The organism is Mesorhizobium sp. B1-1-6 (assembly GCF_006443035.1).
Classification (GTDB): domain Bacteria; phylum Pseudomonadota; class Alphaproteobacteria; order Rhizobiales; family Rhizobiaceae; genus Mesorhizobium.
Genome location: NZ_VFWR01000001.1, coordinates 283,895 through 501,363, shown reverse-complemented (window position 1 = coordinate 501,363; position 217,469 = coordinate 283,895). Strand labels below are relative to the sequence as shown.

Sequence of the window (217,469 nt, the reverse complement as noted above, 5' to 3'; positions counted from 1 at the left end):
CTCGTCGGTCAGCTTCTTCTACGACGGCAAGTTCCAGGGACAGTACGCCGCCTACAAGTCCCGCTACTGCATGGACGACACGTTCGAGAACGCAGTGCGCAAGGCTGCCAAGAACGATCCCGACGGCTATCCAAAGTATTACGAGAGCCGCATCGCCTACATCCTGACCACCGGCGGCAACTGGGCGGCCGGCAGCATCGGCAAGTTCAAGCTGACCGTCGACAAGGACAATCCCAAAGCCCTGGTCTCGTTCTGCGGCGACAATGTCAGGAAGGTCGGGCCGACGAGTTTCGAGATGACGGCTGAGGACTTCTATCCAGAGCGCGACATCGACATCCTTATCCTCGATCCATCCGACAATGGGGACGGCAACTGATGCACGTGGCAATCTATGTCGCCATCGCCGAGAACGGCGTTATCGGGCGGGACGGGGGGCTGCCCTGGCGGCTTTCCACCGATCTCAAGCGCTTCAAGGCAGACACGATGGGCAAACCTATCATCATGGGACGCAAGACCTATGAAGGCATCGGCCGGCCGCTGCCGGGCAGGCTGAACATCGTTGTCACCCGTGACAAGGCTTGGCGCGCCGACGGGGTGGAGGTGGCGCATACGCTCGAGAACGCGATCCAGCTGGCTGATGTGCGGGGGCGCTGCATGAGCGGGGTGGACGAGGTCTGCGTGATCGGCGGCGGCGAAATCTATGCGCAGGCGCTACCGCTCGCTGACCGGCTGCATGTCACCCATGTGCTGGCCGCTGTCGACGGCGACGCGCATTTCCCGCCGATCGATCCGAAACGCTGGCGCGAAGTCAGTTCGCAGGAGATCCCGGTCGGCGAAAAGGACAGCCACGCGACGCGCTATACGGTTTACGAGCGACGCCGCGAGAGCCATTGAAAGAAAAAAGGCGTTTAAAGACGACAAAGGGTCGCGACCGGCCCAAAACCGATGATGCCGGCAGAGCATCGCGTTGAAAGCATGCCGTGGCGTCCCTATAGAAGAACAAGACTGGATTTGCGCCGAAATTCCGGCGCTTGAGGGAATTCCAAGCGAAAGGACATTCATGCCCTGGAACGACAAAGGTGGCGGTGGCGGCGGCCCATGGGGCGGCGGCGGCAACAATCAGGGACCCTGGGGGCAGGGACCGAAGGGGCCAAGCGGCCCGCAAGGCTCGCCTCCCGACCTCGAGGACATCATCCGCCGTGGCCAGGACAGGCTGCGGCGTGCGCTGCCCGGCGGTGGCGGCGCCAGTCCGGCCATATTCGGGCTGATCGGCGCGGCGCTGGTCGTGCTATGGGCGTTCCAGGCAGTCTACACCGTGCAGCCCGATGAGGTCGCGGTCGAGCTGCGCTTCGGCAAGCCGAAGGCCGAGCTGTCGCAGCCCGGCCTGCATTTCCACTGGTGGCCGCTCGAAACCGTCGAAACGGCCAAGATTTCCGAGCAGCTCGTCGACATTGGCGGTGGCGCGTCCAGCGGCAACACGTCGGGGCTGATGCTTTCGGGCGACCAGAACATCGTCAACGTGCAGTTCTCGGTCGCCTATCAGGTCTCCGATCCCCGCGCCTATCTGTTCGACGTCTCCGACCCGGACGGCATGCTGCGGCAGGTCGCCGAGAGCGCGATGCGCGAGGCTGTCGGCCGCAGGCCGGCGCAGGACATCTTCCGTGACGACCGCCAGGGCATAGCGGCTTCGGTGCGCGAGATCATCCAGACCACGCTCGACGGCTACAAGGCCGGGCTTCAGGTCAACGCCATCTCGATCGAGGACGCCGCACCGCCACGTGAGGTCGCCGACGCCTTCGACGAGGTGCAGCGCGCCGAGCAGGACGAGGATAAGTTCGTCGAGCAGGCCAACCAGTACTCCAACCAGAAGCTCGGCCAGGCACGCGGCGAGGCCGCACAGGTCCGCGAAGACGCGGCCGCCTACAAGAACCGGGTGGTGCAGGAGGCCGAAGGTGAGGCCCAGCGCTTCATCTCCGTCTATGACGAATATGCCAAGGCGCCCGACGTGACGCGCAAGCGGCTTTACCTGGAAACGATGGAGAAGGTGCTGAAGGACTCCGGCAAGGTGATCGTCGAGCAAGGCAACGGGCAGGGGGTCGTCCCCTATCTGCCGCTGCCGGCATTGCAGCAGAAAGCGCCGGCTCCGGCCCCGCTTGGCGCGACGACGGGAGGTAACCAGTGATGGCCAACCGTCTCCCCGTCATCGTCGTCATCGCGGCGGTCATCCTGTTCCTGCTCTATTCGTCAGTCTTCGTGGTCAATGCGCGCCAGCAGGCGCTGGTGCTGAGGTTCGGCGAGATCGTCGACGTCAAGACCGAGCCCGGCATCTACTTCAAGGCGCCGTTCTCGTTCTTCGACGCCGACACCGTGCAGTTGATCGAGAATCGGGTGCTGCGCTTCGACCTCGACAACATCCGCGTCCAGGTCTCGGGCGGCAAGTTCTATGAGGTCGATGCCTTCATCGCCTACCGCATCTCGGATCCGCGTGTCTTCCGTGCCGCGGTATCCGGCCAGATCGAGCTCGCCGAAGCGCGGCTGAGGACGCGTCTCGACGCTGCCTTGCGCCGCGTCTACGGTCTGCGCGACTTCGAGGCCGCCCTTTCGGAGGAGCGCGCTGTGATGATGCGCGAAGTGCGCGATCAGCTACGGCCCGACGCCACCTCGCTCGGCCTGCAGATCGAGGATGTCCGCATCCGCCGCACCGACCTCACCGCCGAAGTCTCGCAGCAGACCTTCGATCGCATGAAGGCGGAACGTCTGGCTGAGGCCGAAAGGCTGAGGGCGCGCGGCAACGAGGCGGCGCAGCGCATCAAGGCCCGCGCCGACCGTGAGGTGGTCGAGATCATCGCGGAAGCGCAGAAGGAGTCCGAAATCCTGCGCGGCGAGGGCGAGGCGCAGCGCAGCGCCACCTTTGCCGAGGCTTATCAGCGCGATCCGGCGTTCTTCGATTTCTACCGGTCGATGAACGCCTATGGCACGGCGCTGGACAACACCGGCACGACAATGGTGCTGTCGCCGAATTCGGAGTTCTTCCGTTTCTTCCGCGACCCTGACGGAAAGGAGGCGCCGGCAAGGCCGGCGGCTCCGCAACCGGCACCTCCTGCCGCACCGGCGACCGCACCCGCAACTTCGCCCGGCACCGGCCAGTAGCGGCCGGTGCAGGATTTCTTCGGGGCAATAGGCCTGGTCCTCGTCATTGAGGGCTTGGTCTATGGCGGCTTTCCCGGTTTCGCCAGGAAACTGGCGGCTGAGGTGCTGTCGTTGCCGGAGAACGCATTGCGGATCGCCGGGCTGGTGGCGATTGCCGCCGGCGTCGGTATCGTCTGGCTGATCCGCGGCGGCTAGGGGGTGTGCAAAAACGCGGGATTTACACTCTGCCAATAGCCATAGCCGCAAACGTGCCCTATTTCTTGCCATCATGGCGCGACACGGCGTTTCCGTCGAAGCGCTTTTCTCTTTCAGAAGTGCCGGGAGGCTTCTCGATGACATCCAACACCCTTTTGCGCGCGGCTCGACGCACGTTCGTCGCTGGCGCGGCAGCGCTTCTTCTGGGCACCGTGGCCGTTCCGGCCTTCGTGACGCCGACAATGGCCGCCGACGGGCCTGCTTCGGTGGCCGACCTGGCGCAAGGCCTGCTCGGCGCGGTGGTCAACATCTCGACGTCGCAGACGGTGAAGGGCACGGAAGGTCCGGGCGCGGTGCCGATGCCGCAGCTTCCCGAAGGCTCGCCGTTCCAGGATTTCTTCGACGATTTCTTCAAGAACCGCGGCGGCGACAAGGACAATGGCTCGCAGAAAGTGCAGTCGCTCGGCTCCGGTTTCGTCATCGACGCCGAGCAGGGCATCGTCGTCACCAACAACCATGTCATCGCCGATGCCGACGATATCGAGGTCAATTTCTCCGATGGAGTCACGCTGAAGGCGACGCTGGTCGGCACCGACACCAAGACCGATGTCGCGGTGCTCAAGGTTGATCCGAAGGGCCACAAGCTGACGGCGGTGAAGTTCGGCGATTCCACCAAGATGCGCGTCGGCGACTGGGTGATGGCGATCGGCAATCCGTTCGGCCTCGGCGGCACGGTCACGGTCGGCATCGTCTCGGCGCGTAACCGCGACATCAATTCAGGCCCCTATGACGATTTCATCCAGACCGATGCCGCGATCAACCGCGGCAATTCGGGCGGGCCGCTGTTCAACAGCGCCGGCGAGGTCATCGGCATCAACACGGCGATCATTTCGCCGTCCGGCGGCTCGATCGGCATCGGCTTCTCCATCCCCTCGCAGCTCGCATCGGGCGTTGTCGAGCAACTGCGCCAATATGGCGAAACGCGGCGCGGCTGGCTTGGCGTGCGCATCCAGCCGGTGACCGACGACATTGCCGAGAGCCTCGGCATGGCGACCGCCAAGGGTGCGCTGGTCGCCGGCGTCATCAAGGGTGGACCGGTCGACAACGGCACCATCCAGGCCGGCGACGTGATCATCAAGTTCGACGGTAAGGACATCCACGAAATGCGCGACCTGCCGCGTGTGGTCGCGGAGAGCCCGGTCGGCAAGGCGGTCGACGTGCTGATCGTGCGCAAGGGTGTCGAGCAAACGGTGAAGGTAACACTTGGCCGGCTCGAGGACAGCGAGAAGCTCGCCAGCGGCGAAAACGGCAACACCGACCAGGACAAAGGCGACAAGGCGCCGGCGGTTTCGACGGCCTCGGTGCTCGGCATGACCGTCGGCGAATTGAACGACGATACGCGCAAGAAGTTCAGCATCGCCGCCGATGTTTCGGGCGTCGTCATCACCGATGTCGCCAAGGATTCGGCCGCGGCTGAACGCGGCATCCAGCCGGGCGAGGTGATCACCGAAATTGCACAGGAATCGGTTGCCACGCCCAAGGATGTGATGGACCGGATCGGCGCGCTGAAGGAGCAGGGACGCAAGAACGCACTGTTGATGCTGGCGTCCAAGACCGGTGAGCTGAGGTTTGTGACGATCCGGATGGACTGAGGATCGCTAACGATGGTCATATTGTAACATCCCATGGGATGTACTATTTTGACTTGTGAGGCGGATCGTACTGGACACAAACGTTTTGACGGCAGGCTTGCGAAGCAGGAATGGCGCGTCTTTCGCCATCCTGCAGCTGATTGCGGATCGGCAAATTCGCCCATTAGTGACGACAGCGCTGTTTCTTGAATATGAAACCGTGCTGGCCAGACCCGAGCAGGTGGCGGCTCACGGGTTGTCCGCGCCGGATCTGGGCCGTTTGCTGGCCGGCTTTGCATTGCTGGCTGAGCCGGTCGAGCTGCACTTTCTCTGGCGGCCGCAATTGAACGATCCGAAGGATGAGATGGTGCTTGAAGCAGCGATCAACGGCCGGGCCAATGCGTTGGTGACTCACAATCGCCGGGACTTCCTAGCTGCGGCAGGCCGTTTTGATGTACTGCTTGTGAGCCCGGCCGAGTTCTTGGAAGGACTTCGTACATGAGCAAAGCGACTTATCCGCTGAAACTGCCACAGTCGGTTAAGGAAGCAGCCGCGCGCCTCGCGAAGGCCGATGGCGTGTCGCTCAATCAATGGATTGCGTCGGCTGTGGCGCAAAAGGTCGGGGCAATGGAAGCGGCAGCTGACTTCCTGCGTCGTCGTGCCGGCGACGCGTCACCGGGCGATTTCGCGAAAATGCTGGGGCGGGTCGCAGACAGATCGCCACAGTCCGGCGACGAATTTCCACCTGACAGGCATTGATCAGCGACGATTCTTCCGCCAATCCGCGCTCGTCAGCCTGTAGAACACATGCCTTTTCAGCTCCGGGTGGCTGTCGGGAATGCCGGGGTGGTCGAAGTTGGCCGAGGGATCGGCGGTCATGCCGAGGCGCTTCATGACGGCAGTGGAGCGGCGGTTGTTCTCGACCGCGAAGGAGACGATCTCGCCAAGGCCGAGTTTTTCGAAGCCGTAGGCCAGCCATGCCTCGGCAGCTTCCGTGACATAACCCTTGCCCCAGAATTCGGGCGCCAGCCGCCAGCCGACCTCAACGGTGCCGGCGGGAAGGAACGGCAGATGGTCGGTCCCGGTGATACCGACAAAGCCGATGCATTGACCTGATGCAGCGACCTCGGCGGCGGCAAAGCCATAGCCGTCCCGATCGATGATGGCCCGCAGTTCGTCCATCTTGGCGTCTGCTGCGGCGCGGCCGCGACGGAAGGGGAAGAACTCCATCACGCGTTCATCGGAATTGATGCGGCGGAACAGCTCCCGGTCGCGATCCTCCCGGTTGCGCAGGATTAGGCGCTCGGTGCGCATTGGTTTCATTGGACGAACTCTTCCTGCCCGTAGCCTTGCAGATAGAGCAATGCGGTCAGGTCGCCATGGTCGATGCGAACCTTTGCCTGTGCAGCCACCATCGGTTTGGCATGCAGCGCAACACCGGTGCCGGCAAGGCGGATCATGTCGAGATCGTTGGCCCCGTCGCCGACAGCAATGGCATCGGCCGGGGTGAGGCCGAGACGCGCCGTGATCTCGATCAGCGCCTCGGCCTTGGCGGCGCGGCCGAGGATCGGCTCGCCGACCAACCCGGCAAAGAGGCCATCCTGTTCGAGCAGGCGGTTGGCGCGGTTTTCATGGAAGCCGAGCATGGCGGCGATGCGTGAGGTGAAGACCTCGAAGCCGCCCGAGACTAGCGCGGTCCAGGCGCCGTTGGCCCGCATCGTCTGCACCAGCGCGCGACCGCCGGAGGCCAATGTCAACCGGTTGGCAACGATCAGATCGACCACGGCCGCATCGAGCCCCTTGAGCAACGCCACGCGCTCGCGCAGGGCGGGCTCGAAGGCGATCTCGCCATTCATCGATCGTGCCGTGATCGCCGCGACGTGCTCCTTGACGCCGATCTCGTCGGCCAGCTCATCGATGCATTCCTGGTCGATCATGGTCGAATCCATGTCGGCGATGAGGATCTTCTTGCGGCGCGTTGCCGACTGCTGGACGATCACGTCGATCGGCTCGGCGGCCAGCGCCGCGCGCAGATTGGCGGCCGCCTCGTCGGCTTGTGCATTCGCTGGCAGTGCGAGATCGCAGGCAATGTCTTCGGCCATCCAGCGAACAGTGCTTGCGCCCACCGACCGTGAGGCCATATTCGCAAGCGATGGCGACAAGGCACGATCGGCGGGATGGGAAACAAGCGTGGCGATAAGCGGCATCGATAATTCCGGTGCGGATGCGGGCGAAGGCCGCGTGAAGAATGCGATCCTGATAGCCGGGCCGACCGCCAGCGGCAAGTCGGCGCTGGCGCTCGACCTGGCCGAACGTATAGGCGGCGTGATCGTCAACACCGATTCCATGCAAGCCTATTCGGTTCTCGACGTGTTGACTGCCCGGCCGGAGGCGGCGGACCTCGCTCGGGCACCGCATTATCTCTATGGGCATGTCCATCCCGGCACCGCCTACTCGACCGGGGCGTGGCTGCGCGACGTGACGAGGCTGATCGAAGACGGCGCGCTCTCGCGGCGACCGATCTTCGTCGGCGGCACCGGCCTTTACTTTCGCGCCTTGGCCGAGGGCATTTCGGAAATGCCCGACATTCCGCGGCAGGTACGCGACCGTTGGCGCTACGAGTTGAAGGAGCAAGGCGCCGTCAAACTGCATGGCATCCTGATGCGCGAGGATTCCAGAGCAGCCATGCAGTTGAAGCCCACGGACAGCCAGCGCATCGTGCGGGCGCTCGAAGTGCTCGACGCATCCGGCCGCTCGATCCTGGACTGGCAGGCCGCGCGGGGCCGGCCGCTCATCGACAGACAGACGGCCCGCTTCTTCGTCATCGAGCCGGACCGGGCCGCGCTGGTCGGACGCATCGAAAGGCGTTTCGACCAGATGCTGGCCAAGGGCGCACTGGACGAAGTCAGGCAACTCGCATCGCTTCGTCTCGATCCGCAATTGCCGGCGATGAAGGCGATCGGCGTTCGCGAACTGCAAGCGGCGATGGCCGGACAATCGGGTTTTCCCGAGGCGATTGAGCGCGCCAAGATCGCAACCAGGCAATATGCCAAGCGGCAGACGACCTGGTTTCGGCACCAGCTAGGACCGGAATGGCAAAGATTGCATCCTGGTGACGATATCGAAACCACGATCCAAACGCTTGTTGCTAATGCAACCTAGAAAGCCTTTCCTTCACGGAAAGGTTCTCGTTGTGGTTGTCCAAATTAACCCTCCGTAAGGCCCGCCATGCCATAAGGTCGATGGGCATTTTTCCATCGGGGAGCAGATGCGTTTCCACAAGGCGGAATCGGCGTTTTTCGTCTTTATCTTCGTGATCCTGGCCGCCGGCCTGGTGACGCTGCATGCCTATGGACTGCTGCAATCCTTTGCCACCGAACTTCACACGGCCTCCGGCCTGGACAAGGTCATCTACCTCAACAAGCTGCTTTTCGCGACGGGCGTGCTGCTCGCGACCGCGCTGTTCTTCGGCATCTTCTTCATCTACCCGCTGATCCGCAGGCAGGCGACGGAGGAAGGCAAGCTGCGGGCCATGACCGTGTCACTGAGCGCCCGCTCCGAGACGTTCGAACATGCGGCGCTGACAGATAGCCTGACCGGCATGCAGAACCGGCGCTATTTCGACGACGCGCTGAAGGAATATCTCGAGGAGTTCAAGCGCATCGAGAAACCCGTCGGGCTGATGATCCTCGACCTTGATCATTTCAAGCAGGTCAACGATACACATGGCCACGACGTTGGCGACGAGGTACTCAAGGCCGTCGCCAGCTGTCTCAAGGACATGACGCGCTACCATGACGTGGTGGCGCGATTGGGTGGCGAGGAATTCGCCGTGGTCACGCCCAACATGGAGGCGGAATTGTTGTCGAAATTCGCCGAGCGTATCCGCAAGGCGATCGCCAACATGTCGGTTCTTTCGGGCAATGTCCGGCTCAAGATCACCACCAGCGTCGGCCTTGCCGTCTGGGACCGCAAGGAGACGGCGGAAGAATTCTATCGCCGCGCCGACCGCCAGCTCTACGAGGCCAAGAGGCAAGGCCGCAACCGCGTCTGCGCCTGAAATCCCGAAGAAGAATTCACGAGGCCGGTTGCCTGACGCGGCTTTTTCGACTTCCGGTGCTCACGGACTGAATGTCCGCTCCGCTCCGGCTTCTCGAAACCACGCCATTCAATCCGGCCTGATGAATTCCCTTTCGGGATTTGACCAAGCTGGTTCGATGATGTGAAGCCCTTGGAAGCTTGTGTGCGGCTTCCCGGCCGGTCGTCAGAGAGCTTGCAGGCTCAATCGTTTTGGGGGCGCATGCCGAAGGTGGCGGGCTTGAGGCCATAGCGCATGTCGAAATCATCGTCCGATTGCACGCGTGCGGCCGGCGGCTTGCGGTAGTCGGGATCGCCGGCCTGGCGGCCAGAATCGACCACTTCGGCAAAGGCCATCGCCTGCTGCTGCGGCTTTGGAACGTTGCGAAGCCGTTCCACGATCGTCACCAGATCGACATCGTCGCCGGTTTTCGACGACATGGCTTGTTCGCGCTTGGCCGTGCCGGGGATCAGTTCAGCCGGCAGTCTCTCGAACTTCAGCCGCATCGTCGTGGCCACGCCTTCGCCGAAGGCGATGGCTTCGCGCTGGCCCATGGACGATAGGAAAGCAAGCGTGGAGGCGGACGAGTCGGCGATGGCCGAGCGGATGATCGCCTGGTCCTGTTCATTGGCGAGCCGCATGGCGAAGAAGGTCGAGCACTGCGACAGGATGGTCGGGTCGAGTTCGCCCGGGCGCTGGGTGACGACGCCGAGATAGCAGCCATATTTGCGGCCTTCCTTGGCAATGCGCGACAGCGCGTGCCTTGTCGGCGCGAAGCCGAGGCGCGCATCGGCCGGCATGTAGCGATGCGCTTCTTCGCAGAGCAATAGGAGCTGCAGCTTGCCCTCGCTCCACAGCGCAAGGTCGAATGCCAGGCGCGCCAGCACCGAACAGACGGAATTGACCACTTCGGACGGCATGCCGGCCATTTCGAAACAGGTCACCGGGCGGCCGTTATGCGGCACGCGGAAGATGTTGCCGATGGTCTCGTGGATGGTGTCCTCGATCAGGCGCGAGTTGAACATGAAACGGTAGCGCGGATCGGCTGCCGCCGATTCGATGCGAGTCTTCAGCGATTTGAGCGTCGGGCGCTCGTTCTTGCTTTCGAGCATGCCCATGCGCTCGTCAATCTGCTTGAGCAGATCGGCAATGCGGTAGGGCACTGGCGTATCGGCGGTCAGCGCATCGCTGCCGCGCCTGAGATAGGCACCGGAATTGGGGTTGCGATAGAGGTTTTTGGCGAGCGGAATGAGGTCGCGCAGCGCATCGATCTCGTCGGGCACGGTCTCGCGGCCGCGAAATAGAACCTCGGCGAATTCCTCGAGCCGGAACATCCAGAACGGAAGGTCGAGCGTCTTGGAATCGACCTTGACGCAATATTCGGGCAGCGACGCGGCGAATTCATTGTGCGGATCGAGGATCAGGATGCGCAGATCCGGCCGCGCCGCGATCGATTTGCGCAGCAGCAGCGAGACGGCGGTGGACTTGCCGACACCGGTGGTGCCGACAATGGCAAAGTGGCGCGCCAGCGTGTCGTCGATGGCGATGTTGGCGGCGATCGCCTCGTCCTGCGACAGCGAGCCGATGGTGATCGAATGACGCCCGGCCAGATCGTAGACGGCCTGCAGGTCACGGCTGCGGATGCGGTGCGCGATGGCGCCGATATGGGGATAGGTGGTGATGCCGCGGTCGAAGATCGGCTTGGAGCCGGGCTCGGCGCCGTCGCGCACTTCGCCGATCAGCTCGATGCTGACCTCGATGGCGTTCTGGCCCTCGCTGTTCCAGGCGCGATCCGACTTGCCGATCGCATAGACCAGGCCGACGGTGCGCGTGCTGCCGAGATTGACCGAGATCATCTTGCCGACCGTCCACAGGCCGGTCACCGCGCCGTCGACGTCGTCCGCAAAGGCGCTGATAGTGGCGCGCGCACCGTCGCATTGCACGACATTGCCCAGGATGCGCCTGTCGTTCTGTTCGGCGTTGCGGCGCTCCTGCGATGTCGGTTCTCCGACCGAGGCTTCGCGTTCGACATACATGGACAGGCCAATCCCCATTTTCCCTCACGTCGAGCCTACAGGAACTGGGTTAAGGTCGAGTGTGGCCGGATGGTGTAGGGAGGATTAAGAAGCTGGTGAAAATTGTCGCGACAAGGCTCTTTTCCAGCTGTCGGATTTTCGCTATAATAAACGAATGAATGATATAGCGAACGATATCTCCTCCACAATCGGCAGACGGATACACGCCGAGAGGACGATACGGGAATGGTCCCTGGCCGAACTCGCCGAGCGCTCCGGCGTCTCCAAAGCCATGCTGAGCACGATCGAGCGCGGCATGACCAGCCCGACGGCAGCGCTCCTGGTGCGGATCGCCGCCGCCTTCGGCATGACGCTGTCGACCCTTATCGCACGCGCGGAATTGCAGGGCGGCGGCTTGCTGCGGGCGAGCGACCAGCCCGTCTGGCGCGATCCCGATACCGGCTATGTCAGGCGGCATCTTTCGCCGGCCGGCGACATGCCGCTCGAACTGATCAGGGTTCATCTGCCGGCGGGCGCCAAGGTCAGTTTGCCCGCGGCGTCCTACGCCTTCATCAAACAGCAGATATGGCTGATCTCCGGACGGCTGGAATTCATCGAGGGCGATCTGGTGCACAGGCTCGAGCCCGGCGACTGTCTGGCGCTCGGCGCGCCGTCGGACTGCACCTTCCATGCGCTCGAGGCGGGCGCCGACTATCTCGTCGCGCTGGTCAGGGCCTGACATCATGCCGAGACGTCCAAAGCGCTCCCACAATGGGGGACCGCCGCTCGACGACTACAAGGGGCCGCCATGGGGCAAGGGCGATCCTTATATTTTCCTGGCCTGGCAGGCCGCGCATGCCAAGGCGTTGAAAGCACCGAGCCGCGACGTCATGCTGATGCGCGTGGACAAGGCGGAACGGCTGGGACTTACCTATGAGGAATACACGCTCGAACTCCTCGAACGCGGACGCCACCTTCAGGAAGAGGACACCGAACGCATCGCCGCGATCAAGGCGGCGCGCAAGGGAAAGCGATTCAGCGCTTTCGATTGACGCCAGTTCGACCGTATCGATCCTTCCATCTCAGCCAGGCAGAACGAGCATGCATTCCATCGAGATCAGAATGTTGACGCAGGACGCGCGGACACAGGCGTTGCTTGGCGATCTTCTGGTCGAAACGGTTGCCGCGGGCGGGTCGGTGAGCTTCATGCATCCGCTGGCGCCGGAAACCGCCCGCAGGTTCTGGGACACGTCGCTGACGGCGGCCGCAAGAGGTGAGCGGTGGTGCTTGGCGCGTGGGAGGCAGACACGCTGGTCGGCACGGTCACGCTGCTGCTCGACTGTCCGCCCAACCAGCCGCACCGGGCCGAGATCGCCAAGCTGATGACGCGCCTCGATCGTCGAGGCAAAGGCGTGGCGACCCGCCTGATGCAAGCGGCCGAGGCCCTTGCGGTGGAGAGGGGCCGCACGCTTCTGGTTCTGGATACGGCGACCGAAGAGGGGGCGTCCGGGCTCTATGAGAGGCTGGGCTTCACGCTGACCGGGGAAATACCGGACTATGCATTGAAGCCCCATGGCGGGCTGACCGGCACGCTCATCTACTGGAAGCGCATCGGCCGGTGAACGTCATGTCGGAGATGGCTCGCCGAGGCGCGACAGCAGCCATTGGCGGAAATCCTGCTCGGCACCGGTCAGTCGCGCGATCGGTGCCTTGGTCAGAAAATGCCCCGATGTGCTCGGGAGCTCGAAATCGGAAAGCCTGGCCAGGGCCTTGCTTTCGAGTGCCGCGTCAATCAGCGGCCGCGAGCCCAGAAGCACGCCCGCGCCGGCTCGCGCAGCCTCCATCGCAGCCACGAAGCTGTCGAAGCGATGCGAGCGCCTGGGGTGACCGGCCAATCCCGCCGCGGCGAACCATTCCGCCCACATCTCGCGCGCACCGGCCACCAGGAGCAGCGGCAGGGATGTCCAGTCGGCATCACTGGCCAAGGCCGGGGCGGCCACCGGCACAAGCCGCTCGGCGGTCAGCCTGTCGGCCAGGCGTCCGGGAAAGGATCCGTTGCCGAAACGGATGTCCAGCGCTGAGCCCGGCAGGTCATAGTCGGTCGGGCGATGGATCGTCACCAGGTCGACATGGATGCGCGGCAGCGCCTTGGCAAGGTCGGGCAGCTTCGGAACGAGCACCAGCAAAGCGAAAGAGATCGGCGCCCGCAAGGTGACGGTCTCGACGGCGCGGGGCTCGAACAGTTCCGCCGTGCTGCTGCCGATGGTGGCGAAGGCTGATTGGATGTGGGGCAAGTAGGCGGCGCCCTCCGGCAACAGTGCGACGCCCCGCGCCAGCCGTGAGAACAGACGCGTCTTCAGCCGATCCTCGAGGAGCCGGACATGCTGACTGACGGCCGCCTGGGTCAGGCCGAGTTCGGCGGCCGCCGCCGTAAAATTCGAAAGCCGCGCCGCTGCCTCGAAGCTGCGCAGCCAGTCGAGTGGGGGCAAGGTGGGGATGGTTCTCGCAGGCATTACGATTTTGCAGCCATTGACCGAAAAATGATAATTTCAATTATACCTTTCGCTCGATCAACATGCAATCGAGGCCCCGCTGAGCGGACTGCGGGGCGCAATGGACAGGAACATCTCCATGTTGACCGATGCGCTGATAGGCGACGCAGGAAGAATGATCGAACTGGGCTGGAAGGACGGGACGCGCTGCCGGTTCCATGCCATGTGGCTTCGCGACAACGCACTCGACGACAAGACACGCAGCGCCGGCAACGGCCAGCGACTGATCACCATCCTCGATATTCCAGCCGAGACGCGGATCGGTGCCGCTTCGATCAAGGGCAATGCCGTGGAGATCAGATTCGTGCCCGAGAAGAAGACGGTCAGCTTTCCCGAGGCGTGGCTTCGAGCCAATGCCTATGATCGCGCCGAGGCCCGTCAGTCCGGATGGACCGCCGACGCGGTGCAGCGCTGGACAAGGGCGACGATGCAGAATTCGGTGCCGCGCGCCGGCTATCCGGCGGCAGGCCGCAGCCGCGGTGTACTGCGGGAATGGCTCTCGGCAGTGAGGACATATGGTTTTGCAGTGATGGACGGACTGCCGGCCGAACCAGGCGCTCTGTGCAAGGTCTCCGACCTGTTCGGCTACATCAGGGAGACCAATTACGGGCGCTGGTTCGAAGTGCGCGCCGAGGTCAATCCGAACAATCTGGCCTACACCAATCTCGGCCTCCAGGCGCATACCGACAACCCCTATCGGGATCCGGTGCCGACGCTGCAGATCCTGTCCTGTATCGAGAACACGGTGGAGGGTGGCGAGTCGAGCGTCGTCGACGGGTTCGCCGTGGCGGCCGCCTTGCAGGCCGAGAACCCCGAAGGCTTCCGACTCCTGAGTTCGCATCCGGCGCGTTTCGGATATGCCGGCTCGTCCGGCGTGCGGCTGCAGGCGAAGCGGCCTATGATCGAACTCGGGCCGGACGGCGAACTGATCTGCATCCGCTTCAACAACCGCTCGCTGGCGCCGACCGTCGACGTGCCTTTCGCCGAGATGGAGGCCTACTACGCCGCCTATCGCCGCTTTGCGGAGTTGATCGAGGATCCGGCCTTCGAAGTGACGTTCAAGCTCGAGCCGGGACAGGCCTTCATCGTCGACAACACCCGCGTCATGCATGCGCGCAAGGCGTTTTCGGGAACCGGGAAACGCTGGCTGCAGGGCTGTTATGCCGACAAGGACGGCCTGCTGTCGACGTTGGCGGCGATCGAGCACGGTTTCAAGGAGGCGGCGGAATGAACGCACATGATCTGAACGCCGGCAACATCGTCGAATTCATCGCCGATATCTTCGAGCGCCGGGGAGCCGAATCCTATCTCGGCGAGCCGGTGACGATGTCCGAGCATATGCTGCAGGGCGCCTGGCTCGCAGACCAGGATGGTGCGCCGGAAGAACTGGTGGCAGCAGCCCTGCTGCACGATATCGGCCACTACACCAGCGAGTTCGGTACCTATTCGCCCGATGACGTCGAGGACAAGCACCATGACGAGGCCGGCGGCGAGGTGCTGGCGCCGTTCTTCCCGCCGGTCATCGTCGAATGCGTCAGGCTGCATGTCTCGGCCAAGCGCTATCTCTGCGCCACCGACCCGACCTATTTCGACAAGCTGTCGCCGGCTTCGGTTCATACGCTGTCGTTGCAGGGCGGGCCGATGAGCCCGGACGAGGTGGCCGGGTTCCGCAAGAACCCGTTTCACGAAGAGGCGGTGCGCGTCCGCATCTGGGACGAGGGCGGCAAGGTCGCCGACATGAGGACGCGCACGTTTCGCGACTATGTGCCGTTGCTAGAACGCGTGGTGGCGCGGTTCGCGGCCGACCAGGCGGCGTAGCCGATCGCACCGATCAGGAAAGGGAGGCGCGGTCCAAAACCGCGCCTCCCTCGGTTTTTCGCCACGATCTGGCTTATCCCTTGTGGTGAACCTGCTGCAGCCCATAGACGGGCGTCGCAATGCCTTCCTGCCTGGCCTTCAACTGCAGCGACAGGAACTGCGAATAATGGCGCGACTGGTGCAGGTTACCGCCATGGAACCAGAGCGCCTCCTGCTGCGTCGGCTTCCACATGTTGCGCTGCTCACCTTCCCATGGGCCGGGATCCTTGGTGGTGTTCGAGCCGAGTCCCCAGCATTTGCCGACCTTGTCTGCAACCTCCTTTGAGATCAGCTCCGCCGCCCAGCCATTCATCGAGCCGTATCCGGTGGCATAGACGATGACGTCCGCCGGCAGTTCGGTGCCATCGCTGAGCAGGACGGAATGTTCTTTGATCTCGGCCACATCGACGCCGCTCTTGAGTTTGATGGCGCCATCGATGATCAGCTGCGAAGCGCCGATATCGATGTAGTAGCCGGAGCCACGCCTGAGATATTTCATGAACAGGCCGGAGCCGTCGTCGCCCCAGTCGAGCATGAAGCCGGCCTTTTCCAGGCCCTTGTAGAACGCCGCGTCGCGCTCCTTCATCTTCTCATAAAGCGGAATCTGGAACTCGTGCAGGATCTTGTAGGGCAGGGAGGCGAAGATGAGGTCGGCCTTGGCGGTGGTCATACCGTTCTGCACCGCCTGCTCCGAGTAGAGCGCGCCAAGCCCGATATCCATCAGCGTGTCGGATCTGACGATGTGGGTGGTCGATCGCTGCACCATGGTGACGTCGACGCCGGCTTCCCACAGTGCCGCGCAAATGTCGTGCGCGGAATTGTTGGAGCCGATGACGACAACCTTCTTGCCGGCATATTGGTCAGGGCCGGGGTGCTTGGAGGAGTGGTGCTGATCGCCCTTGAAATTCTCCATGCCCTTGAACTTCGGCAGATTGGGACGGCCGGACATGCCGGTGGCCAGCACCAGCTGCTTCGGCTTCAGCGTGATGTCCTTGCCGTCGCGGTGGACGACAACCGTCCATTCCTTCTTCTCCTCGTCGTAGGAAGCGCTCTTGGCCTCGGTTGAGGACCAGTAATTCAGCTCCATCACCTTGGTGTACATTTCCAGCCAGTCGCCGATCTTGTCCTTGGGCGAGAAAACCGGCCAGTTCCGGGGAAAATCGATGTAGGGCAAATGGTCATACCAGACCGGATCGTGCAGGCAGAGCGACTTGTAGCGCTTGCGCCAGCTGTCGCCGGCACGTTCATTCTTCTCGATGATGATCGCCGGCACGCCGAGCTGGCGGAGCCGCGCGCCAAGCGCGATGCCGCCCTGGCCGCCGCCGATGATGACCGTATAGGGCTGCGTCTTGAAGCCAAGCTCGGCCGCTTCCTTCTCGCGCTCTTCCTTCCAGGTCGGGCGGTTCCTGCCGGAGCCGTGCTTGGCGCCCATGGGCCGGGCGAAGCCGGCCGGCTCTTCATAGCCTTTCAGCTCGACCATCGTGGTCAGCAGCGTCCAGATCTTGCCGTCCTTCAACCTGATATGGCCGAAGCCGCGCGCCACATCCGTCTCGAAGCTGATCCAGCCGTCGATCACCCCGTTCGCCTCGGTCGCGTCCTCGCCCCTGGCGATGGCGAAATGTGATGGCTTCGTCTTCGACAGCTGGCTTTCCAGCATGTCACGCACCTGATCGCGGCCTTCCATGGTCTTGATATTCCAGGTGAAGGTGACGAGGTCGCGCCAATAACAATCTTCCTGGAAGCATTCGACCGCCTTGTCGACGTCGCCGGCGGCAAGGGCCGCGCCAAATCGTTCGAGAAGGTCGGAAAGCTTCCTGTTCGGGGCCTTGTCGAGCATCAGTTTCCTCCGCGTTTTTGTTGATCGGCCTCGTTGCGAGCTGCCTTTGCCGAGCTTGGGGTCCGGCCTCGGGCAGTATCGCGGCAAACCATGGGCCGCGTCACGTCGCCAAATAGTTCGCTTTGTTTTCAAGGGTTTGACCAGCGACCCGACGTCGAGCCGGGTCTAAATGACGGCGTGCGCGTGCTTCGTGCCATGCACCGGGCAAGCCGGCATGAAAGCGGAATCGACCCCATTGACGAACGGCTGCTTTCACCCTTATGGTTCGCCACCATGAAAAAGGCACTCATTCTCGTAGGAAGGCGCGTGGGCAAGGCGGTGTAACCGCCGGGCGAAAACCTCCCATGCGCAACACACAGGCTCCCTCGGGGGCCTTTTTTATTGCCTGAAACACGACTAAACGACCAGCAAATCGCCAGATGGCGGACAGTACGGGACCAAACCGATGAGCAACGGACAGAGCGAGCGGCGCGAAATGACTGGCGCCGAAATGGTGGTGCAGGCGCTGAAGGACAATGGCGTCAAGCATGTCTTCGGTTATCCGGGCGGCGCGGTTCTCCCGATCTATGACGAGATCTTCCAGCAGGACGACGTCGAGCACATCCTGGTGAGGCACGAGCAGGGCGCCGGCCACGCGGCCGAGGGCTATGCGCGCTCGACCGGCAGGGCAGGCGTCATGCTGGTGACATCGGGTCCGGGCGCGACCAACGCGGTGACGCCTTTGCAGGACGCGCTGATGGATTCGATCCCGCTGGTGTGCCTGACCGGGCAGGTGCCGACCTCGCTGATCGGTTCGGACGCTTTCCAGGAGTGCGACACGGTCGGCATCACGCGCCCCTGCACCAAGCACAATTGGCTGGTGAAGGACGTCAACGAGCTTGCCGCAACCATTCATGAGGCCTTCCATGTCGCCACCACCGGCCGTCCCGGTCCTGTCGTGGTCGACATCCCGAAGGACGTGCAGTTCGCCAAGGGTTTTTATGTTTCTCCTCAAACCGCGCCGCGCACCAGCTATCAGCCGAAGGTGCAGGGCGACCTGGAGAAGGTCAAGGCGGCGGTCGAACTGCTGGCCGGTGCCAGGAAGCCGATCATCTACAGCGGCGGCGGCGTCATCAACTCCGGTCCGGAAGCGAGCCATCTGCTGCGCGAACTGGTCGACCTCACCGGTTTCCCGATCACCTCGACGCTGATGGGGCTCGGCGCCTATCCGGCATCGGGCAAGAACTGGCTCGGCATGCTCGGCATGCACGGCACCTACGAAGCCAACATGGCCATGCATGACTGCGACGTGATGATCTGCATCGGTGCGCGCTTCGACGACCGCATCACCGGCCGGCTCAACGCGTTCTCGCCGAACTCGAAGAAGATCCATATCGACATCGATCCGTCCTCGATCAACAAGAACGTCCACACCGACGTGCCCATTATCGGCGATGTCGGCCGGGTTCTGGAGGATCTCGTGCGGCTGTGGCGTGCAACCGCCAAGGCCGACAAGAAGGCGCTCTATCCCTGGTGGGAGCAGATCGCCAAATGGCGTGCGCGCGATTCGCTCGCCTACAAGATGAACAACGACGTGATCATGCCGCAATATGCCATCCAGCGGCTCTATGCCCTGACAAAGGACATGGACACCTACATCACGACGGAGGTCGGCCAGCACCAGATGTGGGCGGCGCAGCATTACCATTTCGAGAAGCCGAACCGCTGGATGACGTCCGGGGGGCTCGGCACGATGGGTTACGGCCTGCCGGCGGCACTCGGCGTGCAGATCGCGCATCCGAACGCGCTGGTCGTCGATATCGCCGGCGACGCTTCGGTGCAGATGACGATGCAAGAGATGAGTGCCGCGGTGCAGTTCGACGCGCCGATCAAAATCTTCATTCTCAACAACCAGTATATGGGCATGGTGCGGCAGTGGCAGCAGCTGCTGCACGGCAACCGGCTGTCGCATTCCTACACCGAAGCCATGCCTGATTTCGTCAAGCTGGCCGAAGCCTATGGCGGCCACGGTATCCGCTGCGACAAGCCGGACGAGCTGGACGATGCCATCAAGGAGATGATCTCGGTCAGGAAGCCGGTGCTGTTCGACTGCCGCGTGGCGACGCTCGCCAACTGCTTCCCGATGATCCCGTCGGGCAAGGCGCACAATGAGATGCTCTTGCCGGACGAGGCGACGGACGAGGCGGTGGCCAACGCCATCGACGCCAAGGGCAGGGAACTGGTTTAGCAGCGGACAGAGGCAGGGCTGTCGCGAGAAGCCGTGCGTAAACAGAGATTAGATCCAAGAGTTTGAAGTCGAGATTCACATCATGAACGCACAGCTACAACCGACCGGCTCCGCCTATTTCATCGCCAAGGAAACGGAAAAGCCCGAGAACCACACGCTTTCAGTGCTGGTCGACAACGAGCCGGGCGTGCTTGCCCGGGTCATCGGCCTATTTTCCGGGCGCGGCTACAACATCGAGAGCCTGACAGTCTCGGAAACCGAGCATGAGAAACATCTGTCGCGCATCACCATCGTGACGCGCGGCACGCCGCATGTGCTGGAGCAGATCAAGCACCAGCTCGAGCGCATCGTGCCGGTCCACCGCGTCGTCGACCTCACCGTGCGCTCGCAGGAGTTCGGCCAGGAGCGGCCGCTGGAGCGGGAACTGGCGCTGGTCAAGGTCGCCGGCACCGGCGAGGCCCGCGTCGAGGCGCTGCGCCTGGCGGATGCCTTCCGCGCCAGCGTCATCGACGCCAACACCGAGCATTTCATCTTCGAGATCACCGGCAAGGGCTCCAAGCTCGACCAGTTCATCGCCATCATGAAGCCGCTCGGCCTGGTAGAGATCTGCCGCACCGGCGTGGCGGCGATGAACCGTGGCCCGCAGGGGATGTAGCACCGGTAAGTTTCTCCACAGCGTGACGACGGGATCGGCCACCGGCCGAGGGTGGCATTTGTGCGGTCGTTGGAAGAGACAATAATACTGGCTTATCTGGGAGGATATCATGTCGCTCGACGCATTCCTCGCCTTGCTTGTCTACGCCTTCGTGACCTCGATCACGCCCGGGCCTAACAATCTGATGCTGCTCGCCTCAGGTGTGAATTTCGGCCTGGTGAGGAGCGTGCCGCATATGTTCGGCATCAGCATCGGGTTTCTTGTCTTGCTGCTGGCGGTCGGCCTTGGTCTTGGCGCCGTGCTGACGGCGTTCCCGGCGCTGCACACCGCGCTCAAGATCGCCGGCGCCGCCTATCTGCTCTACCTTGCCTGGAAAATCGCCATGTCACGCTCGCTCAGCGGCAAAGGCGAGACGAAGGCGCGGCCGATGCGTTTCATCGAGGCGGCGGCGTTCCAGTGGGTCAATGCCAAGGCCTGGGTGATGGCGATCACCGCCATGGCCGTCTACTCCAATCCGGAGCATCCGTTCCTGTCGGTGGCGCTGATCTCGGTGGCCTTCACCATCGTCAACCTGCCGAGCGTTTCAGTGTGGGCGGGATTCGGCACGGCGCTGCGCGGTTTCCTGTCCGATCCAGTGCGGCTGAAATGGTTCAACATCGCCATGGGCGTGTTGCTGGCCGCGACGCTTTGGCCGATGCTGCGGTGAGTTGTCCAGGGTCGCGATCCGCCTTTTGCACGCGATCATGGTGGCCAGCCCATCCATTGTGCAGTGCACATTAAATCTTCGTAATGCCGTGTTTTGGCCCTTTTCCGCCAAAGCCCTGTCCTATCTATTCAGCGAAATCGCGGCAGGGCGTCGTGATTTGAGCTAGAATACGACCACCTGGCTATGGCGTGTCGGACGGAGAGGGTCTTTTGTCGATGCGTGGAAAAGTCATTCTTTCATTGCTTGCGGTCGCCTGCGCAGGCGCGGCCTGGCTCTATCTGTCTCCCGACACGCTGAGCAGGGCCCGGCAGATCATCGGTGCAAAGCAGGTCGCGTCGGACAAGCCGACGCCGGATAGGCAGGATCCGCAGGCAGGGGCCAAGCAGGCGGCCGGCGGCACTGGCGCCCGTTCGGCCTCGATCATCTCGGCCACGGCAACGACGGCCGATTTCCCGGTCCGGCGCTACGCCATCGGCTTCGTCTCCTCTCCCGCCGTGGTCAGCATCAACGCGCGCGTGTCCAGCCAGATCGTGTCGATCGACGTCAAGGACGGGCAGATGGTGAAAACCGGCGATCTCCTGTTTTCGCTGGATGACCGTGCCTTGAAGGCGCAGCTCGCCAAGGATCAGGCGACGCTCGCCAAGGATCAGGCGCTGCTTGCCAGTTCGAATTCCGATCTTCAGCGCGCCAAGGATCTTGTCGCCAAGCAGGCCGGTACGCAGCAGACCTACGACCAGGCCGTTGCCGCGCAGAAGGCGGCGGCAGCGACTGTCGATGCCGACAAGGCGACAATCGATGCAGACAATGTCCAGCTTGGCTTTGCCAGGATCACCGCGCCGATTTCCGGCAGGCTTGGCGCGGTCAACGTTGCCGTGGGCGATCTCGTGACCACGAGCAATGGCAGCAGCAGCACCTCGACCCCGCTCGTCACCATCACCCAGATGGATCCGCTGCAGGTGAACTTCAACCTGCCCGAAAGCAATCTTGCGCTGCTGCACAAGGCACTGGCAAAGCCACAGCAAGGGGCAGTGACCCTGACCCAGGACGGCGACCCGACACCCATTGGCAAGGGCACGCTCGATTTCGTCGATTCCAGCGTCGATACCGCTTCCGGCACCATCGCAACGCGAGCCAGCATACCCAACACCGATCTGTCGCTGTGGCCGGGCCAATATGTGAATGTCGTGCTCGACGCCGGCATCATGCCGCAGATGACGTCCGTCCCCACGGTCGCGGTGCAGCCCAGCCAGAAGGGGCCGTTCGTCTATGTGGTCAAGCCTGACAACACAGTCGAAATGCGGCCGGTGCAAGTGGCGCTGACCGTGGGTCAGAGCGCCGCCATCAGCGATGGCCTGAAAAGCGGCGAGAAGGTTGTTATCGAAGGCCAGACGCGACTGAAGAACGGGGCTGCCGTGCACGAAGGCAAGGCATCCGCCGGATCCGGCGACCAGGCAGCACCCAAGATCGCGCAAGCGGACAAGGCCGGCGAGGCGGCCCAATGATCTCCGAGTTCTGCATTCGCAGGCCTGTCGCCACCCTCCTGATGTCGTTCGCCCTCGTTCTGGGCGGGCTGTTCGCCTACAAGTTCCTCCCGGTGGCGGCGCTGCCCAGTGCCGAATTCCCTGTCGTCAACGTCTCGGCTCAGCTACCCGGAGCCTCGCCGGAAACGATGGCAACGTCGGTGGCGACGCCGCTGATCAAGCAATTCGCCACCATTGCCGGAATCGATTCGATCTCGACCACCAACTCGCTCGGCCAGACCTCGATCGCCATCCAGTTCGTGCTCAACCGCGACATCGATGCCGCGGCCGCGGACGTGCAGGCAGCGATCGCGCGCACGCAAAGATCGCTGCCGCCGCAGATGACCTCGCCGCCGAGCTACCGCAAGGTCAATCCGGCCGACGCGCCGATCCTTTTGATGTCGCTGGTCAGCGATACGGTTCCGCTGACCGATCTCGATGCTTTCGCCGAAAACGTCATCTCGCCGTCGCTGTCGACCATCGACGGCGTGGCGCAGGTCTCCATCTTCGGCCAGCAGAAATATGCGGTGCGCATCCAGATCGACCCGACCGCGCTTGCCGCGCGCGGCATTTCGATCGACCAGCTGCAGGCGGCGATCGCATCCGCCAACTCCAACACCCCGCTGGGCGTTCTGAAGAACAACAAACAGCAGTTGACGATCACGGCCAATACGCAGCTGACCGACGCCGCCGGATTCTCCAACCTCATCATCGCCACCAAGAACGGTCATCCGGTGCGGCTGGGCGAGGTGACGCGCGTCGTTGATTCGGTGCAGACCACGACGACTGCGAGCTGGTATGACGGCACGCGCGCGATCATCATGGCGGTGCAGCGCCAGCCCGACGCCAACACTGTCGACGTCGTCGACAAGGTCAAGGCGATGCTGCCGTCCTTCCAGGACCAGATGCCGGCCGCCGCCCAGATCAAGCTGCTCAACGATCGTTCGACCTCGATCCGCCAGGCCGTGGACGACGTGCAGTTCACGCTGCTGTTGACCATCGCACTGGTGGTCATGGTGATCTTCGTGTTCCTGCGCCGCGTTACGGCGACCATCATTCCGGCCGTGGCGGTGCCGATCTCGTTGATCGCCACGCTCGGCGCGATGTTCCTGTTCGGCTTTTCCATCGACAACATTTCGCTGATGGGCCTGACGCTCGCGGTCGGCCTCGTCGTCGACGACGCTATCGTGATGCTGGAAAACATCTTCCGTCACATGGAGGAGGACGGATTGTCGGCTTTCGATGCGTCGCTGAAGGGCGCGCGCGAAATCGGCTTCACCATCATCTCGATTTCGATCTCGCTGGTGGCCGTGTTCATCCCGGTGCTTCTGATGGGCGGCGTCATCGGGCGCATCTTCAACGAGTTCGCCGTCGTGGTGACGGTCGCCATCCTGGCGTCGATGTTCGTGTCGCTGACGCTGACGCCGATGCTGTGCTCGCGGCTGCTGTCGGTGACCAAGGCCGACCGCGAGGCGCATGGCGATGGCCACAGGCGCGATTTCATCACCCGCGGCTACGACCGGATCCTGAGCTTCTGTCTGCGGCACACTTTCCTGGTGTTCCTGGTCTTCATAGGCACCGCGGCGGCGTCGGTGTGGCTGATCGAGGTCTCGCCGAAGGGCTTTTTCCCGCAGGAGGATATCGGCCAGATATCGGTGACGACCATCGCGCGCCAGGACATCTCGTTCGACGCCATGGCAAAGCTGCAGGGGCAGGTGGCCAGCGTCTTCTCGCATTCGCCCTATGTCGACCATGTTGCGTGGTCGGCGGGCAGCGGCAACAATGCGCTCAACCAGGGGCAGCTTTTCGTCCAGCTCAAGGGCAAGGACCAGCGGCCCAATATCGAGAAGGTGCTTGCCGATCTGCGCAAGCAATTGGCCGGCGTCGCAGGCATCGAGACCTACATGCAGCCTGTGCAGAATCTGAGGCTGGGTTCGCGCTCGTCTGCCAGCGCCTACCAGCTCGTGGTTCAGGGCCTCGACACCGGCCAGACAGACATCTGGGCGCAGAAACTGAATGACGCGATGACGGCCGATCATGCGACCTTCACCGACGTCACCAGCGATTTGCAGAACAATGCGCTGCAGGCGACGCTGGTGGTGGATCGCGACAAGGCGGCCCAGCTCGGCATCGACACCGACACGCTGCGCTCGGCGCTTTATGGCGGGTTCGGCACCGACCAGGTTTCGACGATCTTCGGCTCCGCCGACAGCTACGAAGTCATCACCGAGCTCGATCCCAAGATCGAGTGGTCGCCGGAGCGGATGCTGGCCATCCAGATGAGGACGGCGAGCGGCTCCCTGGTTCCGCTTGGCGCCTTCGCCCGGGTCGATCGCACGGCCGGCGCCTTGACGGTCAACCAGCTCGGCCAGCTTCCGGCCGTGACGATCTCCTATAATCTGCCGCAAGGCGTGGCGCTCGGCGACAGCGTGAGCCGCATCGACGCGCTCAAGGAGCAGATCGGCATGCCGGAGACGATCTCGACCAGCTTTGCCGGCACAGCCAAGACCTTCCAGGATTCGCTCGCCAACCAGGGCCTGCTGATCGGCGGCGCGATCCTGACCATCTATATCGTGCTTGGCATTCTCTATGAGAGCTTCATCCATCCGCTCACGATCCTCACAGGCTTGCCATCGGCTGTGCTGGGAGCGGTTGTCGCCTTGCGCTTCGCCGGCATGGACCTGTCCGTCATCGCGGTGATCGGCATCCTGATGCTGATCGGCATCGTCAAGAAGAACGGCATCATGATGGTCGACGTCGCGCTCGAATTGCGACGAGAAGGAATGTCGGCCACCGAGTCCATCCACAAGGCCTGCCTGATGCGGTTCCGGCCGATCATGATGACGACGCTGGCCGCCTTGATGGGCACGTTCCCGATCGCGCTCGGCACGGGCGCCAGCGCGGAGCTGCGCCAGCCGCTGGGCGTCGCCGTTGTCGGCGGTCTGCTCGCCTCGCAGGCGCTGACGCTGTTCGTCACACCGGTAATCTATGTCTACATGGAAAATTTCTCGGGCTGGCTGGTCGGGCTGATGCCGAAGCGCAAGCCCGAATTGCATCTGGTCGAAGCGGGGGATCAGCCTTCGCTGTTCGACGATGATGACGAAATCCGAGGCGAGCCGCAAAAGACGGCCGCGGAGTAGTGTATCCGCGTCGCGCCCACTGGCCCAAGTCGTCATGCTTGCGGCCGGCGGATCCCAGCCGTAGTTTATGACCATGTCCCACGATCATGACCACGACAACGAACTCGATCCGTTTGCCGCCCGCGTGCGCGCGCTGGAAACCATTCTCACCCGCAAGGGATTGATCGATCCGGCCGCGATCGATGTCATCGTCGATACCTACGAGACTAAGATCGGTCCCCGCAACGGCGCGAGGGTGGTGGCCAAGGCCTGGAGCGATCCCGCTTTTGCCGACTGGCTGAAGCGCGATGCTACGGCGGCGATCGGATCGCTGGGCTATACCGGCCGGCAAGGCGAGCACATGCAGGCGGTGTTCAACACCGAAGAGACTCACAATCTCGTCGTCTGCACGCTGTGCTCCTGCTATCCGTGGTCGGTGCTCGGCCTGCCGCCGGTCTGGTACAAGGCGCCGCCCTATCGCTCGCGCGCGGTCATCGATCCGCGCGGCGTGCTTGAGGAATTCGGGCTGACGCTGCCGGCCTCGACAAAGATACGCGTCTGGGATTCGACCGCGGAGTTACGCTATCTCGTCGTCCCGATGCGGCCTCAAGGAACCGAAGGCTGGAGTGAGGAGCGCTTGTCCGAATTGGTAAGCCGCGATGCGATGATCGGCACTGTGCTAGCCCAAAAACCGGAAAAAACGGGGGATCCGGCATGAACGGCCCGCAGGATGTCGGCGGACAGATGGGATTCGGGCCGGTGGCGCCGGAACGGGACGAGCCGTATTTCCATGCCGACTGGGAGCGGCGGGCGCTCGGCGTGACGCTCACCGCCGGCGCCATGGGCGCCTGGAATATCGATGAGAGCCGGCATGCGCGGGAATCGCTGCATCCGGCCGACTATTATGCCTCCAGCTACTACCAGATCTGGATCAAGGCGCTGGAAACCCTGCTCAAGCGCCATGGTTTCGTCAGCGAGCGTGATCTCAAGGCAGGCGAGGCGATCGATGCGGCGGCGACGCCCAAAAGAGTGCTGAAGGCCGATGACGTTCCGGCCGTGCTGGCCAAGGGCGCTCCGTGCAACCGGCCGGTCGAAACGGCGCCGCGGTTCAGGGCCGGCGACCGCGTGCGGACCAGGAATTTCAATCCGACCGGCCACACCAGGCTGCCGCGCTACGCGCGTGGCAAGCATGGGAGGATCGAAGCGGTGCGCGACGGCTTTGTATTCCCGGACACCAACGCGCATGGGCAGGGCGAGAACCCGCAATGGGTCTATACGGTGGTTTTCGACGGAGCCGAGATCTGGGGCGACGGGGCCGATCCGACGCTGACCGTGTCCATCGATGCCTGGGAGAACTATCTTGAACCGGCCTGAGGCGAACGGGCCTGCCGGTCTGCCCGCCGGCCTCGATGCGCCCGTCTTCGCCGAGCCCTGGCAGGCCGAAGCCTTCGCGATGACGGTGGCGCTGCACGACAAGGGCCTGTTTTCGTGGAGCGAGTGGGCGCAGGCACTGTCGGCCGAAGTGAAGAAACCCGGCGCGGGGGCTGACGGCCATGACTATTACGAACATTGGTTGGCGGCGCTGGAAGCGCTGCTGGCGTCGAAAGGATTGGCCGCCAAGCCCGATGTCGATGCAATGGCACGGGCCTGGGAGCGCGCCGCGCATGCCACGCCGCACGGCAAGCCGATCCTGCTGGAGAACGATCCGCACGCCGTCGGGTGATCGTGCGGACACGCCGCCCGTTCCCTTTACGTTCCCGTCCTCGCCTGATAACCTTGTTTGCCGCCGGCTGCCTCGATGGCGGTGGCCGCCATCTTGTCTTTCCCTTGCGAATCCGGTCACACGATCAGATGGAATTTTCACCCCAACAGGACGAGGCGCTGCAGGCGGTCGCGCGCTGGCTCAAGGCCGGCAAGCCGCAATTGTTCCGGCTGTTCGGCTATGCCGGCACCGGCAAGACGACGCTGGCGCGCTATTTCGCCGAACATGTCGACGGCCAGGTGCAGTTCGCCGCCTTCACCGGCAAGGCGGCGCAGGTGCTGCGCTCCAAGGGCGCGGTCAATGCCCGCACCATCCATTCGCTGATCTACAGGCCCAAGGGGGAGGAATCGGTCGAAGACGAGGTGACTGGCAAGACGTCGATGTCGCCGACTTTTTCGCTCAACCGGCAGAGCCCGATCTCGCGTGCGAAACTGGTCATCATCGACGAATGCTCGATGGTCGACGAGCAGCTTGGCCGTGACCTCTTGAGCTTTGGCACGCCGATCCTGGTGCTGGGCGATCCCGGCCAGTTGCCGCCGATCTCGGGCGGTGGCTTCTTCACCGACCACGAGCCGGATTTCCTGCTCACCGAAATCCACCGGCAGGCGCGCGACAATCCGATCCTGCGGCTGGCGCTCGACGTGCGCGAGGGGCGCGAATTCATGCGCGGCGACTACGGCACGGCGCAGGTGATCGGCAAGGAAGACGTCAACCAGGACCTAGTGCTGAGGGCGGACCAGGTGCTGGTCGGCACCAACCGCACGCGCCGCCGCTACAACCAGCGCCTGCGCGAGCTCAAGGGGTTCAATGCCGACTATCCGCAGGCCGGCGACAAGCTGGTGTGCCTGCGCAACGACCCGGCCAAGGGCCTGCTCAACGGTTCGCTGTGGAAGGTGATGACCTCGTCGCGCGAGACGGTGAAACCTGGCATCAACCTCCTGGTGTCGCCCGAAGAGGATGATCCGGACCGCGGTGTCGCCAAGATCAAGCTGCTCAAGGCGGCGTTCGAGGATCCCGACGCCGATATCCCGTGGCAGCAGAAGAAGCGGTTCGATGATTTCGACTATGGCTATGCGCTGACCGTGCACAAGGCGCAGGGGTCGCAGTGGAACGAGATCGTGCTGTTCGACGAAAGCTGGGCGTTCAAGGAAACGCGCCAGCGCTGGCTTTACACCGCGATCACCCGGGCGGCCGAACGGTTGACGATCGTCAGGTAGCGGAGCCCAGTTGCCTGGCGCCGAGCCATTGCCAGGCATCGGCCTCGTCTTTGAAATGCCTGAGTTCGACCGGCGGCGGGGTAGGGAGGAAGTCTCGCGCCTGCGCCGTCCAGTCCGGCTCGCCGATCGCGGCACAACGGCCGATATGCTCTGCGGCCTGGACCGCGCCCTGTCGCAGCGTCTCGTCCGATATGTCGCTCCAGTCGACGCCGTCATGATCGATCACGCGCACCAGCACATCGATTCGCGGGTGAAGCGCGTAAGCCGCTTCGAGCAGGCCGAACAGGTTTTCCGCGTCGGCCGCCGAGACATGGCCGACGATATCGATGGCGAAGAGATCCTCACGGTCCGTATCGATGCGCCGGATTGCCGGCACGGCTTCGAGGAAATTCAAGGGATCGTATCCTTTCACAAACGTCATGCGATCTTCTGGAACACCGGAAACCCCCTATCTGTTCCAGTCAAAGGCGGTATAGATGCGCCGAAATCGAGCAGGATCCGAAGCCATGCCCGCAAAGCTTTCCGTCAATCTCAACGCCATCGCCATGCTGCGCAACCGGCGCGACCTGCCGTGGCCCGATGTGATCAGGCTTGGCCGCATCGCGCTTGCGGCGGGAGCGCATGGGCTGACGGTGCATCCTCGCCCGGACGAGCGCCATACCCGCCGTTCAGACCTGCCTGAGATCAGGGCCTTGATCGACGATGAGTTCCCGCGGGCCGAATTCAACATCGAGGGCCATCCGACCGAGGATTTCCTGGCTCTCGTGGAAAAGCATCAACCGGAACAGGTGACCCTGGTGCCTGACGATCCCTCCCAGGCAACCTCGGACCATGGCTGGAACTTCATCGCCGATGCAGCGTTCCTGACACCGATCGTGAGACGCCTGAAGAAGGGCGGTTTCCGGGTCTCGTTGTTCTCCGATGCGGATCCTGCCGGCATAAACGCCGCGCGCGATACCGGCGCCGACCGTATCGAGCTTTACACGGGACCTTATGGCAGTTGCCATGCCGATTCCGCCAAGGCGGCCAAGGAGCTGGAAAGACTGGGAAAAACCGCCGATGCGGCCTTTGTCGCGGGCCTTGAGGTCAATGCCGGGCACGATCTGACGGTGAGCAACCTGCCGGCCCTGGCGCGACGCGTTCCGGCATTGGCCGAAGTGTCGATCGGACATGGGTTGACAGCCGACGCGTTGGAGTATGGCATGGCCGGCACGGTGGGCCGATTTCTCAGGGCTTGCGGGTGGTAATGGTGGCAGCCTCGCGTGCAAAGCATGGCAGCCATAACGCGACGGTACTTGATATTGCATCGCAGCAAGCGTAGAGCACCGCCCGCTTATCGGAGTGTCGTTCATGGCCCTTGCCAACACTGGTAGTGAGGCAGAAACCGTCGAACAATCGAGCCATCCTGAGATCGAGCAGCACAGCACCAAGGTGTTGATGCTCGGCGCGCTCGGCGTTGTTTACGGCGATATCGGCACCAGCCCGATCTACGCGTTCCGCGAGGCGCTGGTGGCGTCGTCGGGCGGCGAAGTGGCCGACCGTGGCGACATTCTTGGCGTTCTCTCGCTGATCATCTGGTCACTGACGATCATCGTCACCATCAAATACATCATGTTCGTGCTGCGCGCCAACAACCGCGGCGAAGGCGGCGTGCTGTCGTTGATGGCATTGGCGCGCGGCAGTTTCCCGAAGCGCTCGGCGATCATCCTGGGCATCGGTATCGTCGGCGCCTCGCTGTTCTTCGGCGACGCCGTCATAACCCCGGCAATTTCGGTGCTCTCGGCGGTCGAGGGCATGAATGTCGTCACGCCGACCTTCCAGCCTTATGTCGTGCCGCTGACACTGGTCATCCTGGCGGTTCTGTTTTCGGTGCAGCGCTTCGGCACCGGCGGCGTGGCGCTGATCTTCGGCCCGATCACCGCGGTCTGGTTCCTGGCTATCGGCCTGTCCGGCCTCAACCATATCATCGCCGATCCGGAAATCCTGTGGGCGATCAGCCCGCACTATATCGTCGCCTTCCTGATCAATTCGCCCGATGTCGCCTTCGTCACCATCGGCGCCATCTTCCTTGCGGTCACCGGCGCCGAAGCGCTTTATGCCGATCTCGGCCATTTCGGCCGCAAGCCGATCGTGCTCGCCTGGCTGGCGATCGTGTTCCCTTGCCTGCTGCTCAACTATGCCGGCCAGGGCGCCTTCGTGCTGGCCAAGAACGGCGTGGTCGGACATCCCTTCTTCGAAATGAACGAAGGCTGGACGCTGATCCCGATGGTGGTGCTGGCGACCGCCGCGACGGTCATCGCCAGCCAGGCGGTGATTTCAGGCGCATTCTCGCTGACCAGGCAGGCGGTGCAGCTCAACATGCTGCCACGGCTGGAAATCCTGCACACGTCGGAAAAACAGTCCGGCCAGATCTACATGCCGCGCGTCAACCTGTTGCTGGCGCTGGTGGTGATGATGCTGGTGGTGGGCTTCGGCGAATCCAGCAGGCTGGCTTCGGCATACGGCATCTCGGTGACCGGCAACATGCTGGTGACCACCGTGCTGCTGTTTGTCGTCATGACCCGCATCTGGAAATGGCGGCTGTGGGTGGCTGTCGCGATGACAGCCTTGTTCGGTTTCATCGATGTCGGGTTCTTTGCTTCCAACATCGTCAAGGTGTTCGAAGGCGGCTGGGCCTCGCTGGCGGTGGCCTTCACCATCGTTCTGGCGATGTGGACCTGGGTGCGCGGCAGCCGTTATCTCTTCGACAAGACCCGCCGCAACGAGATCCCGCTCGATTTCCTGGCCGGCAATCTGTTGAAGAAAAAGCCGCAACTGGTATCCGGCACCGCGGTGTTCCTGACCAGCGATCCGCTCAGCGCGCCGACCGCGCTGATGCACAGCCTGAAGCACTACAAGGTGCTGCACGAGCAGAATGTGATCCTCTCGGTGGTGACCGCGCCGCAGCCGGTGGTGCCCGACAGCGACCGGGTCAAGATGGAGACGGTCAACGAGCTGTTCATGCGGGTGACGCTGACCTTCGGCTATATGGAGCAGCCCAACATCCCGCGCGCGCTGGCGATCTGCCGCAAGCAAGGCTGGAAGTTCGACATCATGACGACCTCCTTCTTCCTGTCCCGGCGCTCGCTGAAAGCCTCGCCCAATTCCGGCATGCCGGTGTGGCAAGACCGGCTGTTCATCGGGCTGGCGCGCACGGCGGCCGACGCCACTGAATATTTCCAGATACCGACCGGCCGTGTGGTAGAGATCGGCACGCAGGTGGCGATCTGACGGTCTCGATCGCCTTGGGCTGACGCTTCGGGGGACGGGCATGAGCGGCGAATTGGTGCTTGTCACCGGCGGATCTGGCTTTCTCGGCGCTCACTGTATCCTTGAATTGCTGAAGGCTGGCTACCGCGTGCGCACGACTGTGCGCTCGGCCAGGCGGCAAGCCGATGTCCTGGCCATGCTCAAGGCAGGTGGCGTCGAGCCGGATGACAGGCTCTCCTTTACAATCGCCGATCTCATGAGCGATGCCGGCTGGCCGCTAGCCGCTGCGGGCTGCGACTATGTCCTGCATGTCGCCTCGCCGTTCCCGCCCGGCGTGCCCAAGCATGATGACGAGCTGATCATTCCGGCCCGTGAAGGCGCGTTGCGGGTGCTGCGGGCGGCACGAGATGCCGGTGTCAGACGCGTCGTGCTGACGTCCTCCTTCGCGGCTGTCGGCTACGGCAAGATGCCGCCCGACGGCCGTCCGTTCACCGAGGAGAGCTGGACCGATCCGATGGGAAGGGTCAGCGCCTATGTGAAGTCGAAGACGCTCGCCGAGCGCGCGGCCTGGGATTTTATCGCCGCCGAGGCGGGCGGGTTGGAGCTTGCTGCCGTCAACCCCGTCGGCATCTTCGGGCCTGTGCTTGGCCCGGACCATTCGACCTCCACCGAATTTGTCCAACGCATGATGAATGGCGCCATGCCGGGGCTGCCGCGCCTGTCCTTCGGCGTCGTCGATGCACGCGACGTGGCGGACCTGCATATCCGCGCCATGACCGATCCAGCTGCCAACGGCGAGCGCTTCTTGGCGGTGGCCGGCGATTTCATGACCGTGCGGGAAATCGCGCAAACCTTGAGAAAGCGGCTCGGTAACGCGGCGAAGCGCGTTTCGACCAGAGAGCTTCCCGATTGGCTGGTGCGCATGGTGGGACTGTTCAATCCGGAAGTCGCGCAGCTCGTGCCTGAGCTGGGCAAGGTCAAGAATGCCACCAATGCCAAGGCGGTTCGCATGCTCGGCTGGAAGTCGCGTTCGCGCGAAGACGCGCTGGCTGCGACCGGAGAGAGCCTTATTCGGCACGGCCTGATCAAAACATCGAAGTAGGGGCGGAAAGTCGAGAACAGACTTCCCGCCGCGTGGATTTCAACCTGCCAGGGCAGCCTTGTTCGCCTCGAGGAATTGTCTCAACGTCCTTGGCGTCCTGCCGGAAAGCATCTCGATCGCGTCCGTCACCATGGCGATGCGGCCGGCACGCGTGTTGACGTCGAAGGAAACGATGACGCCGGCAAAATCCTCGGGAACGCCTGATGCCTTTACCCCTTCGGTCAGGACATCATCCGAAACCTGCACGACATCGAGCGGCTTGCCGGTGACTTCGCTGACAAGGGCGGCGATCTCTGCCGTCGTGTACGCTTGCGGGCCAGTCAGCGTGTAGGTTTTGTTGTCGGTCGAGCCGGAAGCGAGACCGGCGGCGATCGCCGCTGCCATGTCGTCGCGCGCGCCATGGGCGATGCGGCCTTCGCCGGCGGACGTGTACCAGTGCCCCGAGGCGATCGCGTGCGGCAGCGCCATGAACAGGTTCTCCTGGTACCAGCCGTTGCGGAAGATCGTGTAGGGGATGCCGCTCGCCTTGATTGCCTGCTCGGTGCTGTAGTGGTCACCGGCAAACAGGACCGGCGACACCGGTTCCGGGTTGGGCATCGAGGTATAGAGCAGGTGCGAGACGCCGGCGTTTTTGGCCGCCGCGACGGCATTCTCGTGCTGCTTCAGGCGCTTGCCGCTTTTGAGATCGAGATCGCCGGTCGAAATGATCAGCGCCTTGTCGGCGCCCTTGAATGCGGTTTCCAGCGAAATGGCGTCGTTGAAGTCTGCGGCCCTGACAACGACGCCGCGCACCGCCAAATCTGCCAGGCTTTCGGGATTGCGCGTGATAGCGATGATCTTTGCAGGCGGAGTTTTATGCGCGTCCAGGAGATAGCGGATGACGCCGCGGCCAAGCTGGCCGGAGGCGCCGGTGACGAGAAGGGTTTCGGTCATCGGAGATCCTGATTTGTGCCGAAGCGGCGGGTGCTCTAGTGGTCTCAGAAAGAGACCAGCACTAAAATAGGAATTGACCTGTCGCCGTAAAGAAGGCAGTTTTTCGGGAGGTAGGCACACCCAGGGAACCAGCGATGGACGGCAAGGTCACCAATCTGAAATCGAAGCTGGAGACCTACAAAGCGATGAGCGGGGGCGGTAATTTTGCCGATTGTCCGGTTCGCAATGTCATCCAGGGCGTCAGCGGCAAATGGAGATCGCTGCTGGTGATGGCGCTGGCTGAAAGGCCGTATCGTTTCGGCGAGTTGCGGCGGCTGGTGCCTGACATTTCGCAGCGCATGCTGACCCAGACACTGCACGATTTGCAACGCGACGGTTATGTGCATCGTGAAGTGTTCCCGACCAAACCACCGAGCGTTGAATACAGCCTGACCGATCTCGGGCGCTCGATGTTCGGCGCCTTTCATCAACTGATCCTATGGGCCGAACTCAACCATGATGCGGTGCGCGAAGCGCGTGCGGATTTTGATGCCGCCCAGGCATAAGCCGCGTGGTGGCGCCGCGACGCCGCGCATTCGCCGCAGTTCCTGGCCTCGATGGTGGCCGGCACGGTGGTCGATCCGTTCAGCCGAACTGGGCTGGCGGAAGCGCGCTGGCCGGATCGTTCTTGCGAATGACCGTCGAAAGATACGATCCCTTCGCCCGCAGGAAGGCATGCAGGCGCAGTGGATAGTCCTGCGCCACGGCATGCTTGACGGACGGGCGTCCACTCAATGCCTGGCGCCAGGCCTGGACGAGCGGTTTGCCGTCCAGAATGCCGAAATCGCCGATCCGGTCGAAGGTATCGATGTAGCGGAAGACAGGGCCGTAGACTGCGTCGACGAGCGAAAAGCGCCCGCCTTCGAACCATGGTCCAGTCCGGCCGGCTTCGCCCGCCAATTCGGTCTCCACACGATCGAACATTTCCGACAGCGTCCGAGACTCGGCAAGGAATCCTGCCTCGGTCGACGCCGAATAGAACCGGCCGACGGCGTTGAGGATGGCTGAGCCATACTCGATCCAGGCACGATGCCGGGCACGGGCATAGGGGTCGGCCGGGTGGAGAGGATTGGCCTCAGTTTCTTCGAGGAATTCGAGGATGACAGCGGATTCGAAGATCACCGTCTCATCGTTCCCCCGCTGCACGCGCAGCAGCGGCACCTTGCCGAGCGGCGAGACCGCCTTGAACCAGTCAGGCTTGTTGGCGAGGTCGATGTCGACGCGCTCGAACGGCACGCCTTTCTCGGTCAGCGAGATCGCCGCACGCTGGACATAGGGGCAAAGGGGATGGCTGACGAGAATGAGGGTGTTGGCATGCTTCATCGGATTTGCCTCTCAATATCGATGCATTCGCATCTATCTAGATGCAAATGCATTGGTCGTCAAGCTTGATGCAATTGCATCTATCTCTTATGATGCCGTCATGATCGAGACAGCCATGCCATCGCCGGAGGCCATCAAGACCTGGGCACGCCTGATGCGGGTATCACGCCAGCTGGTGGAACGTGCCGAAGACGCGCTGAAGGAAGGCGGCCTGCCGCCGCTTGCCTGGTATGACGTGCTGCACGAACTCGCTGAGGCGGGCGAGGGCGGCTTGCGGCCGTTCCAGCTGATCGAACGAACCCTGTTCGCGCAGTATAATATTTCGCGGCTGCTGGCCCGACTTGAAGCCGATGGGTTTGTCGAGAAGCTGCCGGTGGCTGATGACGGCCGCGGCCAAACCGTCCGCATCACGGCCAAGGGACGAGAGACGCGCCGCCGTATGTGGGCCGTCTATGGCAGGTCGATCGCGGAGCTGGTTGGCGACAAGCTTTCGCCGCAAGAACTGAACACGGTATCGGCCTTGCTCGGGCGGTTGCGCGATCCGCCAGCCGGCGACTGAACATACGCGTTGCGCGGCTGCGGGGACACGGGAAAGACATTTCGTCATTTTGGCCTTGCGCCGATCTTCGGATTGCGCAATATGCCGAACCGTAACGTACGGTACTGAGCTCGGGCGATCTACGGCTCTACCATCAAACGGGAACAGAGCGTGTTGCAGGCAAATGCCGATATCGACAACGGCGAAGCGCTGACGGAGCGTCAGAAGGCGGTCCTGGATGCAGCGCTCCGCCTGCTGGTCGAAGAGGGCGACAATCTGACCATGACCGCAGTGGCGCGGCGGGCGAGCTGCTCCAAGGAAACGCTCTACAAATGGTTCGGCGACCGCGACGGACTGCTGACGGCGACGGTGCAATGGCAGGCCTCGAAGGTGCGGGTGACGGCGGTCGACGGCAGGGGGCTCGACCTTGCGTCGTTGGCCGCGAGCCTGGAGCGATTTGCTTCCGACTGGCTGAAGGTCATTTCCAGCGACACTTCGATCGCACTCAACCGGGTGGCGGTCGGCCATGCCGGTTCGGGCAAGGATGATCTTGGCGCGGTGGTGCTGGAGAACGGGCGCTTTGCCCTCGCCAAGCGCCTGAAGCCGGTGCTGGAGGCCGGCCGCCAGGCCGGGCTGCTCGATTTCTCGGACGCCGAGACGGCGTTCCGTACGTTTTTCGGGCTGGTCGCCCGCGACGTGCAGATCCGTCTCTTGCTTGGCGACCGGCTGGAATTGACTGAGGCGGCGATCGGCGGTGATGCCGTCCGCGCGACGCAGCAGTTTCTCGCTCTTTTCGGAGCAAAAACCGGGCCGCAAGGCCTCTGATCTTCAAACGGGAAGGAAGACAAAAATGCGCGTCTATTACGATCGTGATGCCGATCTCAACCTGATCAAGGGCAAGAAGGTCGCCATCATCGGCTATGGCAGCCAGGGCCGGGCGCATGCGCTCAACCTCAAGGATTCCGGCGCCAAGGAGATCGCCATCGGCCTCAAGGCCGGATCGGCGACCGCCAAGAAGGTCGAGGCCGACGGGCTCAAGGTGATGAGCGTGGCCGACGCCGCCAAATGGGCCGACCTGATGATGATGGCGACGCCCGACGAATTGCAGGCCGACATCTACAAAAACGAGATCGCGCCGAACATCCGCGACGGCGCGGCAATCGCCTTCGCGCATGGCCTCAACGTGCATTTCGGCCTGATCGAGCCGAAGTCGACGGTCGACGTCGTCATGATCGCGCCGAAGGGGCCCGGCCATACGGTGCGCGGCGAATACCAGAAGGGCGGCGGCGTGCCGTGCCTGGTCGCCGTCAACCAGGATGCTTCGGGCAACGCACTCGACCTCGCGCTCTCCTACGCCTGCGGCGTCGGCGGCGGCCGTTCGGGTATCATCGAGACCAATTTCCGCGAGGAATGCGAGACCGATCTGTTCGGCGAGCAGGTCGTGCTGTGCGGCGGCCTGGTGGAGTTGATCCGCGCCGGGTTCGAGACGCTGGTGGAAGCCGGCTATGCGCCCGAAATGGCCTATTTCGAGTGCCTGCACGAGGTCAAGCTGATCGTCGACCTGATCTATGAAGGCGGCATCGCCAACATGAATTACTCGATCTCGAACACCGCCGAATGGGGCGAATATGTCTCGGGGCCGCGCATCATCACCGCAGAGACAAAGGCCGAGATGAAGCGGGTGCTGAAGGATATCCAGACCGGCAAGTTCACCTCGGAGTGGATGCAGGAATACCGTGCCGGCCTGTCGCGTTTCAAGGGCATCCGCCGCAACAACGACAGCCATCAGATCGAGGAAGTCGGCGCCAAGCTGCGCGCGATGATGCCGTGGATCTCCAAGAACAAGCTGGTCGACAAGGCGAAGAACTGAGCGATCCACGCTCCAAAAGAAACGGCGCCGCGCGGCGCCGTTTTTTATTGCAGGATTGTGCGGCCTGGCTCAGCGATAGGGCGAGTAGCACTGCTGGCGTGGGCCGTTATAGGGCTGGAAGGTGTTGTCGTAAGCGCGATACGAGCGGTATCTGTTGTAGCACCACCGGACATGGGCGCTCGACAGCCGGCCGGCGCGATAGTAGCGGCGCGGCGGTGCATCGTAGTAATTGTAGTTGTTGTACATGCTGCCGAGGCCGAGCCCCAAGCCAAGCCCCAGGATCGCGGCGCCGGCGCTGTCATCATAGTAGCGGCCGCGATAATGGTGGCGGCGCCAACGCCAATCATCGCCGCCGTTCCAGTGACGACCGCTCCAGTGACGGCCGCCCCAATCGCCGCGATTCCAATTGCCGTGGTTCCACCCGCCCGACCGGCGCCATCTCCAGTCGTTGTTGAAGCTCCGGTTGTTGCCGCCGGCCCAGCTGTCACGCACAGGCGTGACCGTCGGCGCCGCGGTGCTGGCTGGGATCGACAGCTCCGGCTGAAGGATTGGTCCGGCAGCGGATGGTGCCGTGATGCCGGAGAAGATACCGAGCGCTATCAGCCCGGATTTGACTGTGGAAGAAAAGAGCGCGTTCATTGCACTTCTCCAAGAGAACAGGCCCCACGCCGACCCTGGGATGGGCCCACTGTGGGTCTTTGCGTCTGAACGGCGGATGAACGGAAAGGTTCCCTCAACCATGGCGCGAGGCGCGCCAGGATCAATCGATTCCAGCTGGTGGTTGCCCGGCCTTGTTTTCTGCCGCGCTTGCGGGCAAAGGTCATGATATGTCGCTGCGTCTTGCAACCTTCAATGTCGAGAACCTGATGAACAGGTTCGATTTCTCCGGATACCGCAACCAGCTCAACGAGGACCGGACGCTGGCTCTCTTCGATATCCAGAGCGAGGCCGAGTACAAGATGCTGGAGCAGGCCCGCGCCATCGCGCAGTCGGACGACATGCGGCAGCTGACGGCGCTGGCCATAGCGGCCACGCGCGCGGATATCATCTGCATGCAGGAGGTCGACAATATCGAAGCCCTCAAGGCGTTCGAATATGGCTATCTTTTCAAGATGGTGGGGCAGGGCTACCGCCAGAAGTACACCGCTGCCGGCAATGATTCGCGCGGCATCGACGTCGCCGTGATGATGCGCAGCGAGACCGCGCAGGGCCAGCCCATCGAATTCGTGCGCATGACCAGCCACGCCTATGTGACCTATGAACAGTTCGGGCTGCACACGCCGGAGCTGGCGGCGCTCGGCAACCAGCCCAATGAACGTATCTTCCGGCGCGACTGCCTGGAAGTGGACATTACCGTTGGCGGTTCGCCGCTGACACTCTATCTCGTGCACTTCAAGTCGATGGGCTCGCCCCGCAACGGGCTCGACGGGCGTGAAGCGACGATGCCGGTCCGCATCGCGGAGGCGCAGGCGGTGCGCCGGATCATCGAGGAGCGCTTCGGGGCGGATCATGCAGCCAACAAGCGCTGGGCGATCTGCGGCGACATGAACGATTACCGCCAGCGCGTGAAGATCGCCGGCGACGAATTCGACGGCTATCGTTTCGAGGTGGTCGACGAGAACCTGTCCTGCATCAACGTGCTGACGGCTGGCGGTTTTTGCGAAAACGTGGTCGAGAGGCGGCCGGAAATGAACCGCTGGACCTTCTACCACACGCGTGGGCCGCAAGAGCGGCATTTGTGCCAGCTCGATTATATCCTGCTGTCCAAGGGACTGGCGGCTAAGAACGCCACCGCCGTCCCGGACATCATCCGCAACGGCCAGCCCTGGCGCACGATCTTCCCCGCCGGCCAGGAAGTGGAGCGCTTTCCGCGCGCCGGCTGGGACCGGCCCAAGGCATCGGACCATTGTCCGGTGGCGATCACGCTGGACATGGCCTGAGCCGTGAGCTTCGACCTGCCGCGCAACGTTATTTTGCCGGTCGACGCCGTCGATGTCCGGCTCGACCCTGGCCCGCATCCTTTTTCGCTGGATAATGCCGAGGCGATCGCCGCGAACTGGCAGCATGAGATCGCGGCCAACCCCGCGCTCTTCGACGGCCCCGTGGTGCTGCTCTCGCGACTGGCCTGGCGCGACAATCGCCTCGTCGGCCGGTGCCACGCGGTCAACTACTCCACGTTCATGCTTTGGCGTAAACGGCGCGAGAATTCCGGCGCCGAGCACGCCTATGCCCATGCCATGCTTGTGGCCGGCGACAATGCGCTGGTGGCGATTCGCATGGCCGCCCACACCGTCACTGCCGGCCGCGTCTATTTCGCCGCCGGTTCATTTGAACCGGCGGATTTTCGCGATGGCCTCGTCGATGTCGATTTCAACATGATCCGCGAGGTGCGGGAAGAAACCGGCCTCGACATTTCAGGCGCCGCACGCGGCCTGCATTACCATGCCCTGTCGACGGAAAGCGGCACGGTGATCTTCCGCCGCTACCGGGTTCCCGAGCCCGCCGAGGAGATCGCGCGGCGCATCTCGGCCTTCGTCGCAACCGAGGCCGAACCGGAGATCGTGGGTCCGGTCATCATCCGCCACGCCGCCGACCTGCCGCACGGGCTGATGCCGCACATGAAGCCGCTGATCGAGTGGCATTTTGCGAACGCGGACTAAACCTTACCTTCCGTGCTGATCGCCAATGCCGGCATACGAAGGTCTGAGTGGCTGCCTGCAACCCCAAACATCGGGTGCGTGCGCGGACAATCGTCTCGATCAGGATGTGTTGCCACTGTTTGCAGGCCGCATTCTGCCTTTCGACCTCGACGCGTCGCGCGCCTATGCCGACCTCATGGTAAAGGCGAGAGCCTCAGGCAAGGCGATCGGCAATGCGGATGCCTACATCGCGGCCACGGCCGCAGCAAACGGTCTTACGGTCGCCACCCGCGACACCGGCCCATTCGCGGCCGCCGGATTGAATACGATCAATCCCTGGGAAACAGCGTCGTAGCCGCGCCTTTGCTTTCCAATCGCCTTATTCATGCCGCAGCGCGTCGATCGGGTCGAGCCTGGCGCCGCGCAGCGCCGGGAAGAAGCCGAAGACCATGCCGATCAGCGCGGAAAAGCCGACGGCGAGCAGGATGACTGCCGGGCTCGGCGCAAAGGGAATGGCCAGCGTCGCCGAGGCGAGACCGGCCAGCGAGAGCCCGATCAGGATGCCGATGATGCCGCCGAGCAGCGACAGCACCGTCGCCTCGACCAGGAACTGGATGAGGATGTGCTTTTCATGCGCGCCGATGGCGAGCCTGATGCCGATCTCGCGGGTGCGCTCGGTGACCGACACCAGCATGATGTTCATGATGCCGATGCCGCCGACCAGCAGGCTGACGCCGGCGACCGCGCCCAGCATGCCGGTCATGGTGGTGGTGGCGCTGGCCATGGCATCGGCGATCTGGGTCATGTCGCGGATCGCGAAATCGCTTTCGCGGTCGGGCGTGAGGCGTCTGGCGTCGCGCAGAATATCCTCGACGCGCGGCTGCAGCTCGCTGGTCGGGGTGCGGTCGTCGGCGGCGACGTAGATGTTGTCGATGTTGCGGTTGCCCGCAATGCGCCGCTGATAGGCATGCAGCGGCATCAACACGACATTGTCCTGGTCCTGGCCGAAGCCGGTATAGCCCTTCGGCTCGAGCAGGCCGATGATCTTGCAGGAGGTGCGGTTGACGCGGATGATTTCGCCCTCCGGGTCGCCGGCACCGAAGAACTGCTGGCGCACCGTCTCACCGATCAGGCATACGCCGGTGCCCGAGCGGGTCTCGGACTCGCTGAACGAACGGCCTGAGACCAGTTTCCAGTCGCGGGCATCGAGATAGGCGCTGTCGGTGCCGGTAACGCCGGAGGTCAGGCTCTCGGTACCGAAGATGACGCGGACCTGCTTCTGCGAGGCCGGCGAAATGGCGCGTGCGCCTGTCAGATGGGCAATGAGCGCGGCAAGATCCTTTTCGGTGAGCGGACGGACGACCTGGTCGAGCCCGCCCGGGCCGCCGGGGCCGGCCGGGCGGCCGGAGCGCACAACCAGAAGATTGCTGCCGAGCTTGGCGATGTCGTCCTTGACCTTGGCGGTGGTGCCGGCGCCGATGGTGAGCATGGCGATGACCGCGGCGACGCCGATGACGATGCCGAGCAAGGTCAGGAACGAGCGCAGCATGTTGCGGCGGATCGAGCGCAAGGAGAGGCGGACGGTTTCCCAGAGCATGTCAGGCCACCTCGACGGTCATGGTGTCGGAGGCGACATGGCCGTCGAGGAAGCGCACCGTGCGCTCGGCATATTCGGCGACGTCGGCCTCGTGGGTGACCATGGTGATGGTCAGGCCAAGCTCCTTGTTCAGTTGCGTCAGCAACTCCATGATCTCGTGCGTGCGGGCAGTGTCGAGATTGCCGGTCGGTTCGTCGGCGACGAGCAGCGTCGGCCTCGTGACGATGGCGCGCGCGATCGCCACGCGCTGTTGCTGGCCGCCGGAAAGCTCGGCCGGCGTGTGATGCTCGCGACCGACAAGGCCGACTTGCGCCAGCGCCTGCATGGCAAGATCGCGGCGCTCGCGGCCGGCCACGCCGCGATAGATCAGCGGCAGTTCGACATTTTCCGCCGCCGTGGTGCGCGCCAGCAGATTATAGCCCTGGAAGACGAAGCCGACATAGAGGTTGCGCAGCATGGCGCGGCGGTTGCGGTCGAGCCGGCCAGCATCGACGCCCATGAAGGAATAGGTGCCGGCGGTCGGCGTGTCGAGGCAGCCGATGATGTTCATCGCCGTCGATTTGCCGGAGCCGGACGGGCCCATGATGGCGACGAATTCGCCGCGCCGGATCGCCAGGTCGACGCCGGCCAGCGCGTGCACCTTGGCTTCGCCATGGCCGTAGCTCTTCCAGACCTTGTCGAAGGTGATGAGGGGGGCGCCCATCGCCACGGCGTCAGCTCCGCTGCTGCGAGGCCGTGATGACCTGCGCCCCCTCTGACAGGCCCGAGGTGATCTCGGTCAGCTCGCCGTCGGTCGAGCCGATCCTGACGTTGACCGGATGCGGACGGCCTTTCTCCAGCACGTAGAGCATGCGTGAGCCGTCGGTCGGCGGCGCTGCCGCCTGGCGCTGGCGATTGCCGCCGGGACGTCCCATGCGGCCGGTGAACAGGTCGCTCAGGCTCCAGCCGCGGGCGGCCTGCTGCGCAGGACGATAGCGGAAGGCGGAGGAGGGGACGGTCAGCACGTCCTTGGCCTGCCGGGTGACGACCGAAACAGTGGCGGTCATGCCGGGGCGCAGCAACAGCTCGTTGTTGTCGACCTCGAGCCGCGCATTGTAGGTGACGACGCCGTCGGTGGTGACCGAGGCGTAGGAGATGTCGCGGATCTCGGCGTCGAACGGCCGCTCCGGGAAGGCATCTACGGTGAAGCGGGCATGCTGGCCCGGCTTCACCGCGCCGATATCGGCTTCGTCGACCGCCGCCACCAGTTCCATGTTCCTGAGATCGGCGGCGATGATGAACAGCACCGGCGCCTGCAAGGAGGAGGCGACCGTCTGGCCGGGGTCGACGGAGCGCGTCAGCACGATGCCGTCGATCGGCGCATAGATGGTGCTGTTGGCAAGATCGGTCTGCTGTGATTTCAGGTCGGCGTTGGCGATGGCGAGATTGGCCTCGGCGCTGTCGAGCGCCGCCTTCGAACGGTCGCGGGTCGCGGTCGCGGCTTCGAGCGACTGGTCGGTGGCCATGCCGCGCTTGGTGAGGGCGGCGGCGCGCACGAGCGCGCTTTCATTCTCGGCCAGCGTCACGGTGGCGTCCGCGACATTGGCGGCGGCCGCCTTGGCGGATGCCTCGGCGCGTTCGATCTGCACCTGCAGCTTGGCGGTGTCGAGCGCGGCCAGCACATCGCCCTTCTTGACCTGCTGGTTCTCGTTGACCGAGACTGAACGAATGATGCCCGAGAGCTGGCTGGAAATGTCGACCTGGGTGAGGGGCTGCAAGGTGCCGGTCGCCGAAACCTCGACAGTGAGGTCGGCCTTGGCGGCGGGCGCCGTCGTATAGTCGATCTTGACCGGCGAGCCGGCATACCACTGGTAGCCGGCAAAAGCCGCGACAAGGACGATCAGCGCCAGCAGCGCATAGAGCCAGCCGCGGCGGCGATTCTTGCGCCGCCCCGTCTGGTCGAGCCCGAGCGCGGTCTCGATGGCGGAATCCGATTCCGTCTTTGGCAGATTGACAATCTGGTCCACGCCGGACCCCCTGAAGCGCAATAAGTCCCTATGAGTGCACAGATCAGTGCTAATGGTTCGAATATCAAATTAAATTTCGCTCATGTTGGGATTGAGGCAGAAATTCGGATCAAAGCGGAAGGTTTCCTCCATGAGACGCGATTACTTGCTTTACGATGTGTTTACGACCGATCGGCTGGCCGGCAACCCGCTGGCGGTGGTGTTGGACAGCGGCGGACTGGACACGGCTGCGATGCAGGCCATCGCGCGAGAGTTCAACCTGTCGGAATCGGTGTTCGTGCTGCCGCCGGACAATCCCAAGCACCGCGCCCGCATCCGCATCTTCACGCCCGACTATGAAATGCCTTTCGCCGGCCACCCGACCGTGGGTTCGTCGATCGCGCTGGCCGAACTGGCCGATATCGCGCTCGCTGAAATGGCCGACAATGACGGCGCTGCGAGCATTTTCGTGCTGGAGGAAAACATCGGCCCTGTGCGCTGCGCCGTCAGCAAGCATGATGGCGCGACATTCGCCGAATTCGACCTGGCGAAGTTGCCGGAGCCGCTGAAGCTCGAAGCCGACCCGGTGGCGATCGGCGCCGCCCTTGGCCTGGCGCCGCACGAGATCGGTTTCGAGAATCACCGCGTCGCGTTCTGGTCAGCCGGCGTGCCCTACGTGACCATTCCCGTGGCCAATCTTGAAGCGGCCGGCCGGATCCGGCTCGACAACCAGGCCTGGTCGGAGCTGGCGCCGCGCAAGAGCGAATGGGCGTTTGCCAGCCCCTATGTGTATTGCCGAGAGACGGTGAACCACGAGAGCGCCTTCCATGTGCGCATGATCGTGCCTGGCACTCCGTCCTACGAGGACCCGGCGACCGGTTCGGCGGCGGCGGCCTTCGCCGGCGCCGTCATGCATTTCGACGCTCCGACGGATGGCGTTTCGCATCTCTGGATCGAACAGGGACTGGAGATGGGGCGGCCCTCGCGCATCCGCCTGGAACTAAGTGTACAGGGCGGAAAACTGGTCTCGGCGCGCATCGGTGGCAACGCGGTCAAGGTGGCGGAAGGCAAGCTGTTCGTCTGACCATCTGCGTCACTTCGGCGATTTGTCGGGAAATGATTCCGGCAGGGCTGGACAGGACCGGCATCGGCGGCTATATGCCCGCCAACGCCGGTTTTTGCCGGCCGAGTGGGTGCGTAGCTCAGTTGGTAGAGCAGCTGACTCTTAATCAGCGGGTCACAGGTTCAATCCCTGTCGCACCCACCACTAAGTCCTTGAAAAACCGCTGTATTTCCAATCACCTAAAATAAATCAGCAGGCACTGTGTTTCAAAGTGTGTCGGCCTCCATCTGGTCGATCGCCCGCTTCAGAGACTTCAGGCTGTTGTGGGAATAGCGACGGGTCATTGAGTCCGTCTTATGCCCCATCAGGTCCTGGGTCGTCTTGTCTGCCACGCCGGACTGAAGCAGCCAGCTGGCAAACGTATGGCGTAGATCATGAATGTGAAGCTTCGGCATGCCCGCCCGCTTGCGGATGCCCAACCACCTCTTCGCAAAGCTGTACTGTGGTTTACCCTCCTCTTCTCCAATGAACACGTATCCCTTCCGCTGGTCCTTCGGTGTGTGTGCGAGTGTGTCGCGCACCTCCTGACGGAGCGGTATTCGCCTGGGGCTGCTGTTTTTCACCCGCTCGCCGTCCAGTTGTATGGCAGTCAGCTTGGGGTTTATCTCGCTCCACTCAAGCTTCATGATTTCCTGGTGCCTCATACCGGTCCAGACGGCCAGTGTGATGAACAGGCGCTGTTCGTGGTTGTTGCAGGCCGCCAGCAGCTTGTCGTAATGGTGACGCTGCAGATAGACCTCCCGCCTCGTGGCGTCGGGAATGTCGCCCTTGTCAACCTCCTTGACGGCGTTGTAGGTGACACCGCAGTCCAGTCTCCTTTTCGCAAACGTGAGCAGCAGGCTCAGGAAGGCGAGGTCGCGCCGAAGCTGGACCGTCTTGCCAGTCTTCAGCTTCTCCTTGATATAGGTCTTCACCTTCGCTTCATCTAGTACGCGCAGAGCGACATCGCCCAGCACCTCGACGACGTTGGTCAAACTTGTCGTGTAGTGGCGCTTGGTGTTCTTCGAATACGGCCGGCGCCGGGGGTGCGCAAAGAGCAGCTCCGTCGCCTTGATGATGCGGATGTCGGTGTCGAGAAGAAGAGCGTCGTTCAGCTCTTGTTCAAGACGGTCTGCCTCCGACTGAGCAGCCTTTGGACATTTAAGCCCAGTTGATTTTCGGACGGTGTCGCCCCCGACGCGGAGGCGCGCTTGGTAGATTGCTGATCCTTCTCTAAGGTAAATGTCGGCCATTCCTGGACCTTCCTCTGTTTGTGAGAAACATCCATGTTGTTCAGCCAATGGTCGACTTCTGTCAAGCGGAAGCGGAACTGTCTGCCGATCCTCGCCGCCCCTGGTATCATGCCGCGAGCGGCCCAGTAGCGAATGGTCCTATCAGACACGGCTAGCCTATCCGCCAGCCGCTTTGTTGAAACCCAAAGCACGATACCGCCGCCCAACCCTGAATGTTTATAGATGGTGGCTTCTGTACCGTATTGGGACAGCATTTCAAGAGAAAATTCACGAACGGTAACAAAAATTAACAAATTATTGATGCGACCTATTAAACCTCGCTAATATGCGAACCACGTCGGGGTGGACGGGCTCCCCCAGCTTCTCTAATAACTTGACGCCGTCCTTTATGACTTTAAAGGACGGCGTCAAAGCAAACATATCTTCATCATCATAATGAAGATCGAGCTCGGTAGCGAGCTCAAGTAGGAGATTAGAAATCGTCTCCTTATCCGCGTTTGTCAGGTTCTCGTTCTCCGGCATGTCCAGCAATTTCGTCCACCCGTTTCTTTTTCGTGCCGTGGGCGGGGAAGCCTACTATCACTCCCTTTCTGTCTCCATCAGCACATACGCCACACTGTGTACAACTTACATCCGTATAAGTCGCAGGGCAGACAGCGATTTTCCTACCTTTTGGAGTGTAGTTCGCTAGTCGTTTGACCCTGCGTCTGTAATCACTCAGACTTTCGTCCTTTTTCCTTCCGTATTCCGAATGCAACACGACCGCTACTGGGAGTTCCAGATCGGCTAGCTCGTCGGCCTTGTCTATACTGTCGGCCGACATGTTGATGTTTAAGCCTTCTGCCGCCGCTTCCCTGATAATTGCGAGATTTTCAAGGCTCGGTGGCTTGTGTGTAAAGATTATGGCGCGCTTCCCCTTGCTTGCTTTAGCTATCTTTAAAATACCTTCACGGTCAATATTGTCGCGCTCCCCTGGCAAGTCCCCAGCCTGACCATATCGCCAGATTGCGCCGCGATTAAGCTTGCGGATCGGCTTCAGAGCCTCGTCCAAATCGGAGCCTCGCGCGCCGGAGGTAACCTGGTCCCAGTGCAGCTTCAACGGCCCGGTCATGGCATAGCAGCCGCCCTGCTTTAACGGGCAACTGTCTGGACAGGTTTCACGCGAACTGGTCATCACCGGCATCGGCCCGGTCTTCACGTTCCGAGAGATCGGGGTCGTGTGGTAGTGCATCTTTTCCTCGCAAAAGAAAAAGGGCGCCCCGAGGGACGCCCTTTTGTTCACGCTGGTTGGTGGTTGGTGTTGGCTAGTTCAGCAGCCGCTTAGTCCAGGCCTTCAGGCGGCCGAAGATGCCAGGGCTGCTGGGTTCGATGTTGCTCCAATCGGGCAGACCGTCGTCGTCCTCCTCGTCATCGTAGAAGGTCGAGTAGACCGGCTCCGGGAAAGCATGCTTGGCTTTCTCTTCTGGCACCTCATCGACGATGGTGTAGCGACAGGCTCTGCCCTTGGCCTGGTCGTCGGGCGGGAAGGCCACAACGTCGGCGGGGCTGATCTTGAGGATCAGCACATGTCCTGCGTGCCCCGCATAGAGGGGTAGGTAGTCCCAGGAGCAGAAATGCAGGCCCGCCGAGCAGGTGCGGAACCGATCGAGATCGCACTGGTTCCTGGGAAGGAAGATTGTCGATCCAACGGTGTTCAAGGTCCTCCCGTCGTGGAACGACAGATAGTCCTTGTTCACTTTCTTGTAGGCCAGGAAGAAGCCGTCCGGGGTGATCGGCATGTTGCCATGCTCGAGCCATTCGAACAGGTGTTCGCGGATCTCGTGGTCCGGGTTGAGCTGCAGCCGCTTCAGGAAGTTGATCCACGGCGTGGCCGGCTGTTGCCTCTTCAGGAGATCGATGATCCGCATGGTGAGGTGGTTATGGAGCGCCTTGCCGTCGTAGGTCAGGCCGTCGTAGCCGACCCGAACCAGGGCGTCCTCATAGAGAAGGTACTTGCGGAGCGCCGCGGCCATATCGAAGTCCTCTTCGCCGACTTCGCCACCCTCCACGAGCCGCTGTTTGATCAGCTCGAAGTTTGGGTGGCTGCTGTCGATGCACTTGAGATCTCCGCCGACGAAGGCGGAGATCGTATTCCCGGAAACGACGTGCGGGACCATGGTGGATTACCTCGCGATGAGTTTGAGATAGTGGGTCAGGTGCTCGTCATTGTTGGCGAGCACGTTGAGCAGCGGGTAGCCGGCCACCAGCTTGGCGAACCTCGCGTGGAAGTCTGTCGTGACGCTCGGCAGGCTCTTGCCGGTCACCTCGACCCACAACTGGGAGAGCAACAGGTCCTCATAGGTGTTCGAGGACATGTTGATGGCCTTCTGGAGAAGGTCTCGCAGTCGCTTCGGCAGCTGATCCAGCTTGCGGCCCAGAATGTTGACCAGGCGGTCGTTTCGGAAGCTGGTCACGTCGCTCTTGACGGCGTGAGCCTTGGCGTTGAAGCCGGCGACGGTGTCCTTGAGGAGCTGGTCGAGGTGGATCCAGCCAGGGCGGTCCTTCGGCAGGTTGCGCTGGTTCTTCATCAGGACGATGACAGACTGGTCATGCTTGATGGCGTCGATGTTCCGGAGCCTCCTGATGTAGCGGTCCTGCACCTGTTCCATATCGAGGATCTGGCCGAAGACCTCATAATTGGCGCCCTCGGAGTAGACATAGACGGCCTTCTCCGGCTCCTGGATGATGCTCCGGTAGCGATCGAAGGTGCGGATGTCCTGCTTGCTCAGACCGACCCGGGGGCGGCTGGTGCGGACGAGCTTGAGGCGCTCGATGGTGCGGAGGTCGACGACCGCCTCGACACCGTAATACTCGGTGACCTTGGCCAACGTGTCGGCCTTCACCCACAGGATGTCGGCTTCCTCGTTCTGGTCGCGGAACATCCGCATCCGGTCCTTGGAGAAGCGGCAGTCCGGCGCCTCCCAAACGACCGTGTATCCCTTCAGTTCTTGCGGGGTGAGCGACGGCGCCGTCTGGTAGTAGCGAGAACGACCAGTAGGCTGACGTGGCGGCGAGAACCGGAGGTCGTCCCAATTGAGCAGCACGGCAGCTCGCCCAGCGCCGAGATAGGAGAAGCTGGTGCGGAGTTCGGCCTTGCCACGCCACTTCGGCTGCTTGAGCATGGTCTTGCCGAGACGAGTGGCCAGCTCGCCGTAGACGATGCAGGCGTCCAGGAAAGTGTCCGGCGCGTCGAGGGTGGCCTGGAGCTCGTTGCGGATGTCCTGGCGCACCTGCTGCCAGATGAGGCGCAGGTTGTCCTTGGTGGGCTCGTCGTAGCCGAGTTGCTCTCGCGAGGTCGACACACTGGCCGTGCCGATCGGCACGTCGATGATGATCGGGATCCGGAGCTCGTTGTCGTCGTCGACATGGACCAACTGGGTTATGTCGAGGGGGTAGAGCACACACCCCTGACGGATGCGGGGGCTCGATACATGGTTGGACTTGACGATGCGATAGTTGCTGCCCTCCATCAGCGTGGTGACGCCGGACGGCGTCCACTGATCATTGAGCACAGTCGGCATCGGGTCGAAGCCGATCATCACCTTCTCTATCGCGGTGCGGAACCGCTCGATGTCGAGCTGCTGCACCGGGAACTTGATCATGACGCCGGTGCGCTCCTGGCTCTCATCCTCGGCCGCCAGGCTCACGGTCGGCATGCCGCTGCCGTCCAGGAAGCAGACATACTCGCGCTTCGTCGTGCCGTCGAAGCAGGTGATGGTGTACTGCTTGGTGTAGGCGAAGGCCGACTTCATGCCGAGGCCGAGCATTCCGACCTGGGTGTTGCTGTCGCGCTTGTCCGAGCCAAACAGCGTGGTGGCGCGCTGCGTCACCTCTTCGTGGGTCATGCCCGGGCCGAAGTCACGGACCATGAAGTACGGGCTGAGGGTCGAGGGCGCCATGAGGAGGAACGGCTGGTCAGCCTTTCCCGCGGCGATGTGGGCGTCGTAGGCGTTGGTCGCATATTCGCGCACCGGCGCCAGGATCTTGTCCGAATAGATGCCGTCGATCACGGCGTGGAAGGCGATCGCGTTCATCTCGAAGCCAAAGGTGCGGGCTTCGGTGACGCCGGCGGCGTGGAAGTCTTCGGCGCGGGCGGTGTTGAGCAGTTTCATGGTCTTGTCCTTGTGCATGGCTTCGCCGTGGCGCTCAGGGCGCGGGTGGAAGCGATTGAGAAGGGAGGGGTGGTTTAGGCTGCGAGGGGCTGGATACGGGCCTGGAGCTCGGCGGCGTCATAGGAATTGTGGCGCCCGAGGATGCGCCCGGATGGGCTCGTCACCCACCATTGATCCCAGCCGTGTTCGAAGGGGAGCTTCATGTTGGCGACGTCCGCTCGGGTGAGTACGTCGCCGGTCAGAGGCTCATAGACCTGTATCTGCAAGGAGTTTCTCCATTTTCTGGCGTTGCCCAGGCAACATCTCGGCGACGGGCTGGCCCTTGACGAGCAGCAGGTACCGAAAATTGGCCTGGAAAATTTCGATTGGTTTGCTGTTGGCTTCGAGCGCGGCCACCCCATCGGTCGTGATGGTTTCGCGGCCGATGAACCATTCCTCGGTCGTCCAGCCCCGGCGCTTCATCGCCTTTATTGCAGCGTACTCACCCCCGGCGGGGTAGAGCCTGTTGGTGAGCAGTCCCCGGACGAGGAGCTCTTTCTGCTTGGGTGTCATAGGATCCAGACCTCGTTGTCCTTCATGAACGCGATGTCGGCATGCCAGACGGCGCCACCTCCCGGGCCCTGAAAGTATGGGGCCCTGAACGGGTTGTATCGCACTCGTTGTGCTCCTGTTGGAATGGTCAAAGTCTCCAGTACTAGAGGAAGACCAGAGATTGTTGCGTGAACCTCCTTCTTTCCGGTGCGGATTACCCGCTGGCGAGTGACCTCGTTGACCTTGAAGCGGGGCGCCGCCAAAACGAAGGGGCCGCGATTGTAGAACACGCGACCCCTGGGGGATTGGTCGAAGCCTTCAAGCTCACAGGCGAATTTCGGCCGGATGCTGAAACAGCGCTTGTGGCTGTTCCAGTAGACCTCACTGAGGTGTGACATTCTCTACCTCCCGGTGACTGACCACGAGGCCGTAGTTCTCCAGCTCCTCGAATTTCTCGGCCTGGACAAACGCCTCACCGGCCGCTTCATTCGGATCTTCGTCGGACTCGACGTCGATGGTGAAGGTGTGTATGACCGTCTCGACAATCGTGACGTCGTATTTCTTAGACATGGAGGTTCCTATGCCAAAACAGTATCCAGTGGACCTGACGGACAAAAGCATGGACGAGCTCGAAGCCATCCACGAGGCCGTGATGCAGGCCAAGCAGGCTAAGGCGATCGAGCATCAGAATGATCTGATCCGCCAATATCAGGAGCTGAAGGGTAAGATGGTGAGGGCCGGCGTGGTCAAAGAAGACCAGCTGCCGAACTTCAAGATCCGGGGTTGGTCTCGGTCGAAGCCGAACTGATCCACCGGATCTCCTTGCCTTGTTGCTTCGCATGCTCCTTAGCCAGGAACATGGGCACGAAGTCAGGCACCTCGATATAGTTTCGTTCGACCACCTCGGGTTCCACGACATGTGGCTCCAAGATAGCACCGGCGGGCGGGGTTTCTTCCGGCGCGTCGGGCGCCGGCTCCTTCTTTAGGCCCATGAGGGCGTTCAAGAACGCGGCCAGCTCCTCTCGGGAGTCGATCCTGATGGTGGCGAGCGCGGCCGGTTTGAGGCCGAGCTGACGCCGGTGGGCGTCAGCGTCGTTCTTCATCGGGAACCAGGCGCGGTCGACGTTGTAGACAATCATCGCACCAGCTCCAGGGCGTTGCCGACCTCCATCAGGTCAATTACCGCTCGGTCGATCCGACTGCTGGCCGTTTCGGCGTCCTCGACGTCCTCCAATTCGCGGAGGATGAAGAGGAAGAGTGTGTCGCCCACCTTATCCGCCTGGGTTAGGTCTTGGACGTGGCTATGTTCTCCATTGGAGAAAGTCGCAGCCGCGGCCTTTTGGAATTTGTTCATTTCACCAGCTCCTTTGCTGCGCGGACCATTGTCATGAAGGCGCCGTATTCGTCGCAGAGCCGGTCGTCGCTGAAGTCCGAGACCATCTCGTCGGCGTCCTCGTAGGTGACGCCGTCCCAGTTCTCACCGGCGGCCTTCTTCTCCTCGAACTCCTTCTCCGGCGTCGTGAGGCGGGCCATCTGCTGGACGAATTCCTCGAACCGCTCGTAGCGGTTCAGCGGCTTCTCGCCGCGGTCGTCGCTGTCGACGAGGATGCCGGTCTTCGTGATCCTCACGTTGACCGGCTCGTCATGGTCGGGATCGTAGGCATGGACGACCAGTTGGCCGTCGTTGATCTCGACCCAGAGCTTGCGTTTGGTGCCGTCTGGGCATTTCGCCTCGACGTCGATCCGGGATGTCTCCGACTTGATGTTGACGACCCATTTGCGGGGGTCTGCGTCTTCACCTTCGGCGACCTTCCAGTCTTGCATGTTCAGCCGGGTGTGCATGTTCCTGCCTCAATGAGGGTGGTGTTGTCGTCCAAGGTGATGGCATCGATCGTGACCTTGTCTATCAGGTCGACCATCTTGCTTTGCACGACCAGCTCGTAGACGTGCTCAGCGATCATCGCTGAAGTTATCGGGCCGGCGTAGACGCCGACCGTGATGAAGCAGCTCATGTCCACCTTGAGGCGGACATTGATGTCGTCGGCGGTCATCTGATCTTCTCCAGATCGTACTTCTCGGCGTAGCGCCTGATCTGCTCGGCCGGGTCGGTATTGATGTCGAACCATACCTGGAGAAATTCGTCCTTCTCCACGCCAGCGTCTTCGATCGTGATGCCGTAGAAGGCCTTCAGGTGCCAATCGCAGCTCCGGAAGTATTCCTCTTTGGCGCTCTGACTGATCAGGAGCTCCCTTCGGGCCATGACCGGGTCGCGGAAAGCTTCACCCGGCGTGAGACAGCTGACGATCGCGGGGACGATCTCCCAGTCATAGGCGCCAGAAGCCCTGTACCATTCGGGCAGCAGGTCGTAGACCTGGAGCACCCACTTGCCGATGTCGATGCTGTGGTGCCGAAGCTCGAGCGAGCCGACGTCTTCCCGGTATTTCATCCATTCAGGACTGGCCGGCTGGTCTCCAACGACGGTGATCTCGCATAGGTGCTCCCAGACGCAGAGCGCAGCCTCCACTTCAAGATGGCTGTAGGCGAGGGGGACCTCGACCGACATGTCCTGGCGGTAAACGTGGGCGCCGGCCTTGAGCAGTTCCTCGGCCTCCTTCTTGGCGTCGGCCTCGGTGGCGACAAGGGCTCGGGCAATTCCCGGCACGGTGTCGTGCTCGCCCTCGATATAGAAGAGGTCGATCTTCATTTGGTTTTCCTTTGCCAGTGCATTTCGCCGGCCATGATGCAGCCGTAGGGATCGACGAAGTCGACCACCTTCGCCAAGCCGTGCTTGTTGATCTGCTGCTGAACCTGTTCGGCGTTCTTGTATGCCTCGGGCAGTTCGGACAGGTCGGGGATGCCGAGATAGAAACGGGCATCGACCTTCCGGCGAAGCATCGTCATGATAGCGGCACCGTCTCGGTCTCCAATCACGTCGCGGAGGTAGGCAGTCCGGCTCATGTTCCGGCCGGCGCCATGTGGTGAGAAGCCAAGCGCCTCGACTTTGTCGGCGTGCCGCGTGACCAAAATCGGCTCCGCCATGTTGAGAGGAATGAGGGTCCGGCCGTCGTCGTCAGCCGAGAAGCCGGCGAATGACGGGGTGGCACCCTTGGCGTGGTAGTAGAGGCCGTCGTCGCGCCGGAACACGAAATTATGCTCGTTCCAGAACCGATCGACCACGGAGTTGCCAATGCGTTGCTGGATGCGGTCGTGGAGGACGAAGTGGTTCAGCTTTGTCCACTCGCGCACCAGCTGGAGCGCCTTCCAGTAATCCTGGCCGGCCTCGCTGTCGGCGTCGATCCAAGCGGCCTGTGGGTCGGTCCTGGGCGACACGATCGCGGTGTGCTTCTTGGCCGCGGCCAAGCCTCGCTTGTAGACGAGCGCACCGAGTCCGCGGGAGCCGTGATGGGTCACGATGGCGGGCTGACCGGTCGAGCGCAGCGCGCCGACGAACAGAAAGTGGTTCCCGTCGCCCTGGGTGCCGAGATTGGTCTCGGCGATGTCGCCGTGTTTTGACTGGCGGTCTTGCGTGAAGCGGTTACCATCCATGCGGTCGATAAGATCGACCAGACCAATGGAAGCACCCATGGACGTGTGAAGCGCCCTACGGCCACCCGGGCCAAAATGAGTGACCTCCTGGGCAACGTCCAGGATCTTCTTCAGATCCTCCATGCGCTTGAAGACGGTGATCGCCATCGAGCAGCAGACGTCGGCCGAGTGGAAACCGGGATGGATGGCATTCATGGTGGCCACCACGCCGCCGACCGGGATGATGCCGGCAGGGCAGGCGTCGGGCATGACGACGGCCTTCTCGACGGTCGGCACTCGCATCAGCTTGTCCATGGCCTCGACGACCAGGTTGAGGTTGGTGTGCTCGATCTCGTCCTCCGGCTCGAGGAAAACGTTGAACGGCAGTGAGTTGGTGCGGAGTGGGATCTCGGGGGGTAGTTGGGGTTCGCTCTTGCGGATCTCGGCGAGGATCTCCATCCCCGACCGGCCGAGGCTATGGAGGATGTTGGCGTTGCGGATCGCTTCGCCGAACCACTTGCCTCTACCTTTGGGGTCGATGCCCCAGTCGATCAGCGTCTTGCCAGTGATCATGATGTGCAGTTTCTCCGGTGTTGGATGTGGCGCTCGGCGCCGTTAGGGACGATCTTCAGGCGCATCAGGCACATCCTCCTCGGCAAGATCAGGCGTGGTATCGGGGCTCCACAAGCTGTCGATCGTCATCGCCGGCGATAGGCTGACTTCGGGGAGGTCCTCGTCGTCAAAACGGCGGCCGGTGATGGGGATACCAGCGCACAGGTCTTCACTCAGCTCGATGCCGTTGCCGACCATGTCCATGGCCGCGGCCAGGGCCTGCTCCTCGTCCACGGCCTTGATGTAGGCCGTGGCGGCGATCTTCAGCTCGATCGAATACAGGTTCATTTCTCGGGTTCCGATCTGGTGAGCAACAGAGTGACTGCGCGGGTCAGGTACTCGCATTCGGCCACCTTGAGCTTCTTGCCGGTGGTGCGCTCCATCAGGGACTCGATCGTGTTGACGATCTCGATCCGGCGGAGCTCACGGTCGTGGAACCACGGCTTGATGTTCTTCCGCGGCCTGGCGCTATCGGGGATCAGTTGGCTTTCCAGCCACTCCTTGCCATCTTCGTCAATGAAGACAGTCTGGTCGGCTCGGGTGACGGTTTCCTGGCCGTCGTAATTGTGCTCCGTCCCACTGCCATCGAAATCCCAGGTGCCGTCGTTTTCAAAGACGACACCACACGTGCCGGGTGTGTTTTCCAGGGTGGCGACGATGGCTGTTCCGTCAGGCGCTTTCATGGGATCACCTCGTTCTGTTTACTGGTTGAAGCTATAAGCGATATCGGTTATATGTCAATAAACGCTATCGAATAGGAGAGCGAATTGACTCAAATACCGATATCGGATAGTCGCAGGCGAATGGGACGCCCGCCATTGAATGTGAAGCCAATACTTGTCCGACTGCCCAAGGGCATGGCGGAGAAGATTGATCAAATTGCAGGCGGAAAAAATCGGCGGGCGGCGTTTATCCGTGAGGCCGTGGAGCGCGAGATCGAGCGACGTGAACGCCAGTCGGACAAGGACTAGCTCACTTTTATGGTGTCTGCCTCCGCGAAGATGGCAGCGTATTCCTCGGCTTCCTTGGCCTGCAGCTCGAACTGCTCTGCCAAGCGACGGGCGCCTTCACCGTGAGGGATCATGTCGATCGTCGTGCCGGTGTTGGCCTTCGGCTTGTAATCGATCAGCTTGCAGAACTCCTTCGCGTGGTTTTTGAAGCGTTCCGCCGCAACGGCGCAGATGTTGGCCAGGGTGTTGGGGTTGATGTTCACAGCGCGATCGACCAATCGGCTTCTCCCGTTTTCGCGAGGTGGCGCAGAACCTTGGCGGCCTGCCGGGGCGTGATCTTGTCCCAGTCGACGTCAGCATTGACGTGAGGGCCTACGTTCATTGGCTCGAACAGTTGTTTGCTGGTGCGGTAGTCGAGGTCGAGAAGATCGGCGGCGAAATCCTCGTAACGACTGGGGACGTCTTTGGTGCTGCGAGCGGTTTTCCGGATCTGACCCTTCTCGCCCACCACAAGGCATGCCCAACCGGCGATACATGCCGTGCTGTTGCACTGGAAGCCAACGTTGGTGCTCTCGTCGGGGTCGGTGGGACCGGTATAACTGCCCATGTTGAAGCCGCGATTGTGCTTGCTCGGGATGTTTTCGAGGAAGCCGGCCAGATTGTTGATGGCGTCGACGTTCATGGTAGCCACTTCTCCAGTTTCGTTTTCAGATTGTCGCGGAGGATCCGCCAGAGCGGGATGTCGAGCACCACCTCGTCGGCCGAGTAGGTGTCCAGATCGCCGCTGAATTTCGGGATGTAGTCCCAGGGGTCTTCCAGGAACTGCTCGTAGGTGAGGAGGTCGCTGTTGCAGGCGATCACATCATCGTAGAGGTAGCGATAGAGCTCGTCCTCGGTGGCGAAGGCCATGGACTGGGTGCCGTTGCGATCGTCGATCGCCAGGGTCTGAACAACGATTTTCATGCGGCGAGACCCTGCACCAACAGCCCCATGGCTATGTTGTCGGTGTGGTCTGAGATCACGTCTTCGTCGTTGCCGTGGATGAGCTGCAGCCAGCCGATCCTCTGGCCGATACCACCGCGGAAGATGATCTGGGTCTCGTCGGTGGCAGCGATCTCGGTGGTGATCGCCTCGTAGTCACTGGACTGCTGGAGAGCCCACTCCTCGCCGTCGTAGACCGACACTGTCCAGCCCAGGCCCAGGGCCTTCTTGATCAGATTGCCGACGATCGTGGCCTCGATCGGCCTCATGTGGTTAGGGAACGCCATCTCAATCTCCAAATGGATGCCCACCAGCGGCGCCGGCGGGGTTTTCTGAACTCAAGTTTGTGGGTTTCCATCAGCTGCTGGATCTTGGCGTCGGCCGTGCGGACCTCGTTCTCGGTGAAGCCACGCGCGGTGGTCACGTCGGACAGCTTCAGGATCTTCAGCATCGCCTTGTGGCGCTGGTTCACGCCGGGGGCCACATCCGGTCGAGGAAGCGGTCCCAGGCCTCCTTGGTGTAGGCCATTTGGCTCGCCTCGAAGTGGGCGCCGGTCTCGACCGACACGAAGGTGCCGCGTTCGGTCGGATGCACCGTGACGATGTGGAAGTTGTCCTGGCCACCTTGGTCGGCCACCATCTGCCACCGCTTGGCGCGCTCGGCGTTGTTCTTGGTGTAGGGGTCAAGGTGGACCGGGCAGCATTTCTTGAAGCCGTAGACGGCGAGGCAGAAGTAGCGCGCGGTGGTCATAGTCCGTAGACCTCCTTCATGAGGGTGAGGTAGCGTTGAGGGTGGTGGTGAATGTTGAAGCGCTCGGCGATCGCCGGCCCATCGCAGTCGTAGAGACGGGCTACGACGCTCGTCTCGCCCTTCTCACAGGGTTGGTCATGGCAAAGCACCCAGTGCTGGTAGCGCTGGCTCCAAATGGCGCGGAGCTTCATGGCTCCTCCGTGATGTCGGGGTTAGGAGTCGTATTCTAAAGGTTCATGGTCTGGCTCTTCGTGCCAGAACACCTGCCGCAGATCGCGCATATCGACCTTCTGCCCGCAGATTTTGCAGGTGTAGAAGTTGTCCTCTTCACGCACCGGGTCGCCACCATGCCGATGGCCTGGTTTTGGTTTGCCGAGGTCGGAGAGCTTCGTCATTATCTTTTAAATTCAAAGCGGCTAAATTGTTCCGGAACAGAATTGGACCTCGTGACTTATCGCGGGGTGGGTGGGGTATGCGTCTGAAGTTCATCAAGCCATTGGAACCAGAGTTGGTGCTCGAGCCGCCGGTCAGCGACGACTGGATCCACGAGATCAAATATGACGGGTTTCGCACCCAGCTGATCCTTGACTGGGCAGGCGCCCGGGCCTTCACCAAGAACGGGCACGACTGGTCGAAGCGCTATTGGCCGATCGTCGCCGCGGCCGAGAAGTTGCCGGCCAAGGCCTTCATCCTAGACGGCGAGATGATCGCGCCGGAGCCTGATGGGCGGCCGAACTTCCGCCAGATGCACTCACGTATGGCCTGGAATGCCGAGCTGCTCGCCTTCGTGGCCTTTGACATCCTGCACCTGAACGGTGAGGACCTTCGCAAGCGGCCAGTGATTGAGCGCAAGGCGATCCTGTGGGATCTGGTCAAGCCGGCCGAGGGCATCATTCAGTACAGCCAGCACGTCGAGGGCGGCGGCGCTGAGTTTTACGCCGCAGCCGAGAAGATGGACCTTGAGGGCATCGTCTCGAAGCGCCGGAACAGCCCTTATCGCAGCGGCCCGTCCGACATCTGGGTCAAGACGAAGTGCTGGGAGGTCGGCGAATTCGAGCTGCTCGGCCTCAAGCGGGAACCCGGCAAGCAGACGGTCGGGATCATGGCACGCGAGGGCAAATATGTCGGTCGCGCCACCATCGCGGTCACAAAGCAGATGCGCGAGCGCCTCATGGAACGAGTTCGTAGCGGGAGACCGCCAGTGGGGGTGCCAAAGGCGGCGGTCGAGCCCGAGGTCGAGTGGCTTGCGTCCAGGGTAAAGGCAAAGGTGCGAACGTTGCGAGGCGAGCCGAAGCTGCGCCACGCGACGGTTCAGGCCGTGTTGGACGACCAGCCCGGGCCGTAGCAGGTCCTGCATTCGAGCACGGTGAAATCGTGCCCGTGGTCCGCTGCATAGGCCAGCATCTTGATCTGGCCTCGGGCCGCATTGATGACCCGCAGTAGGGGCGTCATCTTCGGCTTGCTGTCGAGCTGGTCGATCTGGGTGAGTAGCTTGCAGCGCTGGCAGGGAACCCATGTCATTTCGCGGCCCTCTTCGCAGCCCGGGCCAGCTCCTTGGCGCCGCCGCCGGCTGAGTAGTCCTTCTTCCCGCGCTTGAGCAGGTTCTTGCCGATGTTCTTGTCGGTCACCGGCTTGCAGCGCTGGTATTGGTGACGGATGCTCATGGTTTGTACTCCGGGTGATAGAGGTAGAGGATGCCGGTGGTCTCGAAGCCTCGGGCGGAGACACGGTTCCAGTTGGAAAGCAGGCGCAGGAAGCCGAGCTCGCCGGGGGTGCCGATCTGGCGCCAGACATCGGCATCCTCGATCTGGCAGGCTTCGGTGTGGGCGAGCCGAGAGGCCTTGAAGGTCCAGCGGGTGTAGTGATGGACGGTCATGACCTGTCCCTCCCGACGCAAAGGCCATGATCGAGGCATGGCCAACCGTAATTGGTCATAATGCCCTGCACACCGATCATCCCGCCTTTGGGGCCGGTGAACTCGACGCAATAGTAGCGCTCCGATGGGCGGAGATTGCCGTCCATCGTGTAGACCTCGCAGTCCCAGGATGAGATTTCGAAGCCGCTCTCCACCAGCTCGCGCAGGGCGTAGCGATAGAGCCTGGTCACGAGGCCGGGGCTGATCTGCTCGTCGGTGTCGTGCAGGCTGTAAGGCAGCTTTTGACCAACCATGTCGAAACGAGCTTCGCCGCGGACCATGACATTGGTGCGGAGTTCGGTCACAGCCTCATCTCCCTCACCAGCTCCTGGTTCTTGCGGTGGCACCAGACGGCGAACTTCTTACCGGAGTCGACCGCCGCCCTGGGCCAGTCGTTGGCGCGAGCGGCGACCAACTGCTCGATGTCGGCGTCGGGCGTGCCGACATGCTGCCGGCCGATCAGCCAGCGGATCTGTTGGAGCGGGATCTTGGGGTGGATTTTGTGCCGCTTGCCGTCGAGAGTGAAGGATTTCACCTTGTTCTCCATCCGTTCAGGGTGTAGGAATAAATTCATGGCACGGCGCATCGATCCACCCACAATCGAAGAGTTCGCATTCCACGTTGAGCTGTGGAGCGGCGACGATCTGCGGGTGGATGAGACGTTGGCGGTGGCGAAGAATATTCGCGTGGCGCGGGCGGCCTACGAGGAGGCCGTGCGCGGGCAGGAGGGCCGCGTCGTGAAGCTACGACACGGCGCTAGGGTCATTCTGCCTGGCGACGGCTGAACTCCCAGATCGACTTCATGTCGCCCTCGTGGAGAGTGACCTTGCCTTCGGAGGCGTCGATCGTGACTGAAGCGTCGGCGGGGTAGATCTTGAGAGCGTCGGGAACGCGGACGATGATCGCGTCCTTTTCCCGGGCAACGGTGATCAGGTGTGCCATTTCACCACCACGCTCCACGATCACGCCCTTGGCCTGGAGAGCGAGGTCCAGATATTTGGCCGATGCGCTCTTCAGCACGACGATCGCATCGTCCGGTAGGGAGTCGCCCACCTTCGGATGGACCACCGTGCCCCAGGCCGAGCCCTTGCCGCTGAGCACCGCACATTCGAAGCCCATCTTCTCCTGCTGGACCTCGCCGCGGAGCTTGAAGACAGCGTCGTTGAACATGCGGTCCCGCATCATGGCATCCGGCTCGAGGCCGGCGCCAATCAGGAAGTCGGTGTGGTATGGATCATCACCCATCATCTTGACGCCTTGGGGCGACACGATCTGCCAGGGCGGGGCCAGGTGGGCGCCGTCCGTGCGCCATAGGCACCAGTTCTCGAACGGCGCTCTCGGAAAGCGGATCGTCTTTCCATTAAACTCCATTTCGATCCAGCTGAGTCCGGCCTGCTCGATGATCGCCTCCCGCCAGTCGGGAATGCTTCGATCAAGCGTCTTCTGGAGCTTCATGACGTTATCGAGTGCATCGAGCCGCTGCTGGAAGGGACTGTCCCTGTTCAGCATGATGCTCTGGTAGTGCTCGTATTCCTCCAGCTCCATGCCGCGCTGCTTGGCGTCGATCACTTTGTTGCGGAACCGGCCGATCGTGTTGAAGTCGGTCTGGCTGTTCTCGTTGATCGTCATGTGGGTCTGGGCGTCGGGCGCCGGGTCGGTGACCTTCTCGCATTCGTACCGCACCTTGAAATATTCACGCGGATACAGGTCGCAGTAGCCGCGCCGCTCCAGATTGCGGTCGGCGTTGATGAAGGCATCCAGCGCCTTCTGCGGGTCGTGGTGTGCCGACATGAGAGTCATCGGGAACCCTCTGATCTCCTTAAAGAGGATCGACACCGTGCCGTCCTTTGCGGTCGCGATGTCCGGGTCATTCGATTTGAACCGCAGGCTCTTCACCACGTCGCGGTCGGGGTCGTCGGCGTAATACAGGTTGCGCCCGGACATTTCCTGGCCGATCGGCTGCATCAGACTGGATGTCTTCACGCTGTCGCTGTCGGGGGTGATCCGAGCGGCGTGCTTCATGTCGTCAGGTCCCCACGACGTGACAATGGCGTAGGGGCGCAGATGCCGGCCGGCCGACGTGACCCAGACACCGGCGAAGTGGTATTCGAGCTTGGCCTTCCACTCAGTGTCGTTGTCCTCGATCAGGTCAAGATCGTTGATGCCTTCGAGCTTGCTGTCACCTCGCAGGATTGAGAGCACCTGGTCCGCGCTGATCCCGTGCAGGCCCTCATAGAGGATGCGGTAGCCGTGATCGAAGCGGCCCTCGATCACGCGGGTTCGGGAGATTTCCGTTATGTGGTCGCCGTGGACCTGGAAGCACAAGGCGTTCATGCTGCCTCCCTGATGATCGCCGTCTCGCTCATCTTGAAATACATGACGGCGAGCTGGCGGTAGTGTTGGTTGGTGATGTCGGCGATCCGCTCCATTTCTTCGGCGGTCGCGATGAGCTGCACCGGGATCACGCGGTCCTGGTAGAGCGTGTCGGTGGCGGGATCGACCCACTGGCCCTTGCCCGGGGACAGGATCGTGAGGCCGCCGGTGATCGCCCTGATGCGCTTGTCCCACTCACGGTGGTGGCGGGTGCGGACGGGCTTGCCGTTGTTGTAGTTGCACGGCACGAGGATCTGCCAGAGGCATTTCAGAGCATCGGCCATTGGAACTCCTCGTTCAGTTCGCGCCCGTCAGGGCTGTTCTCGCTGATGATGGCCTCGAACTCCGGCGCGCTGTGTTCCTTGAGGAAGTTCAGTGCCTGTTGGTGGAGCAGCGAGCCGGTCATCGCCTTGGTGTAAACGTGGGTCCAGGCCTTCAGGTCGCAGAGGAAGCCGGTGAATATCTGGGCTTGGTCACAGGCCTGCAGCTGGAAGGGGCGGTCGCCGTTCTCATTGAGCTGGGAGCCGCTCGCTTCGAAGATGTCCCAGCCCTCTGCTTGGGCATCGGTCTGCTGACCGGGGTTCCATTCGGTGGTCACGACTACTCCTGATATTTGAGAAACGTGCTGCGCTGCCCGGTCAGCGGGCAGTCGAATTGCCGCCAGAGTTCCTGGCTCCCGTCGTAGGGCTTGCCTTTCCAGAAGGAGCAGTTGTCGACCGTTTGACAGCCGGTGAGCAGCGTCAGGGTGAGGAGCAGGGCGGTCAGCCTCATAGCCGGATGCTCCTGATCTCGGCGTCCGGGTCACGGCGCGGGGCCTCGCGGGTGTAGGTGTAGATGCCGTGGTCGTAGGCAAGCATCACCGCGAGGGCGAGATCCTGGGGCGTGTTGTTGTGGCGCTGGTAGGGGAACTCTCCCGACACCATGCGTGAGAAGTCGTTGAAGCGCACGACGCCGGCGTTGGCATCGAAGACGGCGCGGATGACCTGGCCGTCCTTGGTGTAGAGGCGGCCGGTGTTGAAGGTGAGGTCGTTGACGTTCACGATGGTCTCCAATGATGGCGTAGGTGCCAACCATCCACGCCCCGATCCAGGTGCCAGATCGAGCCAACATGCGTTGCCGTTAAGTGGATGGTTGGTGGACCCGCAGGAGGAGAGCGATGCACCTGAAACTTGTGGGTCAGGGGAGCCGGTCGGCTATCCTGTTGAGGTGGTTCGCGAGATCACGAACCACGTTGCGGTCCACCGGCAGAACCACTCGGCCGCGGCCAATCGTGCCCTTGCTCGTCCAGTTCTCCAGGACGAGACAGGAGTTGGTGATCTCGAGCACGTTGAGCGCCGCGGCCTGAAAGAAGCCATTCCTGCCGTGGGCATAGATTGGCTCCAGGAGCTGGGGGAAGTCGATCTTGCGGTTCATGACGTCTCCAGTTTCGAGACCGTGATCTGGAACTCCTGACTGACCCCATCATCGTGACCATGGATGTCGTCGATGTATCCGTGGATCACGATAGGGATACGCAGCTTCTCGGGGCACTCGCCGAGACGCGGGCGGTTCGAGAAATGACGGGCGAGCCGGTGGCGGCCGGCCTTGACGTCGAGGATGGCGAAGTTAGAGGTGATGGTGGTCATGCTGCGTTCCTTGTGACGTCGAGCATGTAGTCGAGGTGCTCGGGCGGAAGCAGCTCGGCGTTGAGCTGCTTGAAGCGGTTGCCGTCGACTTCCTGCGACCGAAAGATCAGGAACCGGGCGAACTGGCTTGGCCGGCAGATGATCGTCTGCTCGGTGCGGACAGCGTTGTAGGCCTGGGTGCAGGTCAGGCCGAAGGCCTTCTGCGCTGCCCTGGCGTTGGCGGCGTGGTTCTTGTCGACGTCGCTGAGGGTGAAGCGAACTCGGTCATTCACTGGGTGTCTCCTTGACATAGACGGACGGCGCAGGCACCGCGAACGGGCCTGGGCCGATGACGATGGCGACCCCACCGAAGCCGATCTTGGTGAACCGGTGGCGCGGGTCGTCGTGGTGGAGGGGAGGGCCGACGTCGTGGACGGAGTTCCGCCAGTTCTTCATGACGGGATCACCAGGCCGAGGTCGAGGGCGATGTCCTCGAAAGCAGCCTTCATTTCGGCCGGGTACTCGTTGTTGTCATGGGCCTGCTGAAGGAGCTGGAACTCGTCCGACGTCATGTCCATCAGCAGATCGCGCTGGTGAAAGTTGACCAGTGTGAAGCAGCCGCTGCTGGTGTCGAATGCATCCATGTCGACGGTGTAGTCCTCGTCGGCGATGAGGTGGCCGATCGCACACTTCCGGCCGTTGGGTCGGTCGCGGTACAGGCACATGGTGTGCTCCTCGTCGTATGACCGCTCCCAGCCCTGGGCGGCCAGGCCGCGGTAGATGGTGTCGAATTGGGTCTGGGTGATCATGCGTAGAACTCCGTTTGGTAACGCGGCCGGATGCAGATTGGGTCGATGACGATGGGAGTGGCGCCGTTCCAGAGGACGTTGCCAGCGTGAATGTCCGAGATGAACCGATGGTCGATCAGCTGTTCCATCGCCTTGCGGAAGCGGCCGACCGGCTTGGTGCCGCTGATGGAGCCGGTGATGGCCTTGTGTGTGGTGCTGATCTGCTCGGCCGTTTTCTTGGCGCCCCGCACCTTCCGGTAGCGCTTCATGATGCACCAGAAGAGCTGTTTGACGGGGTCGATCACGAGCCCGTAGACCTTGGGGAAGAACTTGGAATGGATCTCGCCCTCAAGCAGTTGCTGGGCGAAGTGCGGGAAGCCATCGGTGAGACCGCAGCGCTTGCTGTAGAGCTTGCCGACCTTGATGACGACTTCGGGGGCGTCGGGATGGACGAACGCCTTGGAGAAGGCTCCGCGGCCGATCTGACGGTATCCCTTTTGGCGCAGTGCGGCTTCGCTGAAGCAGGCGTTGCGGCGGGCGTGATTGATCTGGGCTCTCATGTTAGCACCATGGGTCCGTGCAGACGATTTCGTTGGTGGAGGGCCGGACCATGAAGTTGTTCTCATGGTAGTCGGCGAGATGGTCCGTGAACTTGCGGCGGACGCGCTCCGTACGGCGCAGGAAGCATGCCAGCGAGTGGGTCGGAACGTCCTCGGGATAAGGATGCCGGCTGAGGCTTTCCTCGTAGTAGCGATCGGGTGAGAGAGGCGCGAGGCGCTCGATCTCGGCGTAGAAGAAGTTCTCGTAGAGCTCGATCGCGTGGATACGGGGCGCGTGGGGCGAGCGGGTCTTGGTGCAGGACTTGGCGTAGTCCAGCCAGCCGTCGCTGAGGTCGTGGCCGACCTTCAAGACGGAGTCGGGGCAATCGGGGTGAGCCCAGATCGACGCATATTCTCCGCAGCTGATTTTGGCCCAACCGCTGAATTCGAGCTGGCTACAGACGTCGTGGTATTTGGTGTTGGGATCAGATGCCGTGGTGATGGTGGTCCTGCTCATGGTCGCTCTCCGTGGGCAAAGAAAAAGGCCCTCGCTGGTGGCGAGGGCCTTGAGGTGCTCCATTCTCGAAGGAGCGGCTCGGTCCACGCTCATGCGGTGGACGGGTCACAAGTTTAGGTCGTTGCAGACCCGCATTCAGCGAGGGGGTATTATGGCAAGCCGTTCGTCTCATGACCCGATCGAACTAAATCGATTTTGATCCCATGAGCTCTAGTTGAGTGCCAATTGAGAGATTTGGTTGAAGTCCGATGCGCCGTAGGTGCTCGGAAGGAGCGGTGGTTGATGGGGGCGCTATATTAGTCCGGCGGAGGTGGTGCGGTTACTTCTTCATGATGGCCTCCTGTGTTGGCTGATCGTCGACCACGCATTCGGGAACAACTCTCGGATCAGCTATGGTAGCGCGACCGTCACACCAGCCGCGGTTGTAGAGACGGTCAGCCCATGAGCTGTCCGGCGTTGGGAACGGCGGGCCCGGTTCGCCTGCCTTTGCGGCGGCGTAGCCTCATGCGAGCTCCAACGCGATGTGCGCCACCAGAGCGGTGGCCGGCGTGTCGCCCAGATCCGTGAACCCGCACCAGTAGTGGGCGCCGACCTTTAGATAGGTCGCGGCGATGTCGCCGGTCAGGCGCTCGCTGAGGCGGAAGCCACCGGCGCAGTAGCGAGGTGGCAGTAGGGCCTCGAAGAAGTGGTAGGCCTTCTCGTCGATCTGCCAGTAGCAGCCGAGCATGGACTCGGCGGGCTTTCCCAGGCGCTGGTAAAGATTGAGGTTCCGGTAATGCTGGTCGCTATCGCCCTGGGCGCTAGTCAGTTGCTGCATTTGGCTTGTCCCATGTGAGGTCGAAGACAGAGACGAAGTACTCAGACCCGATGCCACCATCAGCCCACTTCACGTAGACCCGATTGCGGCCGGTCTTGTCCCAGCCGGTGATGGTGGCTTTCTCGTCGCGGAATGAGGTGACCTCGTCGCCTATTTGGACGTGGCGGCCATCGGGGTGGAAAAGGTGGCGGTTCATGCGGCTTTGTCCTTCAGCCAGTGGTCGAACGTGGATTGGGCGGCCTCGTCGGTCATGCCCTCAACGCGGATGCCGGCCATGAGTGGCGCGATGCACCAATCGCAGTCTTCCTCGAGCACGAAGAACTCGAACTCCTGCATGTTGGCGAGTTGGGTCTGGGTGACCTTGAACGAGCGGCGGCGGTAGGGGTGTTGGATCGCCTTGCCGTAGTCCTGGGCCTGCTCGGGGGTGATGTGCTTGATGAAGCGAGCATACTCGTCATGGGCAAGGCAGCGGGCGTCGATCACGAAGCCGCCGTGGCCCGAACAGGAGAAGTAGAAGGCACCGGGCCTGTTGGTGCGGGCGGAATGGGTGCCGCCTGTGCCCCAGAGGGCTTCCGCGATCGAGCGGGCTTGGGAATGGGTCAGCATCATCGGTACTCCACGATGTCGAACTGCATGCCCGACAGGTTGGTGACGTAGTTCTTGCCCTGGTATCGGCCGACGACACGCCAGCCTTTGGTCAGGGAGCTGCGAGGGCCGGTGAAGTCGAGTGTGGTGCCTGGTCTGTGCGTCTTGCATCGTCTGGTCGCGACGATGCGATAGAGGGGCTGGGACATGTCACTTCACCAAGGACGGGTGAGTTGCGGTTTCGCGCTTCGAAAGGAAGCGGGTTGACTGGTTCCGTCGTCTCTTGCGACGGAAAGGGTTGGCCGCTTGCGCCATGACGTGCTTCTCCGTGGCGCTCAGGGCGCGTTGCTGTTGCTGTTGCTTTTGGTGGTTCTTAGGTGGAGGTGGCGCTGGCGCGGCGCAGGATCTCGGCCACGACTTCGGGCCGATACCACTTCGCAAGCTCTTCCTCGTCGACGTTTCCGTCCTCGACGATCATCTGGATTTCCTCGACCTCTTGGTCGGTGAAATCGGCCGTCGAGGTGTCGCGGGGATCGCGCCATGTCACCGGTGGGAGGTCGAGGTATTTGAAGTCGCGCTCTTTCACCACGCGCCAGTGGGTGGGCTCGATGCATCGCGGCTCAAGGCAGGTGGGACGGATTGAAATCCGTGGGAAATCCACCAAATTGAGCAGCACACGGGCCGGGTTTCCGTAGTGGCGCATGACAGGGCGACGACCACGCATTGGACCGTTCCAGATCAGGTGGTTGCCCTCAATGTGGGATTGCCGGAGTACTCGGTCTTTCAGAGGGGTTTTCGGTCTGGCCATGGGTGCTCACATAGTATCGCGGAATAAGGAGAACAGTGTGAGGGGCCAATTCCTAAGACCATTATTTTATATGTACTATAGTCAAATTTTCTTAGCCCCTTTGTGATTTTAGGTATCGTTCTGTACTCCTTATTATTTTCCCCGCGTTGGGGAATTGGGAGAGAAATAAAAGATCTTATAATAGGGAAAAAGCCACGCAATTAGAATAGCTTATTCCGGTTTCTTAAACTAATGTTTGATTTCGAGTGCCTCGAGCACCCTACCGGCCGGTCGGCGAAGCCTGGCCTCATCGAGATAGCGAATGGCCTCCAGCCGGTTCTTCTCGATCGCTTCGAGCCGCTGTTCGACCTTAGCCGGGGTCCAGTAAGGGTGTTGCATCATCTGATTTCTCCGCGAAACTGGTTGCAAAAGACAACTGGAAAACTCATGTGGACGCGTGACAGAAAAACTTGGTGGAGCGCTGATTTGGCCCCCGCCACCGCCTGCGCCACGTCCAGAGCCCGAACCGAGGCTGAATTCCACAACAATAAGTTGCAGACACAGCCCCAACCGCTCGGTTAGGATGTGGCGCAGGCGCTCTCTCTCGGGATGTGGTCGTCGTCCCTCCGTCCGCGTTGACCCGTCTCCCGCACCCGAAGTGCAGCCAAGCGCTCTCCCGAGCTTCCGGCGCGTCCCGCTCCCCCACACGACCGTGGAGCGGCCTAGAAATGTCACCTGATCTGGTAGCAGATGATCTCGCGCCACCCGGCTGGGATGGCGCCGTCCGCCGCGCGCCACGCGGCCACGCAGCTCGGGCCGGCCGAGATCTGCTTGCCGTCCACCTCCAGCGTGTAGAGGTGCTGCTGGCCGTCCTGTAGCTGTGGTGACATCCAGCCGACGAGCGCGGCCAGCCCGCTGGCGGCGAGTGTGATGCGGATCATGAGAGTTCTCCCTCGAAAATGACTTTGAGATCGGAGAGCTCGAACCCCTGCGATCGGGCGAGCTTCTCGGCTTCAACTTCAGCGTGAAGGGCACCGCCCTTCACCCGCGCCAGCACCTGGCCCTCTTGGCGATCCATGATCACGAAGACGGTCTCGACCCCACGCTGATCCTGCGGCGAGTACAGCCGGCGGGCATTGCGTCGGACGGGGGCCTGGTGCTGGCGCGACGGCCGAGCGGAGACACGCTCAAGCGCCTCACGCTCGGGTGCGGTGCAGGCGACCTTGGGAAGGCTGAAGCCATTCCAGACGCGATGCACCATGTCGGCAAGGGAATGAGACTGCGAAAAGCCGTCCTCGCGCACCAGCACGGTATGCGCCAGACGCTGGCCGCGACGGGGTTTTTGCGACAGGTCCGGAAGGACACGCATTCTCACTCTCCTTGCGATTTTTGGGCTGTAGCGGGTGCGCTAAATGAGCGTCCACGCGCACCCTATGCGCGGACGCAGGAGGGGGTGGGCCGCCCGTGGGGGCGGCCCGGGGAGGGCGGCTTAGGCCGCCTTCCTCTCTTCCGTGGGCTGCATCGCCCGCTGGATGTGCTCGTTCAGCCATCCGGCGAATTCGATCGCCTGTTCCAGCGTCAACTCGCTGGCGGCATGTCGCAGACCGATCAGCGGGTCGACCGGGTTGAGTTCGGCCTCACGTTTGGCCTTCGCCTCCGCTTCGGCCTGTTCCTCCGCCTCCGCTTTGGCCTTCGCCTCCGCTTCAGGGTCCGGTTCGGCCTCCGCCTTGGGCGGCATGGTCTCGACAGAGGCGTATTTGCATACGTCCTCGTAATCCTTCATGTTCGTGACCTTGAGCGCGGTCTTGTGCGCCTCCAGCGCCTTGACTGCGAAGTCAATCGCCTCATCCAGCGCCAGCTCCACAACCGCCTTGCGGTGCGCCGCCGGGAAGCCTTCCGAAAAGGCCTTTTCGGCAATCCGCCATGCATTGCGGAACGTGCTGGTTTCCTTCGCGCCCTTGTCGACGCCGAACACCTTGTCGGCGAGGCGCTTTTTCGCACCCTTGCCGCTATCGCGGCACATCGCCAGCCAGCAAACGCCCACGTAGTAAGCGCCATTTGTCTTGTTCTCGAGATCGCGGATGCGTCCAGCGACGCCCGCCAGCGTGTAACCCGTAGCCATTTTCACTCTCCGTTTTGCTCAATTGAGCAGGTTGTGGATCAGGCGCACCTTCCCCGTCCTCGCCCCCTTCGGGGCTTGGCGCTGCTCGATTGAGCAACTTCCGGTTCAGACATGGCTCCGCCCTTGCCTCCCGAGGGAGACCTCGCGGGGGAGCCCCGCCACCAGCAACAACTCATTGCCGATAACTAAGAATAACCCACCAGTTCGCAGGAACAAGAGAAGGAGTACACCATTTTCCTAGGCTTTTCCTGCCTCGACGCCGGGAATGGACCCACACATACTCTACAAAAATTTTTGGAAAACCAAGTAATAGCACTCTAATACTTAGCAAGAACGAAAAAGGGCGCCCCGAAGAGCGCCCTTTCTTCCGCGTCTCTTGACCAAATCCCTAATCCCAAACCGGGAGATGGTCAAACGCGATACTATAGGAAGAGTGATTTTTAGTGTTTTGCGTCCGGATCTCCGGCGATCCTGGGGATCCGAGCCATCATGTCAGCGCAGGAGGTCCGCACCACCCCCAGCGCCTCCTCCACCGACATCTTGTCGAGCAGGAACAGAGCGACCGCCTGCTCCAGGCAACTGACGATCTCCGGCACTGAGCAACCAGCCTGGAACGCGATGTCCAGGTGGTCGGACACGGCGTCGAGCAGCAGGTCGAGGTCTTCATTCTGGCTCATAACTGATCCACTTCTCGTATTCCCACCACTCATCAGCATCGACGGTGATTACTTCATCGTCCCCGCAAAGGTGACGTAGTTGTAGACGATGTCGGTGCCCCCATTCCGGATCTCTCTCAGCTGCTCGAACCTGAAGGCGGGCGCCAGCTCCTCCATCAATCCGTGAAATCTCTGACGTGGCACACGCTGGACACCCCCCGCCTGAGCGCAGAAAACCCAGTATTCGTCGAAAAGGAGATCCCCCATAGTGCGGGTCTTGGAAGAATTCATGCCCTCGTGCTCGCGCTTCCCCACTCTGAGACGAGGGCTCTGTGACAAAAAATATCGCACCGAATTGTTCTGGTTAGCCATGTCGTCGATCACCACCCTATGGCTTGAGGGGATGGTGTAGTCCTTGTTCTGCTTCAGTCGCGAGAGCCCCTGGAGCGCCCAGGCGACGATCTGCTCGCGCTCGGCCGCCAGGATGATCTGGTCGATGTCGATGATCTTCTTCTCGTCCGGGATACGCCGCGGAAACTTGATGAAGAGCCAGCGACGGTTGAAGCCGTCCGACGTGTCCTTGGTCTTGGGCGTGTGGTTCGAGGCGAACCACTGGGCGGCCCGCGCGTTGAAGCCGAACGGCGACTGGTTCTTGTGCTGAGCCGTGATGTTTTCGCCGCACACGATCTGCTTGAAGATTTCGCCGTCGATGTCACGCTTCTCGGAGATCTCACCGGCGAAGTTGACCAGCTTGTCGGCCATCTGGGCCGGCAGGAACTTGTCATGCCAATCGGTCGGCGGGATAGCGGAGAAGCTGCCCTGCGGGATCAGGCCCCGGAGGATCTCCAGGATACGTGACTTGCCGCTGTGTGCTTGGCCGATCAGACAGAACGCTCGCTGATATTGCGGTGCAATACCCATGAGCGTTACCGCAAGTGCCTCCTGCAGCGCCATCACCTTGTCGCCGTAGTCAGGATCTTCTCCCCAGCAATCGTCCAGCATCTGAAGAAAAAGCGGGCAGCGGCTGTCCTGCTGGTACCGATAGGGCAGCACGTAGGTGCAGCCGAACTCTGGTGAGTGCTTGCGCAGATCCAGCTCCTCGGTCAGGAAGCCGTTGGCGAAGTTCACGCCGGTCAGCTGGACCGACTTGAGCTCGGCCGTCAGCTTGCTGCCCATCAGCTTCACGATCTGCGCCAGGTCGGAGTACCGCTTGCAGACCGGCAGCTTGCCGTATTCCTGGGACAGGTGTTTGATGAACTCGTTCTGGTCGACCGTCTCCCAGGACGCGCCCTTCCACTGCCAGAACTGGCCCTGGTGGAACTTCAGCTTGCCGAACTCCTCCATGTCCTTGATCGCCGCCAGGGCGACCTCGGTGTGGTCGGTGCCGGAGATCTCGCCCATGCGCAGCTTCTTGAGCTCGCCGCGCAGTGTGGTGAGCGAGAAGGCACCTCTCGACGCCGAGACGATGAACTTCAGAATGCGCTCTTCATCGAGCGAGCTGATGTCGGGATTGCGCGCCATGCGATCGAGCACGACTTCCACGGCGCGCGTCCAGCCGGCTGTGTCCGGCGTGACATGACGCTCGAACTCGGAGACCAGGTGGGCCGTGATCCTTTCAGCGTCCCAGCGCTCATTCTCGTCGGTGATAGAGAGGCCGAGCTTGGTCTTATCATCCTCGGTCAGGCCGTCGTCCCAGCCGAGGGGGAGGGCCTTGCGCTTCTCGCCGGTGACGTCGCGCATGAGGAAGTCGACGACCTTGGTCTGCGCCTTGCCGATGTCGACCTCATCGCCGGCCACCTTCTCGGTGTAGCCCTCGACCCAGGCCTTCATCTCGCCCATGGCTTCAACCAGTGTGCGTTCACCCCTCGTAACTGCTCGAGCGAGCAGGCCGGCATTGTAGACCAGAGCGTTGTCACGCGCACCAGCCGGCACGAAAGAAGTGATTTTGGTGTTACCCGAGCTCGAAAGCTCGAAGCCCTCGACCTTCAGAGCCTCGCGCAGCATGCCCTCGACACCCTTCGGGAGGGCCGGGAGGGCACCGATGACCTCGGTCAGCTCGCAGTTGGCCGCGTAGGCCTTGCCCGTGTCCGGGTGGATTGACGGCGGGAGCACGATCTGGGTGCCTTTGGACAGGCATTCCAGCAGCATTTCACCTTTCGAGTCCTTGATGCGGAAAGTGCGCTCGCCCTCGAACCGGTAAGCGTAGACGGCACCCTTGCGACCGACACGGCGCCAGGGCGACTTCGGGAGGAGCTGTTCGATGATGCGCTGGACGCGCGGATCATCGCTGTCGACGTCGATCGCGACGATGCCAGAGGCGGCGCCCATCGGCATGCCGATGTTGCCGTTGCCCTTTTGCTGCAACCAGATGTGCTGCTCGCGTTCGGTGGGCATGCGATCGGCGAAAACCTGCCACGCATCGATCCACGGGTTCTTGAAACCGATCCGCAGCGGGATCGCGGGCTTGCCGAGAGCCCAGTATTTCGGCGCTTCGGAGGCAAAAATACCCATCATTCGGCCCCTTTCACGCGCTCTTTCAGCGCCTGGATCTGATCCGGCGTGCAGATTTCGTCGAGAAAACCGACGATCTTGGCCTGGAAATCGGCCATTTCCTTCATGGTCCAGACCTTCTCGCGGGCCGCGACCAGCTTCTCGATGAGGCCGGCGCGGGCCTTGGCCACCTGCAGCTTCTCGGAATGGTCGGCGTTCCCGAGGCTGGCGACGAGCGTCTTGAGATCGGCCAGGACGGTGGTGATCTCCTGCTCGACGTAATCAAGCCGGTCTGCTTCGCCGTCGAAGGTGACAGCTTCGGCCGCACCACCGCGGCCATTGAGCTCCTTCAGGAAGTCACGAATTTCGGTCGAATAGGGCGACTGATCCAGATAGTCGGGCTTTTCGCGCAACTGGTTCAGCGCCACCCTGAACTGGAGGACAGTCGCCTCCGGCAGGGTCGGGTAGAAGTTGGACATGAGGTACTCCGGTTTGGGGTATCTCATGTGGGGTCGATTTTTTGAACATCGACCGCACTACTCTAGGACAAGAATGAAGATTTCCGCAAACAACAGCCCGATATAAGGCGCATGAGCCTTTACGCGGATTTTCTAACCCGCCTTCAACAAAAATTCCCCGAAGACGGGGCAGAAATGTCCATGTCGGAGTTCATCTGCGCGAACACGAGCCTCCGAAAGAAGCCATTTTCGTTCAAGGGATACGAGTTCCAGCGCCAGATCGTGGACGATATGCACCTCAATCTGTCGGTGATCAAGTGCTCGCAGGTGGGCCTGACAGAGGTCCAGATCCGCAAATTTCTGTCGTTTCTCAAGCGAACGAACGGCATCAACGGCATCTTCAGCCTGCCGAACGACGAAATGTACAAGCGCGTGTCAAAAACACGCATCAAGCCTCTGGTCGACGACGAGCTGGTCTTTAATCAGCAAGACTCTTCGAAGAAACCAGCGCGCTCGATGGACCTGTACCAGATCGATGACAGCTTCGGCTTCATCACGGGCGGCAAGGAAGGTGACGCGACCTCCATCAACGCCGACATCATGTTCAACGACGAGGTCGACCTGACAGACCAGGAGATCCTGGCGCTCTACGGCTCGCGCCTACAGGGCTCCGACATCAAGATGCGTCAGGGTTTCTCGACCCCAACGTTCGAGGGCTACGGCATCGACTCCTCCTACAAGGCGTCCGACCAGCATGAGTTCCTCTGCCGGTGCGGCTGCGGCCACTGGAACCTGCCGGTCTTCAGCCCACGTTTCGTCCACATCCCCGGCCTGTCGTCGGATCTCAACGATCTCTCCGAAATCGACAATGACATGGCGGCCAAGTTCGATTTCTCGAACGCCTTCATGATGTGCGAGCACTGCGGCCGGCGCCTGGAACTGGGCGACCCCGATAAGCGTGAGTGGGTGCCCCGCCACCCCGGCCGGCTCGGCCGCGGATACTGGGTCCGACCCTTCGCTACGCCCCGTCTGTCCGTCCAATACATCGTCGAGCAGCTGCTCGACTACAAGCGGAAGAACTCGATCCGGCGTTGGTACAACACCGTGCTCGGGGAACCCTACAACGACGCGAATGCCCGCCTCTCCATCCCGGAGATCGAGGCCGTCATGAAAGGCGAAGGAGCCATAGATGTACCCTTGGGATCTCCAGTGGCTGTGGGTGTGGACGTTGGTCAGACCTGTCATGTTGTCGTGGCTCATCTGGGACTATCGGTACCGGTTGTTTTTAAATGGCTGCAGGTTCCCTCAGACGACCTGAAGGAGACACTGGCCGACATCCGTCAGCAATATCGCGTCGTCGCCGGGGGCATGGACCTTAACCCCTACGCACCGCTCGCCCGCGAGATCAGGGATGAGTCCAAGGGCATCATCATACCCATCGAATACTCGACGAGCCTCAAGGCCGCCCCGGTGACCTTGATCAAGGACGAGATGGACAACATCACCCACGTCTCGTCCAACCGCACCGGGATCATCGACAAGACGGTCGGTATGATCCGCGGCCAGAAGATCGTCTTCGCCGGCTACGGCAACAAGAAGCTGATCATCCAGACACACCTTCAGGACATGGTGCGCGTCGAGTTGCCGGAACAACCGGCCAAATGGGTCAAGCTCACCGGCGATGACCACTTCTTCCACGCGCTTGGCTATCTTCTGCATTCGCTGCGGGTCCATGACTACATCGCCAGCCAGGACGAGCAGGAAGAGCGCCAAATGTCGATGATCCTGGGCCTCGTTCAAGCGGTGCAGCAGAGTGATGCAGGACTGAATTACAGAAGTCGCCTCAAGACCCCATCTGTCCTTGGACTTTCATAAGGACATACTGTGGCGGCTTTCGATTTTCTCAGCGCAATCATCCCTGCGAAGAAGAAAGCCAAGGTTGGCGGCACCGCCTCCACGCCTACCTACAATCCACAGCAGGTGGATCGCGTCCTCACGGTTCCGCAATACCGGGACCACCTCACGGATCTTTTCACAACGCGGCAATCGGACGACAGCCGAACCCTTCTCCAATCCCTGTTCAAGTTCGATCCCGACGTCTCGGCGGCGCTCAACGCATACCTGACGATGGCGAACACCGACTGGATCGTGCTTGCGCGCGACCTGGAGCAGAACATCGACCGGGACGCCACCAAGAGCCTGATGCTGGCCATCGAGAAGATCGGCCGACCGACCGATTACACGCTGGGCTTCCAGCTGAAGAAATCCATGCGCTCGATCGCCGAGGAGCTGCGCTACATGTGCCTGCTCCGCGGTGGCATCGCCGCCGAGCTGATCGTCGATAAGCAGCTGCTTCCCGATCGCATCCGCAACGTCGACCTGTCGACGGTCCAGTGGTACGAAAAGAAGCCTGGCGAGTACAAGCCGATCCAGAAGATCTCGGGTTCCAACGACGAGATCAATCTCGACATCCCAACCTTCTTCGTGTCGCACTACCGCAAGGATCCGACCTCGATCTATGGGCATTCGACCTTCGTGTCGTCCATCAACACGATCGCCGCCCGCCAGCAGGTAATCAACGACCTTTACCGCATCATGCGCCTGACGGGCTTCCCGCGCATGCAGGTCGAGGTGGTCGAGGAGGTTCTGACCAAGAACGCGCCCGAAAACATCAAGTCCGATGACGTCAAGCTCCGGGAGTGGAAGGCGAACCGCCTGGGCGAGATCCGAGCCGTGATCGAAGGTCTGCGCTCCGACCAACCGCTGATCCACTTCGACAGCGTGCAGCCATCCATCATGAATGACGCCAAGCCTGGCGCCGGTGTTGACATCACGGCTGTGATCGAGACGCTCAATGCCCAGAACCAGGCTGCGCTGAAGACCATGGCGACCGTGATCGGCCGCGGCGCCTCCGGCGTCAACACAGGTTCGGTCGAAGCGCGCATCGCCGCCATGAACGCCGACGAGCTCAACGAACCCGTCGCCGAGCTCCTGCAGAATGCCTTCTCCTTCATCCTGCACCAGCAGGGTTTCCAGGGCTTCGTCGAAGTCCTGTTCCGCAAGGCCGAGCTGCGCCCAGATACCGAACTCGAGCCGCAGTTGACCCTCAAGGCCAGCCGGCTCCGTCAGGACCTGTCGGACGGCCTCATCACCGACGATGAATATCACCTGTGGATGTATGGCCGGCTCCGCCCCGACAGCGCGCCGGAGATGGCTGGCACCGGCTTCATGACACCCGTCAAGACCAAGGCCGAAGAGGTCAGCCCGAACTCCGACCCGCTCGGCCGGTCGCTCTCACCCGAGGGCAGCAAAGCGGCGCGAAGCAACTAGTCAATGTGCAGCAATGTGCTGCACTCGAAGTTTGCGACCTGACTAACAAATCACGACATGCCACCCAGCAACGCAGGGTATGTCGTGAAACAAATTGCGAAAACACCGGAGATCATCGCGCGCCTCAAAGAGGCCGGCGCGGAGGTTGATGAAGTCGCGATTTTTGAGGCGATTGCTCTGAATAACCGCCCTTTGCGCAAGCGCAGCCCGATCTACAACGGCGCAGTCGCGCAGCGATCAATTCTCCTGGAAATGGCCCTGGCGCTCGAGACCGAGAGCCGGCCTGTCCAGATCATGCACGAAGGGTCAGACCTTCCGATTGGCCGCGTCTTCCGCGGCCAGGTATTCGACGGCCAGGACACCGAGCTGCGCGTCCTTTTGTGGATCGACAAAACCCATCAGGATAAAATCAAACAAGTCGACAACGGCACCGTGGACCAGGTCTCAGTCGGCATCCTGCCCAAGCAGATGATCTGCTCGGCAGACGGCTTCGATTTCTTCGGCCCCGATGCCAGCTTCGAAAACATCTTCACCGGCACCACGCCTGACGGGCACACGGTCGGTGAGAACGGCGTCTACTGCAAGATGGTTGGGCTCGAAGCGTTCTTCGAGATCTCGCTCGTCGGACAAGGCGGCGCCCAAAACGCGCGCATCGTGAACAGCGATCAAAGCCGGTTCTCGCCTCACATGAAGGCGCTGGCCGCGAAGACCTCTCTCGATCGTCTCGCACTCACCGCAACTGCAACCATCAGGGAAAAGCCCATCATGGACGTCAAGGAACTCCTCGCCGAACTGCGCTCCACCGAGAAGGAGAGCATGAAGGTAGCCATCGAAAACGAACAGCTGAAGGCCACGAACACGGCACTCACCTCGGAGCGCGACACGCTCAAGGCTGCTCTCGACACCGCCAAGCAGGGAGCGCCTGCGATCCAGACGGAGCTCGACGAGCTGAAGACCAAGCACACGGCCACCGAGGCAAGCCTGACGGCGGCCGACGCGGCTCTCCGCGAGATCTGCAAAAAGGTCCTGACGGCGGCTGGCCAGGTCGACGCCGAGGTCCCGGCGAAGATCGAAGACGTCGTCGCCAAGATCAACGAGACCAAGATCAATCTGACCGCCGGTGGTCGCGCCAAGGGCGCCGAGGGTGACCTCGGAGCCTCGGGATCCCCTGTGGTCACGTCGTTCCGCACCCGCCGCTAATCGCAACCGCAAGCCAACAGGAAAACGAACCAATGGCCACTTATTCTCATCAGAACGTCACGCTGCGCGGGTTTCACTGGGAAGTCTCGTCGCTCACCTTCAACCTCGCCACCGGCATTGTCGACGCTGACGTCGGCAAGGCTGTGTCCCTCGACGCCTCGGGCGCGAACAAGGTCAAGCTGGCCGGTGACGGCGACACCATTATCGGCCGCCTCTCGACCATCGAAAACCGCTCCGTCGAAGGCTCGCTGATCGGTGCCGTCGAGCTTCAGTTTGCCAACCTGCTTCCGATCAAGGCGGGCGAGGTCGTCGCCGTTGCCGACACCGTCGTCGGCGCCGGCAACGGCGAAGTCAAGGCGCTGAAGAACGCCGGCGCGTCCGCTCCGAACCACAGCATCAACTTCGTCGCTGAGGTCATCGGCAGCTACGCCGTGGTGGTCAAGGTCTAATCAAACCCCGAACGAAACGAGGAAACACTGCAATGCAATTCAAGCCTCTCTCTCAGGTCAAGCGTCGGGGTGTGGAAGCTCTCGCCTCGCTGAAGCACGAAGACGCCCAGGCGTCGAAGGGCGCCGGCCAGAAAATCCTGTCGGAAGCCAAGTCCTTTGGCCTCGGCATGCGCGACTACCTCAACCTCGCGATCGACGTGCGCGGTTCCGAGGAAGCCGACAAGCGCTACCGCGACGACCGCGGCTATCTCTCGGGCTACGAGGCCTCGCTGGCCTACCTGAACCTGCCGATCCAGAACGACTTCGAGCGCGGCATCGTGCTGGAAGCTGCGTCGGACACGTTCCAGACGTTCCCCGGCGTCCGCGCCATCTTCCCGGAAGTCGTCGACGACGTCGTCCGTTGGAAGTTCCGCCAGGACACGCTGGAGACGACCGCTGCTATCGTGGGTTCGAGCCGCACGATGTCCGGCGTCGAGCTGATCTCGACCGTCGTCGACGACAAGGCCGACGATTACCAGGTCGTGTCGGCTGTCGCCGAACTCGGCCGCTTCCCGGTCAAGACGATCCGTCTGTCCGAACAGAGCGTCAAGTTCTACAAGCACGGCGGCGGCTACCGCTTCTCGTACGAGTTCGATCGTCGCGCCAGCATCGAGACGCTGGTGCCCTATGTCAACCGTATGGACCGTGAGAAGGAGCTGTCGAAGGTTCGTTCGGCGACCCACATCCTGATCAATGGCGACGGCGTCAACCCGGCCGCTCCTGTCGTTAAGCAGAAGGACTTCGTGTCCACCGCTGCCGACAAGAAGCTGAACTACGAGGCGCTGCTCCGCTGGCTCGTGGCTCGCGCTCAGGCTGGCATCCCGGTCGACACCGTCATCGGCAACTGGGACACCTACATCGACTGGCTGCTGCTGTTCGCCATCCCGACGTCGAATGCGAACCGCACCGACGCAGAGAACCTGGCGGCCTCGGGCTTCCAGATCGGTGGCGTGCCGATCCTGCGTGGCACGGTCAACTTCGCCCTGTCGTCCTCGGCTCCGGCCAAGCAGCTCCTGGGCATGTCGCGCGGCGACACGCTGGAAGAGCTGAACGAGGGCGGCTCGCAGATCGAGGAGACCGAACGCGCGATCACCAACCAGTCGATCACGTTCACCAAGTCCGAGAACACCGGCTACAAGCTGGCCTTCTCCGACACCCGGTCGATCTTCGACTACGACAGCACCGACGACTAAGAACCCAGGCCCGCCGCCCTAGAGGCGGCGGGCTCTTTTCGGTGTGAGGAAAATCATGATCAAATTGCTTGCTGAAACCAAGGGCTCTTTCCAGCTCCACGACCTGGCCCACAAGGGCCAGCGCATTCATGCCCGCCGGCCCAGCGTCGTCGAGAACTCCCATTTCATCCAGGACCGTATTGGCCGCGGCCAGGTTCGGATCATTGCCGAGCTCAAGCCCGAGGCGACCGACGAAGACTTCGTCGCCTACGTGAAGGAGGCCGAAGGCGACATGCAGTTCGCGATCGACGCCTTCATGGCCGAGTTCGGCACCGAGGCGGTCGACCAGCCGGTCAAGAAGAAGCGCGGAGGTCGGAAGGCCAAGGAAGACGAAATCCCCAGCCCGGAAGACGAAGCCTGATGCGTACCTTTGAGGCCGGCGGGGATGTAACCCTTCCTGTCAACCTGACCTACAACGGCCAGCCTGCCGTCCCGGATACCGGGACGGCAGTGCTGTCGGTGACAGGTCCGGATGGGGCTGTCCTCTTCACGCAGGATCTCACCACCGGCCCGACCGACGCCGTGCTGGTCGTGACGGTTCCCGCCGAGCACAACGAGATCTCCACGTCGTTCTCCCGGCGCGTTGTGCGCGTGAGTGCCCAGCGGGGCGGCATCCCATTTGACTCCGTGACGACGTATCGGCTGGTGCCGAAAATCCTTTACTCCGTCCAGCCAAAGGACGTGCGCTCATTTTTGGGCGTGAACGAAAGCGAGCTGCCGGACGAAGACGTCGATCTCTCGGCCGCGCTCCTGAACCTTGAATTTCAGGTCACCCGCACAACCTTGGCTGCTGCCCTGACCTCCGGCGAAGAGGCCGAGGTGCGCGCGAACGAGGCGGTCCTGTACCGGGCCGTGCTGGACATCATTCCTTCGCTCTCCAACCGCGTGGCCCAGGAAGAGACGGACGGGGCGCTCAGCTTCAAGCGGAATGCCCGCAAGGACTTCTCCGAACTGAAGAAGGCCGCCGAGGGCCGTCTATCGGCCGCCCTGGCGATCATCAACCCGGTGATCGACCCGGGTTACGCCATCCTGATCACCACGACCGACGCCGATCCGATCACGGGGTGAGATATGGCCAGCCTCCACACAGCCGCTCGCCGTTTCCAGACGCTGATCTACAAGGAAAACGGTCAGCCCTTCAATGGCACCATCATGCCGGTCGACGAGGGCAAGGTCCCGACCTACGACTTCTCATCGCCACGGCTGATGCTCCGCACGATCACCGCGGGCGTCGTCAAGCCGCGCGACATCATCCTGGATGAGCAGAACCGGCGCTTCATCGTCGCCAACAACGGCTACTCGCCATACGGCGAACAATTCACCTTCAGGCTATTCCAGGTGCTGGCCGACCTGGTCTGGAAGCGACACGCGAGCCAGACGGACACTCTCACGGGCCTGAAGCGCGGCCAGGCGGCCGAGGATCTCGGCTTGATCGCATGCACGGTTGAGATGACGGGCAGGGAATATCCCGAGCCGGCGACCAACCTCTCGGAGGAAACGCGCCGGATCGTCACCGGTGCTCATATCCAGCTCGGGGACCAGGTCGACGACGCCATTGTCCGAAGACTCGATACGGCCCTCGGGGTGACTTATGCCGAGATCCGCTAAGGCCAAAATCACCGCCACCATCACCAAGCACGGCTCCGGGGTACCGGGTGGTTTAGCTTCAGCCTCGATCGGTCGGTCGGTGAACCAGTTTTCTACCTCGGATATGGGGCAGATCCCGAGCTTCATCGCCAACGAGCTGGCCAGGACGATAGAGAGGTCAAACAGGGCCAACTTCTTCAGCACCAAAGCTGAGACTTTGGCGAAGCGGATCTCTGATGGCATCGACCAGGAGCTGCGCAAGATCGGGCAGTTCATTGGCACGGAGCTGATCGGTCAACGCTCTGAGAGTGAGTATGGGGGCAAGACAACCCTTGAAATTGATGAATTCGACGAGGCCGGCATTCTGCTGGACTGGCGCAACCTGGCCAACATCACCCGGCGGAAGAAGACAGCCAACAAGGACAAGTTCTTCCTACACACTTCCGCGCTGCGTTCCGAGATCCGAGCCAAGGCAGGCCCCGGCGTGGTGGGATTGAACAAGGGCTTCAAGGCTGCGGGCGGCACCGGAACGGTCAGTTATGGGTGCGTCACGATCCGCCCCTATTACTATGAGAGCGACACCGGCAAGCGCGTCTACAAGATTGCCGACATCAGCATCAACCTGTTGGCGGGGGCGCCCGTCAACGTCGCGCACGCCGTCCTCAACCAGAAGACATTCAACCAGGATATCAGCACCTCCGGCAACATGCCGGTGCTGGCCCGCCTGATGGGCCTCAGTGAGAGCGCAATCAAGAAGCTAGAGGGCGGCGTCATCGATCGTCACCGCATCCTCAAGAGGAACAAGAGCGGCTTCAAGATCGGCTCGGTCCACAACCCAAGCACCAGCCAGAGCATGAATTTCTACAGGCCGATGCTCGAGCCGTCCTTGGCGTACTTCTTCCAGAAGAGGGTACCGGCCGCGGTTGCGAAGGCTTTGAACCGATACTCGATCGGCAAGAGCCGCAAATACGGAGATTGAGAATGGCCTACATGAATGTTTGGACGTCGGTCGCGGCCTACGTCAACCAGCAGATCCAGATGATAGCCGCCAACGACATCACGCCGCTCGAAAGCATGCAGATGTTCGACTGGGAGGCGCACGCCAACATCGAAGAAGCGCCGGCTCTCCACCTGATCGGTCCAGCCTCGTTGGCGATCGACGAGTTGTCCAATGGGATCTACAGCGCAACGTTTGTGATCGGCGTCGGTTCGTTCAAGGACGATGGATTGTTTGTCCACCGCGCGATGGTGGACTTCCTCTTCAAGTCTCTGAAGAGCGGAACGCGGCTGTCGGTCTTCGACAGCAAAACGGAGCAGCCATACAGCTGGCTCAAGATCGTTGATGGAACATCAGTCGCCCCGATGACCAAGGCCAATACAAGAGCGCTGCAGTTCATTCAGGCCGAGGCGCTGGTCGATCCGATGGCATAGTGAGCCTGGAGGATGGCCCGATTGGTCTCGTCTTCCTGAGCGAGAGCCGTCTCAACAAGCGTGACGATCTCAGCAGACAAGGAACGCCGAAGAAAGGTAGCACGGCGCTCCAGGATCTCCTTCAACTCGTCGTCGACATTCACGGTAATGCGCTTCATTTTACACCATTATGCTGCACAGGTTGATTGCTCATGTAGGTGCGGGTGCCCACCTAACAAGCGCGATTGAAAGATCATTCTGCGCCGATTTCCAAAAGGAGCACCCCATGGCCGGTAACGCCAAAACGAACAAGTTTATGCTGTCCACGGCGACCGTCATGCTCGGTCCCCTCGCTGACCTTCACCAGCTCAATCCGATGGAACATTCGATCGGCCTCGTGAAGAACTTCCAGCTGACCGGCGAAGCCCAATACACCGAACTCACGCAGGGCATCCGAAACGCCGTTGTGATGTCCGTCCGCACGGGCGAAGGCCTCAAGACTTCGTGCGAAGTCTACGAGTTCACCGCGAAGAACATCGCGTACGCCGCCGGCCTCGACGCCTCGGGCACGAGCTTCGACGTCGTGGACGAACTGTCGGCCCTGAGCGCCGAGGTGACCGCCGCTGCCTCCGACATCGTGCTGGCGGTCTCGCCGACCAAACCAATCGTGGCCGGTGACTACCTCTTCATCCAGAAGGGCCAGGACGACTACGTCCACGTCGTGAAGGTCGATGAATGGACCGAGGCGACCAAAACGGCCACGCTGGCCGCGGGCTTCGAGATCCCGACTGGAATGACCTTCCCGGTGGGCTCGCGCGTCGGCCGCCTGAAGCGTGTCGATGTCGGCGTGAACGTGACCCAGCCCGACCTGGCCTGCAAGGTCACCGGCATCCTGCCGAAGGACAACTCGCCGTTCACCATCCTTCTGCCGAAGGTGAAGGTGACGCGCGGTCTGGGCATCTCCTTCGCGTCGGACAACTTCTCGAACATGCCGTTCGAGATGCAGCCCTACCAGATGGTCACGACCGATCCCTTCTATGGGGAGTACGGCGACGGCCAGGCGATCCTCCTGGCTCGCTAATTTCCAAAACTCCGTAGAACAAAGCCTCGCCCGTGACTACATCACGGGCGAGGTTTTTCACATTTTAGGAGCACTTTATGTCCGATCTAAAGGACCGGTTCGAGCTTAATCAGAACGGTGAACCGCGTGAGATTTTCATGTCCTTCGGATTGCTCAACGAGATCACCGCCCTGATGGGCGAGCCGGCCACCGCGGCCAGCGTCTATTTCGCCCCCAAGCTTCGTGAACAAGTGCTGCTGACGGCGCTCCATGACCGCGCACCGAGCGGCAAGATCAAGGAGCGACTGGCTTCTCTTGACGATGTCGAGATCTCGGCTTCGGACATGGAAGGCCTCCTGGCATGGGAGGTGGATCATGCCATCGGTTTTTTCACACGATCTATGGATCGGGTGGTGAAGCTCAAGGGAGCTCTCGACGGTCTGCATCAGGGCGCGTCTTCACTGACTGGGTCACAGGGCTCTCCTTCGAAGAAGCAATCGTCTGGACGCTGAAGATCAAACCCAGCGATCTCCGCGAGGTCTATTGGAGCCATACCTACAAAGACCTCGTCACGATCGTCCGGCTGAACACTGAAGGAAAGGTAGCGGAACTGGGGCAGCACTTCGACAACCTGGCAACGGTCGTCTCGAAGGCTCTCGGCGGTTCCGATGATGAAACTGACGACGAGGAAGTCCAGGTGATTGAAAGCTGGGACCAACTCGCGGCGGCGTTCCAAACGCTAGGGGGTCAAGTTGGCGCTTGAGCAGAATGACATCCTGTATGACGTCGATATCGACCTGCAGGACAGTCTTCGAGAAATCGATCAGCTCCGCAACAAACTGAAAACGTTCAGTGACGACCTCGCCGTCAACTCCACGCAGGTTCAACAGAACATGCGCAAGGCGGCACAGGAATACGTCTCGTACATCAAGAAGCTTGAGAGCGAGATGGCCTCGCTGCGCAAGCAGGGCCAGGACACAGCCGCCCACGAGGCCCGCCTTTCCCAGATCCGCAATCGGCAGCGTTCGGCGCCGGCCGCCGTGGCTCGAGACTACGCCCTGGGCACCGAGCAGTCCCAGGCCAACCGTGCAGCCTTCCAGCGCGAAATTTCCGAGATGAAGTCGACCACCAACCAGCTGGTGGGCAAGTATCTCGACGAAGTCAACTCCACCTACCTCAAGGCGGTCAAGCGGTCGCTCACCAATCTGGAGAGCGAAGAGACACTGCTCCGGAACCGGATGACCGACCGCAACAACCGCGCGCGGCTGGGTGACGCTGCGTATGGTTTCCAGAAGCAGAGCGAGCGCCGGAACCTGAATGGCGGCGCCAACCAGTTTCTGTCCCAGGCTGGCATCCTCAACAATTACGCCATGGTGGGTGGCGCTTACAGCGCGGCCTTCAGCCTCGGAAACTTCATCGTCAACCTCGACGAGCAGTTCAAGCAGTTCCAGGCCATCACTGCCTCCACCAACGCCGAGATGGGGCTGATGGAGGATCGGCTCCTTTCGGTGTCGGAGAAGACCAAGTTCACTGCCAATGAGATCTCCGAAGCTGCGACCCTGATGGGCCAAGCAGGCATGTCGGCTGGGCAGGTCTCTGAGGCCATCGAACCGGTGGCCAAGCTGGCGACCGCTGCCGGCACTGAGTTGAAGGACGCCGTCGATCTCGTCACCAGCTCTCTGAACATCTTCGGTCTTCAGGCGGGCGAGGCGGGCCACCTGGCCGACGTCTTCACCGCTGCTCTGAACGAGAGCAAGCTGACGCTCGACCAGTTGTCGGCCGCCCTTCAGTACGCTGGCAACACCGCGGCAACCGTGGGTGTCAGCTACAACGAACTGACTGCTGCCGTTGGCGCGATGGCCAACGCCGGCATCAGATCCGGCTCGACCATCGGCACCGGCATGCGCCAGCTCCTGGTGGACCTGATCACACCTTCCAAGAACCTCAAGGCCGAGCTCTCCCGTCTCGGCCTGTCGCTGGAGGACATCGATCTCAAATCACACGGCCTCTCGGGCGTCCTGGAGAACCTCAAGAACGCCGGCTTCGATACGTCGAGCGCGTTCAACGGTCTCGAGGTGCGTGCCGCCGCCGCCTACACGGCACTCGCAAACAACCTGGACACGATGTCGGAGCTCCGGCAGTCCTTCCTTCTGACCAACGCTGCGGCCGAGGCGAACCAGACCCAGATGGAGTCGCTCGCCAACACGGCGAAGAACTTCGGGTCGAACCTCGGCGCCCTGGTCTACACCGCATTCCAGCCGTTCATCCGCACTCTGCAGAACACCGTTTCAACTGGGTCAAGCGTGATCGCCTGGCTCCGGGAACTTCAGCCCCTCGTGCAGATTGTCGGCACTGCGATCGCAACGCTGGTCTCGGCCGCTCTCCTGGTCAAGCTCGGCAGGCTGGTAGCGGGCCTCATTGGTCTCGGCACGGCGGCGACCGGCGCGGCAGGTGCCTTCACGGTCTTGCGCGCTGCCACTCTCGGCAACCCGATCTTCCTGGGCGCCACGATCGTGCTCGGCGTGGTGCAGGCCCTTTCGGCCTATGGCGACACGGCTGGCCGGGTGGCGAGCACGCTCGACCGGCTGAAAACCGAACAGAACGAGTATCAGGCGTCCATCGACAACACCACCGACCGGCTCACCAGCCTCACCACGACGCTGGACGACCTCTCGCAGAAGCAGAAGAGCCTGGACGCGGGCAGCGACATGCTGCGCAAGACGAAGGTCATGGAGGTGCTGTCCACCTTCCAGGAACTGACCGGAGAGATCGACGCCTCTTCGTCCTCTGTCGCTGACCTCATCAAGGCCATGCAGAACCTCAAAGCCGAGATGGTCAAGGGTCTGCCCGAACAGTTCGGCCTACTGGTCGACAAGATCGATGAGAAGACTGGACTGTTGCGTGAAGCCGCCAGTGATCAGGCGAGTGGCAATAGCTACTGGACCGCCTCCTTGGGTGCTTCTCGGCGCTTCGGCGTCGGTGGCGCAGTCGAGACCCGGGACATTCCTTCCTACAACGACAAGGTTGCCCAGGAGTTTGGCAAGGACATCGCCGACGCCTTCAAGATATCCACCAACCAGGTAACGGACCTGGACAAAGTCGACGGGCAGCGGGCCCAGGCTTTGGGGGTCATGTTGGAGCGCCTGATCCTGTCCACCGAGCGAAAGATCAAGCCGCTCGATGCCCGCAATGGCTTCATGGGTATCGGCGGCGACCTCTCCGAAGGTGAAAGCACCCAGCTCGCCACCCTGAAGAAGAACCTCGACTTCCTGAAGTCATTGCGGGAAGGCTTTGATCCAATCTCCAAATATCTGGTGCAGATCCAGGCGGAGAAAGCCGACCGCACCGTCCAGGTCTCGAAGCAGTCCGCTGCAACGCTCCAGAGCACTCCCGGCTACCAGACGGCCGACAGGCTCAAGACCGAGACCACCGGCTGGCTGTCGAGCAGGCTGGGCGAGATCATCAAATCGGATCTGCCGATCGAGCAGACGAAGGCCGCCTACGACGAGCTTCAGGCCGAGCTCGACAAGCGTATCGAGAAGATCAACGAGGGTCTCAAGGCCGCGGCCGATGAGATGCGCAAGTCCGGCGACTTCTCGGACAAGGAGATCAAGGACGCCGTCGATGGGAGCGAGCTAAAGACCAACATCGCTGGTCTCCAGGGCGAGTTCAAGAAAGGCGCCGAGGGCTCCGTCAAGGCCTTCAAGAAGTTCCAGGCCTACATGGCCGAGCAGGAGCAGAAGAACGTCGAGCGCCAGGTTGCTGCGGTCAAGAAGCAGTTGGGCGATGCTCAGAACGAACGTCAGGTCGATCTGCTTGAGAACCAGCTCTACGCCCTCGACGGCAAACTGGCCAAGCTGGAGCAGGATGCCTTTGACGCCGACCCCGACAAGAATGTCGGCGGCAACGATGCCGATCTGGAGTTGGCCAAGCGCCAGATCCGTGACGCGGCTAAGACGCGCCGTGATGATCTCGTCCAGTCGGTGATCGAGAAGCGGGCCGAGCTCGCCAAAGTCGCCAACGAGACGTTCGACGACAACCTCAACGACCAGCTGAAGCGCGTTCAGGACGAGATGAAAAATCTCGCCCAGTCGATCGATAACAACTCCACCGCGGATTACATCAAGACCGTCAAGGAGAAGCTGGACGAGCTGAACAAGAAGGCTCAGGAGCTCGCCGGCCAGATCGCCGGGATCAGCGTCTCGCAGGACTATGGCTCGTTCGCCGTGGGCGGCCTGCCTTCGGCCAGCGCCAACGACATTCAGCGCAAGATCATTGAGGCCGCGAACAAGGCCGGGATCCCGCCGCAAATCGCGCTCGCCATTGCCTCATTCGAGAGTGGCTTCAAACCAAACGCCAAGAACCCAGGCTCGACCGCCGCAGGCATCTATCAGAACACGGATGCGAACTGGGCGAGCCATGGCCTGGCGCCCGGTGACCGCAGCAGCGTCGACATGCAGATCTACGCCGGCATCCAGGACATGCTGCGTACCCAAAAGGAAATGGGCTCCACCCAGCTCTCCTTCCAGGACTATTACGGCTCGCACCTGCTCGGCCAATCTGGCTACCAGAAAGCCGTCCAGAACCCGAACGGCAACGCAGTGGCCGTCTTGGGTTCCGATGTCGTCGCGGGCAACGGCGGCAACATCACGCAGACCGCCCAGCAGTTCCTCGACATGATCATGGCCAAGGCCAGCCAGCACCTGGCCAAGGTCAAGGACATGGTGGAGAAGCCGGTCGACGCGGCCGACGATGCCCTGGATACGCAGACCAAAAACCTGACCGAAGGTGCGAGCGATGCGATGCGCTCGGCTACCGACAAGATCCAGAAGAACCAAGTCAAGGCGGCGACCAAGCTTCTCGACAGCCAGGCCAAGGCGATCGAGGCTCAGATCAACACATTGATGGTCCAGTCGTCCAAGGCGCAGGACCCGCAGGCCCTTCAGTCGATCATCGATCAGGTCAAGACCAAGTGGGCCGACATGGCGACGAAGGAGATCGACTCCTTCACCAAAGCCAATGAGGGCACCGATGGTTTCGATGAACGTCTGGCCGCCCTGAAGGAGCAACTGGAGAGCGGCCTGGGCGGCAAGATCGTCACGCTGCTCGATCGCTACCAGCAATCCATTGAGAACATGGAGTTCAAACCGCTCGAAGAGGCGCAGGCCAAGCTCTCGGCAATGCAGAACCCGCTCTATGCGAGCAAGTACACTGACTCTCAGGTCCAGGATGCGCAGCACGATGTGCAGCTCCAGCAGCAGGCCGCTCAGCAGGAGCGTCTGAACCAGCTTGAGCAGCTCCACGCCTACATCCTCCAGCAGGTAGCCGCGGCCGAGCAGCAGTATGGCGCCAACAGCCAGATCGTCCAAGCGTTGAAGGAGCGTCAGTATTCGGTCGAGCAGAGCCTGACGGGCGTACGCCGGCAGTCCACCGCCGACACCCAGGCCGCTGCCCAGGGCGAGATGACACTGAAGGATGCGATCGAGGCAGCGAACCGCGCCTGGATGCAGCGCAACGGCATCATGGATGCGAACGGCAACATGATCTCGTCGGCTCAAAAGGCCGGTGCGGCTTGGGGCCAGGCGCTCGACGGCATCGCCAACTCGATGGGCACCTTGTTCACTGACCTTGCATCAGGCTCCATGTCGGCCGGCGAGGCCTTCAAGAAGTTCGGCCTGTCCGTCGTCCAGATGCTCATGCAGATGATTGCCAAGGCGCTGGTCTTTAACATGCTGCAAGGTCTGATGGGCGGCAGCGGTGCGAGCTCCGGCATCGGCAGCTTCTTCAGCATGCTCGTTGGCGGCGCCGCCACCGGCCAGTACATCGCGGGCGTCAAGCGGTCGGCCAACGGTGAGATGATCCCCGGCGGCACCACGCCGTTTCGCGACAGCCAGCTCCGCAAAGTGATGCCTGGAGAAATGATCCTGCGTGCCTCGGCGGTCAATCAGATCGGCCGTGACTCCTTGGAGAAAGTGAACGCGCTGGGTAACCGCCGGATCTCCGCCGGGATGCCGACCCTTCCGGCCCCACAGCCGGCTGATCAGCGGCCGGTGAACGTGTGGGCGGTCCTGCCGGAAGAGAAGCCGCAGCTCGGGCCCGACGACGTCGTGGCGTACATCAGCGACGACATCCGCCGCCGTGGCGTGACCCGCTCGCTGATCAAGGCGATCAACTCTGGGAAGATATGATGCAGACCTTCGACTTTCCCTTTCACACCGTGGCGGATGAATATCCGCAGAGTTCGACCGTGATCCAGTTTGGCGGCGGCTACCAGTTCGCCACCAAGCCCAACGGGCCGGACCAGATCACCTTCAAGCTGGCCTTCAAAGCGATGTGGTTCTTCGAGAGCAGTCCTGGTGTTGTGGACGCCGTCCGCGAGCCCCAACGCAACATGCAATGCTTGCAAGACTTCTACGAGGCCCATCGGCTCTACGAGCCATTCAACTACCCACACCCGCGCCGTGGTTTGGTCAAAGTTCGTTTCTCCAAGCCGCTCCAGGTGCCCAAAGGCGTCGAGAAGGGCAACGGCCAAACCGAGCAGGTCAACGTCGAGTTCATCCTCCAGCCATGAGCGACATCAACAAACCAATCGAGCATATGACCGAGTCGCAGAAGCTGACTGCGGACGGATACGTGAACCTCTACGAGATCCAGCTCCGGACAGAGCCGGTTATTCTGCGTCTGAGCGACAGCACCACCCGCACCTGGCAGGGACAATCTTGGGAGATGTTCGGCATCCAGATCTCGGGGGAGAAACGATCGGCCGATGGTGAGGAAACCCGACCGAGGCTGCAGCTGATCAACCCGGACGGTGTGTTCAGCACGCTCGTGCGCCAGCGTCTGCTCGATCGTGCCACAGTCATTCGCTATCGGCTCCTGCGTGACCACTACGAAGGCGACGTGCAGATCTATCAGCGCCGCATGTGGTACATTTCCCGGATCGCTGATGTAACCGCCGGCCAATCAATCACCGCAGAGCTGCGGGTTATGACCGAGGGGCCAAACAGCAAGGTTCCGGCCCGCCAATTCATCCCTCCGGAGTTCCCCATGGTGAGGCTCGCCTGATGAACTATCAGCACCTTCTTGGCCGTCAATTCGTATGGGCGTCGTGTGACTGTTTCGGCTTGGTGCGCGACTTCTATCGTGACATTTTCGGCATCGAATTGCCCAATATAGCCCGTCCAGAAGACTTCTATCAGAGAGGTCTAAACCTGTTCGGCGACAACTACAAGAGCATGGGCTTTCGGGAAGTTCAGGTCCATCCGACCGAGATCAAATTCGGGGATGTTGCGGTCGCCGCAGTCGGCTCCACTTTTGGAAATCACTGCGGTGTTTTCGTTGAAAACGGACGCATTCTCCACCACCTGTACGGTGGCCTTTCAAAGGTCGACCCGTTCCGGGGAATTATGAGGAACAACTGCATCGCGATCTATCGCCATCAGGATGTTCCAAGTGTCGTCGTCACCGAGACGGAGACACGAGATCTTCGGGACTTCCTTTCGCCGAGCAAGCAGAAGCTGTTGGATGAACTTCGAGCCGCCCATTCAGGAACTCAACCAGAAGCTGACGGACGGCCCTGAGCGCGTCGGCTTCGTCCTGACGACCGGCGAGATCGTCGAGGTTGAAAACATCTGTATCCATTCGGACAACGGCTTCGAAGTGTCGGGTCAGGACCTACTCAAGTACCACGACAAGATCGCCGCAACGTGGCACACCCACCCCGGCCAGAACTCGAACCTCTCGACCAACGACTGGTACGGCTTCCGCAACTATCGCGACTGGCTTCACCTCATCATCGGTACGGACGGAGTGACTTCGTATCGCGTCGATAAGGGCCGCGTCCTGACCGATCAGAAATGGGAAAATGAAGGTTAAGGTATTCCTCCACGGATACTTCGCCAAATTCCATGAGGGCCCGATCGAGGTCGAAGCCGCCACTGTCGCCGAAGCTGTCGCCCTCGTTACTCCCCAACTCCCTGGCTTCCGTCCAAACGCCGTCCACGGCCGCCACCGTATCTCGGTGGTGGGTTGTGACAAGGTCGAAGACTTGTACCGGCCGGCCAAGGACGGGGAGATCCATCTCATTCCCCAGTTCGTAGGCGGCAAGAAGGGCGGGTTTCTCCAGATCCTGCTCGGTGTCGCACTCGTGGCGGTGGGTTGGTTTGCGGGCGTCGGCTGGCTGGTTCAAGCGGGCGCGCTCGCCTTCCTCGGTGGCGTTGCGCAGATGCTGATGCCGACCCCCAGCAGCGAAGACGACCAGAAAAAATCTCACTACCTCGGAGCCTCCGAGAACACGGTCACGATCGGGACGCGCATCCCGTTTCTGTACGGCGAGGACCTGTGCGGCGGCCATTACCTCTCCTTCGACACCGACGCAATTGTAACGGGATAACAGCACATGAAACCAACTCCCGAGAAGATGATCGAGGCGTTCAGCAAGGCAGGAGGCTTCCGACCGGCTGAGCGGATGCTTCGCAGCATGGGCTTCGACATCTCCGAGCGGACGCTCCGGCGCGCGCTGGCAAACATGCCCACAGCGGCCGATGAGCCGTTCACGGTGGATGATGGTCCGGCTGTCGACATCGAAGAGCTGCTCGAGCGCCGGATCCGGGTTTTCGAAAAGAAAAACAAGCAGCGCGAGCACGACAAGCTGATCCCGGTCAGGATCAACATCGACGGCCCGGTCGGTCTCGGCTTCATGGGTGACCCCCACGTCGACAGCGACGGCTGCAACATCAAGCTCCTGCTTCGACACACCGAAATCTTCGACGGTCGCAACGAGGGCATGTTCGGTGCTTGCCTCGGCGACATGTGGAACAACTGGTCCGGCCGTCTCGCACGTCTCTGGTCCGAGCAGACCACTGATGGGGCCGAGGCCCGCGCACTGGTCGAATATTTCCTGAACCGCGTCCACTGGATGTTCGTGATCTACGGCAACCACGACCTGTGGTCTGGCCACTCCAAGATCCTCGACCAGATGCTGGCCGGCAATGCGGGCGCCGCCCGCGACTGGCGTGCCCGTGTCGGCCTGCGCTTCCCAAACGGTCGCAAGCTGGGCATCTACGCCGCGCACGGCTTCCCCGGCAATTCCATGTACCTGAAGAATTTCGGCGCCGTGAAGAAGGCGCTGTTCGACGGTCAGCACGACATCTACGTCTCTGGTCACATTCACTCGGCCGGCTACACGCTGGGAGCTCATCCCGGCGCCGAGCGCGCTTTCCACGCGGTCCAGGTCGGCACCTACAAGGAAATCGACAGCTTCGGCGATGCGATCGGCGCGGAGAACCTCAATCTCTACACCTGCCCGGTGGCGCTGATCGACCCGTACGCGACTTCACCCTTGAACTTTATCCGTTGGGAGTTCGACCCCGAGCAAGCGGTCGATCGTCTCGCGTGGATGCGTAAGCGGTGGGCCAATGCGTAAGTTTGCAGGCAGCGGCTTTGGTGGCGGTGGGGCGAGCAATAGTCCCGACAGCTATTTCACCGACGATATCGTCGAAGTGGTTCTGGCCGTCTCCGAAGGCAAGATCAAGGGTCTGAAGGACAACAGCGCCAAGAACTTCTACATTGGCGAAACCCCGCTGCTCAACGCAAACGGAAGCCCCAATTTTCAGGATTTTGAGCTCGACGTGAATGTGGGGTCACCGCAGGGCGAGCTCATCGTCTTGTCGCTGGGTGGCCAGGCCACCAGCACGACCGTCAGTAGCAGTCTCGCGCAGAATGTTGGCGTCACCAGACAGGGCTCGCAAGTCGACATCGACTGGCTGGAGCTCCGTCTCGTCATCAATCAACTCCTGCGTTCAAATGAGGACGGGACGAGCGCCCGAGATCTCGATGTGAGGATCGAGATCAAGCCGTCCGACGAAGCAACTTGGCAGCTTCCAGTCCTGTATGCCGAGATCGGAACGACGACCCAGCAGTATGAGAACAGTCTGAAGGTCGTCCACCGCGGTGACATCGTATCGGCCATGACCGCCGGCCGTACTCAGGTGATCTACAACCAACCTGCCGAGCCGGACCCGACCTCCGAAGAGCGTGCCCTGGCGCCCGCCTATGGCAACCGCGTGTGGTGGATCAATTCGGCCGCGGGTGAGTTCCACCCGAAGTTCTATTCGAATGAGGAGTTCTATGTTCCTGACGGTCTCACCGTTGACGCCACGGTCGGTCGGGAGAGCGCCACCTTCGAGGATGCGAACTACATCGCCCTGATCGACCCAACCCGGTCGGACATCAAGCGCACCATCTATTTCTGGACGTCTGGCACGCCCGCCAGCCCCCGGGTCGGTGACCTTTGGTACAATCCGGCCTCCGCCCGCTTATTGTGGTTCAATGGCGCTGCCTGGGTCACGTCGCTTCCGGCAAAGGGCACTTATGACCCCACCGCCGGCAACAAGATCATTTCCCAGAATGGCGTTCTTCATGTCAACGAGAAGATCACCTCGAACGCCGTCAAGGAAGTGCGGATCAAGGTCGACCGTATCGGCGTCCCGTACGACATCCGCGTCACCAAGCTGACGACGGACAGCGACGATCTCGAAGACGATCGCACCGACGTCTCCTGGGAGAGCTTCCAGGAGGTGAAGGCAGAGCCGCTGCTGTTCCCGAACCTGGCAACCATCCGTCTGAAGGGCAGGGCCAGCGATCAGTTCTCCAGCCTGCCGACGTTTCAGGGCGTCTACGAAGGACGGATCGTCAAGGTGCCCTCGAACTACGACCCAGTGGCTCGCACCTACGCAGGCATCTGGGACGGCACCTGGAAGCAGGCCTACAGCAATAACCCTGCCTTCGTCGGCTACGACATGGTCGAGAACGACGTCTATGGCATGAGCTCCACCTATCCGATCACGCTCGATCCTTTCGACGTCTATGAGGCGGGCCAGTGGTGCGATATCCGGCTCCCCAACGGCAAGCCCCAATTCACCTTCAACCAGCTGATCAAAGACCCCCAATCGCCGCGCGAGCTGGCCACCTACATTTTCGGTGTGTTCGGTGGTCGCTTCTTTGACGACGGCAACGGCTACGGCCGGCTGCGCCTGGACAACGGCCAAGCGCCGGCAGTCCATCTGTTCGCCAAGGAGAACGTCAAAAACGGCATCTTCAAGTATTCCTATACGGAAATCGAAAGCCGCATCAACGACTACACGGTTGCCTTCAAAAACCCGGCGCTCTTCTACGCCCAAGACCAGCGGCGTGTCAGGTCCCAGCCGGCGATCGACGCGTACGGGCGTGCTCCCGACGATTTCATCGCGGTAGGTTGTAACAACGCCGACGAGGCCATCTTCCGGGCAACGGTCAAGCTGCTGACTGATCAGACCGAAGTGGAAACGGTCACGTTCGAGACGGCGCGCGAGGGTCTCTATCTCGAGCCTTACGAGATCATCCTTGTCTCCGACGACACCATGGATGACGTCATCACCGGCCGCATCACAGGCACTGATGGCAGTCAGCTTATTTTCTTGCGGGACAACGTCTTCTTGGAAGACGGCTTCGACCACGAGATCGTCATCAACCTGAACCAGTTTGAGCTCGCAACCTTGCCGATCGACGTGGCGTCGGTTGGCCACGCGACAAAGGTGCTCAAGGTCACCGAGCAGCTGCCAAGCGGCATTCCTACCCAGGCAGTCTTTTCTATCGGCCTGAACGCAAAGCCTTACCGGGTTCTCACGATCGGTGAGGGTGGTGAGGGGGAAGGGGACAGCGAGAGCGTTACCATCAGCGCGATCGAGGTGAACCGGACGAAGTATCCCACCGCCGCCGAGTCACCAGGCTCAGTCGTCGTCGATATTCCCGAGTTCCCGACCGATCTCTCGGCCGTCACCAACGCGCGTGTGACACCCTTCTCGGAGGTCCGCAACGGTCGCCCTGTCCAAAATCTGCGTGTCGAATGGGATCCACACCCCAACAAATTCGTGCGGACCTATTCGATCAGCTCGCGTTTCAACGACGACCAGTGGCAGTTCAACGGCGAGGTGAAGACACCCCGGTTTGAGCTCTACGACGTCAAGCAGGGCCGCTACCTCTTCTCGATCCAAGCGCTGGCATTGACCGGTCAAAAATCCGTCATCGGCTATGCGGACATCGACCTCAGTGGCGAGGTCCGTGCGGTCGCCCCGATCAAGAACCTGACGCTCACCAACCAGTCTGGGGTCGACGGCGCGCTGCATCTGTTCGACGATGTCCATGCTGATCTGCAGTGGGAGCCTGGGGAGAGTGACCCCGCGCTCGCCTCTTACCGTGTGCAGATCTTCAACGACAGCGAAGTGCTCCTGCGAACGGTGTTCGTCAGCGCTCCGGCCTTCTCGTACACGACCGCGATGATCCGCGCCGACGCGGCCACGCGCCAGTTGCGCGTGGCGGTCACCGCCTACGATCTCTTCGGCAACAACTCGGCCCCAGTCTCTTTCCTGATCAAGAACCCCGCTCCGGCAGCACCCCTGGTGGCGGCCGACCGTGGTTTCGGATCGGTTTCCTTCTCCTGGCCGATCGACGGCCTGGTCGACTATGTGGGCGCCCTGATCTGGCTCTCAAACACGCCGGGGATAGATCCGACCTCTCATGCTCCCAGCATGGACATCAACAGCAACACTCTGTCGGTGGCGGTCCCGAGCATGAGTGTCTGCTACGCCGTGGTCGCTCTCTACGACACGATGGGCAAGACCGAACTGAATTACAGTCAGGAGGTCTTAGCTCAATCCTATCAGACGGTGGACATCGAACCCCCGGCTGACCCGACTGGCCTTGCGCTGTCCTCTCGCCTGGAGACGGTCGAGGGCGTCGTGCAGCGCATGATCCTGACAGCTGGCCTGAACGCGGCGGCCGACCAGGACTTCGCCTACTTCGATTTCGAGATCAAGCAGAACGCCGGCAACTGGGTGAGCTTCACCTCCAGTACGCCCACGTTCGAGTGGACCGTGCTTCCGCTCCAGACCTACAAGGTTCGTGCGTCTGCGGTCGACCAGTTCGGCAACCGCTCCGGCACCACCGCGGAAGAGACTTTGGTCACGCCCGAGTGCCCTGAACTCGCGGATCTGATCAACGGTGGCTCAGTCTCGATCGAAGGCGGCAAGGTCCGCGTCCAGGGCGACACCATGTTGTCGGACTGGCGCAACCCTGGCGATCTGACGACGATCGACGGCAACAAGCTGGGGACCGGAACCGTCACAGCTGACAAGGGCATCTTCGGCCAGCGTGGTCTTCAGGTCGAGGACATCATCTTCGACTACAACAGCCCGAGCACCAACATGGTGTCGTGGACCTCTGGCGTCGTGCGCTACACCGGCGACGACGGCAACACAGCCACGCGCAATATCGCGGCCGGCAACGCCACCTGGGCGACGAGCACCCTCTTCATTTGCTTCATGAAGGGCGCCACGACGCTTACGGCCACCACAGACCCTCTGACGGCCTTCGATCACGACGCGATCGTGGTTGCGACCTACAAAGGGGGAAAGTCCCTGGATGGCACCTACGGGCGCACGATCATCGACGGTGGTCAGCTGAAGACCGGCACGGTCATCGCCGACCAGGCGCGGGTCAACGCGATCGACTCCGATGCCATCCAAACCGACGCCATCAAGTCCCGGCACATCCAGGCAGGCTCAGTCACAGCCCGCGAGATGTTGATCACCAATTTCGACAATCTGAATTCTGATCCGTATTTTGCCAGTCAAAATGCCTGGGCAATACTACACCCCAGCGCCAGCTTTAGATTGAATGTTGGCAACATTGGCTACAATAGCAGTGGAACTGATTTGTTGATGCCGGCGCAAACGTCGGGAAATATTGCGATTAGCCAGTGGATATCTGTTGACCCAGGAGAAAATTACGAAATATCCGGCGTTATGCGTATGGGCACCGCCGGCACTATTGGCAATCTGCGTATGTATTGTCAGTGGGTTAAAGCAGATAAAACGACTATAATCACCAATACCATTCTTCCAGTATGGAGTATCGCAGACACTGGTCACACGTTGAGGTCGGTGTCTGCGAATGCTCCTGTAGGTGCATCGTTTGCTCGTCTTGTTTTTGACACCAACGGTGGCGCCGCACCAGACACCGCTTACGTGTGTGAGTACGGGTCTCTTAGAAAACGATATGGCGGAAGCTTGATCGTTGATGGCGGGATCCAGGCACAGCATCTTCAGGTAGGCACGGGCGGAAACTGGCTTGACAATGCTGATCTCAGTGCCGGATTGACCAATTGGGCACTAAGCCGCACCTCGGCGACTGTCGGTGCTGCCATACGAACTGACGGTTATGCACCTCCGGGTGGAGCGCTTCAGATATACACGGCTGTTGGGTCAGCAGCGGCTGACTATGGTTATTTTGTAGCGACCGATGCAGTTGGAGCGACTAAATATTTCCCGGTCATTCCAGGAAAGAAGTATCAACTTTCAGCATACTTCTATACGATCCGAACAAAGAACTTTGGCATTTTACGTTTTTACAATGCTGACGGAGTAGCTATTCTAGATAGCAATATCTCTAGCGGTGGTCCAGACAATGGACTGGCAAACTACAACCTTGGTCTATATCGTCGTGAATTTGTTATTGCTACGGCTCCAGCCGGCGCCGTAAAAGCTCTTGTAATTCTTGGCTCCTTGCCAAAAGTTGCCGGCACGGACTGTTATTGTTGGCTCGCTCGCCCCTTCTTTGGTGAGGCGACCGACAACCAGACCCAGCCGTCGCCATGGAGCGTTGGTGGTGCCACGTTGATTGGTCCCGGCAGCATTGAGACCAACTCGTTGTCCGCGATCAGCGCCAACGTCGGCCTTGTGACGGTCGGTGAGATCCGCTCGTCAGACGGCAAGCAAAGCTGGAGCCTGACCAATGGGCGCCTTCTCATGTCGGATAACACCTGATGTCGAACAGAGTTCTTCTCGGCAAGATCGGCGCCAACTACAAGCTGCTGATCGCGAAACCCAGTTATGATGTGACCACTGCTGTCAAGAACGAGCAGCTGGCTTTCAGCAGTGATTGGAACGAGGCGGGCAACATTCTGCAAGTCGGTCAAATCAATCTGACAGCCTCCAATTATGTCCGCCTCCCTCTTCCGTTCTACAACACAAGCCTGTCTTGTCTAGCCATGGCTAAGAAGGGAGGTCTATTTTATCCACTGAATGTTCTCCGGTGCATCATGCTTACGGACGAAACAAACCACAGTGTCGTGTTGCAGAGCTCCTACGGGTCGGTGACATTCTCCCTTGGGAATAGTGGCGCTTCTGACATCGTTTATTACGCGATCATGGGAAACCAATTTTGAGCAACAGACTTTGCCTGGGAAACAGAGGCTCGGACATTGGACTATTCATCTCGAAGCCGGGGGTCAACGTCATGACCGCAGCCGACTCCGACTTGCTGTTCTCGACGAATTTTCAGGCGTTCCAGTTTGTTCAGACGGGTCGCTTGACAATCCCGTCAGGCAAGGAGGTAACCATCACGACGCCGAACCTCGGCTTTTTTCCAATGATTATGATTTTTCCAAAGGTTACGGGGTTCAATGCTCAGTATACGTCTATTATATGGGCTCAATATTTGAGCTTCACCTCGATCAAGCTCCACTGCGACGTCTCTATCTCGAACGACGGAACGATGACCTATGCGGTATTAAGGATCCCAGTTGGCTAACAGGGTTCTTCTCACAGCAAGCGGCCTGAAGGTATCGAAACCCGGTTTCAACGTGATGACCGTGACCGGCAAGGATCTGCTGTTCGACAGCGATTTCGGTCAGGGTCCGGTTCATTCAAAGGGGTCGGTTGTATTCCAATCAAATATCAATCAGATAAATTACGGAAAAACGTTCGTGAACATGCCGATGATTATGTTCTCGTGCGTGGAGACGACAGGGCCGAATGATTATATCGGCCTCTACATCAACGATTTTGTTCTTTCTGCCTCTCCAACCAATGCTTCAGCATGGGTTCGGGTGAACGCCAGCAATTTCCAATACTCCGGCCCACTTAAACAGGGAATGGTCATGAAATATATCATCTGGGATCTGGATCTATGATTGTTGAATACGACGAAAAGGGTCAAATCACCCACATCATTTCCGACCCGGTTCATGAAACCGTTCTGGAGATGATGCTTGCCAAGGAGAGTGGCGTGCTGAACCTGCCGCCCCTTCCAACGCCTCTGGAGCATGAAAAGGACTGGGACACCGGTGAGCTTCGTTATAACGAAGACGGCTCGCCGAAGATGGTGTCGAACGGAAAGATCAGCCAGAACTGTGACATCCTGACGGACTATGTCGCGAACCCCGGCGATGACCATGTCACTCCCCGGCCGGTTCTGGATCTGCCGGATGAGATCTCGATCATCGCCGATGGCGTCGACATCAAGACGCTTTCCATTCCGGATCCCTGTGACGTCCGTCTCGACGGCGAGCCGATGACGCTCACCGGCGGCACGCTCGAACTCTCCTCCGACATGCCGGCCGAATACACGCTGGAGCTCCTCCAGTGGCCCTACATTGCCAAAACCATCAAGGTGACTGCCCATGCTCCTGAGTAAGAACCTGACGCCTCTGCGCGCCGCCGCCGTGGAGAAGATCGACAACTCAGCCGGCGAGGTGCGCAAACTGTTCATCACATCGGTACCGGGCCAGGAGATGGTCTATCAGCAGAAGCGCGTCGAGGCCGAGCTGCTGATGGCGCAACTCGACATCTCCCCATCCGAGATCCCACACATAACCGCCGAGGCGGCCCTGAACGGCATCACGCCTTATGACCAGGCGGTGATCGTGCTGACCATGTCCGAGCAGTGGACGGCGATTTCGGCGCAGATCGAGACCATGCGGTTGGCAGCAAAGGCCGCAGTCGCACAGGCCACCAATCCTGCTGCGATCGAACAGGCGTCGAACGTTGATTGGTCGGCGTTTTATGCCTAAACGCAACAAAGGGATCATTGCCTACGGCACCGACGAGGACCGTGCGAAGCTCGCGGTGCTCTCCAGCCTGACTGGCAAGACCGCGTCCGACTGGATCATCCAGGAGGTCCGGAGACAGTACGCCGCGGCCTTCGCCGACACGCCTCCTGAACGCATCATTGCGCAGCAGTAGCGACAAACAATCCCTTGCCTTCAGCCCTATATTGCCGGGAGCGTTTAAGGGAACACCATGTCCACAGAAGAGCTCAAAGGGGTCGTCATCAACGGCAAGGTCATCTCGGCCATTGTCGGATGTGTCTCCATTATCGGCGTGCTCTTCAGCGCTGTCGGCTACGTGACCTATCAGGGCTTCGTGCTGACCCAGGCCAAGGAAGACATCGCCAAGCTGGACGCGAAGGTGGACACCCAGGTGGCCAAGCTCCAGGCTCAGCTCGAAGCTTCCAACCAGCAGACTCGCCAGGACTACAAAATGATCCTCGACAAGGTTGAGGCCATGACCGGCGAGATGACCAAGCTGACGATCGCAGTTGGTAACGTCCAGTACAAGCAGGACAACACGCCCTCGAAACCGTGATGCACAGCGCAGCACAACAGGCCGAACAATGACGGCCTTCGGTCCCATATAGGGGCCATGAAGAAGTGGCTACACCCTGACTGGAAGAAGAAGCTGCGACACGCGTGGAGCAACCGCTTCCTTGCGGTTGCCGGCATCCTCGCTGGCATGCAGGCCATGCTCCCGTATCTGCCGGCCTTCCTGACGCTCTCACCGCAGGTGATGGGCATTCTCACGGGTCTGGTCGTGGCCGGGGCCTTCATCAGCAGTGTTTTTGTCAGCCAGAAGGTTTTTCGCAATGCCGATCAATAAAATCGTGGCGACCAAGCGTGGAAAAGCCGCCGTCCTCGCTGCCCTCATTTTCGCAGGCGCCTCCGGCTGGCAGGCCGTCGATCAGCCTACGCCGGCGTACACGCCGCCTGCCGTTGTCCAGATGGTCCGTCCGGCCGTCGTGGCGCCTGCACTCACGCCCGAGAAGCTGATCCACCAACAGGTCGCGGCCGGCAAAGTCCCTCCGGCCGTCAAGCTGGCGGTCGAGGAGATGATCATGCCCTGGGAAGGGCTGCGCCTGACCGCGTATCTGGACACCCTCCCGAAGAAGCCTGTGTGGACCGTCTGCCATGGCGAGACCCTCAACATCAAGAAGGGGATGAAGTTCACGCGCGAGCAGTGCGTGGCCATGCTGATCAAGCGCGTCACCCACGACTACTATCTGCCGCTGGTCGACGGCGTGAAGGACTACGCGGTCGCTCCGGTGTCGGTACAGGCCTCACTGCTCTCAGGCGCCTACAACTACGGCGTCAAGGCCGCGAAGAACTCGACCGGCGCGGACTGGATCAGCAAACACAACTACCTCCGGGCCTGTTCCGCTCTGACCGCCTTCAACAAGGCCGGGGGTGTGCGTCTCGACGGTCTCGTCAACCGGCGTGAGAACGGGGACAAGAACCGCAAGGGCGAGGCCGAAATCTGCGTGAGTGGTCTCTGATGCCTGCCTGGTTGCAACTGCTCCTGCTCCGCGCCGGCATCTGTGTCGGCGTGTTCCTGGCCGGCTTTGGCTCCGGCTGGATGAAGTTCGAGAAGGCGGCCGAGATCGCCGCCCTCAAGAGCAAGGTCACGCAGCTGCAAACCAACGTCGCGATCCTCGAAGCCGACTCCAGCCAGGCTGTCGTCGATGCCGGGAAGCTCGCCCAATACGACAAGAACGCAAAGGAGCAGCGTGATGCGATCACGCCTAAGAAGCGCACTACCTGTTTTGACGGTGATGATGCTGACCGGGTGCGCAACCTCTGGAAAGGTTGAACTCCCCCCGATCCCAGAGGATCTCCGGACCTGCTTCGACACAATGGTCGGTCCGTTTCCAGAGGGGAAGCCGATCGACGACCTCATGGTCTTCGACAAGATCGACCAGTTCATCCGGTCGGACAGGACCAAGTCCAGCTGCGGGAAGCGACTTATCGCCATCATTGACGCGGCCGGTGACCCCAAAGCTCTGGCTAAACTGTTGCGTGAGAGCAGGGCGCGCACTAAATAGGTCTTCCTATAGTATTCGGGGGACCTATGAAAAAGCTCATCGCCGGTGCAGTCGTCATTCTCGCCGCGGGCACAGGCTTGGCGTACGCCCTGATGCCCTCGGGGCCAACCCACCAACAAGTTGAAGACGCCATCGCCGGCACCGGGAACGTCCAGGAGGTGGTCTCATCCTCGTGGGATCACGACAAGCTGATGGTTCTCGTCTCCTGGAAGGACCTCACGAAGGGCCAGTCGGCGGCCGAACAGCTCTGTCTGTTTTTCCCGCAGGTCAGCAGCATCCATTGGGACAATAAGGCGGGCGAACAGCATCGATATCAGTGCAAATGAAAAGGGCCGCTGACGCGGCCCTTTCGTTGATCACTTGTCGAAGTCGACCGGGCATGCGCCGCCGGCGCAGTCGATGTGGACCTTGTCCACGTCCTCGGCCATCTGCTCGTTGATGGCTGCGACGACCGCTTCATAGCGCGCCTTGGTGAGCGGCTCTTCCGGCTGGTACTCGTAGGATAGGGTCTCGACCTGGGGAAGGACCGCCACGGCGCGCACCAGGTTGATGTTGGCGTCCATGACCTTCGAGTATTCCTTGTAGCTCACCTTCTTGGGGTCGTACTTCAGGGTGTAGGAGACCTGGTTGCCGCCCTCACGGCCGATCCAGAACGTCTCCAGGAGGCGCAGCCAGCGGAACTGCTCCTCCATCGTGGCCTCGCCAGCGGTGGTGACCTCGCCACCCATGTTGCAGATGACCGGAGCCGTGGGGAAGCCCACGATCGTCGTGCCCTTGTAGCTCTGCAGCTCTTTCGTCGGGTAGCCCTTGGCGGCATACTCGGCCACCAGCGGGTCGTCAGAGCGGAACTGCACCCAGCGGAGATACTCCCGCATGGCCGGCAGGTGAGCGCCCTCGGTGAGGCCGAACAGCTTGCTGGTCGTGCCAGCAGGCTTGATTGTCCTGCGGGTGTGCGGGAACACGACGCCGAGATCCTGGCTATAGGTGCCAGCCTCTTCGTCGACGATATTGGCGAGCTCCCTCATGCGCAGCCAGAAGGGCATCGAGCGGACGCTGGGCGCCAGCATCAGATTGTGGTTGGCGTCCTGGATCTGGACGCCGTCACCATCCACCGCGATCAGATCCTTGAAGCTGAGCCCATACCGGCGCATCGCCCATTCCAGGATGCCCGTCAGGGACACGCCGATGCGGTTCGTGCGCTTGACCTCCCGGTCGTAGATCGAAGACATGAGGTTGGTGCGGATCAGGGCGCGCGTGATGTGGCGCACAGCCTGCTCCTCCTCCCAGCTGTCGTTGGCATGGAAGAGCGCCAGGTCGCCGATCACGCAGAAGGCGCCCAGGATGAAGAGCACGATCTCGCCGCACGGGTTGACGATGAACTGGTAGTGGTGGTCCATCACCAGCTCGGCCAGAGCGATCTGCATCTCCCTGAAGTCCTCGCCGCCGAACTTGGCGAACGGGTAGACCAGATAGTCGTCGGTGCCCTTGAGGTTGACGCTCAGCTTCGACACGTTGAGGAAGCCGGTCTCGCCGGTCAGGTCGTGGTACTGGCGGCGCTGCATCTCCTCGTTGAGCATGTAGGCCCAGCGCTGCTGATGGTTGAGCGCAATCCCATTCCGGATGAGGTTGCGCGCCTGGCGCAAGCATTCATAGAACTCGTCGTCGACCGCGACCGAGTTGTTCGAGGACCAGAGGAACGAGCCGTATTGCGGGAGGCCGGCCATGGCGTCGACCTCGTCCCAGCTCCGGCCGAGGAACTCGATCGGGCGCTTGAGGTCGATGAAATCGAATATGCCTGGGTCTTTCCAATACTTGGTCGCAATGCGCGCAGCGCGGCGGGCGCCACCGACCAGGACGCACTCGGCGAGATAGTGGTCGGCGATGATGGCGGCCTTCCAGCGGGGCATGTTGAGGTCGCGGAGGCGGGCGACGTTGGCGATCGCGCCCATGAGCGGGCCCGGGCCGGAGGCCGGCCGGTTCTGCATGCCCTTGATCGGCTCGCCGAACCCGCGGACCTCGGTATAGTCGAGGATCAGAACGTGATCGTGCTGCCCCTTGTAGGTGGCGACCTCGATCTGCTCGACGCCCTCGGCCCAGCCTTCACGGCTGTCACCGACCATGTGATAGATCGTCTTCTCGCCGGCGTAGAGGTGCAGAGCCTCACGGGGCGTCATGTAGCCTGTGATCAGGCCGGAGAGCACGTCAGGGTGGGTGTTGTCGATGACGCAGACCACGCGGGGCTGCTTGGTCCAGTCGACGAGCATCAGGGCGTCGTCGTAGCTCGAGCCCACGCCAGAGCCAGAGAGCAGCAGCTGGAAGGTCATGGCGCGGAACATCGCCGTGGAGCAGTTGGTGAAGACCTCCATCGGGCGGTCTTTCTGGCGGATGTCACCATGCTGCAGGTGGCGGCCGGAGAGGAGGATGGTGCCCTCCGCGATATGGTAGTTGAGCGGCTCCAGGTCGTGGCAGTACGGGTCGAGCGAGGTGTTGCCCTCGGCCACGCGTAGGGCAACGTCGGCCCATCGCTCGCGCCGGGTGTCCGGCTGGCGGCCCATGAACGGTGCGTTGTCGTCGTCGGTGATCTTGATCAGGGGGAAGGTGAGGCTCAACGCGGACCACCAGGACTTGTAGTCAGGGTCTTTGGGGTTGAGCTTGGCGAAGCGTTTACCAGCCCAGTCGGCCTTGGCTTCGTCGGTGAGGATGAGGCGGGAAACGGTACGCTCGGCAACGCCTTGGCCCATCCCCGGAAAGAAATCTCGGGACATAAAAAACCTCTCAGTTCGGTAGGAACTGAGAGGTAGGAAATCAGCATCTTGTATGTGAGTGATGCATTCTGCTCACCCTATAGTATCACCACTTTTTGCCGCCAACTCCCTTGCGGTGTTCGGCGGTGTGATCTTTCCTGACCTTGTTGAAGGCCGTCTTTTCGTGGTAGGCGCCACTCAGGTCGTAGCCCCAGTGCTGGGCATATTGCTTGATCAGGTCGAGGGCCCTGCGGATCTGCTCGCCGATCATATCCGGTGCGCAGTTGTTGTTGCAGAGATCGTGGACTTTGGTGATCGCCTTGCTGATCTTCAGAAGGGCTGCGCCCTTGTTGTTCGGCAGCGAGTAGAAGGGGATGGTTGTGTCTTCCGGCAGCGGGTAGCTGAACGCTCCGGCGAAATCCCCAAGCCGGATGATGGCATCAACCAACTCCACCTCCGGCATCGGGCGGTGTGGCAGCTTGTCGTCCATCAGGCCTTTGCGTTCGCCTTCCATCGCCTCGGCGATCTCCGAGAGCACGAGCATGATAAGCTCGCCCTTGTCACGGTCGAGACGTGCGCCCGTCTCCAGGTCGTGCCACCACTTCGCGTTGTTGGCGTGGCACTCGGCGGCGAGTTGATTTAGGGTCATTCCAGTGATCATTTGAAAACTCGTCTTTGAAGTGGGGGAGGGGTGGCCCCTGACGCGTGGCCAGGGGCAGGGGCTCACAGCGGGCGGCTGTATGGCCAGGGCGGGAACACGCTGGCGTCGAGGAAGCCGTCGACGAGGAAGCCGTCGACGACGGGGACAGGCGTGCCTTCAGCGGCGGTGTTTACTGGCGCGGGTTCATCCAGGGGGTAGCCATCGTCATCGAGACGGGTGATGACCGGCGGTGCCTTCGCGGTCGCCGCCTGCTGTCGCTGACGAACACGCTCAGCCTGGACGGCCTTCAGGCGCTCGACCCACTCCTCGCCTTGATGGAGAAGATCCGCTTCCACCTGAGACTTCCGGCGGTTGTCGATCAGAGTGCCGTGGGCCATGGCGTCGATCAGGATCGTGCAACACGCCTTGACCGCGCCGAGGTTCTTGACGAGCGTGTCGCGCGTCAGCTCCTCACCGACCTTCCAGAGTTGGAGGTGTCGCATCGCGGCCTCCACGTAGGTCATTGCCTCGACCTTGGTGTCACGCCAGTTGTGAGGCTCATACTTCAGGAGCCCGTCGTACAGGGCCTCCAGCTCCGCCAGCTGGGCGGAGAGCGGGATGTAGGCGAGCGGTGGCTTTTTGTCGCCAAAGGCGGCCTTCGGGTTGGTGGGCTTAGCCATTGAGCAGGCCCTCCTTGATGAAGAGCTTGCGCAGCTCAGTCTCGCACCGGCGCTCGCCCCAGAATTCGATTTTGACGTTGCCGAGCGGCTCCCAGAACTTGGCGCACCAGGGGTAGGCGAAGACCTGGAGCATCTCGTCGGCGCAGATGCGACGGTCGTATTGCTCGAGCTCCTCCATGTGCTCCCACGGCTCGTTGACCGCAGCGAAGATCACGCGGAGCATGGCCTTCTCCAGGGCGCTGTAGCCGTCGATCGCACGCTTGACCGGGTGCGCCAGGTCCAGCAGGCCGAAGCCTTCCGACTGGTCGTGCAGCAGCGCAGCTTTGCGCAGGTGCTTGGGCACCCTGCGGTAGAGCTTCACTAGATGCTCGGCCACGCGGTAGGTCTTGGTCGTGTGTCCCGAGTAGCGGGGCAGACGGCTCACGGCCTTGATGGATACGTTGAAATCAACGTCGCTGATCTGGAAGTCCAGCGGGTTGACCAGTTTCATGTTGCTGAGGAGGATGTCGGAGTCAGCCATGGAAGAACCTCCGCGGTGCGGTCGGTTTCCGGCGGGGGATCAGGTACTGGACGACCCAGCCCTGGTCGATCGACTGGGCCATCTCGTGAGTGCCCTGATCGAACTTGTGACGGGCGTCCTTCAACACCGCGTCGAACTCCGCTGTCCATTCGGTACCGCAACGCTTGATTGCGATCACGTGCTGGCGAACATGTGGCCGGCCGAGTTCCTTGATGTCGTCGGGCCGGGGGCATGCGGGGGGAAGTGTGGAGACTGCTGTTGGGCCGAAGCGGGCCACCAGCGAGTGGTATGGGATGGAAAGACGACGGGCGACCATCGAGAGATTGCCGCCCGTCTTCCGGATTTCTTCTTCAACTAGTTCGTCAATCAGTGTTCTTTTCATTTGCCTCAAGCTCAATGTAGTAATCGGCTTGAGGGTATTTGTGACTGACCAACAGGATCTGCGAGATACGACTTGCGAGATACTCTAGGGTAAGAGCAGTATTGTGCGCGCGATCGGCGTCCATTGAAGCGTCGATCTCGTCGCCCAGGAAGACCGAGAACACATTGTTGGTCAGGACCTGACCGAGACCGAGACGCAGCGAGAGGTTTGCCACGGCTTTGCCAGAGCCCGACAATGTGTTCAGCGGCTGGCCGTCGACAACGATCTCGAAGTTCTCGTCGACCTCGATCACATTGCGCTGCCCGCCGGTCATCCTTGAAATGTAGTGGCTTGCCACCTTGTTCAGGGATGGGATCAGGTGCTGTTTGACGAGCTTGCGCAGGATCGTCAGCGCCTCGCGACCCTTCCGGTAGCCCTGTTCCTTCTCGCGTCTCGCCTTGATCTCCTTCTGGCGCTCGGCGTAGGCCTTCTGCTCGCGCTTGTAGGTGGCGAGCCGGTCCTCGTAGATCTTGGCCGTGTCGTAGGCCTTCTCCAGCTTGGTGAGTTCGTGAGGTACCGAAGCCAGTTGAGCGGCACGTTCCTCATCGATCACGCGGTTGACCTCCAGCTCCTCCCAAGCCCTTCGACGATCATGGTAGGAGGAAAGCTCATGCTCGTAGGCCAGGCGGTCACGCCAGAGAGCGTTGAGCTCCTTGGACGTCGCCGAGGCCGGCTCTACGGCTTCGAGCTCTGCACGGCGTCCCTGAGCTTGGAGAGCGGCCTTGAACTCCGCCACCTGCTGGCGCGTATGCACCGGCTGGACAGCGTCCTTTACGCGTTCCCAATCGTCCCTGACCTTGTCGAACGCCTGCAGCTGGCGACGGGCCACGTCGACGTTGACCATGTCGGGCTTGCTCGGCCGCTCCAGGCCTTCCAACAGTTCCTCCGCCACGGACAGCTTTTCGGCTACCTCGTTGACACGCGCGGCCTCGATCGGCCACTCGAACGAGCAAGACGGGCAATTGTGCATTCCGACAGCACGGAGGTCGTCGTATTGCTTCCGAAGGTGGTCGCGCCTCTCGAACTGACGGATTAGTTCCACATCAGCATCGGCCTTCGCAATCTGCTCTGCCGTCATCGTGGTCGGGTAGTTCCGCCGGATCTTCTCGCGCAGTTCCCAATCGTCGATGCCCTCCTCGGAGAACTCCGGGGGAGGTGGCGGCAGGCGCTTGAGCTCGGCCTGGGCCTGCTCGTAGGCGCGGGCCATATCCAGCTCCTGCTCGATCTCACCCGCAGACTGATTGCAATTCGCAACCGGTTCCACGGGCTGCGCCTGCCGGGGTTGTGCAAGGCGGCCCTTGATCTGGTTCAGCTCGTCATTCAGGGCGCGGAGCTGCGCCACATTGCCGGCGATCTCCGAGCTCTCGACGTACCCTTCCGGCTGGTCCGGCTTGGTGGGCTTCACCAGACCGTCCTCCATGCCAGAGATCAGAGAGGCCAGGCTGTTGGCCTCCTGGCCGCACCACTTGGCCAAGTCGTCGATCGCCGACAGGCCGATGACGCTGTCGACCATGGCCTTGCGCTCGGTTGGCTGCATGGCGCCGAGCTTCTCGATGTCGCCCTGGTTGGCGACACAAGCGGTATCGAACACCTTCAGGCCGAAGCCGAGGATCTCGGTCACCTTGGCATTGACACCCTTCTGGCCGGTGGCGGCCGGGTTGCCGCCGCGGAACAGCTTGGCGGAGGTGATCGTCCGATCGACGGTCCAGGCCTCACCCTTTGTGGTGAAGGTCAGGGCGGCTTTCAGGTTCTTGTAGTCTTCGGCCTTGCCCCGCAACGCGGAGGTGCCGAAGAGACAGTACCGGATCATTTCCAGGATGACGGACTTGCCAGCTTCATTCGGACCGGTGATGGCGCCGAAACCCTTCTGGAATGAGAAATCCCCCGACAGGGTGCGGCCTGTCGAGGGAAAGGTGACGCTGTATGTGAGGTGGTTAAGCACTAGGCCACTCCTTGCATTTTCCTTGGGATCGCGCCTTGTTCACGGCGCTGATGACGATGTCGGGCATGGTCTCGGCGAAGGTCCTCGCCGCGAGCAGGAGAGGGGCATGTCCGAACGCGCCGGCGCGCTTCATCTCCTCGATCATGCCCACCTCGGCAGGATGGAGGCCCTCCGTGGAGAGCCACTCGTCCATCGCCCTGGTGATCTGGAGGCTATTCGGCAACTCGGCTCTCCTCGTATCGGGTCAGGATTTGCGAGCGGACTTCGTCCGGCACGCCGGCCTCCTCGAACGCCTGGCTGAACAGCCCCATCAGGTTGAAGTCGCCCATGACGACCTCCTCGGCTTCTTCGGCGTTGGTGCCGGCGCGCTGAAAGGTGAGCTGCAGGCAGTCCACCTCCACGTCGAGTCTCTCGCCGGGGGCGAGCAGGACGCGAACGCACTTGTCGCGGAGGTCTTTGCCGCCCAGCTCGTCGAGGGGGAGGGTGACGTAGATCTCGCCGTTGTCCTCGCCGTGGGCGTAGGGCTGCATCGAGCCGATCTGGACGACCTTGACGCCGTCTCGCTCGAACTCGTCCGGCAGGTGGACGTGGCCGGTGTAGGCGGTCTTGCAGCCGACCTCGGCCAGCCTCTTTGTCGGGATCATGTTGTCCTCGCCGAACAGCGTGTCCCAGTGGCCGAAAGCGACGTCGATCTTGTCGGTGACGAGCTCGCTCGCTGGGAGGGTAGGGTGGAAAGGAAAGAACCCGACCCGGTCGCCGCCGATCTTGGTGACGTAGCCATCACCGGTGTGGCGAATGACGTGGACATTCGGCAGGTGGCCGACGATCAGCTCGAACAGATCCAGCGCGCCCTTCTTCTCCAGGTCTCTGGAGATGTCGTGGTTGCCGGCGATGACGAAGTATTCCGTGTTCGGGTTCGTCCTGGCGGCGGCCAGATAGGCCCATGCAGCCTGGAACACGACGCTGTAGGGCACGGCCCACTTGTCGAAGAGGTCGCCCATGCAGATGAAGACGTCGTACTTGCCCGACCCCTTCAGGCGCTGCCGGAAATCCTCCATGACCATCTTCTCGCGGAGACCACGCTTTTCAAGCGAAACACCCCGGACGAAGGCTCGTCCGAGGTGCGGGTCTCCGAGAATGCCGACGCTGGCGGCGCCGATTTCAATCTCGGTTATGCGGTTCATTTTAGGCGGCTTCCTTTCTCAGTTCCTCGCGGGCGACGAAGATCGTCTTGATCTGGTGGAGGACGTCGTGCAGCGCGTTGTGGACGTCGCCGTTGAACGGCACGTTGATCTCCGGGTGATCGGGGTTCCCGCGCAGGCCGGCGATGTAGCTGTTCATGTCGCGGGCGTAGCGGTAGTGGAACGGCAGGTGGAGGTTGAACTGCCGGAAGTAGGACTGGATGAACGAGTAGTCGAAGCTCGTCGGCTTGCCCCAAAAGCGCAGCGGCGCATCCGATGGCGCACGGCCCTTGTTGGCCCACTCCTGGAAGGCCTTGAGCACGAGGAAGGGATCCTCCATGCGGGCGCAGATCTGCTGATAGACCTTGAGGTTCTTGCCCTGCCAGAAGGCGCGGGTCGACTCCTCCCAGAAGCGGCCGGGGGCGACGATCAGCGCGCGATCGAACATGTCAGAAGCGTCGACCGTCATGGTCACGGCGTTGAAGCGCACCGCGGCGATCTGAATGATCGCGTTGTGCTCGGGATGTGTGCCGGTCGTTTCGATGTCGACCATCACGTCAAGATTGCGAGTTTCCATTTGTGCCTTTCGAGTTCTTTCCAGGTCAGGGAGCGTGCCGAATGGTCCCGGATCATCGAGTAGGGGATGCAGAACCATTCGTCGGTGGGGATCCTGTGGATGTAGACGAGGTAATCGCCGTGAGCCGCCAGGATCATGGTGGCCATCGCAGAGGGGATTTTCCGGAGCAGAGAGAAGCGAAACGCGGTGTCGTCCTGGGTGGACTTCACCTCGGCGAAATGGACGCCGTTGTGGGCGACAACATAGTCGCTCGGGGCCGATCGGGTGAACCCGATCACGCCGGTTCGACCGCGGACTTCAGCCGCGTCGACCACTCTCCAGACCCAGGCTCGTTTGCCGAGCTTGTTCCAGATACGCTCAAATTCTTGTTCGGAGGATTTTCCAGTGTTCTTAGCCATCAGGGGCGCATATGGGCGCCCCTGATGTTGTCGAGAATGCTAGATCTTGTTGGTACTATAGGGGAAGATTAGTTTCCCCGCGCAGCAGTGGCTGCTGTCATCAAACGGCCTTTGGATCGACCTTCTCCACGATGTCCAAAAGTTTAATCCGAAAATTGCGTGTTTGCGCTTTGCCCTCGGCAAACCAAAGACATGTTGCCACACCCCCGCTATCCACTGCCAGGGTTGGCAATTCCTCGATCACCATGTCCGGTCCTCGGACCCCGCGGACGCGAACAATGGTGCCGACCTTAAATTCTGCCATGCCCAGACTCCTTGCTAAATCGCTATTGGCGCGGCGATGCTAGCGTCGGCCACGTAGTTGTCCAGCCGGAAATCCTCGAACCGAAAGGCGAAGATATCCTGGACGTCCGGGTTGATCCACATCGTCGGCAACGGCTTCGGCGTGCGCCGGAGCTGTTCATGAACCTGCGGGAAGTGGTTCAGGTAGATGTGGGCATCACCCAACGTGTGGATGAACTCCCCAGGCTGCAAACCGGTCACCTGGGCGACCATCATCGTCAGCAGGGCGTAGGACGCGATGTTGAACGGCACGCCCAGGAAGATGTCGGCCGAGCGCTGGTAGAGCTGGCAGGACAGCCGGCCTTCAGAGACATAGAACTGGAACAGGCAGTGACACGGTGGCAAGGCCATGTCGTCGACCTCGGCTGGGTTCCAGGCAGTCACAATATGCCGGCGCCCGTTGGGGTTCCCGATGAGATCAGTGACGACGTTCCGGATCTGGTCGATCTGGCCGCCGGCCGGGTCTGGCCATGAGCGCCATTGCTTGCCGTAGACCGGGCCGAGTTCACCATTTTTGTCGGCCCACTCGTTCCAGATCGTGACGCCATGGTCGTTGAGATATTTGACGTTGGTGTCGCCGGCCAGGAACCAGAGCAGCTCGTGGATGATCGACTTGAGGTGAAGCTTCTTCGTCGTCAGGACGGGGAAGCCGGCGGCGAGGTCGAAGCGCATTTGATAGCCGAACACCGAACGCGTGCCGGTGCCAGTGCGGTCGCCGCGGTCGACGCCGTTGGTGAGGACGTTGCGGAGAAGGTGGTGGTATTGTTGCATGTCTTTCCTTATCGATAGACGGCGTAGAGGGCGGGGGCGAGCTTCTGAGGCTTCTCGCCGAGGGTGACGAGCTCGAAGCCCTGGCTCCCGTCTCGCCAGTCGCCATGTGTGTCGCGTTTGATGATCCGGACCTGGGCGGCCTCGCCGGCAAACCTGGTCTTCTCGAACCCGACGACGGTACCGATCCATTGAAAATTGTGGTCGGTTCCCATGCACCCGTCGCACCGGAAGCAGATGATCAGCGAGTTCCTGAGCTTGCGTTTCAGGATGAGGTTGTCGAACATCAGGCGATCACCTCCAGCGGCTGGCTCGGGAAGGTGCCGCCATAGTCGAGCAGCATCATCCTGAGCGTCTCCGATGAACCGACGAGCGTCGGATAGAAATCTCGACCCGTCCCCACAGCGACAAAGATCTTGCCGCCATTGTGGTTGATTACGGCCACCTCTTCGGGCGTCAGCTGCCAAGCACTTACAACGAAGCGCCCGTTCGTGAAGAAGTGGCCGGGGAGGATATCGTCCCGGCCTGGAGGGGCGGCGATCGGCTTGGAGCCGACGAAAGGTGCTGGGAAGCCCATCAGCGTTTCCTCATCATCTTCTTGAGCTCGGCCTGCATCCGGCGGCGCTGCGCGCGGTTTCCTTGGCCGCTCGTGGCGGCCTTGGAGAACTGCTGGATCTCCTGTCGTTCGAGGCGACCGGCCAAGTGAACTTGCTCCAGCTCGAATGAGCGGCGGTTTTCCTCGCGGAAGGCCTGACGCATGGCCTCCCGCTGCTCTACGCTAATCGTATCCATTAGAGACGAGCTCCTTCATGGAATTTGATGGCGACCGGGAACCGCGGGATGCCATCGCCGGTCGGGGTGAAGAACTTGATCGTCGCCTGGCGGCCAACCCAGACATCAGCCTCCTCCAGCAGCTGGCGGCAGAAGTTCTGCGTGCCGGCGATGCCGGCGCCGAAGGTGCGTCCGTCCGGCAGCTCGACCGTGAGGCGCTTAGCGTAGCCCGACCAGTTGCCCTGGCCTTCGACGACCTCGACGATCTTGAACTCGGCGTCCTGGAACTCCTTACGCTTCAGGAGGTGGGCCGAGCGCTTGCCGATCTCGTATTCACCGTCCACGCGCCCCATCTGGCCTTCCCAGCCCTCGCCGAGGAACTCCTCGTAGTCCTTGTCGAACATCGCCTGGTTGAAGGCGATGCGGGTCTCGACCGGGAACAGGTGGGTGCAGCCCTGCAGCATGGCGTTGTAGACCGGCGCGCGCTGGAAGAATGTGCCGTCGAACGAGGGGATGTCATAGACGTGATACTGGACCACACCAGCGGTCGCCGGGTTCGGCTCCTGCTTGCGGACCAGCGAGACGATCTGCTCGAAGTCGGCCTTCAGGTCGTGGTTGTAGAGCTCGCCGTCCAGTATCAGGTCGGGGTCGGCGGCGAAGAACGGCGCCAGCTCCTCCTCGATATGCGGGCAGGAGACGATCGGCTTGCCCTGGCGGGAGAACAAGCCCTCGGCCCGGGCGATGCAACGGATGCCGTCCAGCTTCGGCTGACTGGCGATCGGGAACTTGGTCTTTCCGGCCTTGTAGCCCTTGGCGAGCATCGGCTCGAAGAAATTCGGCGTGGCGCAGGCCTCCGGCGTCCGGTGATATTGGCGCTCCAGCTTCTTGCGTTCCTCGGCCTCGGCCTCGAACCGAGCCTGGCCCTCGTTGGTCTCCTGGCTCTTTGCGTAACAGACAGTCCAGTCGGTGGGCGTCTGGGCGCCGTCCACGAGGCCGGAGATCGAGCGCCAGCTGTTGCGGTCGACTTCGTATCGCCAGCTGCGGAGGCGGCCCTGGGTGTCGAGCTTGTAAATGGGGTTGGATGAGATCACTGAGCAGTCCTTCGGTTGCGGTAGACGTCGTTAAGGGTTTCGGAGACGCGGCCGATCGACACGTTGTGGTGTGTGGCGATCTCGTGGAACGTCGCGTCGGGGTTCTCGTGGGCGTAGCGCTTGATCCGCCGGCGCAATCCCTCTGTTAGGGCCGACGAGGTGCGACGGGCTTTCCGGATGGGCGAGGCCCGAAACATCTCGTTCTCGATGATTTCGATGATCTCGACGCCAAGCTCGATTGGGGCGCGGTCGGCAATCGCCAAGAGTTTAGCCCTGGCGGTGATGATGCTCACTGGTAAGCCTCCTTCGTTGGTGTAATGGCGAAGCGCCAGTTGGAGCCTTCGGACTTGTTCTCCTCGATCTCCAGTTTCATACGTTCGAGCAGGGCGACGACGTCGTCGTCCAACTCGAGAATGTTGTCTTGGTCGTCACGGATGTGACGGGCGATCAGCTGCAGTTTCATGTCAGTGCTTTCTCCAGTTTCGTTCTTGCTCGACTGACCCGGCTCTTGATGGTCCCTTCGGGCAGGTCGAGCATCTCTGCGGCCTCGCCGTATTCGTGACCCAGCAGCCCCACCAGGTAGAGGGCTTGTTGCATCTTCAGTGGGAGGGTGATGAAGGCGTCCAAGAAGTCCCGAAAGTCCTCCCGGGGTTCCTGTGGAGCGTCCATGGCCATTGCCATGGTGTGATGGTCGTCCGGGTCGTCCAGGATGCGTCCATCACGGCGCTTACTGCTGATGAACTGGTTTCGCAGGATGGTGAATGTCCACGCCGCGAGGTTTGTCCCTGGCCGGAACTGGGTCCGGTTGGTGAGAGCTCTCACCATGGTATCCTGCAGAAGATCCTCGGCCCCATCGATCGTGCGGGCGAGTTTCATTGCCTGCCGGAAGAGGTGGGGCCGCAGCCCCACCAGTTCCTCCTCAAATGTCATGCTGCTTCCTTGATGAGCTTGCGTTTCTGGAACATCAGGTAGTCGACGACCGACAGGACGTGGTCGTCGCCGAGGCGCTGGCCCGCGGTGTCCTCGGGCAGAACGCCGGGGAGCTTGGGCGCCTCGTAGAGCTCGATCTGGCCAGCCGGCGCCTTCTTCGGGTCGTAGGGCTCGAAGGTGACCCCCAGTGCCGGCGAGCTGTCGAGCTTGCAGGCCTTGAAGATGTCCGGGTGGTTGTTCATGCACTCGCCGAGCATCTGGATGCCGTCGAGCACATGCTTGTGGTGGATCGAGAACACGAGTTCGTCGTGGATCGGGACCATGAGCCGCATGATGCGGAAGTCCCAGCCCATCTCCTTCATCCGAGCCATGACTCTGATCGCCGTACGTTTGGCGATCGTGGCGCATGTGCCCTGGACGACCGAGTTGACACCCTGGTTGAACGCCCGTTTCTGGATCTTCTTGGCGATCCAGTGGACGAGCGCGTTGTAGGTCGCCATCTCGGCGCCGTTGCCCATGTCGAACTTCTGCTTGAACGAGATGAGCCACTGGTTGGTGGCCTCGTAACGGACGCGACGGTGACCGTCAGGCAGGTAGACAACACCCTCACGGGCGATCTCTTCGATCAGGCCAGTGCGCCACTGCTCGGCGACCGAGAAGCGATCCCGATACATTTCGGTCGCCATCTTGGTCTTTTCCTGCGACCAGCCCATCCGCTCGCCGATGGTCGCCAGCCAGCCCGAGAACCAGTAGTTGAAGTTCGAGTTCTTGCCAGCCTCGGTACGCCAGTATTTGTAGGCCTTGTCCGGCTGGAGCGGCTCGCCCTTCAGGTTGGTGAAGAGCCGATCGTGGTTGTTAAACTTGGCGCCAAACTCCTCCAGGAAGGTTTCGACGTTGTCGTATTTGGAAAGCGCCTTGAAGGTCGTCTCCGTCAGGCCTTCGCAGTCGGCCGCCAGCACCGCCGTCGCCGAGCCGGTGTGCAGATCCTTGTGCGGGATCTGGCAATAAGCGTCGATGAACGTCGGATCCTCGCTGAGCTCGCCGATGATGACCAGCTCGATAGCCGACCAGTCGCGCGAGAGAACAAGGTGCTCGTCGTCGTCGCCTTCGAAGAAGCCACGGACGTAGGTGCTCTCACCACGCTTGGCGAGCTGCATGGCGTTCGGATCTTCACAGGCCATGCGCCGAGACGCCAGCATGGAGGTGACGGTCGGGTACATCCGGCCGGTCTCCGGGTCGGTGAGCTGGCTGTAGGGCGTCAGGTACAGCTTCATGCGCTGTTCGATGCTGGCGAGCTCGCCCATCGACACGAGGAGGTTCTTGGCCGTCTCGTGGCCGTCCTCCTTGAACCGGTCGATCAGCTTGCCGCGCGCCTCAGCGTCCGACTGGGTCTTGTTCTGGTTGACGATGACCTTCGTGCCCGTCAGGTCATAGAAGATCGTCCGCATGGGCATGTAATGCGAGAGGTTGACGCCCTTGGGCTCGGGGTCGCCGTTCTCGTTGGCCCAAGCGTTCGACACCGCACCACGAACCTGGATGCACTGCTTGTAGGCATCCGGCCAATCAGGCAGCTTGCACCAGTCCTCGATCTGCTTGCGGTATTTGTCGGCGCTCTTCTGATACCAGCTGTCGCGTTTCTCGAGACCGGGGTGTTTCTCCTCGGGGAACGGCAGGAGCTCCTTGACGCTGGACTTGGTCTTGCGGAGCACCTCGGCGGTGTTCTCGCGCTCCTCGGCGCGGCGGGCCAGGATGTTGTCAAAGTTGACCTTCATGCCCACCTCGCGCATCTGCGCAAAGAGGTGGATCATCGGGTTCTCCTGCTCGAAGAACGTCTGCGTGACGCCACGGTTGGTGTCGACCATGTACTGGAGCAGGCGGCGGAAGAGACGCAGAGCCCAGTAGGCGTCGTCGGCGCCATAGGCGGCGACCTCATCACCCGTCAACTGGCCCATGTGGGCCTTGTCGCCGAGGACTTCGTCGAACGTGGTCATGTTGTAGCCGAACCACGACTTGACCGCCTTTTTCAGGCCGTAGCCGTAGGCAAGGTCGTTGACGTAGCCGTTGTAGCTATGCGCCGCCTTCGATTGCTTGCCGATGATCGAATAGACGATCTCGGCCAGCCGGCTGTCGGTGAACTCTCCCTTCTCGGGGTCGAAGCCGCCCTGCGAGCAGAGCTGCATCATCTGAGTGATCAGCGGGGCGAACGCACCGCGGCCGGCATAGCGGAAATTGTTGGGATCGTATTCGTCGGGGCCATAAGCCGACACCGCCATCTGCAAGGTGCAGATGATCTCCGGCAGGTCGTAGCCGAAGCAGGACTTGAACGCGCTGAGCTCGTAGGGCGCGTTGTGAGCGATCCAGTAAGCATCGCCGGCCTTGGCGTCGAGCACGGCCTTGGCGGCGTCCCACGGGACGCGGTTCTCGACGTCGGCGTGCGCCAGGTTGAGATAGTAGGCAGTGTCCGAATTCTCCGGGTAGACCGAGAAGCCGGTCATCACCGTCCGGCGCATGTCGAAGACCAGCTTCTTCGCCTTGGACTTCTTCCGGCTGACCGGGTCGACGCTCATGAACTGGTTCAGGCCGTCGTGGCGCGCATCGTCCTGGGTTTCGCAGTCCAGACCGTTGAAGGGGGTGGCCTTCACCTGGCTGACGATGTGCGGGATCAACTGGTCGACGTTGCGAGCGTCGACCAGCACGGTCTTGATCGTCATTGCATGAACTCCTTGAGGGCTTGGTCGGCCTTGTAGAAATCGGGCTGACCGATGATGGTGTGCTCAGTGACGAGGTCTTCCGGCACGTCGAGGAACCCGATGATGTCCCAGTAGGCCTTGAACTGGTCGGGGTTCTCTTCGAGCCAGCTGACCATCTTCGGCTGGAGCTTGATCTGTTTCTGCCAGCCATCCTGGCCGGCGAAGATCATGTCGGTGGCGCGCTGGAGGCGCCGTGGGCCGTTCTCCTCCCACAAGCTCTCGCCGAAACGGGGTACGCCAGGGATCTTGTCCGAGCTGTCCCCGACCCAGGTTTTGTAGAGGCGGGTGTCCTTGGGTTCGACGCCCTTCAGCGGGTTGGCACCACAGACGACGTTCTTGGGGAACTCGCCGACGAGCTGCCACATGTCCTTGTCGTTTGAGTAGATCGCGACCAGGGCACCCCGGGCCGCGTAGCGGCGTGCAAGTAGCGCGATCACGTCGTCGGCCTCGTAGCCGGGGACCTTGATCTGTACCGCCTTCGAGTGCTCCAGTGTCTTTTGAGTGAGGTGGAAGCCGTTGTAGATGCCGGTGTCCGGTGCCTTACGGCCGACCTTGTAGCCGGGGAAAATCTCGCGGCGTTTCTGGCTTCCCTTGGGTCCGTCCCAAACACAGATGACTGGATCGGGACAGGCGAACACGTCCTGCATGAAGTTGCGTGGTGCCAAGCCGGAGACATCCGTTTCCAGCTCGACACGCAGGTACGAGTTCATGTCGTAAACGCGGATCACCCGAAAATCTCCAGGTAACGCGCGTTGAGATTGAGCTCCCCGCCGGGGTATCGGAGCGTCCCGGCGGTGATCGTGCCTAGCTGCAGATCAAGCCCTGATAGCTGCTTGACGGCGACCTCGTCGGCGGTGACCAGAACCGGCGGCTTGGCCGCCGGTTTGATCGCAGACGAAGCGGGCAGGACAGCAGCCAGCCCGAGCGCCTTGAGAAAGGAGCGGCGCTGCATCAGTCGGCCGCCGCCATCCCGAGCGCTTCCTCGTACAGATCCAGGATCGAGTCCTGTTCCTGGCGCTCGTCGGCGTCCAGCTTGCGACGGGCGATGATTTTGCGAATGGCCTTTTTGTCAAAGCCGGTGGAACCCGCCTCGGCGTAGACCTCCTTGATGTCGTCGGTGATCGTGGTCTTTTCCTCTTCGAGGCGCTCGATGCGCTCGATGAAAGCTCGCAGCTGTCCAGCGGCCACGGTCTGGCTGTCTTCGGTGGTATCCATGTTTGTTCTCCGGGAGTTGAAACAAAAAGGGCGGGACTTGCGTCCCGCCCAGGCTGGCCGGGTGAAAGGATGAGAAGCCCCGGCTAAACTCGGTTAGCCAACGACCGTGTAGTCGCGGAAGTCGAGGATGCCCCAGGTGTTGCCGTTGGAGGCCTGCTCCAGGTAGCCCACCGTGACGTCGATCGTGTCGCCGGCCGGGTCGTTGCCGTCCTTCTGCATCTGCTTCACCAGCTTGGCGAAGCTCTTGAAGCCGGTCGTCGAGAACGAGTGGCCGAGGATCGTGCCGGCGGTGACCGTCTCGTCCTTCAGCTTGATGTCATCGAGCAGTTCCAGCTGGATGTCGGCCGACCGGTACGGGCGGGCCTTCGGGTCCACCGCGCGGGCCTCCGACAGGGCCTGAGCCCAGGTCGAACCGTCCGTGGTCATCACGCGGTCGTAGGTCTTGCGGTAGGTCGCCGGGTTGCCGTACTTGACCGACTCGCTGTAGGCGACGTCGCTCAGGTCGATCCGGACTTTCATTTCCTCCAGAAGCGGCTTCTTCGCGCCGATCTGCAGGCCATGCTCGTTGACCTTGAGCCACTCGTCGACAACGACGGCACCCGCCATCGCGTCGTCCAGGCCCATCGGGCGACCAGCCTGCGCGACCGCACCCTGGCTCGGCGAAGCAGTGGTAACGGCGTTGGCGCCGTTGTGCTGAGCGTTGTCCTGGGGGATGGCAGCGGCGGCTTGGGTAGCCTGAGCGATGGCATTGTCGATATTGTTCATGAACAGTTCCTTCGTGTTTGCGTTTTCAACACCGCTTCGTGCGGTGAACTTGAAATAAGAAAGGCCCGTCGAATTACGACGGGCCTTTTCTTCTTGTCCTAGAGTACCGGTGTGATTGTTTTCTATGCGGCCTCTTTTAGTTCCTCTCCTCCTTCGATGTTGTGCTCGTAAAGCTTGAGCACCTCGTGCGTCGGATCCACCTTGTGAGCGTCCAAGCTCTTCTGGTAGATGATGAACGTGATCCGGTTATCCAGGCTGTCCTCGTACAGCAGGACCGTGATGCGCAACGGCGAGCCACGCTTGCCGCGGATTGCACGCCGGTAGGCCTGCAACACCGTGGTGTCGAGGAAGTCCAGCGAGGCGAAGATCATGTGATCGACCTCCTGATCCCCACAGAACTGCCAGTTGAAGCCGACGTCGGCGACGGCCGGCGAGGCGATGATGCAGTTCAGGCGCCCCTCACGGAACGCCAGGTCGATCTCACCGCGCTGCTTAGGCGTAACGTCGCCATTCAGGATGTCTGCCTTCAGTCCGTAGGAGCGGGCCAGCTCCAGGATCCGATATTGCTGGGGCTTGAGGGCGGCGTAGACGATCACTGGCTTGCCGGTGCGGGCGTGGTCCTCGAAGTGGAGATCGAGGCGTTCCTCCTTCCCGCAGCGGGCACCCTTCATGATGTCGATCGTCTTCCCGCTCTCAGGGTCGGAGAGATCCGGGAACGCGTTCGGGTGCTCCATGATCTGGCGGGCGCGGATGAAGCCGACACCCGGCTGGGTGCCGTCGAGATAGAACTTGTCGAGTTCGACAAATGCGTCGTCCTTGAACTTGTCGTAGATCTCGCGTTGCTTCTCGGACATCTGGACGTATTCGGGGATGATGACCTTGGCTTCCTTGCCGTAGACCATCTCGAACGTCCGGCGGATGCCGTGCTTGCCGAAGATCGCCGACAGCTTTTCGTGGTTGCGCCAGGCCTTGAGCTTCCCGGTGATCGGGTCCTCGATCGAGTGGTAGTAGTAGAAGCCCTTGTAGGAGGGATAGTAGCGCGGCTCGATGATGCGGATCGCCGGATAGGCGCTGTCCAGGCGGCCGGAGACGAGCGTGCCGGTCATGCCGCCGAAATACTCCATCGGCCCGCGGAAGAAGCTGTCGTAGAAGCCCTGCGTGCGCTGCGAGGCATCTCCTTTGTATCCCTTGTGGATCTCGTCGACCTGAACCGCCTTGACGAAGTCAGGCAGCGCCTCCCAGTGGGTCGAGAAGGCATCGAAGCCCATCAGGAACACCTTGGTGTTGCCAGGGTTGGCGAGCTCATAGGGCAGCTTGGTGCGGGCCTGGAGCATTCGGCGGTCGATGGTCATGTCCGCACGGGCCACGCCGGTCTCGCGGAGGGCCTTGAAGCTGGCATTCTGAGAGCCGATCAGCTTGTACTTGCTGCGGCTGTGATCCCATTCCATCAGGGTCTCGGCCAGCTTCTTCTGGGCGGGGGACAGAGGCCGCAGCCCCGTGACGATCGTCACCTCATCGGGCTTGAAGTTCGTGAAGCGGAGGATCTCGTCCCTGTTCTTCTTGAGCAGGGAAAGGGGCATGACGAACGCAGAACCTACGCCATGCTCCTTCCACAGCCACCACTGATACACGCAGACCGAGGGGGTCTTCCCCGTGCCCGGGTCGGACAGGTTCAGCCACTTCGGATTGCGGATATAGTAGGCGAGGTCGGCGATCTGGTAATCGCGGAGCGATACACCATCATCCATTCATCAAATCCTTGCAGTTCCTGCGGACCTCGTCCGCTTCCTGATTGTCGCCGTAGTCGCAGTCGCCACACTTCGAGCAGACGTTGACCGGGACGGAGCACCAGCAGTCCGGGGTGCATCCTGCGTTGGACCCACCATAGGACTGCCACTGGTGGCCGTGCTCACGGCACGGCCCCTGGGCGATCTCGCGCTCTATGCGGGCGACCTCGGCGCGGGCGGCTTCTAGTTGGTCAGCGAGCTCGGACATGTCGAAGCTCGTCAAGGATGATCGGAGGGACCGTGTTCTCTGCCGATTTGCAGGCTTCGAGGTTCTCGACCGAAGCACCACAGAGGGTGCATGGGTTCGGCTCCTCGTTGTGGCAAGGGCAGCGCTTCTCAGCCCAATCCAGCGTCATCTTGACGACCGCCGCCAACTCCTTGATCCGCTCGTAGGGATCACCCTGCTGCCAGCCGGTGTTCATGCAATCCGAGCAGCCGTACGGCTCCGGAGGCTGGATCACACAACTCATGCAGACGCCGGCCCGCTTGCAGGCCAGCTTGTACGCGTCACGCTCGCCAAGCGCGCGATCGCGCTCCCGGATCACCTCCCAGAGGAGTTCCTTGTCAGATTTACCCTTGTGGTGCATTGAAGAATTTCTCCGCTGCTGCGAGCACGATCTCGGCGTGCGCAAGGTAATGTTTCAGGTGCTGGACCTGGCGGCGCTTGCGGATCAGGAATGACTCGCGCGCCTGTTCGATGGTGGGGTAAGCCCAGCGCTTACCGGCGCCGTTCAGGACGAAGCGCCCCTGACCGTAGTCGTCGAGCCAGACGCCCTTCGGCGTCTCGCGCAGGACGCGATAGCGGGAGAGGTGGATGCTGGTGCGGTTGGAAGCGCTGTCCTCGTATCGATACCAGCCGTCGTCGGCTCGGCTCTCATAGAGATCGACGTCGGCGGCCGAGGCTTTCTGCTCCTCGGGAAACAGGAGGTCAGCCATACTTCTGATCCAGCGCTTTGAGTTCGGCCTCAGCGCTTTCCCTGACGGTCTGGATCACAGCGCTCATCTTCATCGAAACGTGTTCGTCGAGCAGCTTGATCACGTCCTTGTACCCGATGCAGGACGACGCGTAGTGGCCGCGGAACTCGGGGAAGATGTCGATGTCCCGGCCAGTGTCCTCGAGCCAGTGCAGGGCTCGTTTGATCAGGGCGTAGCGATCAGCATCACGTGTCGTCTCCTCCGCCTTGGCGCGAAGGAGCTGTTCGATTTCCAATCCCATGTCAGTATCCTCGTGCTGGACTGTCGCAGTAACCACCGCGGTCGTAGTGCTTGTTGAAGCGGAACCAGCCGTGGCGGGTGGCGTCCTCGACCCGCCGGAGCTGGCCGTCGAACAACTCCAGCTTCCCGAAGATCTCGATCCCCTGGTCGCGGAGATAGTTCCAGCCCTTCTCGGTGGGTTCCGGCCACATACCCCTGGTCACGTAGCCGGAGCCCTGGAGGTAGCCGAGCGAGGCGCCGACAGCGGCGCCCCACCCGTCAATCGCGTCGTCGTCACCTGCGACGGATCGCAGGACTTTCAAGTCGTGGTCGATCATGCCGCGAGGGCCTCGAGTTCCTCGACCAGCTTCTTCGAGATGGGATCGATCTCGGCCATCTTCTTGAAGAACTGGAGCTTCGAGTACTCCTTGGTGCGCCGTTCGAGCGCGGCCTCGATTTCGGCCACTCGCTTCTCGCGCTCGGCCTGGGCCTTGTAGTCGCTGTCATCGACGACTTGGATGACGCGCTTGGTCGCCTTTATCGAGCCATTCGGAAGGATGTCGACCACCTTGACGCAGGTGTAGCCGCCGATCGGGCTGTCAACGATGACGTGGTCGTCCACCGCGACCGGGTAAGGGCAGAAATAATGGTACCGCTTTGAGCGGCCATATTCCGAGTTGTGGAAGACGGCGGCGATGACATTGGATTGACGTTCGATAGACATTTCAGTTTCCTTTGCTGAGCATGTGCTGTTTGAGCAAATGGGCGCCGTACGCCTCCCAGGGGAGGGCGATCAGGTCGGCCAAATTCACTTGCCCTAGAGTACTGGTTGATCGTCTCGCCTCGGGACGGAGGACGAGGGTTGGTTCACCCTGAAGGACGAGCCGGCGGGGCAGGTACGGAGCCGCCTCCAGGACCTGGTCAACGAAACGCTTGTCCTTGGCCCGCACGCCGGTCAGGACGAGGGGCTGGACGTTGGTGTATCCGAGGGATCTGATGATCTTGTCAGGTCTGACGCTCCAGAAAGGAGCGATCGGGAGTCGGGTAGGGCTGCTCATCCTGGACAGGATCGCAAGGATGAGGTGGAGTTCTGGTTGTGGGATGAACACCGCTTGGTTCCCCATCTCCTGGGGCACCGGCGACATGGCGTCTACCAGCGGGTCGGCGGGAAAGCGTGAAGGGTCGACTTCAGCTCGGAGATCGATGCGATGATCGCAAGGGTTCTTGCTCGGTTCGAACGGACATGGGATCTCAAAATTGAAGGCGCTTGTTGTCTTCTCGCCTTGCAGCAGAAAGGCGATGTCGCCTTCCCAGTGTATGCCGTTCACGCTGCTTTCTTGACCTCCTCTGCGAGCTGGACTTCGACCTTGGCTTTCGAGGCCCTTGTATAAGTGGTCTCGGTCTTCAGAATTCCAAGCTCGAACAGCTTGGCTTTGAATTTTCGGTCGGCCGCCTCGAGTTTGGCGTGGTCGATCACGATCTCCGAGCCCTTGGCCCTGCGCTCGACTGGGGCCGAGACGATCACCTTGCCGACGCCTGGGACGTCGTAGGTGTCGGCGCCGGCGGGGCGGATGAGTTCCTTGAGAACCTCGTAGCGCGCCTCCAGCGGTTCGAGCTTCGCCTTGACGGCGAGCAGCTCGTCCACCGTTGGCCTAATATTTTCGTTCATTCTGGACTCCATAAAAAAAGCCGGCGCTAGGCCGGCTGTTTGATTTCCGTGTCGTGGATGCTCATGAGCAGGGCTCGGAGCCTTGGGTCCTTCTCCAGCGTGATCGCAAGCTGGAAGGGGCCCTTGAGCCAGTCGGCTCGGCTCTTGGCCGTCCGCAGTCCGCGGACGGCCCCCCAGTAGTTCTTCATGCGGTCGTCAATCATTGCGCGAATGGTCTCATCAACTCCTCTATCGACGTGCTCATCACGGTCGCCAAGGTCTGCAGCTCCCTGATGGTGAAGTCGTGGAGACCCATCTCCATTTTCCTCACCGTGAGTCGGTTAACCGAGATCTGATCAGCCATCTGCTGGTATGTGAAGGCATGATCGATTTCCCGGTATTTGTTCAAGCGGATCCCGATCGAGTGATGGCCATAGCTCAAAGGCTTCTGACCGGCCAAAGCCAGCCTTCCGCCTCGGCGTCTGGCCGACGTGACCTCGATCCGCTTCGTCCCCATTTCCTTAGCTCGACGGACGAGTTTGACGACCGTGCTATACGACCGTCCGTACTTGTCTGCGAGCCACCCGTAACTGGCCCCTTGCTGCCAGTCTTCGATGGTGCCTTCAGGCCAGGGCTTTTTCGACCCGGCACCTATTGGTTGTATGGACATCTTTCCTCGTTGACCGAGGGTGTGTTCGGCACCGTGCTGCCGAACACACCCGCTATTTCCGACTTTGTCGCTCTTTGGCGATCGGAAAGACGAGGATTTTCAAGGAGATGATAGCGATTTCAGGTACTTAGACCAGAAAGTCCCCGCTATCTCTTAATCAGCGGGTCCACAGTTCAATCCTGTGCGCACCCACCAAATTCTTCAAAGACTTGGTGGAAAGACCCTGAATAGGCCGGTTCAATTGCCGCGCTCGTTCATCAGTGTTTGGCTGCCTTCGCAACCCGGCCGCCGTTGGCCAGGTGAGACGCGGGACTTTGCAGCTTGGTCAAAGACTACGATTGGCCGCGCCGAAAAACGCGGCTCAGAAACCTGCCGAACCGAAAAGCCATGCCGTTGTCCGCGCTCCGACCGTCGTCGGCATCAATGGCGGCCTTTCCGCCTGAGAAATCGCTGATGAGCCACCAGAAGAAAACCAGAAAAACAACGAGAATTGCGGTGTCGATCGGGCCGTAAGTTGAATATCCACTGTGCCGAAGCACACCAGCAAGCAGCACGGCGATAGTCATAGCAGCGGCAGCCGGGTGAAGCTTTTTCATCCACCAGATCTATTCGAGAATCGCTACAACCGGAAGATTTTACTTCTCCGACACGCCGGCCTCGGCAAAGCTTGCCATCCTCGCATGGCACTCCAGCGCCGAGCGGACGATGTTGACGGCGAGGCAAGCGCCGGAGCCTTCGCCGAGCCGCATGCCGAGGTCGAGCAGCGGCGGCAGATTGAGCGCTTCCAGCAGGCCGCGATGACCTGACTCGGCAGAGACGTGGGCGGCGATCGTATGAGCAAGACCTGTGGAGTGCAGCTTTGCCAAAGGTGCTGCGGCTGCGGTGCAGACGAAGCCGTCAAGCAGCACCGGTATGCCCATGTGACGGGCGGCAAGCGCGGCGCCGAAGATGGCGGCGAGTTCGCGGCCGCCGAGCGCCGCGGCAATCCCCAGCGGATCGGCAAGAATGGCGGCGTGGCGTTTCAGGCCGGATTCGATGGCAACCACCTTGCGCTTGAGGCCGGCATCGTCGACGCCGGTGCCGCGTCCGGTCCATTTTTCCGCACCGCCGCCGAACAGCGCCGCCGAGATCGCGGCAGCCGGCGTGGTGTTGCCGATGCCCATCTCGCCGAAGCAGACGAGATCGAGATCATCAGTCACCGCATCGTAGCCGGCCGAGACCGCGGCAAGAAACGTCTTGTCGTCCATCGCCGGCGTTTGCGTGAAATCGCCGGTCGGATGGTCAAGATCGAGCGGAATGACATCGAGTTCGGCGCCTGCGATGCGGGCGAGCTGGTTGATGGCCGCACCGCCGCCGGCGAAATTCGCCACCATCTGCACCGTGACTTCCGAAGGATAAGCCGACACGCCTTGCGCGGTAACGCCGTGGTTGCCGGCGAAGACGAAAACTTTCACCCGCTCGAGCCTAGGCATGTCGCGGCCCTGCCAGCGCGCCAGCCACGCGGCGATCGTCTCCAGCCGGCCGAGGCTTCCTTGCGGCTTGGTCAACGTGTCCTGGCGCCGGGCGACCGCGCTCGCGGCGGCGTCATCGCCATCAGGCAGGTCGAGGCAAGCAGCGCGCAATTCATCTAAGGATTTGAAAGGCATGGAAGGAAATTCTCCGAAACAGAGTCAGGAAAGGGCTACGGAAGCGACGAGCAGCACCGCGATTTCGCTCACCTGTTGCATAGCGCCGATCGTGTCGCCGGTCTGGCCACCGATCTGGTTGAGGCAAAGCGCGTGGAAGGCGGCAAACAGCAGTCCGAGCAGGATAAGCGCCGCGATGGCGCCGCCAAGCCCGAGCAGGAGGAGCGGGATGGCGCCGAGCACGGCGCCGGCGAGGGCAATTTCCCGCGAGACGGTGCCGGCGCCGGCCGAGAGGCCATCGTCGCGCGCCGGGGGCAAGAGATGCATGAAGGCGCCGAATACGCCGCGCGAGGCCGCATGGGCGGCCAGGAGCGCGAAGAGAGCTTGTGTGGGATCGACGAATTCCGACAGCGCGCTCCAGCGGATGAGCAGCGACAGCGCCAGCGCCATGGCGCCGTAGGCGCCGATTCGGCTGTCGCGCATGATCTCCAGCTTTCGACCGCGCGTGTTGCCGCCGCCAAAACCGTCGGCGACATCGGACAGCCCGTCCTCGTGCAGGCAGCCGGTGGTGACCGCGGTTGCAACCAGGGCAAGGGCTGCCGCCGACCCGATGGCAAGGCCAAACCGTTCCGCCGTGGCAAAGACGATGGCGCCGACCAGGCCGACGACGAGGCCGGCGACCGGGGCGGCCCAGATCGCGGCGGCAAGGCTGCGGCCGCGAAAGTCGATGACGGGCAAGGGCAGCCTGGTGAAGAAGACCAGGCAGAGGGCAACATCGCTGGGGATTTGCCGGGGCGAAAGGGTGACCTTCGGGAACTTCATGCCTCAGCCCCTTGCGATGGCATGGAAGAAGGTGCCGCTGACCTGGCCACGCCGGTAGCCCGAGGCGCCGATCGGATTGCCTTGCCCGTCTGCGAGGTCGGCCAGGGGCTCGTCATCGCCGGTCGCTGTCATCTGCGCATAGTGGAATTCGTGCCCACGGATCAACGCGCCCCGCGGGCCGAGCGGACAGTCGGCGCGCAGCCGTGCTTCGCGATAACCGAGGTTCATCTTGCGCCTGGCGAAGCTGGTTGAATGGCCGAGCAGGCCGAGCATTTTGTGTGTTTCGCCAGATGCATCTTCCAGAGCTTCGCCAAGCACCATGAAGCCACCGCACTCACCATGGATGGGCTTCGTCCCGGCAAACCTTGCCATTCCTCTCCGAAAATTCGCAGCAGCGGCGAGACGGCCGGCGTGAAGCTCGGGATAACCGCCGGGCAGCCAGCAGACGTCGCAGCTGTTGTCGGGCGCCTCGTCCGCGAGCGGCGAGAACGGAACCATCTCCGCGCCGGCCTTGCGCCAGTAGGCCGCGACGTGCGGATAGAGGAAGGTGAAGGCGGTATCCTCGGCAAGTGCGATGCGCTGGCCGGGCGGCTGCAACGCATCGTCGAAGCTGCCGGGCTCCGGGGTGAGAGGTGTTGCCAGCGCCATGACGGCGTCGAGGTCGAGCGACTTTTCCGCCATGTCGGCCAACCGGTCGAGATGCGCCATCAGGTCATCATATTCACCGGCCTGGACGAGGCCGAGATGGCGCTCGGGCAGGTTCAAGGTGGGATCGCGCAGGATGGCGCCGACGACCGGCAGGCCGATCGCCTCGATGGCGTCGCCGGACAGCCGGCGGTGGCGCTCGCTGCCCAGCCGGTTGAGCACGACGCCCGCCATGCGAACCTCCGGATCATAGGTAGCGAACCCCTTGGCGACGGCCGCCGCCGTGGTCGACTGACCGGAAACGTCCAGCACCAGCAGCACCGGCAGGCCGTAGAGCCGTGCCAGATCGGCCGCCGAACCGCTGCGGCCCGGCGCGGCCGGAATGCCGTCGAACAGGCCCATGGCGCTTTCGAGGATGACAAAATCGGCGTCGTCGGCGGCATTCACGGCCAGTGCGTTGAGCAGCGACGGCGACATCGCCCAGCTGTCGAGATTGACGCCGGACAGGCCGGTGGCGGCGGTGTGGAAGCCGGGATCGATGTAATCGGGGCCGGACTTGGCGCCGCGCACTTTCAGGCCGCGCCGGGTGAGTGCGCGTAAAATACCGATGGTGACGCTGGTCTTGCCCGAGCCGGAGCGCGGCGCGCCGATGATGATCGCGCGGGCGCTCACGATGCACCCGCCAGCGCCGCGCGCATGGCGACGATGCCGCCGACGACGATCAGCGCCGGTGCGGACAGGCCGGCGGCGGCGGCTTCCTCGGCGATGGTGGCCAGCGTGGCGACGACGATGCGCTCCTGCGGCGTCGTCGCGGCGACGATCACCGCCGCCGGCGTCGATGGCGCCAGCCCGCCGTCGAGCAATGCGGCCGATATCACAGGCAGATTGGCCATGCCCATGTAGACCACAACAGGCTGGCCGGTGCGCGCGATCGCGGCCCAGTCGAGATCGTCATCGGTGCCGGCGGCATGGCCGGTCGCCAGGATTACCGCCTTGTTGATGCCGCGCATGGTCGCGGGGATGCCGGTGGCGGCCAGCGCGCTGAGGCCCGAGGTGAGGCCGGGCAGGACGCGGAACGGGATGTTTTCCCGCGCCAGCGCCAGCGCCTCTTCGCCGCCACGGCCGAAAATATAGGGGTCGCCGCCCTTCAGCCTGACGACGCGGCGGCCCTGGCGCGCCAGCCGGACCAGCAGGGCGGTTATGTCGTCCTGTTTCATCGAGGGTTTTCCGCCGCGCTTGCCGGCAAAGAAAAGCTCGGCGTTTTCGGCAACCGCGACGACGTCCGGGGAGACCAGCGCATCGTAGACCAGCGCATCCGCCTCACTCAGCGCCGCCAGCACTTCCAGCGTCAGGCAGCCGGGATCGCCGGGGCCGGCGCCGGCGAGCCAGACATGGCCGGGCTCAAGCGTCCGCGGCTTGAAGTTCAGCCGGGCAAGCGCCTGTTGGAGCGCGGCGTTCTCGCCCTTATTTTTGGTGCTGTCGCTCACAATCCGTCCCGTCCGCGAAAACGCCGCTGGTAATGCGCGTCGTACAATGAACTCTCGCCAAAGCCTTCCGCCGCCAGCGAGCGGCCGACGAAGATGATGGCCGTACGCTCCATCGGGTCGGCGGCCAGTTGTGCCTCGATGGTTTCCAGCGTGCCGGTCAGCACGCGCTCGTCCGGCCAGGAGGCACGGAAGACGACCGCCACCGGGCAATCGCGGCCATAGAGCGGCGTCAGCTCGGCGACGATGCGATCGATGGCGTGGATGGCAAGATGAATGGCAAGCGTGGCGCCGGTGCGGCCGAAGCCGGCCAGCGTTTCGCCAGGCGGCATTTTTGAAGCGCGGCCGGAGACGCGGGTCAGCACCAGGCTCTGGGCGACTTCGGGAATGGTCAGCTCGCGCCGCAGAGCAGCCGCCGCGGCAGCGAAAGAGGGAACGCCCGGCGTCAGCGTGTAGGGAATGCCGTGCCTTTCCAGCCGGCGGATCTGTTCGGCAACCGCGCTCCATACCGACAGGTCACCGGAATGCAGCCGCGCGACATCATGGCCGGCCTTGTGGGCGGCCAGATATTCGGCCTCGATCTCGTCGAGCGACATCGGCGCGGTGTCGATCAGCTTCGTTCCCGGGGCGCAATGCTGCAGCAATTCGGGCGCCACGATCGAGCCGGCATGGAGGCAGACCGGGCAGCTTGCCAGCAGCCGCGCGCCGCGCAGGGTAATGAGGTCGGCGGCGCCCGGACCGGCGCCGATGAAATGCACGGTCATGCCGCGTCTCCGCTGATGGCGATGGCGCAGGTGACCGGGCCGAGCACGATGCGTGGTCCCAGCAGCCTGGCGCCTTCGCCGGCGACGGCCAGCGCCGATGCTTCGGACACCGATGCTGTGCCGGCCAGATCCTGCGAGAGGCTGGAGTTGCTGAGCGCCTTCGTCGACGCTGCTTTAAGCGCTGCCTCATCGACGACAATGACGGGAAGGTTGAGTGTGCGACCTGCGGCAGCGATCGCCTGTTCATCTTTCTTGAGCGTGGCGGTGGCGAGCGACGAGAGCGCCGTCATCGCCAGCCCATGCGCTTCGAGCGTGGTTTCTATCGCGGCAAGCACGTCCTCGACGCTTACACCCTTTCGGCTGCCGATGCCCGCGACCATCATGGCTTGATCCAACTCCATTGGGTAACCGGCATCGCCGGCCGCCAGGCCTGCATCGAACCGACAGGCGCGGCGCGGGATATGGCGATGCGGGTCAGATCGCCCCCGAGCTCGGTATGACGGGCAAGAAGCAGCGTCTCCATTTCCAGCGTCACCGCATTGGCAACGAGGCGGCCGCCGGTGCGCAGCGCCTTGATGGCGGCGGTCAGCACGCCGGCATCGCTGCCGCCGCCGCCGATGAAAATCGCATCTGGCGTCTCGAGCCTTGCAAGCGCCTTGGGAGCGCTGCCTTCGACCACGATGAGGCCGGGAACGCCACACGCGGCAGCATTGTGGGCGATGCGGGCGGCGCGGATCGGGTCGGCTTCGATGGCAACAGCGCGCATCGAGGAATGGGCGAGCATCCATTCGATGCCGATGGAACCGGAGCCGGCGCCAACATCCCACAGCAGTTCGCCGCGCCTCGGCGCCAGCGCCGACAGCGTGATGGCGCGGATGTCATGTTTGGTGATCTGGCCGTCATGGTCGAACAGATGATCGGCGAGGCCTGATGTCAAAGGCAGGATACGCGCATCCGGACCAGATTGAATTTCGAGCGCCAGTACATTGAGCGGATTGATGTTTTCGAGGTTGAACGCATCGGCGCGGGCCGAGCGCAGGTTCTCCTTTGGCCCGCCAAGCGCCTCCAGAACCGTCAGCCGCGAGGCGCCGAAATCAAGCTCGGTGAGCAGGCGGGCGATCGCCGCCGGTGCATCGGCATCGGATGTCAGGGCCAGGATGCGTGCGTTGGGTTGCAGCAATGGCCGGATCAGGTCGATGGGGCGGCCATGCAGCGAGACGGTTTCGATGTCCTGCAGCGCCCAGCCAAGGCGAGCGGCCGCCAGCGAAATGGCCGACGGCGCGGGAATGACATGCATCTCCCGCGGCATGACCTTGCGGGCGAGGGTGACGCCGACGCCGTGGAAAAAGGGATCGCCGGAGGCAAGAACGCAAACGCGCTTGCCGGCGAGCGACAGCACGTCGTGCATCTTGGCATCGAAGGGAACCGGCCATGGGCGCAAATCGCCCTTGGCGAATGATGAGACGAGCGCCAGATGCCGCTTGCCGCCAAAGATGATTTCAGCGTCGGCGATCCGCTGCTTGGCCTCGTCGCCGAGACCGGCTACACCGTCCTCGCCTATGCCGACGATGGTGAGCCATTTTTGGTTGGCGCCGCGTAGACTCTTAGCAGGCATGATGACCCACCGCATTCTGATCCTCGGCGGAACCACCGAAGCCCGGCAACTGGCTGGAAAACTGGCAGCCGGTCACTCGGTGATGCTGTCGCTGGCGGGCCGCACCGAAAGCCCGGTGACGCAGGGCGTGCCGGTACGCAGTGGAGGGTTTGGCGGCGCCGATGGTCTGGCCGCCTATCTCAAGGAGACAAGCATCGAGCTGCTGATCGACGCCACGCATCCCTACGCGGCGCGAATTTCCGCCAATGCGGCGCAGGCCGCGCGCATGGCCGGGGTGCCGATCGTCGCTCTGCGCCGTCCCGGCTGGGAGCCTGTCGAGGGCGATCGCTGGACGCAGGTCTATACGACAGGCGATGCCGTGCAGGCGCTTGGACCGGCGCCGCGCCGTGTATTCCTGGCTCTCGGCCGGCAGGAGGTCGCGGCTTTCGAAGCCGCGCCCCAGCACCATTATCTCATCCGCAGCGTCGATCCGGTCGAGCCGAAGCTGGCAGTGCCCGATGCCACCTATCTCCTGGCGCGCGGGCCGTTTCGCGAGGCGGAGGAACACACGCTGCTCCAGCGGCACGGCATCGACATCGTCGTATCCAAGAACAGCGGCGGCGCGGCGACTTATGGCAAGATCGCCGCGGCGCGGGCGCTTGGCCTCGACGTCGTCATGGTGCGCAGGCCTGCGCTGCCGGAGATTCCTTCGGCTGCGACCGTTGATCAGCTTGCCGACATGGTCGATCATCTTGTCGAGCCTGCCGCGGAGCGCGGCGTGTAAACCAGCGCCGGCCTGTTACCGCGCCTGATGATCCGGGTTTCCGGCGAACCGATGATGATGCAGGTTGCCATGTCCGCCTTGTCGGCATCGGCATCCGCCAGCAGGAACACCTCGATGCGCTCATCGGGCCGGCCTGCGGCACGGCCGAATATAACGGGCGTGGTGCCCGGCAGAATGGCCTTCAGACATTCGAAGGCGCGGCCAAGCTGCCAGGGGCGCGCCTTGCTGATGGGATTGTAAAGCGCGATGACGAAGCCGGCGCCGGCGGCCGCCAGCAGGCGCAGTTCGACCAAGTCCCATGGCTTCAGATTGTCGGACAGCGAGATGGCGCAGAAATCATGGCCGAGCGGTGCCCCGATGCGGGCAGCGACAGCGAGCATGGCGGTGACGCCAGGCACGATTGCGAGATCGATCGCGCGCCATTCGGAGGGGCCGGCTTCGATCGCCTCGCAGACGGCCGCCGCCATGGCGAAGACGCCTGGATCGCCCCCGGAGACGACGGCGACATTGTGACCTTCGGCCGCCTTCGCCAGCGCCTCGTTGGAGCGGGCAAGCTCTTCGCGATTGTCGGAGGCGATGCGGGTCTGGTCCGGGCGCAATTCCAGCCGGTCGAGATAGGGCTTGTAGCCGTAGAAGAAGCTTGCCTCGGCGACGGCGTGGCTCGCCTGCGGCGTCACCTGATCGGCGTTGCCAGGTCCGAGCCCGATGACAGTGAGGCGGCCGCTCATGCGCCACCCGCCGACGCGACAGGGCGTCCGGACCAGCCGGCAACGAGCACAATGGCGAAATAGGGCGCCTTGTCGTCCGGCTTGTCGGTGAGCCGCATCGAGACGCTGCCCGGCATGGTGCCGCGCTCGACATAGACGGCGCGTGTCAGCTTGCCGGTGGCCTCCAGCGCCCGCCGGATTTTGGGCAGGTTGCGGCCGACCTTCATGATAACGGCGGCATCGGTGTCGGCGAGGCGCCGGGTCAGTTCGAACTCGCTCATCGTGCCCGGCAGCACGGTCAGCACATCGTCGCCCTGAACGATCGGCAGGCCGGTCGCCGACCAGCAGCCCGACATGGCGGTAACGCCGGGAATGACCTCGGTCGGAAAACGATGGGCGAGGCGCACATGCAGATGCATGTAGGAGCCATAAAAGAGCGGATCGCCTTCCGACAGCACGGCGACCATCCTACCGGCATCCAGATGACCGGCAACGGTCTCGGCGGACTCCTCGTAGAAGGCCGATATCTGCGCGCGGTAATCGTCGTGATCCTTGTCGATCTCCGTGGTCACGGGATAGAGCAACGGCAGCTCCAGCATGTCGGGTCGGAAGCGCGTCTCGACGATGGCGCGCGCATTGCTGTTGTTGCCGCGCTTGGCGAAATACGCCACCACATCGGCCTCGGCCAGCGCACGCGCGGCCTTCAGCGTCAACAGTTCCGGGTCGCCGGGACCGGTACCGACGCCGACCAGGCGGCCCCTCGAGCCGGTTTTGGGGAGCGCGTTCACAGGCCGGGCCTCGCGAGAGAATTGAGGGCTGCCGCGGTCATGGCGCTGCCGCCAAGCCTGCCGCTCACGATTGCATAGGGTACGCCGTAGGAATTCTGCGCCAGCGCGTCCTTCGATTCGGCGGCACCGACGAAGCCCACCGGCATGCCGATGATGGCGGCCGGTTTCGGCGCACCGTCGCGCAGCTTCTCCAGAAGATAAAAGAGTGCGGTCGGCGCATTGCCGATGGCCACCACCGAACCGGCGATGCGCTCGCCCCACAGGTCGATCGCGGCGGCAGAACGTGTGTTGCCGATCGTCCTGGCGATTTCACGCGTGCGCGGGTCGCGCAAGGTGCAGATCACCTCGTTGCCGGCAGGCAGGCGGGCGCGGGTGACGCCGTGCGAGACCATTTCGGCGTCGCAGAAGATCGGCGCGCCGGCGGCAAGCGCGGCCCGTGCGGCGGAAACGAAGTCGCTGGAGAAGACAAAATTCTTGGCGGCTTCCACTTGGCCGCAGGCATGGATCATGCGGACCGCGACATCGGCCTCTGCTTCGGAAAAGCGCGCGAGATCAGCCTCGGCGCGGATGATGGCAAAGGAGCGTTCGTAGATCGCCGTGCCGTCGTGGATGTAGTCGTAGGCGACCATTGTCATTCCTGTCGATAAGCCTCTGCGATGCCGGCCGGCCCCAGCCTTGTCAGGCAGGCGGCGGCGGTCTCGCCCTGATAGCGTGCGCTGCGGATTGCCGCCGCGACGCGGCCGATGCCGCGCGCGGCGTCATAGCCCGGCCTGTAACCGGCAGGAAGGGCCTTTGCCGTCGCGTTCACGACAAGTCCGGCTCCATTTTCGCCGCCGACCACAGTCAGCGCCGCTGGGCCGGGATGCGCGCAGCCCTTGGCGCAGCCCGAAACATGCAAGGTGAAGTCGAGACTATCGGCGTTTTCGGTGGCAATCGCCTCGGCGATGTCGCGCGTGGCGATGCGACCCGAGGCGCAAGCCGGCGCGCCGGGACAAGCAGCGATGCGCGTGCGCGGGTCGGTGGGGGAGGTGACGAAGCCGAGGGTGGCGGCGGTGAGTTGGAGGGAAGGATTGGCGGCTGGTGGCTGGCCGAGGAAGAGCAGGGCGCGGCCCGGGGCGAGGCGGATTTCCGACGTCCCGAGGGTGAGAGCGCTTTGAGCGAGGGCGATGAGCCTTTCGGCGGGCATGCTGCCGTAGGGGAGACCGATGCCGAGAGTGGGGACGTCGCCGGCTAAGGGGAAAGGGCCGATAGGTTTGCGCGAGGCGCCCCCCTCTGTCCTGCCGGACATCTCCCCCTCGAGGGGGGAGATCGGCGGCTTCGACGTCGGCTTTTCTTTAGCAGCACCGGAAATTGGCGAAACCGTCGGTGACCACGTAATCTCCCCCCTTGAGGGGGAGATGTCCGGCAGGACAGAGGGGGGCGCCTCGCGCAAACTTGTCAGGCATAGCCAACCCGCCAGAGACACCAACTGCCGCTCCGACAAATCCCTTGCGTGAGCGTCGCGGCCTTTCTCGGCAACCATTCTCAGCGCAGCTACGACAATGTCGCGCGCGGCGTCTGCATCGACCGTTACGAGCAGCCTTGCATTCCGCCCGTCACCGGCAACCGACACCCGCCAGCGGATTCCCGCCTCGGTGCTCGCCGCCTTCAGCCGCACGTCGGCCGTCACAGCATCCATCGTGAGTTGCCCGCCACCGTCGACAACGACCGAAACCTTCGGCCCGAGCCGCTGCGTCAGCCCGGCGTCCTCGACCGCTTCCCTGATCCGATCAGCCAGCGGCCTGGGGTCGGCGATCTCCTGCGGATCGATGCCGGCCAGTGGTCCGGTCTCCACTGGTACGCCAGTGCGGACCACAATGCCCAGCGCATCGACTTCCTTCGCCAGCAGGGTTGCACTTTGCGTGGTCAATCCGCGTATTTGCAAGCTGCCGCGCGCTGTCACTTCCATGATGCCGTTGCCGTGCCGCAGGGCGGATTCTGCCAGCCCGATCAGAAGCTTCGGCGACAATCCGCCAGAAGATGGGCCTCCGGCGACCGGGTTGAGCCGCACCAGCAGGCCGTCGCCGGTCTGCATCGGCGCCGAAAGGGCCGGGCAGGCGCCGCGTCGGGAGTAGGCGTTCATGCCGCCAACTCCCGTGCCTCGGCAATCAGTGCCGCGAGGTCGTCGTCGATCGAATTGCGCAAGGGATGCCAGAGGCCCCGCCGTCGCGCCGACAGGAGGCGTTCGGCAATGGCTTTCGCGGCGGCCGGGTTTTCGCGCAGGATGAAGGCGCGGACGCCCGCATCGCCGAGATAGGCATCGTGCACGGCGTCTATCAGCGCGCCCGGTATGGCCTGCGTGGTTTCGGCGAAGCCAACCAGCCGGTCGACGGTTTCGGCGAATTCCGAGGCGCCGCGCGGGCCGTGGCGCATCTGGCCCGCTATGAAGCGGGCGTTGACAGCGCGGGCGCGCACGACGCGCGTCACAGCCTCACTAAGTGAACGCGGCTTCGGCCTCTGCGGGTCCGTCGTGTCCAGCACGATAACGTCGGCATTCCTGCCAAGCGCTGCAAGGGCGGCCGAAAAGCCGCCGATAAAGGCGACATCGGCGGAGCCTTCGAGGATGTCGCGGCCGGGATCGTCGCCGGTGTGGACGAGAAGATCGGCCTCGGCGATGCGGTTCTCGAAAGCGCCGGGCGCGGCGATCCCTTCACCGCCGGCGCCGCCATAGGCATGCGATGTGGCATCGAGATAGGCGCGGCCGATTTCCTCGCGCGCCGCCCAGTCGCCGCTCGACAGGATTTCCTCGACGCCAGCGCCGTAAGTGCCAGGCGAGGTGCCAAAGATGCGCGGGCTGATCTTGCCCTCGGCGCGGGTCCTTGCGGCGAGCGGATTTTCCGAATCGTCCTCGTCGCGCGCGGCAACGGCGTTGGCAGCGGCATCGATCAGCGCGATCTGGGTCGGGAACATGTCGCGGAACAGGCCCGATATGCGCCAGGTGACGTCGACGCGCGGGTGGCCAAGCGCTGCCGGCGCCAACACCTCGATGCCGGTGACGCGGCCTGTGGCGGCATCCCATTGCGGGCGGCAGCCCATCAGCGAAAGCCCCTGCGCGATCTCCTCGCCGCCGGTGCGCAAAGACGCCGAACCCCAGAGGTCGATGATCAGCGAGCGCGGCCAGTCGCCATGCGATTGCATATAGGCGCGCACCACTTCCTCGGCGGCAGCCTTGCCGATGTCGTAAGCCGTCGGCGTCGGCATGGCGCGCGGGTCCGACGTGAACAGGTTGCGGCCGGTGGGCAGAACGTCGGAACGCCCGCGCGCGGGCGCGCCGGCCGGGCCCGCGGTGACATGACGACCGTCGAGCGCGGCAAGAAGGGCGGCCTTTTCGGCCTCGGCGCTTTGCCGGCGCATAAGGTCGGGCTCTTCGTCGGGCGCGCGGCCGTAGACATGCAGCCCATCCTTGATAGCGAAATCCTTCAGGTCGCAGAGCCAGGCATCGATGCGGCGCAGGGCCTCGTCCGGCGCGTCGGTGCGGGCAACGCCGGCCTCCGCGGCGAGGCCCGTCGTCTGCGCGGTTTCGACGATCAGACTGGCCAGACGGTCGCGGCGGCGGCGGTCGAGACCGTCAGCCTGGGCGTATTCGTCGACCAGCCGTTCGAGCCTGTGCTGGTTCTTGTCCAATCCGGCGCCGGTGAGCGGCGGCGGCAGATGGCCGAGCGTGACGGCGGCGATCCGCCGCTTCGCCTGCGCCGCCTCGCCGGGATTGGAGACGATAAAGGGATAGATGACGGGCAGGGGACCGGTGACGATCTCGGGGAAGCAGCTTTGCGAAAGCGCAACCGTCTTGCCCGGCAGCCATTCCAGCGTGCCATGCGCGCCAACATGGATGAGCGCATGGACGCCGAGCAATTTGCGCAGCCACAGGCCGAAGGCGAGCAATGCATGGCGCGGCGGCAGCGTCGGGTCGTGATAGTCGGCGCGGCGGTCGGCCGAGCGGCCGCGATCGGGGGCGAGGGCCACGGTGATGTTGCCGAAGGTCGCGGCGCGGAAGGGGAATTTGGCGGCGGGCAGCGCTTGAACACCCCCCTCTGTCCTGCCGGACATCTCCCCCGCAAGGGGGGAGATTGGCAGTTTAGACGCTGGAGCTACTCTTGCAACGTTGGAGATTGGCGAAGACAGAGATGACGGCGTAATCTCCCCCCTTGCGGGGGAGATGTCCGGCAGGACAGAGGGGGGTGCCTCGCGCAAACCTGTCTCGCCTTCGGCTTTGCCCCAAGCTGCTTCTACGGCAGCAATTGCTGCGCCCGGCAATTCCGTTGAGAAGGCAAGGTACTCATCCAACTCCAACCCAGCCTTGCTGCGCTCCAGCGCATCCAGCAACGCACGCGACGTTTGGGGAATTCCCTCAACTACATAGCCCTGTTCCTGGAGGTCGTGCAGCATCGCCAGCACGCTGGATGGCACATCCAACCCGACCGCATAGCCGGTGCGGCCGGGAGCGCTCGGGTAATCGGGGATCAGAATGGCGACCTTGCGCTCGGCGCGCGGCGTTTCCCGAAGCCTGATGAAGGCCGCGACCCGGTCCGCCACCTGTTCGACGCGATCGGGCTCCGGCCGGTTGGCAAAGGCGCGGTGGCCGAGCGCCGGGTCGGTCTCGCTTTCGCCCTTGAACGAAACGGCGCCGGCGAGGATGCGGCCGTCCAGTTCGGGCAGAACGACATGCATGGCGAGGTCGGCGGGGGCCAGCCCGCGCTGGTTCTTCTCCCATACGTCGCGGCGGGTGGTGGCGACGATGACCTGGAAGACGGGAACGCCGGCGCGGTCGAACAGGGTTTCGACGCCGGGTTCGGCGCCGGACGCGAAAGCGGTCGCGGTGATGATGGCGGCGGGCTTGGGCTGGGCAATCGCGGTTTCAACAAAAGCCAGAGATTCCGGGTCTTTCAGGCTGGAGACAAAGATCGGCACCGGCAGCATGCCGCGCTGCCGTAGCGCCTCGAAAAGCGCGTCGATGGGCGCGACATCGGCGGCGAGCAGCATCGAGCGGTAGAAGAGGATGGGAATCACGGGTGGGTTGACGTTGCCGGCGTCGAGTTCCGTCACACCCCCCTCTGTCCTACCGGACATCTCCCCCGCAAGGGGGGAGATTGCTCTTTCATCGACGATTTCGCCTATCGCGGATGGTCGAGATAAATCCCTGTCCAAGGGGACAGAAGAGGAGCCGGCCTTGATGACAGCCGATCTCCCCCCTTGCGGAGGAGATGTCCTGCCGGACAGAGGGGGGTGTGAAGGATCGTCAACATTCGATAAGTCCGGCTTCTCCACGACTCCGCGCCCCGGCTCATAAAACCCGGCTTTCGGCACGCTTACCGGCTCGGCAATCTCGCCATCAGACCCCGCCAACCGCGCCAGCCTGCGCACCAGCGCGCTCATATTGGCCGGGCCGCCCTGGCGGAAATAATTGAGCAGCCCGTCCAGTTCCTCGCGCGGCAGCGTCGAGGCTTCGATCAGCCTGATATCCTCGTCGTGGCTTTCACCGGGAAGTAGTGCCAGCTTTATGCCACGCTCACGGGCAACCACGGCCAACTGGTCGCAGCCGTAGCGCCACCACTCGTAACCGCCGAGAATACGCACCAGAATGACTTTGGCGTGACGGGCGACGCTGTCGATCCAGAGGTCGACGGACATGGGGTGGCGCAGGTCGCGCAGCGCGGCCAGCCGCATCGTGGGCAGCCGATCGGCGTCGCCTTTCCAGGCCGCTGCCAGTCCGGCCAGGTCGCTGTCCGTGAAGGACAGCGCCACCATTTCCGCCGGCGTCTGCCGCAGATCGACCGGCTCGGCGAGATCGTCGAGCGAGGCGGATGTGGTGGTGAGGATGTGCATCGCGGTCGGTGTTGCCTCAGCCGGCGAGGATATGCTCGATCGCCGGGCGGTTCAGCCCCTTGAGGCCGATGACGACCAGGCGCGAGCGGCGGTCGTCGTCAGCCGTCCAGGCGCGGTCATAATAATGATTGACGCGCGGACCGACCGCCTGCAGCAACAGCCGCATCGGCTTGCCGCCGACCTCGACGAAGCCTTTCACCCGCAGCACGTTCTCCTGTTCGGCGGCGGTCGCGACGCGCTTTGCCAGGTCGTCCGGGTTGGCGATCGAGGGGATGTCGACGATGAACGTATCGAAGTCGTCGTGCTCGTGGTCGAAGGCGCCGTCATGATGGGACTTGCGGTTCTCGATGTCGTCCTCGACGGCGAGGCCTAGCCCGAGCAGCACGGACGGATCGACCTTGCCATGAGCCGTCGGCACGACCTTCACGGCGCGGGCGGAGTGTTCGCCAATGATGGCGTTGGCGCGAGCCGAACCTGCGGCATCCATCAGGTCGCTCTTCGACAGGATGATGAGGTCGGCGCAGGCGATCTGGTCCTCGAACACCTCCTCGACGGGGTCGTCGTGGTCCAGTGTCTGGTCCTGCGCGCGTTGCGCCTGCAGGGCGTCCATGTCGTTGGCGACGCGCCCCTCGGCCAATGCCGGACCGTCGACCACGGCGATTACGCCGTCGACTGTCACCCGGCTCTTCACTGTCGGCCACTGGAAGGCCTGGACCAGCGGCTTGGGCAGAGCCAAGCCTGAGGTCTCGATCAGGATGTGGTCGACCTTCGGCGTCAGCGACAGGATCTGGTCGAGCGCCGGGACGAAATCGTCGGCGACGGTGCAGCAGATGCAGCCATTGGCCAGTTCGACGATGTTTTCCTCCGGGCAGGTGTCGATGCCGCAGCCCTTGAGGATCTCGCCGTCGATTCCGATGTCGCCGAATTCGTTGACGATGATGGCGATCCGCTTGCCGCCCGCGTTCTCCAGGAGATGGCGGACCAGCGTGGTCTTGCCGGCACCCAGGAAGCCGGTGACCACGGTACAGGGGACGCGGGAGAGAGTGGCGGCGGAAACTGCGGCGGTCATGATCAGTCCTTCAGCATGTCGAGGGGAGGAATGCGGGCGACGAGGCCGCGCTTGAGGGAATCCGGGCGACCACGCCACGGAATGAGGCCGTTGGTCGAAGCGGCGAAGAGTTTCGCGCCGGTGACGAGATCGGCGCCGCTGGCGATGTTCAGGTCGCCGAAGACATAACTCCAGCAGCCGTCGCGAAGAATCGCGGCACTGAGACGGCGCTTGCAGTTGCCGAGGCATTCGACGGTGCGGACACGGACATTGTCGGCCGTTGCGGCTTGGCGCGTATCTTGAGCCAAAACTTCGCCGGCGCGGGGATGGGCATCGGAACCGGTCTCGTCGCGGCAGGAAGCGCAGATGATGACAGTGACGCCGGCCAAGGCGTCGCTATCGCCAGACAAGTCGCTATCGCCAGACAAAATGTCCGCTGTTTCAGCCGGGAAACTGCTGTCGCGTTCCAAATTGGGCTCCTTGCCCGGAAAACCCGCCGGGCGATCGGATTCTTATGTCTCAGACGGCAGGTCTCCTGGCTCGCGGGTCATCGCCTTCGTGCCGCCTTCCCGGGACCGTCCCAGTGGTTTTCGGCCTTGGCTCGTCGCTTACAGTTGCGGGGACAGCCGCGGATTTGAAATCGAGATTTCGCACCGCATTCCCTCTTGGCTCCTCCCTTTGCCGAGAGGAGACCGTCTGGAATGGATTTAGGCTCTTGCAGGCGGCGGTGTCAACGCGCGTCTACGACACGGCAATGTCGGCGAGCGGCTGCCCAAGGTCGCCGGCGGGCGTAACCTCGATCCGTTCGAGGCCGAGCCAGCCCTGCATCTGCGTCAATTCCTGGAAGAGTTGCGCGGCGGTTTCAGGCGGCGCGCCGGGCTCGGCATAGGCCGCGTGGACGCGTAGCACGCTGGCCGGCCGGTCGGCCTTGAGGTCGACGCGCGCCACGATCCTGTCGCCGAGCAGGAACGGCAGGACGTAATAGCCGTATTGCCGTTTTTCGGCAGGGGTGTAGATTTCTATGCGGTAGTGGAAATCGAACAGCCGCTCCGTGCGCGAGCGCTCGAAAACGACCGGATCGAACGGCGCCAGCAAGGCGCGGGCCTCGATTTTTCGTGGAATACGAGCCTCCTTATGGAGGTAAGCCGGTTTGTTCCAGCCCTCGACACGCACCGGCACCAGCTCGCCTGTTTCAACCAGCTCCTCCAGCCGGCCCTTCATGTCGGCCGGCGACAGGCGGAAATAGTCGCGCAGGTCGCTTGCTGTCGCGACGCCATGAGCGCGGGCGGATATCCGCAGCAATTCCCGATGCGCGTCCTCGGCTGACGGCACCGGCAGATCGAGGATCGCCTGCGGCAGCACGCGCTCGGGCAGATCGTAGAAGCGTTCGAAGCCACGGCGGTGCGCGGTGGTGATGCGTCCTGCCCAGAACAGCCATTCGAAGGCATGCTTGGCGTGGCTCCAGCCCCACCAGCCGCCGGACCCTTTCTGGCCTTCGAGCGCGGAGGCGGCGATCGGGCCGCGCTCCGCGACCTCGCGGTAGATCTCTTCGATATAGGCGGCGTGCTCGCGGCCCCATTTGGCGAGACCCAGATACATTTCATCGCCACGCTCGGCGCGCTGCATGCGCCAACGCATCAGGGGATAGGTCTCGACCGGCAGGAAGGAAGCCTCGTGCGCCCAGTATTCGAAAACCGTGCGCTTGCGCGTGACGGCGGCGTTGTCGAGCAAGGCGAACGGGTAGGGGCCAAGGCGCGAGTAGAGCGGCATGTAGTGAGCGCGCACCACCGCGCTGACGGAATCGATCTGCAGCAGGCCGGTGCGCGAGAGCACGCGGGCGAAGTGGCGTCGGTCGGGCGTGCCGGCGGGGCGGGGATCAGTGAACCCTTGGGCGGCGAGCGCGATGCGCCGGGCCGTGGCAAGCGAGATCTTTTCCTTCATTCGGATGCGACTCTGATGGCTTGTTGAGCGTCGTTCGGACAGTTGATTCCGGCCATGCTAGCAGGGTTTTGGCGGCAACTCTGTCAGGAGAGAAAAGTGGAGTAAAAAGCGAAGGAAATCAGACAGGAGCGGATCGGACCAGTTTCTTCCCTTATGCCGTCCAGGCCAGTGTTTTGAACAAGGTTTGACTTGCTTCGCCGGAAGCGCTGCGCTAACCCTCGCCGCGTTGCAGCAAAGGCCCCTTAAAACGGTTCAGCGGTTAAACTGTCACGCTTCCGAAATGGGGTCTGGTGCTGTAATCAAAATGGATTGGCGCCAACGGAAAGCCGCAGCATGAACGCACTTCTCAGTTCGTACCTGCCCATCGTCCTGTTTATCGCAGTGGCGGCGGCTGTCGGCGTCGCGCTTATCGTGGCGCCGTTCCTGGTGGCCTACCGCAATCCCGACCCGGAAAAGCTTTCCGCCTACGAATGCGGGTTCAACTCGTTCGATGACGCCCGTATGAAGTTCGACATCCGCTTCTACCTGGTGTCGATCCTGTTCATCATCTTCGACCTGGAAGTGGCCTTCCTGTTTCCGTGGGCGGTGTCGTTCTCGAAAATCGGCATGCTCGGTTTCTGGTCGATGATGGTGTTTTTGGCGGTGCTGACCATCGGCTTTGCCTATGAATGGAAAAAAGGAGCGCTCGAATGGGATTGAGCGACAGTTCCGGCACGCTCGTCGCGCCGAAGCCCAAGGGTCTGATCGATCCCAATACCGGCAGGCCGGTTGGGTCCGATGATCCGTTCTTCCTCGAAATCAACAACGAACTCGCCGACAAGGGCTTTCTCGTCACCTCGACCGAGGCGCTGATCACCTGGGCGCGCAGCGGCTCGCTGATGTTCATGACCTTCGGCCTCGCCTGCTGCGCCGTCGAGATGATCCACACCTCGATGCCGCGTTACGATTCGGAGCGGTTCGGTGTTGCTCCTCGCGCGTCTCCGCGCCAGTCCGACATCATGATCGTTGCCGGCACGCTGACCAACAAGATGGCCCCGGCGCTGCGCAAGGTGTACGACCAGATGCCGGAGCCGCGCTACGTCATCTCGATGGGCTCCTGCGCCAATGGCGGCGGCTATTACCACTATTCCTATTCGGTGGTGCGCGGCTGCGACCGCATCGTGCCGGTCGACATCTATGTGCCCGGCTGTCCGCCGAGCGCCGAAGCGCTGCTCTATGGCATTCTTCTGCTGCAGAAGAAGATCCGCCGCACCGGCACGATCGAACGGTAAATCCATGGCCGCATCCCTGAGCGAACTGTCGACCTATCTCGGCGAAAAATTGATTGGCCGCGTCAATGAAGCAGTGTTCGCCTATGGCGAACTCACCATCCATGTCGAACCGCGCGATCTGATCGAAGTGGTGACTTTCCTGCGTGACGATCCGCGCTGCCAATTCATCTCGGTCATCGATGTCTGCGGCGCCGATTATCCGTCGCGGGCCAAGCGCTTCGACGTCGTCTATCACCTGTTGTCGCCGAAGCAGAACGTGCGTATCCGCATCAAGGTGCAGGCCGACGAGGAGACGATGGTGCCGTCGATCACCGGCGTCTATCCCGGCGCCGACTGGTTCGAGCGCGAGACCTACGATCTCTATGGCGTGCTGTTTTCGGGTCACCCCGATCTGCGGCGCATTCTCACCGATTACGGTTTCGACGGTCACCCGCTGCGCAAGGATTTCCCGCTGACCGGCTTCGTCGAGGTGCGTTACGACGACGAAGCCAAGCGCGTCATCTACGAGCCGGTGGAACTGAAGCAGGAATTCCGCAATTTCGATTTTCTGTCCCCATGGGAAGGCACCGATTACGTGCTGCCAGGGGATGAGAAGGCAAAGCAGTAATGGCTGAAACCTCCGTCCGCAATTTTAACATCAACTTCGGACCGCAACACCCTGCCGCGCATGGTGTTTTGAGATTGGTTCTGGAGTTGGACGGCGAAGTGGTCGATCGTGTCGATCCGCATATCGGGCTCTTGCATCGCGGCACCGAAAAGCTGATCGAGCACAAAACCTACCTGCAGGCAGTGCCTTATCTCGACCGGCTCGACTATTGCGCGCCGATGAACCAGGAGCATGCCTTCGCACTGGCCGCCGAGCGCCTGCTCGGCATCGAGGTGCCGAAGCGCGGTCAGCTGATCCGCGTGCTCTACTGCGAGATCGGCCGCATCATGTCGCACATCCTCAATGTGACGACGCAGGCGCTGGACGTCGGCGCGCTGACGCCGCCTCTGTGGGGCTTCGTCGAGCGCGAAAAGCTGATGGTGTTCTATGAGCGCGCCTCGGGTTCGCGCATGCATGCCGCCTATTTCCGTCCGGGCGGCGTTCACCAGGACCTGCCGCAGAAGCTGCTCGAGGACATCGGCAAGTGGATCGATCCGTTCCTGAAGTCGATCGACGACCTCGATCAGTTGCTGACCGGCAATCGCATCTTCAAGCAGCGCAATGTCGATATCGGCACGGTTTCGCTGGCCGACGCCTGGGCCTGGGGCTTTTCCGGCGTCATGGTGCGTGGCTCGGGCGCTGCCTGGGACCTGCGCAGATCGCAGCCCTATGAATGCTATTCGGAGCTCGATTTCGATATTCCGATCGGCAAGAACGGCGACTGTTTCGACCGTTACCTCGTGCGCATGGAAGAGATGCGCCAGTCGGCGAAGATCATGCGCCAGTGCATCGATCTCCTGCTCGGCAAGGAAAGCGCCGGGCCGGTGTCGAACCTCGACGGCAAGGTCGTGCCGCCAAAGCGCCAGGCGATGAAGCGCTCGATGGAAGCGCTGATCCACCACTTCAAGCTCTACACCGAGGGCTACCGCGTGCCGGCCGGCGAGGTCTATGCGGCGGTCGAGGCGCCCAAGGGCGAGTTCGGCGTCTATCTGGTCTCCGACGGCACCAACAAGCCTTATCGCTGCAAGCTGCGCGCGCCCGGTTTCGCGCATCTCCAGGCCATGGATTTCCTGTGCCGCGGTCACATGCTGGCCGACGTCACCGCCGTCCTCGGCTCCCTCGACATCGTGTTTGGTGAGGTCGATCGCTAAATGTCAGTCCGTCGTCTCGCAGAAGCCAGCGTCCAGCCAGCATCCTTCGCCTTCAACCGGGCGAACGCGGCCGCGGCCAAGCAATGGATCAAGAAGTACCCGAAGGGCCGGGAACAGTCTGCGATCATTCCACTGCTGATGCTGGCGCAGGAGCAGGAAGGCTGGGTCACCAAGGCGGCGATCGAGACGATTTCGGACATGCTCGGCATGCCGCGCATCCGCGGGCTCGAGGTCGCGACCTTCTACACGCAGTACCAGCTGAATCCTGTCGGCACGCGGGCGCACATCCAGGTTTGCGGCACCACGCCCTGCATGCTGCGCGGCTCGGAAGCGCTGATGGACGTGTGCCGCTCCAAGATCCACCATGACCAGTTCCACACCAACGACAAGGGAACGCTGTCGTGGGAAGAGGTCGAATGCCTCGGCGCCTGCGTCAACGCGCCGATGGTCATGATCTTCAAGGACACGTTCGAAGACCTGACGCCGGAACGGCTGGCCGAAATCATTGATCTCTACGATGCGGGCAAGGGGGCCTCGGTGACGCCGGGGCCGCAGAACGGCCGCACCGGCTCGGAGCCGGCCGCCGGCCTCACGACGCTGAAAAGCGAGAAGGCGATCCTCAAGTCGACCCGTGACAGGGAGGCCAGGGAAGCCGCCAAGGCCGCCAAGGCGGCACCCGACGCGATCATCGCGGCGCCGGTGCCAACGCCGGCCGCCACCCCTGTCGCGCCGTCCAATGCCAGCAAGCCGAAAACCGATGCGGCTGAAACCAGCCCGGCGCTGAAAACGCCGTCGCCGGCCAAGGTCGCGTCGGCAACGGAAAAAGCGGCGAGCGTCGCGGCTCCCCGCCACTCGGCGACAAACGCCAACAAGGCGGCGCCCGAGGTCGAGAAAGTTTTGAAGCCGCGCAGCGGCCCCCTGAACAAGGCTGAGCCGGCTTCCGCGTTCAAGTCGCCGGAAACCAAGCTTCCCGCCAAAGCGGCCAAGCCTTCGTTGGAAGACAAGAACCGGCCGGCCGGCATCGCCAGGCCGGCGCTGGTCGACGATCTCAAGCTGATCTCCGGCGTCGGCCCGAGGACCGAGAGCATCCTGCATTCGCTCGGCATCTTCACCTTCGCCCAGGTTGCGTCTTGGAAGAAGGCCGAACGGGAGTGGGTGGACAGCTATCTCTCCTTCCGCGGCCGCATCGAGCGAGACGACTGGGTCAAGCAGGCCAAGGCGCTCGCCAAGGGCGGCGTCGCCGAATATATCCGCGTCTTCGGCAAGAAGCCGGTCTGAGGGACGAACAATGCTTCAGGACAAAGACCGCATCTTCACCAACATCTACGGCCTCTTCGACAAGTCGCTGGCCGGCGCAATGGCGCGCGGCGCCTGGGACAACACGCCCGGCATCGTCGCCAAGGGGCGCGAGTGGATCGTCAACGAGATGAAGGCGTCGGGCCTGCGCGGCCGCGGCGGCGCCGGTTTCCCGACCGGCTTGAAATGGTCGTTCATGCCCAAGCAGAGTGACGGCCGGCCGAGCTATCTCGTCATCAATGCCGACGAATCCGAGCCCGGTACCTGCAAGGACCGCGACATTCTGCGCAACGATCCGCACACGCTGGTCGAGGGCGCCTTGCTCGCCGGCTTCGCCATGGGCGCGGTCGCGGCCTACATCTATGTGCGCGGCGAGTTCATCCGCGAGCGCGAGGCGCTGCAGCGTGCCATCGACGAGGCCTATGAGGCCAAGCTGATCGGCAAGGGCAACACTTCAGGCTACGATTTCGACGTCTATATGCACCATGGCGCCGGGGCTTATATCTGCGGCGAGGAGACGGCGCTGCTCGAAAGCCTCGAGGGAAAGAAGGGCCAGCCCAGGCTGAAGCCACCATTTCCGGCCAATGTCGGCCTTTATGGCTGCCCGACCACCGTCAACAACGTCGAATCGATCGCTGTGGCGCCGACGATCCTGCGTCGGGGCGCGGCCTGGTTCTCATCCTTCGGCCGGCCCAACAATGTCGGCACCAAGCTGTTCTGCGTCTCCGGCCACGTCAACAATCCGTGCACCGTCGAAGAGGCGATGTCGATCCCGTTCCGCGAGCTGATCGAGACGCATTGCGGCGGCATCCGTGGCGGCTGGGACAATCTTCTGGCGGTCATTCCTGGCGGCGCCTCGGTGCCGCTGGTGCCGGCCGAGCAGATCATCGATACGCCGATGGATTTCGACGCGCTGCGCGACCTCAAATCCGGCCTCGGCACGGCGGCCGTCATCGTCATGGACAAGTCGACCGATGTCGTCAAAGCCATCGCGCGGCTGTCCTACTTCTACAAGCATGAGAGCTGCGGCCAATGCACGCCGTGCCGTGAAGGCACCGGCTGGATGTGGCGGGTGATGGAACGGCTGGTGCGCGGCGAGGCGCAGAAGCGCGAGATCGACATGCTGCTCGACGTGACCAAGCAGGTCGAAGGCCACACGATCTGCGCGCTGGGCGACGCGGCCGCTTGGCCGATCCAGGGCCTGATGCGGCACTTCCGCGGCGAGGTGGAGCGGCGCATCGACGAGTTTTCGCGCAACGCGCACCGGGCCGAGCCGGTGTTGGTGGCGGCGGAATAGAGAAGCATTGAATGGGCGATAGCCCGGAGCGAGAAGAACGGGGCGGGGCGAACGAAGAAACGACCAGGAGAATTCTATGGCGCCGTATTCGACACCCCACCCGTTGATGCCCAATTTGGACCAGATCGAGAAGATGAACCAGGACCTGACCAGGATGATGCCGAAGGAGATGGCCGGCGCCGTCAACCTTCTGGCGCACCCTGTCGCGGGCGCGGCGGCGATGTCGGCTCTGGGACTTGGGCTCGCCAACCACGCTTTCGGCGTCTGGTTGGGCGCGCTGTCGGGCGCAGCCGAGGCGTCGCAACGCCTCATGCAGCCGCTCATCGAGGATTTCGAGGCGCGCGTCGAACAATTCGAGGATGCGAGCCTTTCATCCACCAGAGCGCGGGCGACGGCCAAGACCCTGATTGCGGAGGCGCAGTCCTTCGCGCAGGAAGTCACCGACATTGCCGCCAGGGAGGCCGCCACCACGGTGCCGGCGGCACAGGCGGGGCGGTCAGCGGACGAGCTTCCGGATGTGCTGCTGCCCGAGGATTTCAGGCAGCCCAAGGCTGTGGACAGGCCGGGGAAGCCTTCGGATCTCAAGAAGATATCGGGCATCGGCCCGAAGCTGGAGACGGTGCTCAATGGGCTCGGCATCTGGACGTTCCGCCAGATCGCCGACTGGTCACCCGAAGAGATCGCCTGGGTCGACGACTACCTGTCGTTCAACGGCCGTATCGTGCGCGACGACTGGATTGCCCAGGCGGCTGTGCTGGCCGCGAAGAAGTGAGTGAAATGCCGGGCGCCGCGTCTGTCGCGCCCGGGAAATGAGATTGCGGGAAATCCGCAGAGGTTTGAGGCGAATGGCAAAGCTCAAGGTCGACGGGAAAGAAATCACTGTACCCGACCATTACACGCTGCTGCAGGCGGCAGAGGACGCGGGCGCGGAAGTGCCGCGCTTCTGCTTCCACGAGCGGTTGTCGATCGCCGGCAATTGCCGCATGTGCCTGATCGAGGTGAAGGGCGGGCCGCCCAAGCCGCAAGCGTCCTGCGCCATGGGCGTGCGCGACCTGCGTCCCGGTCCGAACGGAGAAGCGCCGGAAATCTTCACCAACACGCCGATGGTCAAGAAGGCCAGGGAAGGCGTGATGGAATTCCTGCTGATCAACCATCCGCTGGATTGCCCGATCTGCGACCAGGGCGGCGAATGCGACCTGCAGGACCAGGCGATGGCCTTCGGCGTTGATTCCTCGCGCTATCACGAGAACAAGCGCGCGGTCGAAGACAAGTATATCGGCCCGCTGGTCAAGACGGTGATGAACCGCTGCATCCACTGCACGCGCTGCGTTCGCTTCACCACCGAGGTTGCCGGCATTTCCGAACTCGGCCTGATCGGCCGCGGCGAGGATGCCGAGATCACCACCTATCTCGAGCAGGCGATGACCTCGGAGCTGCAGGGCAATGTCATCGACCTGTGCCCCGTCGGCGCGCTGACCTCCAAGCCTTTCGCCTTCCAGGCACGGCCGTGGGAACTGACCAAGACCGAATCCATCGACGTCATGGATGCCGTCGGCTCGGCGATCCGCGTCGACAGCCGCGGCCGCGAGGTGATGCGCATCCTGCCGCGCGTCAACGAGGCGGTGAACGAGGAGTGGATCTCCGACAAGACCCGCTTCATCTGGGACGGCCTGCGCACGCAGCGTCTCGACCGGCCCTATGTACGCAAGGACGGTAAGCTGGACCCGGCGAGCTGGGCCGAGGCCTTCACGGCGATCAAGGACGCCGTGTCGAAGACTACGCCCGAGAAGATCGGCGCCATAGCGGGCGATCTTGCCGCGGTCGAGGAAATCTACGCGCTGAAGCTCCTGATGGCCGCACTCGGTTCGAAGAACATGGATTGCCGCCAGGACGGCGCCGCGCTCGACCCGTCGCTTGGCCGGGCAAGCTACATTTTCAACCCCACCATCGAAGGCATCGAACAGGCGGACGCGGTGCTGATCATCGGCGCCAATCCGCGCTTCGAAGCCTCGGTGCTCAACGCCCGCATCCGCAAGCGCTGGCGGGTCGGCAATCTGCCGGTCGGCGTCATCGGCGATGTCGGGGATACACGCTATGACTACGAACTGCTGGGCGCAGGACCGGAATCGCTCAAGGATCTGGCCGACGGCGATGGCAAGTTCTTCCAGGTGCTGAAGAAGGCCACGCATCCGCTCATCATCGTCGGCCAGGGCGCGCTGGCACGCCCCGATGGCGCGGCGGTGCTCGGCCAGGCAGCGAAGCTCGCCATGGCCGTGAACGCCGCGCGCGCGGACTGGAACGGCTTTGCCGTGCTGCACAATGCGGCTGGACGCGTCGGCGGCCTCGACCTTGGCTTCGTGCCGAGCGAGGGCGGCAGGAACGTCGCCGGCATGCTGGGCGAGACGGACGTGCTGTTCCTGCTCGGCGCCGACGAGATCGACATGGCAAAGACCGGCGGCGCTTTCGTGGTCTATGTGGGCACCCATGGCGATGCCGGCGCGCACCGCGCCAACGTCATCCTGCCGGGCGCTGCCTACACCGAGAAGTCGGGCACCTATGTCAACACGGAAGGGCGCGTGCAGCAGACCAACCGCGCCGGCTTCGCGCCGGGCGACGCGCGCGAGGATTGGGCCATCGTCAGGGCATTGTCGGATGTACTGGGCAAGAAGTTGCCGTTTGATTCGCTGCCGCAGCTGCGCGCTAAACTCTACGGCGAATACCCGCATCTTGCCCGCATCGACCAGGTTGCTGCGGGCAATGCCGAGGATATCGCCAATGTGGCGAAGCTTGGCGGACGGCTGAACAAGGGCACGTTCACGTCGCCGGTCCAGGACTTCTACCTGACCAACCCGATCGCGCGGGCCTCTGCCGTGATGGCGGAGTGCTCTGCGCTGGCCAAGAGCGGCTTCAAGCAGGCGGCGGAATAAGCATGGACACCTTCTTCTCCTTCTACGTGCTGCCGGCGCTGATCATCGTGTTGAAGTCGGTCGTGCTGATCGTCGTGCTTCTCATCGCCGTCGCCTACCTGCTCTATGCCGACCGCAAGATCTGGGCGGCGGTGCAACTGCGCCGCGGCCCGAACGTCGTCGGCCCCTGGGGCACGCTGCAGGCCTTTGCCGACCTGTTGAAGTTCGTCTTCAAGGAGCCGGTGATCCCGTCCGGCGCCAACAAGGGCGTGTTCCTTTTGGCGCCGTTGGTATCGGCGGTTCTGGCGATCTCGGCCTGGGCGGTCATTCCGGTCAGCCAGGGCTGGGCCGTCGCCAACGTCAATGTGGGTATCCTCTATGTCTTCGCCATCTCCTCGCTCGAGGTCTATGGCGTGATCATGGGCGGCTGGGCGTCCAATTCGAAATATCCGTTCCTCGGGGCGCTGCGTTCGGCCGCACAAATGGTGTCCTACGAGGTCTCGATCGGCTTCGTCATCGTCACCGTGCTGCTTTGCGTCGGCTCGCTCAACCTGTCCGACATCGTGCTGTCGCAGCAGGATGGGCTCGGCACCAGGCTCGGCCTGCCCAACACCTTCCTCGACTGGCACTGGCTGTCGCTGTTGCCGATGTTCGTCATCTTCTTCATCTCGGCGCTAGCCGAGACGAATCGCCCGCCTTTCGACCTCGTCGAAGCCGAATCGGAACTGGTCGCCGGCCACATGGTCGAATATTCGTCGACGCCGTTCCTGCTGTTCTTCCTCGGCGAATATGTCGCCGTCGTGCTGATGTGCGCGCTGGCCACCATCCTGTTCCTCGGCGGCTGGCTGCCGCCGTTCGACTTCGCGCCCTTCACCTGGGTGCCGGGGGTGATCTGGTTCGTGCTCAAGATCTGCCTGATGTTCTTCATGTTCTCCATGGTGAAAGCGTTCGTGCCGCGTTACCGCTACGACCAGCTGATGCGGCTTGGCTGGAAGGTGTTCCTGCCGATCTCGCTGTTCATGGTGGTGCTGACCGCCGCCTTCCTCAAGATCACGGGGTTTGCGTGATGTCCGCTCTGTCCCAGGCCGCCAAATCGCTGCTGCTGAAGGATTTCGTCAGCGCCTTCTTCTTGTCGATGCGCCAGTTCTTCGCGCCGAAGGAGACGATCAATTATCCGCACGAGAAAGGGCCGGTGAGCCCACGCTTCCGGGGCGAGCATGCCTTGCGCCGTTATCCCAATGGCGAGGAACGCTGCATCGCCTGCAAATTGTGCGAGGCGATCTGTCCGGCGCAGGCCATCACCATCGAGGCCGGCCCGCGCCGCAACGACGGCACGCGCCGTACCGTGCGCTACGACATCGATATGGTGAAGTGCATCTATTGCGGCTTCTGCCAGGAAGCCTGCCCGGTCGACGCCATCGTCGAGGGGCCGAATTTCGAATTCGCGACCGAGACGCGCGAGGAACTCTACTACGACAAGGACAGGCTGCTGGCGAATGGCGACCGGTGGGAGCGCGAACTGGCGCGCAACATCTCGCTGGACGCACCGTACCGCTGATATCGCATGGACAGGGGCGAGGGCCCTTGTCCGGGGATGACCCGAAGCATTTCAGGCAAGGTCATCCCTCAGGACTTCAGAGTTGCCCATGTTTCTTTGCGCCGGGTCTTTCAACCCGGTTGGAACATGGGCTAGGACAACGCGGCTTCGCACCGGAGGCGGAACGAAGCCACAGACAACAAACAGGACGAACGTCCTGTTTGGACAGGAACCCGGGGGAACCCCAATGCTGAGTGGACTAGAGGCGGCCTTTTTCTACCTCTTCGCCTTTGTCGCCGTGGCGTCGGCGTTCATGGTCATTTCGTCGCGCAACCCCGTGCATTCGGTGCTGTTCCTGATCCTGACCTTCTTCAACGCCGCCGGCCTGTTCATGCTGACGGGCGCCGAGTTCCTGGCGATGATCCTGCTCGTCGTCTATGTCGGCGCTGTCATGGTGCTGTTCCTGTTCGTCGTCATGATGCTCGACGTCGACTTCGCCGAGATGAAGGAGGGCGCTCTGCAATATGCGCCGATCGGCGCGCTGGTCGGACTGATCCTGGCGGCGGAACTGATCGTGGTGCTCGGCGGCTATACCTTCGCGCCGCAGCTCGCCTCGACGGTATCGAAGCCGATTCCCGATCTCGCGGCGCGCTCGAATACGGCAGCGCTCGGCGACATCCTCTATACGGACTACCTCTACTACTTCCAGATCTCGGGCCTCGTGCTGCTGGTGGCCATGATCGGTGCCATCGTTTTGACGCTGCGCCACAAGGAAGGGGTCAAGCGGCAGTCGATCGCAGCCCAGGTCGCCCGCACGGCGGCGACGGGCATGGAAATCCGCAAGGTCAAGTCGGGCGAAGGAGTCTGAGATGGTCGTCGGCATCGCACATTATCTGACCGTATCGGCGATCCTTTTCACGCTCGGCGTGTTCGGCATCTTCCTGAACCGTAAGAACGTGATCGTCATCCTGATGTCGGTCGAGTTGATCCTGCTTGCGGTCAATATCAATTTCGTCGCCTTTTCGGCGGCTCTCGGCGACCTCGTCGGCCAGGTGTTCGCGCTGTTCGTGCTGACGGTCGCGGCGGCGGAGGCCGCCATCGGACTTGCCATTCTCGTCGTCTTCTTCCGCAACCGCGGCTCGATCGCGGTCGAAGACGTGAACATGATGAAGGGTTGACGGAACCACCATGTACCAGGCCATCGTCTTCCTTCCGCTGCTCGGCTTCCTGATCGTCGGCCTGTTCGGCACGTCGCTCGGCGCCAAGGCGTCCGAATACATCACCTCCGGCTTCCTGGTGATCGCGGCGGTGCTGTCGTGGGTTGCTTTCTTCACCGTCGGCTTCGGCCATGGCGAGGTGTTCACCGTGCCGGTGCTGCGCTGGATCCAGTCCGGCGGACTGGAGGCGTCCTGGGCGCTCAGGATCGACACTCTGACGGTGGTCATGCTGGTGGTGGTCAACACCGTGTCGGCGCTGGTCCATATCTACTCGATCGGCTACATGCACCACGATCCGAACCGGCCGCGTTTCTTTGCCTATCTGTCGCTGTTCACCTTCGCCATGCTGATGCTGGTGACGGCCGACAACCTCGTGCAGATGTTCTTCGGTTGGGAAGGGGTGGGCCTGGCGTCCTACCTGCTGATCGGCTTCTGGTACAAGAAGCCCTCGGCCAACGCCGCGGCCATCAAGGCCTTCGTCGTCAACCGCGTCGGCGATTTCGGCTTCGCGCTCGGCATCTTCGGCGTGTTCGTGCTGTTCGGCTCGGTCAATCTCGGCACCATCTTCGCCAATGCGGCGACGTTCATCCCGGCTGAAGGCGCCCCGCAAGGTGCTGCGGTGCTGACCTTCCTCGGTTATGCGCTGGATAAGCAGGCAGCGATGACGATCGTCTGCCTGCTGCTGTTCATGGGTGCCATGGGCAAGTCGGCGCAGGTGCCGCTGCACACCTGGCTGCCGGACGCCATGGAAGGCCCGACGCCGGTCTCGGCGCTCATCCATGCCGCCACCATGGTGACGGCCGGCGTGTTCATGCTGGCGCGGCTGTCGCCGCTGTTCGAGCTGTCGCATTCGGCGCTGACGGTGGTGACCTTCATCGGCGCCTTCACCGCCTTCTTCGCGGCGACCGTCGGCCTCGTCCAGAACGACATCAAGCGCGTCATCGCCTATTCGACCTGCTCGCAACTTGGCTACATGTTCGTGGCGCTCGGCGTCGGCGCCTATGGCGCGGCGATCTTCCACCTGTTCACGCATGCCTTCTTCAAGGCGCTGCTGTTCCTCGGCTCGGGCTCGGTCATCCATGCGGTTTCCGACGAGCAGGACATGCGCAAGATGGGCGGCCTGAGGACGCTGATCCCGACGACCTACTGGATGATGGTAATCGGCACCCTGGCGCTGACCGGCGTCGGCATTCCGGTCACCGTTATCGGCACCGCCGGGTTCTTCTCCAAGGATGCCATCATCGAGACGGCCTTTGCCGGGCATAATTCCGTGGCGGGCCTCGCCTTCGTGCTGCTGGTGATCGCCGCCGGCTTCACCTCCTTCTATTCCTGGCGGCTGATCTTCATGACCTTCCACGGCAGGCCGCGGGCGAGCCATGAGGTGATGCACCATGTCCATGAATCGCCGCCGGTGATGCTGGTGCCGCTGTTCGTGCTGGCGGCGGGCGCGCTGTTTGCCGGCATCATCTTCCACGGTGCCTTCATCGGCGAAGGCTATGCCGAATTCTGGAAGGCGTCGCTGTTCACGCTGCCGGACAATCACATCCTGCACGACATCCACGAACTGCCGCTATGGGTCGAGTTGTCGCCGTTCATCGCCATGCTGATCGGCCTGGCGCTGGCGTGGAAGTTCTACATCCGCTCGCCGGAAGTGCCGGTCAACCTGGCGGCCCAGCATCGCGGGCTCTATGCCTTCCTGCTCAACAAATGGTATTTCGACGAGCTCTATGACTTCCTGTTCGTGCGGCCGGCCAAACGCCTCGGTTCCTTCCTGTGGAAGACCGGCGACGGCACCGTCATCGACGGTCTCGGGCCTGACGGCATTTCGGCACGCGTCGTCGATGTCACCAACCGCGTCGTCAAGTTGCAGACCGGCTATCTCTATCACTATGCCTTCGCCATGCTGATCGGCGTTGCCGCATTCGTCACCTGGATGATGCTCTGATGACCGCCTGGCCAATTCTCTCGCTGGTCACCTTCCTGCCGCTGGTTGGTGTGCTGCTCATCCTGCTCATCAACGACGACAGCGAAAACGCACGCCGCAACATCCGCGCCATCGCGCTGCTGACGACGACGTTCACCTTCATCATCTCGCTGTTCATCTGGACCGGCTTCGACAATTCGCAAGCCGGCTTCCAGTTCGTCGAGAAGGTCGCCTGGCTCGATTCCGGCATCTCCTACCATATGGGCGTCGACGGCATTTCGATGCTGTTCGTCATCCTGACGACATTCCTGATGCCGCTCTGCATCCTGGCGTCGTGGGAAGCGATCGAAAAGCGCGTCAAGGCCTACATGATCGCCTTCCTGCTGCTCGAAACGCTGATGATCGGCGTGTTCTGCGCGCTCGACATCGTGCTGTTCTACGTCTTCTTCGAAGCCGGCCTGATCCCGATGTTCATCATCATCGGCGTCTGGGGCGGCAAGCGCCGCGTCTATGCCTCCTTCAAGTTCTTCCTCTACACGCTCGCCGGCTCGGTGCTGATGCTGCTCGCCATCATGGCGATGTTCTACCAGTCCGGCACGACCGATATCCCGACGCTGTTGACGCACAATTTCCCCGCCAACATGCAGACATGGCTGTGGCTCGCCTTCTTCGCCTCCTTCGCGGTGAAGATGCCGATGTGGCCGGTGCATACCTGGCTGCCGGATGCGCATGTCGAGGCGCCGACAGCCGGTTCGGTGATCCTGGCCGCCATTCTGTTGAAGATGGGCGGATACGGCTTCCTGCGGTTCTCCTTGCCGATGTTCCCGCTGGCCTCCGAGATGTTCGCGCCGCTGGTCTTCGCACTTTCGGTCGTCGCCATCATCTACACCTCGCTGGTGGCGCTGATGCAGGAGGACATGAAGAAGCTGATCGCCTATTCGTCGGTCGCCCATATGGGCTTCGTGACCATGGGCATCTTCGCCATGAACCAGGAAGGCGTGCAGGGCGCGATCTTCCAGATGCTCAGCCACGGCCTGGTCTCGGGCGCGCTGTTCCTGTGCGTCGGCGTCATCTATGACCGCATGCACACGCGTGAGATCGCCGCCTATGGCGGCCTAGTCAACAACATGCCAAAATACGCCACCGTGTTCCTGATCTTCACCATGGCCAATGTCGGCCTGCCGGGCACGTCAGGCTTCGTCGGCGAGTTCCTGACCATGCTCGGCGTGTTCCGGGTCAATACCTGGGTGGCGTTCTTCGCTGCCACCGGCGTCATCCTGTCGGCCGCCTACGCGCTTTGGCTCTACCGCCGGGTGATCTTCGGCGCGCTGACCAAGGACAGCCTCAAGGGCCTGCTCGACCTGTCGACACGCGAGAAGGCGATCATCTATCCGCTGGTTGTGCTGGTCATCTTCTTCGGCGTCTATCCCGCTCCCGTCTTCGACGCGACGGCCCAGTCGGTCAAGTCGCTCGTCACCAATGTCACCGCATCCATCGGCGCCGCGCAGACCGCGGCGGCGAACTGACCCAGGGGTTTTGCGAACCATGACGCCGGACCTTCTCTCCAGCCTGTCGCTCTCGACGCCCGAGCTGATCCTTGCCATCGGCGCGCTCGCGCTGCTGATGGTCGGGGCCTATTCGCGCGCCAACACCGCCAACACCGTAACCGGCCTTGCCGTCGCCGTGCTGGTGATATCGGGCGCCTGGCTGATCTTTTCCACCGGGCAGGGCAGTGCCTACGGCAATGCCTTCATCCAGGATTCCTTTGCCCGCTTCATGAAGCTGCTGGCGCTGGTGGGCTCGGCGGTGACGCTGATCATGTCGATGCGCTTCGCCAGGGCGGAGCGGTTCGACAAGTTCGAATATCCGGTGCTGATCCTTCTGTGCACGCTCGGCATGATGCTGATGATCTCCGCCAACGGCATGATCGGGCTTTATCTCGGCCTCGAGCTTCAGTCGCTGGCGATCTATGTCTTGTGCGCGATCAACCGCGAGAACCTGCGCTCGACCGAGGCGGGCCTGAAGTACTTCGTCCTCGGCGCGCTGTCGTCGGGCATGCTGCTCTATGGCATCAGCCTGGTCTATGGTTATACCGGCAACACCGGGTTCCAGGAGATCGCGACGGCGCTGGGCGGCGGAGAGCGCCAGCTTGGCCTCGTCTTCGGCCTGGTCTTCGTGCTGGCCGGCCTCGCCTTCAAGATCTCGGCGGTGCCGTTCCACATGTGGACGCCCGACGTCTATGAGGGTGCGCCGACACCGGTGACGGCTTTCCTGGCGGCGGCACCCAAAATGGCGGCTATGGCGCTGATCGTGCGCGTCACCATGGGCGCGTTCAAGCCGATCGCTTCCGACTGGCAGCAGATCATCGTCTTCATCTCCATCGCCTCGATGGCGCTCGGCTCTTTCGCGGCGATCGGCCAGACCAACATCAAGCGCCTGATGGCCTACTCCTCGATCGGCCACATGGGCTACGCGCTGGTTGGCCTTGCCGCCAACAGCCAGGCCGGCGTGCGCGGCGTCGCGATCTACATGCTGATCTATCTGGTGATGACGCTCGGCACCTTCGCCTTCATTCTCGCCATGCGGCGCAAGGAAGGCAATGTCGAGCAGATCAGCGACCTGGCAGGCCTGTCCTCGACCAACCCGATCATGGCGACGATCCTGACCATCCTGATGTTCTCGCTGGCCGGCATCCCGCCGCTCGCCGGCTTCTGGGGGAAGTGGTACGTCTTTCTCGCCGCCATCAATGCCAACCTCTACGCGCTGGCGATCATCGGCGTGCTGGCCTCGGTAGTGGGCGCCTATTATTACCTGCGCATCATCAAGATCATGTGGTTCGACGAACCGGTCGGCGGCTTCGTGCCGATGGCCAGTGAATTGCGCCTCGTACTCGGTGTCTCCGGCGCTTTCGTGCTGTTCTATGTGCTGATCGGCGGTCCGATCGGCACCTATGCCGAAGCCGCCGCCAAGACATTCTTCTGACGGGATGGCATTTCGGCTGGCTCCAACCTCGGCGTCGGAAGGATTCCGGCTGGAGGCGCATGACAGCGTCGGCTCCACCAATGCGCTGGCGCTGGATCACGCCCGGGCCGGCGACCCCGGCAGATTGTGGGTCGTTTCCAAGAAACAGGAAAGCGGGCGCGGGCGGCGCGGCCGCGTCTGGGCGACACCCGAGGGAAATCTGGCGGCGACGCTGCTCGTCCTCACCGGGGGCGAGCTTCGACTCGCCGCGACGCTCGGTTTCGTCGCCGGCCTGGCGCTGGCCGATGCGCTCGATGCCGTGGTGCCGGCGGGCCGGATCGCCATCGGCCTCGACGGCGGCAATGAAGGCAAGAACCATTTCGAGCTGAAATGGCCGAACGACGTGCTCGCCTCCGGCGCCAAGCTTGCCGGCATTCTGCTGGAATCGGCCATGCTGGACGGCGGCCGTTTCGCGGTGGCGGTCGGCATCGGCGTCAATGTTGTGGCATACCCTGAGGATTTGCCGTATCCCGCGACGTCGCTTCACGCATTGGGTGCGGCATGCGATGCCGAAACGCTGTTCCTGGCTCTGTCGGATGCCTGGAGCGAGAATGCCCGCCTGTGGGACGACGGGCGCGGACTTGCCGCCGTCAGGCGGCGCTGGCTGGCACGCGCGGCAGGGCTTGGCGGCGAGGTTGCTGTCAGAATTGACGGTAATGTGGTGCGCGGGGTGTTCGAGACCATTGACGAGGACTGCCGTTTCGTGATCCGCGACGATGAGGGCTCGGTTTTGACGATCGCCGCCGGCGATGTGCATTTCGGCGCGGTCGCATCCGCCCGGGTATAGTTTTGTTTTTGCGCAATTCCAGACGGAAAACCGTTACAGACTTTTCCCGGAATTGCTTCAATGGCTTGGCCTGAGGGCCAGGAAGGAAAAAATCATGGCGAAAGCGGAAAACGCCGAACTCGTCTTCGTGCCGCTGGGCGGCGTCGGCGAGATCGGTATGAACTTCGCTCTCTACGGCTATGGTCCGCCGAGCGCGCGCGAATGGATCGTCATCGACGTCGGCGTCACCTTTCCCGACGCGGCGCATCCGGGCGTCGACCTGATCCTGCCCGACACGCGCTTCATCGAAGAGAACATCGCCAATTTGCGCGGTATCGTGATCACCCACGCGCATGAGGACCACTATGGCGCGCTGCTGGATATCTGGCCGAGGCTCAAGGCGCCGGTGTGGATGACGCCGTTCAGCGCCGGGCTGCTGGAAGCCAAGCGCCAGGGCGAGCAGGGCGCGCCGAAGATCCCGCTGACCATCTACCGCGCGGGCGAAAAATTCACTGTCGGTCCGTTCGAAATCGAGGCGATCCCGGTCGCGCATTCGATTCCCGAACCGATGTCGCTGGCCATCACCTCGCCGGCAGGCACCGTCATCCACACCGGCGACTGGAAGATCGACCCGGCGCCGACGATCGGACCCAAGACCGACGAAGCACGGTTCCGCGCCTATGGCGACAAGGGCGTGCTGGCGCTGGTCTGCGATTCGACCAATGCTATGCGCGAAGGCGAATCGCCATCGGAAGTCGCGGTCGGCGAGGGGCTGAAAGGGGTTATCCAGGCCGCCAAGGGCCGCGTCGCCGTCACCACCTTCTCGTCCAATGTCGGCCGTATCGTTTCCATCGCCAAGGCGGCGCGCGATGCCGGCCGTCAGTGCCTGGTGCTCGGCCGGTCGCTGAAGCGCGTCATCGATGTCGCCGGCGAACTCGGCTACATGGACGGTCTGCCTGAGTTCATCGCCGAGGAGGATTTCGGCTTCATTCCGCGCGAAAACCTGGTCGTCATCTGCACCGGCAGCCAGGGCGAGCCGCTGGCGGCGCTTGCCAAGCTCTCGCGCGACGAGATGAAGTCGGTGTCGCTGACGGCCGGCGACACGGTGGTGTTTTCCTCGCGCACCATTCCCGGCAACGAGAAGGCGATCCTCGAAATTAAGAACCGCCTCGTCGATCTCGGCATCAAGATCATCGAGGACGGCGATGCGCTGGTTCATGTCTCCGGCCATCCGCGGCGCAGCGAATTGCGCAAGATGTATGAATGGGTACGGCCGCAGATCGGCGTTCCAGTGCATGGCGAGGCCGCGCATCTGGTGGCGCAGGGCTCGCTGATGTCGACGTCGGGCATCGGCCAGGTGGCGCAGGTGCGCGACGGCGACATGCTGCGGCTTGCTCCCGGCCCTGCCACGATCATCGACCAGGTGCCGTTCGGCCGCATCTACAAGGACGGCAGGTTGATCGGCACCGACCAGGCGATGGGCATTCGCGACCGTCGCAAACTGTCCTTTGCCGGCCATGTCGCGGTCAATGTGGTGCTGGACGAGAAGTATGAGCTCGCCGGCGATCCCGATCTGGTCGCAATCGGCGTCGCCGAGGCCGACGCCAGAGGCGAGACGCTGGAGGACCTGATGATCGATGCGGCAATCGGCGCGGTGGACTCCATCCCCCGTCAGCGCCGAAAAGACCTCGATCTGGTGCAGGAGGCGGTACGCCGTGCCGTACGTGGCGCCGCCAACGAAGCCTGGGGCAAGAAACCGCTGGTGACTGTATTTGTCACGCGGTGACGAATAGGGAATAGGGGAATAAGGCAGTAGGGGAGTAGGGGAGAATGAGCCGTTGCTTTTCTTCTGTCTTGTTTCCCTACTCCCTTACTCCCCTAAAGCGGAGCGCTCTATGCTTGGACGCCTGAACCATGTCGCGCTTGCGGTGCCGGATCTGGCTGCGGCTGTCGCTTGCTATCGCGACACGCTAGGCGCCGAAGTGAGCGAACCACAGGCGCTGCCCGGGCATGGCGTCACCGTGGTGTTCGTCAATGTCGGCAACACCAAGATCGAGTTGCTGGAGCCGCTCGGCGAGGGTTCGCCGATCGCGGCTTTCCTCGAGAAGAACCCGTCGGGCGGCATGCACCATCTCTGCTATGAGGTCGACGATATCCTTACCGCGCGGGACCGGCTCCAGGCGGCCGGCGCCCGGGTTCTGGGCGACGGCAAGCCGAAGACCGGCGCGCATGGCAAGCCTGTGCTGTTCCTGCATCCGAAGGATTTCTTCGGCACGCTGATCGAACTGGAGCAACCATGAGCTGGGTTTCGTTCACCGCACTGTTTTTCGCGACCTGGTGGGTGGTGCTGTTTGCCGTTCTGCCGTTCAGCGTCAGGACGCAGGATGACGATCGTGACGTGACGCTGGGCACGGTGCCTAGCGCGCCGCGCGGACCACATATGCTGCGTGCGGTGATCCGCACCACCGTCGCCACGGCGGTGCTCATGGGCATTTTCTACGGCCTGACGCACGGGCTGGGATATAGCCTCAACGACATCCCGCACATCGTGCCGGAATTCGGCCAGGCCACGGCAAAATAGCAGCATTCAAACCGGCTCTTGCGCTTCGGGCGAGGTCATGCCGCCATTCGGCGCCGGCTCATCTGTTCAGGCTTCAAAAATCATGACGCAGGGTAAGGTGGTTTGGCAACGCATTGCGCTAAGCAGGTGATTGCACAAAAAAAATGCAAGGCACAAGGCCTTGCAATTTAAACGCGTCCGATCTGTTTCCGGTTTCCGGCGGCAGCGAGTAACCGCGCCTAGATCGCATCCTCCCAAGACTTTGACCGCGTAGGAGAACAGATTTTTCTCTGCTCTCTCGGTTATCGGGGCACATTAGCCCAACGGAAATGAAAATGTCACGAAGAATTTTGCCTTGAAACGGGCATTCTCGTGCTGCACTGCACAATAGTACGGCAGGCTTTGCTTGGGAAACCACCAGCCGGGCGTTTTATGCAACCGTGGCTCCTTCGATCGTCCAGCATTCGCGGCGCGCGCGAGGGGTGCTCAAAACGTTTTCATTCCGCGCGCCACGCCGTTCGTAAGCTGAATTTCCGATTTCCGGGTCGATGCGTCCGGGTTCCCATTGCGCCATGAAATGGCTATGAAGCCGGGGCAAGCAAGCCTGCGTCGCACCGATTCTGGCGCGGCCTCCTCATTCACGGACCAGTCCATGCGTTTGTCGCGCTATTTCCTGCCCATCCTCAAAGAGAATCCGCGCGAGGCGGAGATCGTCTCGCATCGGCTGATGCTGCGCGCCGGCATGATCCGCCAGCAGGGGCAGGGCAGTTTTTCCTGGCTGCCGCTGGGCAAACGGGTCCTGGACAAGGTCTGCCAGATCATCCGCGAGGAACAGAACCGCGCCGGCGCGCTGGAAATCCTGATGCCGACCATCCAGTCGGCCGACCTTTGGCGCGAAAGCGGCCGCTATAACGACTACGGCAAGGAGATGTTGCGCATCAAGGACCGCCAGGACCGCGACATGCTTTACGGCCCGACCAACGAGGAAATGGTCACCGAGATCTTCCGCGCCTATGTAAAGTCCTACAAGGACTTGCCGCTCAACCTCTACCACATCCAGTGGAAGTTCCGCGACGAGGTGCGGCCGCGCTTCGGCGTCATGCGCAGCCGGGAATTCCTGATGAAGGATGCCTACTCCTTCGATCTCGACTTCGAAGGCGCGAGAGCCGCCTACAACAGGATGTTCGTGTCCTATCTCCGGACCTTCACCCGCATGGGCCTACAGGCGATCCCGATGCGGGCCGACACCGGTCCGATCGGCGGCGATCTCAGCCATGAATTCATCATCCTGGCCGACACCGGCGAGAGCCAGGTGTTCTGCCATCGCGATTATCTGTCGCTCGGCGTGCCCGGAGCCAACACCGATTTCTCCAACGACGCCGAGATATCAGGCATCGTCAAGACCTGGACGACGCCTTACGCCGCGACCGACGAAATGCATGACGAAGCGGCCTGGGCTGAGGTTCCCGACAGCGACAAGGTTTCGGCGCGCGGCATCGAAGTCGGCCATATCTTCCATTTCGGCGAGAAATACTCCAAGCCGATGGGCGCCAAGGTGACCGGGCCCGACGGCAAGGATCATTTCGCTTCCGGCGGTTCCTATGGCATCGGCCCGTCGCGGCTGGTTGCGGCGATCATCGAAGCCAGCCATGACGAGAACGGCATCATCTGGCCGGAAGCGGTGGCGCCGTTCGACATCGGCCTGATCAACATGAAAGCCGGCGATGCCGATTGCGACCGTGTCTGCGATGAACTCAACGCAGCTTTCACTGCCGCCGGCAAGGATGTGCTCTATGACGACACCGACCAGCGGCCGGGCGGCAAGTTCGCCACCGCCGACCTGATCGGCCTGCCCTGGCAGGTGATCGTCGGACCGCGCGGCGTGGCCGCCGGCGAGGTCGAGATCAAGAACCGCAAGACCGGCGAGCGCGTGACGCTGCCGATCGCCGATGCGAAAAAACGCTTCGGTGCCGCCGCATGAGCGAGGCGGCGGCAGCGAGACCGGCAGGCGCCGGACCGTTTTCCATCTTCGAACGCACGGTGGCGTGGCGCTATCTGCGCTCGCGACGCAAGGAGACGGTGATCTCGGTCATCGCCTCGATCTCCTTCCTCGGCATCATGCTGGGGGTGGCGACGCTGATCGTGGTGATGGCCGTCATGAACGGGTTCAGGGCCGAGCTGCTCACCCGCATTCTCGGCGTAAACGGCCATCTGATCGTGCAGCCGCTGGATTCGCCGCTTGAGGACTATGCGCAGGTCGCCGGCCGCATCAACGGCGTGGCCGGCGTCAAATACGCCATTCCGCTGATCGACGGCCAAGTGCTGGCGCAAGGCAATGTCGGCGGCGGCTCCGGCGCGCTGGTGCGCGGTATCAGGGGCGAGGACCTGGGCAAGATCGCCATCGTCGCCAGCAACATCAAGCAGGGCTCGATCGCCGATTTCGACACGGGCGAGGGCGTCGCCATCGGCAAGCGCATGGCGGAGAATCTCGGCCTGGCGCTCGGCGACACGATCACGCTCATCTCGCCGGACGGCGACGTGACGCCGCTCGGCACGACGCCGCGCATGAAGGGCTACAAGATCGCGGCGATCTTCGAAGTCGGCATGTCGGAATATGACGCCTCCATCGTCTACATGCCGTTCTCGGAAGCGCAGCTTTATTTCAACATGGACGGACGGGCGCAGACGATCGAGATCTATGTCGACAATCCCGATGATGTCGACGCGCTGAAGCCGAAGGTGGAAGAAGCGGCGCAGCGACCCATCGACCTCGTCGACTGGCGGCAACGCAACGAGACCTTCTTTTCCGCCCTGCAGGTGGAGCGCAACGTCATGTTCATGATCCTGACGCTGATCGTGCTGGTGGCGGCGCTCAACATCATCTCCGGGTTGGTCATGCTGGTGAAGGACAAGGGGCACGACATCGCCATCCTGCGCACCATGGGCGCCTCGCGCGGCGCCATCCTGCGCATATTCCTGATGACGGGCGCGGCGATCGGCGTCACCGGCACCATCGCCGGCGTGCTGCTCGGCGTGATCATCTGCCTCAACATCGAATCGATCCGCGAGTTCTTCTCCTGGATGACCGGCAAGGTGCTGTTCAATCCGGAGCTCTATTTCCTCAGCCAGTTGCCGGCGAAGATGGATCCGCGCGAGACGACCTATGTCGTCATCATGGCGCTCGGCCTGTCCTTCCTGGCGACGTTGTTTCCGGCATGGCGGGCGGCCCGCCTCGATCCGGTCGAAGCGCTGAGGTACGAATGATGGCGCAGGCCATTATCGAGTTGAAGAGCGTCGAGCGGCACTATGTCCAGGGGCCGCGCAAGCTCACCATTCTGAACGGTGCGGACTTCTCGCTGAAGCGCGGCGAGATGGTGGCGCTGGTGGCGCCGTCCGGCACCGGCAAATCGACGCTGCTGCATACGGCAGGGCTCTTGGAACGGCCCGACGCCGGCGACGTGATTCTCTCCGGCCGGGCCTGCGGCCGGCTATCCGATGACGAGCGCACCTCGATCCGCCGCAACGATGTCGGCTTCGTCTACCAGTTCCACCATCTGCTGCCGGAGTTTTCGGCGCTGGAAAACATCATGATGCCGCAGCTCATCAAAGGTCTGCCGCGCAAGGAGGCGGCCGAGCGCGCGGCGCAGCTGCTCGACTACATGCAGATCGGCAAGCGTGCATCGCACCGGCCGTCCGAACTGTCGGGCGGCGAGCAGCAGCGCGTGGCAATCGCGCGTGCGGTCGCCAATGCGCCGCTGGTGCTGCTGGCGGACGAGCCGACCGGCAATCTCGACCCGGTCACTGCTTCCTATGTGTTCGAGGCGCTGGAGGCATTGGTGCGGCAATCGGGCCTCGCGGCGCTGATCGCCACCCACAATCACCAGCTGGCAGCGCGCATGGACCGGCGCGTCACCCTGGCCGAGGGCAAGGTGGTGCCGCTGTAGAACTCTGATGTCCGCTGCGAGATTGGGTCCAACCTTAACAACGTCCAGCGAGATTTCCGCGGGTTTAGTTTCCCGTCGGGGATACTGATCCCTCCGGGATCAGAACCGCCAATGAGCCTTCAGTGCGATCAGGGTGGAAGAGATCGCGATCATCACCAGGATGAGCAGCCAGGTTACAAAGCTGCGCGAGAGGCGCCACCGGTGGCCTTGCCTCATGCGCTTTCGCCAGCGATCAGCTTGATTGGCGCCTTGGTGTTGCCTCACGTCCATCACTCGGCAGTCTTAGCTTACCCACTATTGTCTCGACTGACGTTGAGTGCAAGCAGGCGCTCATCCCATACGCTAACTGACGATAGCGTCGCCGACATCTTCCTGACCTGTTGATAGGTCCCGCGCCGTCAACCTTTTCTTAACCCTGCCGGTTTGATCGCTCGAAAATTCCGGCAGCGGACGGATTCCGCTCGTTGACTTTGAAACAAAATTAGAACAAATTGCGAACATATCAACAACAGGAGAGAGTTATGACCGATCTGGTTCAGGATGTCATCTCGCTGGTTTGCATGAGCACCTTCCTCATTTCCATGGCGATCTGGATCGGAGCCATGTGAGGTGACAGTGTCTGCCGTCGCTGTTCCGGCGGACGAAAGTCCGCTTTGCCGTTAAGCCTTTCTTGCCGCCCATGGCGCTAGGGTGTCGCTCCTGAAAGCAGGAGCGCCGCGTGTCGCCCATCGTCGCCGCCTTCCTCGTGGCCAGCAATCTAGGGCTGATTTTTCTCCTGATGAGCGTGCCGCTTGGTTTGCGCACAATCAGGCTCAGCCGCACGGTCGCGGCCGACCGGCAGCGTCTGTGGCAGGCGCTGTGGCCGCTCGGGAGCAATGCCGGCTGGTCCGGCGAAATCCTCTCGGCGGAGATGCTGGGCGAGGGAGTGGTCCGCACCAGAATGTCCTGGGAGGGCCGGGACGGCCTGCCGATCGAACGCAAGGCCCTGCTCGAGAATGTCGTGCATGGCAGGTGCTTTTCGATGCGCGTCATCGAGGACACGGCGCTCGATCCGTCTTTCTGGGCGCATTATCGGGAAACCGCGCAGTTGGTCTCGATTGGCGAGGCCACCCGGGTTACGCTCACCCAGACCGACCGTTACCGCGGCGTGGCCTTCCTGGCGTTCCGCTATTTCGCCATGCGCCGCGAACTCGCCAAGCTGGATGGCTGGGCCAGGACAGGGCGGTATCGCAAGGGCGGCTGGTTCGAACATCCGCTGAGTCAGCTCGGCTTCGCCGCTCTCTCGGCATTCATCCTGTGGCCGTTCTTCGGGCTTCACCGCGGCGGGCTTGCTCTGGCCGCGATCCTGACTTCCGTTGTCGCCCTGCACGAGCTCGGCCACATGGCGGCATTCCGCCTGATGGGCCACCGCAGGGCGCGCATGATCTTCATCCCGCTGCTCGGCGGCCTCGCCATTGGCGGCCGGCCCTATGACAGCCGTTTCGAAGTTGCGTTCGTGGCGCTGATGGGCGCCGGGTTCTCTGCTTTCCTGGTGCCGTTGGCGATGATGGGCAGCACGTTTGCAAGCGCGGAAGGGCACTGGCTTGCCGCGACATTGCTGGCGACACTGGCGGGCTGTGCTGCCCTGTTCAACATCGCCAATCTGGTGCCGGTGTGGAAATTCGATGGCGGCCAGGTGCTGCGCCAGATCTGCCCGGGGCCGGTCGCGCTGGCGCTGGCCTCCTTCTTCCTGCTCTCGGCGTTCCTGGCGCTTGGCTGGCGGGCCGGCTTTTCCATCGGCTTTCTGCTCGCGGCCGGCGCGGTCTTTGCAATCCTCAGCCTTCTGACAGCGGGCAGCGGGGTGAGGCCGCGCCACGAACTGAAGCCGATCCGCACGGCCGACCGTTTCGTCATCGCCGGCGCGCTGCTGGCGGTGTTCGTCATCCACGGTTATGGAGTGCTCTGGGCGTCGGCACGGCTGATCTGAGCTGTCCGGGAAGCGTTCAGCCGGCCTCGCGGGCTGTTTCCAAGGGCAAGGCCGTAGCCGGGCCGAAGACATCCTCGAACGCTGATTTCAGCGCCAGATCGAGATCGGCCATCGTCACCGGCAGCCCGAGATCGACAAGGCTGGTGACGCCGTGGTCCTGCACGCCGCACGGCACGATACCACTGAAATGGCCGAGGTCCGGCTCGACATTGATGGCGATGCCGTGAAAACTCACCCAGCGCCTGAGCCGAATACCTATTGCCGCGATCTTGTCCTCCGCGGCAGAGCCGTCCGGCAGGGCAGGGCGATCGGGCCGCACCACCCAGACGCCGACGCGATCCTCACGGCGCTCGCCATTGACGTTGAAGGCGGCGAGCGTGCCGATGATCCACTGTTCGAGGGCGGCGACGAAGGCGCGCACATCCTCGCGGCGGCGTTTCAGGTCGAGCATGACGTAGGCGACGCGCTGGCCCGGCCCATGATAGGTGTATTCGCCGCCGCGGCCGGCCGAAAACACCGGGAACCGGTTGGCGTCGATCAGGTCCTCGCTGCGCGCACTGGTGCCGGCGGTATAGAGCGGCGGATGCTCGACCAGCCAGACCATCTCGCCGGCGGCCCCGCTGCGGATCGCTTCGGCGCGCGCCTCCATGAAGGCAAGCGCCTCGGGATAGGCGGTGAGGCCGGGCTCGATCGCCCATTCGACGGGCGCCGAACCGGGCAAAGGCAGGAACGACGTGGCGATCTGGCTGCGTTCTGGCATGGGGTGTCCCTTGTTGTACTCCATATGGCGATATCGGGCCGAAACGTCCAGTTCGCGGCGCATTTTGGCGCTTTGATCCGTTATGGCAATTCCCAGCGATTAAATGCTCGGGGCGCACTTGTTTCGCCGGAAACGATTTGCTACACGCCGCGAGCCGGTCGGTTCCGGCTCCTACCACGTGCGGTCGTGGCGGAATTGGTAGACGCGCAGCGTTGAGGTCGCTGTGGGGCAACCCGTGGAAGTTCGAGTCTTCTCGACCGCACCATTCTCTCTCCCCAGAATCTGATTTGTAGCGGCACCTCCAGCCCTACGGGCACCGCGCATTTCGTTTGATATTCCCGCGCGTTACGCCAGTTTCTTTTTGGGCGTCGGATTTTCCCGAAACCGGTTTCCACTTTCGGGTCCGATGTTCTAGACCTGAGACGCACCTTTTCCAGGATTGCAATGGCGGGAGGCGCTGGTGGAAGGCCAGGACGAACGGACGACCGGCGCTGGGGGCGCTGACGAACACCGCGCCGACATCTACGGTGAGGACGGCGCTGTCCTTTCGTCCTTTCTCGCCCAGATCGGCGCGGCGATCGCCGACCGCGATACGCTCACGCTCAAGCGTGAGGTCGACGACCTGCACCAGTCTGAAATGGGCGACCTGATCGAGGCGCTGCATCCCGACCAGCGGCGCGCCCTTGTCGAGCTTTTGGGGGCCGACTTCGATTTTTCCGCGCTGACCGAGGTCGACGAGGCGATCCGCATGGACATCGTCGACAATCTGCCCAACGCGCAGATTGCCCAGGCGGTGCAGGAACTCGATTCCGACGACGCTGTCTACATCCTCGAGGACCTCGAACCGGAGGACCAGGACGAGATCCTGTCGCAGCTGCCGTTTACCGAGCGCATCAGGCTACGTCGCTCGCTCGACTACCCCGAGGAGACCGCCGGGCGGCGCATGCAGACGGAGTTCGTCGCGGTGCCGCCGTTCTGGACGGTCGGCCAGACCATCGACTACATGCGCGAGGACAAGAACCTTCCCGACCGCTTCAGCCAGATCTTCGTCATCGACCCGAGCTTCAAGCTGCTTGGCGCCATAGACCTCGACCAGATCCTGCGCACCAAGCGCTCGGTCAAGGTCGAGGAGGTCATGCATGAGACGCGGCACGCCATTCCGGCCACGATGGACCAGGAAGAGGCCGCGCGGGAGTTCGAGCAATATGACCTTCTGTCGGCCGCCGTCGTCGACGAGAACGAGCGGCTGGTCGGCGTGCTGACCATCGACGACGTCGTCGACGTCATCCAGCAGGAAGCCGAGGAAGATCTCCTGCGCATGGGCGGCGTCGGCGACGAAGAGCTTTCCGACAGCATCTTTTCGACCTCGCGTTCGCGTGTGCCATGGCTGCTTGTCAATCTCCTGACCGCCTTCCTTGCGGCATCGGTGATCGGCCTGTTCGACCACACGATCGAGCGCATCGTGGCGCTCGCCGTGCTGATGCCGATCGTGGCCGGGATGGGCGGCAATGCCGGTTCGCAGACCATGACCGTCACCGTGCGGGCGCTGGCGACAAGGGATCTCGACATCTACAATGCCGGCCGCATCATTCGCCGCGAGATAGGCGTGGGCTTCATCAACGGCATCGTTTTCGCCATATTGATCGGCATCGTAGCCGCCGTCTGGTTCCGCGATGCCAATCTGGGCGGCATCATCGCCGCGGCCATGATCATCAACATGTTCGTTGCGGCCCTTGCCGGCATCCTGATCCCGCTGCTGCTCGACCGCTTCAAGGTCGATCCCGCGGTCGCTTCGGCGGTCTTTGTCACCACGGTCACCGACGTCGTTGGTTTCTTCGCTTTTCTGGGCCTTGCCACGTGGTGGTTCGGCGTCCATTGATCCGGCTCAATTGACTTTTACGTAAATGCCGTGCGAGGCTCGGCGACAGGCAGACTGCGGCCGATTCCGGCAGGTCTGCCGCGGACGGAGAGCAGCAGTCGCCAATCTCCGGCTATGGGGCGAGAATGCGGGAATATTATTCGATCACCGAGCTGACGCGCGAATTCGACGTGTCGACGCGGACGCTGCGGTTCTACGAGGACGAGGGACTGGTGCAGCCGGTGCGGCGGGGCCGCACGCGGCTGTTTCGTCCATCCGACCGACACTTGATCCGGCAGATCATGCGCGGAAAACGGCTCGGCTTCTCGATCAACGAGATCCGCGAAATCATCCAGATGTACAAGGAACCGCCCGGCGAGGTCGGCCAGCTCAAGCTGATGATCAAGCGCATCGAGGAAAAGCGCGAGGATCTGAGGCAAAAGCGCCGCGACCTCGAGGAGACATTGGCCGAACTCGACCAGGCCGAGGAATCCTGCGTTGAGCGGCTGGTGGAGCTCGGGGTTAATACGTAGCGGCCTTCCAGGCAGGACAATCGCTTTAGAGTCGGCGCCGCCCCTCATCGCCCTGCCGGGCACTTCTCCCCGTATAGTGACGGGGAGAAGGGGGCTGACCGTGATCTCGGTCTCTTTCCTGCAACGCTGGTGGCTGGCGAAACCGCTGATGACAGCGCCCCTCTCCCCGTCACTATACGGGGAGAGGATGCCGGCAGGCAGGTGAGGGGCGGCGCCGACATCGACAAATTGTTGGTCTCCGCCACAAATCGGAAACCGTTATCTTCCCGATATGGCTCTGGCAGCCGGCGTTCAGATGCTCAAATCCAGCGCCGCACTCTTTTGGCATAGTCGCGGTATTTTTTGCCGAACTTTGCCGACAGCATCTTTTCTTCCTTTTCCACCGCGACCTTCTGCGTGACGAAGGCGGCGACGAAGGCGAGCGGCAGGAACCAGACGATCCCGGAGATGAAGGCAACGCCGATCAACAGCAGCGTGTTGGCGAGGTACATCGGATTGCGGGTGATGCCGAAAGGACCCGTGGTGACCAAATGGTCCGGCACGGCGTTGGGGTTGAGCGTGGTCTTGGCCCGCGTCATGGTGCGGATGGCGGTGAACCAGAGTGCGGCGACGCCGAACAGCGCCACCCAGCCGGCCGCGTAGAGGAGGTCGCCCAGGAGGTCGCCGATCCAGGGCAGGGGAAAAAGCAAGCCGAGCGCGATGCTGATGGCGATGGCGGCGATGTAGATCAGCGGCGGCCACGGTATCAGCCCAGGTTTGGGCGGGGTCTCGGTCATTCGACACCTTCCTCCGTCATCTTGCTGTCGGTCTGGGCCGTGCAGGTGCCGGCGAGATCCGCCAGATGCGCTCTCCATTCGGCGGTCTGGTCGTTCTTGTAGAGCCGATCAAGCGTTGCCTCGCCCTCCAGCGTGTCCAGCATGCACCCACAATAGCTCGAACAGAACTTGCTGTCGCGCTGCTGCTCGCACGAGATCTGGCAGGTCTTGAGAAAGTTCACCTGCGGGGTTTCGACCTTGGCCGGCATTGCTTGCGAGAACAACCAGACACTGCCGATCAGCAGCGGCTGGTGAATGAGGTAGAAGGCCAGGCTGTGCCGGCCGATGAAGCCCAGCGGGTTGGACCAGCGCCCGGGCGCCACATCTGCCAGGCGCGCCAAGGCGCCGAAGCCGGAGGCAAGCTTGGTCGCTCCGAGGCCCACAAGCACCGCACCGAACCACGGGAACAGCGGGACATAGTCGTTGGAGTGTGGGTTGACCGCGGAAAGCCCGACCCACCACAGCCAGGGGTGATCGAACGATTCCAGCCGAAAATAGAAGGGAATGGCGATGACCGCCGCGGCGATCGGCAGTGTGAGCAGCGCCGGCAGGCGCAGGAATGCCAGCCCGAGCAGGCTCGCCAGCGCGATCTGGTGCAGGATGCCGAAGAAGATCCACCCGTCCGGCGTGGCGATACGGGTGGCGACCGAAATGGCGATCGCCGCTCCGGCGACCATGGCGAAGCGTCTCCAGAAGCCGTTCCAGCGGATCTCTTTGCCATGGGCGAGATACAGGCTGACGCCGACCAGGAACAGGAAGGTCGAGGCGATGCAGCGAGCATAGAACTTCCACCAGCCGAAGGCGGTCAGGCCGGGATCGGTGTAGCCGAAGAATTCCAGGTCCCAGGTGAAATGGTAGCTCGCCATGGCGATCAGCGCGATGCCGCGCAGCATGTCGATGGCGACGATGCGCTTGGTCCTCGGCAACTCCGCTGTGGGCATGGTCGGCGTCTGGATGCTCATGGTCTCGCGATCTGATTCAGCCCCGCACGAGGACTATCACGGTTACGCCGGACAAAAGAAGGCCGTGAGCTTCGATACAGACAGTCAGCCGGCGCTGCATGAGGCACCCCTTTAGGCCAGCACCGGAAAGCCTTTGACCGGCTTCGTTTTTATCCGGGGCACGTCGGTTTCCTGTTACCGGTCGCGAACTGATGGCCGCAGATTGGCTGCTGATTCTGCTTTGGGGAAGCAATGTCCACGCATGTGCGCCATCCGATCTGGCTACCGGCCCTCAAGGCCGCGGATGCCCGCACCTTCGCCTCGCTCTACGCGGTCGAATCCTTCGCTCGCGCCACGGTGTCGAGCGTCATCCCGATCCAGGCCTACGAAATCCTCCACAACGAGCAGATCGTCTCGATCCTCTACACCATCGTGGCGATGCTCGGCCTGTCGGTGACCCTGTTCATGCCGATGCTGATCCAGCGCTTCGCACGGCGCTGGGTCTACACGGCGGGCGCCTGCCTGCTGGCGATCGGCTCGTTGTTCTTCGTCACGCATACGCTCGCCGGGCAATTGGCCGGTATGCTGTGCCGTGTCATGGGCGCCAGCGCGCTGTCGATCACGCTCAACCTCTACATCATGGACCACATCCGCAAGACCGATTTCATGCAGGCCGAATCGCTGCGCATGGCGTGGTCGATGTTTGCCTGGACGGGTGGGCCGACGCTCGGCATCTTTCTCTACACACGCTTCGGCATCTATGCCGCGCATGGCGCGGTCGCCGTATTCGCCTTGGCCCTGCTGGCGTTGTTCTGGACCTACCGGCTCGGCGACAATCCCTCGATCCGGCCGGGCAAGACGCGCCCGGTCAACCCGCTAGCCAATATCGGCCGCTTCGTCGCGCAGCCGAGGCTGAGGCTGGCCTGGCTGATCGCCTTCGGCCGCTCCTGCTTCTGGACGACATTTTTCGTCTATGGCCCGCTGTTCATGGTCATCACCGGTGAGGGCGAACTTGCCGGCGGCATTCTGGTTTCGGCAGGCAACGCGCTTTTGTTCATGGCGATTTTCTGGGGCAAGGCCGGCAAGCGCTTCGGCGGCCGCAGGACCATGACTTTTGCCTATTTCGCCATGTCGGTGGTGCTGCTGGCGGCGGGTGCCGTCGGCGAAAGCGCGCCGCTCGTCACCGGCGCCTTCCTGCTGTGCGGCGCCTTCTTCACCATCGCGCTCGACGCGCTGGGCTCGACCGCCTTCATGCGCTCGGTCCGCTCTTATGAGCGGGCGCAGATGGCTGCGGTCTACCGCACTTATCTCGACTTTTCCGAACTGACGCCGCCGCTGGTCTACTCGGTGGTGCTGGCCTTTTTCGGACTGGGCTCGGTTTTCGTCACGCTCGGCCTGCTTGCGGCGGTCTGCGGTTATGTCACCTGGCGGTATCTGCCGAAGTCGCTGTGAAGCTTACGGCGCAAGCGCAGCATGTCGTTCGCGTACCCAATCGTGGAAGCGGTGGAGGTCGTACTCCTCCGGCATCAGCACGCCGGCCTTATGGCGCATGGAGCGCAGCCCTTTCTGGTTGACCTCGCAGATCGCGGCATCCTCCTCCAGCACCTGGGTGCCGAATCCGACGATGTTGTCGATATCGGTCGCGGCGAGCGCCTCGGGCGCGAACAGCCATTCGGCGGTCAATTCGGTCTGCTCTGGTCCGAGCGGCGCCAGCCGCACGGTTCTGACATAGTCGACATGACCGACGATGAACATCGAGGGCAGGCTGGTGACGTAGGTCTGGCCGGCGGCGTGCTCAGCCGGTGTCAGGCCGGCGAAGACCGGCCCGTGCGTCCGCCCATCGCGCGACCATGTTTCGGCCCCGGCGCGCAGCCCGCCGGAAAACTCCGGCGCGTCGTTGTCAGCGTGGAGGGTCCATTCGGGATCGTCGTGGCGGCTCATCAGGCCGCGGCCATAGATCGGCACCAGCCGCGACAGGTCCTTGTGGACGCCAGGACAATGAAGGCACTCGTTGAAGTTCTCCCAAAAGACCTTCCAATTGCAGTTCATCACCTTGCGCAGCGCATGGCCGGTGACCAGCGCCTCCAGCGGCCAACTGCCAAGATTGCCGGAGGCGGGGTCGAAGGAGGCCTGCGCCGAGCCGGCCGCATCCTTTTGCAGGTTGATGAACACGAAGCCGCGCCACACCGAAAGTGCGACGCCATAAAGCGGATGATCGGCCTTGTCGAAGCCGTCCGGCAGCGATTTCGACGGCACGCGCACGAGGTCGCCGCGAAGCGAATAGGACCAGGCGTGGTAAGGGCAGGTGATCAGTCGCGCCTTCAGTCGGCCCTCGCTCACCTGGCAGAGCTGCGAGCCGCGATGCCGGCAAGTGTTGTGGAAAGCGCGCAACTCGCCGGTTTCGTCGCGCAGCAAGACGATCTCCTGTGTGCCGACGCGGAAGGTGCGGAAATCCAGGGGGTGGGCCAGCTCGGCCTCGCGGCAGACGAGCAGCCAGCTCCGATACCAGATGGCGTCGAGATCCTGTTGATAGGCGCCTGCATCCCAATAGGCCGCCGACGGCAACGTCGCTTCCGCCCGGGTCAAACCATTGTGGGATGCGGGGTTGCTCGAGCTGGGCTGCATGGCTGGCTTCCTGTGATGCGCGCAAGCCGACACCTGGCCGGCAAGATTGTCAATTGGGGCATCGGCGGTTCCAGGACAGCACGGCGTATTCGCGATGGTTGCTGGCGGAATTTGGTTTGCCGCGAGCGCCGATTCTGCCTATAGTCCAGTCTGTCGTCGGTTCCGTTTGGAACCAAGAGGGAATGCGGTGCGGGCTGACCTGTCGCCCAAAGCCGTCGCTGCCCCCGCAACTGTGTGCGGTAGTCCTCTCCATATGCCACTGAAGATTTTCTTCGGGAAGGTGGGGAAGGGCGCTGATCCGCGAGCCAGGAGACCTGCCGGCGACAGGAAACTGACTTCGATGCCCTCGGGTGGAGGGTGAAAGGACAAGGCATGAATACCGCTTCCGTCTCTCTCGGCGCCTCCGTCTCCTCGCAATCGCGCCTCATGCAGCTTGCGCTCGCGGCGCTGCTCGGCCTTTTCGTTGTCGGCTTTGTCGGGTTCTCGCATATCGATGCGGTCCACAATGCCGCCCACGACTATCGCCACTCGATGGCGTTTCCCTGCCACTGATAGGGATTTGACATCATGAACCTGTTTCGCAACGTCGTGTTCATCGCGGCGATCGCAGGGCTCGTGGCCGGTGTCGTTCTCGCCTGCATGCAGGCCTATGCCACCGTGCCGTTGATCCTGAAGGCGGAAGTCTACGAACAGGCCGGCGGCGGCCACCACCACGACCATACCGCACCGGCCCCGACCGACAACAACGCCATGAACTCTGCCGCCCCGGCGGGCAATGCCATGAGCTCCGCCGCGCCGGCAGCCGCTGAAGCTGTTCCGGCTGAAGAGGAAGGCTGGGCGCCGGCCGACGGCTTCGAGCGCTTCGCCTTCAGCGTGCTTGCCAACATCGTCACCGGCATCGGCTTCGCGCTGGTCCTGGTCGCGGTTTCGGAATTCGCCGGCGGCATCGGCAACTGGCGCCAGGGCGTGTTCTGGGGACTGGCCGGCTTTGCCGTGTTCACGCTGGCGCCGGGCCTCGACCTGCCGCCGGAACTGCCGGCCATGCCTGCCGCCGAGCTTCTGCCACGCCAGATCTGGTGGACGGCGACGGTGGCGGCGACGGCGATCGGCCTTGCCCTGATCGCCTTCCGCAAATCACTGCCGCTGGCGATTCTGGGCGTGGTGTTGATCGTCGCGCCGCATATTGTCGGCGCGCCGCAGCCGGACAGTTTCGAGACGCCGATTCCGGAAGGCCTGCACCATCAGTTCGTGGTGGCGGTAACCGTAACCAACCTGGTGTTCTGGCTCGTGCTCGGCGCTGTCGTCGGCGTGGTGCGCGGACGCTTCACCGGCAGCGCGACGAGCCTGCGCGACAGCTTTGCCTGATCGCGGAAGACTGACCTTCATCATCGGCGGTGCGCGCTCCGGCAAGAGCGCGCACGCCGAAACGCTGATGACGGCCTTGCCTTCGCCATGGACCTACATCGCCACGGCGCAAGCCTATGACGACGAGATGCGGCAGCGCATCGCGTTGCACCGGTCGCGGCGCGGCGAGGGCTGGACGACCATCGATGCACCGCTTGGCCTTGTCGGTGCACTCGAGGCCCTACCGGAGGACCAGCCGGTCCTTGTCGACTGCCTGACGCTCTGGCTGACCAATCACATGCTGGCCGATCATGATGTAGAGGCCGAATGTCGGCGGCTGGCTGACATGCTGTCGCGGCCGCGCGGACCCTGGTTCGTGGTATCCAACGAGGTCGGGCAAGGCATCGTGCCCGACAATGCGCTGGGGCGCCGGTTCCGCGACGCCGCCGGCCGGCTCAACCAGCAGGTCGCGGCGATTGCCGAGACCGTGCTTTTGATGGTGGCGGGGCTGCCGCTCAAGGTGAAGTGACATGACCGACATCGACGAAAAGGACGAAGAGCGCCACCGCGCCAAGATGGCCAAGCGCAAGGCGGTCCAAGACGCCGAGGTGGCGAGCAAGACGGTCGAAAAGGGGCTGCTGATCGTCAACACCGGCCCGGGCAAAGGCAAGACCACGGCTGCCTTTGGCCTGGCGCTGCGGATGCTGGGCTACGGCAAGCGCGTCGGCGTCGTCCAGTTCATCAAGGGCAAATGGCATACGGGTGAGAAGGAGGCCTTCGCCGCCTTCGGCGACCGCGTCGTCTGGCACGCGATGGGCCAGGGGTTCACCTGGGAGACGCAGGATCTGAAGCGCGACATCGCGGCGGCCGAGGCCGCCTGGGCCAAGGCGCTGGAGCTGATGGCCGATCCGTCGATCAGTCTCGTCGTGCTCGACGAACTCAACATCGCGCTGCGCTACGAGTATCTCGATCTGGACAAGGTGGTTGCCGCGCTGAAAGCGCGCCGCGAGGGCCTGCATGTCGTCGTCACCGGCCGCAACGCCAAGCCGGCGCTGGTCGAGGCGGCCGATCTGGTGACCGAGATGGGGCTGACCAAGCACCACTTCGCGGCGGGCGTGAAGGCGCAACAAGGGATCGAGTTTTGAGAGCTTTTGTCCCCTTTTGTGGATGAGCATTCAAGTCTGGTCGCCAAACGCTCCCAGCGGGGCTCACTTCCTTTCCCTCCGGAGGGGGGAAAGGTGGCGCTGCGAAGCAGCGACGGATTGGGGGAAGGCGGTTATCGAACGCGCGGTCCGTAGACAGGCAGGCGCAACCCGGCGGGTGCGAGAAACGCGACTGCCGAGCTCGTCGACCCCCACTCCGTCTCGGCTTCGCCGAGCCACCTCTCCCCGATCGACGGGGGAGAGGAAAGGCGCGAACCTGTTGCAGCCCGGCTCCCTTCCTCCCCTTCGGGAGAGAACTCACGGGGGGGGTGAGATCATGCCAGAATGACGATCGCCGAAACCACGCCGAACAGGGCAATCAGCAAATAATCGGCGACGCGGTAGAGTTTCAGCGCCCGCCTTATGTCGATGCTGTCGGCTTCGCGTCGGCCGCCTTCGCCCATGAACGCGTCGTCGACCGTTACGCCGCCATAGCTGCGCGGCCCGGCGAGGGCCAGGCCGAGCCCGCCCGCCATCGCCGCCTCCGGCCAGCCGGCATTGGGCGAGCGGTGCTTTTTCGCGTCGCGCCGCACCGCCTGCCATGCGGCTTTCGCGTCGGCGCCTTTCACCAGGAAAGCCGCCAACGTGATGAGCAACGCCGTCAGCCTCGACGCCGGCAGGTTGATCCAATCGTCGAAGCGTGCGGCTGCCCTTCCGAACGTTTCGTGGCGCGGCGTGCGATGGCCGATCATCGAATCGGCGGTGTTGGCGGCCTTGTAGGCGGCGCCGCCGGCGAGGCCGCCGACGCCCGTCCAGAAGGCGGGGGCAACGATGCCGTCGGAAAAATTCTCGGCCAGGCTCTCGATCGCCGCGCGGCAGACGCCGGCCCTGTCGAGGGTTTCGGGATCGCGGCCGACGATGCGCGAGACGGCGGCGCGGCCCATGTCGAGGCCGCCCGAGTCGAGCGCATCGGCGACGGCCTCGACATGCTCATAAAGGCTCCGCTGCGACAGGAACGATGTTGCCAGAAGGGCGGTGATGAACAGTCCCAGGGGAATGAACCAGAGCAGGATCTGCACGCACAGGCCAATTAGCGCCGGCACCAGCACGATGACCAGAAGCGCCTGGACACCACGTTGGCGACGCAGTGCGTCGGGATCAGTGGCGCGGTTGAGCCTGCGATCGAGAAAGGATATCAGCCTGCCAAACCACGTCACGGGATGGCCGATGGCGCGAAACAGCCAGTCGGGGTAGCCCAGCGCGGATTCGATGGCCAATGACAGGAAAGCGATCAGGACTGACATGAAGCTTCTTGAAGGAGCGGTGGACCATGGTGGAAGTCTCGGCCGGGCAAGGGCGCTTTTCCCCAACGTCCCCCAGCCTTTCGTCGACCTCTCGACCGGAATCAATCCGCACTCCTACCCGCTTTTCGAGCTGCCCGCCACCTCGCTGTCGCGATTGCCGGAAGCGGGGCGGGCGCGTGAGCTGACGGCGATCGCGGCCAGTAGCTATGGTGCGCCCTCGCCAGCCAATGTCGTCGCTGCGCCCGGTACGCAGATCCTGCTGCCGCGCGTGGCATCGCTGGTCGCGCCGGGCAAGGCGCTCGTACTGGGGCCGACCTATGCCGAACATGCCCGCGCGGCGGCGATCGCGGGGCACGAGGTGATCGAAGTCAGCGATTTCGCTGATCTGGCGGATGCCGACCTTGCCGTCGTGGTCAACCCGAACAACCCGGATGGGCGCATCGTCGAGCGCGACCGGCTGCTGGCGCTGGCCGCCGGTTTGCGCGCCAAGGGCGGGCTGCTGGTCGTCGACGAGGCGTTCATGGATGTCGGCCCGCGCGAACACAGCCTTGCCGGCGATGTCGGCCAGGGCGGCATCGTCGTGCTGCGTTCTTTCGGCAAGTTTTTTGGGCTGGCCGGCCTGCGGCTTGGATTCGCGCTTGCCGATGCGCCGACGGCCCAACGGCTGGAAACGCAATTCGGACCTTGGGCCGTCGCCGGCCCGGCGCTGGAATATGGCATTCGCGCACTTGCCGATATCGGCTGGCAGGACGCGATGCGCGCATCGCTTGCGGAGGCATCGGTTCGGATCGACGGACTGTTCAGCCGCTTCGGCGTGCCTGCCGCGGGCGGCACCACATTGTTCCGCTATTTCAGCCTGCCGGATGCCGCCGGCTTGTTTGCAGCGCTTGGCGAGCGCGGCATCCTGCTTCGCCATTTCACCGACCGCCCGCACGTCCTGCGGGCAGGCCTGCCGGGGAACGAGGAGGAGTGGCTGCGGCTCGAATCCGCCCTTGCCGAATGGGCGGCGCGGCGCGAGGATCGAGCGAAAGGTATCGAACCATGATTCATGTCTGCTCGCTGGCAAAGGTCGAGGAAACAGTGGCGCGGACCGGCGCCGAGCGCCTGCTGTCGCTGTTGGCCGCCGGCACCGATGTGCTCCGCCCGGCCTCGATCATGAGGGAAAACCATCTGCACCTGGTCATGCACGACATCGCGGCGGCGCAGGATGGCATGACCATGCCGGGCGAGGAGCATGTGCGCAATCTGCTCGATTTCGCGCGCCGCTGGGACCGCGCAAGGCCGATGGTCGTTCACTGTTATGCCGGCATCAGCCGCTCGACAGCCTCCGCCTATATCATCGCTGCCGCGCTGGCGCCGAAACGCGACGAGGCCGAACTGGCTCGGACGTTGCGGACGCTGTCGCCTTCGGCGACGCCCAATCCGCGGCTGATCGCGGTGGCCGACGCGCTGCTTGGTCGAGACGGCCGCATGATCGCGGCAATCGAAGCGATCGGGCGCGGCGCCGATGCCTTTGAAGGCAACCCGTTCGAACTGAGGATCGACGGCTAGAGGCTACTTCAGCCAATCGGCGAGCTTCGCCTTGCGTACGTCCCTAAGCAGGCTGACGAAACCATCAGCCTGATGTTCCGCTGTCAGCCGACCTTTTTCAGCCGTGGCAATGCTGGCGTCGCCGACCACGCCGTTCGGATTGAGATCGCTGGCGATCCAGGCGAAGGCGTGGGTGCCGGTGTGGCGCAGGAGCGAAAATTCCTGCTCCGCGTTGGCGACGTTGGAGACGAAATTGTCGGCCTTGGTCATGTCGACGAGATCCGGCCGGAAATGCAGCATCAGCGAGGTCTCGACGTCGCCGCCATGGATGCCGTGGCGGTCCTCGAGTTCGGTGTACATGCCGGCCGGGCGGCCGAAGCGTTGCCAACTGGTCTTCACCGCCAGCATCTTTTCGCGCACCCGCAATTCGCGCGTGACGATGCCCATGATCTCCTCGTTGCCGCCATGCGAGTTGACGACGACCAGCTTGCGCACGCCTGCCCGCGCAATCGACACGCCAAGCTCGGTCCAGGCGTCCGCCAGCGTCGTTGCCGGCAAAGTAAGCGTGCCCGGCGCGTGAAGATGCTCGTTCGATTTGCCCACCGCCTGGACCGGAAGGATGCGGATGTCGAGATCGTCGGGCAGGCGGGCGATCACCGTGTCGAGCATGCCGTTCATGATCGAGGTGTCGGTCGAGACAGGCAGATGCGGTCCATGCTGCTCGATCGCCGCCACCGGCAGTACGGCGATCGTCGCTTCGGGATCGATCGAGGCATATTCGGTGGTCCGATAGTCACCCCACCACACGCGTCTTTTTGCTACGGTCATGTCATGCCTCTTCGATGGACGGTGAGACCTACCGCGAGATAGGCGGTGTGTCGATCACCCGGCCGCGATGGCCTCGACCTCGACCTTGAATTCAGGCCGGGCAAATCCGCTGACGATCATCAGCGTCGAGGCCGGCGCTGGGTTCGAAAACAGCCGGTCGCGGACATCCATATAGGGTCGCAGATGCGCGCGGTCGGTGACATAGGCGTTGATGCGAACGATATTGCCGAGCCCCAGCCCCGCCTCGCCGAGGATCGCGGCGATGTTCTTGAAGCAGAGCTCGGCCTGGGCGCCAGCGTCTTCGGGGATCTGGTCGTCCGCCGTGATCGCGACCTGGCCGGAGCACAACACCAGCCGCTTGCCCGGGGGCACTTCGACGCCGTGACTGTAGCGAGCAAAAGGCGGCTTGATCGACTTCGGGGTGAGGAACTTGAACATGGCAATCTCCTGGATACCGCCAGCCTAAGACTGGATTCATCACAGCTTCAAGATGGCGGTGCATGTCGCCGGTGCGATTGTGGACAGGCGTTTAAAAAATAGGCACGATGCCTCCGGTGCAGCACGACCTTTCCGGCGTTCGCAGATGGCTGTGGTGCAGGCGGGCGGGTCCCGGCGCGAGACGCCGGTGGCATGTGTCTTGCTTCTTGAATCTCTGGTGTCGAGCCTGGCGCGTGGCGCGCCGGAGCAAACAAAGGGTGGTGGTGTCGATGTACGGAAAACTGAAGATGTCGGTAGCGGCGGTGGCCGTGCTTGCAGCGAGCACGCTTGGTGCCGCGGCAAATGAAAAAGTCACCTTCGGCACCAACTGGCTGGCCGAGCCGGAACATGGCGGCTACTACCAGGCCGTGGCCGACGGCACCTATGCCGCCTGCGGCCTCGACGTCACCATCATGCAGGGTGGCCCGCAGGTCAGCGGCCGGCCGATGCTCCTGGCCGGCAAGATCGATTTCTACATGGGCGGCAACCTGCTGTCGGCCTTCGACGCCGTCCAGCAAGGCATTCCGATGCGCGTGGTGGCGGCGGACTTCCAGAAGGATCCGCAGGTCATCATGTCCCATCCCGGCGAGGGGCTGGACAAATGGGAGGACCTGAAGAACGCCGAGCAGTACATTCTGGGTGACGAGGGCGCGCAGACCTTCTTCCAGTGGATGATCATCGAGCTCGGCTTCGACGCGGCCAAGCGCGTGCCCTACACCTACAACACTGCTCCCTTCCTCGCCAACAAGAAGTCGATCCAGCAAGGCTATGTCACGTCCGAGCCGTTCGCGGTCAAAAAGGAAGGCGGCTTCGTGCCCAACCAGTTCCTGCTCGCCGACTATGGCTGGGACACCTATTCGACGACGATCGAGGTGATGCAGGACACCATCGACAAGAAGCCGGAGGTGGTCCAGTGCTTCGTCGATGGCTCGGCCAAGGGCTGGTACAAATATCTCTACGGCGACAACAAGGCCGCCAACGACATGATCAAGAAAGACAATCCTGACATGACGGATGAGCAGATCGCTTTCTCAATCGAGCAGATGAAGAAGTTCGGCCTAGCCGATTCCGGCGACACCGAGAAGCTCGGCATCGGCGCCATGAACGAGGCGCGGATCAAGAGTTTTTACGACAAGATGGTCAAGGCCAAGGTCACGCTCGCCGGCATCGACATCACGAAAGCCTACACGCTGGCCTTCGTCAACAAGGGCGTCGGGCTCGAGCTGAAGAAATAGGCCGTCCCAGCATGATGCGGGAACAGGTAGCGCAGGCGCCGGCGAACGGGTCCGACACGGCTCCGGCATTGTTGGCGCTGCGGGGCGTCGGCAAGGTCTTTTCCAATGGCGTGACGGCGCTCGCCGACGTCGACCTGACGATCCGGGAAGGGGATTTCCTCAGCCTGCTCGGGCCGTCCGGCTGCGGCAAGTCGACGGCGCTGCGGCTGATCGCCGGCCTGTCAACGCCGACCTCCGGCATGCTCGACTGGCGTGCGGGCGGTTCGCTCGACCGCTCGAACATCGGCTTCGTGTTCCAGGAGCCGACATTGCTGCCCTGGGCCAGCGTTTTCGACAATGTCTGGCTGCCGCTTAGGCTGAAGGGCGTCAGCCGCGCCAAGGCGGCACCGGTGGTGACCGAGATGCTGGCAAGGGTTCATCTCACCGGTTTCGAGAACGCGGTGCCGCGCGAACTGTCGGGCGGCATGAAGATGCGCGTCTCGATCGCACGGGCCCTGGTGACCAAGCCGCGCGTGCTTTTGATGGATGAGCCGTTCGCGGCCCTCGACGAAATCACTCGCTTCAAGCTCAACAACGATCTGCTGGAGTTGTGGCAGGACGAGCGCTTCACCGTCGTCTTCGTCACGCATAGCGTCTTCGAAAGCGTGTTTTTGTCCAACAGGGTTGTCGTGATGGCGGCGCGGCCAGGCAGGATCTTCGACGAGCTTGCCATTGACGCGGCCTATCCGCGCGACGAGGCCTTTCGCACCTCACCCGATTATGCGGCGCTGTGCCGGCAGACGTCCGACGTGCTGGTCAAGGCCATCAACTCAATTGCAGGCTCGCATCATGACGGCCATTGACGGTGCATTGAAACTCGACCCCGAGGAAGCACGCCGCGCGCGCCAGGAGCGGCTCGAGCGGATCGGCCGCTGGGTCCTGCCGCTGGCGATCATGGTCCTGGCGATCTGGCTGTGGGACCGCATCTGCGTATGGAATGAAATTCCGCAATACATATTGCCGCGCCCCGGTGTGGTGCTGGCGACGCTCTACAACGACGCCGGTCTGCTGTTCGCCGCATTGCTGGTCACCTTGCGCATCACCTTCCTCAGCCTGGCCCTGGCCGTCATCGGCGGCGTCGGGCTGGCGGTGCTGTTCGCGCAGTCGAAATGGGTGGAGATGTCGTTCTTTCCCTTCGCCATAGTGCTGCAGGTGACGCCGATCGTGGCCATCTTCCCGCTGATCAACATCTATGTCGACAATCAGACGACCAAGCTTCTGCTCTGCGCCTGGATCGTCGCCTTCTTTCCGATCCTCTCCAACACCACCCTCGGCCTGAACTCGGTCGACCGCAATCTGCGCGACCTGTTCAAGCTCAACGGCGCAACGCGCTGGCAGCAATTGCGCTATCTCAGGCTGCCGGCGGCGATGCCGTATTTCCTCGGCGGGCTGAAGATCGCCGGCGGCCTGTCACTGATCGGCGCGGTGGTGGCCGAGTTCGTCGCCGGCGCCACCGGCCAGTCTTCAGGCCTCGCCTCGCGCATCATCGAGGCCGGCTACCGGCTGAACGCGCCCAGGCTCTTCGCGGCGCTGTTCCTGATCTCGCTGACCGGCATCCTGATCTTCCTCGTGCTGTCGCTGATTTCGCATCTCATCTTACGGCGCTGGCACGAGAGCGCGCTGAAGCAGGAGCGGTAGCGCCTTGATTCCGAACACAGGTTCATACCGGCTCGCCAACGCACGCGTTCATCGGTCCGTCACGCCTGGCCTTGCCGCGCCCTTCGACGGCGACGGTTTCGCACTTGCCGACATCGCGGTGGGCGACGGCAAGATTTCCAGCATTGCTGTTCCTGGCAGATCGAACGCACCTGCCGATGCGATCGACCTCGGCGGGCGGATTCTGCTGCCGTGCTTCATCGATTGCCACACCCATATCGACAAGGGCCATATTTGGCCGCGAAAACCCAATCCTGACGGCACTTTCATCGGCGCGCTGAATGCCACAGGTGCCGACCGCACTGACCGCTGGAGTGCCGAGGACGTGGCGCGGCGCATGGATTTCTCGCTGCGCTGCGCCTACGCGCATGGCACCAAAGCACTGCGCACGCATCTGGACAGTGTCCCGCCGCAGGAGGAAATCTCCTGGCCGGTGTTCGAGACGATGCGCGAGAGGTGGCGCGGCCGCATCGAGTTGCAGGGCGCCTGCCTGATTGGCGTCGAGGGCGTGCGCGACAAGAATTGGTTCGACAGGCTGGCCAAAAGGGTGGCCGCCGCCAAGGGCGTGCTTGGCGTCGTCACCTACATGGTGCCGGATCTGGAAGAACTGCTCGACCATGTCTTCTCCCAAGCCGTCAAGCATGGCCTCGATCTCGATTTCCATGCCGACGAGACCGACGACGTCGCGGCGATCTCGCTGAAGAAGATCGCCGAGGCGTCGCTGTGGAGCGGCTTCGAGGGCAAGATCCTCGTCGGCCACTGCTGTTCGCTGGCGCGCCAGCCGGACCTCGAGGTGCTGGACACGCTGGACAAGGTGGCGAAAGCCGGGCTGGCGATCGTCTCGCTGCCGATGTGCAATCTCTATCTGCAGGACCGGCGGCGCGATCAAACCACGCCGCGCTGGCGCGGGGTAACGCTGCTGCACGAGATGAAGGCGAGGGGCATTCCGATCGCGGTCGCCTCCGACAATACCCGCGATCCGTTCTATGCCTATGGCGATCTCGACATGCTGGAGGTCTACCGCATGGCGACGCGCATCCTGCATTTCGATCATCCGGTCGCCGATTGGCCGCAGGCCGTCACGGCAACGCCGGCTCACGTGATGCGGCTCGATGGTTTCGGCACGCTTGCCGCCGGCGCCGATGCCGATTTCATCGTCTTCAAGGGCCGCAGCTGGACGGAATTGCTGTCGCGGCCCGAATCGGATCGCATCGTGGTGCGCGCCGGGCGGGCGATCGACCGGCAACTGCCCGACTATGCCGAACTCGACGAGCTGATGGTGGACTGATGGATATCGCCGCGCTGAAACGCGATCTCGACGGGATAAAACTCGACGACAATCCGGCCATCGTCCAGCAGAAAAGCCGCGATTTCTACTGGTACAGCCCGGTGCTGAAGCAGCAGCTCGATCACGTCACCGGCGATCTTGTCGTGACGCCCAAGAACGAGGCCGAGCTGATCCGCGTGCTCGCCGCCTGCCACCGGCATGGCGTGCCAGTGACGCCGCGCGGCAGCGGCACAGGCAATTACGGCCAGGCGATGCCGCTCTCGGGCGGCGTCGTGCTCAATCTCGCCGAGATGAACGAGATCAAGTCGATCGCGCCGGGGCGTGTGGTGACCGGGCCGGGCGCTGTGCTGGCCGACATCGACAAGGCAACGCGGGCGCATTCCGGCCAGGAACTGCGGCTCTCACCCTCCACCTACAACACCGCCTCGATCGGCGGCTTCATCGCCGGCGGTTCGGGCGGCGTCGGTTCGATCAATTTCGGCGGCTTGCGTGATTTCGGCAATGTGCTGCGCCTGCGCGTGGTAACCATGGAGGCCGAGCCGAGGGAGCTCGAACTCACCGGCGAGGATCTGCACAAGGTGACCCACGCCTACGGCACCAACGGTATCATCATGGAAGTCGAGATGCCGCTGACCGCGGCCTATGAGTGGATCGACATCATTGTCGGCTTCGACGCCTTCATGAATGCGGCGCGCTACGGCAACGCGCTGGCCTGCCAGGACGGCATCCTGACCAAGCTGATCACGCCGATCGCGGCACCGGTGCCGCAGCTCTATTTCAAACGGCACCAGAAATTCCTGAAGGATGGGCAGAGCATCTGCGTCGTCATGGTGGCGCGGCATGGGCTGGACGCCTTTCTCGCTTTCACGCGGCGGGCTGGAGGCGAGGTGGTCTTCAATGCCGCGACGGCGACGCCAGAGGAGAAAAAGGGCCTGCCGCCGGCCTATGAGCTGGCCTGGAATCACACGACGCTCAGGGCGCTGCGAATCGACCCCGACATCACCTATCTGCAGTCGCTCTATCCCTTTCCCAACCAGCTGGCGCTGGTCGAGAAAATGGACGCGATGTTTCCAGGCGAAGTATTCTCGCATCTGGAGTTCGTGCGGCTGGATGGCAACATCACCTGCTTCGGCCTGCCGCTGGTCAAGTTCACCACCGAGGCGCGGCTCGACGAGATCATCCGCTTGCATGAGGAGAATGGCTGCCCGATCTTCAACCCGCATCGTTACACGCTGGAAGAGGGCGGCATGAAGCAGACCGATGCGGTGCAACTCGCCTTCAAGCGCGAGACCGATCCGCAAGGACTGCTCAATCCCGGCAAGATGATCGCCTGGGAAAACCCGGATTATGACTACCGTTCGGGACGAACTTTTCTGTTCAAGGGGCTGCAGAGGACGGGATGAGGAGAGGTTCGCGCTTGAACACCCCCCTCTGGCCTGCCGGCCCGGGCCCTTCGCTGTCGCTTCGGGCGTTCGTCGCTCGGAAAGCCAAGAAATTGGCTTCCCGTCCGCTGCGCGGACCACTCCTCACCCCCCGCATGGGGGGAGATCGGCAGCTTAAGCGCTGCCGCCAACCTGCCGCGCTGACAATTGGCGAAAGCAAGGAGATAGTCCGATCTCCCCCCTTGCGGGGGAGATGCCCGGCAAGGCAGAGGGGGGTGCCTCGCGCTGACCCAGGCAATGCCTCGCCATGAACATCCTCGTCCTCCACGCCCATCCGGTCGAAACCAGCTTCAATGCCGGCCTGCACCGGACGATCGTCGAGCGACTGACGGCTGCCGGTCATGCGATTGACGACTGCGACCTCTATGCCGAGGATTTCGACCCGCGGCTCTCTCGCCAGGAACGGCTAGACTATCACAATCCGCGCGGCTCCGCCGACCCTGCGGCGCCGTATGTCGAACGCCTGTTGCGTGCCGATGCGCTGGTGCTTTCCTATCCGGTCTGGAATTACGGCTTTCCGGCAATTCTGAAAGGGTTCTTCGACCGCGTCTTCCTGCCCGGCGTGTCGTTCAAGCTGGTCGACGGCAAGGCGCAGCCGTCGCTGCACAACATCGGGAAGATCGCGGCGGTCACCACCTATGGCGGCAGCCGGTTCCGCGCCATGCTGATGGGGGACCCGCCGCGCAAACTGGTCCAGCGCGTGCTGCGCGCCACGGTCAAGCCGGGCGCTTCGGTTTCCTATCTGGCGCATTATTCGATGAACATTTCGAGCGACGAGACGCGCAAGGCGTTCTTGGCCAAGGTCACGGCCAGCATGGACAGATTCTGATGCGCGCGCTGGTGGTTTATTGCCATCCGGTGCCGGAGAGTTTTTGCGCCGCTATCCGCGACACCGCCGTGGAGGTGCTGACGCGAAAGGGCTGGGAGGTGCGGCTGCTCGACCTCTATGCCGAGAAGTTCGATCCGGTGATGAGCTGCGAGGAACGGCGTTTCTACAACAACCAGGCGCCGCAGGACCTTGCGCTGAAGCCGCATTTCGAGCTGCTCAACTGGGCCGAGGCAATCCTCTTCGTCTATCCGACCTGGTGGTACGGGCTGCCGGCGATGCTGAAGGGTTGGCTCGACCGGGTGTGGGCGACGGACGTCGCCTTCAAGCTGCCGGCCGGCAAGGGGCGGATCAAGTCGCTGATGCGGCATGTGACCAAGGTCGGCGTCATCACCACCTGCGGCGCGCCGACATGGTGGAGCGTCGTCGTCGGCCAGCCCGGGCGCAAAACCTTGCTGCGCGGCATGCGCGCGCTGTGCGCCACGCGCTGCCGGACCTTCTTCCTGGCGCACTATCTGATGGACGCCTCGACGCCGAAGACGAGGGCCGCGTTTCTGGCGAAGGTGCGGGCGAAGCTGGAGCGGTTTTGAGGGGGCGAACTGCCCTTCTCCCCTTGTGGGAGAAGGGAAAACCGCGCTACATCTTCACCCGTTCCGCCTTTGGATCATACATCGGCTTCAGCGATGCCTCCGCCGCAAACCGCTCGCCGGCGATCTCGATCTCATAGGACGAGGCCAGCACATCCGCCTCGGTCTCGCCCTGGCAGGGCACATAGCCCAGCCCGATCGCGCCGCCGAGATGGTGGCCGTAATTGCCTGAGGTGATCGGACCGACGATCTTGCCGTCGCGCAGGATCGCCTCGTTGTGGAAGAGCAGCGGTTGCGGGTCCTTCAGCCGGAACTGGACCAGCCGGCGGCTCAATCCGGCTTCCTTCTTCTTCAACACCGCGTCGCGGCCGATGAAATCGCCCTTGGCCGTCTTCACCGCGAAGCCGAGGCCGGCTTCCAGCACATTGTCTTCGTCGGTGATGTCGTGACCGAAATGGCGGAAAGCCTTTTCGATGCGGCAGGAATCGAGCGTATGCAGCCCGCACAGCTTGAGGCCGACATCGGCGCCGGCCGCTTCGATGGCTTCAAAGACGTGGGCCGCCTGGTCGGTCGAGACATAGAGCTCCCAGCCGAGTTCGCCGACATAGGTGACACGGTGGGCGCGGGCGAGGCCCATGCCGATCTCGATCTCCTGGAACGTGCCGAATGGGTTGTTCTCGTTGGAGAAGTCGTTGGGGCTGACCTTCTGGATCAGTTTTCGCGCATCCGGGCCCATCAGGCAGAGTACGCTTTCGGCAGCGGTTACATCGGTGATGACGACGAACTCATCTGTCAGGTGCTTGCGCAGCCAGGCGAGGTCGCGCTGCAGCGCGGCGCCGGGCACGACGAGGAAATAGGCGGTGTCCGACAGGCGCGACACCGTGAGATCGCTCTCGATGCCGCCGCGCCGGTTGAGCATCTGCGTGTAGACGATCTTGCCCGGCGCCACGTCCATGTCATTGGCGCAGAGTTTTTGCAGGAACGCGCAGGCGTCGCGGCCCTCGACGCGGATCTTGCCGAACGAGGTCATGTCGAACAGGCCGACCTTGTTGCGGACGGCGAGGTGCTCCTCGCGCTGGTTGTCGAACCAGTTCTGCCGCTTCCAGGAATAGCGGTACTCGCGCTCCTGTCCCTCGCGCGCGAACCAGTTGGCGCGCTCCCAGCCGGCGACCTCGCCGAACACGGCGCCGCGCGCCTTCAGATGCTCATGCAGGGGTGAACGGCGCACGCCGCGCGATGTCGCCATCTGGCGATAGGGGAAATGGTCGGCATAGAGCAGGCCGAGCGTTTCGGAGACGCGCTCCTTGAGGTAACGGCGGTTCTTCTGGAAAGGCTGGGCGCGGCGGATGTCGACTTCCCACAGGTCGAACGGTGCCTCGCCGTCGTTGATCCACTGTGCCAGCGCCATGCCGGCGCCGCCTGACGAGACGATGCCGATCGAATTGTAGCCGGTCGCCATCCAGTAGCCACGCAGTTCCGGCGCCTCGCCGAGATAGTATCGGTCGTCGGGCGTAAAACTTTCGGGGCCGTTGAAGAAAGTATGGATGCCGGCGGTGGCCAGCATCGGCATGCGGTTGACGCCCATTTCGAGGATGGGCTCGAAATGGTCCATGTCCTCGGGCAACTGGTCGAAGCAGAAATCCTCACGGATGCCATCCATGCCCCACGGCTTGGCCACTGGCTCGAAGGCGCCGAGCATCATCTTGCCGGCATCTTCCTTGTAATAGGCGCACTCGTCGGGCACGCGCAGCACCGGCAGGCGGCTCAGCCCTGGGATCGGCTCGGTAACGAGGTAAAAATGCTCGCAGGCGTGCAGCGGGATGGTGACGCCGTTCTGGGCGCCCAGTTCGCGCGCCCACATGCCGGCGCAGTTGACGACGATGTCGGTCTCGATCGTGCCTTGCTCTTCACCCTGCGCCCAGGACACGCCGGTGACGCGGCCTGCCTTGGTGTGGACCTTGGTGACCTTCACATTTTCAACGATGGTGGCGCCGCGTTGGCGCGCGCCCTTCGCCAGCGCCATGGCGATGTTGGCGGGGTCGCACTGGCCATCAAGCGGCAGATGCACGGCGCCGACGACGTCGGACACGTTGAGATGCGGGTACATCTCCTTGACTTCCCTGGGCGAAATCTCGCGCACGTCGACATCGAAGGCGCGGGCGAGTGACGCCTGACGGTAGATCTCGTGCTTGCGCTCCTCGGTCAGCGCGACGGTGATCGAGCCGACTTGGCGCATGCCGGTGCCGACCTCGGTCTCGGCTTCCAGCTTGACGTAGAGGTCGGCCGAATATTTCGCCAGCCGCGTCATGTTCTGCGAGCCGCGCAACTGGCCGATCAGGCCGGCGGCATGCCATGTCGTGCCCGAGGTCAGCTGCTTGCGCTCCAGAAGGACGATGTCGGTCCAGCCGAGCTTGGCCAGGTGATAGGCGACCGAGCAGCCGGAAACGCCGCCGCCGATGATGACGGCTCTTGCCTTGGCGGGAATGGTTCTGGGGGAAGGGATATTCATGCGGCCTCGCGGCGGTAGCTGGAGACAAAGCGGCGCAGCCGGAGCGCTGCTTCCCGCAAGACGGGTTCCGGCTGGCACAGGCTGACGCGGATATGGCCGGCCGCGGCCTCGCCGAAACTGGAGCCGGGCATGACGCCGACCTTCTCCTTGTCGAGGAAGGCGAAGGCGAATTTCTCGTCCTCGGATTCGACGGCCGATATGTCGAGCATGACATACATGCCGCCTTCGGAGCCGCGCACGCCGACATTGTTCATGCCGCGCACGGCGTCGAGCAGGACGGCGCGTCGCGCCGCATAGCGTTCGGCGATTTCCTTCACGCCATAACCCTTCTCCAGCGCCTCGGTGCAGGCGATCGAGATGAAGGCCGGCAGGCCGTAGGTCGTCACCAGATTGAGGTTGGTCAGCAGCGAGATCATCTCGCTCGGGCCGGTCAGCCAGCCCATGCGCCAACCGGTCATGCCATGGCTCTTGGACATGGAATTGATGACCAGCGTGCGCTCAGCCATGCCGGGCAGGGAACGCGGCGAGATGTGCTCGCCACCGCCGAGCGTCCAATAGACTTCGTCTGACAGCAGCCACAAATCGTGCTCGCGGCAGACCTCGGCCAGCTGTTCCAGCCGTTCGCGCGAATAGACGGCTCCGGTCGGGTTGTTCGGCGTGTTGATCAGGATGGCGCGCGTATTCGGCCGAAGTGCCGCGCGGATCATGTCGGCGCGGGGCTGGAAACCGTCCTCGGCCGGCGTCTCGACAACCGTGAAGGTCGCGCCCGCGGCGCTGAAGGTGTTGGGGTAGGTCGCGTAGTACGGCGCGACCACGATGGCGTGTTCGCCCGGATCGAGCACGGCCTGAACCGCGGCGTAGAGCGCCGCCTGGCCGCCCGGCGTGGCGATGACCTGGTCCGGCGTCGTCCCGACGCCCGTGCAGGCGACCGAAGCCGCCGCCATCGCCTTGCGCAGGCGCGGCAGGCCGGGCAACGGGGTATAGTGGTGATTGCTGCCGCGAACCGCGGTCACGCAAGCCTCGATTGTTTCGGAAGGGGTATCGAAATCGTGATCGCCGACCGACAGCATGATGATGTCCTCGCCGGCCTCCTTACGGGCCCATGCGGCGAAGTGGACTTCCCAGCCATCCTTGCCCGACGGCACGATGCCTGAAATGCGCGATGATGGTTTTGGCATCAGGCTCTCAACCTTTCGTTCTTCGGATCCCACAAGGGCTCATCGTTCTGCACGACCGCCTTGAAACGGTCGCCGAAGATCTCGATCTCCACGGCGGTGCCGGGCTCCGCCAGATCGGCACGCAGCATGCCGAGCGCGATCGACTTGCCGACGCGATGACCCCAGCCGCCCGACGTCGTCTCGCCGACGATCTGGCCTTCATGCCACAGCGTCGACATGTAGGGCGCGTCGCAATCGCCGGGGTTTTCCACCACCAGCGTGACGAAGCGCTTCCTGACGCCCTGCTGTTTCTCGTTCTGCAGCGCTGCCTTGCCGCGGAACTCGGGCTTGTCCCATTTGACGAACCGCTCGAGCCCGCCTTGCAGGATCGAATAGTCGGTCGAAAGGTCGCCCTTCCAGGTGCGGTAGCCCTTCTCGAGCCGCAGCGAATCCAGCGCATACATGCCGAATGGTTTCAGGCCGTGCGGCTGCCCCGCCGCGCAGATGGTGTCGAAAACGGCGGCGGTGTCGTCGACCCTGGTGTGGATTTCCCAGCCGAGTTCGCCGGCGAAGGAGACGCGGACCAGCTTCGCCCAGCGCCCGGCGATCTTGGTTTCCTGATGCGTGAGCCACGGCAAGGTCAGGTCGGCCTCACAGACGGCGGCGAGGATTTCCCGCGACTTGGGTCCGGCCAGGATTTGGGTGGAGAATTCCTCGGTCCGGTCGATCAGCTTGAAAGTCGCATCCACGGGCATGTGCGATTTCAGCCATTCGAAATCATGCCATTGCGCCACCGCCGCGGTGATCAGCGTCATGGATTCCTCGCCGTGGCGCACCACCGACATTTCGGTGACGATGCGGCCCTTGTCGTCGGAGAAATAGACGAGACCGATGCGGCCGGGCTTCGGCACGAGGCCGGTCACTTGCCGGCTAAGCCATTCGGCGGCGCCCGGACCTTCGAGGTTGAAGCGCGAAAAACCCGGCAGGTCGAGGATGCCGGCGGCGTCGCGGACGGCCAGGCATTCCTCGCGCACGCGGTGCTGCCACGGCCCGTCGCGACGGAAGGTGAGCGTTGCTTCCTCCGAGACGTCGTCGCCATCCTGCGCATACCAGGTGGCGCGCTCCCAGCCATTATAGGCGTCGAAGCGCGCGCCGAACGCCTTCATGCGATCATGGATCGGCGACAATTTCCTGTCGCGTCCCGCCGGCCAGGCATGGCGCGGAAACTGGATGGCGTATTCGTTGCCGTAGATCTCCATGCCTTTGGCAACGCAGTAATCCGGAGCCGAAGCGAAGGACGTGAAGCGGCGCGGGTCGCAAGACCACATGTCCCATTCGGTCTGGCCTTGCGTGACCCATTCGGCCAACACCTTGCCTGCACCGCCGCCTTGCGCGATGCCGAAGGTGAAGACGCAGGCCTCGAACGCATTGGGGACGCCCGGCATCGGCCCGATCAGCGGATTGCCGTCCGGCGCATAGGGGATCGGGCCGTTGATGACCTTGGACAGGCCGGCGGTGCCCAGGATCGGCACGCGGGCGACGGCGTCGGCCAGATAATGTTCCAGCCGGTCGAGATCGTCGGGGAAAAGCTGGAAGGAAAAATCCTCCGGCATCGGATCGTTGTGACCCGCCCAATGCGCGCGGCAATTGCGCTCATAGGGGCCGAGATTCATGCCGTTCTTTTCCTGGCGCAGATAGTAGGAAGTGTCGACGTCGCGCAGCAGCGGCAGCTTCCTGCCCTGTTCCTTCGACCATGCGGCGAGTTCGGGGATCTCCTCGAACAATATGTACTGATGGCTCATCACCATCATCGGCACCTCGCGGCCGAACATTTTTCCGACTTCGGCGGCACGGTAGCCGGCGGCGTTGACGACGATCTCGCAGCGGATCTCGCCTTGCGGCGTCACGACCACCCATTCGTCCCTTTCGCGGCGCACGCCTGTCACCGGGCAGAAGCGTATGATCCGGGCACCCATGTCGCGCGCGCCCTTGGCCAGCGCCTGGGTCAGCTGCGCCGGGTCTATGTCGCCGTCGCTCGGGTCGTAGAGGGCGCCTTCCAGCTCATGCGTCTCGATGAAGGGATAGCGGCGCTTGATCTCGTCCGTGCCGACGATATCGATGTCCATGCCCTGGTAGCGGCCCATGCCCTTGGCGCGCTGGAACTCCTGCATGCGCTCTTGCGTGTGGGCAAGCCGCAGGGAGCCGGTGACATGGTAGTTCATGGGATAGTCGACGGCCTCGGCCAGCCCGCGATAGAGCTCGGTCGAATAGCGCTGCATGTTCATCAGCGACCAGGACGAGGAGAAGGTCGGCACGTTACCGGCGGCATGCCAGGTCGAGCCGGAGGTGAGTTCATTCTTTTCCAGGAGAACGCAGTCGGTCCAGCCCGCCTTGGCGAGATGGTACAGAGAGGAGGCGCCGACGACACCGCCTCCGATGATCACCACGCGTGCCGTGCTCGGCAAACCGGCCATGTTCTTCTCCAACCCTTGGTCCAATTTCATTCAATAAACTGGCGGCGAAACCACCCAGATGACGACCGCCGGCTCCAATCCCGGATTGCGCCAGCGGAAAGGCTTGCCCTCGAAGCGAAAGGAATCGCCTTCGCCGAGCCGGTGCCATGTCCCCGATATTTCGATGTCGAACGTCCCCGACACGACATATCCAGCCTCTTCGGTTGGCCGGCGCGCCTCGCTCTTGAGCTCAGCGCCCGGCGCGAAGACGGAACGCAGCATCTCGAAGCTACCGCCGAGATCGGGCGACAGAAGCTCCTCCATGAGGCCGGATTCGCTTGTGCCAAGGGTGCGGCGGCTGCCGGCCCGCACGACCGCGCCGCGCTCGCTTTCGACAGGCACGTCGTGGCCGAAGAACAGGCTGACCGGCACGCCGAACAGTTCGCCGAAAGCCCGGAGATCACTGAGCGACGGTGTCGACAGGCCGCGTTCGACCTGGCTGACCCAGCCGACCGACCGGCCGAGTTTCAGGGCGATCTCGGCGAGCGTCAACCCTCGCGCCTTGCGCAGCGCCCTGATGTCGCTGGCCAGCAATCGCTCGTAATTTCCCTGCAATGCTTTCGCTGTAGTTGGAGGCAAATCGCGCTCTCGTGAAAAAATCCCATCAAATTTCATGAGATGCCGGAGCGGTGAAAAAATCAAGCGGATTTTCACGGGTGCACAAGATTTGCTTGCGCGATTTTGGCGGTTCATGCAAAGGCTCGGCCGCGAGCGGCGAGTGGGGACGTCCGATCGGGACACAGGGTAAGGACGGCCCATGCTTGGAAAGAAGGCTCGAATCACGGTTGATGCCGAGATCGTCGACGACGCGATCGTATCGCGCCGGTCGGTGCGCGCTTTTCTGCCCGACATGGTCGACGACAACACGATCCGCGACATACTGGCGGTCGCGGCACGCGCCCCTTCCGGCACCAATATGCAGCCATGGCGGGTCTATGTCACCAAGGGTGACACCAAGCAGCGGATATCGGATGCCATCCTGAATTCCGGCATCCGTGCTGAAAAGGCCGATTGGGACGAATATCGCTATTATCCCACGCAGTTCTTCGAACCCTACCTGACCCGCCGCCGCGCCAACGGTTTCGGGCTCTACGGCGCGCTCGGCATCGGTCGCCGCGAGGTCGACAAGATGCGTGCCCAGCACGACCGCAACTTCGTCTTCTTCGACGCGCCGGTCGGCATGATCTTCACCATCGACCGCCGGCTTAACCAGGGTTCCTGGATCGACTACGGCATGTTCCTGCAGAACATCATGGTTGCCGCGCGGGGCAGGGGCTTGCACACCTGTCCGCAGGCGGCGTTCGCGCCCTATCACCGGCAGATCAGGCCGGTGCTCGGCATTCCCGACGAGGAGATCGTCGTCTGCGGCATGGCGCTCGGTTATGAAGATACGTCGAAGCCCGAAAACGCCTTCCGAACCGACCGCGTGCCGCTGGAGGAATGGGTGACGTTCAGCGAGTAGGCCGCTGCTGCGCTGCGACATCCGCTATTCCGTGTTCATCTGGGCGCCATGGCCGCTGACATGGGCGCCATCCTGCGGCGTCAGCTTGAGATAGGCTGATAGCGCGCACAGCGTGATGACACCCTCGATCACGAACAGTATCCGGAAGTCATTGGCGACGGCTGGACCGCCGCCGGCCAGAAACGATAGTGCCGCGGCGGCGAGGCCGACGCTGATTGCCACCGCCAGCTGCCACAATATGTAGTAGAGCGCGCTGAAGCGGGCGAGCTGCTCGGGCGCGATATCGGAATAGGCAAGGTTGCCGGTGGACGCCCATTGCGCGGAACGGAAGACGCCGAAGATGAAGATGTAGGCAAGCACGATCCACACCGGTGTCGTCGCCTGCATCAGGGCAAAGCCCGCAACCATGGCCGCGACGACGGGCGTGTTGAAAACCAGCACGCGGCGGAAACCGAAGCGGTTGAGCAGGCGAGGCATGAAGACACGCATGACCACCGACCCGACCGCGGCGACGAAGGTCAGCGATCCCGCCTGCACGGCGCTCATGCCGAAGCCGAGCTGGAACATCAGCGGCAGCAGGAAGACGACGGAGCTGAGGCCGATCGTGTCCAGACCGCCGCCGGTGAGGAAGGAGATGCGGAAGGTGCGGATGCGCAGGAGCTTGAGGTCGAGCAGGGGATTGCGCACGCGCAGGCAATAGAACGAGGCGACCGTCAGGATGACCAGCGCCAGGGCAAGCTCGGCCGCGATCACGCCGGCGGCCGCATCTTTCGCCGCCAGCGAATCCATGCCGAAGACAAGCAGGACCATGCCGCTGCCGACCAGCAGGAAGCCCGGGAAATCGAACGGTGCGCGCACGGGTTTGGTCACCGTCGGAAACAGCGAGGCGGCAAGGACAGCCGCGGCCAGCGCGAAGGGCACGTTGATGAAGAAGATCCAGCGCCAGGAAATGTAAGTGGTCAGCGCGCCGCCGACGAGCGGACCGACGAGCGGGCCGGACTGGCCGGCCAGCGAGATATACATGTTGATCTTCAGCGTCCGGCTTCTAGGGAAGGTCGACAGGATGACGACCTGACCGAGCGTGCCCATCAGCGCGCCGCCGAAGCCCTGCAGCGCGCGGGCGCCGACCAGCGTCCAGATGTTGTCGGACAGGCCGCACAGCGCCGACGAGGCGGCGAATACCAGCAGCGCAAAGCAGTAGACGTTGCGCAGGCCGAAGCGGTCGGCAGCCCAACCGCCGAGCGGCATCGAGATGATCAGGCTGGCGACGTAGACCGTGATCAGCAGGCCAAGCTGGCTCGGTGGACGGCCAAGGCTTTCGCTGATGCCGGGCAGCGCCGTCACCACGACATTCTGGTCGAGACTGGTCATGAACACGCCGCAGGCGACCGTCAGCGGCAGCAGGAGCAGGGCTCTGGCTGGCACATCGGCGCGATCGGTGGCGCCGGCGGATATTTCTGCGGTCATGGAGATATTCGAACCAAACGGATGCGCGGATTCTGGAGACGGGTTTTGTTACCCTTCGGACCGGCTTGACGGCCATGTCACGCCATTATGGCGGCCGCCGGCGCATTGCTGTAGCGTCAGAGCCGGCCGGCCTTGATGCCAGAATTCGTCGACCCCGAGCCTACTGTACCTCGTAGCCGACTTCCTCGCTGGCGTGACACAGCGCCTTCCAGAAGGAGCGCGCGAAAGAACGGAAGACGTAGATGTCGAACTGGTCGCCGCCGGTGCGCTGGACCTGGGCGAAGATGTCGTGATGGGTGGTCGACCGGCCGGCGTCGAGTGGGAAGGCCGGCAGCGTGAAATCGATGGCGAAGAACTTCGCCAGCACCCATTCGGCCTTCGGACCGGCGATGCGGATCGCGGTGCGGCCATGCGAAAGATCGGTCACCGTGCCGATGGCGGGGGTCACCACGCCCGCGAAAGCCGCGGCCAGCCCCTCGGCTTCGTCGGCTACGGTGAACTTTCCCGGTGCGAAACCGAATGCCGATTTGGCGCCATTGGTGGCGCCACCGCCGGCACCGTCGGGCAACGTAAGCCCGGTGACGGCGCGGATGCCTGATAGCAGTTTCTTCTCTTCGCCCGGCCAGGCGGCGAGCTGCACGATCGAGCCCGGTCTCGTCTCGGTCAGGATGACCTCGACACCATGTTCGAAATTGCCGTGCGAGCCGACATGGAATTCCGGTTCCAGCGGTGAAAGGCGCTCAACCATGCATGCGGCTCCCGTCCGGATCGTAGAAGTGGTTGGAAACGATCTCGACCGGTCCGAACCGGTTGCGCAGCGGATCGGAGACATGGGCGCGCGAGCCGTGCCTGGCCTTGCCGCCTTTGATCAGCGCCAGCGCGATGTGCTTGCCGAGCGCCGGCGAATAGCAGCAGGCCGTGATGTGGCCGATGGAGCCGTGCGGGTTGGACTCGTCAAGCTCCTCGACGAGATGCGCGCCGCCGTTGAGCGGCCTGTTGTCGAGCGAGACCAGGCCGACAAGTTCCAGCCGGTCGGGCGAGATGAGGCCCTCGCGGTCCATCATCGCCGAGCCGATAAACGGCTTCTTCTTCGACAGCATCCAGTCGAGATGCAGGTCGCGCGCCGTGGTGCGGCCGTCGATCTCGGCGCCCGTCACATGGCCTTTCTCGATGCGCATGGTGCCCAGTGCTTCCAGTCCGTAGGTTACCAGTCCGAACGGCTTGCCGGCCTCGATAAGCGCTTCCCAGACATGCGTGGCATGGTCGGCGCCGCAATAGACCTCGAACGCCATTTCGCCGGAAAAGGACAGCCGGCAGATCATCACCGGCACACCAGCGATCTGGCCATGCACGATGCCCATGAACGGCAGCGCCGCATTGTCGACAGCGGTGCCGGCGATGCAGCCGGCCAGGATCTGCCTGGCTTTTGGCCCGCCGATCGCGGCACCCGCCCACTGGTCGGTCACGGAGGTGACATGAACCTTGAGCTCCGGCCAGACCACATCGAGGAAATATTCCAGATGCTGCATCACCTTGCCGGCATTGGCCGTGGTGGTGGTCATCAGGAAATCCTGTTCGCCGAGCCGCCATGTGGTGCCGTCGTCGAAGGCCAGCCCGTCCTCGCGCAGCATCAGCCCGTAGCGCGCCTTGCCGACGGCCAGCGTGGAAAACATGTTGGTGTAGATACGGTCGAGGAATTCGGCCGCGTCCGGACCTTGCACCGCGATCTTGCCGAGCGTCGAGACATCGACGATGCCGGCGCTTTCGCGCGTTGCCCTGGCCTCGCGCACATAGGCCTGCTCGACCGTTTCGCCGGCAAGGCCGTAGATCATCGGCCGGTACCACAGGCCGGCGGAATACATGGTTGCGCCATTGGCGACATGCCAGTCATGCATCGGCGTCAGCCGTTCGGGCTTGAGGTCGCCGAAGCGCTCCGCCGCCAGTGATCCGATCGAAACCGGTGCAAAAGGCGCCCGGAAGCGTGTCGTGCCGACTTCCGGGATCGGCTTGCCCAGCGCCTCGGCCATGATGGCCAGGCCGGGGACGTTGGAATTCTTGCCCTGGTCGGTCGCCATGCCGAGCGTGGTGTAGCGTTTCAGATGCTCGACCGACACGAAGCCTTCGCGGTGCGCCAGCCGCACGTCCTCAGACGTCACGTCGTGCTGGAAGTCGACGAAGCTCTTGCCGCTGGCTCTGATCTCGAACACCGGCGCCGGATCGGGATCGCAAGCTACGGCTTCGACCGAGGGCAGTGCGGCCGACGTGGTTTGCGCGCCTGCCGCGGCAAGGCCTGCGGCGCGGCCCTCGGTTACCGCTTCGGCGGTGGAAAAGCTGCCGGTGAAGGCGCCGGCACCAATCCAGTTCTGCGTCGGCTTCGGCGGCAGGAAGGCTTGTCGGGCGGCATTCCACTCCGCCTTGGCGCCGGCCTGGCTGGCCAGATGGATGGTTGGCGACCAGCCCCCCGACATCAAGAGGCAGTCGGCATGGATGCTGCGGGCGTCGCCGGTGAGCGTGCCGTTGGCCATGTCGAAGCGCTGCAGCTTGACGCCGGAGAGCGCCTTGCCGCCCTCAGTGGCGATCACGGCATGGCCGGGAAAGATCTCGGCTCCGGTTTCCTCGGCCAGTTTGCGCATTTCTCCCGAAAGCTCGGGGCGGACGTCGATAATCGCGGCAATCCTTGCGCCGGCCTTCTTCAGCGCCAGGGCGCAGCGATAGGCGCTGTCATTGTTGGTGAACAGCGCGACCGTCTGCCCCGCCAGCACGCCGAATTCGTTGGCGTAGCGCTCCGCGGCATGCGCCAGCATCACGCCCGGGCGGTCATTGCCCGGAAATACGAGCGGCCGTTCGAAAGCGCCGGTGGCCAAGACCACCGATCGGGCGCGGATCGCCCAATAGCGATGGCGCGGTTCGCCCTTGCCGGGTGTCTCCTTGTGATCGGTGACGCGCTCAAGGGCGGCAAGCGTATTGCTGTCGTAGTAGCCCCAGACCGTGGTGCGCGGCAGAAGCCGGACGTTGTCGTAACCCTCGAGCTGGGCCACGGTTCGCCTGGCCCAGTCGGCCGCCGGCAGGTCATCGATCGTCTCGTTCGACCAGTTGGCCGAGCCGCCGAAACGCGGATCGAGTTCGGCAAGAATGACGCGCGCGCCCTGGTCAGCAGCGGCCTTGGCGGCCGTCAGCCCGGCAGGGCCGGAGCCGACCACCAGCACGTCGCAAAAGGCGTTCATGCGCTCATAGCGCGCCGGGTCGGCCGCGGAACCGGCCCGGCCGAGGCCGGCGGCGCGGCGGATGAAATGCTCGCAGAACATCCAGAAGCGCGTGCCCTTCAGCGGACCGATCACCGGACCCATGAAGGTCTTGTAGTAGAAGCCGGCCGACAGGAGCTTGCCGCCGAGCTGGTTGACGGCGCTGACGTCCCAGGCCAGCGACGGAAAACGGTTCTGGCTGACGGCGACCAGCCCGTCATGAAGCTCGACCATGGTCGCCGCGACGTTGGGCTCGCGGACCTCGCCCTTCAGCACCGTCACCAGCGCGTTCGGCTCTTCCACGCCTGCTGTCAGGAGGCCGCGCGGGCGGTGGTATTTGAACGAGCGCCCGTAAAGCGTGACGCCGTTGGCCAGCAGTGCCGAAGCCAGCGTATCGCCGGCATGGCCGGTGTAGGACGCGCCATCAAAGGTGAAGCGGATGGTCTTCAGCCGGTCGATGTGGCCCCCGGTTTCGGTGCGGCGCGGGCTCACGATCTGCCCTCCGCCTTGCGCCGCGCGACCGAGCCGTGGTCACCGCGTGCGAAGGCGACGCTGGAAATCTCATGCGTCAGCGTGTTGCGCACGACCCTGAGATGCGCGCGGCAGCCGCCGGAATGCTGCCAGATCTCGTTGTGGTCTCCGGCCGGGTTCAGCCGGTCATAGACATAGGCGTTCCAGGCTTCGAAGTTCTGCGAGGCGGGGTCGGGACGCTCGCGGTTGCCGTCACCCTGGTAGGTGAACTCGATGACGTCGCGCGGGCCGCAATAGGGACAAGTGATCAACATCGGATATTCCTGGTGCAGCCTTGCTCGGTGAAGCCTTGCTTGGAGAGATATTGTTCAGTGCAGTCTGGGATTGGCGCCCTGGCCTTTGTCGTCGATCACCAGGCCGCGATGGAAGCGGTCGAGCGTGAAGGGGGCGTTGAGGTCATGCGGCTCGTCCTTGGCGATGGTCCAGGCAAAGCACCAGCCGGAGGCGGGCGTCGCCTTGAAGCCGCCATAGCACCAGCCGCAGTTGAGATACATGCCGGGCAGGGGCCCGGTGGTGATGATGGGCGAGCCGTCCATCGACATGTCGCAGACGCCGCCCCAGGAGCGCAGCATGCGCACGCGGGCAAGCCCCGGGAACAGCGCCAGCATCTCGCTCATCACCTCGTCGACGATGGGCAGGTTGCCGCGCTGGGCGTAGCTGTTGTAGCCGTCGATGTCGCCGCCGTAGACGAGGCCGCCCTTGTCCGATTGCGACATGTAGAAATGGCCCATGCCGAACGTGACGACCGTATCGATGAAGGGCTTCAGCGATTCGGTGACGAAGGCCTGCAGCACATGGCTCTCGATCGGCATCGTCTCGATGCCGGCAAGCTGCATCACCCGGCCGGTGCTGCCGGCCACCGCGACCGCCACCTTCTTGGCGCGGATGTCGCCGCGTGATGTGGTGACGCCGGTGATGCGGTCGCCGTCGCGCAGGAAGCCGGTGACCTCGCAATTCTCGATGATGTCGACGCCGCGCCGGTCGGCGCCGCGCGCATAGCCCCAGGCCACGGCGTCGTGGCGGGCGGTGCCGGCGCGCCGCTGCATCAGGCCGCCGACCACGGGGAAGCGTGCATCACTGGAAATATCGAGCGCGGGGATCAGGCGCTTGATTTGCGCCGGCGTCATCAGTTCGGCGTCGACACCGAGATGGCGCATGGCGTTGCCGCGCCGTGCATAGTCGTCGAACTGGGCCGGCGTGTGCGCCAGGTTCAGGCAGCCGCGCTGCGAGAACATGACGTTGTAGTTGAGATCGTGCGACAGGTTCTCCCACAGCTTCATCGAATGCTCGTAGAAGCGGGTGTTGGCGGGCAGCAGATAGTTGGAGCGCACGGCGGTGGTGTTGCGGCCGACATTGCCGGAGCCGAGCCAGCCTTTTTCCAGCACCGCGACATTGGTGATGCCGTGTTCCTTGGCGAGATAATAGGCGGTCGACAACCCGTGCCCGCCGCCACCGATGATGATGACGTCGTAGGATGCCTTCGGGTCCGGCTTGCGCCAGGCCGGCTTCCAGTCCTTGTTTCCCTTGAGCGCGTTCGCGAGCAGCGAAAGGGCCGAGTACTCTGCCATGGATATGATGTCCGTTTCGGGCGATGCGGCAGACTATAGAGCAGGCCGCACGCGCAAAGCCAATATTGCGCCATCGCCTTTCGACTGGCCGACGCTCCGGCCACCGTCAGATCAGCGCAGGTGCGGTCGGATCAGGCGACGAGTCCGGGTGACGGGGTCCTTCGCCGGCGCGCTGTTGATGGAGCATTGAACGAAAAAACCCGCCTGTGCGGCGGGTCGTTGGCGCAACTCAGCACCATGGCTGAATATCTACCATAGCTGCCTTCACCCAGTCAAGAAAAAATTCCTATCATAAAGCTGCCGGCACAACGGGACTGGCGGTCGTCAGGTCTTTGTTGCCCCGAGTTCGGAGCCCTGGCGGTCGGATGCGACGGCTTGCCCCATGATATGGCCGTCTTTATCAAGGACAGGCAAATTCAATTGCCATTGCCGCCTTGAGTCGCCAACAAATCATGTTTTTCAAATTGCTTCGTCTCGTCTTGATGTTCGCGCTTGTCGTTTCGGCGCCGCTTTCGTTCGATGCGTCGGCGCAAGGGCTTGGCCAGGCGCCTGCCGGACTGGTCGCCGACCAGCAGAAAATCCTTCAGGACCTGACGACCAAGACCGATAATTTCGACAAGAAGATCCAGCAGGACGGCGACGACGACGCCACTCTCGTCGATATCCGCCTGCAACTCGAGGAACTGTCGCGGCAATCGCTGAACAGCGCGCTGGCCTTCCGCACCCGCCTTAGCGAGATCAACAGCCGGCTCGAGCAGCTTGGCCCGGCACCCGCCGCAGGCCAGCCGCCGGAACCCGACATCGTCAGCACCGAGCGCCAGGCGCTGGTCTCCGAAAAGGCCGAGATCAACGCGGTCATCGCGCAGGCGCAGACGCTGTCGATCCGCATCAGCGGGATGATCGACAAGATCGGCAACATGCGCAGCGCGCTTTTCCGCAATCTCCTGACCAAGCGCTATGTGCTGTCGGATGCGCTGAGCCCACAGGTCTTTTCCGACGCCCGCGACGAGTTCGGCAATTTCTACAAGGCGGTCTCGTCCTGGCTGAGCTTCGCCTTCAGGTTCAAGTTCCAGGCCATTCTGGCGGCAACCTTCGTGGCGCTCGGGCTGGCCTTGGTGCTTCTGGTCGGCGGCAGGCGGTTGTTTGGACGGGTGTTCGAAGCCGATCCGTCCAATGAGGACCCGTCCTATCTCAGCCGCCTGTCGGTGGCCTTCTGGTCGACATTGCTGCCGACGCTGGCGGTCGGCGCCTTTCTTGGGTCGACGATTTTCTTTTTCAACTATTACAACGTTTTGCGCGGCGACATTGGCCTTTTCCTCAACGCGCTGGCGACGGTCATCGGGGTGGTGTTCTGCGTCAATCGGCTGGCCAATGCGGCGCTCGAGCCACGGCTGCCGAACTGGCGCCTGATCCCGGTCGAATCCGGCCCGGCGCGTTGGCTGGTGCGCCTGACCACCGCCATGGCCGTGGTCATCAGCGTCAACACCTTCCTGTCCGTCATCAACGACAAGATGGGATCGCCGCTGTCGCTGACGATCGCGCGCAGTTTCGTGGCCACCATCGTCGTCGGCATCATCCTGATCCTGATGGCGATGCTGCGGCCGTTCAAGGCCCGTGACGGCAGCTGGCGGCCTTGGCCGGCATGGCTGCGCTACCTGGCGCTGGCTCTGGGGCTCTTCACCATCATAGCCGCCTTGCTTGGCTATATCGGCCTTGCGCTGTTCGTGTCGCTGCAGGTGGTGGTCACCGGCACGGCGCTCGTCACCGCTTATATCGGCTTCCTGTCGGCACAGGCGATCGGCGACGAGGGCGCCTTCGCCAATACGTCGGTCGGGCGCTGGCTGTCGGCCAATTCCAGCTACGAGGACACCGCGCTCGACCAGTTCGGCCTTGTCGTCAGCGTCGCCATCAACGTGATGATCGTGCTGGTCTTCCTGCCGCTGATCCTGTTGATGTGGGGCTTCCAACCGGGCGACATCCAGGCCTGGGCTTACAAACTGGCGACTGGGATTAATATCGGTTCGGTGACGATTTCGGTCACCGGCATCCTTTCGGGCATCGTCGTCTTCATCATCGGCTATTTCCTGACGCGCTGGTTCCAGGGCTGGCTCGACGGTTCGGTGATGGCGCGCGGCAAGGTCGACACGGGGGTGCGCAACTCGATCCGGCTGGCCGTCGGCTATGCCGGCGTGGCACTTGCGGCACTGATCGGCATCTCGGCGGCGGGCATCGACCTGTCCAGCCTGGCGCTGGTCGCCGGCGCGCTTTCCCTCGGCATCGGCTTTGGCCTTCAGAACGTGGTGTCGAACTTCGTCTCGGGCCTGATCCTGCTGGCCGAGCGGCCGTTCAAGGTCGGCGACTGGATCGTCGCCGGCGACATCAGCGGCACCGTCAAGAAGATCAGCGTGCGCGCCACCGAGATCGAGACCTTCCAGCGGCAGTCGGTGATCCTGCCCAATTCGAACCTGATCAACAACGCCGTCGGCAACTGGACGCACCGCAACAAGCTCGGCCGCATCGACATCAAGGTCGGCGTCGCCTATGGCAGCGACGTCAAGCAGGTGCACGCCGTCCTGCTCGAGATCGCCCGCGGTCATCCGCTGGTGCTGAAGAACCCCGAACCCTTCGTGCTGTTTTCCAATTTCGGGCCTGCCGCGCTGGAATTCGAGATCCGCCTGTTCCTGGCGGATGTGATGAACGGCAACATCGTGCAGAACGATATCCGCTTCACCGTGCTGGAGACGTTCAGCGACCAGCATATTGAGATACCCTCGACGCCACGCGCGGTCGTCGAGCCCAAGCATGCGAAGGCCTGGCCGACCGACGACGACAAGATCGAGGCCGATTTCGCCGAGCAGGAACGAGCAAAGGCGGAAGCCGCGGCCGAGGCCAAACGTCTAGCCAGATCGGGACGCAAGGCGAAGAAACCTGATCCGGATTAGATCGGCGATCGGAAGGTTTCAGGCCGTCGAAACCAATTGCGGCATGAATGCGGCATTCAGTTGCGGTTCAGCTTCCATCTCATATAAGCTCCCATGCAAAGGCGAGGATGCCTTGCGAAATGCAACAGAGGCGGTGGGAACACCGATATTGCACATGTGGAAGTCTCTCGTCGCTGCCGTCGCCTTGCTCGCCGTGAGCGGCTCGGCCCATTCCGCCAGCGCGGTCAACAAGGACGCCGAGACCCGCACGCTGATCGTGACGGAAGGCGGCAGCAAGACCGACCTGGCGTTGGCCGCCGGCGAAACCGTGGAATTCTGCCCGAATGGCTGCTTCGTCACCTTGCCCAATGGCGACCTCGAAGCCCTGACCGGCTCGGAAACGGTCGAGATCTCGGGCGGCATCGCCCGCATCAAGTAATTTTTGCCCACATCTCTCGAGAGGCCGGACATTTGCCCGGCCTTTTATTGTTTCCGGTAGCGGTTGTTTAACAATGACACGGGAAATACCGCCGTGACAGCCGCCCACAACCCGGCGTTTTAACGTTCGTTACGCCGTCTCCCCGCTATACGTCTTGCGAAGACGCCGACAAACGGCGCGGCGGGTTCGAGGCAGGGCAGGACGACATGGACGCGCGGTCCGACGGAAACGCAATACCGCTTGCGGTCGATCTCGACGGCACGCTGATCGCGACCGACCTGCTATGGGAAGGACTGTTCATCCTTATCAAGAAGAACCCGCTCTATATTTTCCTCGTGCCTTTCTGGGCTGCGGCCGGGCCGGCCCGGCTGAAGCAGGCCATCGCCCAGCGCGTCGATATCGATCCCGCGTCGCTGCCTTACCGCGCGCCATTGCTCGACCGCATCCGGGCCGAGCATGCCGAAGGCCGCAAGATCGTGCTGGCGACAGGCACGCCGCGCAAATTCGCCGACGCCATCGCTCGCCATCTCGGTGTCTTCGACAGGGTGCTGGCGTCGGACGGGGTCGACAATCTGACTTCCGGCAAGAAGCGTGCCTCGCTTGTCGCGGCCTATGGCGATGGCGGCTTCGACTATGCCGGCAACAGCCGCCATGATCTCAAGGTTTTCGATGCGGCACGCAGCGCGATCGTGGTGGCGCCGGACCGCCACGCCGCGCGCTGGCAGGCGGCGCATGGCGCCGAAACCATGTCGGCGCCGAAACCGACATTGCGGACCATCGTCAAAATGCTGCGCGTGCATCAGTGGCTGAAGAATTCGCTGATCGCGGTGCCGATGGTGCTGTCGCACGAATATTTCAACGCCGGCATGATCTGGGAGTGCGTGCTGGCGTTCATCTCGTTCAGCGCGGTGGCGTCGGCCATCTATATCCTCAACGATTTCTTCGACCTGGCGCTCGATCGCAAGCATGCCACCAAGCGTCACAGGCCATTCGCCAGCGGCGCGCTCTCCATCCCGTTCGGGATCGGCGCGATCGCGGTGCTGCTGGCGATCGGCATCGGCACAGGGCTGTTTCTGGCGCCCGAATTCCTCGCCGTGCTCGGCGGCTACATGGCTGTCACCACGGCTTACTCGCTGTCATTCAAGCGCATGCTGCTGGTCGATGTGCTGACGCTGGCCGGCCTCTACACGATCCGCGTTCTGGCGGGCGCGGCCGCGACCGGCGTCGAGGTTTCGTTCTGGCTGCTCGCCTTCTCGATCTTCTTCTTCCTGTCGCTGGCGCTGGTGAAGCGCTTCGTCGAATTGCGCACCACGGCCATTCTACCCGGCGAGCGCATTGCCGGGCGCGGATATCGCACCGAGGACCAGGAGATCGTCGCCCAGGCTGGCATGGCTTCGGCCTTCTCCTCGGCACTGGTGCTGGCGCTCTACATGGACAGTGTCGCGGTGCGTGAGCTCTACCCGCATCCCTGGCTGATCTGGCCGCTGCCGCCGATCGTGCTTTATCTCACCATGCGGGTCTGGATCCTGGCGCGTCGCGATGAGATGCATGACGATCCGGTCGTGTTCATCATCCGCGACTGGCGCAGCCAGATCGTGGTGCTGATCGGCGCCGTGCTGCTGGTGATCGGGGGCTGGTAGACATGGCCGGCGAGCGCTTCAACAGCTTCGGGCGCGCGACGCCGCCCGCGCCCCGCGCCATCGGCATCGATGAGGCTATCGTGCTGCTAAAGGGCGGCCAGGCCAGGCAAGCCTCTTTGCTTGCCTATGGCAATGGCAGATCCTATGGGGATTCCTGCCAGAACGATGCCGGCGCGGTCGTCGACATGCGACCGCTGAACCGCATCCGCGCCTTCAATGCCGAGGCCGGCCTTCTCGAAGCGGATACGGGCGTGCTTCTGTCCGACATCATTGCCCACGCCGCGCCCTACGGCTTCTTCCCGGCAGTCGTTCCGGGCACGCAGTTCGTCACGCTCGGCGGCGCCATCGCCAACGACGTCCACGGCAAGAACCATCACCGGCGCGGCACGTTCGGCTGCCATGTCGAAAGTTTCACGCTGCTGCGGTCCAATGGAAGGACCTACCGCTGCTCCGCGACAGATAATCCGCGGTTGTTCCGGGCGACGATCGGCGGCATGGGGCTGACAGGCCTGATCCTGTCGGCCTCGATCCGGTTGATGCGGGTGCATTCCCTCGACATCATCGAGAAGGTGACGCCGTTTCGCGACCTGGGCGAATTTTTCGAGCTGGCCGAGGCGGCGGACCAGGCCAATGAATATGCGGTCGCCTGGATCGATCAGCTCGCCGGCGGCAGGCGCAGCGGGCGCGGCCTGCTGTTCACGGGCAATCACGCCGAGCATGGCTCGCATACCGCCGCGCGCGCCGGCGGCAATTTCGCGGTGCCGTTCCAGCCGCCGTTCAATGTGCTCAGCCGACCGTTCCTGAGCGCCTTCAATGCGGCCTACCGATGGAGGAAGGGCCGCTCTGCCGCGCCGCGCCAGGTCGGTTACCAGGGCTTCTTCTTCCCGCTGGACGGCGTGCGCGATTGGAACCGGCTTTACGGTCCGAACGGGCTGTTCCAGCACCAGAGCGTTGTGCCGGAAGAAGCCGCGCGTGAAGCGGTGCCGATGCTGCTCGCGGCTGCCAGGCGGGCCGGGCAGAGCTCGTTCCTCACTGTTCTGAAACGCTTCGGCGGCGTCCGATCCCCGGCGCTGCTCTCCTTCCCGCGACCTGGCTACACGCTGACGCTGGATTTCCCCAACAGGGGAGCCGCGACCCTGGCGTTGCTGGACGAACTCGACCGCATCGCCATCGGAGCCGGCGGGGCAGTCAACCCCTACAAGGATGCGCGTATGAGCGCCGCGACCTTCGCCGCGTCCTTTCCGGAGTGGTCACGGCTGGAGGCGCAGCGCGACCCGGCCTTCATGTCCGGCTTCTGGGCGCGCACAGCCAAAAACATCGACCTGCGAAGACGGGGCGCCGAGGCCGCCGAATAGATAAAATTGAAATGGATCGTGGTTAGCGATCGGTTAACGAGAAGATTTACTCAAAACGTCCTTGTGAGTTCACGAAATCTTTTCGGGTTTGTAATAGAAGGCGTCACGGGTGGGTGAGCTGACATGAAATATATCGTCTTCATTCTCTTTACGGTCATGACGAATGCAGCCGCGCAGCTGATGCTGAAGCAAGGCATGATGTCGCTTGGGCCGATCTCGTTCGAAGGCGCCAACCCGCTTATCAGGCTGTTGCAGATCGTCTTCAGCCCCTGGGTGTTCCTCGGCCTGTGCACCTTCGTCATTTCCATGGCCTCGCATCTCTACGTGCTGTCCAAGGTCGAGCTTTCCTTTGCCTATCCGTTCCTTAGCCTCGCCTATGTCGCCGTCGCGGTCTTCGCCTATTTCGTCTTTCGCGAGGACCTCAATGGCTGGCGCATCGCAGGTATCGGCTGCATCTGCGTGGGCACGGTGCTAATCGCCCAAAGCGGCCGAGACCTGGGTGACCACGGGCATGACGAGCAGACCGTTTCCATCACCTCCGACAAGATCGGCACCAGCGAGATCGTTCGATGAGACATGTGATTTTCGGCGGCGACGGCTTTGTCGGTCGCCACCTTGCCCCGAAGCTCGTGGCGGATGGCGAGGAGGTTGTCGTCGCCGACATCGTCAAGAGCGACCTGGCGCATTATCGCAACGCCGGCTTCATCCATTGCAACGTGACCGATCCAGCATCGGTGGCGGCGGTTGGGCTAAAGGCCGACGACATGATCTACAATCTGTCGGCAAAGATGCTGTCGCCGATCCAGGTGCGCGCCAAGCGGCACGATTTCTTCTTTCCGGTCAATTTCCATGGCACCGAGCACATCATGCAGGCGATGGACAAGGCCGGCGCGCCCCGGCTCGTGCATTACACGACCGACATGATCTACGGCCATACAGTCACCTTCCCGATGACCGAGGAACATCCGGTCGCGCCGCTCGGCGAATATGGCTGGTCGAAGCAGAAGACCGAGGAACTGGCCGCCGAATGGCGCAAGCGCGGCATGTCGATCTCGCTGTTTCGTCCGCGCCTGATCATCGGTCCCGGCCGCCTCGGCATCCTTGAAAAACTGTTCAAGCTGATCGACTGGAACCTTCCAGTGCCGATGATCGGCTCGGGCCGGAATCCATACCAGTTCATTTCTGTTTTCGATTGTGCGGAAGCTGCCCGCGCGGCCTGGAAAGCCGGCGTACCAAACGAGGCCTATAATCTGGGTTCGCTCAACCCGCCGCCGGTCAGGAAATTGCTCGGCGACCTGATCAGGCATGCCGGTTCGAAATCGATCCTGATCCCGACACCGGGCTGGGCGGTGAAGCGCACGCTGGACCTGCTCGACCTGATGAACCTGCCGATCATGGATCCGGAGCAATATCTGATCGCCGACGAGGAGTGCGTGCTCGACGTTTCCAAAGCGGGACGCCAGCTTGGCTGGGTGCCGCAACATCGCGACGAGGACATGCTGATCGCCGCCTACAGTGAATACCGCGCCAGGAAGGCCGGCCACGCCGTCGCCACCAAACATGTGCCCGCCGAATAGCAGTCCACCAACAGTTTCATCTGCGCACGATCCCCGATCCTGCGCGCGGACAGGAGATTGAAATGACCGTCATGGCCAAGCCCGATCAGGCGAGCGCGCGCACCATGGTCAGCGCGCCGGCGCTGTCGCCAGCCACCATCGCCAAGCCTGACCTGATCAGCGTCGAGCAGGCCAAGGCGATGGACGTCGCTGCGATGACCGACCTGTTCAAGGCGCATCTCAACCCGGGCCAGCTGCATTTCATGAAGCTGCTCGGCTTCCACAAGGTCAAGATCGAGCGCGCCGAGGGCATGTTCTACATCGACCAGAACGGCCGCAAGATCCTGGATTTCTTCGGCGGCTTCGGTTCGCTGGCCTTCGGCCACAACCATCCGCGCATCCTCGAAGCGCGGAAAAAATTCCAGGAAGAGAAGCGCCAGGAGATCGCCATCGCCTTCATGTCGCAATATGCGGCCGCGTTGGCGCACAACATCGCCAAATGTTCGCCCGGCGATCTCGACATGGTGTTTCTGGGCTCGTCCGGCTCGGAAGCCATGGAAGCGGCGGTAAAACTCGCCGAGCGTGCCGCCGGCCCGAAGCGGCCGAAAATCGTCTATGCCGAGAATTCCTTCCACGGCAAGACCAAGGGTGTGCTGGCGATCACCGACGGCCAGCTCTACCGCGCCGATTTCAAGGTGGCGGACAATGCGGTCCGGATTCCGTTCGCCGACATCGAAGCGGTCGAGCGCGCATTCCGCGCCGATCCCGAGATCGGCGTCATCGTGCTGGAAACCATCCAGGGTGGCGGCGGCATCATCCAGGCGCCCGCGGAATATTGGCGGAAGCTGCGCGCATTGTGCGATCAATACGGTGTGCTGTGGGTGGCCGACGAAGTGCAGTGCGGCTATGGCCGCTCTGGCCGCTTCTATGCTTTCGAACATTATGGCGTCGTTCCCGACGTGACGGCGCTCGCCAAGTCGCTCGGCGGCGGCAAGGCGGCGGTCGGCGCGATGGTCGCCAGGCGCGAGATCTATATGAAGGCCTACGGCACGCCGAAGACGGCGATGATCCATGCCATGGCGACTTTCGGCGGCATGGGCGAGGCCTGCGTCACCTCGATCGAAGCGCTCAACGTTCTCTATGACGAGGGCCTGATCGACAATGCCGCCGCTACAGGCGAGTACCTTTTGCAGCGCCTCCAGGCACTGAAGGACAAATACCCCAAGATCATCAAGGACATCCGCGGTAAGGGGCTCATGATCGGGCTCGAGTTCCATGATTTCTCGCAGACCTTGCCCACGGTGTTGCGGCCGGTGGTCAGCGTGCTTGACGACAAGCTGAAGGGCTCGCTGTCGGGTTTCGTCGGCGCGCTGCTGCTGCGTGACTACGATGTGCTCGTCGCCTTCACCGAGTACAACCGCAACGTCATCCGACTCGAGCCGCCGCTGATCTGCCAGCGCGAGCATGTCGACCGTTTCGTCGACGCCTTCGACAGCCTTTTGTCGCGCGGCATTGTGGGAATCGTGAAGGATTTCGTCAAAAGCCAGGTTCGTTGAGCCCCACGACGATGCTGACCAAGTCGCCCACTCCGCAAAACCCGCTCGACCGGCTCACAGCGGCCGGCCTGGCGTGGGGCGAGGGGACCTATGCGCGGCTGGCGGCACCCATCGGCGCGGCGGCTTTCGCGCTCTACATCCTTTTGACGGCGCTGACGGCCTGGGTGATGCCCGATGCCAATTGGGACATGCTTCCCTATCTCGCCATATCAGAGGAAGGCACATACCCCGATGCGCAGGCGCTGCATGACTATGCCTACAACACCGTCAAGGCCGGGGTCTCGGCAGGTGACTACAAGACGCTGACCGATGATGGCGGCGGCTTCCGCAGCCACATGGCGGAGAATGCCGCCGACTTCCATTCGCTGCTCGGCATGTACCGGATCAAGTTCCTCTACGCCGAGATCCTGTCGACGCTGAGCGCGGCGATGTCCCCGGTCGAAGCGATGCGGCTGGTGCAGGTGGCCTCGGTGCTGCTGTTCGGCGCGATCACGCTGCTCTGGCTGCGCTCGGAAAAGGCCTTGGCGCTGGCGCCGGTGATCGGCGCGGTGTTGATCATGGCCGATTTCGGCGATGCGGCGCGCGCCTCGACGCCGGATCTGCTGACTTCGGCACTGCTGCTCGGCGGGCTTTACGCCTATGTCAGGGGCCGCGAGGCGGCGACGGCGATCCTGCTCTTCCTCGCCTTCATGGTGCGGCCGGACAATATTGTCTTTCTTGCCGTTTTCGCCGTTCTGCTCATCGCCTTCCGGCAGCAGGCATGGGGTGCGCTGGCCGGTTTTGCGGCGTCTTTCGTCGCCTATTTCGCTATCTCGCACTGGGCGCATCATCCTGGCTGGTGGCCGCATCTGTGGTTCTCCAGCGTCGAGCAGCACTACAATATGGACGGGTTCGAGCCGCCGTTCTCCGTCGTTGCCTATCTCAAGGCATTTGCCGCATCGCTGCTGCGCGCCGTCAACCTGAACAGCTGGGTCGGCGTCTCGGTGCTGGCGCTGGCCGGCTGGTACGCGGTCGGCCGTGCCGGCTTCCGGCTCGACCGACGCGCCGGCATTCTGTTCGCGGCGCTCGTGCTCGGCGCGCTGGCTAAATTCACCGTCTTCCCGATCCACGACACGCGCATCTATTTCCCGCATCTGGTTCCGCCATTCCTGTTGCTGGCCGCCCCTTTCATGGCGCTGTGGGCGACGATCGCCCGCGGCCAGCACCGCGCCGCCTTGCATGCCATTCCCGGAGACACGCCATGAGTTCGCTATCCAGCCTGACGCGCATCGCGCTGTCGCTTGGCCTTCCGGCTGGTTTGCTCGACCGCGGTCCGTCGCTGCGCGGCACGAAATTCCTGGCCGGGGCGGCACTGAAAGCGCGCTTCGGCGGGACAAGGCGGCCTTTCCAGATGGTCAATGTCGGTGCCTGCGACGGCGCCCTGTTCGACGACGTCACGCCGTGGCTGCATCGCATACCGGGCGCCCGTGCCCTGCTGGTCGAGCCGATCCCCTATAACCAGAAGCGCCTGCGCGCCAATTATCCTGATACCAGCCGCTTCATCATCGAGCCGGTTGCCGTCACGAAAATAAGGGGGACGATCACCGTCCACACCTTCGATGCCGCCGCGCTTGAGGCCGGCACGCTGCCGATCGAGTTCATCGGCTGCTCCTCGGTTACCGACACCAACCTGATGTCGGGCAAGAATGCCTGGGGCGAGGATGACGTGAATTTCAACAAATTCGCGCCCTATCTCAGGGACATCGAAGTGCCATCCGAGACGTTGCAGACATTGCTCGACCGCAACGGCATAACCCATATCGACGCCTTCCTCGTCGATTGCGAGGGCGCAGACTGGATGGTCTTCGAGCAACTCGATCTCCAACGCTACCGTCCGGGCATGATCAAGGTCGAGGTCGGCGCACTGCCCGCTCAGGAGATCGGCCAGGTCGTGGTCAAGCTCAAGACCGCTGGCTACCAGGTCGGTTTCCAGGCCGAGGACATCTGGGCCTTCGCCTGACGGCAGCGATTTTCCTGATCCAAGTCGGGTCGCGACGCATCCGCGGCGTGTCGCAAACAGGCGGTAGCGCGCTCATCGTCGTCTGCATATTGTGCGCCGATCAGACGGGCGCCGACGCCGCCCGCAACAGCACTTGGAGTCGCGGGCAATGGCAGAGTTTCCGAACAAGGCGAAGGTCGTCATCATCGGCCTGGGTGGCATTGTCGGCGCGTCGATAGCCCATCACCTGATCGAACGCGGCTGGGACGACATTGTCGGTATCGACAAATCAGGCATCCCGACCGACATCGGCTCGACGGCGCACGCTTCCGACTTCTGCTACACCACCAGCCACGATTTCCTGTCCTGCTGGACGACGCTCTACTCCATCGATTTCTACGAGAAGATGGGCCATTACGCGCGCATCGGCGGCCTCGAAGTCGCGCGCGTCGGCGATGACAGCCGCATGGACGAAATCAAGCGCAAGATCGCTTCGGCCAAGGCTTTTGGCACGCGCGCCCGGCTGATCGAACCCGCCGAGATCAAGGAGAAATTTCCGCTCATCGAAGAGGCAATGGTGCAGGGCGGCCTGTGGGATCCCGACGCCGGCCTGGTCATCCCGCGCTCGCAGACGGTCGCCGGCAAGCTCGTCGACCAGGCGGAAGCCTCGGGCAAGCTCAAATCCTTCGCCAACACGCCGGCCCGGTCGCTCGTCGTCAAGGACGGCCGCATCAGCGCCGTGGTGACCGACCGCGGCACCATCGAGGCCGACTACGTCATCGTCTGCGCCGGCATCTGGGGCCGGCTGATCGCCGAGATGGTGGGCGAGGACCTGCCCGTCATGCCGATCGACCATCCGCTCACCTTCTTCGGGCCCTACAACGAGTTCGCCGGCACGGGCAAGGAGATCGGCTGGCCGCTGCTGCGCGACCAGGGCAATTCGGCCTATATGCGCGACACCGGCGACCCCAAGACCGCCGAGGGCGGGCAGATCGAATGGGGTTATTACGAAGAGACCAATCCGCGCCTTTGCCATCCGCGCGACCTGCTCGAGAAGGACCAGGCCCGGCTTTCGCCTTCGCAGCGCGATCTCGACATGGAGCAGATCCTGGCGCCGCTGGAGCGCGCCATGGAACTGACGCCGATCCTGGGCGAACTCGGCTA

Annotated in this window: 251 protein-coding genes, 2 tRNA genes, 3 pseudogenes and 2 riboswitches (2 of these 258 running past the window's edge); of the genes and pseudogenes, 123 read left to right on the top strand and 133 right to left on the bottom strand. The window is 62.7% G+C overall.

Annotated elements, in window-relative coordinates; genetic code table 11:
* The 8 genes from FJ979_RS02620 to FJ979_RS02585 all read left to right on the top strand — a co-directional run.
* Nucleotides 1–376, top strand: partial view of a DUF4424 domain-containing protein gene (locus FJ979_RS02620; RefSeq protein ID WP_140579983.1) — the end only. 635 nt of this gene lie to the left of the window's left edge; only the last 376 of its 1,011 coding nucleotides appear in the window; the start codon falls outside the window, past its left edge; its stop codon occupies nucleotides 374–376.
* The gene (locus FJ979_RS02615; protein ID WP_140579982.1) at nucleotides 376–894 is read left to right on the top strand and encodes a dihydrofolate reductase; all 519 of its coding nucleotides are present in this window, start codon (nucleotides 376–378) and stop codon (nucleotides 892–894) included. The genes FJ979_RS02620 and FJ979_RS02615 overlap by 1 nt, the downstream gene beginning before the upstream one ends.
* 166 nt (nucleotides 895–1,060) lie before the next feature.
* Entirely contained in the window at nucleotides 1,061–2,182 is a 1,122-nt protein-coding gene (gene hflK / locus FJ979_RS02610) for an FtsH protease activity modulator HflK (protein WP_140495337.1), read from the top strand.
* A complete protein-coding gene (locus FJ979_RS02605; protein WP_140521174.1) occupies nucleotides 2,182–3,150 on the top strand; it encodes a protease modulator HflC in 969 nt (322 codons plus the stop codon). The genes hflK and FJ979_RS02605 overlap by 1 nt, the downstream gene beginning before the upstream one ends.
* A 6-nt stretch (nucleotides 3,151–3,156) precedes the next feature.
* Complete coding sequence (locus FJ979_RS02600) at nucleotides 3,157–3,345, top strand: DUF2065 domain-containing protein (protein ID WP_140579981.1); 189 nt, start codon at nucleotides 3,157–3,159, stop codon at nucleotides 3,343–3,345.
* Nucleotides 3,346–3,482: 137 nt separating this feature from the next.
* Nucleotides 3,483–4,997: a DegQ family serine endoprotease gene (locus FJ979_RS02595; protein WP_140495341.1), complete on the top strand. Its 1,515-nt coding sequence runs from the start codon at nucleotides 3,483–3,485 to the stop codon at nucleotides 4,995–4,997.
* Between the two features lie 55 nt (nucleotides 4,998–5,052).
* Nucleotides 5,053–5,478: a putative toxin-antitoxin system toxin component, PIN family gene (locus FJ979_RS02590; RefSeq protein ID WP_140557581.1), complete on the top strand. Its 426-nt coding sequence runs from the start codon at nucleotides 5,053–5,055 to the stop codon at nucleotides 5,476–5,478.
* On the top strand, nucleotides 5,475–5,735 hold the full coding sequence (locus FJ979_RS02585) for a toxin-antitoxin system HicB family antitoxin (RefSeq protein ID WP_140495345.1): 261 nt from the start codon (nucleotides 5,475–5,477) through the stop codon (nucleotides 5,733–5,735). The genes FJ979_RS02590 and FJ979_RS02585 overlap by 4 nt, the downstream gene beginning before the upstream one ends.
* Here FJ979_RS02585 and FJ979_RS02580 read toward each other — a convergent pair whose 3' ends face one another.
* Nucleotides 5,736–6,299 (bottom strand): GNAT family N-acetyltransferase, encoded by a 564-nt coding sequence (locus FJ979_RS02580; RefSeq protein ID WP_140579980.1) that lies wholly within the window; start codon nucleotides 6,297–6,299, stop codon nucleotides 5,736–5,738.
* On the bottom strand, nucleotides 6,296–7,183 hold the full coding sequence (gene serB / locus FJ979_RS02575; RefSeq protein WP_140516503.1) for a phosphoserine phosphatase SerB: 888 nt from the start codon (nucleotides 7,181–7,183) through the stop codon (nucleotides 6,296–6,298). Before serB ends, FJ979_RS02580 begins: the two co-directional genes overlap by 4 nt.
* On the opposite strand from serB, the gene miaA reads away from it, so the two are divergent.
* Both miaA and FJ979_RS02565 read left to right on the top strand, forming a co-directional pair.
* Nucleotides 7,173–8,138, top strand: a complete 966-nt coding sequence (gene miaA, locus FJ979_RS02570) for a tRNA (adenosine(37)-N6)-dimethylallyltransferase MiaA (protein WP_140495863.1) — start codon at nucleotides 7,173–7,175, stop codon at nucleotides 8,136–8,138. The genes serB and miaA overlap by 11 nt on opposite strands.
* A gap of 106 nt (nucleotides 8,139–8,244) precedes the next feature.
* Nucleotides 8,245–9,036, top strand: coding sequence for a GGDEF domain-containing protein (locus tag FJ979_RS02565; protein WP_140495351.1), 792 nt, complete (start codon nucleotides 8,245–8,247; stop codon nucleotides 9,034–9,036).
* Between the two features lie 221 nt (nucleotides 9,037–9,257).
* Here the strand turns inward: FJ979_RS02565 and FJ979_RS02560 are convergent, their stop codons facing one another.
* Complete coding sequence (locus tag FJ979_RS02560; RefSeq protein WP_140516706.1) at nucleotides 9,258–11,090, bottom strand: ATP-binding protein; 1,833 nt, start codon at nucleotides 11,088–11,090, stop codon at nucleotides 9,258–9,260.
* Between the two features lie 154 nt (nucleotides 11,091–11,244).
* On the opposite strand from FJ979_RS02560, the gene FJ979_RS02555 reads away from it, so the two are divergent.
* The 3 genes and pseudogenes from FJ979_RS02555 (at nucleotide 11,245) to FJ979_RS02545 (ending at nucleotide 12,691) form a co-directional block, all read left to right on the top strand.
* Entirely contained in the window at nucleotides 11,245–11,808 is a 564-nt protein-coding gene (locus FJ979_RS02555) for an XRE family transcriptional regulator (RefSeq protein ID WP_140579979.1), read from the top strand.
* Between the two features lie 4 nt (nucleotides 11,809–11,812).
* Nucleotides 11,813–12,121: a hypothetical protein gene (locus tag FJ979_RS02550; protein WP_140495355.1), complete on the top strand. Its 309-nt coding sequence runs from the start codon at nucleotides 11,813–11,815 to the stop codon at nucleotides 12,119–12,121.
* 49 nt (nucleotides 12,122–12,170) lie between these two features.
* A pseudogene (locus tag FJ979_RS02545) lies at nucleotides 12,171–12,691 on the top strand (GNAT family N-acetyltransferase).
* A 3-nt stretch (nucleotides 12,692–12,694) separates the two neighbouring features.
* Here FJ979_RS02545 and FJ979_RS02540 read toward each other — a convergent pair.
* Nucleotides 12,695–13,582: a LysR family transcriptional regulator gene (locus tag FJ979_RS02540; protein WP_140559560.1), complete on the bottom strand. Its 888-nt coding sequence runs from the start codon at nucleotides 13,580–13,582 to the stop codon at nucleotides 12,695–12,697.
* Nucleotides 13,583–13,700: 118 nt separating this feature from the next.
* Between FJ979_RS02540 and FJ979_RS02535 the strand changes: the two genes are divergently transcribed.
* Together FJ979_RS02535 and FJ979_RS02530 are read left to right on the top strand one after the other, a co-directional pair.
* Complete coding sequence (locus FJ979_RS02535; protein ID WP_140495360.1) at nucleotides 13,701–14,852, top strand: gamma-butyrobetaine dioxygenase; 1,152 nt, start codon at nucleotides 13,701–13,703, stop codon at nucleotides 14,850–14,852.
* On the top strand, nucleotides 14,849–15,439 hold the full coding sequence (locus FJ979_RS02530; RefSeq protein ID WP_140579978.1) for an HD domain-containing protein: 591 nt from the start codon (nucleotides 14,849–14,851) through the stop codon (nucleotides 15,437–15,439). Before FJ979_RS02535 ends, FJ979_RS02530 begins: the two co-directional genes overlap by 4 nt.
* A 73-nt stretch (nucleotides 15,440–15,512) precedes the next feature.
* Here the strand turns inward: FJ979_RS02530 and FJ979_RS02525 are convergent, their stop codons facing one another.
* Nucleotides 15,513–17,315, bottom strand: a complete 1,803-nt coding sequence (locus FJ979_RS02525) for an NAD(P)/FAD-dependent oxidoreductase (RefSeq protein ID WP_140579977.1) — start codon at nucleotides 17,313–17,315, stop codon at nucleotides 15,513–15,515.
* 445 nt (nucleotides 17,316–17,760) lie between these two features.
* Between FJ979_RS02525 and FJ979_RS02520 the strand changes: the two genes are divergently transcribed.
* The 9 genes from FJ979_RS02520 to FJ979_RS02480 all read left to right on the top strand — a co-directional run bounded on the left by FJ979_RS02520 (nucleotide 17,761) and on the right by FJ979_RS02480 (nucleotide 28,521).
* Entirely contained in the window at nucleotides 17,761–19,542 is a 1,782-nt protein-coding gene (locus FJ979_RS02520; protein ID WP_140495366.1) for an acetolactate synthase 3 large subunit, read from the top strand.
* A gap of 82 nt (nucleotides 19,543–19,624) precedes the next feature.
* Nucleotides 19,625–20,197 carry an acetolactate synthase small subunit gene (gene ilvN, locus FJ979_RS02515; RefSeq protein ID WP_023676680.1) on the top strand — a complete coding sequence of 191 codons (573 nt, stop codon included), beginning with the start codon at nucleotides 19,625–19,627 and terminating at the stop codon, nucleotides 20,195–20,197.
* A 109-nt stretch (nucleotides 20,198–20,306) separates the two neighbouring features.
* Nucleotides 20,307–20,903, top strand: coding sequence for a LysE family translocator (locus FJ979_RS02510; protein WP_140516483.1), 597 nt, complete (start codon nucleotides 20,307–20,309; stop codon nucleotides 20,901–20,903).
* A gap of 215 nt (nucleotides 20,904–21,118) precedes the next feature.
* A complete protein-coding gene (locus tag FJ979_RS02505; RefSeq protein ID WP_140579976.1) occupies nucleotides 21,119–22,405 on the top strand; it encodes an efflux RND transporter periplasmic adaptor subunit in 1,287 nt (428 codons plus the stop codon).
* Nucleotides 22,402–25,563 (top strand): efflux RND transporter permease subunit, encoded by a 3,162-nt coding sequence (locus FJ979_RS02500; RefSeq protein WP_140579975.1) that lies wholly within the window; start codon nucleotides 22,402–22,404, stop codon nucleotides 25,561–25,563. The genes FJ979_RS02505 and FJ979_RS02500 overlap by 4 nt, the downstream gene beginning before the upstream one ends.
* A gap of 73 nt (nucleotides 25,564–25,636) precedes the next feature.
* Entirely contained in the window at nucleotides 25,637–26,260 is a 624-nt protein-coding gene (nthA, locus tag FJ979_RS02495; protein WP_140559564.1) for a nitrile hydratase subunit alpha, read from the top strand.
* Nucleotides 26,257–26,916 (top strand): nitrile hydratase subunit beta, encoded by a 660-nt coding sequence (gene nthB, locus FJ979_RS02490; RefSeq protein ID WP_140579974.1) that lies wholly within the window; start codon nucleotides 26,257–26,259, stop codon nucleotides 26,914–26,916. The genes nthA and nthB overlap by 4 nt, the downstream gene beginning before the upstream one ends.
* Nucleotides 26,903–27,265, top strand: a complete 363-nt coding sequence (locus tag FJ979_RS02485; RefSeq protein ID WP_181167329.1) for a nitrile hydratase accessory protein — start codon at nucleotides 26,903–26,905, stop codon at nucleotides 27,263–27,265. The genes nthB and FJ979_RS02485 overlap by 14 nt, the downstream gene beginning before the upstream one ends.
* Nucleotides 27,266–27,393: 128 nt before the next feature.
* Nucleotides 27,394–28,521, top strand: coding sequence for an ATP-dependent RecD-like DNA helicase (locus tag FJ979_RS02480; protein ID WP_140516474.1), 1,128 nt, complete (start codon nucleotides 27,394–27,396; stop codon nucleotides 28,519–28,521).
* On the opposite strand, the gene FJ979_RS02475 is transcribed toward FJ979_RS02480, so the two are convergent.
* Nucleotides 28,514–28,915 carry an STAS/SEC14 domain-containing protein gene (locus tag FJ979_RS02475; RefSeq protein ID WP_140521265.1) on the bottom strand — a complete coding sequence of 134 codons (402 nt, stop codon included), beginning with the start codon at nucleotides 28,913–28,915 and terminating at the stop codon, nucleotides 28,514–28,516. The two genes, FJ979_RS02480 and FJ979_RS02475, sit on opposite strands and share 8 nt — an antisense overlap.
* A 112-nt stretch (nucleotides 28,916–29,027) precedes the next feature.
* Between FJ979_RS02475 and FJ979_RS02470 the strand changes: the two genes are divergently transcribed.
* From FJ979_RS02470 to FJ979_RS02460, 3 genes are all read left to right on the top strand, one after another.
* Nucleotides 29,028–29,768 (top strand): pyridoxine 5'-phosphate synthase, encoded by a 741-nt coding sequence (locus FJ979_RS02470; RefSeq protein ID WP_140516468.1) that lies wholly within the window; start codon nucleotides 29,028–29,030, stop codon nucleotides 29,766–29,768.
* A 103-nt stretch (nucleotides 29,769–29,871) separates the two neighbouring features.
* Nucleotides 29,872–31,791: a potassium transporter Kup gene (locus FJ979_RS02465; RefSeq protein WP_140495382.1), complete on the top strand. Its 1,920-nt coding sequence runs from the start codon at nucleotides 29,872–29,874 to the stop codon at nucleotides 31,789–31,791.
* Between the two features lie 40 nt (nucleotides 31,792–31,831).
* Nucleotides 31,832–32,872: an aldehyde reductase gene (locus FJ979_RS02460; protein ID WP_140521164.1), complete on the top strand. Its 1,041-nt coding sequence runs from the start codon at nucleotides 31,832–31,834 to the stop codon at nucleotides 32,870–32,872.
* A 39-nt stretch (nucleotides 32,873–32,911) separates the two neighbouring features.
* Here FJ979_RS02460 and FJ979_RS02455 read toward each other — a convergent pair whose 3' ends face one another.
* Nucleotides 32,912–33,805, bottom strand: a complete 894-nt coding sequence (locus FJ979_RS02455) for an SDR family oxidoreductase (protein ID WP_140495386.1) — start codon at nucleotides 33,803–33,805, stop codon at nucleotides 32,912–32,914.
* A 134-nt stretch (nucleotides 33,806–33,939) separates the two neighbouring features.
* Here FJ979_RS02455 and FJ979_RS02450 point away from each other — a divergent pair, with 134 nt between their 5' ends.
* Nucleotides 33,940–34,350 carry a helix-turn-helix domain-containing protein gene (locus FJ979_RS02450; protein WP_140495388.1) on the top strand — a complete coding sequence of 137 codons (411 nt, stop codon included), beginning with the start codon at nucleotides 33,940–33,942 and terminating at the stop codon, nucleotides 34,348–34,350.
* A gap of 79 nt (nucleotides 34,351–34,429) precedes the next feature.
* Here the strand turns inward: FJ979_RS02450 and FJ979_RS02445 are convergent, their stop codons facing one another.
* Complete coding sequence (locus FJ979_RS02445) at nucleotides 34,430–35,167, bottom strand: glutathione S-transferase family protein (RefSeq protein ID WP_140579973.1); 738 nt, start codon at nucleotides 35,165–35,167, stop codon at nucleotides 34,430–34,432.
* Between the two features lie 100 nt (nucleotides 35,168–35,267).
* On the opposite strand from FJ979_RS02445, the gene FJ979_RS02440 reads away from it, so the two are divergent.
* The 3 genes from FJ979_RS02440 to ilvC all read left to right on the top strand — a co-directional run bounded on the left by FJ979_RS02440 (nucleotide 35,268) and on the right by ilvC (nucleotide 37,575).
* Entirely contained in the window at nucleotides 35,268–35,726 is a 459-nt protein-coding gene (locus tag FJ979_RS02440; RefSeq protein WP_140516702.1) for a MarR family winged helix-turn-helix transcriptional regulator, read from the top strand.
* Nucleotides 35,727–35,876: 150 nt separating this feature from the next.
* Nucleotides 35,877–36,530 (top strand): TetR/AcrR family transcriptional regulator, encoded by a 654-nt coding sequence (locus FJ979_RS02435; protein ID WP_140516455.1) that lies wholly within the window; start codon nucleotides 35,877–35,879, stop codon nucleotides 36,528–36,530.
* A 25-nt stretch (nucleotides 36,531–36,555) separates the two neighbouring features.
* A complete protein-coding gene (gene ilvC, locus FJ979_RS02430) occupies nucleotides 36,556–37,575 on the top strand; it encodes a ketol-acid reductoisomerase (RefSeq protein WP_140495398.1) in 1,020 nt (339 codons plus the stop codon).
* Nucleotides 37,576–37,644: 69 nt separating this feature from the next.
* Here ilvC and FJ979_RS02425 read toward each other — a convergent pair whose 3' ends face one another.
* A complete protein-coding gene (locus FJ979_RS02425; RefSeq protein WP_140495400.1) occupies nucleotides 37,645–38,214 on the bottom strand; it encodes a BA14K family protein in 570 nt (189 codons plus the stop codon).
* Nucleotides 38,215–38,402: 188 nt separating this feature from the next.
* Here FJ979_RS02425 and FJ979_RS02420 point away from each other — a divergent pair, with 188 nt between their 5' ends.
* From FJ979_RS02420 to FJ979_RS02410, 3 genes and pseudogenes are all read left to right on the top strand, one after another.
* On the top strand, nucleotides 38,403–39,515 hold the full coding sequence (locus tag FJ979_RS02420) for an endonuclease/exonuclease/phosphatase family protein (RefSeq protein ID WP_140516451.1): 1,113 nt from the start codon (nucleotides 38,403–38,405) through the stop codon (nucleotides 39,513–39,515).
* 3 nt (nucleotides 39,516–39,518) lie between these two features.
* Nucleotides 39,519–40,235, top strand: a complete 717-nt coding sequence (locus FJ979_RS02415; RefSeq protein WP_140516449.1) for a hypothetical protein — start codon at nucleotides 39,519–39,521, stop codon at nucleotides 40,233–40,235.
* An 85-nt stretch (nucleotides 40,236–40,320) separates the two neighbouring features.
* Nucleotides 40,321–40,569 (top strand): annotated as a pseudogene (locus FJ979_RS02410) (PIN domain-containing protein); the annotation flags it as partial.
* 24 nt (nucleotides 40,570–40,593) lie between these two features.
* Here FJ979_RS02410 and FJ979_RS02405 read toward each other — a convergent pair.
* From FJ979_RS02405 to FJ979_RS02395, 3 genes are read right to left on the bottom strand one after another with little or no spacing between them, the layout of a single operon-like run.
* Nucleotides 40,594–41,811 carry an ABC transporter permease gene (locus FJ979_RS02405; RefSeq protein ID WP_140521160.1) on the bottom strand — a complete coding sequence of 406 codons (1,218 nt, stop codon included), beginning with the start codon at nucleotides 41,809–41,811 and terminating at the stop codon, nucleotides 40,594–40,596.
* A 1-nt stretch (nucleotide 41,812) separates the two neighbouring features.
* Nucleotides 41,813–42,520, bottom strand: a complete 708-nt coding sequence (locus tag FJ979_RS02400) for an ABC transporter ATP-binding protein (RefSeq protein ID WP_140564194.1) — start codon at nucleotides 42,518–42,520, stop codon at nucleotides 41,813–41,815.
* 4 nt (nucleotides 42,521–42,524) lie between these two features.
* Complete coding sequence (locus FJ979_RS02395) at nucleotides 42,525–43,817, bottom strand: efflux RND transporter periplasmic adaptor subunit (RefSeq protein ID WP_140495412.1); 1,293 nt, start codon at nucleotides 43,815–43,817, stop codon at nucleotides 42,525–42,527.
* A 130-nt stretch (nucleotides 43,818–43,947) separates the two neighbouring features.
* Between FJ979_RS02395 and FJ979_RS02390 the strand changes: the two genes are divergently transcribed.
* Both FJ979_RS02390 and FJ979_RS02385 read left to right on the top strand, forming a co-directional pair.
* Complete coding sequence (locus FJ979_RS02390) at nucleotides 43,948–44,880, top strand: PhzF family phenazine biosynthesis protein (RefSeq protein WP_140579972.1); 933 nt, start codon at nucleotides 43,948–43,950, stop codon at nucleotides 44,878–44,880.
* Nucleotides 44,881–44,987: 107 nt separating this feature from the next.
* Nucleotides 44,988–45,063, top strand: a tRNA-Lys gene (locus tag FJ979_RS02385).
* Nucleotides 45,064–45,125: 62 nt separating this feature from the next.
* On the opposite strand, the gene FJ979_RS02380 is transcribed toward FJ979_RS02385, so the two are convergent.
* The 8 genes from FJ979_RS02380 to FJ979_RS02340 form a co-directional block, all read right to left on the bottom strand.
* Entirely contained in the window at nucleotides 45,126–46,151 is a 1,026-nt protein-coding gene (locus FJ979_RS02380) for a site-specific integrase (RefSeq protein WP_140579971.1), read from the bottom strand.
* Between the two features lie 487 nt (nucleotides 46,152–46,638).
* Entirely contained in the window at nucleotides 46,639–47,382 is a 744-nt protein-coding gene (locus FJ979_RS02370; protein ID WP_140579969.1) for a hypothetical protein, read from the bottom strand.
* 73 nt (nucleotides 47,383–47,455) lie between these two features.
* Nucleotides 47,456–48,307 carry a hypothetical protein gene (locus FJ979_RS02365; RefSeq protein WP_140579968.1) on the bottom strand — a complete coding sequence of 284 codons (852 nt, stop codon included), beginning with the start codon at nucleotides 48,305–48,307 and terminating at the stop codon, nucleotides 47,456–47,458.
* 6 nt (nucleotides 48,308–48,313) lie between these two features.
* Nucleotides 48,314–50,302, bottom strand: a complete 1,989-nt coding sequence (locus tag FJ979_RS02360) for a hypothetical protein (RefSeq protein ID WP_140579967.1) — start codon at nucleotides 50,300–50,302, stop codon at nucleotides 48,314–48,316.
* Nucleotides 50,303–50,376: 74 nt separating this feature from the next.
* Nucleotides 50,377–50,568: a hypothetical protein gene (locus tag FJ979_RS02355; RefSeq protein WP_140579966.1), complete on the bottom strand. Its 192-nt coding sequence runs from the start codon at nucleotides 50,566–50,568 to the stop codon at nucleotides 50,377–50,379.
* A complete protein-coding gene (locus FJ979_RS02350; RefSeq protein WP_140579965.1) occupies nucleotides 50,549–50,854 on the bottom strand; it encodes a hypothetical protein in 306 nt (101 codons plus the stop codon). The genes FJ979_RS02355 and FJ979_RS02350 overlap by 20 nt, the downstream gene beginning before the upstream one ends.
* A complete protein-coding gene (locus FJ979_RS02345; RefSeq protein ID WP_140579964.1) occupies nucleotides 50,851–51,231 on the bottom strand; it encodes a hypothetical protein in 381 nt (126 codons plus the stop codon). The genes FJ979_RS02350 and FJ979_RS02345 overlap by 4 nt, the downstream gene beginning before the upstream one ends.
* Nucleotides 51,215–51,403: a hypothetical protein gene (locus tag FJ979_RS02340; RefSeq protein ID WP_140579963.1), complete on the bottom strand. Its 189-nt coding sequence runs from the start codon at nucleotides 51,401–51,403 to the stop codon at nucleotides 51,215–51,217. The genes FJ979_RS02345 and FJ979_RS02340 overlap by 17 nt, the downstream gene beginning before the upstream one ends.
* A gap of 49 nt (nucleotides 51,404–51,452) precedes the next feature.
* On the opposite strand from FJ979_RS02340, the gene FJ979_RS02335 reads away from it, so the two are divergent.
* The gene (locus FJ979_RS02335) at nucleotides 51,453–51,641 is read left to right on the top strand and encodes a hypothetical protein (RefSeq protein WP_140579962.1); all 189 of its coding nucleotides are present in this window, start codon (nucleotides 51,453–51,455) and stop codon (nucleotides 51,639–51,641) included.
* Here FJ979_RS02335 and FJ979_RS02330 read toward each other — a convergent pair.
* The 8 genes from FJ979_RS02330 to FJ979_RS02295 are packed head-to-tail and all read right to left on the bottom strand — an operon-like array spanning nucleotide 51,604 to nucleotide 55,653.
* Nucleotides 51,604–51,972, bottom strand: coding sequence for a hypothetical protein (locus FJ979_RS02330; RefSeq protein ID WP_140579961.1), 369 nt, complete (start codon nucleotides 51,970–51,972; stop codon nucleotides 51,604–51,606). The genes FJ979_RS02335 and FJ979_RS02330 overlap by 38 nt on opposite strands.
* Entirely contained in the window at nucleotides 51,969–52,187 is a 219-nt protein-coding gene (locus tag FJ979_RS02325; RefSeq protein ID WP_140579960.1) for a hypothetical protein, read from the bottom strand. Before FJ979_RS02325 ends, FJ979_RS02330 begins: the two co-directional genes overlap by 4 nt.
* On the bottom strand, nucleotides 52,184–52,675 hold the full coding sequence (locus FJ979_RS02320; RefSeq protein ID WP_140579959.1) for a hypothetical protein: 492 nt from the start codon (nucleotides 52,673–52,675) through the stop codon (nucleotides 52,184–52,186). Before FJ979_RS02320 ends, FJ979_RS02325 begins: the two co-directional genes overlap by 4 nt.
* Nucleotides 52,660–52,884 carry a hypothetical protein gene (locus FJ979_RS02315; RefSeq protein WP_140579958.1) on the bottom strand — a complete coding sequence of 75 codons (225 nt, stop codon included), beginning with the start codon at nucleotides 52,882–52,884 and terminating at the stop codon, nucleotides 52,660–52,662. Before FJ979_RS02315 ends, FJ979_RS02320 begins: the two co-directional genes overlap by 16 nt.
* The gene (locus FJ979_RS02310) at nucleotides 52,881–53,537 is read right to left on the bottom strand and encodes a hypothetical protein (RefSeq protein ID WP_140579957.1); all 657 of its coding nucleotides are present in this window, start codon (nucleotides 53,535–53,537) and stop codon (nucleotides 52,881–52,883) included. Before FJ979_RS02310 ends, FJ979_RS02315 begins: the two co-directional genes overlap by 4 nt.
* Nucleotides 53,534–54,931: an RtcB family protein gene (locus FJ979_RS02305; RefSeq protein WP_140579956.1), complete on the bottom strand. Its 1,398-nt coding sequence runs from the start codon at nucleotides 54,929–54,931 to the stop codon at nucleotides 53,534–53,536. Before FJ979_RS02305 ends, FJ979_RS02310 begins: the two co-directional genes overlap by 4 nt.
* Nucleotides 54,932–54,973: 42 nt before the next feature.
* Nucleotides 54,974–55,258: a hypothetical protein gene (locus FJ979_RS02300; protein ID WP_140579955.1), complete on the bottom strand. Its 285-nt coding sequence runs from the start codon at nucleotides 55,256–55,258 to the stop codon at nucleotides 54,974–54,976.
* Nucleotides 55,255–55,653 (bottom strand): hypothetical protein, encoded by a 399-nt coding sequence (locus FJ979_RS02295; protein WP_140579954.1) that lies wholly within the window; start codon nucleotides 55,651–55,653, stop codon nucleotides 55,255–55,257. Before FJ979_RS02295 ends, FJ979_RS02300 begins: the two co-directional genes overlap by 4 nt.
* 141 nt (nucleotides 55,654–55,794) lie before the next feature.
* Between FJ979_RS02295 and FJ979_RS32425 the strand changes: the two genes are divergently transcribed.
* Nucleotides 55,795–55,941, top strand: a complete 147-nt coding sequence (locus tag FJ979_RS32425; RefSeq protein WP_281405497.1) for a YlcI/YnfO family protein — start codon at nucleotides 55,795–55,797, stop codon at nucleotides 55,939–55,941.
* Here the strand turns inward: FJ979_RS32425 and FJ979_RS02290 are convergent.
* The 8 genes from FJ979_RS02290 to FJ979_RS02255 are packed head-to-tail and all read right to left on the bottom strand — an operon-like array spanning nucleotide 55,938 to nucleotide 58,046.
* Nucleotides 55,938–56,198: a hypothetical protein gene (locus FJ979_RS02290; RefSeq protein WP_140579953.1), complete on the bottom strand. Its 261-nt coding sequence runs from the start codon at nucleotides 56,196–56,198 to the stop codon at nucleotides 55,938–55,940. The genes FJ979_RS32425 and FJ979_RS02290 overlap by 4 nt on opposite strands.
* Nucleotides 56,180–56,602, bottom strand: coding sequence for a hypothetical protein (locus tag FJ979_RS02285; RefSeq protein ID WP_140579952.1), 423 nt, complete (start codon nucleotides 56,600–56,602; stop codon nucleotides 56,180–56,182). The genes FJ979_RS02290 and FJ979_RS02285 overlap by 19 nt, the downstream gene beginning before the upstream one ends.
* Entirely contained in the window at nucleotides 56,599–56,883 is a 285-nt protein-coding gene (locus tag FJ979_RS02280) for a hypothetical protein (RefSeq protein ID WP_140579951.1), read from the bottom strand. The genes FJ979_RS02285 and FJ979_RS02280 overlap by 4 nt, the downstream gene beginning before the upstream one ends.
* Nucleotides 56,880–57,188 (bottom strand): hypothetical protein, encoded by a 309-nt coding sequence (locus FJ979_RS02275; protein ID WP_140579950.1) that lies wholly within the window; start codon nucleotides 57,186–57,188, stop codon nucleotides 56,880–56,882. Before FJ979_RS02275 ends, FJ979_RS02280 begins: the two co-directional genes overlap by 4 nt.
* Nucleotides 57,167–57,373, bottom strand: a complete 207-nt coding sequence (locus FJ979_RS02270) for a hypothetical protein (RefSeq protein ID WP_140579949.1) — start codon at nucleotides 57,371–57,373, stop codon at nucleotides 57,167–57,169. The genes FJ979_RS02275 and FJ979_RS02270 overlap by 22 nt, the downstream gene beginning before the upstream one ends.
* On the bottom strand, nucleotides 57,370–57,651 hold the full coding sequence (locus FJ979_RS02265) for a hypothetical protein (protein WP_140579948.1): 282 nt from the start codon (nucleotides 57,649–57,651) through the stop codon (nucleotides 57,370–57,372). The genes FJ979_RS02270 and FJ979_RS02265 overlap by 4 nt, the downstream gene beginning before the upstream one ends.
* Nucleotides 57,648–57,842: a hypothetical protein gene (locus FJ979_RS02260; protein ID WP_140579947.1), complete on the bottom strand. Its 195-nt coding sequence runs from the start codon at nucleotides 57,840–57,842 to the stop codon at nucleotides 57,648–57,650. Before FJ979_RS02260 ends, FJ979_RS02265 begins: the two co-directional genes overlap by 4 nt.
* Before the next feature lie 21 nt (nucleotides 57,843–57,863).
* A complete protein-coding gene (locus FJ979_RS02255; protein ID WP_140579946.1) occupies nucleotides 57,864–58,046 on the bottom strand; it encodes a hypothetical protein in 183 nt (60 codons plus the stop codon).
* 77 nt (nucleotides 58,047–58,123) lie between these two features.
* On the opposite strand from FJ979_RS02255, the gene FJ979_RS02250 reads away from it, so the two are divergent.
* A complete protein-coding gene (locus tag FJ979_RS02250) occupies nucleotides 58,124–58,996 on the top strand; it encodes an RNA ligase family protein (RefSeq protein ID WP_246675575.1) in 873 nt (290 codons plus the stop codon).
* On the opposite strand, the gene FJ979_RS02245 is transcribed toward FJ979_RS02250, so the two are convergent.
* The 5 genes from FJ979_RS02245 to FJ979_RS02230 are packed head-to-tail and all read right to left on the bottom strand — an operon-like array spanning nucleotide 58,963 to nucleotide 60,101.
* Nucleotides 58,963–59,172, bottom strand: a complete 210-nt coding sequence (locus FJ979_RS02245) for a hypothetical protein (protein WP_140579945.1) — start codon at nucleotides 59,170–59,172, stop codon at nucleotides 58,963–58,965. The genes FJ979_RS02250 and FJ979_RS02245 overlap by 34 nt on opposite strands.
* Nucleotides 59,169–59,315 carry a hypothetical protein gene (locus FJ979_RS32420; protein ID WP_181176975.1) on the bottom strand — a complete coding sequence of 49 codons (147 nt, stop codon included), beginning with the start codon at nucleotides 59,313–59,315 and terminating at the stop codon, nucleotides 59,169–59,171. Before FJ979_RS32420 ends, FJ979_RS02245 begins: the two co-directional genes overlap by 4 nt.
* Nucleotides 59,312–59,527, bottom strand: coding sequence for a hypothetical protein (locus FJ979_RS02240; protein ID WP_140579944.1), 216 nt, complete (start codon nucleotides 59,525–59,527; stop codon nucleotides 59,312–59,314). The genes FJ979_RS32420 and FJ979_RS02240 overlap by 4 nt, the downstream gene beginning before the upstream one ends.
* The gene (locus tag FJ979_RS02235) at nucleotides 59,524–59,871 is read right to left on the bottom strand and encodes a hypothetical protein (RefSeq protein ID WP_140579943.1); all 348 of its coding nucleotides are present in this window, start codon (nucleotides 59,869–59,871) and stop codon (nucleotides 59,524–59,526) included. The genes FJ979_RS02240 and FJ979_RS02235 overlap by 4 nt, the downstream gene beginning before the upstream one ends.
* Nucleotides 59,868–60,101 (bottom strand): hypothetical protein, encoded by a 234-nt coding sequence (locus FJ979_RS02230; RefSeq protein ID WP_140579942.1) that lies wholly within the window; start codon nucleotides 60,099–60,101, stop codon nucleotides 59,868–59,870. The genes FJ979_RS02235 and FJ979_RS02230 overlap by 4 nt, the downstream gene beginning before the upstream one ends.
* Nucleotides 60,102–60,138: 37 nt before the next feature.
* On the opposite strand from FJ979_RS02230, the gene FJ979_RS02225 reads away from it, so the two are divergent.
* Nucleotides 60,139–60,351: a hypothetical protein gene (locus FJ979_RS02225; protein ID WP_140579941.1), complete on the top strand. Its 213-nt coding sequence runs from the start codon at nucleotides 60,139–60,141 to the stop codon at nucleotides 60,349–60,351.
* On the opposite strand, the gene FJ979_RS02220 is transcribed toward FJ979_RS02225, so the two are convergent.
* The 24 genes from FJ979_RS02220 to FJ979_RS02120 all read right to left on the bottom strand — a co-directional run bounded on the left by FJ979_RS02220 (nucleotide 60,329) and on the right by FJ979_RS02120 (nucleotide 73,323).
* Nucleotides 60,329–61,900, bottom strand: coding sequence for a PEP-utilizing enzyme (locus FJ979_RS02220; protein ID WP_140579940.1), 1,572 nt, complete (start codon nucleotides 61,898–61,900; stop codon nucleotides 60,329–60,331). The genes FJ979_RS02225 and FJ979_RS02220 overlap by 23 nt on opposite strands.
* Complete coding sequence (locus FJ979_RS02215) at nucleotides 61,897–62,223, bottom strand: hypothetical protein (protein ID WP_210241461.1); 327 nt, start codon at nucleotides 62,221–62,223, stop codon at nucleotides 61,897–61,899. Before FJ979_RS02215 ends, FJ979_RS02220 begins: the two co-directional genes overlap by 4 nt.
* Complete coding sequence (locus FJ979_RS02210; protein ID WP_140579939.1) at nucleotides 62,208–62,537, bottom strand: hypothetical protein; 330 nt, start codon at nucleotides 62,535–62,537, stop codon at nucleotides 62,208–62,210. The genes FJ979_RS02215 and FJ979_RS02210 overlap by 16 nt, the downstream gene beginning before the upstream one ends.
* A gap of 2 nt (nucleotides 62,538–62,539) precedes the next feature.
* Entirely contained in the window at nucleotides 62,540–62,710 is a 171-nt protein-coding gene (locus tag FJ979_RS32415; protein WP_181176974.1) for a hypothetical protein, read from the bottom strand.
* Nucleotides 62,707–62,979 (bottom strand): hypothetical protein, encoded by a 273-nt coding sequence (locus FJ979_RS02205; protein ID WP_140579938.1) that lies wholly within the window; start codon nucleotides 62,977–62,979, stop codon nucleotides 62,707–62,709. Before FJ979_RS02205 ends, FJ979_RS32415 begins: the two co-directional genes overlap by 4 nt.
* Nucleotides 62,980–63,115: 136 nt before the next feature.
* Nucleotides 63,116–63,352 carry a hypothetical protein gene (locus FJ979_RS02200; protein ID WP_140579937.1) on the bottom strand — a complete coding sequence of 79 codons (237 nt, stop codon included), beginning with the start codon at nucleotides 63,350–63,352 and terminating at the stop codon, nucleotides 63,116–63,118.
* Nucleotides 63,349–63,564 (bottom strand): hypothetical protein, encoded by a 216-nt coding sequence (locus tag FJ979_RS02195; protein ID WP_140579936.1) that lies wholly within the window; start codon nucleotides 63,562–63,564, stop codon nucleotides 63,349–63,351. The genes FJ979_RS02200 and FJ979_RS02195 overlap by 4 nt, the downstream gene beginning before the upstream one ends.
* Nucleotides 63,561–63,836: a hypothetical protein gene (locus FJ979_RS02190; RefSeq protein WP_140579935.1), complete on the bottom strand. Its 276-nt coding sequence runs from the start codon at nucleotides 63,834–63,836 to the stop codon at nucleotides 63,561–63,563. The genes FJ979_RS02195 and FJ979_RS02190 overlap by 4 nt, the downstream gene beginning before the upstream one ends.
* Nucleotides 63,829–63,999, bottom strand: coding sequence for a hypothetical protein (locus FJ979_RS32410; RefSeq protein ID WP_181176973.1), 171 nt, complete (start codon nucleotides 63,997–63,999; stop codon nucleotides 63,829–63,831). The genes FJ979_RS02190 and FJ979_RS32410 overlap by 8 nt, the downstream gene beginning before the upstream one ends.
* Nucleotides 63,996–64,352, bottom strand: coding sequence for a hypothetical protein (locus tag FJ979_RS02185; RefSeq protein ID WP_140579934.1), 357 nt, complete (start codon nucleotides 64,350–64,352; stop codon nucleotides 63,996–63,998). Before FJ979_RS02185 ends, FJ979_RS32410 begins: the two co-directional genes overlap by 4 nt.
* Nucleotides 64,349–64,891, bottom strand: coding sequence for a hypothetical protein (locus tag FJ979_RS02180; RefSeq protein ID WP_140579933.1), 543 nt, complete (start codon nucleotides 64,889–64,891; stop codon nucleotides 64,349–64,351). The genes FJ979_RS02185 and FJ979_RS02180 overlap by 4 nt, the downstream gene beginning before the upstream one ends.
* A 1-nt stretch (nucleotide 64,892) precedes the next feature.
* On the bottom strand, nucleotides 64,893–65,387 hold the full coding sequence (locus tag FJ979_RS02175; RefSeq protein ID WP_140579932.1) for a hypothetical protein: 495 nt from the start codon (nucleotides 65,385–65,387) through the stop codon (nucleotides 64,893–64,895).
* A 502-nt stretch (nucleotides 65,388–65,889) separates the two neighbouring features.
* Entirely contained in the window at nucleotides 65,890–66,204 is a 315-nt protein-coding gene (locus FJ979_RS02170; protein WP_181176972.1) for a DUF1419 domain-containing protein, read from the bottom strand.
* On the bottom strand, nucleotides 66,188–66,400 hold the full coding sequence (locus FJ979_RS02165; protein ID WP_140579930.1) for a hypothetical protein: 213 nt from the start codon (nucleotides 66,398–66,400) through the stop codon (nucleotides 66,188–66,190). Before FJ979_RS02165 ends, FJ979_RS02170 begins: the two co-directional genes overlap by 17 nt.
* Nucleotides 66,397–66,810, bottom strand: coding sequence for a hypothetical protein (locus FJ979_RS02160; protein ID WP_140579929.1), 414 nt, complete (start codon nucleotides 66,808–66,810; stop codon nucleotides 66,397–66,399). Before FJ979_RS02160 ends, FJ979_RS02165 begins: the two co-directional genes overlap by 4 nt.
* Nucleotides 66,810–66,998 (bottom strand): hypothetical protein, encoded by a 189-nt coding sequence (locus tag FJ979_RS02155; protein ID WP_140579928.1) that lies wholly within the window; start codon nucleotides 66,996–66,998, stop codon nucleotides 66,810–66,812. The genes FJ979_RS02160 and FJ979_RS02155 overlap by 1 nt, the downstream gene beginning before the upstream one ends.
* A gap of 164 nt (nucleotides 66,999–67,162) precedes the next feature.
* On the bottom strand, nucleotides 67,163–67,597 hold the full coding sequence (locus tag FJ979_RS02150; RefSeq protein WP_140579927.1) for a hypothetical protein: 435 nt from the start codon (nucleotides 67,595–67,597) through the stop codon (nucleotides 67,163–67,165).
* Between the two features lie 228 nt (nucleotides 67,598–67,825).
* A complete protein-coding gene (locus tag FJ979_RS32405) occupies nucleotides 67,826–67,978 on the bottom strand; it encodes a hypothetical protein (RefSeq protein WP_181176971.1) in 153 nt (50 codons plus the stop codon).
* A gap of 329 nt (nucleotides 67,979–68,307) precedes the next feature.
* Nucleotides 68,308–68,517: a hypothetical protein gene (locus FJ979_RS02145; protein WP_140579926.1), complete on the bottom strand. Its 210-nt coding sequence runs from the start codon at nucleotides 68,515–68,517 to the stop codon at nucleotides 68,308–68,310.
* Nucleotides 68,514–68,945, bottom strand: coding sequence for a hypothetical protein (locus FJ979_RS02140; RefSeq protein ID WP_140579925.1), 432 nt, complete (start codon nucleotides 68,943–68,945; stop codon nucleotides 68,514–68,516). Before FJ979_RS02140 ends, FJ979_RS02145 begins: the two co-directional genes overlap by 4 nt.
* Nucleotides 68,946–69,065: 120 nt before the next feature.
* Nucleotides 69,066–69,698, bottom strand: coding sequence for a hypothetical protein (locus FJ979_RS02135; protein ID WP_140579924.1), 633 nt, complete (start codon nucleotides 69,696–69,698; stop codon nucleotides 69,066–69,068).
* A 440-nt stretch (nucleotides 69,699–70,138) separates the two neighbouring features.
* Entirely contained in the window at nucleotides 70,139–70,375 is a 237-nt protein-coding gene (locus FJ979_RS02130) for a hypothetical protein (protein WP_140579923.1), read from the bottom strand.
* A 48-nt stretch (nucleotides 70,376–70,423) separates the two neighbouring features.
* Entirely contained in the window at nucleotides 70,424–72,865 is a 2,442-nt protein-coding gene (locus FJ979_RS02125) for a phage/plasmid primase, P4 family (protein ID WP_181176983.1), read from the bottom strand.
* Nucleotides 72,865–73,323, bottom strand: coding sequence for a hypothetical protein (locus FJ979_RS02120; protein WP_140579921.1), 459 nt, complete (start codon nucleotides 73,321–73,323; stop codon nucleotides 72,865–72,867). The genes FJ979_RS02125 and FJ979_RS02120 overlap by 1 nt, the downstream gene beginning before the upstream one ends.
* A gap of 111 nt (nucleotides 73,324–73,434) precedes the next feature.
* On the opposite strand from FJ979_RS02120, the gene FJ979_RS02115 reads away from it, so the two are divergent.
* From FJ979_RS02115 to FJ979_RS02070, 10 genes are all read left to right on the top strand, one after another.
* The gene (locus FJ979_RS02115) at nucleotides 73,435–75,177 is read left to right on the top strand and encodes a phage terminase large subunit family protein (protein WP_140579920.1); all 1,743 of its coding nucleotides are present in this window, start codon (nucleotides 73,435–73,437) and stop codon (nucleotides 75,175–75,177) included.
* Nucleotides 75,178–75,186: 9 nt separating this feature from the next.
* The gene (locus tag FJ979_RS02110; RefSeq protein WP_140579919.1) at nucleotides 75,187–76,632 is read left to right on the top strand and encodes a hypothetical protein; all 1,446 of its coding nucleotides are present in this window, start codon (nucleotides 75,187–75,189) and stop codon (nucleotides 76,630–76,632) included.
* A gap of 84 nt (nucleotides 76,633–76,716) precedes the next feature.
* Complete coding sequence (locus FJ979_RS02105; protein WP_140579918.1) at nucleotides 76,717–77,832, top strand: hypothetical protein; 1,116 nt, start codon at nucleotides 76,717–76,719, stop codon at nucleotides 77,830–77,832.
* A 32-nt stretch (nucleotides 77,833–77,864) separates the two neighbouring features.
* A complete protein-coding gene (locus tag FJ979_RS02100; protein ID WP_140579917.1) occupies nucleotides 77,865–78,281 on the top strand; it encodes a hypothetical protein in 417 nt (138 codons plus the stop codon).
* A 32-nt stretch (nucleotides 78,282–78,313) separates the two neighbouring features.
* The gene (locus FJ979_RS02095) at nucleotides 78,314–79,513 is read left to right on the top strand and encodes a hypothetical protein (RefSeq protein WP_140579916.1); all 1,200 of its coding nucleotides are present in this window, start codon (nucleotides 78,314–78,316) and stop codon (nucleotides 79,511–79,513) included.
* 55 nt (nucleotides 79,514–79,568) lie between these two features.
* The gene (locus tag FJ979_RS02090; protein WP_140579915.1) at nucleotides 79,569–79,913 is read left to right on the top strand and encodes a hypothetical protein; all 345 of its coding nucleotides are present in this window, start codon (nucleotides 79,569–79,571) and stop codon (nucleotides 79,911–79,913) included.
* On the top strand, nucleotides 79,913–80,620 hold the full coding sequence (locus tag FJ979_RS02085; RefSeq protein ID WP_140579914.1) for a hypothetical protein: 708 nt from the start codon (nucleotides 79,913–79,915) through the stop codon (nucleotides 80,618–80,620). The genes FJ979_RS02090 and FJ979_RS02085 overlap by 1 nt, the downstream gene beginning before the upstream one ends.
* Before the next feature lie 3 nt (nucleotides 80,621–80,623).
* A complete protein-coding gene (locus tag FJ979_RS02080; protein ID WP_140579913.1) occupies nucleotides 80,624–81,160 on the top strand; it encodes a hypothetical protein in 537 nt (178 codons plus the stop codon).
* Nucleotides 81,144–82,118, top strand: a complete 975-nt coding sequence (locus FJ979_RS02075) for a hypothetical protein (protein ID WP_140579912.1) — start codon at nucleotides 81,144–81,146, stop codon at nucleotides 82,116–82,118. The genes FJ979_RS02080 and FJ979_RS02075 overlap by 17 nt, the downstream gene beginning before the upstream one ends.
* A 2-nt stretch (nucleotides 82,119–82,120) precedes the next feature.
* The gene (locus tag FJ979_RS02070; protein WP_140579911.1) at nucleotides 82,121–82,570 is read left to right on the top strand and encodes a hypothetical protein; all 450 of its coding nucleotides are present in this window, start codon (nucleotides 82,121–82,123) and stop codon (nucleotides 82,568–82,570) included.
* Here the strand turns inward: FJ979_RS02070 and FJ979_RS02065 are convergent.
* Nucleotides 82,537–82,728: a hypothetical protein gene (locus FJ979_RS02065; protein WP_140579910.1), complete on the bottom strand. Its 192-nt coding sequence runs from the start codon at nucleotides 82,726–82,728 to the stop codon at nucleotides 82,537–82,539. The genes FJ979_RS02070 and FJ979_RS02065 overlap by 34 nt on opposite strands.
* A 107-nt stretch (nucleotides 82,729–82,835) precedes the next feature.
* On the opposite strand from FJ979_RS02065, the gene FJ979_RS02060 reads away from it, so the two are divergent.
* From FJ979_RS02060 to FJ979_RS01965, 21 genes are all read left to right on the top strand, one after another.
* Nucleotides 82,836–83,630, top strand: a complete 795-nt coding sequence (locus FJ979_RS02060; protein WP_140579909.1) for a hypothetical protein — start codon at nucleotides 82,836–82,838, stop codon at nucleotides 83,628–83,630.
* Between the two features lie 77 nt (nucleotides 83,631–83,707).
* The gene (locus FJ979_RS02055) at nucleotides 83,708–84,121 is read left to right on the top strand and encodes a hypothetical protein (protein WP_140579908.1); all 414 of its coding nucleotides are present in this window, start codon (nucleotides 83,708–83,710) and stop codon (nucleotides 84,119–84,121) included.
* Nucleotides 84,122–84,361: 240 nt separating this feature from the next.
* On the top strand, nucleotides 84,362–89,797 hold the full coding sequence (locus FJ979_RS02050; RefSeq protein WP_140579907.1) for a phage tail tape measure protein: 5,436 nt from the start codon (nucleotides 84,362–84,364) through the stop codon (nucleotides 89,795–89,797).
* Entirely contained in the window at nucleotides 89,797–90,180 is a 384-nt protein-coding gene (locus tag FJ979_RS32400) for a hypothetical protein (RefSeq protein WP_181176982.1), read from the top strand. The genes FJ979_RS02050 and FJ979_RS32400 overlap by 1 nt, the downstream gene beginning before the upstream one ends.
* The gene (locus FJ979_RS02045) at nucleotides 90,177–90,674 is read left to right on the top strand and encodes a hypothetical protein (RefSeq protein ID WP_181176981.1); all 498 of its coding nucleotides are present in this window, start codon (nucleotides 90,177–90,179) and stop codon (nucleotides 90,672–90,674) included. The genes FJ979_RS32400 and FJ979_RS02045 overlap by 4 nt, the downstream gene beginning before the upstream one ends.
* Nucleotides 90,674–91,189: an NlpC/P60 family protein gene (locus FJ979_RS02040; protein WP_140579905.1), complete on the top strand. Its 516-nt coding sequence runs from the start codon at nucleotides 90,674–90,676 to the stop codon at nucleotides 91,187–91,189. Before FJ979_RS02045 ends, FJ979_RS02040 begins: the two co-directional genes overlap by 1 nt.
* Nucleotides 91,134–91,484: a hypothetical protein gene (locus tag FJ979_RS02035; protein ID WP_140579904.1), complete on the top strand. Its 351-nt coding sequence runs from the start codon at nucleotides 91,134–91,136 to the stop codon at nucleotides 91,482–91,484. The genes FJ979_RS02040 and FJ979_RS02035 overlap by 56 nt, the downstream gene beginning before the upstream one ends.
* Nucleotides 91,474–92,001 (top strand): tail assembly protein, encoded by a 528-nt coding sequence (locus FJ979_RS02030; protein WP_140579903.1) that lies wholly within the window; start codon nucleotides 91,474–91,476, stop codon nucleotides 91,999–92,001. The genes FJ979_RS02035 and FJ979_RS02030 overlap by 11 nt, the downstream gene beginning before the upstream one ends.
* Before the next feature lie 87 nt (nucleotides 92,002–92,088).
* Entirely contained in the window at nucleotides 92,089–93,033 is a 945-nt protein-coding gene (locus FJ979_RS02025; RefSeq protein ID WP_210241460.1) for a hypothetical protein, read from the top strand.
* Nucleotides 93,026–98,470, top strand: coding sequence for a phage tail protein (locus FJ979_RS02020; protein WP_140579901.1), 5,445 nt, complete (start codon nucleotides 93,026–93,028; stop codon nucleotides 98,468–98,470). The genes FJ979_RS02025 and FJ979_RS02020 overlap by 8 nt, the downstream gene beginning before the upstream one ends.
* Nucleotides 98,470–98,871 (top strand): hypothetical protein, encoded by a 402-nt coding sequence (locus FJ979_RS02015; RefSeq protein WP_140579900.1) that lies wholly within the window; start codon nucleotides 98,470–98,472, stop codon nucleotides 98,869–98,871. The genes FJ979_RS02020 and FJ979_RS02015 overlap by 1 nt, the downstream gene beginning before the upstream one ends.
* 71 nt (nucleotides 98,872–98,942) lie before the next feature.
* Nucleotides 98,943–99,236 carry a hypothetical protein gene (locus tag FJ979_RS02010; protein ID WP_140579899.1) on the top strand — a complete coding sequence of 98 codons (294 nt, stop codon included), beginning with the start codon at nucleotides 98,943–98,945 and terminating at the stop codon, nucleotides 99,234–99,236.
* A complete protein-coding gene (locus FJ979_RS02005) occupies nucleotides 99,229–99,618 on the top strand; it encodes a hypothetical protein (RefSeq protein ID WP_140579898.1) in 390 nt (129 codons plus the stop codon). The genes FJ979_RS02010 and FJ979_RS02005 overlap by 8 nt, the downstream gene beginning before the upstream one ends.
* Nucleotides 99,619–99,689: 71 nt before the next feature.
* The gene (locus FJ979_RS02000) at nucleotides 99,690–100,121 is read left to right on the top strand and encodes a hypothetical protein (protein WP_181181769.1); all 432 of its coding nucleotides are present in this window, start codon (nucleotides 99,690–99,692) and stop codon (nucleotides 100,119–100,121) included.
* Entirely contained in the window at nucleotides 100,108–100,497 is a 390-nt protein-coding gene (locus FJ979_RS01995) for a hypothetical protein (RefSeq protein ID WP_140579896.1), read from the top strand. Before FJ979_RS02000 ends, FJ979_RS01995 begins: the two co-directional genes overlap by 14 nt.
* Nucleotides 100,490–100,669: a hypothetical protein gene (locus FJ979_RS01990; RefSeq protein ID WP_140579895.1), complete on the top strand. Its 180-nt coding sequence runs from the start codon at nucleotides 100,490–100,492 to the stop codon at nucleotides 100,667–100,669. The genes FJ979_RS01995 and FJ979_RS01990 overlap by 8 nt, the downstream gene beginning before the upstream one ends.
* A gap of 57 nt (nucleotides 100,670–100,726) precedes the next feature.
* Nucleotides 100,727–101,071, top strand: coding sequence for a hypothetical protein (locus FJ979_RS01985; RefSeq protein ID WP_140579894.1), 345 nt, complete (start codon nucleotides 100,727–100,729; stop codon nucleotides 101,069–101,071).
* A gap of 57 nt (nucleotides 101,072–101,128) precedes the next feature.
* The gene (locus FJ979_RS01980) at nucleotides 101,129–101,362 is read left to right on the top strand and encodes a hypothetical protein (RefSeq protein WP_140579893.1); all 234 of its coding nucleotides are present in this window, start codon (nucleotides 101,129–101,131) and stop codon (nucleotides 101,360–101,362) included.
* Nucleotides 101,349–102,035: a lysozyme gene (locus FJ979_RS01975; protein WP_246675577.1), complete on the top strand. Its 687-nt coding sequence runs from the start codon at nucleotides 101,349–101,351 to the stop codon at nucleotides 102,033–102,035. The genes FJ979_RS01980 and FJ979_RS01975 overlap by 14 nt, the downstream gene beginning before the upstream one ends.
* Entirely contained in the window at nucleotides 102,035–102,349 is a 315-nt protein-coding gene (locus FJ979_RS01970; RefSeq protein ID WP_140579892.1) for a hypothetical protein, read from the top strand. Before FJ979_RS01975 ends, FJ979_RS01970 begins: the two co-directional genes overlap by 1 nt.
* 258 nt (nucleotides 102,350–102,607) lie before the next feature.
* The gene (locus FJ979_RS01965) at nucleotides 102,608–102,907 is read left to right on the top strand and encodes a hypothetical protein (protein WP_140579891.1); all 300 of its coding nucleotides are present in this window, start codon (nucleotides 102,608–102,610) and stop codon (nucleotides 102,905–102,907) included.
* Between the two features lie 30 nt (nucleotides 102,908–102,937).
* Here the strand turns inward: FJ979_RS01965 and FJ979_RS01960 are convergent, their stop codons facing one another.
* The 43 genes from FJ979_RS01960 to cbiE form a co-directional block, all read right to left on the bottom strand.
* Entirely contained in the window at nucleotides 102,938–105,346 is a 2,409-nt protein-coding gene (locus tag FJ979_RS01960; protein WP_140579890.1) for a ribonucleoside-diphosphate reductase, read from the bottom strand.
* Between the two features lie 85 nt (nucleotides 105,347–105,431).
* Nucleotides 105,432–105,986: a hypothetical protein gene (locus FJ979_RS01955; protein WP_140579889.1), complete on the bottom strand. Its 555-nt coding sequence runs from the start codon at nucleotides 105,984–105,986 to the stop codon at nucleotides 105,432–105,434.
* 62 nt (nucleotides 105,987–106,048) lie between these two features.
* Complete coding sequence (locus FJ979_RS01950; protein ID WP_140579888.1) at nucleotides 106,049–106,645, bottom strand: dATP/dGTP diphosphohydrolase domain-containing protein; 597 nt, start codon at nucleotides 106,643–106,645, stop codon at nucleotides 106,049–106,051.
* The gene (locus FJ979_RS01945) at nucleotides 106,638–107,165 is read right to left on the bottom strand and encodes a hypothetical protein (protein ID WP_140579887.1); all 528 of its coding nucleotides are present in this window, start codon (nucleotides 107,163–107,165) and stop codon (nucleotides 106,638–106,640) included. Before FJ979_RS01945 ends, FJ979_RS01950 begins: the two co-directional genes overlap by 8 nt.
* Entirely contained in the window at nucleotides 107,158–107,547 is a 390-nt protein-coding gene (locus tag FJ979_RS01940) for a hypothetical protein (RefSeq protein ID WP_140579886.1), read from the bottom strand. Before FJ979_RS01940 ends, FJ979_RS01945 begins: the two co-directional genes overlap by 8 nt.
* Nucleotides 107,528–109,528, bottom strand: a complete 2,001-nt coding sequence (locus FJ979_RS01935; RefSeq protein WP_140579885.1) for an AAA family ATPase — start codon at nucleotides 109,526–109,528, stop codon at nucleotides 107,528–107,530. Before FJ979_RS01935 ends, FJ979_RS01940 begins: the two co-directional genes overlap by 20 nt.
* A complete protein-coding gene (locus FJ979_RS01930; protein ID WP_140579884.1) occupies nucleotides 109,521–109,751 on the bottom strand; it encodes a hypothetical protein in 231 nt (76 codons plus the stop codon). Before FJ979_RS01930 ends, FJ979_RS01935 begins: the two co-directional genes overlap by 8 nt.
* Nucleotides 109,741–110,712, bottom strand: coding sequence for a metallophosphoesterase (locus tag FJ979_RS01925; RefSeq protein ID WP_140579883.1), 972 nt, complete (start codon nucleotides 110,710–110,712; stop codon nucleotides 109,741–109,743). The genes FJ979_RS01930 and FJ979_RS01925 overlap by 11 nt, the downstream gene beginning before the upstream one ends.
* A gap of 1 nt (nucleotide 110,713) precedes the next feature.
* Nucleotides 110,714–111,286, bottom strand: a complete 573-nt coding sequence (locus FJ979_RS01920; RefSeq protein WP_181176980.1) for a 3'-5' exonuclease — start codon at nucleotides 111,284–111,286, stop codon at nucleotides 110,714–110,716.
* Nucleotides 111,262–111,684, bottom strand: a complete 423-nt coding sequence (locus tag FJ979_RS01915) for a hypothetical protein (RefSeq protein WP_140579881.1) — start codon at nucleotides 111,682–111,684, stop codon at nucleotides 111,262–111,264. The genes FJ979_RS01920 and FJ979_RS01915 overlap by 25 nt, the downstream gene beginning before the upstream one ends.
* Nucleotides 111,685–111,784: 100 nt before the next feature.
* On the bottom strand, nucleotides 111,785–111,988 hold the full coding sequence (locus tag FJ979_RS01910; protein WP_140579880.1) for a hypothetical protein: 204 nt from the start codon (nucleotides 111,986–111,988) through the stop codon (nucleotides 111,785–111,787).
* A 14-nt stretch (nucleotides 111,989–112,002) separates the two neighbouring features.
* A complete protein-coding gene (locus FJ979_RS01905) occupies nucleotides 112,003–112,797 on the bottom strand; it encodes a thymidylate synthase (RefSeq protein WP_140579879.1) in 795 nt (264 codons plus the stop codon).
* A gap of 8 nt (nucleotides 112,798–112,805) precedes the next feature.
* Nucleotides 112,806–113,081, bottom strand: coding sequence for a hypothetical protein (locus FJ979_RS01900; RefSeq protein ID WP_140579878.1), 276 nt, complete (start codon nucleotides 113,079–113,081; stop codon nucleotides 112,806–112,808).
* Nucleotides 113,081–113,371: a hypothetical protein gene (locus tag FJ979_RS01895; RefSeq protein ID WP_140579877.1), complete on the bottom strand. Its 291-nt coding sequence runs from the start codon at nucleotides 113,369–113,371 to the stop codon at nucleotides 113,081–113,083. The genes FJ979_RS01900 and FJ979_RS01895 overlap by 1 nt, the downstream gene beginning before the upstream one ends.
* Complete coding sequence (locus tag FJ979_RS01890) at nucleotides 113,371–113,586, bottom strand: hypothetical protein (RefSeq protein ID WP_140579876.1); 216 nt, start codon at nucleotides 113,584–113,586, stop codon at nucleotides 113,371–113,373. The genes FJ979_RS01895 and FJ979_RS01890 overlap by 1 nt, the downstream gene beginning before the upstream one ends.
* Nucleotides 113,586–114,656, bottom strand: a complete 1,071-nt coding sequence (locus FJ979_RS01885) for a hypothetical protein (RefSeq protein ID WP_140579875.1) — start codon at nucleotides 114,654–114,656, stop codon at nucleotides 113,586–113,588. The genes FJ979_RS01890 and FJ979_RS01885 overlap by 1 nt, the downstream gene beginning before the upstream one ends.
* Entirely contained in the window at nucleotides 114,653–114,949 is a 297-nt protein-coding gene (locus FJ979_RS01880; RefSeq protein WP_140579874.1) for a hypothetical protein, read from the bottom strand. Before FJ979_RS01880 ends, FJ979_RS01885 begins: the two co-directional genes overlap by 4 nt.
* Nucleotides 114,946–115,119: a hypothetical protein gene (locus FJ979_RS32395; protein ID WP_181176979.1), complete on the bottom strand. Its 174-nt coding sequence runs from the start codon at nucleotides 115,117–115,119 to the stop codon at nucleotides 114,946–114,948. Before FJ979_RS32395 ends, FJ979_RS01880 begins: the two co-directional genes overlap by 4 nt.
* The gene (locus tag FJ979_RS01875) at nucleotides 115,116–115,586 is read right to left on the bottom strand and encodes a sigma-70 family RNA polymerase sigma factor (RefSeq protein WP_140579873.1); all 471 of its coding nucleotides are present in this window, start codon (nucleotides 115,584–115,586) and stop codon (nucleotides 115,116–115,118) included. Before FJ979_RS01875 ends, FJ979_RS32395 begins: the two co-directional genes overlap by 4 nt.
* A complete protein-coding gene (locus FJ979_RS01870; protein WP_140579872.1) occupies nucleotides 115,583–118,297 on the bottom strand; it encodes a DNA polymerase in 2,715 nt (904 codons plus the stop codon). Before FJ979_RS01870 ends, FJ979_RS01875 begins: the two co-directional genes overlap by 4 nt.
* Nucleotides 118,294–119,064, bottom strand: a complete 771-nt coding sequence (locus FJ979_RS01865; protein WP_140579871.1) for a hypothetical protein — start codon at nucleotides 119,062–119,064, stop codon at nucleotides 118,294–118,296. Before FJ979_RS01865 ends, FJ979_RS01870 begins: the two co-directional genes overlap by 4 nt.
* On the bottom strand, nucleotides 119,061–119,288 hold the full coding sequence (locus FJ979_RS01860; RefSeq protein ID WP_140579870.1) for a hypothetical protein: 228 nt from the start codon (nucleotides 119,286–119,288) through the stop codon (nucleotides 119,061–119,063). Before FJ979_RS01860 ends, FJ979_RS01865 begins: the two co-directional genes overlap by 4 nt.
* Nucleotides 119,288–119,551 (bottom strand): DUF2312 domain-containing protein, encoded by a 264-nt coding sequence (locus FJ979_RS01855; RefSeq protein ID WP_140579869.1) that lies wholly within the window; start codon nucleotides 119,549–119,551, stop codon nucleotides 119,288–119,290. Before FJ979_RS01855 ends, FJ979_RS01860 begins: the two co-directional genes overlap by 1 nt.
* Nucleotides 119,552–119,644: 93 nt before the next feature.
* Complete coding sequence (locus FJ979_RS01850) at nucleotides 119,645–120,316, bottom strand: hypothetical protein (protein WP_140579868.1); 672 nt, start codon at nucleotides 120,314–120,316, stop codon at nucleotides 119,645–119,647.
* Between the two features lie 122 nt (nucleotides 120,317–120,438).
* The gene (locus FJ979_RS01845; protein WP_140579867.1) at nucleotides 120,439–122,064 is read right to left on the bottom strand and encodes a helicase-related protein; all 1,626 of its coding nucleotides are present in this window, start codon (nucleotides 122,062–122,064) and stop codon (nucleotides 120,439–120,441) included.
* Entirely contained in the window at nucleotides 122,057–122,311 is a 255-nt protein-coding gene (locus FJ979_RS01840; RefSeq protein WP_140579866.1) for a hypothetical protein, read from the bottom strand. The genes FJ979_RS01845 and FJ979_RS01840 overlap by 8 nt, the downstream gene beginning before the upstream one ends.
* The gene (locus FJ979_RS01835) at nucleotides 122,295–122,690 is read right to left on the bottom strand and encodes a hypothetical protein (RefSeq protein ID WP_140579865.1); all 396 of its coding nucleotides are present in this window, start codon (nucleotides 122,688–122,690) and stop codon (nucleotides 122,295–122,297) included. Before FJ979_RS01835 ends, FJ979_RS01840 begins: the two co-directional genes overlap by 17 nt.
* The gene (locus FJ979_RS01830) at nucleotides 122,674–123,039 is read right to left on the bottom strand and encodes a hypothetical protein (RefSeq protein ID WP_140579864.1); all 366 of its coding nucleotides are present in this window, start codon (nucleotides 123,037–123,039) and stop codon (nucleotides 122,674–122,676) included. The genes FJ979_RS01835 and FJ979_RS01830 overlap by 17 nt, the downstream gene beginning before the upstream one ends.
* Nucleotides 123,032–123,319 carry a hypothetical protein gene (locus FJ979_RS01825; protein WP_140579863.1) on the bottom strand — a complete coding sequence of 96 codons (288 nt, stop codon included), beginning with the start codon at nucleotides 123,317–123,319 and terminating at the stop codon, nucleotides 123,032–123,034. The genes FJ979_RS01830 and FJ979_RS01825 overlap by 8 nt, the downstream gene beginning before the upstream one ends.
* Before the next feature lies 1 nt (nucleotide 123,320).
* Complete coding sequence (locus FJ979_RS01820) at nucleotides 123,321–123,635, bottom strand: hypothetical protein (RefSeq protein ID WP_140579862.1); 315 nt, start codon at nucleotides 123,633–123,635, stop codon at nucleotides 123,321–123,323.
* Complete coding sequence (locus FJ979_RS01815; RefSeq protein WP_140579861.1) at nucleotides 123,632–124,021, bottom strand: hypothetical protein; 390 nt, start codon at nucleotides 124,019–124,021, stop codon at nucleotides 123,632–123,634. Before FJ979_RS01815 ends, FJ979_RS01820 begins: the two co-directional genes overlap by 4 nt.
* Nucleotide 124,022: 1 nt before the next feature.
* Nucleotides 124,023–124,625, bottom strand: coding sequence for a hypothetical protein (locus tag FJ979_RS01810; protein ID WP_140579860.1), 603 nt, complete (start codon nucleotides 124,623–124,625; stop codon nucleotides 124,023–124,025).
* Nucleotides 124,622–124,966, bottom strand: coding sequence for a hypothetical protein (locus FJ979_RS01805; RefSeq protein ID WP_140579859.1), 345 nt, complete (start codon nucleotides 124,964–124,966; stop codon nucleotides 124,622–124,624). Before FJ979_RS01805 ends, FJ979_RS01810 begins: the two co-directional genes overlap by 4 nt.
* 26 nt (nucleotides 124,967–124,992) lie before the next feature.
* Nucleotides 124,993–125,169, bottom strand: coding sequence for a hypothetical protein (locus tag FJ979_RS32390; RefSeq protein WP_181176978.1), 177 nt, complete (start codon nucleotides 125,167–125,169; stop codon nucleotides 124,993–124,995).
* Nucleotides 125,166–125,615, bottom strand: a complete 450-nt coding sequence (locus FJ979_RS01800; RefSeq protein WP_140579858.1) for a helix-turn-helix transcriptional regulator — start codon at nucleotides 125,613–125,615, stop codon at nucleotides 125,166–125,168. Before FJ979_RS01800 ends, FJ979_RS32390 begins: the two co-directional genes overlap by 4 nt.
* A 332-nt stretch (nucleotides 125,616–125,947) precedes the next feature.
* Complete coding sequence (locus tag FJ979_RS01795; RefSeq protein WP_140516441.1) at nucleotides 125,948–126,211, bottom strand: hypothetical protein; 264 nt, start codon at nucleotides 126,209–126,211, stop codon at nucleotides 125,948–125,950.
* Nucleotides 126,212–126,250: 39 nt separating this feature from the next.
* Nucleotides 126,251–127,261, bottom strand: coding sequence for a nicotinate-nucleotide--dimethylbenzimidazole phosphoribosyltransferase (cobT, locus tag FJ979_RS01790; protein ID WP_140579857.1), 1,011 nt, complete (start codon nucleotides 127,259–127,261; stop codon nucleotides 126,251–126,253).
* A 24-nt stretch (nucleotides 127,262–127,285) separates the two neighbouring features.
* Nucleotides 127,286–128,062, bottom strand: a complete 777-nt coding sequence (gene cobS / locus FJ979_RS01785) for an adenosylcobinamide-GDP ribazoletransferase (RefSeq protein WP_140579856.1) — start codon at nucleotides 128,060–128,062, stop codon at nucleotides 127,286–127,288.
* Nucleotides 128,063–128,065: 3 nt separating this feature from the next.
* Nucleotides 128,066–129,379 (bottom strand): cobyrinate a,c-diamide synthase, encoded by a 1,314-nt coding sequence (locus FJ979_RS01780; protein WP_140579855.1) that lies wholly within the window; start codon nucleotides 129,377–129,379, stop codon nucleotides 128,066–128,068.
* Entirely contained in the window at nucleotides 129,376–130,194 is an 819-nt protein-coding gene (cobA, locus tag FJ979_RS01775; RefSeq protein WP_140495562.1) for a uroporphyrinogen-III C-methyltransferase, read from the bottom strand. The genes FJ979_RS01780 and cobA overlap by 4 nt, the downstream gene beginning before the upstream one ends.
* The gene (gene cobM / locus FJ979_RS01770) at nucleotides 130,191–130,955 is read right to left on the bottom strand and encodes a precorrin-4 C(11)-methyltransferase (RefSeq protein ID WP_140495563.1); all 765 of its coding nucleotides are present in this window, start codon (nucleotides 130,953–130,955) and stop codon (nucleotides 130,191–130,193) included. The genes cobA and cobM overlap by 4 nt, the downstream gene beginning before the upstream one ends.
* Nucleotides 130,952–131,338 (bottom strand): cobalamin biosynthesis protein, encoded by a 387-nt coding sequence (locus FJ979_RS01765; protein ID WP_140579854.1) that lies wholly within the window; start codon nucleotides 131,336–131,338, stop codon nucleotides 130,952–130,954. Before FJ979_RS01765 ends, cobM begins: the two co-directional genes overlap by 4 nt.
* Nucleotides 131,335–132,570, bottom strand: a complete 1,236-nt coding sequence (gene cbiE, locus FJ979_RS01760) for a precorrin-6y C5,15-methyltransferase (decarboxylating) subunit CbiE (protein ID WP_140579853.1) — start codon at nucleotides 132,568–132,570, stop codon at nucleotides 131,335–131,337. The genes FJ979_RS01765 and cbiE overlap by 4 nt, the downstream gene beginning before the upstream one ends.
* A 1-nt stretch (nucleotide 132,571) precedes the next feature.
* Between cbiE and FJ979_RS01755 the strand changes: the two genes are divergently transcribed.
* Complete coding sequence (locus FJ979_RS01755) at nucleotides 132,572–133,333, top strand: cobalt-precorrin-6A reductase (RefSeq protein ID WP_140579852.1); 762 nt, start codon at nucleotides 132,572–132,574, stop codon at nucleotides 133,331–133,333.
* Here FJ979_RS01755 and FJ979_RS01750 read toward each other — a convergent pair.
* The 8 genes and pseudogenes from FJ979_RS01750 to FJ979_RS01715 form a co-directional block, all read right to left on the bottom strand.
* Nucleotides 133,297–134,061: a precorrin-3B C(17)-methyltransferase gene (locus tag FJ979_RS01750; RefSeq protein WP_140495567.1), complete on the bottom strand. Its 765-nt coding sequence runs from the start codon at nucleotides 134,059–134,061 to the stop codon at nucleotides 133,297–133,299. The genes FJ979_RS01755 and FJ979_RS01750 overlap by 37 nt on opposite strands.
* On the bottom strand, nucleotides 134,058–134,828 hold the full coding sequence (locus tag FJ979_RS01745; protein WP_140521148.1) for a precorrin-2 C(20)-methyltransferase: 771 nt from the start codon (nucleotides 134,826–134,828) through the stop codon (nucleotides 134,058–134,060). Before FJ979_RS01745 ends, FJ979_RS01750 begins: the two co-directional genes overlap by 4 nt.
* The gene (locus FJ979_RS01740; protein WP_140579851.1) at nucleotides 134,825–135,457 is read right to left on the bottom strand and encodes a precorrin-8X methylmutase; all 633 of its coding nucleotides are present in this window, start codon (nucleotides 135,455–135,457) and stop codon (nucleotides 134,825–134,827) included. The genes FJ979_RS01745 and FJ979_RS01740 overlap by 4 nt, the downstream gene beginning before the upstream one ends.
* Nucleotides 135,381–136,950: pseudogene (gene cobG / locus FJ979_RS01735) on the bottom strand (precorrin-3B synthase). The gene FJ979_RS01740 and the pseudogene cobG overlap by 77 nt, the downstream one beginning before the upstream one ends.
* A complete protein-coding gene (locus FJ979_RS01730) occupies nucleotides 136,947–140,690 on the bottom strand; it encodes a cobaltochelatase subunit CobN (protein WP_140579850.1) in 3,744 nt (1,247 codons plus the stop codon). Before FJ979_RS01730 ends, cobG begins: the two are co-directional and overlap by 4 nt.
* Nucleotides 140,691–140,706: 16 nt before the next feature.
* Nucleotides 140,707–141,759 (bottom strand): cobalamin biosynthesis protein CobW, encoded by a 1,053-nt coding sequence (gene cobW / locus FJ979_RS01725; protein WP_140495572.1) that lies wholly within the window; start codon nucleotides 141,757–141,759, stop codon nucleotides 140,707–140,709.
* Nucleotides 141,760–141,761: 2 nt separating this feature from the next.
* Complete coding sequence (locus tag FJ979_RS01720) at nucleotides 141,762–142,208, bottom strand: DUF1636 family protein (protein WP_140495573.1); 447 nt, start codon at nucleotides 142,206–142,208, stop codon at nucleotides 141,762–141,764.
* A gap of 37 nt (nucleotides 142,209–142,245) precedes the next feature.
* A riboswitch (cobalamin riboswitch) is annotated at nucleotides 142,246–142,450 on the bottom strand.
* Between the two features lie 29 nt (nucleotides 142,451–142,479).
* Nucleotides 142,480–143,679 (bottom strand): winged helix-turn-helix domain-containing protein, encoded by a 1,200-nt coding sequence (locus FJ979_RS01715; RefSeq protein WP_140495574.1) that lies wholly within the window; start codon nucleotides 143,677–143,679, stop codon nucleotides 142,480–142,482.
* 333 nt (nucleotides 143,680–144,012) lie between these two features.
* Between FJ979_RS01715 and FJ979_RS01710 the strand changes: the two genes are divergently transcribed.
* From FJ979_RS01710 to FJ979_RS01600, 23 genes are all read left to right on the top strand, one after another.
* The gene (locus tag FJ979_RS01710) at nucleotides 144,013–144,378 is read left to right on the top strand and encodes an NADH-quinone oxidoreductase subunit A (RefSeq protein ID WP_140495575.1); all 366 of its coding nucleotides are present in this window, start codon (nucleotides 144,013–144,015) and stop codon (nucleotides 144,376–144,378) included.
* Nucleotides 144,369–144,950: an NADH-quinone oxidoreductase subunit B gene (locus FJ979_RS01705; protein WP_140495576.1), complete on the top strand. Its 582-nt coding sequence runs from the start codon at nucleotides 144,369–144,371 to the stop codon at nucleotides 144,948–144,950. Before FJ979_RS01710 ends, FJ979_RS01705 begins: the two co-directional genes overlap by 10 nt.
* Before the next feature lie 4 nt (nucleotides 144,951–144,954).
* Nucleotides 144,955–145,557, top strand: coding sequence for an NADH-quinone oxidoreductase subunit C (locus FJ979_RS01700; RefSeq protein WP_140495577.1), 603 nt, complete (start codon nucleotides 144,955–144,957; stop codon nucleotides 145,555–145,557).
* Nucleotides 145,557–146,747 (top strand): NADH-quinone oxidoreductase subunit D, encoded by a 1,191-nt coding sequence (locus tag FJ979_RS01695; RefSeq protein ID WP_140495578.1) that lies wholly within the window; start codon nucleotides 145,557–145,559, stop codon nucleotides 146,745–146,747. The genes FJ979_RS01700 and FJ979_RS01695 overlap by 1 nt, the downstream gene beginning before the upstream one ends.
* A complete protein-coding gene (locus FJ979_RS01690; RefSeq protein ID WP_140495579.1) occupies nucleotides 146,748–148,025 on the top strand; it encodes an NADH-quinone oxidoreductase subunit E in 1,278 nt (425 codons plus the stop codon).
* A 10-nt stretch (nucleotides 148,026–148,035) separates the two neighbouring features.
* Nucleotides 148,036–149,340 carry an NADH-quinone oxidoreductase subunit NuoF gene (nuoF, locus tag FJ979_RS01685; RefSeq protein ID WP_140521143.1) on the top strand — a complete coding sequence of 435 codons (1,305 nt, stop codon included), beginning with the start codon at nucleotides 148,036–148,038 and terminating at the stop codon, nucleotides 149,338–149,340.
* Nucleotides 149,341–149,416: 76 nt separating this feature from the next.
* On the top strand, nucleotides 149,417–150,112 hold the full coding sequence (locus FJ979_RS01680; protein WP_140579849.1) for an NADH-ubiquinone dehydrogenase: 696 nt from the start codon (nucleotides 149,417–149,419) through the stop codon (nucleotides 150,110–150,112).
* A gap of 73 nt (nucleotides 150,113–150,185) precedes the next feature.
* Nucleotides 150,186–152,267: an NADH-quinone oxidoreductase subunit NuoG gene (gene nuoG / locus FJ979_RS01675; protein WP_140579848.1), complete on the top strand. Its 2,082-nt coding sequence runs from the start codon at nucleotides 150,186–150,188 to the stop codon at nucleotides 152,265–152,267.
* Between the two features lie 2 nt (nucleotides 152,268–152,269).
* Entirely contained in the window at nucleotides 152,270–153,313 is a 1,044-nt protein-coding gene (gene nuoH, locus FJ979_RS01670) for an NADH-quinone oxidoreductase subunit NuoH (protein WP_140495583.1), read from the top strand.
* Nucleotides 153,313–153,804, top strand: coding sequence for an NADH-quinone oxidoreductase subunit NuoI (nuoI, locus tag FJ979_RS01665; RefSeq protein WP_140495584.1), 492 nt, complete (start codon nucleotides 153,313–153,315; stop codon nucleotides 153,802–153,804). The genes nuoH and nuoI overlap by 1 nt, the downstream gene beginning before the upstream one ends.
* 226 nt (nucleotides 153,805–154,030) lie before the next feature.
* Complete coding sequence (locus FJ979_RS01660; protein ID WP_140495585.1) at nucleotides 154,031–154,651, top strand: NADH-quinone oxidoreductase subunit J; 621 nt, start codon at nucleotides 154,031–154,033, stop codon at nucleotides 154,649–154,651.
* Between the two features lies 1 nt (nucleotide 154,652).
* Nucleotides 154,653–154,961, top strand: a complete 309-nt coding sequence (gene nuoK / locus FJ979_RS01655; protein WP_019858930.1) for an NADH-quinone oxidoreductase subunit NuoK — start codon at nucleotides 154,653–154,655, stop codon at nucleotides 154,959–154,961.
* Nucleotides 154,962–154,971: 10 nt separating this feature from the next.
* Complete coding sequence (nuoL, locus tag FJ979_RS01650; RefSeq protein WP_140579847.1) at nucleotides 154,972–156,945, top strand: NADH-quinone oxidoreductase subunit L; 1,974 nt, start codon at nucleotides 154,972–154,974, stop codon at nucleotides 156,943–156,945.
* Complete coding sequence (locus tag FJ979_RS01645) at nucleotides 156,945–158,450, top strand: NADH-quinone oxidoreductase subunit M (protein WP_140579846.1); 1,506 nt, start codon at nucleotides 156,945–156,947, stop codon at nucleotides 158,448–158,450. The genes nuoL and FJ979_RS01645 overlap by 1 nt, the downstream gene beginning before the upstream one ends.
* Nucleotides 158,451–158,469: 19 nt before the next feature.
* The gene (gene nuoN, locus FJ979_RS01640; protein WP_140495588.1) at nucleotides 158,470–159,906 is read left to right on the top strand and encodes an NADH-quinone oxidoreductase subunit NuoN; all 1,437 of its coding nucleotides are present in this window, start codon (nucleotides 158,470–158,472) and stop codon (nucleotides 159,904–159,906) included.
* 4 nt (nucleotides 159,907–159,910) lie between these two features.
* Complete coding sequence (locus FJ979_RS01635; RefSeq protein ID WP_140579845.1) at nucleotides 159,911–160,732, top strand: biotin--[acetyl-CoA-carboxylase] ligase; 822 nt, start codon at nucleotides 159,911–159,913, stop codon at nucleotides 160,730–160,732.
* A gap of 94 nt (nucleotides 160,733–160,826) precedes the next feature.
* Complete coding sequence (locus FJ979_RS01630) at nucleotides 160,827–162,497, top strand: ribonuclease J (protein WP_140495590.1); 1,671 nt, start codon at nucleotides 160,827–160,829, stop codon at nucleotides 162,495–162,497.
* A gap of 109 nt (nucleotides 162,498–162,606) precedes the next feature.
* Nucleotides 162,607–163,011, top strand: a complete 405-nt coding sequence (gene mce / locus FJ979_RS01625) for a methylmalonyl-CoA epimerase (protein WP_140495591.1) — start codon at nucleotides 162,607–162,609, stop codon at nucleotides 163,009–163,011.
* A complete protein-coding gene (locus tag FJ979_RS01620) occupies nucleotides 163,008–163,292 on the top strand; it encodes a DUF1467 family protein (protein ID WP_140495592.1) in 285 nt (94 codons plus the stop codon). The genes mce and FJ979_RS01620 overlap by 4 nt, the downstream gene beginning before the upstream one ends.
* A gap of 631 nt (nucleotides 163,293–163,923) precedes the next feature.
* Nucleotides 163,924–165,252: a proline--tRNA ligase gene (gene proS / locus FJ979_RS01615; RefSeq protein WP_140495593.1), complete on the top strand. Its 1,329-nt coding sequence runs from the start codon at nucleotides 163,924–163,926 to the stop codon at nucleotides 165,250–165,252.
* A complete protein-coding gene (locus FJ979_RS01610; protein ID WP_140516404.1) occupies nucleotides 165,249–166,535 on the top strand; it encodes a lipoprotein-releasing ABC transporter permease subunit in 1,287 nt (428 codons plus the stop codon). The genes proS and FJ979_RS01610 overlap by 4 nt, the downstream gene beginning before the upstream one ends.
* A complete protein-coding gene (locus tag FJ979_RS01605; protein ID WP_181165304.1) occupies nucleotides 166,532–167,215 on the top strand; it encodes an ABC transporter ATP-binding protein in 684 nt (227 codons plus the stop codon). Before FJ979_RS01610 ends, FJ979_RS01605 begins: the two co-directional genes overlap by 4 nt.
* Nucleotides 167,216–167,933: 718 nt before the next feature.
* Nucleotides 167,934–169,181, top strand: a complete 1,248-nt coding sequence (locus FJ979_RS01600; protein ID WP_140516403.1) for a site-2 protease family protein — start codon at nucleotides 167,934–167,936, stop codon at nucleotides 169,179–169,181.
* 16 nt (nucleotides 169,182–169,197) lie between these two features.
* Here FJ979_RS01600 and lipB read toward each other — a convergent pair whose 3' ends face one another.
* Nucleotides 169,198–169,941 (bottom strand): lipoyl(octanoyl) transferase LipB, encoded by a 744-nt coding sequence (gene lipB, locus FJ979_RS01595; protein ID WP_140516401.1) that lies wholly within the window; start codon nucleotides 169,939–169,941, stop codon nucleotides 169,198–169,200.
* A 180-nt stretch (nucleotides 169,942–170,121) separates the two neighbouring features.
* Here lipB and FJ979_RS01590 point away from each other — a divergent pair.
* The 3 genes from FJ979_RS01590 (at nucleotide 170,122) to FJ979_RS01580 (ending at nucleotide 172,332) form a co-directional block, all read left to right on the top strand.
* A tRNA-Leu gene (locus FJ979_RS01590) sits at nucleotides 170,122–170,206 on the top strand.
* Between the two features lie 195 nt (nucleotides 170,207–170,401).
* On the top strand, nucleotides 170,402–171,820 hold the full coding sequence (mgtE, locus tag FJ979_RS01585; RefSeq protein WP_140521139.1) for a magnesium transporter: 1,419 nt from the start codon (nucleotides 170,402–170,404) through the stop codon (nucleotides 171,818–171,820).
* A 125-nt stretch (nucleotides 171,821–171,945) separates the two neighbouring features.
* Complete coding sequence (locus FJ979_RS01580) at nucleotides 171,946–172,332, top strand: MerR family DNA-binding transcriptional regulator (RefSeq protein WP_006203215.1); 387 nt, start codon at nucleotides 171,946–171,948, stop codon at nucleotides 172,330–172,332.
* 299 nt (nucleotides 172,333–172,631) lie between these two features.
* Here FJ979_RS01580 and FJ979_RS01570 read toward each other — a convergent pair whose 3' ends face one another.
* Both FJ979_RS01570 and FJ979_RS01565 read right to left on the bottom strand, forming a co-directional pair.
* Nucleotides 172,632–173,108: an isoprenylcysteine carboxylmethyltransferase family protein gene (locus FJ979_RS01570; RefSeq protein ID WP_140516398.1), complete on the bottom strand. Its 477-nt coding sequence runs from the start codon at nucleotides 173,106–173,108 to the stop codon at nucleotides 172,632–172,634.
* Complete coding sequence (locus FJ979_RS01565; RefSeq protein WP_140516397.1) at nucleotides 173,105–174,109, bottom strand: DUF1624 domain-containing protein; 1,005 nt, start codon at nucleotides 174,107–174,109, stop codon at nucleotides 173,105–173,107. Before FJ979_RS01565 ends, FJ979_RS01570 begins: the two co-directional genes overlap by 4 nt.
* A gap of 231 nt (nucleotides 174,110–174,340) precedes the next feature.
* Here FJ979_RS01565 and FJ979_RS01560 point away from each other — a divergent pair, with 231 nt between their 5' ends.
* Entirely contained in the window at nucleotides 174,341–175,540 is a 1,200-nt protein-coding gene (locus FJ979_RS01560) for an MFS transporter (RefSeq protein WP_140495600.1), read from the top strand.
* Between the two features lie 3 nt (nucleotides 175,541–175,543).
* Here the strand turns inward: FJ979_RS01560 and FJ979_RS01555 are convergent, their stop codons facing one another.
* Nucleotides 175,544–176,713, bottom strand: a complete 1,170-nt coding sequence (locus FJ979_RS01555; protein ID WP_140579844.1) for an aromatic ring-hydroxylating dioxygenase subunit alpha — start codon at nucleotides 176,711–176,713, stop codon at nucleotides 175,544–175,546.
* A 140-nt stretch (nucleotides 176,714–176,853) separates the two neighbouring features.
* A riboswitch (cobalamin riboswitch) is annotated at nucleotides 176,854–177,050 on the top strand.
* Between the two features lie 35 nt (nucleotides 177,051–177,085).
* Between FJ979_RS01555 and FJ979_RS01550 the strand changes: the two genes are divergently transcribed.
* Genes FJ979_RS01550 through cobO form a run of 4 tightly spaced genes read left to right on the top strand, consistent with a single transcriptional unit; the run spans nucleotide 177,086 to nucleotide 179,202 of the window.
* Complete coding sequence (locus FJ979_RS01550) at nucleotides 177,086–177,265, top strand: CbtB-domain containing protein (RefSeq protein ID WP_140579843.1); 180 nt, start codon at nucleotides 177,086–177,088, stop codon at nucleotides 177,263–177,265.
* Nucleotides 177,266–177,280: 15 nt separating this feature from the next.
* Nucleotides 177,281–178,078: a CbtA family protein gene (locus FJ979_RS01545; RefSeq protein WP_140579842.1), complete on the top strand. Its 798-nt coding sequence runs from the start codon at nucleotides 177,281–177,283 to the stop codon at nucleotides 178,076–178,078.
* Nucleotides 178,071–178,586 carry a bifunctional adenosylcobinamide kinase/adenosylcobinamide-phosphate guanylyltransferase gene (gene cobU / locus FJ979_RS01540; RefSeq protein WP_140521135.1) on the top strand — a complete coding sequence of 172 codons (516 nt, stop codon included), beginning with the start codon at nucleotides 178,071–178,073 and terminating at the stop codon, nucleotides 178,584–178,586. Before FJ979_RS01545 ends, cobU begins: the two co-directional genes overlap by 8 nt.
* A gap of 1 nt (nucleotide 178,587) precedes the next feature.
* The gene (gene cobO / locus FJ979_RS01535; protein ID WP_140579841.1) at nucleotides 178,588–179,202 is read left to right on the top strand and encodes a cob(I)yrinic acid a,c-diamide adenosyltransferase; all 615 of its coding nucleotides are present in this window, start codon (nucleotides 178,588–178,590) and stop codon (nucleotides 179,200–179,202) included.
* A gap of 332 nt (nucleotides 179,203–179,534) precedes the next feature.
* Here cobO and cbiB read toward each other — a convergent pair whose 3' ends face one another.
* Nucleotides 179,535–180,503 carry an adenosylcobinamide-phosphate synthase CbiB gene (gene cbiB / locus FJ979_RS01530; RefSeq protein WP_140495606.1) on the bottom strand — a complete coding sequence of 323 codons (969 nt, stop codon included), beginning with the start codon at nucleotides 180,501–180,503 and terminating at the stop codon, nucleotides 179,535–179,537.
* Here cbiB and cobD point away from each other — a divergent pair.
* Both cobD and FJ979_RS01520 read left to right on the top strand, forming a co-directional pair.
* Complete coding sequence (cobD, locus tag FJ979_RS01525; RefSeq protein ID WP_140579840.1) at nucleotides 180,502–181,548, top strand: threonine-phosphate decarboxylase CobD; 1,047 nt, start codon at nucleotides 180,502–180,504, stop codon at nucleotides 181,546–181,548. The two genes, cbiB and cobD, sit on opposite strands and share 2 nt — an antisense overlap.
* Entirely contained in the window at nucleotides 181,545–182,054 is a 510-nt protein-coding gene (locus FJ979_RS01520; RefSeq protein WP_140559591.1) for a tyrosine phosphatase family protein, read from the top strand. Before cobD ends, FJ979_RS01520 begins: the two co-directional genes overlap by 4 nt.
* A 3-nt stretch (nucleotides 182,055–182,057) precedes the next feature.
* On the opposite strand, the gene FJ979_RS01515 is transcribed toward FJ979_RS01520, so the two are convergent.
* A complete protein-coding gene (locus tag FJ979_RS01515) occupies nucleotides 182,058–182,861 on the bottom strand; it encodes a creatininase family protein (protein ID WP_140547725.1) in 804 nt (267 codons plus the stop codon).
* A 54-nt stretch (nucleotides 182,862–182,915) separates the two neighbouring features.
* The gene (locus FJ979_RS01510; protein WP_140555017.1) at nucleotides 182,916–183,299 is read right to left on the bottom strand and encodes a RidA family protein; all 384 of its coding nucleotides are present in this window, start codon (nucleotides 183,297–183,299) and stop codon (nucleotides 182,916–182,918) included.
* Between the two features lie 269 nt (nucleotides 183,300–183,568).
* On the opposite strand from FJ979_RS01510, the gene FJ979_RS01505 reads away from it, so the two are divergent.
* The 7 genes from FJ979_RS01505 to FJ979_RS01475 all read left to right on the top strand — a co-directional run bounded on the left by FJ979_RS01505 (nucleotide 183,569) and on the right by FJ979_RS01475 (nucleotide 190,414).
* Nucleotides 183,569–184,573: an ABC transporter substrate-binding protein gene (locus FJ979_RS01505; protein ID WP_140579839.1), complete on the top strand. Its 1,005-nt coding sequence runs from the start codon at nucleotides 183,569–183,571 to the stop codon at nucleotides 184,571–184,573.
* Nucleotides 184,574–184,584: 11 nt separating this feature from the next.
* A complete protein-coding gene (locus FJ979_RS01500) occupies nucleotides 184,585–185,415 on the top strand; it encodes an ABC transporter ATP-binding protein (RefSeq protein WP_140495612.1) in 831 nt (276 codons plus the stop codon).
* The gene (locus FJ979_RS01495) at nucleotides 185,402–186,250 is read left to right on the top strand and encodes an ABC transporter permease (protein WP_140579838.1); all 849 of its coding nucleotides are present in this window, start codon (nucleotides 185,402–185,404) and stop codon (nucleotides 186,248–186,250) included. Before FJ979_RS01500 ends, FJ979_RS01495 begins: the two co-directional genes overlap by 14 nt.
* A gap of 4 nt (nucleotides 186,251–186,254) precedes the next feature.
* Complete coding sequence (locus FJ979_RS01490; protein WP_140564175.1) at nucleotides 186,255–187,556, top strand: cytosine deaminase; 1,302 nt, start codon at nucleotides 186,255–186,257, stop codon at nucleotides 187,554–187,556.
* Nucleotides 187,556–188,959 carry an FAD-binding oxidoreductase gene (locus tag FJ979_RS01485; protein ID WP_140579837.1) on the top strand — a complete coding sequence of 468 codons (1,404 nt, stop codon included), beginning with the start codon at nucleotides 187,556–187,558 and terminating at the stop codon, nucleotides 188,957–188,959. The genes FJ979_RS01490 and FJ979_RS01485 overlap by 1 nt, the downstream gene beginning before the upstream one ends.
* Nucleotides 188,960–189,245: 286 nt before the next feature.
* On the top strand, nucleotides 189,246–189,827 hold the full coding sequence (locus FJ979_RS01480) for an NAD(P)H-dependent oxidoreductase (protein ID WP_140579836.1): 582 nt from the start codon (nucleotides 189,246–189,248) through the stop codon (nucleotides 189,825–189,827).
* Complete coding sequence (locus tag FJ979_RS01475) at nucleotides 189,827–190,414, top strand: NAD(P)H-dependent oxidoreductase (RefSeq protein ID WP_140521127.1); 588 nt, start codon at nucleotides 189,827–189,829, stop codon at nucleotides 190,412–190,414. Before FJ979_RS01480 ends, FJ979_RS01475 begins: the two co-directional genes overlap by 1 nt.
* 46 nt (nucleotides 190,415–190,460) lie before the next feature.
* Here the strand turns inward: FJ979_RS01475 and FJ979_RS01470 are convergent, their stop codons facing one another.
* From FJ979_RS01470 to FJ979_RS01455, 4 genes are read right to left on the bottom strand one after another with little or no spacing between them, the layout of a single operon-like run.
* Nucleotides 190,461–192,920 (bottom strand): FAD-dependent oxidoreductase, encoded by a 2,460-nt coding sequence (locus tag FJ979_RS01470; protein WP_140579835.1) that lies wholly within the window; start codon nucleotides 192,918–192,920, stop codon nucleotides 190,461–190,463.
* Nucleotides 192,917–194,098 (bottom strand): pyridoxal phosphate-dependent aminotransferase, encoded by a 1,182-nt coding sequence (locus FJ979_RS01465; protein WP_140579834.1) that lies wholly within the window; start codon nucleotides 194,096–194,098, stop codon nucleotides 192,917–192,919. The genes FJ979_RS01470 and FJ979_RS01465 overlap by 4 nt, the downstream gene beginning before the upstream one ends.
* A complete protein-coding gene (locus FJ979_RS01460) occupies nucleotides 194,098–196,551 on the bottom strand; it encodes an FAD-dependent oxidoreductase (RefSeq protein ID WP_140579833.1) in 2,454 nt (817 codons plus the stop codon). Before FJ979_RS01460 ends, FJ979_RS01465 begins: the two co-directional genes overlap by 1 nt.
* A gap of 30 nt (nucleotides 196,552–196,581) precedes the next feature.
* Nucleotides 196,582–197,124 carry an XRE family transcriptional regulator gene (locus FJ979_RS01455; protein ID WP_181168529.1) on the bottom strand — a complete coding sequence of 181 codons (543 nt, stop codon included), beginning with the start codon at nucleotides 197,122–197,124 and terminating at the stop codon, nucleotides 196,582–196,584.
* A gap of 223 nt (nucleotides 197,125–197,347) precedes the next feature.
* Between FJ979_RS01455 and FJ979_RS01450 the strand changes: the two genes are divergently transcribed.
* Nucleotides 197,348–198,052, top strand: a complete 705-nt coding sequence (locus FJ979_RS01450; RefSeq protein ID WP_140516370.1) for a nitroreductase — start codon at nucleotides 197,348–197,350, stop codon at nucleotides 198,050–198,052.
* Nucleotides 198,053–198,076: 24 nt separating this feature from the next.
* On the opposite strand, the gene FJ979_RS01445 is transcribed toward FJ979_RS01450, so the two are convergent.
* The 5 genes from FJ979_RS01445 to FJ979_RS01425 all read right to left on the bottom strand — a co-directional run bounded on the left by FJ979_RS01445 (nucleotide 198,077) and on the right by FJ979_RS01425 (nucleotide 204,860).
* Nucleotides 198,077–199,519, bottom strand: a complete 1,443-nt coding sequence (locus tag FJ979_RS01445) for an MFS transporter (RefSeq protein WP_140579832.1) — start codon at nucleotides 199,517–199,519, stop codon at nucleotides 198,077–198,079.
* A gap of 160 nt (nucleotides 199,520–199,679) precedes the next feature.
* A complete protein-coding gene (locus FJ979_RS01440; RefSeq protein ID WP_140579831.1) occupies nucleotides 199,680–200,267 on the bottom strand; it encodes a sarcosine oxidase subunit gamma in 588 nt (195 codons plus the stop codon).
* Complete coding sequence (locus tag FJ979_RS01435) at nucleotides 200,260–203,253, bottom strand: sarcosine oxidase subunit alpha (RefSeq protein ID WP_140579830.1); 2,994 nt, start codon at nucleotides 203,251–203,253, stop codon at nucleotides 200,260–200,262. Before FJ979_RS01435 ends, FJ979_RS01440 begins: the two co-directional genes overlap by 8 nt.
* Nucleotides 203,250–203,546: a sarcosine oxidase subunit delta gene (locus FJ979_RS01430; protein ID WP_140579829.1), complete on the bottom strand. Its 297-nt coding sequence runs from the start codon at nucleotides 203,544–203,546 to the stop codon at nucleotides 203,250–203,252. The genes FJ979_RS01435 and FJ979_RS01430 overlap by 4 nt, the downstream gene beginning before the upstream one ends.
* Nucleotides 203,547–203,600: 54 nt before the next feature.
* Nucleotides 203,601–204,860, bottom strand: a complete 1,260-nt coding sequence (locus FJ979_RS01425) for a sarcosine oxidase subunit beta (RefSeq protein ID WP_140495627.1) — start codon at nucleotides 204,858–204,860, stop codon at nucleotides 203,601–203,603.
* A gap of 452 nt (nucleotides 204,861–205,312) precedes the next feature.
* On the opposite strand from FJ979_RS01425, the gene FJ979_RS01420 reads away from it, so the two are divergent.
* From FJ979_RS01420 to FJ979_RS01375, 10 genes are all read left to right on the top strand, one after another.
* Nucleotides 205,313–207,802, top strand: a complete 2,490-nt coding sequence (locus FJ979_RS01420; RefSeq protein ID WP_140579828.1) for a mechanosensitive ion channel family protein — start codon at nucleotides 205,313–205,315, stop codon at nucleotides 207,800–207,802.
* 154 nt (nucleotides 207,803–207,956) lie between these two features.
* Nucleotides 207,957–208,220 (top strand): hypothetical protein, encoded by a 264-nt coding sequence (locus FJ979_RS01415; protein WP_140495629.1) that lies wholly within the window; start codon nucleotides 207,957–207,959, stop codon nucleotides 208,218–208,220.
* A 206-nt stretch (nucleotides 208,221–208,426) separates the two neighbouring features.
* Nucleotides 208,427–209,860 (top strand): UbiA family prenyltransferase, encoded by a 1,434-nt coding sequence (locus FJ979_RS01410; RefSeq protein WP_140579827.1) that lies wholly within the window; start codon nucleotides 208,427–208,429, stop codon nucleotides 209,858–209,860.
* A 2-nt stretch (nucleotides 209,861–209,862) separates the two neighbouring features.
* Entirely contained in the window at nucleotides 209,863–211,215 is a 1,353-nt protein-coding gene (locus tag FJ979_RS01405; RefSeq protein WP_140579826.1) for an FAD-binding oxidoreductase, read from the top strand.
* A gap of 123 nt (nucleotides 211,216–211,338) precedes the next feature.
* Nucleotides 211,339–211,788 carry an EamA family transporter gene (locus FJ979_RS01400; RefSeq protein ID WP_140521117.1) on the top strand — a complete coding sequence of 150 codons (450 nt, stop codon included), beginning with the start codon at nucleotides 211,339–211,341 and terminating at the stop codon, nucleotides 211,786–211,788.
* Nucleotides 211,785–212,792, top strand: coding sequence for an NAD(P)-dependent oxidoreductase (locus FJ979_RS01395; protein ID WP_140559607.1), 1,008 nt, complete (start codon nucleotides 211,785–211,787; stop codon nucleotides 212,790–212,792). Before FJ979_RS01400 ends, FJ979_RS01395 begins: the two co-directional genes overlap by 4 nt.
* Before the next feature lie 104 nt (nucleotides 212,793–212,896).
* On the top strand, nucleotides 212,897–214,327 hold the full coding sequence (locus FJ979_RS01390; protein WP_181181773.1) for an aspartate aminotransferase family protein: 1,431 nt from the start codon (nucleotides 212,897–212,899) through the stop codon (nucleotides 214,325–214,327).
* A gap of 11 nt (nucleotides 214,328–214,338) precedes the next feature.
* On the top strand, nucleotides 214,339–215,571 hold the full coding sequence (locus tag FJ979_RS01385; protein ID WP_140579824.1) for a DUF2029 domain-containing protein: 1,233 nt from the start codon (nucleotides 214,339–214,341) through the stop codon (nucleotides 215,569–215,571).
* Nucleotides 215,568–216,326: an FkbM family methyltransferase gene (locus FJ979_RS01380; protein ID WP_140579823.1), complete on the top strand. Its 759-nt coding sequence runs from the start codon at nucleotides 215,568–215,570 to the stop codon at nucleotides 216,324–216,326. Before FJ979_RS01385 ends, FJ979_RS01380 begins: the two co-directional genes overlap by 4 nt.
* 148 nt (nucleotides 216,327–216,474) lie before the next feature.
* Nucleotides 216,475–217,469, top strand: partial view of an FAD-dependent oxidoreductase gene (locus tag FJ979_RS01375; protein ID WP_140521113.1) — the 5' end (the start) only. 1,567 nt of this gene lie beyond the right edge of the window; the window shows 995 of its 2,562 coding nt (coding positions 1–995); its start codon is at nucleotides 216,475–216,477; its stop codon lies off the right edge, out of view.

Bases quoted from the DNA above. Each gene is read 5' to 3' on its own strand.
- FJ979_RS02615 (WP_140579982.1), top strand. From the start codon at position 376: ATGCACGTGGCAATCTATGTCGCCATCGCCGAGAACGGCGTTATCGGG.
- hflK (WP_140495337.1), top strand. From the start codon at position 1,061: ATGCCCTGGAACGACAAAGGTGGCGGTGGCGGCGGCCCATGGGGCGGC.
- FJ979_RS02605 (WP_140521174.1), top strand. From the start codon at position 2,182: ATGGCCAACCGTCTCCCCGTCATCGTCGTCATCGCGGCGGTCATCCTG.
- FJ979_RS02595 (WP_140495341.1), top strand. From the start codon at position 3,483: ATGACATCCAACACCCTTTTGCGCGCGGCTCGACGCACGTTCGTCGCT.
- FJ979_RS02585 (WP_140495345.1), top strand. From the start codon at position 5,475: ATGAGCAAAGCGACTTATCCGCTGAAACTGCCACAGTCGGTTAAGGAA.
- FJ979_RS02580 (WP_140579980.1), bottom strand. From the start codon at position 6,299: ATGAAACCAATGCGCACCGAGCGCCTAATCCTGCGCAACCGGGAGGAT.
- serB (WP_140516503.1), bottom strand. From the start codon at position 7,183: ATGCCGCTTATCGCCACGCTTGTTTCCCATCCCGCCGATCGTGCCTTG.
- FJ979_RS02565 (WP_140495351.1), top strand. From the start codon at position 8,245: ATGCGTTTCCACAAGGCGGAATCGGCGTTTTTCGTCTTTATCTTCGTG.
- FJ979_RS02560 (WP_140516706.1), bottom strand. From the start codon at position 11,090: ATGTATGTCGAACGCGAAGCCTCGGTCGGAGAACCGACATCGCAGGAG.
- FJ979_RS02555 (WP_140579979.1), top strand. From the start codon at position 11,245: ATGAATGATATAGCGAACGATATCTCCTCCACAATCGGCAGACGGATA.
- FJ979_RS02550 (WP_140495355.1), top strand. From the start codon at position 11,813: ATGCCGAGACGTCCAAAGCGCTCCCACAATGGGGGACCGCCGCTCGAC.
- FJ979_RS02540 (WP_140559560.1), bottom strand. From the start codon at position 13,582: ATGCCTGCGAGAACCATCCCCACCTTGCCCCCACTCGACTGGCTGCGC.
- FJ979_RS02535 (WP_140495360.1), top strand. From the start codon at position 13,701: ATGTTGACCGATGCGCTGATAGGCGACGCAGGAAGAATGATCGAACTG.
- FJ979_RS02530 (WP_140579978.1), top strand. From the start codon at position 14,849: ATGAACGCACATGATCTGAACGCCGGCAACATCGTCGAATTCATCGCC.
- FJ979_RS02525 (WP_140579977.1), bottom strand. From the start codon at position 17,315: ATGCTCGACAAGGCCCCGAACAGGAAGCTTTCCGACCTTCTCGAACGA.
- FJ979_RS02520 (WP_140495366.1), top strand. From the start codon at position 17,761: ATGAGCAACGGACAGAGCGAGCGGCGCGAAATGACTGGCGCCGAAATG.
- ilvN (WP_023676680.1), top strand. From the start codon at position 19,625: ATGAACGCACAGCTACAACCGACCGGCTCCGCCTATTTCATCGCCAAG.
- FJ979_RS02510 (WP_140516483.1), top strand. From the start codon at position 20,307: ATGTCGCTCGACGCATTCCTCGCCTTGCTTGTCTACGCCTTCGTGACC.
- FJ979_RS02505 (WP_140579976.1), top strand. From the start codon at position 21,119: ATGCGTGGAAAAGTCATTCTTTCATTGCTTGCGGTCGCCTGCGCAGGC.
- FJ979_RS02500 (WP_140579975.1), top strand. From the start codon at position 22,402: ATGATCTCCGAGTTCTGCATTCGCAGGCCTGTCGCCACCCTCCTGATG.
- nthA (WP_140559564.1), top strand. From the start codon at position 25,637: ATGTCCCACGATCATGACCACGACAACGAACTCGATCCGTTTGCCGCC.
- nthB (WP_140579974.1), top strand. From the start codon at position 26,257: ATGAACGGCCCGCAGGATGTCGGCGGACAGATGGGATTCGGGCCGGTG.
- FJ979_RS02480 (WP_140516474.1), top strand. From the start codon at position 27,394: ATGGAATTTTCACCCCAACAGGACGAGGCGCTGCAGGCGGTCGCGCGC.
- FJ979_RS02470 (WP_140516468.1), top strand. From the start codon at position 29,028: ATGCCCGCAAAGCTTTCCGTCAATCTCAACGCCATCGCCATGCTGCGC.
- FJ979_RS02465 (WP_140495382.1), top strand. From the start codon at position 29,872: ATGGCCCTTGCCAACACTGGTAGTGAGGCAGAAACCGTCGAACAATCG.
- FJ979_RS02460 (WP_140521164.1), top strand. From the start codon at position 31,832: ATGAGCGGCGAATTGGTGCTTGTCACCGGCGGATCTGGCTTTCTCGGC.
- FJ979_RS02455 (WP_140495386.1), bottom strand. From the start codon at position 33,805: ATGACCGAAACCCTTCTCGTCACCGGCGCCTCCGGCCAGCTTGGCCGC.
- FJ979_RS02450 (WP_140495388.1), top strand. From the start codon at position 33,940: ATGGACGGCAAGGTCACCAATCTGAAATCGAAGCTGGAGACCTACAAA.
- FJ979_RS02445 (WP_140579973.1), bottom strand. From the start codon at position 35,167: ATGAAGCATGCCAACACCCTCATTCTCGTCAGCCATCCCCTTTGCCCC.
- FJ979_RS02440 (WP_140516702.1), top strand. From the start codon at position 35,268: ATGATCGAGACAGCCATGCCATCGCCGGAGGCCATCAAGACCTGGGCA.
- ilvC (WP_140495398.1), top strand. From the start codon at position 36,556: ATGCGCGTCTATTACGATCGTGATGCCGATCTCAACCTGATCAAGGGC.
- FJ979_RS02425 (WP_140495400.1), bottom strand. From the start codon at position 38,214: ATGAACGCGCTCTTTTCTTCCACAGTCAAATCCGGGCTGATAGCGCTC.
- FJ979_RS02420 (WP_140516451.1), top strand. From the start codon at position 38,403: ATGTCGCTGCGTCTTGCAACCTTCAATGTCGAGAACCTGATGAACAGG.
- FJ979_RS02405 (WP_140521160.1), bottom strand. From the start codon at position 41,811: ATGCTCTGGGAAACCGTCCGCCTCTCCTTGCGCTCGATCCGCCGCAAC.
- FJ979_RS02390 (WP_140579972.1), top strand. From the start codon at position 43,948: ATGAGACGCGATTACTTGCTTTACGATGTGTTTACGACCGATCGGCTG.
- FJ979_RS02380 (WP_140579971.1), bottom strand. From the start codon at position 46,151: ATGGCCGACATTTACCTTAGAGAAGGATCAGCAATCTACCAAGCGCGC.
- FJ979_RS02370 (WP_140579969.1), bottom strand. From the start codon at position 47,382: ATGCACTACCACACGACCCCGATCTCTCGGAACGTGAAGACCGGGCCG.
- FJ979_RS02365 (WP_140579968.1), bottom strand. From the start codon at position 48,307: ATGGTCCCGCACGTCGTTTCCGGGAATACGATCTCCGCCTTCGTCGGC.
- FJ979_RS02360 (WP_140579967.1), bottom strand. From the start codon at position 50,302: ATGAAACTGCTCAACACCGCCCGCGCCGAAGACTTCCACGCCGCCGGC.
- FJ979_RS02350 (WP_140579965.1), bottom strand. From the start codon at position 50,854: ATGACACCCAAGCAGAAAGAGCTCCTCGTCCGGGGACTGCTCACCAAC.
- FJ979_RS02345 (WP_140579964.1), bottom strand. From the start codon at position 51,231: ATGTCACACCTCAGTGAGGTCTACTGGAACAGCCACAAGCGCTGTTTC.
- FJ979_RS02340 (WP_140579963.1), bottom strand. From the start codon at position 51,403: ATGTCTAAGAAATACGACGTCACGATTGTCGAGACGGTCATACACACC.
- FJ979_RS02335 (WP_140579962.1), top strand. From the start codon at position 51,453: ATGGACGAGCTCGAAGCCATCCACGAGGCCGTGATGCAGGCCAAGCAG.
- FJ979_RS02330 (WP_140579961.1), bottom strand. From the start codon at position 51,972: ATGATTGTCTACAACGTCGACCGCGCCTGGTTCCCGATGAAGAACGAC.
- FJ979_RS02325 (WP_140579960.1), bottom strand. From the start codon at position 52,187: ATGAACAAATTCCAAAAGGCCGCGGCTGCGACTTTCTCCAATGGAGAA.
- FJ979_RS02320 (WP_140579959.1), bottom strand. From the start codon at position 52,675: ATGCACACCCGGCTGAACATGCAAGACTGGAAGGTCGCCGAAGGTGAA.
- FJ979_RS02315 (WP_140579958.1), bottom strand. From the start codon at position 52,884: ATGACCGCCGACGACATCAATGTCCGCCTCAAGGTGGACATGAGCTGC.
- FJ979_RS02310 (WP_140579957.1), bottom strand. From the start codon at position 53,537: ATGAAGATCGACCTCTTCTATATCGAGGGCGAGCACGACACCGTGCCG.
- FJ979_RS02305 (WP_140579956.1), bottom strand. From the start codon at position 54,931: ATGATCACTGGCAAGACGCTGATCGACTGGGGCATCGACCCCAAAGGT.
- FJ979_RS02300 (WP_140579955.1), bottom strand. From the start codon at position 55,258: ATGAACCTGTATTCGATCGAGCTGAAGATCGCCGCCACGGCCTACATC.
- FJ979_RS02295 (WP_140579954.1), bottom strand. From the start codon at position 55,653: ATGAAAGCGCCTGACGGAACAGCCATCGTCGCCACCCTGGAAAACACA.
- FJ979_RS02285 (WP_140579952.1), bottom strand. From the start codon at position 56,602: ATGAACGTCGACGCCATCAACAATCTGGCCGGCTTCCTCGAAAACATC.
- FJ979_RS02280 (WP_140579951.1), bottom strand. From the start codon at position 56,883: ATGAAAATCGTTGTTCAGACCCTGGCGATCGACGATCGCAACGGCACC.
- FJ979_RS02275 (WP_140579950.1), bottom strand. From the start codon at position 57,188: ATGGCGTTCCCTAACCACATGAGGCCGATCGAGGCCACGATCGTCGGC.
- FJ979_RS02265 (WP_140579948.1), bottom strand. From the start codon at position 57,651: ATGACCACCGCGCGCTACTTCTGCCTCGCCGTCTACGGCTTCAAGAAA.
- FJ979_RS02260 (WP_140579947.1), bottom strand. From the start codon at position 57,842: ATGAAGCTCCGCGCCATTTGGAGCCAGCGCTACCAGCACTGGGTGCTT.
- FJ979_RS02255 (WP_140579946.1), bottom strand. From the start codon at position 58,046: ATGACGAAGCTCTCCGACCTCGGCAAACCAAAACCAGGCCATCGGCAT.
- FJ979_RS02250 (WP_246675575.1), top strand. From the start codon at position 58,124: ATGCGTCTGAAGTTCATCAAGCCATTGGAACCAGAGTTGGTGCTCGAG.
- FJ979_RS02245 (WP_140579945.1), bottom strand. From the start codon at position 59,172: ATGACATGGGTTCCCTGCCAGCGCTGCAAGCTACTCACCCAGATCGAC.
- FJ979_RS32420 (WP_181176975.1), bottom strand. From the start codon at position 59,315: ATGAGCATCCGTCACCAATACCAGCGCTGCAAGCCGGTGACCGACAAG.
- FJ979_RS02240 (WP_140579944.1), bottom strand. From the start codon at position 59,527: ATGACCGTCCATCACTACACCCGCTGGACCTTCAAGGCCTCTCGGCTC.
- FJ979_RS02225 (WP_140579941.1), top strand. From the start codon at position 60,139: ATGGCACGGCGCATCGATCCACCCACAATCGAAGAGTTCGCATTCCAC.
- FJ979_RS02220 (WP_140579940.1), bottom strand. From the start codon at position 61,900: ATGAACGCCTTGTGCTTCCAGGTCCACGGCGACCACATAACGGAAATC.
- FJ979_RS02215 (WP_210241461.1), bottom strand. From the start codon at position 62,223: ATGGCCGATGCTCTGAAATGCCTCTGGCAGATCCTCGTGCCGTGCAAC.
- FJ979_RS32415 (WP_181176974.1), bottom strand. From the start codon at position 62,710: ATGAGGCTGACCGCCCTGCTCCTCACCCTGACGCTGCTCACCGGCTGT.
- FJ979_RS02200 (WP_140579937.1), bottom strand. From the start codon at position 63,352: ATGAACCGCAAGATCGACTTCCCCCAGCTCCTGGAGCCAATCTATGCC.
- FJ979_RS02195 (WP_140579936.1), bottom strand. From the start codon at position 63,564: ATGACCACCATCACCTCTAACTTCGCCATCCTCGACGTCAAGGCCGGC.
- FJ979_RS32410 (WP_181176973.1), bottom strand. From the start codon at position 63,999: ATGAAGAACTGGCGGAACTCCGTCCACGACGTCGGCCCTCCCCTCCAC.
- FJ979_RS02185 (WP_140579934.1), bottom strand. From the start codon at position 64,352: ATGATCACCCAGACCCAATTCGACACCATCTACCGCGGCCTGGCCGCC.
- FJ979_RS02180 (WP_140579933.1), bottom strand. From the start codon at position 64,891: ATGAGAGCCCAGATCAATCACGCCCGCCGCAACGCCTGCTTCAGCGAA.
- FJ979_RS02175 (WP_140579932.1), bottom strand. From the start codon at position 65,387: ATGAGCAGGACCACCATCACCACGGCATCTGATCCCAACACCAAATAC.
- FJ979_RS02170 (WP_181176972.1), bottom strand. From the start codon at position 66,204: ATGCAGCAACTGACTAGCGCCCAGGGCGATAGCGACCAGCATTACCGG.
- FJ979_RS02165 (WP_140579930.1), bottom strand. From the start codon at position 66,400: ATGAACCGCCACCTTTTCCACCCCGATGGCCGCCACGTCCAAATAGGC.
- FJ979_RS02160 (WP_140579929.1), bottom strand. From the start codon at position 66,810: ATGCTGACCCATTCCCAAGCCCGCTCGATCGCGGAAGCCCTCTGGGGC.
- FJ979_RS02155 (WP_140579928.1), bottom strand. From the start codon at position 66,998: ATGTCCCAGCCCCTCTATCGCATCGTCGCGACCAGACGATGCAAGACG.
- FJ979_RS02150 (WP_140579927.1), bottom strand. From the start codon at position 67,597: ATGGCCAGACCGAAAACCCCTCTGAAAGACCGAGTACTCCGGCAATCC.
- FJ979_RS32405 (WP_181176971.1), bottom strand. From the start codon at position 67,978: ATGATGCAACACCCTTACTGGACCCCGGCTAAGGTCGAACAGCGGCTC.
- FJ979_RS02145 (WP_140579926.1), bottom strand. From the start codon at position 68,517: ATGATCCGCATCACACTCGCCGCCAGCGGGCTGGCCGCGCTCGTCGGC.
- FJ979_RS02140 (WP_140579925.1), bottom strand. From the start codon at position 68,945: ATGCGTGTCCTTCCGGACCTGTCGCAAAAACCCCGTCGCGGCCAGCGT.
- FJ979_RS02135 (WP_140579924.1), bottom strand. From the start codon at position 69,698: ATGGCTACGGGTTACACGCTGGCGGGCGTCGCTGGACGCATCCGCGAT.
- FJ979_RS02130 (WP_140579923.1), bottom strand. From the start codon at position 70,375: ATGAGCCAGAATGAAGACCTCGACCTGCTGCTCGACGCCGTGTCCGAC.
- FJ979_RS02125 (WP_181176983.1), bottom strand. From the start codon at position 72,865: ATGGGTATTTTTGCCTCCGAAGCGCCGAAATACTGGGCTCTCGGCAAG.
- FJ979_RS02120 (WP_140579921.1), bottom strand. From the start codon at position 73,323: ATGTCCAACTTCTACCCGACCCTGCCGGAGGCGACTGTCCTCCAGTTC.
- FJ979_RS02115 (WP_140579920.1), top strand. From the start codon at position 73,435: ATGAGCCTTTACGCGGATTTTCTAACCCGCCTTCAACAAAAATTCCCC.
- FJ979_RS02100 (WP_140579917.1), top strand. From the start codon at position 77,865: ATGGCCACTTATTCTCATCAGAACGTCACGCTGCGCGGGTTTCACTGG.
- FJ979_RS02095 (WP_140579916.1), top strand. From the start codon at position 78,314: ATGCAATTCAAGCCTCTCTCTCAGGTCAAGCGTCGGGGTGTGGAAGCT.
- FJ979_RS02090 (WP_140579915.1), top strand. From the start codon at position 79,569: ATGATCAAATTGCTTGCTGAAACCAAGGGCTCTTTCCAGCTCCACGAC.
- FJ979_RS02085 (WP_140579914.1), top strand. From the start codon at position 79,913: ATGCGTACCTTTGAGGCCGGCGGGGATGTAACCCTTCCTGTCAACCTG.
- FJ979_RS02080 (WP_140579913.1), top strand. From the start codon at position 80,624: ATGGCCAGCCTCCACACAGCCGCTCGCCGTTTCCAGACGCTGATCTAC.
- FJ979_RS02075 (WP_140579912.1), top strand. From the start codon at position 81,144: ATGCCGAGATCCGCTAAGGCCAAAATCACCGCCACCATCACCAAGCAC.
- FJ979_RS02070 (WP_140579911.1), top strand. From the start codon at position 82,121: ATGGCCTACATGAATGTTTGGACGTCGGTCGCGGCCTACGTCAACCAG.
- FJ979_RS02065 (WP_140579910.1), bottom strand. From the start codon at position 82,728: ATGAAGCGCATTACCGTGAATGTCGACGACGAGTTGAAGGAGATCCTG.
- FJ979_RS02060 (WP_140579909.1), top strand. From the start codon at position 82,836: ATGGCCGGTAACGCCAAAACGAACAAGTTTATGCTGTCCACGGCGACC.
- FJ979_RS02055 (WP_140579908.1), top strand. From the start codon at position 83,708: ATGTCCGATCTAAAGGACCGGTTCGAGCTTAATCAGAACGGTGAACCG.
- FJ979_RS32400 (WP_181176982.1), top strand. From the start codon at position 89,797: ATGCAGACCTTCGACTTTCCCTTTCACACCGTGGCGGATGAATATCCG.
- FJ979_RS02045 (WP_181176981.1), top strand. From the start codon at position 90,177: ATGAGCGACATCAACAAACCAATCGAGCATATGACCGAGTCGCAGAAG.
- FJ979_RS02040 (WP_140579905.1), top strand. From the start codon at position 90,674: ATGAACTATCAGCACCTTCTTGGCCGTCAATTCGTATGGGCGTCGTGT.
- FJ979_RS02035 (WP_140579904.1), top strand. From the start codon at position 91,134: ATGAACTTCGAGCCGCCCATTCAGGAACTCAACCAGAAGCTGACGGAC.
- FJ979_RS02030 (WP_140579903.1), top strand. From the start codon at position 91,474: ATGAAGGTTAAGGTATTCCTCCACGGATACTTCGCCAAATTCCATGAG.
- FJ979_RS02025 (WP_210241460.1), top strand. From the start codon at position 92,089: ATGGGCTTCGACATCTCCGAGCGGACGCTCCGGCGCGCGCTGGCAAAC.
- FJ979_RS02020 (WP_140579901.1), top strand. From the start codon at position 93,026: ATGCGTAAGTTTGCAGGCAGCGGCTTTGGTGGCGGTGGGGCGAGCAAT.
- FJ979_RS02015 (WP_140579900.1), top strand. From the start codon at position 98,470: ATGTCGAACAGAGTTCTTCTCGGCAAGATCGGCGCCAACTACAAGCTG.
- FJ979_RS02010 (WP_140579899.1), top strand. From the start codon at position 98,943: ATGACCGCAGCCGACTCCGACTTGCTGTTCTCGACGAATTTTCAGGCG.
- FJ979_RS02000 (WP_181181769.1), top strand. From the start codon at position 99,690: ATGATGCTTGCCAAGGAGAGTGGCGTGCTGAACCTGCCGCCCCTTCCA.
- FJ979_RS01995 (WP_140579896.1), top strand. From the start codon at position 100,108: ATGCTCCTGAGTAAGAACCTGACGCCTCTGCGCGCCGCCGCCGTGGAG.
- FJ979_RS01990 (WP_140579895.1), top strand. From the start codon at position 100,490: ATGCCTAAACGCAACAAAGGGATCATTGCCTACGGCACCGACGAGGAC.
- FJ979_RS01985 (WP_140579894.1), top strand. From the start codon at position 100,727: ATGTCCACAGAAGAGCTCAAAGGGGTCGTCATCAACGGCAAGGTCATC.
- FJ979_RS01980 (WP_140579893.1), top strand. From the start codon at position 101,129: ATGAAGAAGTGGCTACACCCTGACTGGAAGAAGAAGCTGCGACACGCG.
- FJ979_RS01975 (WP_246675577.1), top strand. From the start codon at position 101,349: ATGCCGATCAATAAAATCGTGGCGACCAAGCGTGGAAAAGCCGCCGTC.
- FJ979_RS01970 (WP_140579892.1), top strand. From the start codon at position 102,035: ATGCCTGCCTGGTTGCAACTGCTCCTGCTCCGCGCCGGCATCTGTGTC.
- FJ979_RS01965 (WP_140579891.1), top strand. From the start codon at position 102,608: ATGAAAAAGCTCATCGCCGGTGCAGTCGTCATTCTCGCCGCGGGCACA.
- FJ979_RS01960 (WP_140579890.1), bottom strand. From the start codon at position 105,346: ATGTCCCGAGATTTCTTTCCGGGGATGGGCCAAGGCGTTGCCGAGCGT.
- FJ979_RS01955 (WP_140579889.1), bottom strand. From the start codon at position 105,986: ATGATCACTGGAATGACCCTAAATCAACTCGCCGCCGAGTGCCACGCC.
- FJ979_RS01950 (WP_140579888.1), bottom strand. From the start codon at position 106,645: ATGGCTAAGCCCACCAACCCGAAGGCCGCCTTTGGCGACAAAAAGCCA.
- FJ979_RS01945 (WP_140579887.1), bottom strand. From the start codon at position 107,165: ATGGCTGACTCCGACATCCTCCTCAGCAACATGAAACTGGTCAACCCG.
- FJ979_RS01940 (WP_140579886.1), bottom strand. From the start codon at position 107,547: ATGAAAAGAACACTGATTGACGAACTAGTTGAAGAAGAAATCCGGAAG.
- FJ979_RS01925 (WP_140579883.1), bottom strand. From the start codon at position 110,712: ATGAACCGCATAACCGAGATTGAAATCGGCGCCGCCAGCGTCGGCATT.
- FJ979_RS01920 (WP_181176980.1), bottom strand. From the start codon at position 111,286: ATGGAAACTCGCAATCTTGACGTGATGGTCGACATCGAAACGACCGGC.
- FJ979_RS01915 (WP_140579881.1), bottom strand. From the start codon at position 111,684: ATGGCTAAGAACACTGGAAAATCCTCCGAACAAGAATTTGAGCGTATC.
- FJ979_RS01910 (WP_140579880.1), bottom strand. From the start codon at position 111,988: ATGGCAGAATTTAAGGTCGGCACCATTGTTCGCGTCCGCGGGGTCCGA.
- FJ979_RS01905 (WP_140579879.1), bottom strand. From the start codon at position 112,797: ATGCAACAATACCACCACCTTCTCCGCAACGTCCTCACCAACGGCGTC.
- FJ979_RS01900 (WP_140579878.1), bottom strand. From the start codon at position 113,081: ATGTTCGACAACCTCATCCTGAAACGCAAGCTCAGGAACTCGCTGATC.
- FJ979_RS01895 (WP_140579877.1), bottom strand. From the start codon at position 113,371: ATGGGCTTCCCAGCACCTTTCGTCGGCTCCAAGCCGATCGCCGCCCCT.
- FJ979_RS01890 (WP_140579876.1), bottom strand. From the start codon at position 113,586: ATGGATACGATTAGCGTAGAGCAGCGGGAGGCCATGCGTCAGGCCTTC.
- FJ979_RS32395 (WP_181176979.1), bottom strand. From the start codon at position 115,119: ATGAAACTGCAGCTGATCGCCCGTCACATCCGTGACGACCAAGACAAC.
- FJ979_RS01875 (WP_140579873.1), bottom strand. From the start codon at position 115,586: ATGACATTTGAGGAGGAACTGGTGGGGCTGCGGCCCCACCTCTTCCGG.
- FJ979_RS01870 (WP_140579872.1), bottom strand. From the start codon at position 118,297: ATGACGATCAAGACCGTGCTGGTCGACGCTCGCAACGTCGACCAGTTG.
- FJ979_RS01860 (WP_140579870.1), bottom strand. From the start codon at position 119,288: ATGCAGCGCCGCTCCTTTCTCAAGGCGCTCGGGCTGGCTGCTGTCCTG.
- FJ979_RS01855 (WP_140579869.1), bottom strand. From the start codon at position 119,551: ATGGATACCACCGAAGACAGCCAGACCGTGGCCGCTGGACAGCTGCGA.
- FJ979_RS01850 (WP_140579868.1), bottom strand. From the start codon at position 120,316: ATGAACAATATCGACAATGCCATCGCTCAGGCTACCCAAGCCGCCGCT.
- FJ979_RS01845 (WP_140579867.1), bottom strand. From the start codon at position 122,064: ATGGATGATGGTGTATCGCTCCGCGATTACCAGATCGCCGACCTCGCC.
- FJ979_RS01840 (WP_140579866.1), bottom strand. From the start codon at position 122,311: ATGTCCGAGCTCGCTGACCAACTAGAAGCCGCCCGCGCCGAGGTCGCC.
- FJ979_RS01835 (WP_140579865.1), bottom strand. From the start codon at position 122,690: ATGCACCACAAGGGTAAATCTGACAAGGAACTCCTCTGGGAGGTGATC.
- FJ979_RS01830 (WP_140579864.1), bottom strand. From the start codon at position 123,039: ATGGCTGACCTCCTGTTTCCCGAGGAGCAGAAAGCCTCGGCCGCCGAC.
- FJ979_RS01825 (WP_140579863.1), bottom strand. From the start codon at position 123,319: ATGGGATTGGAAATCGAACAGCTCCTTCGCGCCAAGGCGGAGGAGACG.
- FJ979_RS01820 (WP_140579862.1), bottom strand. From the start codon at position 123,635: ATGATCGACCACGACTTGAAAGTCCTGCGATCCGTCGCAGGTGACGAC.
- FJ979_RS01815 (WP_140579861.1), bottom strand. From the start codon at position 124,021: ATGTCTATCGAACGTCAATCCAATGTCATCGCCGCCGTCTTCCACAAC.
- FJ979_RS01805 (WP_140579859.1), bottom strand. From the start codon at position 124,966: ATGAACGAAAATATTAGGCCAACGGTGGACGAGCTGCTCGCCGTCAAG.
- FJ979_RS32390 (WP_181176978.1), bottom strand. From the start codon at position 125,169: ATGATTGACGACCGCATGAAGAACTACTGGGGGGCCGTCCGCGGACTG.
- FJ979_RS01800 (WP_140579858.1), bottom strand. From the start codon at position 125,615: ATGTCCATACAACCAATAGGTGCCGGGTCGAAAAAGCCCTGGCCTGAA.
- FJ979_RS01795 (WP_140516441.1), bottom strand. From the start codon at position 126,211: ATGAAAAAGCTTCACCCGGCTGCCGCTGCTATGACTATCGCCGTGCTG.
- cobT (WP_140579857.1), bottom strand. From the start codon at position 127,261: ATGCCTTTCAAATCCTTAGATGAATTGCGCGCTGCTTGCCTCGACCTG.
- cobS (WP_140579856.1), bottom strand. From the start codon at position 128,062: ATGAAGTTCCCGAAGGTCACCCTTTCGCCCCGGCAAATCCCCAGCGAT.
- cobM (WP_140495563.1), bottom strand. From the start codon at position 130,955: ATGACCGTGCATTTCATCGGCGCCGGTCCGGGCGCCGCCGACCTCATT.
- FJ979_RS01765 (WP_140579854.1), bottom strand. From the start codon at position 131,338: ATGATGGTCGCGGGCATCGGCAGCCGAAAGGGTGTAAGCGTCGAGGAC.
- cbiE (WP_140579853.1), bottom strand. From the start codon at position 132,570: ATGCCTGCTAAGAGTCTACGCGGCGCCAACCAAAAATGGCTCACCATC.
- FJ979_RS01755 (WP_140579852.1), top strand. From the start codon at position 132,572: ATGACCCACCGCATTCTGATCCTCGGCGGAACCACCGAAGCCCGGCAA.
- FJ979_RS01750 (WP_140495567.1), bottom strand. From the start codon at position 134,061: ATGAGCGGCCGCCTCACTGTCATCGGGCTCGGACCTGGCAACGCCGAT.
- FJ979_RS01740 (WP_140579851.1), bottom strand. From the start codon at position 135,457: ATGGTCGCCTACGACTACATCCACGACGGCACGGCGATCTACGAACGC.
- FJ979_RS01730 (WP_140579850.1), bottom strand. From the start codon at position 140,690: ATGCACATCCTCACCACCACATCCGCCTCGCTCGACGATCTCGCCGAG.
- cobW (WP_140495572.1), bottom strand. From the start codon at position 141,759: ATGACCGCCGCAGTTTCCGCCGCCACTCTCTCCCGCGTCCCCTGTACC.
- FJ979_RS01715 (WP_140495574.1), bottom strand. From the start codon at position 143,679: ATGAAGGAAAAGATCTCGCTTGCCACGGCCCGGCGCATCGCGCTCGCC.
- FJ979_RS01710 (WP_140495575.1), top strand. From the start codon at position 144,013: ATGAACGCACTTCTCAGTTCGTACCTGCCCATCGTCCTGTTTATCGCA.
- FJ979_RS01705 (WP_140495576.1), top strand. From the start codon at position 144,369: ATGGGATTGAGCGACAGTTCCGGCACGCTCGTCGCGCCGAAGCCCAAG.
- FJ979_RS01700 (WP_140495577.1), top strand. From the start codon at position 144,955: ATGGCCGCATCCCTGAGCGAACTGTCGACCTATCTCGGCGAAAAATTG.
- FJ979_RS01695 (WP_140495578.1), top strand. From the start codon at position 145,557: ATGGCTGAAACCTCCGTCCGCAATTTTAACATCAACTTCGGACCGCAA.
- FJ979_RS01690 (WP_140495579.1), top strand. From the start codon at position 146,748: ATGTCAGTCCGTCGTCTCGCAGAAGCCAGCGTCCAGCCAGCATCCTTC.
- nuoF (WP_140521143.1), top strand. From the start codon at position 148,036: ATGCTTCAGGACAAAGACCGCATCTTCACCAACATCTACGGCCTCTTC.
- FJ979_RS01680 (WP_140579849.1), top strand. From the start codon at position 149,417: ATGGCGCCGTATTCGACACCCCACCCGTTGATGCCCAATTTGGACCAG.
- nuoG (WP_140579848.1), top strand. From the start codon at position 150,186: ATGGCAAAGCTCAAGGTCGACGGGAAAGAAATCACTGTACCCGACCAT.
- nuoH (WP_140495583.1), top strand. From the start codon at position 152,270: ATGGACACCTTCTTCTCCTTCTACGTGCTGCCGGCGCTGATCATCGTG.
- nuoI (WP_140495584.1), top strand. From the start codon at position 153,313: ATGTCCGCTCTGTCCCAGGCCGCCAAATCGCTGCTGCTGAAGGATTTC.
- FJ979_RS01660 (WP_140495585.1), top strand. From the start codon at position 154,031: ATGCTGAGTGGACTAGAGGCGGCCTTTTTCTACCTCTTCGCCTTTGTC.
- nuoK (WP_019858930.1), top strand. From the start codon at position 154,653: ATGGTCGTCGGCATCGCACATTATCTGACCGTATCGGCGATCCTTTTC.
- nuoL (WP_140579847.1), top strand. From the start codon at position 154,972: ATGTACCAGGCCATCGTCTTCCTTCCGCTGCTCGGCTTCCTGATCGTC.
- FJ979_RS01645 (WP_140579846.1), top strand. From the start codon at position 156,945: ATGACCGCCTGGCCAATTCTCTCGCTGGTCACCTTCCTGCCGCTGGTT.
- nuoN (WP_140495588.1), top strand. From the start codon at position 158,470: ATGACGCCGGACCTTCTCTCCAGCCTGTCGCTCTCGACGCCCGAGCTG.
- FJ979_RS01635 (WP_140579845.1), top strand. From the start codon at position 159,911: ATGGCATTTCGGCTGGCTCCAACCTCGGCGTCGGAAGGATTCCGGCTG.
- FJ979_RS01630 (WP_140495590.1), top strand. From the start codon at position 160,827: ATGGCGAAAGCGGAAAACGCCGAACTCGTCTTCGTGCCGCTGGGCGGC.
- mce (WP_140495591.1), top strand. From the start codon at position 162,607: ATGCTTGGACGCCTGAACCATGTCGCGCTTGCGGTGCCGGATCTGGCT.
- FJ979_RS01620 (WP_140495592.1), top strand. From the start codon at position 163,008: ATGAGCTGGGTTTCGTTCACCGCACTGTTTTTCGCGACCTGGTGGGTG.
- proS (WP_140495593.1), top strand. From the start codon at position 163,924: ATGCGTTTGTCGCGCTATTTCCTGCCCATCCTCAAAGAGAATCCGCGC.
- FJ979_RS01610 (WP_140516404.1), top strand. From the start codon at position 165,249: ATGAGCGAGGCGGCGGCAGCGAGACCGGCAGGCGCCGGACCGTTTTCC.
- FJ979_RS01605 (WP_181165304.1), top strand. From the start codon at position 166,532: ATGATGGCGCAGGCCATTATCGAGTTGAAGAGCGTCGAGCGGCACTAT.
- lipB (WP_140516401.1), bottom strand. From the start codon at position 169,941: ATGCCAGAACGCAGCCAGATCGCCACGTCGTTCCTGCCTTTGCCCGGT.
- FJ979_RS01580 (WP_006203215.1), top strand. From the start codon at position 171,946: ATGCGGGAATATTATTCGATCACCGAGCTGACGCGCGAATTCGACGTG.
- FJ979_RS01570 (WP_140516398.1), bottom strand. From the start codon at position 173,108: ATGACCGAGACCCCGCCCAAACCTGGGCTGATACCGTGGCCGCCGCTG.
- FJ979_RS01565 (WP_140516397.1), bottom strand. From the start codon at position 174,109: ATGAGCATCCAGACGCCGACCATGCCCACAGCGGAGTTGCCGAGGACC.
- FJ979_RS01560 (WP_140495600.1), top strand. From the start codon at position 174,341: ATGTCCACGCATGTGCGCCATCCGATCTGGCTACCGGCCCTCAAGGCC.
- FJ979_RS01555 (WP_140579844.1), bottom strand. From the start codon at position 176,713: ATGCAGCCCAGCTCGAGCAACCCCGCATCCCACAATGGTTTGACCCGG.
- FJ979_RS01550 (WP_140579843.1), top strand. From the start codon at position 177,086: ATGAATACCGCTTCCGTCTCTCTCGGCGCCTCCGTCTCCTCGCAATCG.
- FJ979_RS01545 (WP_140579842.1), top strand. From the start codon at position 177,281: ATGAACCTGTTTCGCAACGTCGTGTTCATCGCGGCGATCGCAGGGCTC.
- cobO (WP_140579841.1), top strand. From the start codon at position 178,588: ATGACCGACATCGACGAAAAGGACGAAGAGCGCCACCGCGCCAAGATG.
- cobD (WP_140579840.1), top strand. From the start codon at position 180,502: ATGAAGCTTCTTGAAGGAGCGGTGGACCATGGTGGAAGTCTCGGCCGG.
- cbiB (WP_140495606.1), bottom strand. From the start codon at position 180,503: ATGTCAGTCCTGATCGCTTTCCTGTCATTGGCCATCGAATCCGCGCTG.
- FJ979_RS01520 (WP_140559591.1), top strand. From the start codon at position 181,545: ATGATTCATGTCTGCTCGCTGGCAAAGGTCGAGGAAACAGTGGCGCGG.
- FJ979_RS01515 (WP_140547725.1), bottom strand. From the start codon at position 182,861: ATGACCGTAGCAAAAAGACGCGTGTGGTGGGGTGACTATCGGACCACC.
- FJ979_RS01510 (WP_140555017.1), bottom strand. From the start codon at position 183,299: ATGTTCAAGTTCCTCACCCCGAAGTCGATCAAGCCGCCTTTTGCTCGC.
- FJ979_RS01505 (WP_140579839.1), top strand. From the start codon at position 183,569: ATGTACGGAAAACTGAAGATGTCGGTAGCGGCGGTGGCCGTGCTTGCA.
- FJ979_RS01500 (WP_140495612.1), top strand. From the start codon at position 184,585: ATGATGCGGGAACAGGTAGCGCAGGCGCCGGCGAACGGGTCCGACACG.
- FJ979_RS01495 (WP_140579838.1), top strand. From the start codon at position 185,402: ATGACGGCCATTGACGGTGCATTGAAACTCGACCCCGAGGAAGCACGC.
- FJ979_RS01485 (WP_140579837.1), top strand. From the start codon at position 187,556: ATGGATATCGCCGCGCTGAAACGCGATCTCGACGGGATAAAACTCGAC.
- FJ979_RS01480 (WP_140579836.1), top strand. From the start codon at position 189,246: ATGAACATCCTCGTCCTCCACGCCCATCCGGTCGAAACCAGCTTCAAT.
- FJ979_RS01475 (WP_140521127.1), top strand. From the start codon at position 189,827: ATGCGCGCGCTGGTGGTTTATTGCCATCCGGTGCCGGAGAGTTTTTGC.
- FJ979_RS01470 (WP_140579835.1), bottom strand. From the start codon at position 192,920: ATGAATATCCCTTCCCCCAGAACCATTCCCGCCAAGGCAAGAGCCGTC.
- FJ979_RS01465 (WP_140579834.1), bottom strand. From the start codon at position 194,098: ATGCCAAAACCATCATCGCGCATTTCAGGCATCGTGCCGTCGGGCAAG.
- FJ979_RS01460 (WP_140579833.1), bottom strand. From the start codon at position 196,551: ATGGCCGGTTTGCCGAGCACGGCACGCGTGGTGATCATCGGAGGCGGT.
- FJ979_RS01450 (WP_140516370.1), top strand. From the start codon at position 197,348: ATGCTTGGAAAGAAGGCTCGAATCACGGTTGATGCCGAGATCGTCGAC.
- FJ979_RS01445 (WP_140579832.1), bottom strand. From the start codon at position 199,519: ATGACCGCAGAAATATCCGCCGGCGCCACCGATCGCGCCGATGTGCCA.
- FJ979_RS01440 (WP_140579831.1), bottom strand. From the start codon at position 200,267: ATGGTTGAGCGCCTTTCACCGCTGGAACCGGAATTCCATGTCGGCTCG.
- FJ979_RS01430 (WP_140579829.1), bottom strand. From the start codon at position 203,546: ATGTTGATCACTTGTCCCTATTGCGGCCCGCGCGACGTCATCGAGTTC.
- FJ979_RS01425 (WP_140495627.1), bottom strand. From the start codon at position 204,860: ATGGCAGAGTACTCGGCCCTTTCGCTGCTCGCGAACGCGCTCAAGGGA.
- FJ979_RS01420 (WP_140579828.1), top strand. From the start codon at position 205,313: ATGTTTTTCAAATTGCTTCGTCTCGTCTTGATGTTCGCGCTTGTCGTT.
- FJ979_RS01415 (WP_140495629.1), top strand. From the start codon at position 207,957: ATGTGGAAGTCTCTCGTCGCTGCCGTCGCCTTGCTCGCCGTGAGCGGC.
- FJ979_RS01410 (WP_140579827.1), top strand. From the start codon at position 208,427: ATGGACGCGCGGTCCGACGGAAACGCAATACCGCTTGCGGTCGATCTC.
- FJ979_RS01405 (WP_140579826.1), top strand. From the start codon at position 209,863: ATGGCCGGCGAGCGCTTCAACAGCTTCGGGCGCGCGACGCCGCCCGCG.
- FJ979_RS01400 (WP_140521117.1), top strand. From the start codon at position 211,339: ATGAAATATATCGTCTTCATTCTCTTTACGGTCATGACGAATGCAGCC.
- FJ979_RS01395 (WP_140559607.1), top strand. From the start codon at position 211,785: ATGAGACATGTGATTTTCGGCGGCGACGGCTTTGTCGGTCGCCACCTT.
- FJ979_RS01390 (WP_181181773.1), top strand. From the start codon at position 212,897: ATGGTCAGCGCGCCGGCGCTGTCGCCAGCCACCATCGCCAAGCCTGAC.
- FJ979_RS01385 (WP_140579824.1), top strand. From the start codon at position 214,339: ATGCTGACCAAGTCGCCCACTCCGCAAAACCCGCTCGACCGGCTCACA.
- FJ979_RS01380 (WP_140579823.1), top strand. From the start codon at position 215,568: ATGAGTTCGCTATCCAGCCTGACGCGCATCGCGCTGTCGCTTGGCCTT.